The sequence below is a fragment of the Idiomarina piscisalsi genome, assembly GCF_003987095.1.
Classification (GTDB): domain Bacteria; phylum Pseudomonadota; class Gammaproteobacteria; order Enterobacterales; family Alteromonadaceae; genus Idiomarina; species Idiomarina piscisalsi.
Genome location: NZ_PIQA01000001.1, coordinates 630806 through 861491 on the forward strand (window position 1 = coordinate 630806; position 230686 = coordinate 861491).

Annotated in this window: 226 protein-coding genes, 14 tRNA genes, 1 other RNA gene, 2 pseudogenes and 1 other annotated feature (2 of these 244 cut by a window edge); of the genes and pseudogenes, 85 read left to right on the forward strand and 158 right to left on the reverse strand. The window is 46.4% G+C overall.

All coding sequences use genetic code 11. The annotated features are described in order from the left end of the window. Positions 1-607, reverse strand: the 5' portion of a protein-coding gene (gene udk / locus CWI73_RS03145) for a uridine kinase (RefSeq protein ID WP_126751508.1). It extends 26 nt beyond the left edge of the window; 607 of the gene's 633 nt are visible here — the first part of the coding sequence; its start codon is at positions 605-607; its stop codon lies off the left edge, out of view. Positions 608-819: 212 nt separating this feature from the next. On the opposite strand from udk, the gene CWI73_RS03150 reads away from it, so the two are divergent. Continuing rightward, on the forward strand, positions 820-3591 hold the full coding sequence (locus CWI73_RS03150) for a M16 family metallopeptidase (RefSeq protein ID WP_126751509.1): 2772 nt from the start codon (positions 820-822) through the stop codon (positions 3589-3591). 88 nt (positions 3592-3679) lie between these two features. Here CWI73_RS03150 and CWI73_RS03155 read toward each other — a convergent pair whose 3' ends face one another. Continuing rightward, a complete protein-coding gene (locus CWI73_RS03155; RefSeq protein ID WP_126751510.1) occupies positions 3680-4375 on the reverse strand; it encodes a 2OG-Fe(II) oxygenase family protein in 696 nt (231 codons plus the stop codon). A 7-nt stretch (positions 4376-4382) separates the two neighbouring features. Further along, the gene (locus tag CWI73_RS03160; RefSeq protein ID WP_126751511.1) at positions 4383-5972 is read right to left on the reverse strand and encodes a sensor domain-containing phosphodiesterase; all 1590 of its coding nucleotides are present in this window, start codon (positions 5970-5972) and stop codon (positions 4383-4385) included. 171 nt (positions 5973-6143) lie between these two features. Between CWI73_RS03160 and CWI73_RS03165 the strand changes: the two genes are divergently transcribed. Next, entirely contained in the window at positions 6144-6842 is a 699-nt protein-coding gene (locus tag CWI73_RS03165; protein WP_126751512.1) for a nucleoside-binding protein, read from the forward strand. Between the two features lie 11 nt (positions 6843-6853). Here the strand turns inward: CWI73_RS03165 and CWI73_RS03170 are convergent, their stop codons facing one another. Beyond that, complete coding sequence (locus CWI73_RS03170) at positions 6854-8212, reverse strand: MBL fold metallo-hydrolase RNA specificity domain-containing protein (RefSeq protein ID WP_126751513.1); 1359 nt, start codon at positions 8210-8212, stop codon at positions 6854-6856. Then, entirely contained in the window at positions 8209-9621 is a 1413-nt protein-coding gene (locus CWI73_RS03175) for a sensor domain-containing diguanylate cyclase (RefSeq protein ID WP_198675142.1), read from the reverse strand. Before CWI73_RS03175 ends, CWI73_RS03170 begins: the two co-directional genes overlap by 4 nt. A 125-nt stretch (positions 9622-9746) precedes the next feature. Here CWI73_RS03175 and CWI73_RS03180 point away from each other — a divergent pair, with 125 nt between their 5' ends. Then, positions 9747-11423 (forward strand): isovaleryl-CoA dehydrogenase, encoded by a 1677-nt coding sequence (locus CWI73_RS03180; RefSeq protein ID WP_126751515.1) that lies wholly within the window; start codon positions 9747-9749, stop codon positions 11421-11423. On the opposite strand, the gene CWI73_RS03185 is transcribed toward CWI73_RS03180, so the two are convergent. After that, entirely contained in the window at positions 11377-11883 is a 507-nt protein-coding gene (locus CWI73_RS03185) for a DUF2937 family protein (protein ID WP_058578931.1), read from the reverse strand. The genes CWI73_RS03180 and CWI73_RS03185 overlap by 47 nt on opposite strands. A 217-nt stretch (positions 11884-12100) precedes the next feature. Here CWI73_RS03185 and CWI73_RS03190 point away from each other — a divergent pair, with 217 nt between their 5' ends. Next, positions 12101-13351 (forward strand): DEAD/DEAH box helicase, encoded by a 1251-nt coding sequence (locus CWI73_RS03190; protein ID WP_126751516.1) that lies wholly within the window; start codon positions 12101-12103, stop codon positions 13349-13351. A gap of 22 nt (positions 13352-13373) precedes the next feature. Here the strand turns inward: CWI73_RS03190 and CWI73_RS03195 are convergent, their stop codons facing one another. Both CWI73_RS03195 and CWI73_RS03200 read right to left on the reverse strand, forming a co-directional pair. Continuing rightward, positions 13374-14285: a M14 family metallopeptidase gene (locus tag CWI73_RS03195; protein WP_126751517.1), complete on the reverse strand. Its 912-nt coding sequence runs from the start codon at positions 14283-14285 to the stop codon at positions 13374-13376. 71 nt (positions 14286-14356) lie between these two features. Beyond that, positions 14357-14668 (reverse strand): YebG family protein, encoded by a 312-nt coding sequence (locus CWI73_RS03200; RefSeq protein ID WP_126751518.1) that lies wholly within the window; start codon positions 14666-14668, stop codon positions 14357-14359. A 134-nt stretch (positions 14669-14802) separates the two neighbouring features. Between CWI73_RS03200 and CWI73_RS03205 the strand changes: the two genes are divergently transcribed. After that, a complete protein-coding gene (locus CWI73_RS03205) occupies positions 14803-15987 on the forward strand; it encodes an MFS transporter (protein WP_126751519.1) in 1185 nt (394 codons plus the stop codon). Here the strand turns inward: CWI73_RS03205 and CWI73_RS03210 are convergent. Next, positions 15977-16633, reverse strand: a complete 657-nt coding sequence (locus CWI73_RS03210; protein ID WP_126751520.1) for a flavin reductase family protein — start codon at positions 16631-16633, stop codon at positions 15977-15979. The genes CWI73_RS03205 and CWI73_RS03210 overlap by 11 nt on opposite strands. 149 nt (positions 16634-16782) lie before the next feature. On the opposite strand from CWI73_RS03210, the gene CWI73_RS03215 reads away from it, so the two are divergent. Next, positions 16783-17202, forward strand: a complete 420-nt coding sequence (locus CWI73_RS03215; RefSeq protein ID WP_126751521.1) for a hypothetical protein — start codon at positions 16783-16785, stop codon at positions 17200-17202. Positions 17203-17373: 171 nt separating this feature from the next. Here the strand turns inward: CWI73_RS03215 and arfB are convergent, their stop codons facing one another. Beyond that, positions 17374-17784 (reverse strand): alternative ribosome rescue aminoacyl-tRNA hydrolase ArfB, encoded by a 411-nt coding sequence (gene arfB, locus CWI73_RS03225; protein WP_126751522.1) that lies wholly within the window; start codon positions 17782-17784, stop codon positions 17374-17376. Between the two features lie 84 nt (positions 17785-17868). On the opposite strand from arfB, the gene CWI73_RS03230 reads away from it, so the two are divergent. Beyond that, positions 17869-18864, forward strand: a complete 996-nt coding sequence (locus CWI73_RS03230) for a branched-chain amino acid aminotransferase (protein WP_126751523.1) — start codon at positions 17869-17871, stop codon at positions 18862-18864. Positions 18865-18878: 14 nt separating this feature from the next. Here CWI73_RS03230 and CWI73_RS03235 read toward each other — a convergent pair whose 3' ends face one another. Beyond that, on the reverse strand, positions 18879-19196 hold the full coding sequence (locus tag CWI73_RS03235) for an antibiotic biosynthesis monooxygenase family protein (protein ID WP_058578922.1): 318 nt from the start codon (positions 19194-19196) through the stop codon (positions 18879-18881). Between the two features lie 28 nt (positions 19197-19224). Next, complete coding sequence (locus CWI73_RS03240) at positions 19225-19365, reverse strand: DUF3149 domain-containing protein (RefSeq protein ID WP_126751524.1); 141 nt, start codon at positions 19363-19365, stop codon at positions 19225-19227. Positions 19366-19558: 193 nt separating this feature from the next. On the opposite strand from CWI73_RS03240, the gene CWI73_RS03245 reads away from it, so the two are divergent. The 4 genes and pseudogenes from CWI73_RS03245 to CWI73_RS03260 all read left to right on the forward strand — a co-directional run bounded on the left by CWI73_RS03245 (position 19559) and on the right by CWI73_RS03260 (position 22921). Beyond that, entirely contained in the window at positions 19559-20059 is a 501-nt protein-coding gene (locus tag CWI73_RS03245) for a BON domain-containing protein (RefSeq protein WP_126751525.1), read from the forward strand. Positions 20060-20189: 130 nt separating this feature from the next. Further along, positions 20190-20732 (forward strand): PH domain-containing protein, encoded by a 543-nt coding sequence (locus CWI73_RS03250; protein ID WP_126751526.1) that lies wholly within the window; start codon positions 20190-20192, stop codon positions 20730-20732. Further along, complete coding sequence (locus CWI73_RS03255; protein WP_126751527.1) at positions 20725-22275, forward strand: PH domain-containing protein; 1551 nt, start codon at positions 20725-20727, stop codon at positions 22273-22275. The genes CWI73_RS03250 and CWI73_RS03255 overlap by 8 nt, the downstream gene beginning before the upstream one ends. A gap of 58 nt (positions 22276-22333) precedes the next feature. Further along, positions 22334-22921, forward strand: a pseudogene (locus tag CWI73_RS03260) (DUF938 domain-containing protein). Positions 22922-22937: 16 nt separating this feature from the next. Here CWI73_RS03260 and CWI73_RS03265 read toward each other — a convergent pair. The 3 genes from CWI73_RS03265 to CWI73_RS03275 form a co-directional block, all read right to left on the reverse strand. Continuing rightward, a complete protein-coding gene (locus CWI73_RS03265) occupies positions 22938-23564 on the reverse strand; it encodes a YiaD family glycine zipper/OmpA-like lipoprotein (protein WP_126751528.1) in 627 nt (208 codons plus the stop codon). A gap of 95 nt (positions 23565-23659) precedes the next feature. Continuing rightward, a complete protein-coding gene (locus CWI73_RS03270; protein WP_126751529.1) occupies positions 23660-24229 on the reverse strand; it encodes a LemA family protein in 570 nt (189 codons plus the stop codon). Positions 24230-24239: 10 nt separating this feature from the next. Beyond that, complete coding sequence (locus CWI73_RS03275) at positions 24240-25271, reverse strand: hypothetical protein (protein ID WP_241968828.1); 1032 nt, start codon at positions 25269-25271, stop codon at positions 24240-24242. Positions 25272-25403: 132 nt separating this feature from the next. On the opposite strand from CWI73_RS03275, the gene CWI73_RS03280 reads away from it, so the two are divergent. Further along, the gene (locus CWI73_RS03280; protein WP_126751531.1) at positions 25404-26330 is read left to right on the forward strand and encodes a D-2-hydroxyacid dehydrogenase; all 927 of its coding nucleotides are present in this window, start codon (positions 25404-25406) and stop codon (positions 26328-26330) included. 47 nt (positions 26331-26377) lie between these two features. Here the strand turns inward: CWI73_RS03280 and CWI73_RS03285 are convergent, their stop codons facing one another. The 9 genes from CWI73_RS03285 to CWI73_RS03325 form a co-directional block, all read right to left on the reverse strand. Further along, positions 26378-26872, reverse strand: a complete 495-nt coding sequence (locus CWI73_RS03285; protein WP_100691866.1) for a cytochrome b — start codon at positions 26870-26872, stop codon at positions 26378-26380. A gap of 80 nt (positions 26873-26952) precedes the next feature. After that, positions 26953-28305 carry a histidine kinase dimerization/phospho-acceptor domain-containing protein gene (locus CWI73_RS03290; RefSeq protein ID WP_232709794.1) on the reverse strand — a complete coding sequence of 451 codons (1353 nt, stop codon included), beginning with the start codon at positions 28303-28305 and terminating at the stop codon, positions 26953-26955. Then, positions 28296-28958, reverse strand: coding sequence for a response regulator (locus tag CWI73_RS03295; RefSeq protein WP_126751532.1), 663 nt, complete (start codon positions 28956-28958; stop codon positions 28296-28298). The genes CWI73_RS03290 and CWI73_RS03295 overlap by 10 nt, the downstream gene beginning before the upstream one ends. A gap of 18 nt (positions 28959-28976) precedes the next feature. Next, entirely contained in the window at positions 28977-29636 is a 660-nt protein-coding gene (locus tag CWI73_RS03300) for a tetratricopeptide repeat protein (RefSeq protein WP_126751533.1), read from the reverse strand. Beyond that, positions 29623-30441 carry an SDR family oxidoreductase gene (locus CWI73_RS03305; RefSeq protein WP_126751534.1) on the reverse strand — a complete coding sequence of 273 codons (819 nt, stop codon included), beginning with the start codon at positions 30439-30441 and terminating at the stop codon, positions 29623-29625. Before CWI73_RS03305 ends, CWI73_RS03300 begins: the two co-directional genes overlap by 14 nt. Further along, positions 30438-31106 (reverse strand): iron-containing redox enzyme family protein, encoded by a 669-nt coding sequence (locus CWI73_RS03310; protein ID WP_198675143.1) that lies wholly within the window; start codon positions 31104-31106, stop codon positions 30438-30440. The genes CWI73_RS03305 and CWI73_RS03310 overlap by 4 nt, the downstream gene beginning before the upstream one ends. Then, a complete protein-coding gene (locus CWI73_RS03315) occupies positions 31090-32469 on the reverse strand; it encodes an AMP-binding protein (protein WP_126751535.1) in 1380 nt (459 codons plus the stop codon). The genes CWI73_RS03310 and CWI73_RS03315 overlap by 17 nt, the downstream gene beginning before the upstream one ends. Further along, positions 32466-33065 (reverse strand): thermostable hemolysin, encoded by a 600-nt coding sequence (locus CWI73_RS03320; RefSeq protein WP_126751536.1) that lies wholly within the window; start codon positions 33063-33065, stop codon positions 32466-32468. Before CWI73_RS03320 ends, CWI73_RS03315 begins: the two co-directional genes overlap by 4 nt. Positions 33066-33202: 137 nt before the next feature. After that, positions 33203-33562, reverse strand: a complete 360-nt coding sequence (locus CWI73_RS03325; RefSeq protein WP_126751537.1) for a diacylglycerol kinase — start codon at positions 33560-33562, stop codon at positions 33203-33205. A 125-nt stretch (positions 33563-33687) separates the two neighbouring features. On the opposite strand from CWI73_RS03325, the gene CWI73_RS03330 reads away from it, so the two are divergent. After that, positions 33688-35688 (forward strand): LTA synthase family protein, encoded by a 2001-nt coding sequence (locus CWI73_RS03330; protein WP_126751538.1) that lies wholly within the window; start codon positions 33688-33690, stop codon positions 35686-35688. On the opposite strand, the gene CWI73_RS12535 is transcribed toward CWI73_RS03330, so the two are convergent. Together CWI73_RS12535 and CWI73_RS12540 are read right to left on the reverse strand one after the other, a co-directional pair. Beyond that, positions 35685-36743 carry a GGDEF domain-containing protein gene (locus CWI73_RS12535; RefSeq protein ID WP_198675144.1) on the reverse strand — a complete coding sequence of 353 codons (1059 nt, stop codon included), beginning with the start codon at positions 36741-36743 and terminating at the stop codon, positions 35685-35687. The two genes, CWI73_RS03330 and CWI73_RS12535, sit on opposite strands and share 4 nt — an antisense overlap. Beyond that, positions 36685-37575, reverse strand: a complete 891-nt coding sequence (locus tag CWI73_RS12540; protein WP_198675145.1) for a hypothetical protein — start codon at positions 37573-37575, stop codon at positions 36685-36687. The genes CWI73_RS12535 and CWI73_RS12540 overlap by 59 nt, the downstream gene beginning before the upstream one ends. 99 nt (positions 37576-37674) lie before the next feature. On the opposite strand from CWI73_RS12540, the gene CWI73_RS03340 reads away from it, so the two are divergent. Beyond that, the gene (locus tag CWI73_RS03340; protein ID WP_100691858.1) at positions 37675-38142 is read left to right on the forward strand and encodes a DUF4199 domain-containing protein; all 468 of its coding nucleotides are present in this window, start codon (positions 37675-37677) and stop codon (positions 38140-38142) included. A gap of 8 nt (positions 38143-38150) precedes the next feature. Here CWI73_RS03340 and CWI73_RS03345 read toward each other — a convergent pair whose 3' ends face one another. The 4 genes from CWI73_RS03345 to CWI73_RS03360 form a co-directional block, all read right to left on the reverse strand. Next, positions 38151-38525 carry a YchJ family protein gene (locus CWI73_RS03345; RefSeq protein ID WP_126751539.1) on the reverse strand — a complete coding sequence of 125 codons (375 nt, stop codon included), beginning with the start codon at positions 38523-38525 and terminating at the stop codon, positions 38151-38153. A gap of 26 nt (positions 38526-38551) precedes the next feature. Further along, positions 38552-39076: a manganese efflux pump gene (locus CWI73_RS03350; RefSeq protein WP_338033521.1), complete on the reverse strand. Its 525-nt coding sequence runs from the start codon at positions 39074-39076 to the stop codon at positions 38552-38554. Between the two features lie 96 nt (positions 39077-39172). After that, positions 39173-40372: a putative manganese transporter gene (locus CWI73_RS03355; protein ID WP_241968810.1), complete on the reverse strand. Its 1200-nt coding sequence runs from the start codon at positions 40370-40372 to the stop codon at positions 39173-39175. A 9-nt stretch (positions 40373-40381) separates the two neighbouring features. After that, the gene (locus CWI73_RS03360) at positions 40382-40594 is read right to left on the reverse strand and encodes a DUF1653 domain-containing protein (protein WP_126751540.1); all 213 of its coding nucleotides are present in this window, start codon (positions 40592-40594) and stop codon (positions 40382-40384) included. 97 nt (positions 40595-40691) lie between these two features. Here CWI73_RS03360 and CWI73_RS03365 point away from each other — a divergent pair, with 97 nt between their 5' ends. Genes CWI73_RS03365 through CWI73_RS03375 form a run of 3 tightly spaced genes read left to right on the forward strand, consistent with a single transcriptional unit; the run spans position 40692 to position 42111 of the window. Beyond that, on the forward strand, positions 40692-40967 hold the full coding sequence (locus CWI73_RS03365) for a type II toxin-antitoxin system Phd/YefM family antitoxin (protein WP_053952431.1): 276 nt from the start codon (positions 40692-40694) through the stop codon (positions 40965-40967). Beyond that, positions 40967-41293 carry a type II toxin-antitoxin system RelE/ParE family toxin gene (locus tag CWI73_RS03370; protein ID WP_053952432.1) on the forward strand — a complete coding sequence of 109 codons (327 nt, stop codon included), beginning with the start codon at positions 40967-40969 and terminating at the stop codon, positions 41291-41293. Before CWI73_RS03365 ends, CWI73_RS03370 begins: the two co-directional genes overlap by 1 nt. A 17-nt stretch (positions 41294-41310) precedes the next feature. Next, positions 41311-42111 (forward strand): NAD-dependent protein deacetylase, encoded by an 801-nt coding sequence (locus CWI73_RS03375; RefSeq protein WP_126751541.1) that lies wholly within the window; start codon positions 41311-41313, stop codon positions 42109-42111. A gap of 188 nt (positions 42112-42299) precedes the next feature. Here the strand turns inward: CWI73_RS03375 and CWI73_RS03380 are convergent, their stop codons facing one another. Then, positions 42300-42809: a helix-turn-helix transcriptional regulator gene (locus tag CWI73_RS03380; RefSeq protein ID WP_126751542.1), complete on the reverse strand. Its 510-nt coding sequence runs from the start codon at positions 42807-42809 to the stop codon at positions 42300-42302. A gap of 98 nt (positions 42810-42907) precedes the next feature. Between CWI73_RS03380 and CWI73_RS03385 the strand changes: the two genes are divergently transcribed. The 4 genes from CWI73_RS03385 to CWI73_RS03400 are packed head-to-tail and all read left to right on the forward strand — an operon-like array spanning position 42908 to position 48501. After that, positions 42908-44104, forward strand: coding sequence for a TolC family protein (locus tag CWI73_RS03385; RefSeq protein WP_126751543.1), 1197 nt, complete (start codon positions 42908-42910; stop codon positions 44102-44104). Beyond that, positions 44101-45141 carry an efflux RND transporter periplasmic adaptor subunit gene (locus CWI73_RS03390; RefSeq protein ID WP_126751544.1) on the forward strand — a complete coding sequence of 347 codons (1041 nt, stop codon included), beginning with the start codon at positions 44101-44103 and terminating at the stop codon, positions 45139-45141. The genes CWI73_RS03385 and CWI73_RS03390 overlap by 4 nt, the downstream gene beginning before the upstream one ends. Beyond that, complete coding sequence (locus CWI73_RS03395; RefSeq protein ID WP_126751545.1) at positions 45141-48206, forward strand: efflux RND transporter permease subunit; 3066 nt, start codon at positions 45141-45143, stop codon at positions 48204-48206. Before CWI73_RS03390 ends, CWI73_RS03395 begins: the two co-directional genes overlap by 1 nt. Continuing rightward, positions 48199-48501: a DUF3240 family protein gene (locus tag CWI73_RS03400; protein WP_126751546.1), complete on the forward strand. Its 303-nt coding sequence runs from the start codon at positions 48199-48201 to the stop codon at positions 48499-48501. The genes CWI73_RS03395 and CWI73_RS03400 overlap by 8 nt, the downstream gene beginning before the upstream one ends. A 193-nt stretch (positions 48502-48694) precedes the next feature. Here CWI73_RS03400 and CWI73_RS03405 read toward each other — a convergent pair whose 3' ends face one another. Continuing rightward, entirely contained in the window at positions 48695-49216 is a 522-nt protein-coding gene (locus tag CWI73_RS03405) for a cytochrome b (RefSeq protein ID WP_126751547.1), read from the reverse strand. 93 nt (positions 49217-49309) lie between these two features. Further along, positions 49310-50329, reverse strand: a complete 1020-nt coding sequence (locus CWI73_RS03410; RefSeq protein WP_126751548.1) for a zinc-dependent alcohol dehydrogenase family protein — start codon at positions 50327-50329, stop codon at positions 49310-49312. 390 nt (positions 50330-50719) lie between these two features. On the opposite strand from CWI73_RS03410, the gene CWI73_RS03415 reads away from it, so the two are divergent. The 7 genes and pseudogenes from CWI73_RS03415 to CWI73_RS03440 all read left to right on the forward strand — a co-directional run bounded on the left by CWI73_RS03415 (position 50720) and on the right by CWI73_RS03440 (position 56718). Further along, positions 50720-52537 (forward strand): oleate hydratase, encoded by a 1818-nt coding sequence (locus CWI73_RS03415; RefSeq protein ID WP_241968811.1) that lies wholly within the window; start codon positions 50720-50722, stop codon positions 52535-52537. A gap of 52 nt (positions 52538-52589) precedes the next feature. Beyond that, a pseudogene (locus CWI73_RS12650) lies at positions 52590-52775 on the forward strand (TetR family transcriptional regulator); the annotation flags it as partial. Between the two features lie 48 nt (positions 52776-52823). Then, entirely contained in the window at positions 52824-53207 is a 384-nt protein-coding gene (locus CWI73_RS12570; protein ID WP_241968812.1) for a hypothetical protein, read from the forward strand. Between the two features lie 71 nt (positions 53208-53278). After that, positions 53279-54394: an ABC transporter permease gene (locus tag CWI73_RS03425; RefSeq protein ID WP_126751550.1), complete on the forward strand. Its 1116-nt coding sequence runs from the start codon at positions 53279-53281 to the stop codon at positions 54392-54394. Beyond that, positions 54391-55176 (forward strand): ABC transporter ATP-binding protein, encoded by a 786-nt coding sequence (locus tag CWI73_RS03430; RefSeq protein ID WP_126751551.1) that lies wholly within the window; start codon positions 54391-54393, stop codon positions 55174-55176. Before CWI73_RS03425 ends, CWI73_RS03430 begins: the two co-directional genes overlap by 4 nt. Next, entirely contained in the window at positions 55166-56104 is a 939-nt protein-coding gene (locus CWI73_RS03435; RefSeq protein WP_126751552.1) for an MlaD family protein, read from the forward strand. The genes CWI73_RS03430 and CWI73_RS03435 overlap by 11 nt, the downstream gene beginning before the upstream one ends. Beyond that, positions 56101-56718, forward strand: coding sequence for an ABC-type transport auxiliary lipoprotein family protein (locus CWI73_RS03440; protein WP_126751553.1), 618 nt, complete (start codon positions 56101-56103; stop codon positions 56716-56718). The genes CWI73_RS03435 and CWI73_RS03440 overlap by 4 nt, the downstream gene beginning before the upstream one ends. A gap of 67 nt (positions 56719-56785) precedes the next feature. On the opposite strand, the gene CWI73_RS03445 is transcribed toward CWI73_RS03440, so the two are convergent. Beyond that, on the reverse strand, positions 56786-57220 hold the full coding sequence (locus CWI73_RS03445; protein ID WP_241968829.1) for a LysE family translocator: 435 nt from the start codon (positions 57218-57220) through the stop codon (positions 56786-56788). A gap of 206 nt (positions 57221-57426) precedes the next feature. On the opposite strand from CWI73_RS03445, the gene nadS reads away from it, so the two are divergent. Continuing rightward, positions 57427-57711, forward strand: coding sequence for a NadS family protein (gene nadS / locus CWI73_RS03450; RefSeq protein ID WP_126751555.1), 285 nt, complete (start codon positions 57427-57429; stop codon positions 57709-57711). 86 nt (positions 57712-57797) lie between these two features. On the opposite strand, the gene ssrA is transcribed toward nadS, so the two are convergent. The 4 genes from ssrA to CWI73_RS03470 form a co-directional block, all read right to left on the reverse strand. Further along, positions 57798-58157: a transfer-messenger RNA gene (ssrA, locus tag CWI73_RS03455) on the reverse strand. A 108-nt stretch (positions 58158-58265) separates the two neighbouring features. Next, positions 58266-58919: an isoprenoid biosynthesis glyoxalase ElbB gene (elbB, locus tag CWI73_RS03460; RefSeq protein WP_126751556.1), complete on the reverse strand. Its 654-nt coding sequence runs from the start codon at positions 58917-58919 to the stop codon at positions 58266-58268. Between the two features lie 24 nt (positions 58920-58943). Continuing rightward, positions 58944-60062, reverse strand: a complete 1119-nt coding sequence (locus CWI73_RS03465) for an NADH:flavin oxidoreductase (protein ID WP_126751557.1) — start codon at positions 60060-60062, stop codon at positions 58944-58946. Between the two features lie 76 nt (positions 60063-60138). Further along, entirely contained in the window at positions 60139-61287 is a 1149-nt protein-coding gene (locus CWI73_RS03470) for a GNAT family N-acetyltransferase/peptidase C39 family protein (protein ID WP_126751558.1), read from the reverse strand. Between the two features lie 119 nt (positions 61288-61406). On the opposite strand from CWI73_RS03470, the gene purM reads away from it, so the two are divergent. Together purM and purN are read left to right on the forward strand one after the other, a co-directional pair. Next, positions 61407-62462 carry a phosphoribosylformylglycinamidine cyclo-ligase gene (gene purM, locus CWI73_RS03475; protein ID WP_126751559.1) on the forward strand — a complete coding sequence of 352 codons (1056 nt, stop codon included), beginning with the start codon at positions 61407-61409 and terminating at the stop codon, positions 62460-62462. Then, entirely contained in the window at positions 62462-63100 is a 639-nt protein-coding gene (gene purN, locus CWI73_RS03480; protein ID WP_126751560.1) for a phosphoribosylglycinamide formyltransferase, read from the forward strand. Before purM ends, purN begins: the two co-directional genes overlap by 1 nt. Positions 63101-63105: 5 nt before the next feature. On the opposite strand, the gene CWI73_RS03485 is transcribed toward purN, so the two are convergent. After that, positions 63106-63861, reverse strand: a complete 756-nt coding sequence (locus tag CWI73_RS03485; protein WP_126751561.1) for a DUF3108 domain-containing protein — start codon at positions 63859-63861, stop codon at positions 63106-63108. A 143-nt stretch (positions 63862-64004) separates the two neighbouring features. Between CWI73_RS03485 and fadE the strand changes: the two genes are divergently transcribed. Beyond that, positions 64005-66458: an acyl-CoA dehydrogenase FadE gene (gene fadE / locus CWI73_RS03490; RefSeq protein ID WP_126751562.1), complete on the forward strand. Its 2454-nt coding sequence runs from the start codon at positions 64005-64007 to the stop codon at positions 66456-66458. Between the two features lie 117 nt (positions 66459-66575). Beyond that, a complete protein-coding gene (locus tag CWI73_RS03495) occupies positions 66576-68144 on the forward strand; it encodes an AbgT family transporter (RefSeq protein ID WP_126751563.1) in 1569 nt (522 codons plus the stop codon). Between the two features lie 4 nt (positions 68145-68148). On the opposite strand, the gene CWI73_RS03500 is transcribed toward CWI73_RS03495, so the two are convergent. The 4 genes from CWI73_RS03500 to rnhB all read right to left on the reverse strand — a co-directional run bounded on the left by CWI73_RS03500 (position 68149) and on the right by rnhB (position 72755). Next, positions 68149-69351: a multidrug effflux MFS transporter gene (locus tag CWI73_RS03500; protein ID WP_126751564.1), complete on the reverse strand. Its 1203-nt coding sequence runs from the start codon at positions 69349-69351 to the stop codon at positions 68149-68151. Then, entirely contained in the window at positions 69351-71159 is a 1809-nt protein-coding gene (locus CWI73_RS03505; RefSeq protein ID WP_241968813.1) for a bifunctional metallophosphatase/5'-nucleotidase, read from the reverse strand. Before CWI73_RS03505 ends, CWI73_RS03500 begins: the two co-directional genes overlap by 1 nt. A 27-nt stretch (positions 71160-71186) precedes the next feature. Continuing rightward, positions 71187-72122: an isopenicillin N synthase family dioxygenase gene (locus tag CWI73_RS03510; protein ID WP_126751566.1), complete on the reverse strand. Its 936-nt coding sequence runs from the start codon at positions 72120-72122 to the stop codon at positions 71187-71189. A 69-nt stretch (positions 72123-72191) separates the two neighbouring features. Continuing rightward, complete coding sequence (gene rnhB, locus CWI73_RS03515; RefSeq protein WP_126751567.1) at positions 72192-72755, reverse strand: ribonuclease HII; 564 nt, start codon at positions 72753-72755, stop codon at positions 72192-72194. Positions 72756-72855: 100 nt separating this feature from the next. Between rnhB and CWI73_RS03520 the strand changes: the two genes are divergently transcribed. Continuing rightward, positions 72856-74427 carry an AbgT family transporter gene (locus CWI73_RS03520; protein ID WP_126751568.1) on the forward strand — a complete coding sequence of 524 codons (1572 nt, stop codon included), beginning with the start codon at positions 72856-72858 and terminating at the stop codon, positions 74425-74427. 50 nt (positions 74428-74477) lie between these two features. Here CWI73_RS03520 and CWI73_RS03525 read toward each other — a convergent pair whose 3' ends face one another. Both CWI73_RS03525 and CWI73_RS03530 read right to left on the reverse strand, forming a co-directional pair. Next, positions 74478-75770 (reverse strand): methyl-accepting chemotaxis protein, encoded by a 1293-nt coding sequence (locus CWI73_RS03525; protein ID WP_126751569.1) that lies wholly within the window; start codon positions 75768-75770, stop codon positions 74478-74480. A 124-nt stretch (positions 75771-75894) separates the two neighbouring features. Next, positions 75895-76308, reverse strand: a complete 414-nt coding sequence (locus CWI73_RS03530) for a VOC family protein (protein WP_126751570.1) — start codon at positions 76306-76308, stop codon at positions 75895-75897. A gap of 63 nt (positions 76309-76371) precedes the next feature. Between CWI73_RS03530 and CWI73_RS03535 the strand changes: the two genes are divergently transcribed. Then, positions 76372-76785 (forward strand): DUF3293 domain-containing protein, encoded by a 414-nt coding sequence (locus CWI73_RS03535; protein WP_126751571.1) that lies wholly within the window; start codon positions 76372-76374, stop codon positions 76783-76785. Then, positions 76733-77707: a DMT family transporter gene (locus CWI73_RS03540; protein WP_126751572.1), complete on the forward strand. Its 975-nt coding sequence runs from the start codon at positions 76733-76735 to the stop codon at positions 77705-77707. The genes CWI73_RS03535 and CWI73_RS03540 overlap by 53 nt, the downstream gene beginning before the upstream one ends. Here CWI73_RS03540 and CWI73_RS03545 read toward each other — a convergent pair. The 9 genes from CWI73_RS03545 to CWI73_RS03585 all read right to left on the reverse strand — a co-directional run bounded on the left by CWI73_RS03545 (position 77697) and on the right by CWI73_RS03585 (position 91442). Next, positions 77697-78752, reverse strand: coding sequence for an endonuclease/exonuclease/phosphatase family protein (locus CWI73_RS03545; RefSeq protein WP_126751573.1), 1056 nt, complete (start codon positions 78750-78752; stop codon positions 77697-77699). The two genes, CWI73_RS03540 and CWI73_RS03545, sit on opposite strands and share 11 nt — an antisense overlap. Positions 78753-79130: 378 nt before the next feature. Continuing rightward, positions 79131-80717, reverse strand: a complete 1587-nt coding sequence (locus CWI73_RS03550) for a dihydrolipoyllysine-residue acetyltransferase (RefSeq protein WP_126751574.1) — start codon at positions 80715-80717, stop codon at positions 79131-79133. Between the two features lie 12 nt (positions 80718-80729). Then, positions 80730-81707, reverse strand: a complete 978-nt coding sequence (locus CWI73_RS03555; protein ID WP_126751575.1) for an alpha-ketoacid dehydrogenase subunit beta — start codon at positions 81705-81707, stop codon at positions 80730-80732. Next, complete coding sequence (locus CWI73_RS03560; protein WP_126751576.1) at positions 81707-82894, reverse strand: thiamine pyrophosphate-dependent dehydrogenase E1 component subunit alpha; 1188 nt, start codon at positions 82892-82894, stop codon at positions 81707-81709. The genes CWI73_RS03555 and CWI73_RS03560 overlap by 1 nt, the downstream gene beginning before the upstream one ends. A 159-nt stretch (positions 82895-83053) precedes the next feature. Beyond that, positions 83054-84085 carry a succinylglutamate desuccinylase gene (gene astE, locus CWI73_RS03565; RefSeq protein WP_126751577.1) on the reverse strand — a complete coding sequence of 344 codons (1032 nt, stop codon included), beginning with the start codon at positions 84083-84085 and terminating at the stop codon, positions 83054-83056. A gap of 9 nt (positions 84086-84094) precedes the next feature. Next, complete coding sequence (locus CWI73_RS03570; protein WP_126751578.1) at positions 84095-84808, reverse strand: DUF599 domain-containing protein; 714 nt, start codon at positions 84806-84808, stop codon at positions 84095-84097. A gap of 123 nt (positions 84809-84931) precedes the next feature. Continuing rightward, a complete protein-coding gene (locus CWI73_RS03575) occupies positions 84932-88108 on the reverse strand; it encodes an efflux RND transporter permease subunit (protein ID WP_126751579.1) in 3177 nt (1058 codons plus the stop codon). A 5-nt stretch (positions 88109-88113) separates the two neighbouring features. Next, positions 88114-89334, reverse strand: coding sequence for an efflux RND transporter periplasmic adaptor subunit (locus CWI73_RS03580; RefSeq protein ID WP_126751788.1), 1221 nt, complete (start codon positions 89332-89334; stop codon positions 88114-88116). Positions 89335-89474: 140 nt separating this feature from the next. Next, positions 89475-91442, reverse strand: coding sequence for a monovalent cation:proton antiporter family protein (locus tag CWI73_RS03585; protein WP_126751580.1), 1968 nt, complete (start codon positions 91440-91442; stop codon positions 89475-89477). A 158-nt stretch (positions 91443-91600) separates the two neighbouring features. Here CWI73_RS03585 and CWI73_RS03590 point away from each other — a divergent pair, with 158 nt between their 5' ends. Next, positions 91601-92500 carry a GGDEF domain-containing protein gene (locus CWI73_RS03590; RefSeq protein WP_126751581.1) on the forward strand — a complete coding sequence of 300 codons (900 nt, stop codon included), beginning with the start codon at positions 91601-91603 and terminating at the stop codon, positions 92498-92500. Here the strand turns inward: CWI73_RS03590 and tilS are convergent. From tilS to dnaQ, 9 genes are all read right to left on the reverse strand, one after another. Beyond that, entirely contained in the window at positions 92497-93834 is a 1338-nt protein-coding gene (tilS, locus tag CWI73_RS03595) for a tRNA lysidine(34) synthetase TilS (RefSeq protein ID WP_126751582.1), read from the reverse strand. The two genes, CWI73_RS03590 and tilS, sit on opposite strands and share 4 nt — an antisense overlap. A 5-nt stretch (positions 93835-93839) precedes the next feature. Continuing rightward, the gene (accA, locus tag CWI73_RS03600) at positions 93840-94796 is read right to left on the reverse strand and encodes an acetyl-CoA carboxylase carboxyl transferase subunit alpha (RefSeq protein WP_058578840.1); all 957 of its coding nucleotides are present in this window, start codon (positions 94794-94796) and stop codon (positions 93840-93842) included. A 15-nt stretch (positions 94797-94811) separates the two neighbouring features. Further along, on the reverse strand, positions 94812-98288 hold the full coding sequence (gene dnaE, locus CWI73_RS03605) for a DNA polymerase III subunit alpha (RefSeq protein WP_126751583.1): 3477 nt from the start codon (positions 98286-98288) through the stop codon (positions 94812-94814). 76 nt (positions 98289-98364) lie between these two features. Next, positions 98365-99660 (reverse strand): NAD(P)/FAD-dependent oxidoreductase, encoded by a 1296-nt coding sequence (locus tag CWI73_RS03610; protein WP_126751584.1) that lies wholly within the window; start codon positions 99658-99660, stop codon positions 98365-98367. A 92-nt stretch (positions 99661-99752) separates the two neighbouring features. Next, entirely contained in the window at positions 99753-101930 is a 2178-nt protein-coding gene (locus CWI73_RS03615; protein ID WP_126751585.1) for a M3 family metallopeptidase, read from the reverse strand. 228 nt (positions 101931-102158) lie between these two features. Further along, positions 102159-102235, reverse strand: a tRNA-Asp gene (locus tag CWI73_RS03620). 25 nt (positions 102236-102260) lie between these two features. Further along, positions 102261-102337, reverse strand: a tRNA-Asp gene (locus CWI73_RS03625). Positions 102338-102471: 134 nt separating this feature from the next. Continuing rightward, positions 102472-103776: a TIGR03503 family protein gene (locus CWI73_RS03630; protein ID WP_241968814.1), complete on the reverse strand. Its 1305-nt coding sequence runs from the start codon at positions 103774-103776 to the stop codon at positions 102472-102474. Beyond that, positions 103761-104468 (reverse strand): DNA polymerase III subunit epsilon, encoded by a 708-nt coding sequence (dnaQ, locus tag CWI73_RS03635; protein ID WP_053952470.1) that lies wholly within the window; start codon positions 104466-104468, stop codon positions 103761-103763. Before dnaQ ends, CWI73_RS03630 begins: the two co-directional genes overlap by 16 nt. Positions 104469-104519: 51 nt before the next feature. Between dnaQ and rnhA the strand changes: the two genes are divergently transcribed. Beyond that, positions 104520-104993 (forward strand): ribonuclease HI, encoded by a 474-nt coding sequence (gene rnhA, locus CWI73_RS03640; protein WP_126751586.1) that lies wholly within the window; start codon positions 104520-104522, stop codon positions 104991-104993. Between the two features lie 5 nt (positions 104994-104998). Here rnhA and CWI73_RS03645 read toward each other — a convergent pair whose 3' ends face one another. Both CWI73_RS03645 and CWI73_RS03650 read right to left on the reverse strand, forming a co-directional pair. Further along, on the reverse strand, positions 104999-105388 hold the full coding sequence (locus tag CWI73_RS03645; protein WP_058578834.1) for a rhodanese-like domain-containing protein: 390 nt from the start codon (positions 105386-105388) through the stop codon (positions 104999-105001). A gap of 3 nt (positions 105389-105391) precedes the next feature. Continuing rightward, a complete protein-coding gene (locus CWI73_RS03650) occupies positions 105392-106144 on the reverse strand; it encodes a class I SAM-dependent methyltransferase (protein WP_126751587.1) in 753 nt (250 codons plus the stop codon). Between the two features lie 74 nt (positions 106145-106218). Between CWI73_RS03650 and gloB the strand changes: the two genes are divergently transcribed. The 3 genes from gloB to CWI73_RS03665 are packed head-to-tail and all read left to right on the forward strand — an operon-like array spanning position 106219 to position 109177. Continuing rightward, positions 106219-106980: a hydroxyacylglutathione hydrolase gene (gloB, locus tag CWI73_RS03655; protein ID WP_126751588.1), complete on the forward strand. Its 762-nt coding sequence runs from the start codon at positions 106219-106221 to the stop codon at positions 106978-106980. Between the two features lie 47 nt (positions 106981-107027). Further along, entirely contained in the window at positions 107028-108662 is a 1635-nt protein-coding gene (locus tag CWI73_RS03660; protein ID WP_126751589.1) for a lytic transglycosylase, read from the forward strand. An 8-nt stretch (positions 108663-108670) separates the two neighbouring features. Then, positions 108671-109177, forward strand: coding sequence for a hypothetical protein (locus tag CWI73_RS03665; RefSeq protein WP_053952476.1), 507 nt, complete (start codon positions 108671-108673; stop codon positions 109175-109177). On the opposite strand, the gene ligA is transcribed toward CWI73_RS03665, so the two are convergent. Genes ligA through smc form a run of 3 tightly spaced genes read right to left on the reverse strand, consistent with a single transcriptional unit; the run spans position 109174 to position 115606 of the window. Then, positions 109174-111186 (reverse strand): NAD-dependent DNA ligase LigA, encoded by a 2013-nt coding sequence (gene ligA / locus CWI73_RS03670; RefSeq protein WP_126751590.1) that lies wholly within the window; start codon positions 111184-111186, stop codon positions 109174-109176. The genes CWI73_RS03665 and ligA overlap by 4 nt on opposite strands. A gap of 11 nt (positions 111187-111197) precedes the next feature. Then, complete coding sequence (zipA, locus tag CWI73_RS03675; protein WP_126751591.1) at positions 111198-112127, reverse strand: cell division protein ZipA; 930 nt, start codon at positions 112125-112127, stop codon at positions 111198-111200. Between the two features lie 26 nt (positions 112128-112153). Beyond that, positions 112154-115606 carry a chromosome segregation protein SMC gene (gene smc, locus CWI73_RS03680; RefSeq protein WP_126751592.1) on the reverse strand — a complete coding sequence of 1151 codons (3453 nt, stop codon included), beginning with the start codon at positions 115604-115606 and terminating at the stop codon, positions 112154-112156. A 142-nt stretch (positions 115607-115748) separates the two neighbouring features. Between smc and cysZ the strand changes: the two genes are divergently transcribed. Then, entirely contained in the window at positions 115749-116495 is a 747-nt protein-coding gene (cysZ, locus tag CWI73_RS03685) for a sulfate transporter CysZ (RefSeq protein ID WP_126751593.1), read from the forward strand. Positions 116496-116524: 29 nt separating this feature from the next. On the opposite strand, the gene rmuC is transcribed toward cysZ, so the two are convergent. Together rmuC and CWI73_RS03695 are read right to left on the reverse strand one after the other, a co-directional pair. Beyond that, complete coding sequence (rmuC, locus tag CWI73_RS03690; protein ID WP_126751594.1) at positions 116525-117832, reverse strand: DNA recombination protein RmuC; 1308 nt, start codon at positions 117830-117832, stop codon at positions 116525-116527. After that, positions 117832-119355, reverse strand: coding sequence for a fumarate hydratase (locus CWI73_RS03695; protein WP_126751595.1), 1524 nt, complete (start codon positions 119353-119355; stop codon positions 117832-117834). Before CWI73_RS03695 ends, rmuC begins: the two co-directional genes overlap by 1 nt. A gap of 165 nt (positions 119356-119520) precedes the next feature. On the opposite strand from CWI73_RS03695, the gene pabB reads away from it, so the two are divergent. The 3 genes from pabB (at position 119521) to CWI73_RS03710 (ending at position 122981) form a co-directional block, all read left to right on the forward strand. Next, on the forward strand, positions 119521-120903 hold the full coding sequence (gene pabB / locus CWI73_RS03700) for an aminodeoxychorismate synthase component I (RefSeq protein ID WP_126751596.1): 1383 nt from the start codon (positions 119521-119523) through the stop codon (positions 120901-120903). Beyond that, a complete protein-coding gene (locus CWI73_RS03705) occupies positions 120900-121514 on the forward strand; it encodes a CoA pyrophosphatase (protein ID WP_053952484.1) in 615 nt (204 codons plus the stop codon). The genes pabB and CWI73_RS03705 overlap by 4 nt, the downstream gene beginning before the upstream one ends. 93 nt (positions 121515-121607) lie before the next feature. Beyond that, on the forward strand, positions 121608-122981 hold the full coding sequence (locus CWI73_RS03710; RefSeq protein WP_126751597.1) for an L-serine ammonia-lyase: 1374 nt from the start codon (positions 121608-121610) through the stop codon (positions 122979-122981). A gap of 18 nt (positions 122982-122999) precedes the next feature. On the opposite strand, the gene cysB is transcribed toward CWI73_RS03710, so the two are convergent. Beyond that, positions 123000-123974: an HTH-type transcriptional regulator CysB gene (gene cysB / locus CWI73_RS03715; protein ID WP_126751598.1), complete on the reverse strand. Its 975-nt coding sequence runs from the start codon at positions 123972-123974 to the stop codon at positions 123000-123002. Between the two features lie 117 nt (positions 123975-124091). Between cysB and CWI73_RS03720 the strand changes: the two genes are divergently transcribed. Continuing rightward, entirely contained in the window at positions 124092-124775 is a 684-nt protein-coding gene (locus CWI73_RS03720) for a sensor histidine kinase (protein ID WP_126751599.1), read from the forward strand. Between the two features lie 28 nt (positions 124776-124803). Then, positions 124804-125562 (forward strand): hypothetical protein, encoded by a 759-nt coding sequence (locus tag CWI73_RS03725; RefSeq protein ID WP_126751600.1) that lies wholly within the window; start codon positions 124804-124806, stop codon positions 125560-125562. A 242-nt stretch (positions 125563-125804) separates the two neighbouring features. Here CWI73_RS03725 and CWI73_RS03730 read toward each other — a convergent pair whose 3' ends face one another. From CWI73_RS03730 to CWI73_RS03785, 12 genes are all read right to left on the reverse strand, one after another. Next, positions 125805-126911, reverse strand: a complete 1107-nt coding sequence (locus CWI73_RS03730; RefSeq protein ID WP_126751601.1) for a tyrosine-type recombinase/integrase — start codon at positions 126909-126911, stop codon at positions 125805-125807. After that, on the reverse strand, positions 126911-127198 hold the full coding sequence (locus tag CWI73_RS03735; RefSeq protein ID WP_126751602.1) for a DUF4224 domain-containing protein: 288 nt from the start codon (positions 127196-127198) through the stop codon (positions 126911-126913). The genes CWI73_RS03730 and CWI73_RS03735 overlap by 1 nt, the downstream gene beginning before the upstream one ends. Before the next feature lie 415 nt (positions 127199-127613). Beyond that, a complete protein-coding gene (locus CWI73_RS03740) occupies positions 127614-128057 on the reverse strand; it encodes a glycoside hydrolase family protein (RefSeq protein ID WP_126751603.1) in 444 nt (147 codons plus the stop codon). Between the two features lie 357 nt (positions 128058-128414). Continuing rightward, positions 128415-128783 (reverse strand): phage holin family protein, encoded by a 369-nt coding sequence (locus CWI73_RS03745; RefSeq protein WP_126751604.1) that lies wholly within the window; start codon positions 128781-128783, stop codon positions 128415-128417. A 97-nt stretch (positions 128784-128880) separates the two neighbouring features. Beyond that, complete coding sequence (locus CWI73_RS03750) at positions 128881-129093, reverse strand: hypothetical protein (RefSeq protein ID WP_126751605.1); 213 nt, start codon at positions 129091-129093, stop codon at positions 128881-128883. Positions 129094-129095: 2 nt separating this feature from the next. After that, entirely contained in the window at positions 129096-129320 is a 225-nt protein-coding gene (locus tag CWI73_RS03755; protein WP_126751606.1) for a hypothetical protein, read from the reverse strand. Between the two features lie 57 nt (positions 129321-129377). Then, the gene (locus tag CWI73_RS03760) at positions 129378-129581 is read right to left on the reverse strand and encodes a hypothetical protein (protein WP_126751607.1); all 204 of its coding nucleotides are present in this window, start codon (positions 129579-129581) and stop codon (positions 129378-129380) included. A gap of 13 nt (positions 129582-129594) precedes the next feature. Continuing rightward, positions 129595-130650, reverse strand: a complete 1056-nt coding sequence (locus tag CWI73_RS03765) for a Kelch repeat-containing protein (protein WP_126751608.1) — start codon at positions 130648-130650, stop codon at positions 129595-129597. Positions 130651-130682: 32 nt separating this feature from the next. Next, positions 130683-131075, reverse strand: a complete 393-nt coding sequence (locus CWI73_RS03770) for a hypothetical protein (protein WP_126751609.1) — start codon at positions 131073-131075, stop codon at positions 130683-130685. Further along, positions 131072-134236, reverse strand: a complete 3165-nt coding sequence (locus tag CWI73_RS03775) for a phage tail protein (RefSeq protein ID WP_157980624.1) — start codon at positions 134234-134236, stop codon at positions 131072-131074. Before CWI73_RS03775 ends, CWI73_RS03770 begins: the two co-directional genes overlap by 4 nt. Before the next feature lie 68 nt (positions 134237-134304). Beyond that, positions 134305-135156 (reverse strand): DUF2163 domain-containing protein, encoded by an 852-nt coding sequence (locus CWI73_RS03780; protein ID WP_126751611.1) that lies wholly within the window; start codon positions 135154-135156, stop codon positions 134305-134307. After that, positions 135153-135761 (reverse strand): DUF2460 domain-containing protein, encoded by a 609-nt coding sequence (locus CWI73_RS03785; RefSeq protein WP_126751612.1) that lies wholly within the window; start codon positions 135759-135761, stop codon positions 135153-135155. The genes CWI73_RS03780 and CWI73_RS03785 overlap by 4 nt, the downstream gene beginning before the upstream one ends. An 80-nt stretch (positions 135762-135841) precedes the next feature. Here CWI73_RS03785 and CWI73_RS03790 point away from each other — a divergent pair, with 80 nt between their 5' ends. Then, positions 135842-136066 (forward strand): hypothetical protein, encoded by a 225-nt coding sequence (locus CWI73_RS03790; RefSeq protein ID WP_126751613.1) that lies wholly within the window; start codon positions 135842-135844, stop codon positions 136064-136066. Between the two features lie 36 nt (positions 136067-136102). On the opposite strand, the gene CWI73_RS03795 is transcribed toward CWI73_RS03790, so the two are convergent. The 14 genes from CWI73_RS03795 to CWI73_RS03855 form a co-directional block, all read right to left on the reverse strand. Next, on the reverse strand, positions 136103-136669 hold the full coding sequence (locus CWI73_RS03795) for a hypothetical protein (RefSeq protein WP_126751614.1): 567 nt from the start codon (positions 136667-136669) through the stop codon (positions 136103-136105). Between the two features lie 94 nt (positions 136670-136763). After that, positions 136764-139598: a tape measure protein gene (locus CWI73_RS03800; protein WP_126751615.1), complete on the reverse strand. Its 2835-nt coding sequence runs from the start codon at positions 139596-139598 to the stop codon at positions 136764-136766. Between the two features lie 10 nt (positions 139599-139608). Further along, entirely contained in the window at positions 139609-139878 is a 270-nt protein-coding gene (locus CWI73_RS12655; protein ID WP_380299073.1) for a phage tail assembly chaperone, read from the reverse strand. 53 nt (positions 139879-139931) lie between these two features. After that, the gene (locus CWI73_RS03805; RefSeq protein ID WP_126751616.1) at positions 139932-140375 is read right to left on the reverse strand and encodes a hypothetical protein; all 444 of its coding nucleotides are present in this window, start codon (positions 140373-140375) and stop codon (positions 139932-139934) included. A 76-nt stretch (positions 140376-140451) separates the two neighbouring features. Further along, positions 140452-141360 carry a phage tail tube protein gene (locus CWI73_RS03810; protein ID WP_126751617.1) on the reverse strand — a complete coding sequence of 303 codons (909 nt, stop codon included), beginning with the start codon at positions 141358-141360 and terminating at the stop codon, positions 140452-140454. A 31-nt stretch (positions 141361-141391) separates the two neighbouring features. Further along, positions 141392-141781: an HK97 gp10 family phage protein gene (locus tag CWI73_RS03815; protein WP_126751618.1), complete on the reverse strand. Its 390-nt coding sequence runs from the start codon at positions 141779-141781 to the stop codon at positions 141392-141394. After that, the gene (locus CWI73_RS03820) at positions 141774-142145 is read right to left on the reverse strand and encodes a hypothetical protein (protein WP_126751619.1); all 372 of its coding nucleotides are present in this window, start codon (positions 142143-142145) and stop codon (positions 141774-141776) included. Before CWI73_RS03820 ends, CWI73_RS03815 begins: the two co-directional genes overlap by 8 nt. Then, the gene (locus CWI73_RS03825; RefSeq protein WP_126751620.1) at positions 142145-142501 is read right to left on the reverse strand and encodes a hypothetical protein; all 357 of its coding nucleotides are present in this window, start codon (positions 142499-142501) and stop codon (positions 142145-142147) included. The genes CWI73_RS03820 and CWI73_RS03825 overlap by 1 nt, the downstream gene beginning before the upstream one ends. Continuing rightward, positions 142502-142945 carry a DnaT-like ssDNA-binding protein gene (locus CWI73_RS03830; protein WP_126751621.1) on the reverse strand — a complete coding sequence of 148 codons (444 nt, stop codon included), beginning with the start codon at positions 142943-142945 and terminating at the stop codon, positions 142502-142504. It abuts the gene before it with no gap. A gap of 258 nt (positions 142946-143203) precedes the next feature. After that, positions 143204-144199, reverse strand: a complete 996-nt coding sequence (locus CWI73_RS03835) for a hypothetical protein (protein ID WP_126751622.1) — start codon at positions 144197-144199, stop codon at positions 143204-143206. Between the two features lie 129 nt (positions 144200-144328). Beyond that, complete coding sequence (locus tag CWI73_RS03840) at positions 144329-145036, reverse strand: hypothetical protein (protein ID WP_126751623.1); 708 nt, start codon at positions 145034-145036, stop codon at positions 144329-144331. A 119-nt stretch (positions 145037-145155) separates the two neighbouring features. After that, positions 145156-146148 (reverse strand): minor capsid protein, encoded by a 993-nt coding sequence (locus CWI73_RS03845; protein ID WP_126751624.1) that lies wholly within the window; start codon positions 146146-146148, stop codon positions 145156-145158. Between the two features lies 1 nt (position 146149). Next, complete coding sequence (locus CWI73_RS03850) at positions 146150-147544, reverse strand: DUF4055 domain-containing protein (protein ID WP_126751625.1); 1395 nt, start codon at positions 147542-147544, stop codon at positions 146150-146152. A 450-nt stretch (positions 147545-147994) separates the two neighbouring features. After that, positions 147995-149464: a phage terminase large subunit gene (locus CWI73_RS03855; protein WP_126751626.1), complete on the reverse strand. Its 1470-nt coding sequence runs from the start codon at positions 149462-149464 to the stop codon at positions 147995-147997. A 200-nt stretch (positions 149465-149664) separates the two neighbouring features. On the opposite strand from CWI73_RS03855, the gene CWI73_RS03860 reads away from it, so the two are divergent. After that, positions 149665-150120, forward strand: coding sequence for a hypothetical protein (locus CWI73_RS03860; protein WP_126751627.1), 456 nt, complete (start codon positions 149665-149667; stop codon positions 150118-150120). 160 nt (positions 150121-150280) lie between these two features. Here CWI73_RS03860 and CWI73_RS12495 read toward each other — a convergent pair whose 3' ends face one another. The 14 genes from CWI73_RS12495 to CWI73_RS03920 all read right to left on the reverse strand — a co-directional run bounded on the left by CWI73_RS12495 (position 150281) and on the right by CWI73_RS03920 (position 156545). Continuing rightward, a complete protein-coding gene (locus CWI73_RS12495) occupies positions 150281-150445 on the reverse strand; it encodes a hypothetical protein (protein ID WP_157980625.1) in 165 nt (54 codons plus the stop codon). Between the two features lie 131 nt (positions 150446-150576). After that, positions 150577-150762, reverse strand: a complete 186-nt coding sequence (locus tag CWI73_RS03865; protein WP_126751628.1) for a hypothetical protein — start codon at positions 150760-150762, stop codon at positions 150577-150579. Next, positions 150755-151291, reverse strand: a complete 537-nt coding sequence (locus tag CWI73_RS03870) for a hypothetical protein (RefSeq protein WP_126751629.1) — start codon at positions 151289-151291, stop codon at positions 150755-150757. The genes CWI73_RS03865 and CWI73_RS03870 overlap by 8 nt, the downstream gene beginning before the upstream one ends. Before the next feature lie 58 nt (positions 151292-151349). After that, positions 151350-151676, reverse strand: coding sequence for a hypothetical protein (locus CWI73_RS03875; protein WP_126751630.1), 327 nt, complete (start codon positions 151674-151676; stop codon positions 151350-151352). A 56-nt stretch (positions 151677-151732) separates the two neighbouring features. After that, positions 151733-151861, reverse strand: a complete 129-nt coding sequence (locus tag CWI73_RS12625; protein ID WP_275046251.1) for a hypothetical protein — start codon at positions 151859-151861, stop codon at positions 151733-151735. A 156-nt stretch (positions 151862-152017) separates the two neighbouring features. Beyond that, complete coding sequence (locus CWI73_RS03880; RefSeq protein ID WP_126751631.1) at positions 152018-152311, reverse strand: hypothetical protein; 294 nt, start codon at positions 152309-152311, stop codon at positions 152018-152020. 49 nt (positions 152312-152360) lie between these two features. After that, the gene (locus CWI73_RS03885) at positions 152361-152759 is read right to left on the reverse strand and encodes a hypothetical protein (protein ID WP_126751632.1); all 399 of its coding nucleotides are present in this window, start codon (positions 152757-152759) and stop codon (positions 152361-152363) included. A 55-nt stretch (positions 152760-152814) separates the two neighbouring features. After that, positions 152815-153180, reverse strand: coding sequence for a hypothetical protein (locus CWI73_RS03890; protein WP_126751633.1), 366 nt, complete (start codon positions 153178-153180; stop codon positions 152815-152817). Then, positions 153180-153488, reverse strand: a complete 309-nt coding sequence (locus CWI73_RS03895; RefSeq protein ID WP_126751634.1) for a hypothetical protein — start codon at positions 153486-153488, stop codon at positions 153180-153182. The genes CWI73_RS03890 and CWI73_RS03895 overlap by 1 nt, the downstream gene beginning before the upstream one ends. 192 nt (positions 153489-153680) lie before the next feature. Then, positions 153681-154166 carry a helix-turn-helix domain-containing protein gene (locus CWI73_RS03900; protein WP_126751635.1) on the reverse strand — a complete coding sequence of 162 codons (486 nt, stop codon included), beginning with the start codon at positions 154164-154166 and terminating at the stop codon, positions 153681-153683. A gap of 56 nt (positions 154167-154222) precedes the next feature. Further along, positions 154223-154606, reverse strand: a complete 384-nt coding sequence (locus CWI73_RS03905; RefSeq protein WP_126751636.1) for a hypothetical protein — start codon at positions 154604-154606, stop codon at positions 154223-154225. Continuing rightward, entirely contained in the window at positions 154591-154998 is a 408-nt protein-coding gene (locus CWI73_RS03910) for a putative PDDEXK endonuclease (RefSeq protein WP_126751637.1), read from the reverse strand. Before CWI73_RS03910 ends, CWI73_RS03905 begins: the two co-directional genes overlap by 16 nt. Further along, complete coding sequence (locus CWI73_RS03915; protein WP_126751638.1) at positions 154998-155444, reverse strand: hypothetical protein; 447 nt, start codon at positions 155442-155444, stop codon at positions 154998-155000. Before CWI73_RS03915 ends, CWI73_RS03910 begins: the two co-directional genes overlap by 1 nt. Before the next feature lie 444 nt (positions 155445-155888). Further along, a complete protein-coding gene (locus CWI73_RS03920) occupies positions 155889-156545 on the reverse strand; it encodes a helix-turn-helix domain-containing protein (RefSeq protein ID WP_126751639.1) in 657 nt (218 codons plus the stop codon). A gap of 122 nt (positions 156546-156667) precedes the next feature. Here CWI73_RS03920 and CWI73_RS03925 point away from each other — a divergent pair, with 122 nt between their 5' ends. The 4 genes from CWI73_RS03925 (at position 156668) to CWI73_RS03940 (ending at position 160359) form a co-directional block, all read left to right on the forward strand. Further along, a complete protein-coding gene (locus tag CWI73_RS03925) occupies positions 156668-157531 on the forward strand; it encodes a hypothetical protein (RefSeq protein ID WP_126751640.1) in 864 nt (287 codons plus the stop codon). 121 nt (positions 157532-157652) lie between these two features. Continuing rightward, positions 157653-159041 carry a replicative DNA helicase gene (locus CWI73_RS03930; protein WP_126751641.1) on the forward strand — a complete coding sequence of 463 codons (1389 nt, stop codon included), beginning with the start codon at positions 157653-157655 and terminating at the stop codon, positions 159039-159041. Positions 159042-159097: 56 nt separating this feature from the next. Beyond that, the gene (locus CWI73_RS03935) at positions 159098-159943 is read left to right on the forward strand and encodes a hypothetical protein (protein ID WP_126751642.1); all 846 of its coding nucleotides are present in this window, start codon (positions 159098-159100) and stop codon (positions 159941-159943) included. 110 nt (positions 159944-160053) lie between these two features. After that, on the forward strand, positions 160054-160359 hold the full coding sequence (locus CWI73_RS03940; RefSeq protein WP_126751643.1) for a hypothetical protein: 306 nt from the start codon (positions 160054-160056) through the stop codon (positions 160357-160359). Here CWI73_RS03940 and CWI73_RS03945 read toward each other — a convergent pair whose 3' ends face one another. Continuing rightward, positions 160360-160734, reverse strand: coding sequence for a hypothetical protein (locus CWI73_RS03945; protein WP_126751644.1), 375 nt, complete (start codon positions 160732-160734; stop codon positions 160360-160362). Positions 160735-161164: 430 nt separating this feature from the next. On the opposite strand from CWI73_RS03945, the gene yciH reads away from it, so the two are divergent. Then, positions 161165-161515, forward strand: a complete 351-nt coding sequence (gene yciH / locus CWI73_RS03950; RefSeq protein WP_126751645.1) for a stress response translation initiation inhibitor YciH — start codon at positions 161165-161167, stop codon at positions 161513-161515. Here the strand turns inward: yciH and CWI73_RS03955 are convergent. Next, entirely contained in the window at positions 161496-163166 is a 1671-nt protein-coding gene (locus CWI73_RS03955) for a PP2C family protein-serine/threonine phosphatase (RefSeq protein ID WP_126751646.1), read from the reverse strand. The genes yciH and CWI73_RS03955 overlap by 20 nt on opposite strands. Beyond that, on the reverse strand, positions 163166-163471 hold the full coding sequence (locus tag CWI73_RS03960) for an STAS domain-containing protein (RefSeq protein WP_100691794.1): 306 nt from the start codon (positions 163469-163471) through the stop codon (positions 163166-163168). Before CWI73_RS03960 ends, CWI73_RS03955 begins: the two co-directional genes overlap by 1 nt. Positions 163472-163572: 101 nt before the next feature. Between CWI73_RS03960 and CWI73_RS03965 the strand changes: the two genes are divergently transcribed. Continuing rightward, positions 163573-164370 carry a response regulator gene (locus tag CWI73_RS03965; protein ID WP_126751647.1) on the forward strand — a complete coding sequence of 266 codons (798 nt, stop codon included), beginning with the start codon at positions 163573-163575 and terminating at the stop codon, positions 164368-164370. Positions 164371-164439: 69 nt separating this feature from the next. Here CWI73_RS03965 and CWI73_RS03970 read toward each other — a convergent pair whose 3' ends face one another. Beyond that, positions 164440-165741 carry an amidohydrolase family protein gene (locus CWI73_RS03970; RefSeq protein ID WP_126751648.1) on the reverse strand — a complete coding sequence of 434 codons (1302 nt, stop codon included), beginning with the start codon at positions 165739-165741 and terminating at the stop codon, positions 164440-164442. Beyond that, a complete protein-coding gene (locus CWI73_RS03975) occupies positions 165741-168827 on the reverse strand; it encodes an amidohydrolase family protein (protein ID WP_126751649.1) in 3087 nt (1028 codons plus the stop codon). The genes CWI73_RS03970 and CWI73_RS03975 overlap by 1 nt, the downstream gene beginning before the upstream one ends. A 139-nt stretch (positions 168828-168966) precedes the next feature. Here CWI73_RS03975 and CWI73_RS03980 point away from each other — a divergent pair, with 139 nt between their 5' ends. Next, on the forward strand, positions 168967-169431 hold the full coding sequence (locus CWI73_RS03980) for a c-type cytochrome (protein WP_126751650.1): 465 nt from the start codon (positions 168967-168969) through the stop codon (positions 169429-169431). A gap of 1 nt (position 169432) precedes the next feature. On the opposite strand, the gene CWI73_RS03985 is transcribed toward CWI73_RS03980, so the two are convergent. After that, positions 169433-170077, reverse strand: coding sequence for a cytochrome b/b6 domain-containing protein (locus CWI73_RS03985; protein ID WP_126751651.1), 645 nt, complete (start codon positions 170075-170077; stop codon positions 169433-169435). 78 nt (positions 170078-170155) lie between these two features. Between CWI73_RS03985 and CWI73_RS03990 the strand changes: the two genes are divergently transcribed. Further along, positions 170156-170518: a response regulator gene (locus CWI73_RS03990; protein WP_126751652.1), complete on the forward strand. Its 363-nt coding sequence runs from the start codon at positions 170156-170158 to the stop codon at positions 170516-170518. Here CWI73_RS03990 and tyrA read toward each other — a convergent pair. The 7 genes from tyrA to ffh form a co-directional block, all read right to left on the reverse strand. Next, positions 170515-171669, reverse strand: coding sequence for a bifunctional chorismate mutase/prephenate dehydrogenase (gene tyrA / locus CWI73_RS03995; RefSeq protein ID WP_126751653.1), 1155 nt, complete (start codon positions 171667-171669; stop codon positions 170515-170517). The two genes, CWI73_RS03990 and tyrA, sit on opposite strands and share 4 nt — an antisense overlap. A gap of 10 nt (positions 171670-171679) precedes the next feature. After that, positions 171680-172273, reverse strand: a complete 594-nt coding sequence (locus CWI73_RS04000) for a DNA-J related domain-containing protein (RefSeq protein WP_126751654.1) — start codon at positions 172271-172273, stop codon at positions 171680-171682. A 72-nt stretch (positions 172274-172345) separates the two neighbouring features. Next, complete coding sequence (gene rplS, locus CWI73_RS04005) at positions 172346-172705, reverse strand: 50S ribosomal protein L19 (protein WP_088767835.1); 360 nt, start codon at positions 172703-172705, stop codon at positions 172346-172348. Between the two features lie 35 nt (positions 172706-172740). Beyond that, positions 172741-173484, reverse strand: a complete 744-nt coding sequence (gene trmD, locus CWI73_RS04010; protein WP_126751655.1) for a tRNA (guanosine(37)-N1)-methyltransferase TrmD — start codon at positions 173482-173484, stop codon at positions 172741-172743. A gap of 11 nt (positions 173485-173495) precedes the next feature. Continuing rightward, positions 173496-174020 carry a ribosome maturation factor RimM gene (gene rimM / locus CWI73_RS04015; protein WP_126751790.1) on the reverse strand — a complete coding sequence of 175 codons (525 nt, stop codon included), beginning with the start codon at positions 174018-174020 and terminating at the stop codon, positions 173496-173498. Positions 174021-174046: 26 nt separating this feature from the next. Beyond that, the gene (rpsP, locus tag CWI73_RS04020; protein ID WP_126751656.1) at positions 174047-174295 is read right to left on the reverse strand and encodes a 30S ribosomal protein S16; all 249 of its coding nucleotides are present in this window, start codon (positions 174293-174295) and stop codon (positions 174047-174049) included. A gap of 121 nt (positions 174296-174416) precedes the next feature. Further along, positions 174417-175781, reverse strand: a complete 1365-nt coding sequence (ffh, locus tag CWI73_RS04025) for a signal recognition particle protein (protein ID WP_126751657.1) — start codon at positions 175779-175781, stop codon at positions 174417-174419. A 161-nt stretch (positions 175782-175942) separates the two neighbouring features. Between ffh and CWI73_RS04030 the strand changes: the two genes are divergently transcribed. Further along, positions 175943-176737, forward strand: coding sequence for a cytochrome C assembly family protein (locus tag CWI73_RS04030; protein WP_126751791.1), 795 nt, complete (start codon positions 175943-175945; stop codon positions 176735-176737). A gap of 68 nt (positions 176738-176805) precedes the next feature. Then, complete coding sequence (locus tag CWI73_RS04035; RefSeq protein WP_126751658.1) at positions 176806-178104, forward strand: HlyC/CorC family transporter; 1299 nt, start codon at positions 176806-176808, stop codon at positions 178102-178104. On the opposite strand, the gene CWI73_RS04040 is transcribed toward CWI73_RS04035, so the two are convergent. Together CWI73_RS04040 and gshA are read right to left on the reverse strand one after the other, a co-directional pair. Next, entirely contained in the window at positions 178101-178739 is a 639-nt protein-coding gene (locus CWI73_RS04040; RefSeq protein WP_126751659.1) for a transglycosylase SLT domain-containing protein, read from the reverse strand. The two genes, CWI73_RS04035 and CWI73_RS04040, sit on opposite strands and share 4 nt — an antisense overlap. A 133-nt stretch (positions 178740-178872) precedes the next feature. Beyond that, positions 178873-180474: a glutamate--cysteine ligase gene (gshA, locus tag CWI73_RS04045; protein ID WP_126751660.1), complete on the reverse strand. Its 1602-nt coding sequence runs from the start codon at positions 180472-180474 to the stop codon at positions 178873-178875. Between the two features lie 167 nt (positions 180475-180641). Between gshA and CWI73_RS04050 the strand changes: the two genes are divergently transcribed. Next, positions 180642-183245, forward strand: coding sequence for a response regulator (locus CWI73_RS04050; RefSeq protein WP_126751661.1), 2604 nt, complete (start codon positions 180642-180644; stop codon positions 183243-183245). A 188-nt stretch (positions 183246-183433) separates the two neighbouring features. Here CWI73_RS04050 and CWI73_RS04055 read toward each other — a convergent pair whose 3' ends face one another. The 9 genes from CWI73_RS04055 to CWI73_RS04095 all read right to left on the reverse strand — a co-directional run bounded on the left by CWI73_RS04055 (position 183434) and on the right by CWI73_RS04095 (position 190723). Next, complete coding sequence (locus CWI73_RS04055; protein ID WP_126751662.1) at positions 183434-184561, reverse strand: sodium ion-translocating decarboxylase subunit beta; 1128 nt, start codon at positions 184559-184561, stop codon at positions 183434-183436. A gap of 1 nt (position 184562) precedes the next feature. After that, complete coding sequence (gene oadA / locus CWI73_RS04060) at positions 184563-186362, reverse strand: sodium-extruding oxaloacetate decarboxylase subunit alpha (RefSeq protein ID WP_126751663.1); 1800 nt, start codon at positions 186360-186362, stop codon at positions 184563-184565. Continuing rightward, entirely contained in the window at positions 186359-186622 is a 264-nt protein-coding gene (locus tag CWI73_RS04065; RefSeq protein ID WP_126751664.1) for an oxaloacetate decarboxylase subunit gamma, read from the reverse strand. Before CWI73_RS04065 ends, oadA begins: the two co-directional genes overlap by 4 nt. 159 nt (positions 186623-186781) lie before the next feature. Then, positions 186782-186858: transfer RNA gene (locus tag CWI73_RS04070), tRNA-Arg, on the reverse strand. A 27-nt stretch (positions 186859-186885) separates the two neighbouring features. Further along, a tRNA-Arg gene (locus CWI73_RS04075) sits at positions 186886-186962 on the reverse strand. Between the two features lie 19 nt (positions 186963-186981). Beyond that, positions 186982-187074 (reverse strand) — tRNA-Ser (locus CWI73_RS04080). Positions 187075-187231: 157 nt separating this feature from the next. Next, entirely contained in the window at positions 187232-187423 is a 192-nt protein-coding gene (gene csrA, locus CWI73_RS04085; protein ID WP_053952511.1) for a carbon storage regulator CsrA, read from the reverse strand. Positions 187424-187544: 121 nt separating this feature from the next. Continuing rightward, the gene (gene alaS / locus CWI73_RS04090) at positions 187545-190145 is read right to left on the reverse strand and encodes an alanine--tRNA ligase (RefSeq protein ID WP_126751665.1); all 2601 of its coding nucleotides are present in this window, start codon (positions 190143-190145) and stop codon (positions 187545-187547) included. 107 nt (positions 190146-190252) lie between these two features. Next, complete coding sequence (locus CWI73_RS04095) at positions 190253-190723, reverse strand: regulatory protein RecX (protein WP_053952513.1); 471 nt, start codon at positions 190721-190723, stop codon at positions 190253-190255. 53 nt (positions 190724-190776) lie between these two features. Here CWI73_RS04095 and CWI73_RS04100 point away from each other — a divergent pair, with 53 nt between their 5' ends. After that, positions 190777-191496: an SIMPL domain-containing protein gene (locus tag CWI73_RS04100; RefSeq protein WP_126751666.1), complete on the forward strand. Its 720-nt coding sequence runs from the start codon at positions 190777-190779 to the stop codon at positions 191494-191496. 78 nt (positions 191497-191574) lie between these two features. Then, complete coding sequence (locus tag CWI73_RS04105; protein ID WP_241968815.1) at positions 191575-193401, forward strand: tetratricopeptide repeat-containing diguanylate cyclase; 1827 nt, start codon at positions 191575-191577, stop codon at positions 193399-193401. Here the strand turns inward: CWI73_RS04105 and CWI73_RS04110 are convergent. From CWI73_RS04110 to CWI73_RS04145, 8 genes are all read right to left on the reverse strand, one after another. Next, positions 193387-194433, reverse strand: coding sequence for an agmatine deiminase family protein (locus CWI73_RS04110; RefSeq protein ID WP_126751667.1), 1047 nt, complete (start codon positions 194431-194433; stop codon positions 193387-193389). The genes CWI73_RS04105 and CWI73_RS04110 overlap by 15 nt on opposite strands. Further along, the gene (gene rluB / locus CWI73_RS04115) at positions 194433-195290 is read right to left on the reverse strand and encodes a 23S rRNA pseudouridine(2605) synthase RluB (RefSeq protein WP_126751668.1); all 858 of its coding nucleotides are present in this window, start codon (positions 195288-195290) and stop codon (positions 194433-194435) included. The genes CWI73_RS04110 and rluB overlap by 1 nt, the downstream gene beginning before the upstream one ends. Before the next feature lie 2 nt (positions 195291-195292). Further along, positions 195293-195862: an SMC-Scp complex subunit ScpB gene (scpB, locus tag CWI73_RS04120; RefSeq protein WP_100691773.1), complete on the reverse strand. Its 570-nt coding sequence runs from the start codon at positions 195860-195862 to the stop codon at positions 195293-195295. Further along, complete coding sequence (locus CWI73_RS04125) at positions 195843-196658, reverse strand: segregation and condensation protein A (protein WP_126751669.1); 816 nt, start codon at positions 196656-196658, stop codon at positions 195843-195845. Before CWI73_RS04125 ends, scpB begins: the two co-directional genes overlap by 20 nt. A 10-nt stretch (positions 196659-196668) precedes the next feature. Next, positions 196669-197292, reverse strand: a complete 624-nt coding sequence (locus CWI73_RS04130; protein ID WP_058578797.1) for an L-threonylcarbamoyladenylate synthase — start codon at positions 197290-197292, stop codon at positions 196669-196671. Positions 197293-197310: 18 nt separating this feature from the next. Further along, positions 197311-198138 (reverse strand): PHP domain-containing protein, encoded by an 828-nt coding sequence (locus CWI73_RS04135; protein ID WP_126751670.1) that lies wholly within the window; start codon positions 198136-198138, stop codon positions 197311-197313. Then, positions 198138-200159, reverse strand: coding sequence for an NADPH-dependent 2,4-dienoyl-CoA reductase (locus tag CWI73_RS04140; RefSeq protein ID WP_126751671.1), 2022 nt, complete (start codon positions 200157-200159; stop codon positions 198138-198140). The genes CWI73_RS04135 and CWI73_RS04140 overlap by 1 nt, the downstream gene beginning before the upstream one ends. 70 nt (positions 200160-200229) lie before the next feature. Continuing rightward, a complete protein-coding gene (locus tag CWI73_RS04145) occupies positions 200230-200928 on the reverse strand; it encodes an AsmA family protein (protein ID WP_241968816.1) in 699 nt (232 codons plus the stop codon). 151 nt (positions 200929-201079) lie between these two features. Here CWI73_RS04145 and CWI73_RS04150 point away from each other — a divergent pair, with 151 nt between their 5' ends. The 14 genes from CWI73_RS04150 (at position 201080) to CWI73_RS04210 (ending at position 214772) form a co-directional block, all read left to right on the forward strand. After that, positions 201080-202615 carry a S10 family peptidase gene (locus CWI73_RS04150; RefSeq protein WP_126751672.1) on the forward strand — a complete coding sequence of 512 codons (1536 nt, stop codon included), beginning with the start codon at positions 201080-201082 and terminating at the stop codon, positions 202613-202615. 116 nt (positions 202616-202731) lie between these two features. Beyond that, positions 202732-202836: a sequence feature (Trp leader region), on the forward strand. A gap of 52 nt (positions 202837-202888) precedes the next feature. Next, on the forward strand, positions 202889-204517 hold the full coding sequence (locus CWI73_RS04155) for an anthranilate synthase component 1 (RefSeq protein WP_126751673.1): 1629 nt from the start codon (positions 202889-202891) through the stop codon (positions 204515-204517). Continuing rightward, on the forward strand, positions 204514-205146 hold the full coding sequence (locus CWI73_RS04160) for an anthranilate synthase component II (protein ID WP_126751674.1): 633 nt from the start codon (positions 204514-204516) through the stop codon (positions 205144-205146). The genes CWI73_RS04155 and CWI73_RS04160 overlap by 4 nt, the downstream gene beginning before the upstream one ends. After that, entirely contained in the window at positions 205143-206156 is a 1014-nt protein-coding gene (gene trpD, locus CWI73_RS04165) for an anthranilate phosphoribosyltransferase (protein ID WP_126751675.1), read from the forward strand. Before CWI73_RS04160 ends, trpD begins: the two co-directional genes overlap by 4 nt. Beyond that, positions 206149-207600 carry a bifunctional indole-3-glycerol-phosphate synthase TrpC/phosphoribosylanthranilate isomerase TrpF gene (gene trpCF, locus CWI73_RS04170; protein ID WP_126751676.1) on the forward strand — a complete coding sequence of 484 codons (1452 nt, stop codon included), beginning with the start codon at positions 206149-206151 and terminating at the stop codon, positions 207598-207600. Before trpD ends, trpCF begins: the two co-directional genes overlap by 8 nt. After that, complete coding sequence (trpB, locus tag CWI73_RS04175; RefSeq protein ID WP_126751677.1) at positions 207597-208808, forward strand: tryptophan synthase subunit beta; 1212 nt, start codon at positions 207597-207599, stop codon at positions 208806-208808. The genes trpCF and trpB overlap by 4 nt, the downstream gene beginning before the upstream one ends. Further along, positions 208805-209614 carry a tryptophan synthase subunit alpha gene (gene trpA, locus CWI73_RS04180; protein WP_126751678.1) on the forward strand — a complete coding sequence of 270 codons (810 nt, stop codon included), beginning with the start codon at positions 208805-208807 and terminating at the stop codon, positions 209612-209614. Before trpB ends, trpA begins: the two co-directional genes overlap by 4 nt. Positions 209615-209632: 18 nt before the next feature. Beyond that, positions 209633-210175, forward strand: coding sequence for an inner membrane-spanning protein YciB (locus tag CWI73_RS04185; RefSeq protein ID WP_126751679.1), 543 nt, complete (start codon positions 209633-209635; stop codon positions 210173-210175). Then, a complete protein-coding gene (locus CWI73_RS04190; protein WP_126751680.1) occupies positions 210175-210477 on the forward strand; it encodes a YciI family protein in 303 nt (100 codons plus the stop codon). The genes CWI73_RS04185 and CWI73_RS04190 overlap by 1 nt, the downstream gene beginning before the upstream one ends. Positions 210478-210504: 27 nt before the next feature. Further along, positions 210505-211353: an alpha/beta hydrolase family protein gene (locus tag CWI73_RS04195; RefSeq protein ID WP_126751681.1), complete on the forward strand. Its 849-nt coding sequence runs from the start codon at positions 210505-210507 to the stop codon at positions 211351-211353. Between the two features lie 39 nt (positions 211354-211392). After that, a complete protein-coding gene (locus CWI73_RS12575) occupies positions 211393-211905 on the forward strand; it encodes an MgtC/SapB family protein (RefSeq protein ID WP_241968817.1) in 513 nt (170 codons plus the stop codon). Between the two features lie 30 nt (positions 211906-211935). Then, a complete protein-coding gene (locus CWI73_RS12580) occupies positions 211936-212658 on the forward strand; it encodes an MgtC/SapB family protein (RefSeq protein WP_241968818.1) in 723 nt (240 codons plus the stop codon). 11 nt (positions 212659-212669) lie between these two features. Continuing rightward, positions 212670-213632, forward strand: a complete 963-nt coding sequence (locus CWI73_RS04205; RefSeq protein WP_126751682.1) for a threo-3-hydroxy-L-aspartate ammonia-lyase — start codon at positions 212670-212672, stop codon at positions 213630-213632. 15 nt (positions 213633-213647) lie between these two features. Continuing rightward, complete coding sequence (locus CWI73_RS04210; RefSeq protein WP_126751683.1) at positions 213648-214772, forward strand: DSD1 family PLP-dependent enzyme; 1125 nt, start codon at positions 213648-213650, stop codon at positions 214770-214772. 12 nt (positions 214773-214784) lie between these two features. On the opposite strand, the gene CWI73_RS04215 is transcribed toward CWI73_RS04210, so the two are convergent. The 4 genes from CWI73_RS04215 to CWI73_RS04230 form a co-directional block, all read right to left on the reverse strand. Further along, positions 214785-215192: a septal ring lytic transglycosylase RlpA family protein gene (locus CWI73_RS04215; RefSeq protein WP_126751684.1), complete on the reverse strand. Its 408-nt coding sequence runs from the start codon at positions 215190-215192 to the stop codon at positions 214785-214787. 64 nt (positions 215193-215256) lie between these two features. Continuing rightward, positions 215257-216147, reverse strand: a complete 891-nt coding sequence (locus tag CWI73_RS04220) for a TIGR01777 family oxidoreductase (RefSeq protein WP_126751685.1) — start codon at positions 216145-216147, stop codon at positions 215257-215259. Between the two features lie 33 nt (positions 216148-216180). Then, the gene (locus CWI73_RS04225; RefSeq protein ID WP_126751686.1) at positions 216181-218685 is read right to left on the reverse strand and encodes an ABC transporter permease; all 2505 of its coding nucleotides are present in this window, start codon (positions 218683-218685) and stop codon (positions 216181-216183) included. Then, complete coding sequence (locus CWI73_RS04230) at positions 218675-219355, reverse strand: ABC transporter ATP-binding protein (protein WP_058578779.1); 681 nt, start codon at positions 219353-219355, stop codon at positions 218675-218677. The genes CWI73_RS04225 and CWI73_RS04230 overlap by 11 nt, the downstream gene beginning before the upstream one ends. A 3-nt stretch (positions 219356-219358) precedes the next feature. On the opposite strand from CWI73_RS04230, the gene CWI73_RS04235 reads away from it, so the two are divergent. Further along, positions 219359-219976, forward strand: a complete 618-nt coding sequence (locus CWI73_RS04235) for an arylesterase (protein WP_126751687.1) — start codon at positions 219359-219361, stop codon at positions 219974-219976. A 47-nt stretch (positions 219977-220023) separates the two neighbouring features. Here CWI73_RS04235 and CWI73_RS04240 read toward each other — a convergent pair. From CWI73_RS04240 to gltX, 9 genes are all read right to left on the reverse strand, one after another. Further along, positions 220024-220099, reverse strand: a tRNA-Glu gene (locus tag CWI73_RS04240). Between the two features lie 41 nt (positions 220100-220140). Then, positions 220141-220216 (reverse strand) — tRNA-Glu (locus tag CWI73_RS04245). A 31-nt stretch (positions 220217-220247) separates the two neighbouring features. Continuing rightward, positions 220248-220323: transfer RNA gene (locus tag CWI73_RS04250), tRNA-Glu, on the reverse strand. Positions 220324-220354: 31 nt separating this feature from the next. After that, positions 220355-220430 (reverse strand) — tRNA-Glu (locus CWI73_RS04255). A gap of 31 nt (positions 220431-220461) precedes the next feature. Then, a tRNA-Glu gene (locus CWI73_RS04260) sits at positions 220462-220537 on the reverse strand. Positions 220538-220578: 41 nt separating this feature from the next. Then, positions 220579-220654 (reverse strand) — tRNA-Glu (locus CWI73_RS04265). Positions 220655-220701: 47 nt separating this feature from the next. After that, a tRNA-Ala gene (locus CWI73_RS04270) sits at positions 220702-220777 on the reverse strand. A gap of 135 nt (positions 220778-220912) precedes the next feature. Then, on the reverse strand, positions 220913-221569 hold the full coding sequence (can, locus tag CWI73_RS04275) for a carbonate dehydratase (RefSeq protein WP_126751688.1): 657 nt from the start codon (positions 221567-221569) through the stop codon (positions 220913-220915). Between the two features lie 30 nt (positions 221570-221599). After that, complete coding sequence (gltX, locus tag CWI73_RS04280) at positions 221600-223006, reverse strand: glutamate--tRNA ligase (protein ID WP_126751689.1); 1407 nt, start codon at positions 223004-223006, stop codon at positions 221600-221602. 193 nt (positions 223007-223199) lie between these two features. On the opposite strand from gltX, the gene CWI73_RS04285 reads away from it, so the two are divergent. Both CWI73_RS04285 and CWI73_RS04290 read left to right on the forward strand, forming a co-directional pair. Further along, positions 223200-223275, forward strand: a tRNA-Val gene (locus CWI73_RS04285). 36 nt (positions 223276-223311) lie between these two features. Next, positions 223312-223387: transfer RNA gene (locus tag CWI73_RS04290), tRNA-Val, on the forward strand. 5 nt (positions 223388-223392) lie between these two features. Here CWI73_RS04290 and CWI73_RS04295 read toward each other — a convergent pair. Next, positions 223393-224262 (reverse strand): LysR family transcriptional regulator, encoded by an 870-nt coding sequence (locus CWI73_RS04295; RefSeq protein WP_126751690.1) that lies wholly within the window; start codon positions 224260-224262, stop codon positions 223393-223395. Positions 224263-224393: 131 nt separating this feature from the next. On the opposite strand from CWI73_RS04295, the gene CWI73_RS04300 reads away from it, so the two are divergent. From CWI73_RS04300 to CWI73_RS04310, 3 genes are all read left to right on the forward strand, one after another. Then, a complete protein-coding gene (locus tag CWI73_RS04300; RefSeq protein ID WP_126751691.1) occupies positions 224394-225512 on the forward strand; it encodes an S-(hydroxymethyl)glutathione dehydrogenase/class III alcohol dehydrogenase in 1119 nt (372 codons plus the stop codon). 11 nt (positions 225513-225523) lie between these two features. After that, entirely contained in the window at positions 225524-226360 is an 837-nt protein-coding gene (gene fghA / locus CWI73_RS04305; RefSeq protein ID WP_126751692.1) for an S-formylglutathione hydrolase, read from the forward strand. Between the two features lie 109 nt (positions 226361-226469). After that, on the forward strand, positions 226470-227750 hold the full coding sequence (locus CWI73_RS04310) for an acetyl-CoA hydrolase/transferase family protein (protein ID WP_126751693.1): 1281 nt from the start codon (positions 226470-226472) through the stop codon (positions 227748-227750). A 38-nt stretch (positions 227751-227788) separates the two neighbouring features. Here CWI73_RS04310 and CWI73_RS04315 read toward each other — a convergent pair whose 3' ends face one another. Beyond that, positions 227789-228784: a porin gene (locus tag CWI73_RS04315; protein WP_126751694.1), complete on the reverse strand. Its 996-nt coding sequence runs from the start codon at positions 228782-228784 to the stop codon at positions 227789-227791. 101 nt (positions 228785-228885) lie between these two features. Here CWI73_RS04315 and CWI73_RS04320 point away from each other — a divergent pair, with 101 nt between their 5' ends. From CWI73_RS04320 to CWI73_RS04330, 3 genes are all read left to right on the forward strand, one after another. Continuing rightward, positions 228886-229545 (forward strand): c-type cytochrome, encoded by a 660-nt coding sequence (locus CWI73_RS04320; RefSeq protein WP_126751695.1) that lies wholly within the window; start codon positions 228886-228888, stop codon positions 229543-229545. A gap of 10 nt (positions 229546-229555) precedes the next feature. Further along, entirely contained in the window at positions 229556-230545 is a 990-nt protein-coding gene (locus CWI73_RS04325) for a c-type cytochrome (RefSeq protein ID WP_126751696.1), read from the forward strand. Positions 230546-230608: 63 nt separating this feature from the next. After that, a protein-coding gene (locus CWI73_RS04330; RefSeq protein ID WP_126751697.1) for an aspartate/glutamate racemase family protein crosses the window boundary here: on the forward strand, positions 230609-230686 show its 5' end (the start). Its footprint extends 612 nt past the window's final position; the window shows 78 of its 690 coding nt (coding positions 1-78); the start codon lies at positions 230609-230611; its stop codon lies off the right edge, out of view.

Genomic DNA, 230686 nt, shown 5'->3' on the forward strand with positions numbered 1-230686 from the left:
TTGTTTTTATAATGTCAATGGCTATTTCGTTCTGGCCACCGCGAGTGACAACAAGATCAGCATACTGTTTGGATGGGAAAATAAAGTCAAAAAACGCCGGGCGCACGTACTGCTCATACTGTTCAGTAACAGACTGTAGTGTTCTGCCACGTTCCTCAATATCGCGCTTAATACGACGCAGCAAGCAAATATCCAACGGCGTATCCATAAATACGGAAATGTCGAACTGTTCGCGAAGCTTTTCGTCCGTCAGCAGCAAAATACCTTCAACCATAACCACCCTTGCCGGTGCAACTTTAATGGTCTCGGGCAAACGAGTGTGTGTTTTGTGACTGTATTGTGGCATCTCGACTGCTTCGCCAGCTTTCAACTGCTTGAGGTGTTGCATGAGCAAGTCATGCTCAAACGCTGCAGGCTGGTCATAGTTTGTCAGAACGCGCTGCTCCATTGTCATATGACTTTGGTCGCGGTAATAGGCATCCTCGGCGAGAATGGCGATACCGTCAGTGCCGAGTTCGGCCACTAACTCCTGATAAACCGTTGAGGCAAACAAGCTTTTACCTGATGCTGAAGCCCCTGCTATTGCTATAACTGTCGTCTTACTCACAAGATACCGTGTCTATTTGCTGCAAACCGCGCGCAATTATCCTTGATTGTCTGTGTAATTAAAAGACTTGACTAAGACCTTATTTCATACAAACACTCTTTCATCATTTCAATATGTTTAATTTCGTTACAATTTAATAGTCCATTTCACGAGAATAACAAGTCGCTCTTTCGTATAGTAGACGAGCTTATAAAAACAAATTGGGAACAACGATGAAAATGATGAAAACCCTCACTGCAGTGGCAGTGACAACAGCACTATTAGGCGGCTGTCAGTCAACCAGCTCAGCTAATAACACCACGGCCGTTAGCCAGTCACAATTTCCAGAAGTTAAAGTCGATTATGAGACTTTCACTTTAGATAACGGTTTAACCGTTGTTGTGCATGAAGATCGCAAGGCGCCAATTGTTGCCGTTAACGTCTGGTATGCCGTTGGCTCTAAAGACGAAAAGCCCGGTAAAACTGGTTTCGCCCACCTGTTTGAACACTTGATGTTTAATGGTACTGAAAACTACGACGATGAGTACTTCGGTCCCTTCGAGCGTGCCGGCGCAACAGAAATGAACGGCACTACCAACAATGACCGCACCAACTACTTTGAAAATGTCCCGACTCCTGCGCTTGATATGGCGTTATGGATGGAGTCAGACCGCATGGGTCATTTGTTAGGCGCTGTTACTCAAGAAAAACTCGACGAACAGCGCGGCGTTGTGCAAAACGAGAAGCGCCAGGGCGAAGCTCAGCCATACGGTAAAGCCTGGAGCTACATTGCCGAGCAAACGTTCCCGGAAGGTCACCCTTATTCATGGTCTGTTATTGGCTCCATGGAAGACTTAAATGCGGCAACCCTGGACGACGTCCATCAATGGTTTAAAGATTATTACGGTGCTGCAAACGCGGTATTAGTTTTAGCCGGTGATATTGATGTTGAAACCGCTAAAGAGAAAGTGACTAAATATTTTGCAGATATCGGTCCAGGCAAGCCACTGAAAAAGCAAGAAGCCTGGGTAGCTAAGCGCAATGAAACTAAGCGTGCGACTATGGAAGATCGCGTTCCTGCCGCCCGTGTTTATAAGGTTTGGAACACCGCACAGATGGGTACGGCTGATTCTGAATACCTTGAGCTATTTGCCGACATCCTTGCTAATGGTAAAAACTCACGTCTTTATGAGCGCTTAGTATACGAAGAGCAAATTGCCAGCTCAGTCGGTGCGTTCCAATACGGTCGTACTCTTGCCGGACAGTTTATGATTACCGCCGATGCAAAAGCGGGCGTCGAGCTCGAGCAAATTGAAGCTATCATTAATGAAGAACTGGAGCGTCTAATTAATGAGGGCCCGACACAAGCTGAACTGCAACGCACTAAATTCAGTAATACAGCGAACTTTGTCCGCCGCGCTGAAAAAGTGGGTGGTTTCGGTGGTAAGTCAGACATTCTAGCCTCTGGCGCTGTCTACCACGATGACCCTGGCTTCTACGCTCAGGAAATGGAGTGGACCAAGCAAGCAACGGTTAGTGACGTTCAAAATGCGGCTCAACAGTGGCTTTCAAGCGGTGACTTCGTTCTGAACGTTGTGCCACAGCCAAACTACACGGCGCAGGAAACGGATGCTGATCGTTCTGAGCTTCCGAACGTGGGTGATTTACCACAATTAGAACTGCCTGAAGTTGAACAATTTACATTGTCGAATGGCTTAGACGTTTACTTAGCACAACGTACCGATACGCCAACCATCGAAATGAGCTTAGTCTTTGACAGTGGTTACGCCTCTGACGTTGGCGGCAAACTGGGCACGGCAAGTTACACTATGTCGATGCTAAAAGAAGGTACTGAGAGTCTGAGTTCGCTAGAGTTGAGTGAACGTCTGGAGTCTTTAGGAACTAACTTGAATGCATCAGCAAGCCTGGATAGCTCGCGCATTAGTATGGATACACTAAGCGTTAACTTTGCAGAAAGCCTGGCTCTCATGAATGACGTGCTGCAAAACCCAGCTTTCTCAGAAGAAGAAATTGAACGTAAGCGCTCAAACTGGATAGAGGGTATTCGCAAAGAAGAAGCTCGCCCTCAAACTCAGGCCTTACGAGTTCTGCCAGGCTTAATGTTTGGTGATGGCCATGCTTACAGCCAACCATTAACAGGCTCTGGTACAGTCGAGTCTATTAAATCTCTGACGCGCGACGACTTAGTTGAGCATGCACAAACGTGGCTGCGCCCAGATAATGCGAAACTGGTCATTGTTGGTGATACCACAGTAGAGCAGGCTAAATCTCTGCTGGAAGAGCAGTTCGCCAGCTGGCAGGCTCCGGCAACCCCTAAACCTGAAAAAACCTTGGATGCGTCTGCTGCGTCAGACGAAAACCGAGTGTTCTTAATTGATAAGCCAGGAACACCTCAGTCACTGATTATCGCCGGTCAGCTAGCACCATCAGGTCAAGTCGACAACGCCGACACTATTGATGTTATGAACACAATTCTTGGCGGCAGTTTCACCAGTCGTTTAAACATGAACCTTCGTGAAGACAAAGGTTGGTCTTACGGCGCACGTTCTATTTGGCTAGACAACGAAGGTCCGGGACTGTTGATGGCGCTTGCGCCGGTTCAAACCGACAAGACTCAGGAGTCCATTCAGGAGATTGTCAAAGAGTTTACTCAGTATGAAGGCGACAAGCCGGCCACTGACGACGAACTTGCTAAAGTTAAAGCGAACAAAACTGCTAAACTGCCTGGTGCTTATGAAACCAAAGGTGCTTTGTTAAGCAGTCTAGTCAGTACCTTTAACAAAGGCAAAGATGTTGAGTATCTTGAGTCTTATGGTCAGCGTATTAACGCTATAACATTGGATGATATTCAGCAAAGCGCCGATAAGGTATTAACGCCAAACGCAATGACCTGGGTTATTGTTGGTGACTTAGCTGAAATTGAAGATAAGGTTCGCGAATTGAACCTGGGTGAAGTCACGATTCTTCAAAGTGACGAAGAATAAAAAATAAGACTCGCTCAATAAAAAGCCCCAGCTTAACGATTAAGCTGGGGCTTTTTTATGCCTTAAAGCAAATTAATGAATCGAACCGCTAAGCGCCAAACAACTGCTCAGCGCGGCTATGCAGAATCCAGCTGGTGAGAATGTACTTGTCGTTAGAAACCGGCATTCTGCCGCGGTGTGTATGCGTGAAATAAGCAGGCGCTATGACCATTTGCCCAGCCTTAGGTTTTAGCGAACGTTCTTGATAATAAAAGTCGGTTTCGCCACCTTCTTCCACATCATTCAAGTAATACATAAACAACAACGCTCGGTGCAGTGGCTCAGTGGAGCCTTTTTGCGGAAACGTCTCGCAATGCCAGTAGTTGTAGTTCCCCTCACCTTTTCGGTATCGCTGCATTTGAATAGCACCAACGCGAAACAACTTTTGCATGATAGCCATTTCATTACCTTTGGCTATTTCATCGAAATTTTCATGGGTCAAAGGTGTTGGTTGTTGAGTTTTCGGGTGTTGCAGTGTCAATGCGACAGGTGCAATTAGTGCAAAATGATACTTTTTAAAGTACTGCAGTGCATGGTCTGCTGTCGTTTTCTGTATTTTTAACAATAACTCCTGATATTCCGGGTGGGAATTTAGCATTAAGTCCGTACTGGACTTTTTATTGGTATCAACACCACCGCCTGTTCGCCCCTGAAAGGTATGCTTAGAGCTCTCAAAAGCCGTTATCAATTGTTCGCAGAATTCCGGTGATAACGCATTATCGTAGGTTTCAATAAAATCAGGCATAGAAAAATCAGTTTAGTAGTCGGTTTACTTCAGGACTTGGTTTGCCAATGTAATAACCTTGCAGATACTCAATATTCTGGCTACATAAATAGCTATTCACTTCTTCGTTTTCGACAAACTCAGCAACAATAGGAATGTTCAACTCCTTACAGATACTTATCATGCCATTTAAAATGCTGGCGCTGGTCTCATCGTGAAGCACATTCTGAACAATACTGCCGTCAATTTTTAAGTAGTCGGGGCGAAGACTGATAAGCCGGGAAAAGTTAGAATAGCCCACACCAAAGTCATCAATCGCAATTTGACCGCCCAGCTGCCTAACCTCGTCAGCAAACACTTGAACCTTCTCAAAGTCCTCTGTCGATTCAGTTTCAGTAATTTCGAAAATAAGCTGTGCTTTTTTGTGTTCCATTAATACGTAGCGTATGAAATTCACGGTCTTGTCGTTGAGTATGTCTTCAATCGACAAGTTCACCGATATCGCAACACCAAACTCTTCAGAGGCAAGTATCGCCTGTTCTATCACCGCACGGGTAATTTCACAGTAATAGCGGGTTGTTTTCGCTTTATCCAGGAACATACCCGGTGGTAGGTCGCTGTTGTCATCACGCATTCTGACTAACGCTTCGTAGTAGCTTGGCCGCTCTTTAGACGTGCTTTTTATCGGCTGGTAATAATTAATGAAACGATGGTCTGTGATAGCGGACTGAATCTTCGGAATCCAATTGATTTTGTTTTCTTTTAAGAACTCACGCTCTCGTACCACTTCAATTTTATGGCCAGAGTAAATGGCCTTCGCCTTTGACAGTGCACTTTCTGCCAACTGCAGGTGCTTGTTATCTCCTACACCCATGCCTATCACCACGTCCAAATTCGCTTCTACGTCACGAACCTGAAGCTTTAAGTCTGACAATGACTCGTAAAAATGCAGTAAGTGACTTTCAAAAAGCGTGGGGATCATCCGAAAGTCGGGAATCAGAGCGAACTTGTCGCTATACAGGCGATAAATATTAATATGGTTAGGTTTTAACTGCTTCTGAGCCCAAAGACTGAACTTTCGGAGCAGTTCATCGCCGAAATCTAAGCCGTAAAAATCGGCATAACTACGAAATTTGCGAATGTCGAGTACCGCTAGGCACTGCGCTTTAACACGCTTTAAGTCATTTAGCAGGTCGACCCGCATCGGCAAACCTGTTACCCGATCATAACGAGCTTCCTGCAAAAGCTCATCTAAATAAACTTCGCGGGAAATGTCCTGAAACAGCAAGACTAGCTCGCTCAAATGACCTTTCTCGTCGTACAGCGGTATTGTCATACAACGGCACCAGTTAGTGCGGGTATTACTTTCCAGGCAAACAGTACCATTCCAGCTATTACCCGACTCAATAGCGTAGCTAATCACTTCTTTTACGTGATCACGGTTGTCGGGGTGCAGAAAGTTGTGAAACAGTGTTGTTTGTTTCAGGTAGTGAATATCGAGCAGCTTATGCATGGAGTCACTTAACCACCGAATGTGACCAGACGGAGACAGTCGGGCACAAAGCGCAGTAGACTCTAGTGTATTTATGTACTGCTTTAACAAAAATTGATCACGCATTCGCGCTTGATTACCTCAGCAACTCAATATAGATGTTAGCTTTTTGTAATGTAACGAATTCGATAGGATAATAACAGCCCGCAACAGCAGATATTTCTTTAAATTTACTGTCTAGCTTGCGTATAATCCACTCGCTTTTACAAACTTGACTAAAATTCAGGCGTTTTCTCAATGAAACACATTGTTTTCTCTTTATTGATTCTTTTAGCTTTCCCCTTCACGGCAACGGCAGAAAAATACTGGTCAGACACCAGCCTTACCTATTTGAACGGCGGTGACTATGAAGTTGGCGACCCCGATCGCCAGGTCATCACCCTGGAATATGTTGGCGGTTACAGCTGGGGTAAAATATTCGCATTTGGCGACAGACTCGAGTCTGACAACGGCGACACCGAAACCTATATTGAGATATCTCCGGAAGTCTACTTTGTCGAGTTCGAAGACAATTTAGTGAACAACTTAAGCTTTACTACAACAGCAGAAATTGGCGATGGTTTTACCCATTACCTGTATGGTATTGGCGCAGCTTTTGACTTACCGGGCTTTCAGTTCTTCGAAATTGACGCGTACAGAAGAAACAACGATGGTTTTGAAAATAACTATCAGGTAACGCTGTCATGGGGCCTGCCTTTCTCCATTGGCGAAACCGAGTGGATGTACGACGGCTTTTTAGATTACGCGTCTGGCATTAGTGGCGTTGGCCCAGCCAATATGAACTTTACTTCCCAGTTAAAGTGGAACCTGGCACCGTATTTCGACCTGTCTGCGCCACTTTACGTTGGTGTCGAGTACGTTTACTGGCGCAACAAGTTTTACATTGACGGTGTTAATGAGAAAAACCCGAACTTATTGATTAAGTGGCACTTTTAAGTGCCATTTTCTTATAAATGGTAAACACTTTGATAATCTGCGACATCTACGTCGAAAGATGTTGTTCGCATGAGATGGTCGCGGAATGTTTCTAAGGCGTCCAGCTCACCATGTACCAACTGAATTGCTGTATTTGGCTTTAATTCAGACTGTTTCAACCACTGCGTAATTTCTTCATAATCGGCATGACCCGACAAGCCCTCCAGGGCTCTTACACGGGCTTTAACCGGCAACCATTCACCGTGCAATTTAATCGACTCCACGCCTTGTAGCATCTTAGCACCGCGCGTGCCTCCCGCCTGATGCCCACTGAATAACACCGTGGCACGATGATCAGTCAGCCAATGTTTAAAATGGTGCAATATACGGCCGCCGGTCGCCATACCGCTGCCGGCTATAATAATATGTGGTCCCGACTGCGAAGCAATTGCTTTCGACTCATCCACCGAGCAGGTGTATTCCACTTTATTAAAAGTATTCTGGCACTGTGCATCGGACAGTTTGTGCAACTCATGAAAGCGCTGATACAAACCAGACACGTTAATGGCCATTGGCGAGTCCAGAAAAATAGGCTGTCGCGGAATACGCTTTTCGTCCATCAATTTCACGAGCAAATACTGCAACAACTGCGCTCGTCCCACCGAAAAACTCGGAATTAATAACACACCACCAGACTGAGAAGTCTCATTAACCACTTCAGCAAGCTGCTCTTCAGTACTTTCTGTGTCAGCATGCCGTCTGTCACCATACGTTGACTCGAGCATCAACAAATCAAGGTCTGGCAACGGCTCTGGCGGGTACATCATAATGTCGTTGGGCCGTCCAATGTCGCCGGAAAAACCAATACGCTTACCATCGGCTTCAAGAATCACGCTAGCAGCGCCTAAAATATGACCTGCCTTGCGCAGGGTTATGGTGATATCGCCAATAGAAAACTGCTGATGATACTCCACGCCCTTAAACAACGTCATGGACGCTTTTGCGGTCGCTTCATCATAAAGTGGTTCAGGCTTTTCATGCCGACTGAGCTTATGTTTACCGAGATACTTGGCGTCCTCTTCTTGTATACGACCACTGTCCGCCAGCAAGATATCGCACAAACCGACCGTTGCATGATGCGTAAACACAGGACCACGGTAACCATTTTTATATAAAACCGGAATAAAACCCGAATGGTCTAAATGCGCATGTGTCAAAACAACACCGTCAACGTCCTGAATACCCATTGGCAAAGGCTGCCAATTACGACGGCGTAACCACTTATACCCCTGAAACAACCCACAGTCGACTAAGAGTCGGGTGGAGTCAGTTTCGACTAAATACTTAGAACCCGTTACGGTCTCTGCACCGCCTAGAAATACAACTTTCATACAGCGTCCTTTTCAATGCGATCACGGCCGTTGCGTTTTGCCTGCAATAGCGCTCTATCTGCTCGGTCGATAGTGACCATTATGTGTTCATCTTTCGACACCTGCGCAACACCAAAGCTACAGGACAAGCGTTCTGAAAGCGATGATATTGTTATTCTTGATATCGCTTCCCTCAGTTTATGTGCAACACCAACAGCTCCGCTTTGATCGGTATCAGGCAATAAGATCATAAATTCATCACCGCCAAAGCGACCGAGTATGTCGGACTCACGCAGTTGCGTATTGACCGCCTTAGTAATTTCAACCAGTGCCGAATCACCGATAATATGTCCGTAAATATCATTAATTGACTTAAACTTGTCGACATCGAACATAATGACCGAAATAGGCTTGTTACGCCGTCTCGCCATTTTCAGTAATAGGTCAGCCTGTTGCATAAAGTGCTCGCGAGAAGCAGCGCTTGTTAAGCCGTCTTGCGACACCTGATGGGTCAGATATTGGTTGTGCGCGATAAGCGCCGGGACCGTTAGTCCAAACCAAGCACTTGAGGCAATAATGGTTACCGCAAACTGATACACTATAGCGTAGTCCATTAAACCTAATAAACCGATAGAAAACGCCGTAATTGTGCTGAAAACAGCAAGCGCGATAGCCGTTTTTAATGGCGATTCGGTGTAAGAAATCCAAAGCAGGGGTAAAATTAAGAAAAAGACCAGAAAAGCCGCTTCTTCATAACTTGAAAACATAGAGATACTCAGACAAACTAAAAGAATAACCAATGCAATCAATAGCTTAATGGAAAAAGACGACCAACTTCCTCCCCCTTCTGTGAACTTTAAACCGCCCAGCCAACGCTCGATTTGAGGATAACGCCAACTGACCAACGCAATGAAAATAGGCGTGAGTACGATAACGCCACTTAAATCGCCAATCCACCATGGTAGCCATGTGTACCAAAGTGCTTCAGGCTCAAGCAAATTGCCGGAAATCATGACTTCAGTACCCAGCCACGCCGCGCAAAATGACGACAACGCAGCGACTCCCAAAAACGTCATAATAGTGCTGGATAAACCGTGGCTGCCCAACCTTATTAGCTTAGAACGAAGTAGCCATGCACCCAGAAAATAAGGCACGGTATGAGCCACTCCAAAAATCACACCTGTAACCAGCAACTCTTTAACAGGCGTTAGGTCACCGTATAAATCCGAGACCCACAAAGTGGTAATAACGCCTCCCAGCAGTATTGCCGGGAACGCTCTCCAACTCATCACCAAAAAAGCCGCAAATGTCAGACCTGCCGGTGGAAACCAAATACTGGCGTGCGGGCCGTACTCCATGACAGCGGCAACACGCCACAAGAGTATCCAAGCCAGAATCAGTAAAATTGTTCGTAGTAGGTGTTGGCGCAAAATTAACTTCTTTTTATTTTTCGTTATGCTTCTAACTGTTATCAAAAAACGCTCAAAAGGCAACCTTTAGTGTATTGACGAAGGCAATTTAACTTGCTTCACTCAAAGTTAATAAGGAGTGAATAATGACGCAGCAATACCCTAAAGCGGACCAGTTTATGGCCAATACGCATGAGGTTGAAAACCAGCCCCAACCTTTGGAGAACTATAACCTTTATTTAGCCGATACTGCGCTGCAAAGTGCTGTTGAGCGCGAAGGAGCAAGCTGGGCATTTTCTGACCTTATTGCCTTTGGTGAGCTCGCCGGTCAGCGCGAGAGTATTGAACGCGGCTTTCAGTCTAACAAATATCAGCCAGAGCTTCGCACCCACGACCGCTACGGACACCGTATTGACCAAGTCGATTTTCACCCCAGTTACCATCAACTAATGACAACAGCGATTGAACACGGTCTGCACGCAAGCCCGTGGAGCGATCCTAAACCCGGGGCTCATGTGGCACGAGCTGCCAAGTATTACTTGCATACCCAAGTCGAAGCTGCGCACGGTTGCCCTATTACCATGACTTTTGCCGCTATTCCGGCACTGCGTCATCAACCAAATTTGTTGCGGGAATGGGCGCCCAAAATTATGGCTCGCACCTATGACCTCAGTAACCGCCCGCATACCGAGAAAAACGCAGTAACCATTGGTATGGCTATGACCGAGAAGCAAGGCGGCTCTGACGTAAGAAGAAATACGACAAGGGCTTACCCTATTGGTCAAATAGGCTCCGGCGAAGCTTATGAGTTGGTTGGGCATAAGTGGTTTGTGTCGGCGCCCATGTGTGATGCGTTTCTAGTGTTAGCCCAAACCGACAATGGTTTGTCTTGCTTTTTAGTTCCTCGCTGGCGTCCCGACGGCTCTAAAAACCCGCTGCAAATACAACAACTCAAACAAAAAATGGGAAACGCCGCCAACGCTTCCAGCGAAACCGAGTTGCGCGGAGCTTTGGGCTGGATGGTCGGCGAAGAAGGTCGCGGTGTTCGCACTATTATCGAAATGGTCGCTACCACTCGCTACGACTGTATGATTGGTTCCTCTTCCGGTATGCGTCAAGCCGCTGCTCAGGCCATTCACCATGCCTCAAATCGGGAAGTTTTCGGTGCCCGGTTAAGCGAACAACCACTCATGCAAAACCTACTAGCCGACCTAGCACTAGAAAGCGAAGCCGCCATGACCTATACCATGCGTATAGCTTGCGCAATGGACAACCAAGACAATGAGCACGAAAAACTGCTGTCCCGCATTGCTACGCCCATTGGCAAATACTGGATTTGTAAGCGCACGCCTAACCACGCCTATGAGGCGATGGAAGTTATTGGTGGTAGTGGAGTGATGGAAAACCACATTATGCCGCGTCTTTTCCGGGAGTCTCCGGTTAACGCAATATGGGAGGGTAGCGGTAACGTTCAATGTCTGGATATTTTGCGTGCTATCGAGAAACAACCTGACGTTCTCGATGCTTACTTTATGGAATTACAGAAAGCGCAGGGAGTGAATAGACGCTTTGATACATTTTTGAATGGCATAAAGTCAGAGTTTACAGACACCAACACGCTGCAATACCGGGGCCGAATCATAGCCGATAAAATGGCACTTGGCTTACAAGCGGCGTTATTGCTTCAACATTCAACTAGCGACGTTGCCGATGCCTTCTGCCTAAGCCGTCTGGCGTCAAACGGTGGCTCAAATTATGGGACAATGCCGACAGAAATTAACTGTGCTGCGATCGTCGAAAGGGCCGCGCCAACAAGCGGATAAACAGTTCACCAATAATTGCGAGCACTAAGCCACAAACTAAGCCAAATAAAATGGCGCCCGGGCTCAACTTAACGGTGTAGGAAAAGTCACTTCTTACTTCCTGTTGAATATCCGCTACCGGAGAAACAAAGGCTTGGGTGTATGCACTCCAGGCATTTTCGTTAAATTCATTCAAAGCACGAAGTAATAACTGGTGGCGCTGATAAATAGCGCTGATGCTTTGCCCTCCTTCCTGAAAAACAACATCATCGCTGGCCTCATAGTGGGCAATAAGTTGCTCAATATCACCATCGAAAAACTTCTCAGCTTCGTCTCTGAATTCATCAAGGCTTCGTTCCGATTCTATTAAGTGAGCATTGAGGCTTTTACCGTATTGGTCGACGAAACCCGGTAGCTGAATGCCAGCCAGTACGCCAAAAATCAACAAAATAATTCGCAGGTAAGATGTGAAAACGCCCATGCTCTCTCCTTACATAGCCTAAAGCTACTCTAGGCCAGACCACGGTTAATAATCAAACAAAATTACACGACTTAACGCAAGAGAGGCTAACCGGTCAGAACAACTGCAGTTTATTTATCATAAATAATAACTAAAACTGTGTTGGTGCGGCTGTGTTATAATGCAGCGAAAATCACAGCAACTGTGATGTCTATTTAAATAAAATTCCCGGAGCTTCATGTCCACAGAACAAAATCAGAGCTCGTTCCAGTCACTAGGACTGAACGACAATATCTTACGAGCCGTTACTGAGTGCGGTTATACCACCCCTACCCCGATTCAAGAGCAAGCCATTCCGACCGTAATGAAAGGTCATGACTTACTGGCAGCGGCACAAACCGGAACCGGGAAAACAGCAGGTTTTACGCTTCCTTTGTTGCATAACTTGTCTTCGACGAAGACAGAAGGTAAGCCTGTTATTCGAGCGCTAATATTAACACCGACACGCGAGTTAGCAGCTCAGGTTGAAGATAACCTCAACACGTACGCAAAATACACAGGCCTCAAATCGCTGGTCATTTTCGGTGGCGTTGGCATAAACCCGCAAATTAATGCGTTACGTCGCGGAGTCGATATCTTAGTCGCAACACCAGGACGACTGCTTGATCACAGCCGTCAGGGTACCGTCGATTTAAGCAAAATTGATGTGCTGATATTAGATGAAGCTGACCGGATGCTAGACATGGGCTTTATTCATGACATTAAAAAAGTCATGAAGCTGATTCCTGAACAGCGTCAGACCCTGCTTTTCTCAGCCACTTTCTCAAAGGAAATTAAATCGCTGGCTCAGCAGTTCATGCATCAACCTAAACTGGTTGAAGTTGCGCGCCAGAATGCGGCAGCAGATACAATTGAGCAGCGTGTCTACCCTGTCGATAAAAAACGCAAACGCGAGCTATTAAGCTATCTAATTGGCAGCAGAAACTGGCGACAAGTGTTGGTATTTACCCGCACCAAGCACGGCGCAAACCGTTTGGCGACTCAACTCACTGACGATGGCTTACCAGCCATGGCCATTCACGGTAATAAGAGCCAGGGCGCAAGAATCAAAGCCTTAGCGCAATTTAAGGCGGGTAAATTACGAGTCTTAGTCGCGACGGATATTGCCGCGCGCGGCATTGATATCGACGAATTACCTCACGTTATTAACTTTGAGTTACCGCAGGTTGCCGAAGACTATGTGCACCGCATTGGACGTACTGGTCGTGCCGGCAGCGAAGGCGAAGCCGCTTCTTTGGTCTGCGTTGACGAGCACAAGCTGCTGCGCGACATTGAAAAGCTGACCAAGAATGAGATACCGAAAGAAGTGGTTCCGGGTTTTGAGCCCGATCCGAGCATAAAACCTGAGCCTATCCAAAAGCCCAGAGGTAGCCGGCCAAATAACTCGCGCCGTGCACCGAGACAAAACCGCCCGGCGACACGACGCTAGCCACTTCACTGTCGGCTGGGTCTTATTTCAAAAAATCCAGTCCGCCAGTTACTGCAGCGACCTGGGCTTCAATACATTGTTTAGGCGTTGCTTTGGGGCTGTCAGGGTAAACTTCTGTGGTTGTGGCGTACTCTGCTTTACTGAAGCTAATGCAAAGTCCCAGCTTAGACGTTGGCAGTAAAATAACACCTCGCTGCGCAATGTCTTCGCCAATCAGTTTATTTTCATCGTCAGCGTCCGCTATGTGTGTGACTTTCTCAACAGAGTCCAGTACGGCCTTTTGGAATTCCGGGTAAGGCTTTTCGGCATTACCGACCAAATAGAAGCCGTCAGGGATATTCCAATTAGTATTCACGGTACCATCCATTGCGGCTTTTGCCGGACGAAACTCACTGTTGTCAGTATCTGTGGTTTCATGTAAGTCAATGTGCGCCAGAATATCTACGCCTAAATCCGCGACGTACTTCATAATATGAGCACACTCACCTGCCGGTGATTCAGCAACAAACGAACGGTTAGGATCAATAGCTGCCGGATTCCAGCGGTTAATGGTTTCATAGCCCCACGGACTTAGACACGGTGCAACAATAACGTTAAAGTGCTCTGCATAGCTATTGGCTTGAGTTTCTATAAAACGCAACGCACCGTGAACACCACTTGTTTCGTAGCCGTGTACACCACCAGTGACTAATACTGTCGGTTTATTACTGTCCCAACGCTTAGTTTTCACCGCGAATAACGGGTAAGTCGCGCTTTCGTAAGCCAATTCGCCATATTGTTCAACGTCAAAGTCGTCTTTAAATTTCTCTATTTTGCTAACAACATCATCAAAGTATGAACGCTTTTGGGTTTGCTCCGCTAACCATTGCGCTTTTTCTTCCGCACCCCATGGTTTACCCGGAGTACCAATGTGGTAAATCGTTTCTTGCGTCATAGCCTGATCCTATTCATTACGTCTTTTAAAGAGAGATAGCTATACTACCAAAGTCTTCTCATGCACCAAAGTTATGCTGCTTTGGTCGCCTCTTTATTACCCGCTTTATTATCTGTTTTCTCTGCCGGTGTTTTTTCTGCTTTCGGCTTTTTCGGTTTCTTGGCGCCAAGAGCAATTAAAACATTTTCTCGTTCTTTCGCTAAAAACATCGCCATATCTTCAAGCTGCTTGTCGTCAGTAAAAAGCTCGCTGCTTTCAATTAAGGGCGTTAGCGCCTCTGCCATATCCAACATTTTGTCGTGTGCATCGGCTTCGGCTTTCGAGGTAAATGTCATTTTTTCGGCTCCATCGCGAATCACTACGTATTGGGTTACTACAGCCATGGTTGTGTCCTTTGCTGAGGTTTACAGATACTGGTTATTTGTACAGTATAAAGCAAGTAATTGCAATAGCTGCCACATTCGCTAAACTGCGCACTCTTAACAAAGACGATAAGTACAGGAATACAGCCAGCCCCATGACTCAGTTCTCCAAAGCACAAGTTCGACTGGCTATATTTGCCATGGCCATTGGCAGTTTTGCTATTGGTATCGGTGAGTTCGTGATTATGGGTTTGCTGCCTGACGTCGCTACCGATTTTAATACTGACACGCGTACAACCGGGCACTTAATCAGTCTTTACGCTTTAGGTGTTGTTATCGGTGCGCCACTTATTACTATCCTCTTTGCGCGCTTTCCTCGTAAACCGATGCTACTCATACTGTTGTTCGTTTTCGCTATTGGTAATTTTGCCAGCGCATCGGCCGATAATTACTTTTTGCTGCAAGTTTTACGGTTTCTAACTGGCCTGCCGCATGGGGCTTACTTTGGTATAGCCTGTTTAGTCGCTGCCGATATGGTGCGCCGAAACCAGCGTGGTATGGCTGTCACTATGGTTATGATGGGTCTTACCATCGCCATTTTGGTTGGTAACCCTCTAGCCACATGGCTCGGGCAGCTCATCGACTGGCGTACGGTCTACCACACTGTTGGTGCATTAGGTTTAGTTGCACTGGTTATGATTGCACTTGTGGTTCCACAACATCCAAACGAACAAAAAACCTCTGCTCGAGGCGAAATGAGAGCCTTACAGAACCCACAGGTTTGGCTAACGCTGGCTATTGGCGCTATCGGTTTTGGCGGCATGTTTGCGGTTTTAAGCTACATAGCCCCCACCTTGATTAACGCTACCGGCCTGGCCCCTCACTGGATACCTATTGCATTGCTTATCTACGGTATCGGCTCGTTAGCAGGAAGTTTGGTCGGCGGCTGGGCAGCGGACCGAAGCCTTAAGCTAACTATTGGTGGCTCACTTATTTGGTCAGCGGTTGTATTAGGAGTTTTCCCTTTTACCTTAGAGAGTGTTTGGAGCGTTATGCCAATGGTTCTGTTGCTTGGCAGTGCAGCGGCTTTGGTTCCAGCCCTCCAGGTTCGTCTTATGGATGTAGCGGGAGAAGCACAAACCTTAGCCGCATCGCTGAATCATTCAGCATTTAACGCAGCCAACGCCTTAGGCGCCTGGCTCGGTGGTTTAGCTATTGTTTCACCACTGAGCTGGCAAGGTACCGGCTGGGTTGGCTGTGGCTTATCTTTAGCAGGCTTATTGCTATTCTGGGTCACTAAAAAGCACAGCCGTAAAACACCCGATATTATTAGTCTTTAGCCTCACCGTTGACTTGTAATTCGCGCAACTCTCCGTCTGGTTTTGCGTACGACAAACGCGCTGCACGAGAGGTCAAGTGATAACCATCTAGTCCGGAAATGGTCATAGTACCCAGACCTTCAATGTCGATATAACCGTCACTTTGCACCGCTTCTTCTTGTACATCGACCCAACGCACTTCGCCAACAATAAGCGCCGTGTCGTTATGTTGTATCGGAATAATTTCAACCAATTGCATACCAATACGCAAAGAACTCTCAGCCACATAGGGCGCGTGAAACCCATCCATAAACTCAGGTGTTAGGTTACAAGCATCAAACTCGGACTGCTCTCTCGGGTAGCGGGCCGACGTTTTATGAGCCTTTCTAAAAAAACTCTCACCGACGTGATTAATGGTATAAACACCACTCTCTTCAATATTCTCCCAAGTGTGTCTGGTCACCGACTGAGGGCGCATCACAAACCCTAAAAGAGGAGGGTTACTGCCAAGGTGTACTACTGAACTGATAATTGCCAGGTTATCTTGCTGGTGCCGGTCGCGTGTACCTATAACATTTGCACTCTTAAAGCCGGAAAGACAGTTCACAAATCGGGCACGTTCCCTATCTTGCATTTGGGCTAAATCGTTTTGTTTATAGTGTTTCATAGTAACCTCAAGATTTATCTCTAATTTGTATTACGCGGGAAAAGCCACTTTTGATCGTTGGAAAGATTCTTTACAAAAAACATTATTGCGAACGGTTATCATTTGCGTTAACTTATTTTCAGCAACGACAAAAAGGGAAAGCGATAAAAATGAAAAATGCCTACACTGGTTACTTTAGCAGTCAGAAAAACCTGCAAAAAGCCACCCAGTACCTACAACAGAAGAACTATTGCAGCGTCACTTCAGTGCTGTCAGAAGCAATTGAAGATGCACGTTGCGCCGCAGAAGAAGTCGCTTTGACAGCCAATGCAATACAAACCTACACGACGGCGTCTATTTTACTCATCGCTGTTTATATTCGGATTAATAAGCCGCTTCTCGCTCAGGAAAGACAAGAGAGCGCAAACCGGCAACTTCAACAATGGCGCACCAATACGGACTCCATGCAAATTAATGAATTGTGCCGCTACTGCTGCCAGTTATTGATTACCGGGTGTCAGCACTCTCGTTGTGTTGGACACTACACTCATCAACTTGAGGAGCTAAACCATGCGCAGGAACAAACCTGAACGTTTGCAACTGTCCATGAGCAAAGAGCAGTTGAAACATCTACTGTTAGAAAAGCGAGTTGTCGCAAGTGACATTCGTTGCTGCGACTACTGCAGCCAATGCGAATTAAAGGAACTTATACTGGAATGTGCCCGAATATCGTGCTCAGGTGAGACGAGAGATGTTAGTGCTTAGAACTCTTTTTTCCGAAGCACCTTTTTCTGGCCGTGCTGCTTCTTCTTATTCAAGCGCTTCTCTTTTGCTGCCCGGCTTGGTTTGGTCGGAATACGCTTTTTCTGTGTTTTCGAAACGCTTCGAATAAGCTCTGTCAGTTGCTCTAATGCTAGTTCTCTGTTCCTTGCCTGACTACGTGTTTCCTGACTTTTAATAATCACTTTGCCACTTTGAGTAATACGGTGATCATGCTTTTTAAGCAGTCGTTGTTTATAAAAATCCGGTAGTGACGAAGCCTGAATATCAAAAATAAGTTGAGCGGCCGTGGCCACCTTATTGACGTTCTGACCACCCGCCCCACTGGAACGGATAAACTGCCATTCTATTTCGCTTTCCGCAATTTGAACGCGTTGAGAAATTTGAATCATAAGGAACCTGTTCAGTCAGTGTCATCCGATTGTTAAAAATATGGTATATTACTGCGCAACTTTTTACTCGAGCAGGATTAACTTATGGCAGCTTTTGGCTCTGTATTTATGCCACAAATGGCGTTAGCAACGTATGAGAACTCAAATTGGAGCACGCCTGAACTTGTTCCATCCGACGCTATTCAGTTGCACCCAGGTGCCCATGTTTTGCATTATGCTAGCACCTGCTTCGAGGGGCTAAAAGCTTTCCGGCATGAGGACGGCTCAATTAATATTTTTCGGATGGATAGAAATGTGAAGCGTATGCAACAGAGCAGCGAGCTGCTGTCATTGCCAGCGTTCGACGAATCTATGCTCGAGCATATGATTATTGATGTTGTAAAACACTTTAGCGAAGAAGTCCCTGCTCCTCCGGGCTCTATGTATATTCGACCAACCCATATTGGCACCGAAGCCGCTATTGGTAAAGCCGCTTCACCTACGCGCTCATCCATGCTCTATGTACTGTTGTCTCCTGTTGGCGACTATTTCTCAGGCGGCGATAAAGCATTGCGGTTACTGCTTGAGGAAGATGGCTCACGCTGTGCCGCCCACATGGGGATGGTAAAAAGTGGCGGTAATTATGCCAGTGCACTTCAACCCATTCTTCAAGCTCGCGCCTCTGTTAACGCTGACCAGGTTCTATTTTGCCCTAATGGTGACGTTCAGGAAACCGGGGCTGCGAACTTTCTGCTCATCGATGGCAATGAAATTATCACCAAAGCACTGGATAGCACCTTTTTACATGGTGTCACTCGTGATTCTATTCTCACTATCGCGAAAGATTTAGGAATGAAGGTATCGGAGCGAGAGTTGAGTGTTGAAGAGCTACTAGAGCGCGCCGCGAAGCCAAGCTGTGAAGCTGCTTTGTCCGGTACGGCTGCTGTATTAGCGCCAGTTGGCACCCTTATTCATAACAACAAAGAGTTTTCTGTTAGCAGCGGCAATCCCGGCGAAACAACACTGAAACTCCGCAAAGCCTTGAATGATGTTCAGTGGGGCAAAGCAGAAGACAAACACGGCTGGTTAACCAAAGTCTGAAACATGTTTGTCTTTTAGGTGTTGTCAGGCGGTAATACCACCCAGTCAGGGTCTTCGAACTCACCTAAGGGCGTAATGTCGCAAAATGGCGCAGCGCTGCGAATAATTTCAGCGACCTCCGGGTTATGCTGTCCTTCCATCGCATCCCGCTGCGCTTTCGTGTCCCAGGACGCTATAGCAATTAACGTTTTTTCATCGCCTATTTTTCGATGAAGCTCTGTTCCCTTTGCTCCTGGCGCACGCTGAATGATCTTGCTCGCTTTAACCCAGGCTTCCGCATACTCTTCTGCTGTATGCCCGTCTTTTATATGAACCTGAAAAATATATTTCATGGCTCTCCTTTCTCGATTACCGGTACGCTTATTTGCGTTTTTGCTCCGACTTGACCATTTTTATATAGAAAAATACAGCGTAAAAAATGCACATACCAATAACAATAGCTAACCCGCTAAACGAAATAAAGATGACCGGATCACTGAAAAATTCTTGCCATAGACTCATAACTGATACTCCTATCGTGTTTCCTTCAGTTTATGAGAACGTGGCAAATTAATTATTGAGCTACATCAAATTAATGAATATCACTTTATTTTTTGTGGGTATTTTGAAAAACATCTGTAAAGAGCGCCATAAACATCAATTATTGTCCTATATTTAATGACGTTAGTATTTTAGTTAACACTGGAGGTTAGTTATGAAAAACGTAAAAGCAGCTTTATTCGCAAGTTTAATTCCTTTATCGCTTCTCGCCCTATCAGGTTGCAGCGAAAAAGAAGCAAACGAGGCAGAATCTGAAGTTGAAAGCAAAATGGAGCAGGCTGAGCAAAAAGCTAAAGAAACCATGGATGCAGCTCAGGAAAAATCGGAAGACGCCTGGGATGAAACCAAGGACAAGTCAGAAGATGCCTGGAACAAAACCAAAGAGGAAGCTCAAGAAGCCGGCGACTATGCTGAGCAAAAAGCTGACCAAGCTGGTGACTACATTGATGACTCTATCATCACCACTCGTGTTAAAGCGGTTATCTTCGAAGATGACAACTTGAACAGCATGAATATCAGCGTTGAAACCAACAACGGCATTGTTAAATTGTCAGGCTTTGTTGAAAGCGAAGCTGACATTGACACGGCTGAAAACTTGGCTTCAACGGTTGAAGGTGTGAAAGATATTGAAAACAATCTTCAAGTGAAAGAATAAGCACTTTTTCCAACTCAAAAGAGCGGCAAATAAGCCGCTCTTTTAATTTGTATCAAACCATTTCAGACACTAGCGATAGACAGAAAAGCTTGCTAACTTAAGCCGCAACAACAATAACAAGCAGCCTGTTATGTCTACCCATTCATTCTCTAATGAGACAATCGAAAGCAACGACCTTCCCAAGGCTCGTGAGCAGCACTTTTTACCGCTAAGCCCGGCCTACGTAAAAGTGAACTTACTTTGTCGCCTGCTTCTTTGGTTTATTGTTTTGGTCGCGCTTGCTGTCGTTCACTGGCAACCTTGGTTTCAACTGCCCAGCCCTATGCAAACCGCAATTCCCGGCTTACTCATTGCCATTGCTTCATTAGGGTTGTTGCTCTCGGTTTACGGCATTATTGGCGACAAAGTCAAAGGTTATGCTTTGCGAGAGCATGACTTAAGTTACAAAAGCGGCGTTATTTTCAAGTCGATTATCAGCCAACCGATATTACGTATACAGCATGTCGAGCTTAAACACGGCCCTATCGATCGTCATTTTGGCTTGGCTTCATTAGAAGTTTTTAGTGCTGGTGGCGCTATGCACACCTTTGCCATACCGGGCTTGCCTGAAGAAAAAGCCCGCGAGCTTCGTCAGTATATACTTGAACACGGTGATATTGCGGCTAATGAATAACGAACAAATAAGCACTATTGAAAACGTTACTGAAGAGTACCGTGATAAATGGCTCAAGCTGTCTCCGGTCGCAATTATTTATTTTGCGATTCAATTTATAAAAAATACCGCCAGTAACTTCGTTTATTTAATTCCAGCCCTCGTTGTTGGGTATCAGAAACTGGCTGACAATATTGTTTCTATTCTTATTGGCGTCGCTGGAATTTTGGTGTTTATCGCTGTCAGTGCGTTGGTTAAATTTTATTTTTATCAATACCGAATTACCGGGCAGCGGGCGCAGATTCACTCGGGAGTTTTTCAAAAAAAGCACATCGATTTGCCTTTTGAACGCATTCAGAACATTCGATTCGAGCAGCCGATTTATTACCGCTTTACTGATCACGTCTGTATGCTGCTCGATACCGCTGGTTCAAGCAAAGCAGAGGCGAAAATCATTGCTTTACCTAAATCCGTTGCCGAAACACTCAAGCAAGAAATACTGCTGTTCAAGGATAACGCCAGTGACACAAAGAATCAGCGTGAGACAGGACAGCAGCAAGATCAAGAAACTGTGCTTAATACTCGTTCAGTGAGAGATCTCGTTATTCACGGCTTAGCAAGCAACCGTATTTGGATTGTCCTAGGTGCGTTAGCGCCCTTTTTCAACGCTATTTCTGAACAAGTAATAGAAGGCATAGAAAGTTTCGGTGTAGACGTGGAAGCGCTTATGTCCTCCACTCAGTACGCGATGTGGCAATACATTCTGGTTATTGCCTCGGCCACCTTCATTATTGTTGCGTTACTAGCGTTAATTTCTGTCATTGGCTCAGTCATTACCTTTTACGATTTTCGCCTTACTCGTTCAGGCGATCGCTATATTCGAAGGAATGGCCTATTTACCCGCCATGAGGTGGCTATGCGACTGCGCCGACTACAGATGATCGTATACCAACAAAACTGGCTGGACCGTTTGCTTCAGCGTGTGAACCTTAAATTTGAGCAGCTCAATTCCAGTGTTGAGCGGCATAGTGCTTCCACAGCTGGTGGAAAAATCATGGTTCCCTCCGTTACTTTGAGTGAAGCCGAAGAGCTGGCGAGAGATGCCTGGCCTGAGCATCAGATGGGCAGCATTAAGTTTCACCCTATTAGTAAGCGGTTAATGGTGCGAAACGCATTGGTCTCCTTTTGGCTATTTGTGGGATCAGCAATCGTTATAAGTTACTTTGGTCATTACCAACTTTCAGCCGCCTTAATTGCCCTGTTCTTAACTAGCCTGCCTTTCATTGCACTGCGCTGGAAACGTTGGGGGTATGCAAGCGACGACCAGTTTATATACATTCGTAAAGGTCTCATTGGCGTTAGTTACCGTTGCTTTCCCATTCACAAAGTTCAACAAACCTCGTTTTACCAAAGCTGGTTTATGCGTCGCTTTAAACTGTGCTCTGTTGGCTTCGTGCTTGCCTGTGGTGGTCAGTCAGTTCCTTTTATTAAAGAAGCCACAGGTGACGCTTTAATTGATAACACCTTATACCGGGTAGAAGCTTTGAGAAAGTCCTGGATGTAAAATGCTGCGGAGAGTTGTTAGATTATTCGACACTAATAAGACAATTCGGTGATATTTTATGGAACTACCGTTCTCGCAAGCCTGTGAAAACAATAAAGACCCAATCCTTGGGGTTCTGGAAGTCGCTTTTGCTAATGCGTCACGAGTTTTGGAAGTTGGCAGCGGTACAGGGCAACATGCCGTCTACTTCGCCAAAAAACTCTCTCATTTAGAATGGCAGGCAAGTGACTAACCGGAGTATTTACCGGGCGTAAAAGCCCGAATTGAAAAAGAAGGCGTACAAGGCCAGCCTTTGCCTGTTGAGTTCGATGTGTTTCAGTCTGCCCCTGATGGACAGTTCGATGCCTTATTTACCGCAAATACTTGTCACATTATGCCCAAAGAAGGTGTCGAAGCGCTGTTTAATCACTTAGCGGACAACCTTAAATCAGTAAAGCTTTTATGCATTTACGGACCGTTTAATGACAACGGGCATTTCACCAGTGACAGTAACCGAGCGTTTAATCAGTCTCTGCGTACTCGTGACAGCCAAATGGGAATACGTGATAAACAATGGATTGCAAAGCTTGCCAGCCAGCATGGGTTTCATTTGAAAAACACCCATACTATGCCGGCAAACAATCAACTTCTGGAGTTTCAGCGTTAGTCTTTAACGCATAAGTTTATTTGGTATTGGGAACAATTCTTAGCTCAACACGACGGTTTAGCTGACGACCGCTTTCCGTGTCGTTGTCTGCTACTGGCTGACTTTCTCCGTAACCTTCAGTTGTCACACGTCGAGTATCAACGCCATTTCCAACCAAGTGATTACGTACTGCATTCGCTCGGTTTAAAGAAAGTTGCTGGTTGTATTCAGCGGTACCAGTACTGTCCGTATGCCCCTGAATAAGCATGGTGGTTTTTTTATACTTTTGCAGCACTCGGGCAACGTCGTCTAAAACCGGGTTGAAGCTTTGCGAAATGGTTGCACTGCCGGTAGCAAAGGTTATGTTGCTTGGTAGCTGCAGACGAATGTTATCGCCTTCACGTATGACTTTAACGCCGCTGTCGGCCAACTCTTCCCTAAACTCTTCTTCCTGCTTGTCCATATAGGAACCAATAGCACCACCTGCTAACGCACCAACAGCAGCCCCCCAGACATAACGACTTTTATCGTGGTCACCCGTGCCTTTTCCTAATAAAGCACCTGTCACCGCGCCAATCGTCGCACCTTTTTGAGTGTTACTCATATTCTCACAGCCGACTAAGGCGAGAGATGTCATTACCGTTAATAACGCTAACTTCTTCATACCGTTTTCCTTTTTAACGCTTTGAGTACCCATAAAATTAGCATTAATTCAGAAATTCGCTAACGCTATTTGCAGTTCTTTTACGCAACCCAGAGTTAAATATTAGGCTTATATTCAAAACCTTCTTCTGCCTGAGAGTCAGAAAACGTTTTTATCTTCTCTTTACGGTTCAGCATGGCATTCACCAGTGAGTTCGGGAAAACCTCAATGCCGTTATTAAAGTCTTCAACGTTCTGGTTAAAAATACGAATGGCCGCGCCAATATTTTCCTGCTGATCAGTAATTTCGCGCATGAGTTTCTGGTAGGTTTCTGACGCTTTCAATTCAGGGTAATTTTCAACCGTCACATTTAAGCTTTTTAGTAACTCGCCAGTTTTGGCTTCTGCCTGTTCAAGCTTCGCTGTATCGACTTTGCCGATATCTAAACCTTGCAGCGCGCTGCGAAGTTCAGTGACTTTGGTCAATGTCCCTTGCTCAAACTCTTTGTAGTCTTTTACAACATCTTCTAAATGAGGAATAATTTTATTTTTCTGGCGTTCCTGAGTAATAACGTTCGCCCAGGCTCTCTCAACCGCATTCGCCCTGTTAATAATCGCATTGTAAATGGCAATAATAGCGATAACCAAAACTACCGCAATACCAATAGCTATCCATATTCCAGTCATTGACGTGCTCCTAAAAGTTACTGTCCAGCTTAGTCATAACATAATGAACATGACTCAGTGCTGCTTTTAATTTTTGAAATTCCTGCTCGCCTTCTAGCGCCTCAATAAAAGCATCAAACTCACTTATCTTAACTTTATTCGGCGTTGCAATAAGATCCTTGTCAGCAAATGAGAGACATAAGTCAGCCGCATCATTCACTTCAAAATTTACTTTCGATAATACATTGCTAAGCTCTTCAAAAGCGACAACAACCGTTGGCTTCATGGCTTTAGCCGCTTCAATTTCACTGGCAGCGACCACCTTAAATACTTTATTAAACCGGTTAGATGCAGGCTTGTAAGTTGCTTTACCTGCCCCGGGAAGGCTAAAACCAATAACCGCAAAATTACGCAGCAAGCCAAAAGGTAAAATCAAACCATAGCGATCATAATGATCATATTCACGACGAGTGCGCGTTCTTACCCGACCGTTACTGTCAGTGTAGGTGTCAGTAACAATACGCTCATCGACGTAGTGAAAATGGTAGTAATGGTACTCAAACGAGTATTCATCGCCCTGGTAACTGCCTTTAAACAGCTCGTGAATTTCGCGGCTATAATTACCTCGGTGAAACTCACTAAAACGTTGTTGAAACTGGCGTGCTGTCGTCTTCCCATTAAAAGTGACCGGCGTCAGGTTATTATCGAGCAAGCCGTCGCGCTGTAACAAAGCATGAGACACTTTCGACATAAGATGATGCGGGTAATAAGCGGTAATACCTGAAAGCAACGTTAGTACCCCACCAGCCGCAATAATAATCCAGGTACTTTGTTGGAAAGACTGTCGCTGAGACCAGTCCCAGTAACCCAGTAGACCAGTCACCAATAATAAGACGGTAAAAATAATCCAATAGACTTTCGTATTAAGCTGATAACTACCGGAGAAGAATTTGAGCTCAGAAATAACCGCGTCTAACTCTTGGCGGGAGCGACTTAGTGATACTTTCTTTTTAATGTTTTTTAGCAGCGAAATAAGTGCTTTGTTGTTTTTATAATAGAGCACGTTTTGCAATATCAGTTTGTTTGAATTGAGGAAGAAAGCTTAATATTTCTTCCTCACCAGTACCAGCAAAACTTGGAGTTAATGATAAGCTATCGCTAAAACCAGTAATTATTGTTTGCAGTAGGAGTCATTATGAAAGCGGTGATATTAGATAACGACAGTTTGGGTGAAGGCGTTGATTTATCTCCTATTGAAAATCAGGTCAACGAGCTTATTTGCCATTCACTGACTTCGCCCGAACAAGTCGATGAACGTATTCAAAATGCCGATATCGTTATTACCAACAAAGTGGTGCTGAACGAAGCTTCTTTAAAGAAGGCAGAAAAGTTAAAGCTAGTTTGTGTGCTTGCTACAGGCATGAATAATGTTGACTTAAAGGCGGCCGAGAAGCTTGGTATTCCCGTTAAAAATGTTGAGGCTTACGGAACACCCAGTGTGGTTCAGCACACATTAATGATGATGCTGTCGTTGGCAACAAAAATGCCGGTTATGCAAAAGCGTATGGCCGCTGGCGACTGGCAAAAGTCCCCTTTATTTACCTTGCTTAATCCGCCAACGTTTCAACTTGAGGGCAAGCGTCTGGTTATTGTCGGCTCGGGTGAACTTGGGCAAGCGGTAAAAAAACAGGCTGAAGCATTGGGTATGCGCGTAACCTTTACCGCTCGACCGGGTAAAACAGACGACTCGCGCCCAAGTTTTGATGAGCTATTGCCTGAAGCCGACGTTATTTCGTTTCATTGCCCGCTCACCGACGAAACAAAAGGCTTGCTTAACCGCCAGAATATCAAGCATTGCCAGCCTCACACTTTAGTCATTAATAATGCCCGAGGTGGCGTTGCAAACGAGCACGACGTGCTGGACGCATTACGGAAAGGCCAAATTGGCGGCTATGCAACGGACGTTCTTCCGCAAGAGCCGCCAAAAGACGGGCATCCGTTGCTAGATGCGTTAAATGAGCCCTTGAACCTCATTGTAACGCCGCATAACGCCTGGACCTCTCCAGAAGCACGACAACGCATTATTGAGTTAACTGCCGAAAATATACAAACGTTAAAGTAACCAAGCTCTTATTCTAGACTGAGGGCTAATTTGCACCAGCTCGCAATTTAGTCCTTTTCTTTGTAAAAGTGCCAAACACCACCGGCAATATGTAAAGTAACCAGCACTGGTAATACATACGTACCTAATACTTTATGTATTTCTTCTGAGGGCTCATGCAGCCATGGCAATCCACTTAAGTCCACGGATACGCTGAACCATCCAAATACCGATAAAGGATCATTTTCGGTAAACAGATAAAGAGGCCCTGTTACAATTAAGACCAACATAGTTAGTAATAAAGCATAATGAAGATATCTGACGAGTTTGTCTTTTACCGTTGTGGTTGATTCAGGAAAACCTTGATAAAAGCGCAAAACAATACGCCAGGCAACAATAAAGAAAACAAAAAAACCAACACCAATATGAGCGGCTTCGGAATAGTGTTTAACCTCTCTGGAGTCAGCAAACACCATCATAAAACCAAGTGTCAGTATGGTAAAAATTGATAACGCCCCGAGCCAATGAAGTGTGCGCGATAATGGTGTGTATTTACTGTTCATACGTTACTCCTTACGTTTCTTCACGCCAGAGTAAACACGAATTCTTAAGCGAGCATTAAAAGATGAGTGAAGACGGTTTATTACTCTCCTTCTTTATGATGTCGATCAACTTTTACGATAAAATCGCCATCTTGATGCTCAAATGTCAGTATTAAGCCGAGCTGCCGAGCCAGATTATTTACGATACTTAAGCCGATTCCAGCGCCTTGTTCACGTAACTGTCCCCCGCGATAAAAACGTTCAGTGAGGCGTTGAACATCAATATGATGTGTCGCTTCTACCGAATTTCGAATAACAAACGCAGAGCCATCAAAGGCAATATCTATCGTTGATTTTGGTCGGGCATATTTAATCGCGTTATCAACCAGGTTGCTGAATAGTACCGCCAGATAACTTTCTTCAGAGCGCCAGTCAACGGTGTCAGGCAAATTCACCTCTAGCGACAACTGCTGGGCTTCTGCTTTTGGATAATAGTCAGAAATTACTTGCCGAATAACCGCAGCAGCATTCACTTGTCGCCACTGCTCAGGAGGAAGCTCTGTTTTTGATAACAATAGTAAACTTTCAACCAGACTCACCAGTCGCTCAGTACTGTCCAGTAGCGACTGGAGCTCAGACTTTTGCTTATCGGTCGTCGCTTTGACTATCTGATTTTGTAACTGAGCTTTCAGACTTGCCAGCGGTGTTCGTAGTTCGTGTGCTGCATCGGCAGAAAACTGTTTTTCCCGTAAGAATGTTTGCTCAATGCGATGTAAATAGTGGTTCAGTGCAGTTTTAACTAACGCGACCTCTTCAGTATCGTTGGACTCTGAAAACGGTCGGTAGTCGTCTGAGCGTTTGCGTCTAAGTGCTCCGGCTAACCGTCTGAAGCTCGCGAAGTTGCGATTTATTGTCCACCAGCCCAGCCACAGCATCAATGGTAATAGTGTGATAATAGGTATCACGGTATCAACCGTCAGATCATTGCGAATTTCAGAGCGGAATTCATCCTGCTGCAACAGCAAAATGCGGTAATCACCTGCAGCCGAATATAAACCGAAGCTATGCCACAGCTCGTTATTGATCATTTTAACCGCAAAGCCTTCGTTAAAGGTAATCACTGACGGATCCAGCGAGCCTTCTGTTTGCAATAGACTCTCACCAGAGGTGGTTTCGATACGATAAGAGAGTTTGTCCTCATATGAATGTGCATTAATACGACTAATGGTAATGTCGCGATCCACGTACTCATTATTTTGGGGTAAAAGTGCAAGCAAGGTTTTCGCCTGCTGCACCATTTCAGCGTCAAACAACTCATCGACTTCATGACTGATTTCGGCATAAATCCACGTGGCAGAGACGGCCGAACTCAATAAATAGACAGCCGATACCGCAACCAGAATGCGCCGACGTATGGAGTTTAGTTTTGTTCTTATACGGCTAATTATTTGCATGCCAGGCGATACCCTACCCCTCTAATGGTCTGAATCCACTCCTTATTGCCGAGTTTCTTTCGCAGATTATGTACATGCACTTCCAACGCATTGCTTTCCACTTGCTGTTCGTTACGAAACACCACTTGCTCTAACTTATCACGGCTATGCACACGTCCCGGTGACGTCATTAACGCGCGTAACAGCTCAAATTCACGTCGGGATAAGTTAATCCGCTGTTCATCAACCAAAACCTGAAAGTTAACTTCGTCAAGACGAATAGGTCCAACCACCAGTTCAGCCGACGCCTGTCCGCGCTGACGCCTAACCAACGCGCGCAAGCGCGCAGCCAGCTCATTCATATCGAAGGGCTTAACCATATAGTCATCCGCCCCCAGATCTAACAATTTAACGGTCTCGGAACTATCGTCGCGCGCGGTTAACACCAACACTGGCATCAGCTGACCTTTTTTACGTAACGCAGACAACACTCGGCTACCATCCAAATCGGGTAGCCCGAGGTCCAGTACAACGGCGTCATAAGGCGCCCGCTGACTTTCACTGATAGCAGCCGCTCCGGTCCTTACCCACTGCACCGAAAACTGACGTTCAGACAGGCCAATTTCAACAGCCTGTCCCAACATCCCGTCATCCTCGATTAACAATAGATCCATGCACCCTATACCCCTGTATTACTGTTCACGTTTTATTCTGGCCAAGAGCTGTTCCACTTCTTTCCGCCGAAATTCGTCAGCAAGAGGTCGGTCAGGTCGTGGTGCTGCGGTAAGCGCCTTATTCGCATAGCGTTCCGCTTTTACGTACTCACCCTGTTCAAACCAATAATCAGCGTAAAAGTAATTTGGGTCAATGCCATTAGGGTTAATTGCTAGTGCTTTTTCCAATAGCTCTTGCGCTTTATCATCATCACCAAACCCAAACGGCCAGCCAGGCACTTTATAATATAAGGTACCCAATGACGCATAGGCTGAGCCGCTTAGTGCATTTGGATCGATTTCCAACGCTTTCTCCAGAGACTTTCGCGACTCCTTCGCCAAGCTCAATGCCCCAAGCCCTCCTTTTGCACCCGCGTAGGTGCTTTTTACAATACCCAGCCAAATATGTGCGGGCGCGGACTCAGGCTCTTGTTCAACCCACTGTTGGGCATCTGCAACCAATTGCTCAAACGCTTTTTCCTGGGCGTCGTCCTTAAGTGTATAGTTAACAGTGGCCCAGCGTTGTTGCAGATCATGCAGCCGCTGTTGACTGTTAACGCTGGAATCGAGCTCAGCAGAGAAAACGGATAGGCTTAAAAAGCCAGCGATAAAGAATGCGATTACTTTAGTTTTTTTCATGATGATTTTCCTCAATTAATTGATACAACGTATCTCGTGTTTTACGCAAGCTGCGACTGACCAGCTCCGACCACAATCCATTAAGACGAACGAATAGTCGTTCGGGCCAGCCCAACGTTTGTATCTGCTTCTGCCGTTGAATTTGTTTAATTAATTGCAGTGCCACTTGTTGCGGCGGATCTTGCGGTGTCTTCAAGCGTTGGTTTAATTGGCTTAACAAACCTTGATTAAGCGATGTTTTGATAGCACGCGGAGCCGCGTACATAATGCAGGCATCGTGTGCCTTCAATTCACGCTGTAGTGCTTGTGTAAAGCCCCGCAAACCAAATTTGCTGGCGCAGTACAACACTTGGCCCGGAAAGCCGATAGCACCAAACACCGACCCCACATTTAATACCCACCCCTGCTGAACTTTCAGTAACGGAAGTAGTTGGCGGCTCAGTGCGACAGGCGCTGTCAGGTTAGTGGAAATAACTCGCTCTATATCGGTTTCTGTTGCCTCATTAAAGAGGCCCTCATGCGTGACCGCAGCATTATTAATAAGCCCGGTCAGTGATGACTCCTGTCGCTGTAGAAACTGAAGTAGCCGTTGTCGGTCATCCGCTTGAGTCACATCAGCGACAAACGATGTTTGTTGCAAACGAGTTGCCAGCGCGTCCAGCTTTTCCGCCGAGCGTCCAACCAAGACTACGCGAGCGCCACGTTGACTAAGTGCTTCTGCCAACGCTTCACCAAGCCCACCGGCGGCTCCTGTTAGCACAATCGTTTGTCGAGACCAATCGATGACGTTAACGTTATTTTTCATACAGGTTCCCCAGCCAGTTCAGGCAAGGCGCGGAACATATCACCATAAAGCCGATAGACATGTTTTGCGGTCCGTATAATCACTCGCTGTGCATTTTCATCGGTCACCTTATTCATCAACTGTTCAAAAAAGTGAACGTGCTCCTGATCAAGGTCTCCGTGCGACAACAAATAGCTGAACGCTGAATCTGGTAGTCCCAGAGCTGCTTTAATTTTTCCCGCAGCTTGTGTCGCCAATTTAACGCTCGTTCCCTCTAGCACATGCGCCATACCAAAAAACGCCGCCGGATGTTCATTATCGATAGCGTGGTAAACTAATGACACCATTGCCTGAGTGGCTGTATGTGGCTGACTATTTTGTACTGCCTGCGCATCACCACCAGCCGCTTGAATATCATTTAAAATCCAACGCTCGTGACCGTACTCTTCATTGATATACTCGATAACCGCCTTACGTAACCATTCATCGGTGAACGAGAGCTTGCTGCCACAGCGCATGAGTAAAGGCGTGGTATGCTTTACGTGATGGTAAGCCTGCGTTAAAAACGCACCATAGCGCTCGGCAGTGATGTCGTCTTGTAACGCTTGTTGGATGGCCGGTGCGCTCAATAGATAATGCTGTTCGCTTTGAGTTTGTTCACATAACGTATTAAAAAATTTCATCATTTACCTCGTTAGTCGATGCGGGATCTTTCAATTCAAAAAACGCTTGGATAGCCTGACGCCGCAATCGTCCGGTTCCAGTTAATAAGCCATTGCTTACCGTAAAAGGTTCGGTCATTACGATATATCGCTGAATACGCGCATAGTCCGGCAACTGTGTATTCACCTGACTAACCGCAGTATCAGCCTGTGCGGTGGTTGTGGAGGGCATTAGTACTAATAAAGCGGTCAAAGGTGTTTGTTCATCACCTAGGACGGCTGCCTGTGCAATACAGGGCTGACTGCAAAGTTCTGATTCAACCCATTCAGGATCAATATTGCGGCCGTACTCCGTCACGATAATGTTCTTACGGCGTCCTAAAATAATCAGGTGTCCCTTATCATCCAGAGCCCCGAGATCACCGGTATGAATTTGTGCAGGAAACCAACTGCTTCTATCATCCCAGTACCCCAGCATGGCATTGCCTTGCACGACAACCTCGCCATTCTCAAACGAAACCCGTGCATGCTTTAGCGGCGGTCCAACTGTGCCAGGTTCGCTATTTAAAGGCGCATTGAGCGCTACCACAGAGCCGAATTCCGACAAGCCATACCCCTGAACAATAGGTAGTTTCAGCGCCAGAGCCCGTTCTTCCAATGTGTCGCTTAAGCGGGCTCCGCCAACGGCAAGTAATTTGAATTGTCGGGCATTGATAAGTCCGCGCTCCACACCAGTAACTAATACGTCCAACAACGCTGGTGTCAGAATCAAACTGTCGGGTTGATACTGAGTCAGTGCGGTAAAAAACGGATTGAACTGCAACGACGACGAACCTTGTAACCCAAGTGTTTCACTTCTCAGCAGCACGACCTCTGCGCCGAGCCATAACGCCAGGTAAACACCCGCCACATTTTCCAGCAACACCGACAACGGCATAATAGCCATGTGTCGCTTTACGCAAGAACCGGCAACCCGCTCAGCTAATGCAGCTACCGTAGTCAGTTGGTTATCAACGGATAAACAAACGCCTTTGGGTTCACCAGTACTGCCAGAGGTAAAGGTCACTTTTGCGGTTCCTGACGGTAACGGCTTATTTGCTCTCACTTTCGTCTGCAAATAAGTTTGCTGTTGCTGACTAAAAAATGGCGGCACCGGAATGCATACTTTGTCGGCCAGCATCAACGCTAAATCTTCTATTACCCAAGTTACCGGGTCGGTTTCCTTCAATAAAAAGAGTCGCTGAGGTTGTTGGCGCAATTGCTCCACCCGTTGCTCAACGGATTGCAGCAGCTCTGAGTAGCTGAGTTGTGTTCGTTCTGAGCGAATAGCAATCGCTTCAGGGTTCGTATTGGCGTGCGCTTGTAGACGTTCAAAGAACACGTTCATATCGCAACCTCTCGCTGCTGAGACAACACGTACTGGCGGGGTGTAGTCATTTGCTCAAAGACGTTCCCGTCCGTTAACCAGCCAGCAAGCACCGTCGGTTGGTGCTGATAATAGTTGCCCCAAAGATCACGCACCGATTCAGGCAATGCACTTTTCTGTGCCGTTTCTAATTCAGTTAACGCAACGCCTATGCGACGAAAATATTTTTGCAGAGCTCGGGTCGCTGTAAAAATAACCACATCACGACCTTTATCGTCCAATAGCCGCACAACAGCTCGAAATAAATGTGGCAAGTACGTCGGAGTTAACGCCGCCATAGAACCAACTTCAGCCAGGTTTTCTGATTGAGGCAGCGGTTTGTTGCTAACACGATAGTTCTCTAAAGGCTGGGTTAGGTAAGCTTGGGAGAATAGAGCTTGTTCGTCGGCTAATTGCACCCCGCACGCAGCCACTAATCGACTCTCTTCAAATACAGCAATCAATAAACGGGGCAATGTGCGCAAGCAGGCATGGAAGTTTAACCAATAGCGTTCACAAATAAACGTTTCAACCTGTTCGCGTAGCGGATGTTCAGGCAGGATCCAACAGTGATGCATATCTACTCCTTAAGTCAGCCAGCTGGCTGCAACAGCGTCAATGCAGTCACTTTATTAATAAAGACTTAAGGAAAACTTAAATTGATCTCCGGAATGATGGTTTGCGCAGACCGTTAAAAGTTCCAATTTTTATTCCATTAAAAAAATAAAATCGTTACCCAGGTAACCATTAACAGTATCAATGCAAAGAAAACAGCAGCTGAAGCAATATCCTTGGCACGCCCGCTGAGCTCATGGAATTCTGCTCCGATTCGATCAACAACAGCTTCTACTGCGGAATTTAGTAATTCAGTAATCACCAAAATAAATAAACTCGTAATAAGCAGTAAGCGCTCTACAATCGAAGCCTCAACCAACAATGCCACCGGAACCAATACCGCACAAAGCAGTGCCTCCTGGCGAAAGGCTGCTTCATAACGCCAGGCTACTTTTATTCCGCGCAACGAGTTAAACGTTGCTTTCCAAATGCGCATCATACCGGTATAGCCTGGTTTCATTGTTTTTCCTTTCCTGCAATTGATAAATTAAACAGACAGAGTTTATTAAATCAATCTTAAGCTTAACTTAAGAAATGATTGTTAGCGTCTTCACAAAGAATGAACTACCGGAAGAACTAACACTCATGCCTGCAGAAAGATCACAGAATACGTTATGGCAAACACTGGCGCTTTTTAAGCCGCTATTGTACTTTTTTCTGCTAGCGCTGGCGTTGCTGAGCAGTTCCCGATTAATGCTGGCGTGGCTCTACTCCGATAGAGTTGACAACGCTATTAGCTGGTTTGACTTTATATTGCTGGGCATTCGAGCAGATGTCGTCCAAATCGGCTATTTTGTTCTCATTCCACTGTTGCTGTTATCGCCTATGGCGTTCGCACTGCATAAGCCACTAATGCAGCTGTGGTGGCGACGTTTATGGATCGTATGGAGTCTCATTTGTGTCGTCGTATTCTGGTTTATGGAAATTTCTACACCGGCATTTTTAGCACAATACGATACTCGTCCAAACCGATTGTTCTTTGAGTATCTTGCCTACCCTAAAGAGGTATTTTCAACTTTAATTAACGGGTTTGCAGGTTGGTTATTTATTGGCATCGCCTCTACGACAATCGTTATTTTTGTTGCGTACCGTTGGTATAAAAGAACCGATAACCGTTTTAACACTCGAACGATAAAACGTCGCTATCTTATCGGTGTCATACCGATCTTAATAATTTGCACGCTGTTTGGTATACGTTCAACACTCGCGCACCGACCCGCTAATCCGGCATTTTTTTCTGTCACCTCCGATGCCATGGTGAATTCATTGATTTTAAACTCCACCTATACGTTGGAGTACGCACTCTACAACCTTAAGCACGAAGCACAAGCCAATCGTGTCTATGGCTCGCTCAGTAATGACAAAGTCATTAGCGAGATTCGGCAAACTGAATATTTAAGAAACACTGAATTCCCGTATGACAACTACCCGACTGTTCATTACCAACAGGCGTCAGTTAGCCGCTCCCAACCGCTGAACATTGTTATCATTCTGGAAGAAAGTTTGGGAGCAACTTTTGTTGAGTCACTGGGGGGCAAGCCGTTAACGCCTAATCTTGAACACCTAAAAAGCCAGGGTTGGTGGTTCGAGAGCCTGTACTCTACTGGAATACGCTCAGTTCGCGGTATCGAAGCAGTTGTTTCCGGTTTTCTACCAACGCGGGCACGTTCTACGGTTAAGCTGTCCGGCTCTCAACGGCAGTTTTTCACGCTTGCAGACGTTCTAGGTCGTCAGGGTTACCACACCGAGTTTATTTATGGTGGCCAGGCGCACTTCGACAATATGGCGAGTTTCTTTGTTGGCAATGGCTTTCAGTCCGTCATCGATCAGGACGATTACGAAAACCCTCGCTTCGTTGGCAGCTGGGGAGTCAGCGATCAAGATTTATTCGACAAGTTACACCAACGCTTAGTGAATACAGAAGCTTCCACACCACAGTTTACGTTGGCATTTACCTCATCGAATCACGAGCCATTCGAATTCCCTGACGGGGAAATAAACTTGTCCGAGCAACCGAAACAAACTGTTCACAATGCGGCTAAGTATGCGGATCATGCACTCGGTGAGTTTTTCGCCAAGGCAAAAAAAAGTGACTACTGGCATAATACACTATTTCTAGTGGTCGCTGACCACGACACCCGCGTTTATGGCGAAGAACTTGTTCCGGTGCAAAAGTTTCATATTCCGGGATTAATTTTGGGCGCTGATATTCAACCAAAAACAGTATCTACAATTACCAGCCAAATTGATTTGGCTCCGACCTTGCTTTCTTTAGCCGGCATTTCCGCCTATGTTCCAACTATCGGGCAGGACTTGAGTCAATCAGATGTTAAACCGGCTAATCGAGCCATGATGCAATTTGGGGACAATTATGGCTGGTTGCAAGGCAGTAAAGACGGGCAAATATTGACGGTACTTCAAGTCAAGAAACCCGCAGAGCAGTTTCTATACTCCCCGGCACAGAACGAGCTCACGCCACTCCGTAAAAATTTGAGCGAAAAGCACCTACGCAAAGTGGTTGCACATGCCATGCTACCGTCTATTCTCTATCAGGGGCGCTCGTATTATGTCCCCTTACAGAACTAAGACTCCACACATACACAATTCCGACCGGCCTTTTTCGCTTCGTATAACTGCCGGTCAGCCCGTCTAATCGCATCAGCCGCTGACTCATCTGAATGAATAGCAGCCGCCCCCATACTTATTGTCAGTATCGGCAACTCAGCTGTCTTAAAGTCATGAGGAATGGCCAAAGTCATCACCGCCTCACGCAGCTCATTCAACTTTTTATCAATAGATTCAGCTGCGGGGATAATAATAGCAAGCTCTTCTCCCCCATACCGATAGACTTTCAGTGGCGTTCTTTCAAGTAAACAGACGGCTATTTTTTTCAATGCTCTGTCGCCAGCCTCATGTCCGTAGTTATCGTTATAGGGCTTAAACTCGTCTATGTCTGCCATCATTAAATAATAAGGCTTTCTTGATTCAATCGCAGCTTCCAGATCACAATCAAACGCTCTGCGATTGAACAGCCCTGTTAGCCCATCCATGTGCGCCAGCGCGTCAAGTTGCCTGTTTGCTTCGGCCAACTCCTCCGTACGAGCCTCAACCTGCTGCTCCAAGTCATTTTGAGCGGCAATGAATCGTGACGCCATTGTTTTAAACGCATCCAAAGCCTGTTTAACCTCACCACGCGCTTTTATTGATGCGGCACGGTGAGACAAAGCTTCTTGGTAGTTTCGCTGACCCATAAGTGATGCCACAGTAGCAACTTCATGCAGTGGCTTGGAGACTTCTCGCTGGATCAGCCAATAGGTCATCAACAATGTTAGTATCACTAAACCAACACCCGCGGCAACTAGTTGAAGTGGTAAAATAATAGCCTGCTTGCGTATTTCCTCAAGCGGATAAGCGGTTATGTGCCACCAATCAGGGCCAGCTATTTTATCAATAATAAGCAATTGATCATCTACTGCATTTTCCAACGTTATAGAGGTGTCATTAAGCTCTGCCTCCATCACCAGATGACTCAACTGTTGATATAAAGGCTCATCATAAGTTTGTGAAGTCAGCGTTGAACGCTCAATGATTGCATCCTGAGACAAGTTGGATGCAGCAATTAAGTCTCCCTTTGTATTCAAAAACAATGTGTTCTGATTTAGGCCTCTTTTTCTGTGTTAAATCACTCAGTAAACTGCCTAACGCAACATCAAAGCTCGCATTCGCTAAATGCAGCCCATTTAAGTCTATCGGTTTTTGGTAGGTAATCGTCCAGACATCGGCAGAGAGGTCGTAATACAATCCTGTCCAATTTGGCTTCCGCTCAGGATTCTTACTTCGCAACGTCGATTTGACCACCGAGAAGTCGGTTATAACCAGGTCTTTGTCAGCCAGCAATCCCCACGGAGACTCTTTTGAGTACATCAAAAGAATGTTTTCAGGCATTGAAAAGTGCGTGTTCGCAACATCCTTTTGCCATGCCGGGGCAAGCTCGTTTAACGTAAACTGCGCAGCAATCACACGTGATTTTAATTCATCATTTATGGGTTTCTCTCGAGGTCCAAGAAAGGCGCTTAACGATTCAAAGTAATCCCCATTAAACGATATCCCCCGGTTAAAAGCCGGCTTCAACCGAAAAACACCCGGCGATGTCTCCTGATACCATTGATTAAACCACTCATTGGTGGATTCGTTACTTTTCATCAGTTGATATTGAGAAAGAAACTCTTCCGCTAAAATATTCGCGTTACTTTCAATACGCTTGAATAAGGCCTGGTTGCGTTCAAGCGTTGGAGATAAGTCTTGTTGAAGCAGGTGTATTACCCGTTCCCGAGCATTACTATAAGTTGTCAGGAACGTAATTGCAGAAGCAATAACGACAAGGGAAATTGCCCAGATACTGATTTTGACCAATAGAGCTGTCGTCAGCTTTTCATGCCGCTGCAGCCGGCGATCGTCTTTTCGTCTTTCCAAAATAATCAACCGTTGTCTTTTTCGTAAATCTAACAACTATTTTGAACAAATGCTATTATCAAAGCACACGAAACAACAATCAAAACCAAGGTCGAAATGATGAAAGAAATAAAATGGGGCTTAATTTTCGTTGCAGCGATTATTTTGTGGCTTATCATTGAAAGGCTAACAGGCTTACACACTCATAATATCGAGTATCACGCGATATTTACCAACGTGTTTGCCGTGGTGGCCATTGTCATTTATATCATTGCGTTACGCGATAAAAGAGCGTCATTACCCAATCAGGAAATGACATGGTTACAAGGTTTTATTAGCGGTTTGAAAATTGCGGTTGTGGTGGCGGTGCTATCGCCCGCTGTGCAATTATTGGTTCACTACGTTATTTCGCCGCAGTTCTTTCCAAATATGAAAAGCCACGCCATTGCATCTGGCATGATGAACGAAGATCAGGCTGAAAAATATTTCAATCTGACATCGTACATGATGCAATCAGCAATAGGCGCCTTGGTGATGGGTGCTATCACCGCCGCTGTTGTCGCTTTCTTTCTAAAACGACGCTCTTAAGGGCGTCGTTATTTCACCTTACCACTTAGGTAAAACCAACGACCCTGCTCGCGCACAAAGTCGGAATGCTCTTCCATAAAACCCACGTCAGCGCCCTCTTTATAAAACGCCCGGAAGTGCACTTTGCCTTTATCGCCTGTTTGCTCAGAGGACATGACCTGTAATTTTAACCAGTCAGGCGAGTCCGATAAGTCAAGCGACATAGGACATGTACTGGGATGCCAGGTTTTCAGTAGGTAATTGGTAAGCTGTTTTACAAAGGCACTGTAACGCGATCGCATCAGTTGCTCTGGGGTGTCGGCCCGCATCGTCTCAATATGTAACGGTTCGCAACACCCTGAATACTCATCTCCACTGCCGCACGGACACAGCTCGCTACTCATAACCTACACCTAGTATTTGCTGATCACTATAAATGACTATACAAAACCCATATACCAATAGTAATTAGAACCACACCGCCACAAATTTCTGTTCGTTGCCCTAGCCAGCCTCCAACGATACGGCCCAAGAGCACACCAATAGTTACCATTATTGCGGTCGCTAGCCCAATTAACCCAGCCGCAAGCCAGATGTTCACTTCAATAAATGCCAGGGTTATTCCTACGGTTAGCGCATCAATACTCGTTCCTATTGCGGTCACGACTAGCTTAAGAAAAGAGCCAGTATTCGGAGTAAAGTCAGCGTCATTCTCTTCTGTTTTTACTCCCTCATAAATCATGTGAAGGCCTAATATCGTTAATAGCCCAAAAGCTAACCAATGATCCCACGCCTGCACGTAAGACTTTGCAGAATAGCCAATAAGCCAGCCGATAAGCGGAGTAGAACCTTCAATCACACCAAACAGAATACCTATTTTAGCGGCTTGTTTGAACGTTGGTTTGCGTAATGCTGCTCCCTTACCAATTGCTGCAGCAAACGCATCCGTTGACATAGCAAAAGCAAGGAGGATTAATGCAATAACAGTCATAATATAAAAGGTTAAGCGTTTTCAGATTGGCGCGCATAGTAACACAGAAACACCCAGCCCTTACTCAAATAAAAAGTAATAGCCATAAGCCACAATAAAGGCTGGGATAGCCGAATAAACCGTTGCTAATATTGCCGCTTTTGGAGCTAACGCGATGGCGGGAAAGAGCGCATCGCCGTCGTTACTAATAGCGTTACCGAGTTGAGCTGAAAATGGAATAGAGCCGTTAATGTATAAACTTGTCACCAGTATCTGCGGACCACAGCCTGGTAAAAAGCCGATAACAACCGCTATCAAAACAACCATTGGCCCCCACGACGCAAACATGCCCGCAATATCAATACCAAGCAGCTGAACCGGAATTTCGAAAGCCAAAAAAGCCAGCACGACCCACCCGGTGACGAACTGAGTGTCCAGAACCGATTTATTTAGCCACCCCTCATGATGTGTCGTGGGCTCTTCACTGGTTATTGCCGAATAGCCGGTGAGATCGGACGTAAACGCCCATAACACCAAGATAAGAAAAGTCACTGTCGCAGCAATGGTTTCAACCGTATTAGCCGGTAAATGGAGTGGTTCATTGAGCTCTAGTTGGAGTGCAACCGCTACTGCCCCAATGAGTGCGGGTATAAAAATAACTTTCCAAAAACGCACAGACCATCTCAGCACCGTTTTGCGGGTTCTGCTTGGCTCGGGTCCACACAGGCTTTCTTTGCTGTCAGAAGCGCCTTTACTCAGCAGCCAGTCGGTTTTTCCTTTATGAAACAGATTAACGATATAGCCACTGATAGCTCCAACCACCAAACTTATTGCGACAATAAGTAACGCATCGGCAGGCTTTTGTGCCAGCAGTAAGAACGCAGCATCGCCCATAGTACTGGTTAACACAGCAACTACCGCACCAAAACTTGTCAAACCGCGAGTGAACTGTGTAACGACAATAATCGCGCCGCCACAGCCGGGCAACGCGCCCAGTAACGCAGCAATAGCAACTTCCTGTAGGGGATGCTGTTGCATATAGCTGGCTAAACGCTCTTTATCAAGATTGCGAGTTAAACTGTAATACAGCGCCAGCGACGCAAAGACAAATACAGATACCTGCAAAAACGCGTCCGACAACACTTGAAGTGTCACCGCACGAGTAACAGGAACAAGCAACAATATGGCAAGCAGAATAGGAAGAATAATGCGGAGGTTCGGCTTCAGCTGACCTTCTTTGCATTCCATCATGAGCTCGTTAAATTTCAATTTTGAGTCCATACTGTCGGACTACTCCTCTATGAGTCGAAATCTAGGCAGGCTCTGCCCTCCAACGTCGACCGACTCGATAAACATATCATACGGTCTTACCCATAGTTTTTGTGCACCATACAGCGGCTGATACAGTACCAGCGTTTCTTCCGTTTCACTGTGCGTTACTGTGTCTATCACTCGGTAACGGTTGCCTTTGTAGTGTTCGTAAATACCGGGGGTTATTGTCATAAGCTTCTTTGTTGCGTGTTTTTTTCATAGTAAAGCTTTTTGACCGCATCGCAAATAAAGACTATATTTAGACCAAATTTAGTCACCAGGATCTGTTATGGCACTTTCTGACAAAATTAAACCGATAAGCTATTTAAAAGCCAATGCTGCGAAAATTTCATTAGAGCTCACTGAGAGTGAAGGCCCAATGTACATTACTCAGAATGGTGAAGCGAAGATGGTGGTTCAGGACGTAAAGAGCTTTGAAAAGACTCAGGAAACACTGGCCATGCTTAAAATTCTAGCCTTGGGTAACCAGCAAATAGAGAGCGGCAACATTCAAGCGGCCGACAGCGCTTTTGATAATCTAAAACAAGAGCTTAATGATCGTTAATGACCTACTCTGTAAAACTGACCGCTGACGCAATTAAAGATATTCAGGACATTGTTGATTACATAGCTCTAAACGACTCTAAAGCTAAAGCGCTTAATACTCTTGAAAAGTTAAGGTCTTCAGTTGCCAGCTTAAGCGAATCGCCGGAGCGTGGGGCATACCCAAACGAACTTACGTCACTTGGTATAAAAGAGTTTCGTCAAATTCAAACGCCTCCGTATCGCTGTATATACAGAATAATAAACACCGATGTTTTTGTTCTTATCGTTGCTGATGGTCGCCGGGATATGCAAGCATTACTGCAGCGGCGTTTGCTGCAGGGTTAGGCTCAACTAGAAGCTTTATGTCTGAGAATAGAAAAACACTCCAACATTTTTTAGAGCAGAATAAACCAGTAACCGTGTTAACAGGTGCAGGCTTAAGTACGGCTTCAGGTATTCCCGACTACCGCGACAGTAACGGTAACTGGAAAAGCGCTCCGCCGATGCAGCATCGCGACTTTATGACTAACGAGCTACTGCGCAAGCGTTACTGGGCACGCGCTTTACACGGTTGGCCGGTACTTTATAACGCACAGCCTAATGCTTCACATTTGGCACTAGCAAAAATGCAGAAAGAAGGCTTAATAGGTACTATTATTACTCAAAATGTAGACGGCTTACACCAAAGAGCCGGAGCCACAGACGTAATAAATTTACATGGCTACGCTAATGAAATGGTTTGCATGAGCTGTGGCGCACAATCACCTCGTTTGGAAATGCACGAACGCTGCCTGGCACTGAACCCAGAGTTCGCTGAAATAGACGCCGCCGCCCTACCCGACGGCGATGCTGACATAGAAACCGACTTCTCAACCTTCCAAATAGCCGACTGCTTAAATTGCGGCGGTATTTTAAAACCAGACGTAGTGTACTTTGGCGACACGGTGCCGAAGACCCGTGTCGCAGAAGCAAAGCAGGCGTTAGCTGAAAGCGGAGGGTTATTAGTTATAGGCTCATCATTAATGGTGTTTTCAGGTTATCGCTTTGCCCGCCAGGCCGCTAAAAATAACCAGCCCATTGCAATTTTAACTCGCGGTAAAACCCGCGCTGATGACTTAGCTACATTTAAAATAGATGAAGATATTGAGAGTGTGTTGGTGTGAAACAAGCACTTCCTTATCGTTGCATCGAAAAATTTGACTAGTAGTTTTAATAACTTACCTTATGAAGATTAAAAAACAACCTAAGCGATAGACCTTATGCTTTCAGACAATAGTCCCGTATTATCGACAATATACTTAACACTGGTATTAGCATGGCAGTACTCATCGCTCTCCACTCGTGAAAACATTTACTCAAGTAGCGTATCGATTAGCCAAGCCGATAGATTATTGCGGCCACTCAAACCGGATTTAGCATAGACTGATGACGCCTGCTGGCGCACCGTCTTTTCTTTGGTGCTTCTAACTTCAGCTATCTCGTTAAAACTTAACCCCTTGATTAATAAAACAGCCACCTCTTGTTCACTGGGCGATAGTTTCCATTGTTTGAACCAAGACTGCACTGCAGTATATGAATCTGGAGCGCTGTCTAGCTTTAATTTAGCTTCCTGGTTTTCTGCGCCGTCTTTTTCGCGCTGCTGATGCCTTGTTAAAGCCTCTTTTACCTGTTGCAGTTCGCGGTTACGCGCTAACACTCGTTTCCATAGCACAACAAATGCAGCAATCGAAATAACCACCGTTATTCCCTCTATGGCTAAGTGCCAGGTTGCCACTTGCATATGGTAATCCGCCACGACATCCGAAATATTAGCAAATGCGATAAGTAAAAAAATTACCATTAATAGTCGGTCAATTGTCATAAATTCCCCATAACATACTACGCTTAGGACATCTGCCCGATGCATTAATGCCTTAAAAACCCTAGTCTTTAGGATAATATTAACCGATGGAGGCTTTGATGTCTTTGTTCCGCGTCATTCCCGGTAAGTTGTTTTTTAGTCTATTGGCTGTTGCAGTGTTGTTGCCTAGTCTGCCAACCCAAGCCAATAATCCATCACAACAAACGCTACTGCAGTCAACTGTTGAGCGACTCAAAACAGATGGCATGGCTATAGCCGCTGATTTTAGCCAGCGCCGATGGCTATCTTCAACGCCTCGATTAAATCTCATGCATTGGCAGACTGACGATGACCGCTTTGGCGCTAACGAGACCGAACTCGTTTTAGCAATGGAATTTTTAAATCCTGCCCAACGCCAGCTTAATCATCATGCCGAACAACTGGTTCAACAATACCAACAACTTCAAAACCTGCAGCTTAAGCTAACCGCAAGCGGTGTGCTACGTGAACTGTTCTGGCAAGCCAAACAACGACGCGCCGAACTCGCGTATGCCGAACAAGTCGTTGACCAATTAAGTCAGCTACAACGGCAGACCCAGTCACTGGTTGAGGCCGGTGAACGTCCTGCTTATGCAGGCATTATTGTCACGCAACAACAGCAAACGGCGCAGAGTCAGGTTGCAGAAAAGCAAATAGCTTTACAGCAACTCGAACGTCTTTGGCAACAACTCACCGGTGTTACCGCAGTACCGACGTCACTTGATGAACCTGAACAAGCGCAACACGCCACACCAACGCATCCCGAATTGCAACGTCTACAGTTACAATGGCAATTGGCCTTAAATGCAACCGAGCAGAGTATCGCCGCAGAAAAAAGTTGGGGCGTAAATGCGGGGTATAAATACATTGATGCGCCCAACCAAAGCGAAAACCAGTGGGGATTGGGTTTTAGCCTGCCGCTTAGTTTTTCTCAGTCGCTTAATGCCAGTGAACTGGTTGGCTTGCAACAGCAACAAAACGAGTTAAACCAATCACTAAGACAGACGCAAATACGCCTTGAGCTCGACATCGTCGACGCACAAAGTCAGTTAGCGCAACTCAAACAACAACATCAAAGTAATCGTCAAAATGCCAAGCTAAGTCAGCAGGCCATCGAACAGCTAAACAACCTGTACCAACAAGGCCAAATCGATACGCGCTTGTACATTGATCGTTTACTTGAGCAATTGTCCTATCAACACGCCGCACAGCTTAGTCAAATCCAAGTCAAGCAAGCCCAGGCATTCGTTAATCAAGCAAAGGGAATTACTTTATGAAGCGTCGTACCCCTTCTCGTCTAACCGCTACTCTTAACCTGATCGCTAATATATTAGGTCTTGCTTTGTTGGGAACAGTAACAGCACCGAATGCTTTGGCAGCAAAATCAATTGCTGTCGAGCAAGTCAGTAACTACGAGCTGCGTCCGCAAACTGCCGAAACAGCCGAAGTAGTTACTTTTTCGCCCGTTACGGGACGTTATCAAGCCACGCCGGGTAGCGTATTAACCTTAGCCAACCCCTTCGAAAATGCTGCGGTCGACTATGCGGTTGTTGATGGCCAGGCACTGGAGCCGGGCACCCTGATTGCACAATTAAATGGCCCGTCGGTAGAGCACTTTTTCCATCGTGTTGACATGCTACAAGAGCAATACGCTGTTGCCACCAAACAATATCAAAACAAAAAGCGCTTATTCGAGAATAACGCGATTGCTGCTGATGAGTGGCAGCAGTTTTTAACGCAATACATTAACCTGAGTGATGCCTTGCACGATATTAACGTGATGTTACGGCGAGTCACGCAAACAGGTGAGCAATCGGCACAACTTATTGCAACAGAATCCGGCATTTGGCGCACCAGCACTAATAGCCAGCAATTAGGCTCGCTACTAACAAAAGAGCGACTCGCTGTGGTCGCCGAGATTCCTTTAGCACAGGCAAAAAACATCACGCATGTACAAATCAACAGCCTGCAACTACCAGTAAGGCAACGCGAACAAACCGTCCGTAATGGCTTTGTTCGCGTTTGGAGTGAGCCACCTGGACAAGTGGCATGGACAATTGACCAACGTTTTACCGTTGAGCCTCAAGCGAAACTTGAAAATACCTACCGAGTGCCGGCCAGTGCCATTGCCACCCTGCAAGATCAAGCCGTGGTATTTAGTATCGACAATTCGACAATTAAAGCAGTACCGGTTGAATTACTTAGCTTACAAAATGCGCATTACTTCGTGCTATCAGCCACCGCGTTGAATCGCATCGCAACCAACTCTGTTGCCGCTCTTAAGGTTATAGCTAACGAGCAGGAGGCGCAGTAATGATTAGCCGTTTACTGAGCTTTTCGCTAAAAAATCGTTTGTTTGTTTTTATTACGTTTTTACTAATAATAGCCGCTGGCATTCAATCCGTTCGGCAGTTACCCGTAGACGCCTTCCCGGAGATCTCACCGACTCAGGTTAACGTCATTTTACGCGCCCCCGGCATGGCCGCAGAGCGGGTAGAAAATCAAGTCACTCACCCATTAGAAACAGAACTACTGGGTATACCGAATCAAACGATTTTACGCTCGACAACTAAATATGGGATTACCTCCATAACGCTGGACTTTGAAGAGGGCACAGATATTTACTGGGCGCGCCAGCAAGTAGCAGAAAAACTCGCTGCGGTAAGCAAGGACTTACCCACCGGTATTCAAGGCGGTATGGCGCCAATGAGCACGCCGTTGAGCGAAATGTTTATGTTCACGGTAGAAAACCCAGACATGAGCCTCACACAAAAACGTCACTTACTGGATTGGGTTATTCGACCCACGTTACGCACTGTCGAAGGTGTTGCTGACGTTACCAATCTTGGCGGTAAAGTCAGAACCTTTCAGTTTACGCCGTCTGCGGCTAACTTGAGTGATGCCGGAATCTCCCTGGAAAGAGTAAAGGACGCCCTTGCTGATGCTAATCAAGTCGGTAATCTCGGCCGTATCACACAAGGTACCGAAACCTTCAGCGCAAGAGTGACCGGACGTGTCGTATCGCTTGACGATCTGGCCGCTATTAACGTGACCAATCAGCAACAACAAGTGTATAGGCTGGATCAGCTTGGCGAGGTGACACTCAGTTACCTACCCCGGTTTGGGGCCATTACCAAAGATGGCGAAGAGGCTGTTGAAGGCCTGATTGTGGGCTTAAAAGGTGCCAATGCAGCAGCCGTGGTCGACGCTGTGGAGCAGAAACTAGCCCAAATTCAACCAAGCCTGCCGGAAAACACGGACATCAATGTGTTCTATAACCGAAAAGGCCTTATTGACACTGCCATAGCAGGTATCTCTGATGCACTGATGCAGTCGATTGTTTTAGTTGTCGCGGTATTAGTGTTCTTCTTACGCAATGTGCGCGCCTCAATTTTGGTCTCGTTATCGATTCCTGTAGCCGCGCTTATTACCTTTATTTGCTTGCAGTTACTGGGATTATCAGCAAACTTAATGAGTTTAGGCGGCCTCGTTATTGCCATCGGGATGATTGTTGACTCATCAGTCGTGATTACTGAGAAAATCGAAACGGAATTAAACTCCCAAAAACAACTTCCCCTGCTACACAAGATTTACCGTGCCAGTTTGTCTGTTGCTCCGTCAGTGGTTAGCGGTACCGTCATCATTATTTTAGTATTTTTACCCCTGCTCACGTTGACCGGGCTTGAGGGCAAACTGTTTTCACCGGTGGCTTTGACCATTGTTATCGCTATTACCGCAGCGTTAGTCACTTCACTCACACTGATTCCGGCGCTGGGCTCGTTATTGATGCGTCCCAAGGACCGTCGCAACCAGTCTCTTGAACGCATGCAAGACCGCTACCAGCGTATTTTATCGCATGTTGTCAAGCGCCGAAATGCCACCCTGGCTGGGTTTGCCGCGATACTCAGTTTAAGCGTCTTTAGTTTTATCATGGTGGGTAAAATTTTTATGCCTACGATGGACGAAGGCGACATTATCGTACAGCTGGAAAAATCACCAACCATCTCGCTACCAGAATCCGTCGCCCTGGATACCCAAGTAGAGCGCGAACTACTCGCTAAGATCCCCGAGATCAAACAAATTGTGGCACGCACAGGGTCAGATGAACTGGGTTTAGATCCCATGGGGCTTAACGAAACCGACGTGTTCATGGAGCTTAACCCCAAAGACAGCTGGCGTTTTGACAGCAAACAAGAACTCATTGACGCCATTCGCGAGGTGGTATCCGCCTATCCGGGCATGAATGTTAACTTCACCCAGCCTATTCAAATGCGTATTTCGGAAATGTTAACCGGCAGTAGCGGTGATGTCTCGATTAAAGTGTTTGGTGATGACATGAACACGCTGGCCAATATTACCGATAAAGTCATTGAGCAAGCCGAACAAGTGCAAGGTGCGGTCGATGTGCAGGCCAGTGTAATAACCGGCGCTCGTTTTTTAAGTATCGTACCTAACATGCAGCAACTTCGTTATTACGGTATTTCCAAACAAAATTTTAGTGAGTTTATCTTGTCACAACTCAGTGGTTTTCCTGTCAGTGAGGCCGTTGACGGACGTATTCGCACCCCTATCGTGATGGGCTCACAAAAATCAGCGGGTAACTATCACTCAGTCAGCAACATCGAGTCGATGTCTATCGTCACTGAAAACGGCGAGACCGTTGCCCTTCAACAACTGGCTGATATCACGTTCGAGCATGGACCTGCCATTATCGAGCGCGAAAATTCTAATCGCTATGCATTAATTACCAGCAATGTTGAAAATCGCGATGTGGTCGGCTTTGTCGACGAGCTACAGCAACGCATCAAAGCTAACGTAGACCTTGAGCCTGGCTATTTTATTGAATACGGCGGTGAGTTCGAAAACCAGGCCCGTGCCAGTGCCAATTTACTCATGGTTATTCCGGTTGCCCTGCTATTGATCGTCATCTTATTGTTTAGCTCGATGGGATCAATGGGCCTAACGACGATTGTGCTGACCAACATACCCTTTGCCTTAAGTGGCGGCGCCATTTCGCTGTGGCTGAGTGGCGAATACATGTCCGTACCCGCCTCCGTCGGTTTTATTGCATTGATGGGGGTTGCCATCCTCAACGGCATCGTCATGATTAGTCACTTTGAGCAGACCCGGGTACATTTCAGTGACTTCCGTAGCTTGGTGATTGAAGGCGCAAAAGACCGCCTGCGACCGGTATTAATAACTGCTATTACAGCAATTTTTGGTCTGATCCCGCTATTAATGTCGAGTGGTCCAGGTTCGGAAGTGCAAAAACCACTGGCAGTGGTGGTCATTGGTGGGTTAATTACAGCAACTCTGGCCACGTTATTATTACTGCCTATTTTATACTTACTAGTGAACAGGAAGTCAGGCGATGCCTAATAAGTTATTAAAACTCTATTTAAGCCGCGAACAAAAAGCAGACTTAGTCGACTGCCTAATCCAGCTCGATGTTATAAGCGGCTTTAGCTTCTACGATATTGACGGCTTTAGCCGCAACCACGAGCGCTTTGATATCGACGAGCAAGTTCGCGGTGCGCAGCGTATGGTGATGGCAGAAGTTATTTGCTCCAACGAGGATGTTCATTGTATTCAAGAAGCTATATCGCAGCTTCATTTTAAAGAGCCCATGCGTTATACACTACAACCGTTAGACGACGTTGGTCATTGGCTTTAAAAAAGTTAGCCCCCAGGCACCTTAAACAGAAAGATGCTTGGGGGATTAAAACTCAACGTGGTAAAAAGAAGAGTGGTAATGATGACCTTTTTCATGAAAACACTCTGATGAACCGAACGAGCTAAATAATAACAGATTATTGTTTTAACTGTTATAGAAAACCCGTTACGGCAAAATCAAAGCAGAAAGGCTTTTACATCATTCGTTTTAGTGTTCCATCTTTTATAATAAACTGATGAATGAAAGCCATACCGATATGACCTGCAACTAGAAACAATAAGCCCCAGGCTATGTAAGAATGCAGATTACCAATGTTTATCAGCCAGCTAACTTCCTCACCTTTAGCAATAACTTCAAGGTTAAATGCGCTCAGCCCATAACCGTTACCCACCATGTAACAAATTCCGGTCACAGGCATCAATACCAACGCCGCATACAACAAACCGTGACCGATTTTTGCCAGAACACCAATAATAGATTCATGCTCGGGCCGGTTGCCCTTTTCTTTGACAGCCCAACCTAAGCGTAAAACAATAAGTACCAATAGTAGTGAACCAATGGATATGTGCCAGGGAACCAGCGTTTCACCCACCCAGTGCTCGCCATCGTTAATACGGTCAAAAAATTTTAGGAATTGCCAGCCAACCAGAATTGCCATCGACCAGTGAAAGAAGCGCGTTATAGAACCATAACGCGCTTTAGAATCATTCATCATTTTGAGTTACCCATATCAATCAAATATCGTCTTAGGCTACCTATCTGATATTAGTATGAGAATGCACATTTTCTTAAAATGTTTTTCAGAAAGTTAAAACTCCACACATATCTTACCAAAGTGCTTGCCAGACTCCTCGTAACGGAATGCATCCGCTAATTCTTCCAGAGCAAAAGTTTTATCAATTACCGGCTTCACACCGTTAGCTTCTAAAGCACGCACAAAGTCTTTCTGATTGTCGCAGCTGCCAACAATTAGACCCTGTAGCCGTGCCTGCTTAGCCATTAGTTTAGCGGTTGGAACCTCACCTTCACTTCCGGTTAGCACACCAATTAACGCAATGTGCCCCGCTATCGCCACCGCATTGATAGATTGTGGCAAGGTGCCAGGACCGCCAACTTCAATCACATGGTCGACACCACGGCCATTGGTTAATTTACGAACCGTTTTGCCCCATTCTGGGTCTTCTTTGTAGTTAATCAGATGATCCGCTCCAAGCTCTTTATATTGTTGAAGTTTGTCATTAGAAGACGATGTAGCAAATACTGTTGCGCCCAGGCTCTTCGCTAACTGGCAGGCAAATACGGATACGCCACCACTGCCGAGCACCAATACCGTATTGCCCGGCTTAATGCCACCATCAACAACCAGAGCGCGCCAAGCCGTTAACCCCGCAGTCGTCAAAGTGGCTGATTCAGTATGACTATAACCCTTCGGCTGATGGGTAAAGAACTGAGTCGGACGCACCACAACTTCGCGAGCGTAGCCATCAATGCCATCACCCGGCGTGTTGTGAAAGTCGCCCACTGGTGCCGGGCCACTTTGCCAGTAAGGGAAAAAGGTAGAAACAACATTGTCCCCTACCGCGAATTCATCCACTCCTTCGCCAATGGCTTCAACAACACCTGCGCCATCAGACATCGGAATGCGCCCATCTTCCGTTGGAATAAAACCAGACGCTACGCCGTAGTCATGAAAGTTAAGCGAGCTTGCTTTAACTTTAACGCGAATTTCTCCCGGACCAGGCTGGCCAGGGTCTTCCATTTCGGTTACCTGAATATTATCCAGACCAAACGGTTTTTTGAGTCGTAGCGCTTTGATCTTCTTAGTCATGTTGGTAATCCTTTAACTAGAGTGTGTGTTCAATTGTAGTTCTTAAGAGGGGGATCGGATCAATTACACTGAACTTGCACAATATTGATCTACGACAAGCCAACCTTAAATATCAGGTCGAAATTCAAATATCAATTGATATCCAAAAATCATAAGCTACTCTTAAATTCAAGGTGTTTAGACATTCAGTCTAAAATCGTTATAAAAAAGGAGATAGCTCATGGCCAACCCAAATATTCCAGGCTTCGAGATTAGAAAAACTGCACCCGAGGGATTCGAGCACGAACCCGACGCAACTTCCGGTTACTGGCATCATCGACCACAAAACACGTTGCCCCGCATGATTTCATCGGCCCCTATGCAAGACATCGCCCCTTACCTACCCCGGGCGTGGAAAAACGAAAAGCCTATATCGTTGGTGGTGGTATTGGTGGTCTGGCCGCTGCCTTTTACTTAATCCGGGATGCACATATGCCGCCAGAAAACATCACTATTCTGGAAGAAATGGCGGTCGAAGGTGGCTCCATGGACGGTTCTGGCAATCCGGAAGACGGTTATATCGTTCGCGGGGGCCGTGAAATGAACTGGAACTACGACACTCTGTGGGATATGTTTCAGGACGTACCCGCGGTCGAATTGCCTGAAGGATATTCAGTCCTCGATGAATACCGAATGGTTAACGACAACGACCCTAATTACTCGAAAGCCCGGTTAATGCATAACTGCGGAGAGATCATGGATTTCACCGACTTTGGTCTCTCGAAATCCCAGCAGCGTGAAATGATACGGCTGCTCCTTAAACGCAAAGAAGAACTCGATGATATCACCATTGAGGAATACTTCAGCACAGGCTTTCTTGAAAGCAATTTTTGGTCGCTTTTCCGCAGTATGTTTGCCTTTAAGAACTGTCATAGCTTATTAGAAACTAAGCTCTATATGCATCGTTTCCTCGATTCCATTGACGGATTTGGTGACATGTCGGTTCTTGTCTTCCCGAAATACAACCAGTTCGATACTTTCATTAAACCGTTAGCTAATATGCTACGCGATAAAGGCGTAAAATTTCAGTTGAATACCCGCGTGTATGACCTCGAGATGACGGAGTCTAGCGGCAAAAAAACAGTTACGGGGATACTCTGTGCCGTAGCAGGCGAAGAGCAACGCATTGACGTAGCAGATGGCGACCTGGTCTTTGCACTCACTGGGTCAATGACAGAAAACACCGCCTATGGTGACATGAATACTGTGCCAGATTTGAAGGTAGACCGTCATGATCCAGGCGAGAACAGCGGTTGGAGCCTCTGGAAAAATCTTGCCGAAAAATCCCCCGTATTTGGTAAACCAGAGAAATTTTACGGTGACGTTGATCAATCGATATGGGAATCCGCAACGCTAACCTGTAAATCCTCTCCTCTGGTGGATAAATTGACGGAGCTTTCGGTCAACGATCCTTATTCAGGGCGAACAGTGACGGGTGGAATCATCACCTTCACCGATTCTAATTGGTTTCTGAGTGTCACCATCAACCGTCAGCCACATTTCCCGGGCCAACCTGAAGATACGTTGGTAGTTTGGGTATATGGCCTGCTGATGGACAAGGACGGAAATTTTGTGAAAAAACCTATGCCGCAATGCACAGGTAAAGAGATTCTCGCGGAACTCTGTCATCATCTCGGCATAGAAGACGAACTGGAAGCAGTTGCGGCCAGAACAAAAGTCCGCACCGCCCTCATGCCCTACATTACCGCTCAATTTATGAAACGTGCGGCCGGAGACCGACCTCAGCCAGTACCTGAAGGGTGTACCAATCTGGGTCTAGTCGGGCAATTCGTTGAGACTCGAAACGACATTATTTTTACTATGGAAACTTCCATTCGCACGGCACGTGTTGGAGTCTATAAGCTACTCAACATTCCTAAACAGGTACCGGATATTAGCCCGACACAATATGACATCCGAAACATGATTAAAGGTGCAAGGGCGATGAATAATGGTAAACCCTTTATGGGCGAACGTCTGTTACACTGGTTCCTCGATAAGACTTATTTTGCTCATATCCTACCCCCCTTACCAGATTCTGAGAGCTCTAAACATGAAATGCTGGCACAGGAAGTCGGAGAGATTTTGAGTAAAGAAAGCGAGGCAGTCAAAGGGGTTGGAGCTTGGATTACCAAGCTTCGCGGCAGCTTTTCTAATAAAGATAAGTAAACAAAACGATAACGACGCGTCAAAAAGGCGCGTCGCTTGAGAGGATTTAAAAATGACGTATACGGCTCGGCGCCTAACGAGGCGTGAACAACAAGAGCAAACCCGTGTTCGCCTAATTGACGCCGCCAATCGCATGTTCGCAGAAGGAGGAATAATTGCCGCCTCTCTGCGAAACCTCTGTGCACGTGCGGGTTTTTCTCAGGGAGCGTTTTACTCGAACTTTACGAGCAAAGACGAACTCTTGCTCTCAGTCATCGAGAGACATATCCAACAGGAAGTCTCACTCATGCAAGAGCTAGTATCTAAATCAGATAGCGAGGGTATTGATGGAGCATTGGACCGATTAGCCTACCGCTTGTCGGAGCTGGCGCGTGATCTACAATGGTCGCTTCTCTCCGTTGAACTACAACTTCATTCCCGACGCGACCCGAGTTTCGCTGAGCGTAGTGAAAAAGTTAAAATGGCGAGTCTCCGAGAATTTTCTATTCTGTTGGAAAACCTGATTAATCGTCACAATCTGACCCCAGTTATGCCAGTTTTTGATCTCGCGAGAGGTCTATACGCACTCTGGTCAGGACTAGCATTACAAGGATCGATTAAGGAAGCGTTGCCCCGAGATCAGGTGTTCCTCTCTTTTTTACGTAACATGATCGTCACGCCGAGTACTTAAAGCGGTTTGCGATATTAAAACGAGCCTGAGTTGGCTCAGCTTAATTTTAATACAAGGGTTAAACTTTAAGCATGCAGGAAAACGGCTATATTCATTTTAATCAGGCTGAAGGTCGCGATTGTTTAACCTTGGGTGGAGACTGGACAGTCGCCCATTACATTGACCTAAAAAAACAGCTGGCTAACCTGGGTGACGTACCGCAGTCAGTAACTTGCAATATTGAGTCGATGAAAAAACTCGATACTGCGGGAGTACAGTTATTATACCGCGCCTTAGGTGAGCACAAGTTACGCCAATTGCCTTTAACTGAGCAACAACACAATCTGATTGATACAGTTATTAATGCCTGCAGTAATCAGGAGCCGCCGTTGCCCCCCAAAAGTAACGGCTTTGTCAAAATGCTCGAACGGATCGGCATCTTCAGCTCAAATCTCTATCGCAACCAGCGCGACTTACTTGGATTTATGGGCGCTACCCTGCAAAGCGCCGCTCAAGTGATTGGACGTCCGTCACGTTGGCGAGTAACCGCTTTTGTAGCGCAGCTAGAGGAAACCGGTTTAAACGCGTTGCCTATCGTGGCGCTATTAACCTTTTTGGTCGGCGCGGTAGTTGCTTTTTTAGGTGCAACCGTGCTCAGCGATTTCGGTGCCAGTATATACACCATAAACTTGGTCGGCTTTTCCTTTTTACGCGAATTTGCTGTTTTACTTACCGCAATTATGCTTGCCGGGAGAACAGCCAGTGCTTTTACCGCTCAGCTTGGTTCAATGAAAGCTAATGAAGAAATTGATGCGTTACGTGCCCAGGGACTGAATCCACTTGAACTCCTCGTGTTACCGCGAGTGCTTGCTATGCTTGTCAGTTTGCCGGCTTTGACTCTTGTTGCGATGGCGTCGGGTATTGGCGGAGGTATGGTAATTTCCGCTCTGACATTGGATATTTCGCCAGCGCTTTTCCTCCATATATTTGAGCGCGATACCGGAATAAATCACTTCTGGGTAGGAATGATCAAAGCCCCGGTGTTTGCCTTTGTAATTGCGATTATTGGCTGTAACGAAGGCTTTAAAGTCAGCGGCAGCGCGCAGTCAGTTGGGGAACACACGACCTCCAGTGTGGTTCAATCAATCTTTATGGTAATTTTGCTCGACGCTCTGTTTGCTCTTTTCTTTATGGAGATTAACTGGTGAGTGACATAGCTATAGCCGTGCGCAACCTGCGTAATCAGTTTGGCCAACATGTGGTACACGAGGGGCTTGATCTCGATGTCTATCGAGGCGAGGTACTAACAGTGGTCGGCGGCTCTGGCTCGGGCAAATCAGTGTTAATGCGCAGCATTTTGGGGCTAACCCAACCGACTGCTGGCAGCATTCAAATCTATGGCGAGGATGTACTACAACTCTCTGCCGCTGAGCGCCAACGAGTCGATAGAAATACCGGGGTACTCTTCCAAAAAGGCGCGCTTTTCTCGTCATTAAATGTGCGTGAAAATATCGCACTGCCCTTGCGTGAACACCTAGGAATGAACGCCAATGACGCCGGTGATATCGCCTCGCTTAAACTGGCTCTGGTCGGGCTGGATGCACAAACGGCGGAGACGATGCCGCAATCATTATCCGGTGGTATGATAAAACGAGTTGCCTTAGCCCGCGCACTCGCTCTGGATCCGGATATTTTGTTTTTAGACGAGCCTACAGCAGGGCTTGACCCTATTGGAGCCGGTGAATTTGATTCGCTGTTACAGACACTGCAACAAGCACTTGGATTGACTGTGTTTTTGGTCACTCACGATTTGGATAGTATTTATCAGGTTAGTGATCGGGTGGCGGTATTGTCGCAGAAAAAAGTACTGGTAGTGGATACTCTTGATAAAGTCGCCGCGTATCAGGATCGCTGGGTACAAGCTTATTTTCACGGCCCGAGAGGCAGAGCTGTAAGTAATCAACAAATGAGGCCAGAACATGGAAACTAAAGCACATCATGTGTTAATCGGCAGTTTTGTGCTGATTATAAGCGCAGCTTTTATCAGTGTCGTCCTATGGCTGGGTAAAGCCAGTATCGACAGTGATTATGCCTATTACGAAGTTGTTTTCAACGATGAGGTTAGCGGCTTGAATCCCGGTAGTGCGGTGGAATACAGCGGCATTAAAGTCGGCGATGTGGTTAATCTGCGCTTGGATCCTAACGACCCAAGGGTGGTACGTGTACGCATTCGGGTGACTACAGATACACCGGTTAAAGATGACACCGGCGCACGGCTGGGGCTGGCCAATATTACCGGTAATGCACTTATTCGCTTATATGGCGGTTCGCCAGACAGTTCTCCCTTAAAAGGTAACGAAAAAAATCCCGCGTTGATTGTGGCTGACCGCTCAGCACTTAACCAATTATTCGCGAACAGCGAAAGCTTGCTTCAGGATGTAAACCTGTTTGTCCAGAACATCAATAGTATGTTCTCTGAAGAAAATACCCAGCGCGTGGCGGCAACATTAAGTAACGTAGAATCTATCACCTCGGCACTGGCCGCTCGAGAAGATGATTTACAGGGCATCGCGGAAGGCTTGCACCAGACCATTGATGAGTCGCGCAGGAGTATGGCCGCATTCACACGCTTTGCAGACCAAGGCCAACAGTTGCTCGATAGGCACGGTGACGAAACCTTTATTGAGATGCAAAAAACGCTTCAGGCAATGCAAAAAGGGAGCAAAGAGCTGACTCGTATTATGAATGAGAATGAAGAATCGTTGGAAGAAAGCGTCCGTGGATTGAAGGAAGTTGGACCGGCGGCGCAGGAATTGCAACGAACCTTACGTGTTATTAATCGCATTGCGGAGCGACTAGAAGAAGAGCCTGGGTCATTTCTACTGAGGCGTGGACAAGTCGAGGAGGTTGAGAAATGAAATTGTACCTGAGGCACGTCATGCTGAGCCTTATAATTACTTCATTAGGAGCATGTTCGGTGCTACCCGAAGCCGAGCAAATTCAAATCTATCATTTACCAATTGATGGTTCTCTAAAAACGATATCAGAACCAAGACTAAACACGGCGCTAAGTGTAGCGGAACCAGACACGCTGCGTTCGCTCAATACCTCGCGTATTAGTGAATTCAGTAATGTTCAGATCCAACGATACTACGCAGGAGCCCGCTGGGCCGATCGAGCACCAACCCTGGTACAGCAAAGTATGATGCAAACCCTGCAAAGTACTGACTTGTTTTCGCAGGTAGTAAATGCAGAAAGTGACTTGTCTGCTGATTACCTTATTCACAGCAACCTGCGAGCTTTTCAAATAGAAAATTCCGAAGCAGGCGAGAAAGCTCACGTAATCTTGCATGTCACTCTGGTTAGCCAACTTGATCGACAATTATTAGGAAGTACATTATTAGCAGAACAAGTTCCAGTGGCCGGCTCTTCAATGCAGGACACCACCGCCGCCCTGGGTGAAGCTATGGATAACATAAACACCGAACTGTCTGAGTGGATCTATATGCTTCTTAAACCGAAATCGGACTAAGTTCGCGAATATATGGGATAGGACGTCTTCGTCCTATCTTCATAACAAACATGACGTGACTCACGGGTTACGTGATTCTGCGCTTCTGAACGGTACCATAGGCTAAAAATGCGTTGTAGGCTGGCAAAACAAGAATAGCCTTGGGGTTTCCAGCCGCCAGAAAGAACTCTTGCCTTGTAAGTTGAAATAAACTTTTTCCACCTGAGGCTTCATTTCCACCATCAGTTGGATCCGCAGTCCATAACTGGAAGGCCAACCAAAGCAGATAGAGTCCACCGACGATCTTTATTACCAAAAATAATTTTTCAGACGTATACAAGACTGTTGCCAACCCTGTAGCAGCAAGAGTAATCATTCCAACGAATGCGATCAGCCGACCAATACCAGCACAGCAAGCAACTTTGACACCGTAACGCTTTGCATTCGCCATTGAAAGAATGTTGTTTGGGCCAGGTGCCATATTCAAAGCAAAGCTTGCTGGAATGAATAAGAGGATTGTCATTAAAGTCACAATTAACTCTCCTTGGGAACTAGCAACTGCTTTAACTAAACTACCTCATTTACTGAGTTTATATCAACACACAAAACGGGTTGGTTCGACGTTCCGTGATTATTCTGAATACACTTTACAAGACCATTAGAAAGTGTACATTGTACACTTAGAGTGAAAAGCTAAGGAGTGGCGAAGCAGTTGAAAGGGGAATTAAAATGAGCATATTTAAAAACTTAAAAGCGTCATTAACCGAGACCGTGGAAATTGAAAAAGGCCGCAAAGAACCTAGCAAAACATGCCGATTTGAAGTTGCGGATGTTAAAGCGATCCGCGCAAAACTTAATGTTTCACAAGCTGAGTTTGCGGAGGCTTTAGGGACAAGCCTGGATACAGTAAAAAGCTGGGAAAGCAAACGAAGAAACCCAACAGGTATTTCAGCAAAAGTACTGGATACCATCGAAGACAACCCGCAGGTATACTACGAGATTGCGTCGCACTAATTGCGGCTCAGCCCTGACGTGAACGTCAGGCTGCGCGAAAGGAAAACACAAAAAACAGCTCGAGAGAGCGGCTTTTTATATGGAATTGGTGGAGCTGGCGGGAGTTGAACCCGCGTCCGCAATACCTACATCCTCGGTCCTACATGCTTAGTCAGTCTTTTGTTTAACCTATGCGACGCCGACTAACAGGCTTCGTTCATAGGTGAGTCCGATTAAGTTTAACGCTTCAGCTCCGGACAAAGCATCCACGCGAGTCTACCTTAGGTCGAGCCATCCTGATTCAGTCTCGTAGACAAAGCGCTGGGGGACGGGCTTAGCGGGTTATTAAGCCGCTAGAGCGTAGTTGTCGTCGTTTGCAACTATAACGTTGAGGCTTTTTACGAGGCCAGCCTCACCTCGGCATGCACCTTGGGTTTCGTGTATCCCGTCGAATCCTGATCAGCCCCAAAGTTTTCTGTCAGTTCTTAATGACGTAATGTCGATACTATAACTCAGACACCGTTTAAGCGCTATAAGTTCCGCACTTAAACGGTGAATTATTAGGCTTTCACGCCTTATGCGGCCATATAAAGCACTTTTTCGACCAATTTACGAATGCCCTCTTCTGCATCCGCCAGGTTATCCGCCAACATATACGCCGGTGTGGTCACTAATTTATGCTTGTCATCAACGACAATGTCACGCACATCGCATTTAACGTGTTCGCCCCCCATAGTGTTAATAGCATTCGCCACTTCGTCATCATGGCCTATGGTCGCTTTTACACCTTTACCATAAATGTGTGGCAGTAAAACAGGCGCAATGCACATATAACCGGCAGGCTTCTCAGCATCTACGAACGCCTTGCCAACTTTCATGACTTGCTCATTAACCGTCATTTCGGAACCGTTAACCGCAAAATCACAGAAGTTCTTAGCAACACCGAAACCGCCCGGCAAAATCAATGCATCAAATTCTGACGCGTCGAGCTCACTCAGCGGCTTCACTTCACCACGGGCAATGCGCGCTGACTCTTCCAGCACATTGCGTTTGTCGCTGCTTTCTTCACCTTTTAAGTGATTAATGGTGTGCATTTGTTCAACGTCCGGGGCGAAGCACTGATAAGCAGCACCTTGTTTGGTAAGGTGCAACAGGGTTAATACCGCTTCATTCACTTCAGCGCCGTCAAACACACCGCAACCTGACAATAGTACCGCTACTTTTTTCATAAAATCCTCTGCTTAAACGTGAGTTTATTCGTCGTTTAGATGTTTATCGTGCTCGTCTCGCCATTTCCACTCGTTTTCAAGCGTTGCTGTTGGTTGCAACATGGCAAAGTCTAAGTCTTCAATTTTGTCACCGGACTTCAAACGCTTCGGTAAGTCAGGGTTCGCCAGAGCGGCTTTCCCCATTGCCAGCATGGCATTGGGATAATGCGCAGCCACGTGCTCATAGTTGCTCTTGTCAACTCCACCGTTCACTATCAATGGAATATCGCTGAACTCCTGCACTATTTCCGCCAGCGTTTTCGCACTACCGCCTTTAAACGGCTTACGGTTTACGTCGGTGTCTGTTGTATGAATATAGTCGACTCCCGCTTCTTTCAAGGCTTTCACCAGTTTTATCATAGCGTCTTCGCCTTCTGGCCATTGATAATCCGGGTCAGTCACCGTAATTTGGCCAAGACGAATACCCACAATAAAGCCGTCTTTTGCGGCCGCTTTCGCGGCTTTTGCAACCATTGCAACAAACTTAATGCGCTTACCAATGTTGCCACCCCACTGGTCTTCGCGCTGGTTGAAATAATCACTTAAAAACTCATTCAATAAGTAACCATTAGCAGCATGTAACTCCACACCGTCAAACCCAGCTTCTTCAGCTCGGTTAACGGCTCCAACAAAGCCCTGCATCACCGCATCGAAATCACCTTCATCCATCGCCTTAACTTCCGGCCAGCCGTCCGTTTCACCATACAAACTCAAAGGTTCGCCCTTAGGTTGAACGGCACTTGGTGCAATCGGCGTATCAGTATATTCGTTATGCTGGAACTGAGCCCCCGCATGCATCAGCTGCAAGATAAATTTACAGTCATGCTCATGCACTCTTTCAACAATTTCTTTCCAGGCATCGGTTTGCGGCGCGTCGGTAATACCGGGTTGGTTAATGTACCCCTGACTGGCCTGGCGGTCAGTGTAGACCCCCTCACTAATAATCATGCTCCAGCCGCCTTTGGCGAACCGCTCATAGTATTCACCCATAAGCTCGGTCGGCTTACCTTTTTTATCGGCACTGGTGCGGGTCATTGGCGCTACCACAAAGCGGTTATCAAATTTGTGGTCTTTTAACTCGAAATCATCAAATGCAGAGCTCATACGGAATCCTTTTTTGTTAGGAACTAATCTATGACTTTGTGCATATTTACGGAGATTTCAAGGTGATTTGATCACATTACTCCGTTTTAACCGACAGAATTACCGCCGCTTTTTGCTTCTTACCGCCATAACCAAAGGCTTTGCTAAACGTTTTGACGGGCACAGGTAAATACTGCCGCTCTGTTGGCGACTCCCACGGCAGCGTGTCGTAGTCAGGGTCATTAATATAAATAAAGTCTTCATCAGCAGCACATATAAGCACCCAATGCGGGGCCCTAATTCCGTCAAATAAATAGGTGGAAATTAATGCCATCACTAAACACCCGCCGGCTAAATCTTTAAGCAGTGACTCTATTGAGTAATCTCCCACGCAAACCGGTACATTCTTTTCTCGTAAATACCCTATATCGACCTGTTGTATTCGTTCTACCACCGCCTTTTTCTGCTCTTGGCGAACCGAGTCGACAAACAAGGGCTGATCGGTATTTACTTCAACACGCACGTTAAGCTCGCGTTTGAGCGCCGCCCGCGCAAGTCCATAAGGGCCGCAACCGCCGTGACCGGAGGTCATGTATATGGTGGTAGCTTCACGCCAAATTTCCAGCTCTTCAGACTGAGGATCCCGGCTTGGGTACCCAAAGTAATCGAGTGCCATCAATAAGCTCGCCGGCCCACAGGTAAACTCTGTCGACTGAGTTAACATAGGAACGTAGGTTTCGGTAGCGCCCACGCCAGCGTCTTCGCCGAGTTCATAACGTGGTAAAAGCTTTTGCAGAACGAGCGCGTCACTCGACTGTCCAGCGCTCACCGGGAAGTACGCTTCACGAAGCTCGATAGAATGAAACCCGTCACTGATGAGCAGCTCTTGAGCGACCTTGTTGGAGACGGCTACTTCGGTACGCAAAAACAAAGAATGCCGTTCATCGGCTAACGCTTCGGCTTTTTGCAGTAATAGTCGTCCGTAACCTTTTTGCCGATAAGAGTCGCTGACGACCAATGCATACAGGCGCGCCAGGTTAGTGTTAGTTCGATACAACACCACAATGTAACCTTCAACGTTATTATCCACTTCCAACACATAGAAGTCGGCCGTTTCAGACTCAATAAAACGGCGGAAGCTACGCTTGCTGATGGCATCGTCGGGGTAAGTCCGGGCTTCCAGTATTGCCACGGCGTCCAGGTGAAGCAATTGAGCACAGGTTATTTTATAGCTTTGAGAAGCCATACTTAGAGCACACCTCATAACAAAGTTCCTGAGGCAATTACCTCAGGCTGCAGACTACCTTTTGTACCACGAATCGTGTTAAACTTGCGCGCAAATTTTTTGCCTGTCGGGATAATTCTGTGAGCGATAACAAACCTTCTTTAAGTTACAAAGACGCGGGCGTCGATATTGACGCTGGTAATGCATTGGTTGACCGTATCAAGGGCGTGACTAAACGCACGCATCGACCAGAAGTAATGGGTAACATTGGTGGGTTTGGCGCACTTTGTGAAATTCCGGCAGGATACAAACAACCCGTTTTAGTCTCAGGTACGGACGGTGTTGGTACAAAATTACGTTTAGCTATTGACCTTAAACGCCATCGCGGTGTCGGCATCGACTTAGTCGCGATGTGTGTTAACGACCTTATTGTGCAAGGCGCAGAGCCGCTGTTTTTCCTGGACTATTACGCAACAGGAAAACTGGATGTTGACGTTGCTGCTGACGTCGTCGCAGGCATTGGTGACGGCTGTGAACAGTCAGGCTGCGCACTTATCGGCGGTGAAACAGCAGAAATGCCGGGCATGTACGAACACGGCGACTACGACTTAGCGGGCTTTTGTACCGGTGTTGTCGAAAAGTCAGAAATTATCGATGGTACCAAAGTTGCTGACGGCGATGCCTTAATCGCTCTGGCGTCAAGCGGCCCTCACTCGAACGGCTACTCACTGATTCGTAAAATTATTGAAGTCAGCGGTGCCGACTTAGAGTCTCACCTACAAGGCAAAACTCTGGCTGATCATTTACTAGAGCCTACTCGCATTTATGTGAAGTCAGTGCTTGAACTGGTTAAGCACGTTCCTGTGCATGCCTTGTCACACATTACCGGTGGCGGCTTCTGGGAAAACATTCCACGAGTCCTTCCAAAGGGCAGTAAAGCCGTTATTGACGGTAACAGCTGGGACTGGCCAGTTATTTTTGACTGGTTGAAAGACAACGGCAACGTCAGTATGAAAGAAATGTACCGCACTTTTAACTGCGGTGTGGGTATGGTTATTGCCGTGCCTAATGACCAAGCCGATAAAGCCATTCAGATACTGACCGACGCTGGCGAAGATGCGTGGAAAATCGGCCGCATAGCCAATGCGTCGGAAGGTGAAGAGCAAGTCGATATTCTGGCCGACGAGACGCACTAATGAAACGCATTGTTGTACTGATATCAGGCACCGGCAGTAATATGCAGGCAATTCAACAAGCCTGTGAAGAGGGTAAAGTTGCCGGTGAAGTGGTTGCGGTCATTTCTAATAAAGCTTCCGCGAAAGGTCTGGAAAAAGCCGCAGCCAAGGGTATTAGCACGGAAGTGCTGAGCCACAGAGAATTTGATTCACGCGAGGCTTACGATGCTGAACTTAAAGCGTTAATTGATAGTTACCAGCCCGATTTAGTCGTCTTAGCTGGCTTTATGCGCATACTGACCGGTGGCTTCACTCGTCATTACGAAGGTCGCATGTTCAACATCCACCCTTCTCTTTTGCCAAAATACAAAGGTGTAAATACCCATCAACGGGCATTAGATGCTGGCGACACCGAGCATGGCGTAAGCGTCCATTTCGTCACCGAAGAACTCGATGGCGGTCCGGTCGTATTGCAAGCCAAAGTACCTATTTTTGAAGGCGACACAGTCGACGAAGTTCAAGCCCGAGTGCACGAACAAGAGCACCGTATTTATCCACTCGTGGTCAACTGGTTCTGCCAGGAGCGCGTAAAACTCGAAGGCGGCCGCGTTACTTTAGACGGTGAAGTCTTGGGCGCTCAGGGCTACGCCTCGGAGTAAATTGATCACATATCTAAACTTCTCAAAGACATGGTGGCTTGTTCGTCACCTTCTTTGAATTGCTGCATTTTAACCATCACGTAGTTTAATTCGGGGGCAAACCAAAAGAACGTCTGGCGGCGGTTATTGTCGCGAACGCGACCTACTTTTATCGCTTCAACTTCTCCATATGGCAAGGACAGAACCTGACTCTCGGCCATCACTCTGAAACGATACTCGTCTTCTTCACCTTTCTCATTAACCACCCGGTATTTAAACTGCTCCGCTCCACCCGCTACATCAATGCGTAACTGCTCAATGACATTCGCTTCATCAAACAACGCATTTTCCCAATTTATATCCAGCATACGACCGGTATCGACATTGCGGACCTTCTTATCATCTGCTCGGAATTCACCATGAAAAGACTTGTCTGATCCGGTTCCCGTACGCATGTAGATAAACTCGCGGGGCTCCAATCGGTTATTTTCATCATCAACAATAAATACTGAGCGCGCTTCCCGAGTATCGGATAGAATAAACCAGGAAATGTCAGATTTTGTGCGCAGCTGCCATTCGTCATCAGGCGATACTTCTAAGTAACGGTAACCTTCACCATATTCGCTGTCGCCACGCGTAATAACGTAGTTTGCTTCATAAGGTTTCATGGTATCGTTAATGCCCTGAGTTGCTTTTGCAGTATCGTCTGCGTGAACTGGCGCAAGCTGAGAGAAACTCAGTACAGTAGAAGCCATTAAAAAATACATTGTCCGTTTTAACATCACCACTCCATTCGCCGTGACAACTGGATACTTACATTGACACAAAATTCAAACGGGCGTTCAAATTTTCCTTGAAAATAATGTCTGGTTGATCTAACTTGCACAGTATAACTGGTCAGACCTCCAAATCGGAGTATTACACTATGAGTATTGCACTTTGGATTATCGCTACCGTTATTGTTGCGGCAGCTCTCATTTACAAGCGCGCCAGCCTACTGTTATTCAGCGTGGGCATGGTCGCTATGTTTGCTATTGGTAACGTACTGGAAATTGTCGGCCCTGTGCTTTGGACAATTCTTGCCGTTATCTTAGTACCTCTTAATTTAGCACCCGTTCGCCTGAACTTGCTAACTAAACCAATTCTTAAAGCGTACCGCAAAGTCATGCCAGAAATGTCTGACACCGAACGCGATGCGTTAGAAGCCGGTACGGTTTGGTGGGACGGCGACTTATTCAGTGGTGACCCGGACTGGAAAAAGCTGCTGGACGTGCCAAAAGCTGAGCTAACAGCAGAAGAGCAAGAGTTCTTAGACGGCCCGTGTGAAGAAGTCTGCAAAATGCTGGATGACTGGGAAGTCACGCATGAGCTAACCGATATGCCTGAGCACGTATGGCAGTATCTAAAGGACAATAAGTTCTTCGCGATGATCATCAAAAAAGAATACGGTGGTCTTGAATTTTCCGCTTACGCTCAGTCTCGCGTTCTGCAAAAGCTTGCGGGCGTTAGTACGGTATTAGCATCAACAGTCGGTGTACCTAACTCATTAGGTCCTGGCGAATTGTTGCAGCACTATGGAACAAAAGAACAGCAGGACCATTACCTGCCTCGCCTGGCAAGTGGTGACGAAATTCCATGTTTCGCACTAACCAGCCCGGAAGCAGGTTCTGACGCCGGAGCGATTCCTGACTCAGGTGTTGTCTGTAAAGGTGAGTGGAACGGCGAAGAAATCGTTGGTATTAAGCTGAACTTCAACAAACGTTACATCACGCTGGCACCGGTTGCGACGGTATTAGGTCTGGCATTCAAAATGTACGACCCAGACGGTCTTATCGGCGAAGAGAAAGAGCTGGGTATTACCTGTGCGCTTATTCCGCGTGACACGAAAGGGGTTGAAATTGGCCGTCGCCACTTCCCGCTGAACGTTCCGTTCCAGAACGGTCCTATTCGCGGTAAAGACGTATTTGTACCACTTGATTACATTATCGGTGGTCAGAAAAATGCCGGTAAAGGCTGGCGTATGCTGGTTGAGTGTTTATCCGTAGGCCGCTCTATTACTCTGCCATCAAACAGTGCCGGTGGTATTAAATCTATTGCTCTGGCGACCGGTGCGTACTCACGCATTCGTCGTCAATTCAAGCTACCGATTGGTAAAATGGAAGGTGTTGAAGAGCCAATGGCTCGTCTGGCTGGTAATGCGTACTTAATGGACGCAGTCACAACGCTTTCAACCAAAGGCATCGACCTGGGTGAAAAACCGTCTGTTATCGGTGCTATTGCGAAATACCACATGACCGAAAAATTGCGTGCCTGCATGGACGACGCAATGGATGTTCATGGTGGTAAAGGTATTTGCTTAGGTCCAAATAACTATTTAGGTCGTGGTTATCAGGGTGTACCAGTGGCTATTACCGTTGAGGGTGCGAACATTCTGACTCGTAACATGATGATCTACGGTCAAGGCGCCATTCGCTGCCATCCTTACGTTCTTAAGGAAATGGAAGCGTCAGCAGAACAAGGTCCTGAAGCACTGAAGAAGTTCGATAACGCCCTATTCGGTCATATCGGTTTTGCGGCAAGCAACTTCATGCGCTCGGTATTCTATGGTTTTGGTGGTCACCACTTAAGTTCAGTACCAGTCAGTGGTCCTGCACGTAAGTACTACCAACAAATGAACCGTTTCAGCGCCAACATGGCATTATTATCTGACGTTGCTATGGGTGTGCTTGGCGGCAGCCTGAAACGCAAAGAGCGCGTTTCCGCGCGCCTTGGCGACATGCTTAGCTACTTATACATTGGCTCTGCGACTCTGAAACGCTTCCACGACGAAGGTCAGCGTAAAGAAGACTTACCGCTATTGCACTGGGCTATGCAGGACACTCTGAATAAGCTTCAGGAAGCACAGTTGTCTATGCTGGAAAACTTTGGTGGTATTGGCTCTGTCATGCGCGCCATTATGTTCCCGTTAGGCCGTATTGCAAAGCGCCCAAGCGACAAGAACGACCACAAGATTGCGCGTATGCTGATGTCTCCGAATGATGTTCGTACTCGCTTAGGTCAGGGTCAGTTCTTAAGCCCGGAAGGTCACTTTGGTTTCTTAGAAGAAACTCTGAAGAACGTTATTGCGGCTGAGCCTCTGTACGACAAAGTTTGCAAGGCAGCTGGTAAACGCTTCAGCTTTACTCAGTTGGACCAAATTGGTGCCAAAGGTAAAGAGCTGGGCGTACTAAGTGATGACGAAGTCGCCCTTCTGGAAAAAACGGAAGAAGGTCGTTTACGCACTATCAATGTTGACGACTTCGCACCGGAAGACTTACTGGCAGGTAAAGCGGCGTTTGATTACGCGCTGAAAAACCTAAAAGAAAGTGATGCAGCTTAAACGCTAAGCGTCTTCACGCAAATAAGGCGACTCTGTTTTGCAGGGTCGCCTTTTTTTTATGCTAGAATTCTGCGCTGTTTTAAACATTCTGACTTTAAAATAATAAAGGCGAAAGGTATGCAGTCTTCCAATAATGGCTACTCAGAGACCAGCAAGCGCGGCTGGTTTACTCGCTTCCTCGACATGGTCGAGTGGTTGGGTAATTTACTTCCTCACCCTATAACGTTATTCGCAATTTTTTGTCTGCTGGTTATTGTCGCTAGTGGCATTGCTGCTTATTTTGGTATCAGCGCTATCGACCCTCGCGACGGCAAGACTGTTATCCAGGCAGTCAGCTTATTAAACGCCGAAGGTATACAAAAAATTGTGACCAACCTGGTGACGAACTTTACTGGCTTTACGCCATTGGGAACGGTGCTTGTCGCTTTATTAGGTGTTGGTGTGGCTGAGCGCTCAGGTCTCATTTCTGCGGCTATGCGTGGCTTGGTTATGAAAGCGCCACCTAAGTTAATTACCGTAACGGTCGTTTTTGCCGGTGTTATCTCTAACACGGCGTCGGAACTCGGCTACGTGGTGTTGGTTCCGCTCGCCGCGATGATCTTCTACGGCTTAGGCCGCCACCCACTGGCTGGTTTGGCAGCTGCATTCGCCGGGGTTTCCGCAGGTTACAGTGCCAATTTGTTAATTGGTACCGTTGACCCATTGCTGTCAGGGATAACCCAGGAAGCTGCAAAGATTGTCGACGAAAATTATACCGTTGGCGCTGAAGCCAATTGGTACTTCATGATGATAAGCACCTTCCTCATCGCTATTTTGGGTGCAGTCATTACGGACAAAATCGTGGAGCCCAAACTTGGCAAGTACAATAAAGACGAAGCTTCCATTGATTTGTCCGATCAGTCTTCTATGGAGCCGCTAAGTGTTCTGGAAAAGCGTGGCTTAAAGTTAGCCGGGCTAAGTGTATTAGTACTGTCAGGTATTCTCGCTCTCACTGTGGTACCCGAATGGGGCATTCTCCGACACCCGGAAACCGGCTTAGTGAAAGGCTCTCCGTTCTTAAAAGGGGTTGTTGTTTATATCTTCTTCTTCTTTGCCATTCCGGGTTTTGTTTACGGCCGTGTCGTAAATACCATGAAAAACGACCGTGACGTTATTGACGCAATGTCGCACAGCATGGGCACCATGGGTATGTACATTGTGTTGGTCTTCTTTGCCGCTCAGTTCGTTAACTTCTTTAAATGGACCAACTTTGGCACCATCTTCGCTATTAACGGCGCAGAGTTTCTTACCAATATTGGCATGACCGGCCCGCTCATCTTTGTGTTTTTCATTATGGTCTGCGGGTTTGTAAACCTAATGCTGGGCTCAGCGTCGGCACAGTGGGCTATCACTGCGCCAATTTTTGTACCTATGCTGATGCTTATTGGTTACTCACCGGAAGTTATTCAAGCGGCTTACCGTATCGGCGATTCGGTAACTAACGTCATAACACCGATGATGAGTTACTTTGGTTTGATACTGGCTGTTGCAGCTCGTTACAAGAAAGATTTAGGTATTGGCACATTGGTCGCAATGATGTTGCCTTACTCAATGATTTTCTTCGTAGGCTGGTCGGTACTGTTCTTTATTTGGGTATTCGGCTTTGGGCTACCGGTTGGTCCGGCAGCCCCAACTTATTACGGATAAACTCTTATTCCGGCCGGCGCATTACGCGGTATGCAATAACCGCTAATAAGCCGGCCACGCCTATCACCCACGCCATTGCGTAATCAGTAAAACTCCCTGCCTGACTGACGCCGGCCGATACCAACCCCGCAATTAAAAACTGTAAGCTACCAGTAACCGCTGATGCGGAGCCCGCCCGCTCCTGTTGCTCTGCCAACGCTCCCGCCATAGCATTAGGAAAGACTAAGCCAAGCGTTGATATATAAGCAAATAAAGGCAGCAAAATGCCCCAGAAGCTTGCATGAATATACGCCATAACGCACATAATAGTCGAAACAATGGCCAGTATCGGCAAAGAGACATTCAGTATTTTTCGTGAGGAATGATATTTCAGTAACCAGCCATTGAGCTGAGAAAAACCGATAATGCCAATAGCATTCACACCAAATAACCAACTGTAGTGCGTTGGATCCAACCCGAAAATTTCAATAAACATTTTCGGCGAGCCGGTGATATAGGCGAACAGCCCGGACTGAGCAATAGCACCTGTCAGTGAGTAGCGCAAAAAGGAAGGATCCCGAAAGACTGCCCAATAGGTTGTTCCGGTATGGCGCATACGTACATCGTAACGTCGCCCTCGTGTTTCCGGCAGCACAAAGTGAATAGTCACTGCGGAAGCAACCCCCAGGGCAGCAACAATGAGAAAGAGTGCTCGCCAGCCCATCCATTCGGTAATATAAGCGCCGAATAATGGTGCCAAAATAGGCGCAACACCCATAATCAGAATTAGAAACGAAAAGACTCGAGCTGAAGCTTGCGGCGTATAGAGATCACGCACGACAGCCCGGGCAATAACAATCCCCGCGCAGGCTCCAATAGCCTGAAAGAATCGCAGCACAATCAACCACTGAATGTCCGGTGCATAAGCACAGGCAACGGAAGTAACAACATAAATTGCCAAACCGATATACAGCGGGTTCTTACGGCCAAACTTATCCGTTGCCGTGCCGTACAGTAGTTGCCCTATAAACAAGCCAAAGAAAAATGCGGTCAGTGATAGCTCAACGTGGTGCGTGTCGGTCGCGTAGTCACTGGCAATCGCGCTAAACGCCGGCAAATACATATCAATAGACAACGGCGCAAACGCGGTAAGTAACGCCAGAATGACAACAATAAAATCGAATCTGGCGTTATCGGAGACCGGTCTTGGCTCAAACGAGTGAGCCATTATTGAGCCTCTACAGGCGTATATGACTGAGTTGCAAACTCCTCAGGTCGTTGCAGAACCTCTTGAGCTCTGGCGTAATTCACCAGTGACTCAGCATAATCAATACCGGTATTACGGGCGCGGCCTCGTTCACTAACACGGTAAAATGTATCCCAACCGTCCTGGCCGCCGGCAATAAAACTGTTTGTTACCAAGATATAAGTTGCTCTGGCCGACATGGGCTGCCAGCTCTGGCTGCCTTTATCCCACACTTCCAGGTTAGATACGCGGGAGCCGGTTTCTTCGGTTAAATCGACTGAATAACGAATGCCGGCACCGTAAGGATATGCGCCTTGAGAGCCACCATCAGAAACAGCATAGGCTAAAGCTTCTTCCATTGCTTGTTTAAACTCAGACCCGGTCAGCTCTAGTTTCACTAAGGTATTTGCGAACGGTAATACGGTAAAAGCATCCCCAACAGTAAAGTCGCCTTCTGAAATATCTGAGCGCACCCCACCACCGTTTTGAATTGCAAAGTCGGCTTCGGGTACCGAGTGTAGAAAGGCTTCCGCAACCACTCGGTGAGCGCCTGAGCTGATTACCTGCGCACAGCCAGCACGACGGTTTCTATCAACTTGTTGAGAGCAAATTTGCTGAGGTACGTCCGCAATAACCTCTGCTGAAAAATCGTCAACTTTGCTTCGATAGTCTTCTAATATGGACTGAAGCTCGGCATCGGGCTCAACGAAGCTATAAACACCACTCTCTTTTAATGCAGTTTTAATCGGCTCATAGGTCGTCACAATACCATCTGTCACCTGAATATCTTCGCCCAATAAGTAATGAGGCCGCCCACCACACGCTGCGATTTTATCGCCATCAAACTCAGCTTTTAGTTCACCAACCACCAGCGAGTACTGGTAGGCGTGAGCAATACACACTTTGTCACCATCCGCATTGGTTAGTTCTGTCGGATACGGTCCGGCGGCAGTCATACCAAACTCACTAAAATCACCGAGTAAGGTATGCGAGTCACCACCAATAATTACATCGACGCCGGGCAACTGTTTAACCAGTTCCTTGTCGCGCTCATATTGAATGTGGGTGAGCAAAACAATTTTCTCAACGCCCTGGCGCTGAACTTCGGCAATGTATTTTTGCGCCGTCTCAAGTTCGTCTAAAAACTCGGTGCTTCGGTCTGGCTGAGAAGACTTTTTTGTTTTACTGGCAATGGTTAAACCAATAATTGCCACCTCTTCACCACCACTCTCAACAATGGTGTAAGGCTTAAACATTTGCCACTCGTTGTCTGGTGTCAGTGGCGACTCACCCACCTCAGGCTTAATGTTGGCACTTAACTTGGCGGTTTGGCACTGCCCGGTACCTAACTGCTGCAGGAACTTGGCAAGGCCAGCATCGCCGGTGTCAAATTCATGGTTACCAATAGTGAAGGCATCAAAACAAACGTTATTCATCATGCGGGCATCGGCTTCACTGCCAAACAGCGTGAAATACAAACTACCTGTCACCGCATCACCGGCATGCAGGGTAAGAACATTATCATTAGCCGTTCGCAGCGCTTTTATCTGCGCGCCAACACGTGGAAAGCCTCCGGCTTCTACCTGCCACTCCTGGTCCGCCCATGCCAGCGTTTGCTGTTTGGCGTCTAAGGTTGAGTGGTGATCATTAACGTGCAGCACTGTCAGCTCAAAACTCTCATTTTGGGGCCCTTGCTCTGGTGTTGATGCACAGCTCAGTAATGCAACAGAGCCGAACGCAATAGCAGCACCACGCACCAACTGACTCAAAAGACGCTTGTTCTTATTCACCTGCATACTCCTTAGTGTCGATTGCTATTAGTCTTTAATAAGACCAATTTCACGCAAACGCTGCATTAAATAATCATCCGCCGTAATGGGTTCGTCACGCTGCGGGTTCTCAACCGTAATACAGCTTTCCAGCGGCGTTATCATTACGTCCGGATTAAAGTGTAAAAAGAACGGAATAGAGTAACGCGACTTCTCATTGTAAGGCGCAGGCGGATTAACCACACGGTGCGTAGTCGAGGGCAACACATGGTTTGTTAAACGCTGTAGCATATCACCCACGTTACAAATAATGGCACCTTCAATAATGGTTACCGGCACCCAGCTACCGTCTTTCGCCAGAACTTCCAGACCCGGCTCTCTTGAGCCAACTAATAAGGTCAGAACGTTGATATCTTCATGTGCGCCTGCCCGCACCGACGGTGTATCTTCATCAATAATAGGCGGATAATGCAGAGGGCGCAAAATTGAGTTGCCGTTATTCACCTTGTCGCGGAAAAAGTCTTTTGGCTGACCCAAGTAAACGGCCAGTGCATCTAACACCTGGTTACCCAGCTTATCCAGTGCTTCATAGATAGCCAGCATGTCGTCTTTAAACTTTGGTAACTCTTCTGGCCAAACATTCGGTAACAGCTGCGGATAAGCCGGCGTACCTTCCACTTCGCGGCCAACATGCCAAAATTCTTTTAAGTCCACATGCTCTGCGTCTTTCGCTATTTCAGTACCAAAGGGTGTATAGCCGCGAGCGCCACCTTCTCCCGGACGGTGGTATTGCTTTTTAACCTCATCCGGCAATGCGAATAACTCACGACAAGTGTCTAGCGCACGTTCTATAAGCGCTGTATCAACACCGTGTTGCGTTAACGCAATAAAGCCATACTTTTCATAGCCTTGGCCAACATCCTGAGTAAATGCATCAAACTTATCGTGATAACGTCGCATATCGACGTGCGGAATAGACTGCATGGTGGCGTTCCAACTTATTAATTTAGGAAAACGGAAAGAGCCCCGTATTTTAGGGCTTAGACAACAAAATCACAAGTTAGCCAGCGCCTCTCGAACCGGCTTGTAGTCACGTCGGTGAATGGGGCAAGGTCCATATTTCTTCAGCAGTTCAATGTGGCGCGCTGTTCCGTAAGCCTTGTGCTTATTAAATTCATACTGCGGGTAGCGTTCGTGCCATTCCAGCATCTGTCTGTCACGCTCCACTTTCGCCAAAATTGACGCAGCGGCAATGCTTTCTTCACGAGCGTCACCACCGACAATAGCTTCGGCGGGTACCGTCAATTCGGGCACTCGGTTACCGTCAATCAGCACTTTACTCGGCGCTACCGGCAACGCTTCTACTGAACGCTGCATAGCTTTCATGGTCGCCCAGAGTATATTTATTTGTTCAATCTCGTCAGGGTCTGACTGCGCTATTGCCCAATACAGCGCCTTTTCCTTTATCTCGATGCTGAGCTTCTCGCGCTTCTTCTCACTCAGCTTCTTTGAGTCATTAAGCCCCTCAATGGGACGTTCAGGATCAAGAATAACCGCAGCGGCAACAACGGGTCCTGCAATAGGACCTCTGCCCGCTTCATCGACACCACAAATCATGAGGAAATTTTCACCTTGTTGCTTTGTTCATACGCCAAATAATGGTTATGATACCTGCGCATAATAATTACACCAATAAAATAACAATCGGGAATACATCATGGCTCAATCTCCACAACCGGACCGTTCGCAAAAGGAAAAGCCGAACAGTCTGCTCAACCGAATGCTCGACGGCGTAGAAAAAATCGGCAATAAGCTTCCTGATCCGGCCGTTATGTTCTTCGGCTTACTCATTATTGTTTGGGTAATGTCCTGGGCTATGTCAGGCGTTAGTTTTGACGAAACTCATCCACTAACCGGTGAGGCTATTAGCGTCACCAACTTGCTCAGCGGCCCTGAAATAACGGCGTTTTTAGCCAACATGGTCGATACCTTTATGGGCTTTGCGCCGTTAGGCGTTGTATTGCTGGCAATGCTGGGTGTCGGTGTAGCTGAACGCTCAGGTTATATCGACGTAGCCATTAAGCTTATGCTGAACGTAACGCCAAAAACCTTACTCACACCAATGCTTATTTTGGTGGCAATTGTCAGTCACACTGCAGTCGACGCTGGTTACGTGTTGGTTATTCCACTTGGCGGCGTTATTTTCTATGCCGCAGGGCGTCATCCACTGGCGGGTATTGCAGCGGCATTCGCCGGGGTTTCCGGTGGTTTCAGTGCTAACTTTGTACCTTCCGCCATTGACCCCTTACTGCAAGGCTTTACTCAAAGCGCGGCGCAAATTATTGATTCTGATATTCAGCTGAACCCGTTGAATAACTACTTCTTTACGGCGGCGTCTTCCATTGTGGTAGTGGCTATTGGTTGGTTCCTGACCGACAAAGTGGTTGAGCCGCGTCTGCGCGGTGCTGAAATCGACGGCCACCCTGACGATATGCCGGCAGTTGATGATGTGTCCCCGCGTGATCGTAAAGCGTTTTACGCGGCTTCTCTCACCATGCTTGCTGGTATTGTATTACTGTACTTCGCAGCAACAGCTGAAAACTCGCCGCTGGCCGATCCACAAACGGGTGAACTTGCCTCTCTGGGCGCACCACTCATGGGTATGATTGTCCCATTAATTTTCCTGCTGTTTATTATTCCCGGCATTGTTCACGGATACGTGTCAGGTAACTTTACGAACTCACAAGACGTTATCGGGGCAATGAGTAAGTCGATGGAAGGCATGGCTTACTATATGGTCATGGCATTCTTCTGTGCGCTGTTTATAAAGGCTTTTGGTGACTCTCAGCTGGGAACACTTATTTCAGTAAAAGGCGCGAACTTCCTTGCCAGCCTTGAATTGTCAGGCGGCGTTACCATGGTGGGAATTGTCTTCTTGGTCGCGTTTATCAATTTATTCGTTGGTTCAGCGTCGGCTAAGTGGGCACTTATTTCACCTATTTTTGTGCCTATGCTTATGCAACTGGGTTACTCACCCGATTTAACGCAAGCGGCTTACCGTGTGGGCGACTCGTCCAGTAACATCATTACTCCGTTACTGCCGTATTTCCCTCTGGTTGTGGTTTACTGCCAGCGCTACGTTAAGAAGACCGGTATAGGCACGCTAGTTTCCATGATGCTGCCCTACACAGTCTCACTGCTGGTGCTGTGGTCGGCCTTCCTGGTTATCTACTGGACTCTTGGCATTCCTTTGGGTTTCCAGGCTAGTTATACCTACCCGGCAGGTTAAAAGTCTTGTTGCAAATGAACATAAAGCCAGTGCCTTGCGTACTGGCTTTTTTATAGATGGCTAACGGCGTTAACGACATTGGTTGCGCCTTCGTCTATTTCATCCATTATGGCTTTCACTTTTTCAATTTGCTCCTGCCCACGCTTTGCCATTTCCTGAATATCATCAATAGACAACGAAATAGCTTCCGATACTTCTGAGCTGCGCTGCATAACGCCCGATATCTCGCTTGTTGCCTGCGTCGTTCTGGTTGCCAAATTTCTTACTTCGTCAGCAACGACAGCAAACCCGCGCCCATGCTCACCCGCCCTGGCCGCTTCAATCGCCGCATTTAATGCCAGAAGATTTGTTTGTTCAGCTAGTGCATTAATGGTTTTAACAATGTCTTCAATACTAATGGCCTGCTCTTGTAACTGCTCAATAATAGCGTCGGTTTTCTGGCTTTTGGTCAGAATTTCATTAGAGGTTTCCACAGAAACATCAATAGACGCTTTACCGTCTTTCACTATCATGGCTGTTTGCTGAGACGTCGAATACGCAATTTCTGCAGCTTCTGTGGTCTGTTGGGCTTTTAACACCCGTTCGGTAATATCGCTGGCAAACTTAATGACTTTTACAACTCGACCATTACTGTCAAAAATTGGGTTATAACTGGCTTCCAGCCAAACCGGTTGCCCGTGCTTACTAACACGCTTAAAACGCCCGGTTTTGAACTCACCTTTGCCAAGTTCACGCCAAAAGCTCGGGTTTTCATCGTAAAAGCTTTGCTCACAAAACAGCTTATGGTGCTTGCCAGTAATATCGCTAAGCGAATAACCCACGGTGTTTAGAAAGTTATCATTTGCCCAGGTAATGACTCCGTCAGGTGAAAACTCAATAGTCGCCATTGACTTATTAATTGCCGTATTAATGGCGGCCTGCTGCTCTAAGGCGGTGACTTCGTCAGTGACATCACTGGCAATTTTCGTAATGAAAACAACCTCGCCTTTCTCGTTTTTAACAGGAAAGTACGTCGCTTCTAACCAAATAATGTCGCCATTACTGCGAATACGCTTAAATCGCTCATGCTGTGACTTACCCTCTGCCAGCTGCTGCCAAAACGTTCGATACGCCTGAGAAGACGAATAACTCGGTTCACAAAACATTTCGTGATGTTTAGAGATAACATCATCGAGACCATATCCCATGGTTTCCAGAAACTGATTATTGGCATTTAAAACATAGCCCTGAGGGGTAAAGTCAATACGCGCAACATTACTGTCAATGGCATCCATTAACTGTTTATATTGCGACAGCTCTTCAGTGGTTTTAGCGAGCTGGTGTTTTGTTTTAGCGCAAAGCATTAAGGAATTCCTACAACAAACAAAGAACTTTTGAATGCTGTAGTTTACGCTTTGCTGGTCTAATCAGATCAAAAAACTATCAGTTTTAGAATGAATACTCGCAGTTTATTGATCTTCATCAAATTTAGGCAGTCCAAGCCGGATTCCAGGTAACTTCCCAAATATGGCCGTCCGGATCTTTGAAGAAACCGCCGTAGCCACCCCAAAATAAGTCTCTAGCCTCATGAAGAATGGTTGCTCCTGCCAATTTTGCTTCCTTCATAACTGCATCAACTTCAGAGCGGTAACTGACATTATGGCTCAGCAGCACCTCATTGGCATTTTTAGCGACATCAACACCCATTTCAGCAGCAATGCTTTTACGCGGCCACAAAGCCAGTCTCAAACCACTAGGCAGTTTAAAGAAAGCAACAGCACCGTTTTCAAAGTCCTCACCGACAATGCCATTTGTTTCCCAGCCTAAACCTTCCTGATAAAAAGCGAGTGCGCGCTTTAAGTCATCGACTCCCAGCGTAATAACACTGATACTCGGGTTCATAGAATCTCACTGCCTCAAAAGTTAAACTCTTACTTTAATTAACGCTTAAGTGATGGTCAAAGTATGGACGCAACACTGCTGGAACATTATAAAAATACCGACTACTGGTTTGTTGTGAATGACCGAAAAGTCACGTTATCGGTAGGCAGCACCAATAGCGATTTTAATACACTGTGTCATGGCTTCAATTACAAAACAGGGGCGTTTATCACCGCTTTTAACCCTCAGAGTCAACAATTCTCCCTTCAGGAGAACCGAGAAAGAAACCAACAGTTAGAAGCTGAATTGGTGGGTTTTAAAGGCACTCGATACTTTTACGGAGCCGGTCAGGATCGTAGCCTTCAATGGCCAGCCGAAGAAAGTTTTATGGTTTTTGGTGCGCAACAGCAAACAGTTATTGACCTCGCCCGCCGATATCAGCAGAATGCCTTTCTTTGGATTGAATACCGACACGCTGCAGTACTCATCGACGTATGAGTTAAGGGGGGCACCATGCCATCACACCATAGCCGCTGATAAAATCGCGTTTATCTACGCCCTTATTGCCGTTTTATTATGGTCGACGGTCGCTACGGCGTTTAAAATCACACTAGAGTACATGACGCCATTACAAATGGTGACAGCCGCCAGTGTCGTTTCCTTTACTGTTCTAAGCTTGGTCTGTGTGATTCAGAAAAAGTCTCACTTGTTACTGCTTGAGCTGCGGAAAATGCCCTTGTACTACGTACTAATGGGGCTTATTAACCCTCTTATTTACTATTTAGTGCTTTTTCAAGCTTATAAACTGCTACCTGCCTCCGAAGCTCAGCCCCTGAATTACACATGGGCAATAGCACTCAGTATTATGGCAGCCCTGTTTTTAAAGCAGCATATCCGTCGTCGCGACTGGGTCGCCTGCGCACTGGGTTATTTTGGAGTGCTAGTTATAGCGACCCGCGGTGACTTATTAGGGCTAAGCTTTAGCAACCCCTGGGGTGTTTTACTAGCTTTAATATCAACCTTCCTGTGGGCCGGATACTGGATACTCAACACCCGACGTAATGCGGACTCAGTCGTTAGCCTGGTCTTGTCCTTTGGCTTAGCATTGCCAATTTTAATTGTTGCCAGCTTTGTCTGGAGCGACTGGTCGAACATACCCTGGCAAGGCTGGGCAGCTGTCAGTTATGTCGGATTATTTGAAATGGGTATTACCTTTCTGTTTTGGCTAAAAGCCATGAAAACAGCCACCAACACCGCACTTATTAGCAACCTGATATTTATATCGCCGTTTATTTCACTGCTGCTACTATCAGCGATTATTGGCGAAACCATTTATGTCAGTACTATTGTAGGCTTAGCACTCATCATTGCTGGTTTATTAGTGCAGCGGCTTCACTTTAAGAAAAAGCTTAAGCCATAGCCTTTTTGACAATTTCATCCGCCGCTTCTTTGTCCTCTTCGTCAGGCGAAGGGCCGTCATTAATACCATTTTCACCAGGCGAGAGAGCCAGTTCCGTTAGCAGAGGAAAATGATCAGACCCAAAGCCAGGCAGTCGCGTCATTGAAACCAGTGCAAAATGGTGGCTATGAAAAATATGATCGAGCGGCCAGCGAGCAAACCAATAGTCCGCGTGAAACGTGTTAAACATGCCCCGTCCCACCCGCGGGTCCAATAAGCCACTTAGCTTTCGAAAAAGCAATGTCGTTCTCGACCAGGCCACATCGTTCAAGTCGCCAGTGACTATAGTCGGATGCTTCTCAGGCTCTACATGTTTCGCAACTAACAGGAGCTCACCATCACGCTCCTCCGACTCCTCATTTTCCGTTGGACTCGGCGGCGCCGGATGCACAAAGTGCGCTTTCACTTTTTGCCCGGTCGGTAACTCAATAAAGCAATGTATCGACGGCTTATCGTCCTCAATTAAGTATTCAACGCTAACGTCGGACAACGGCAATCTCGAATAAAGATGCATACCATAGAGATTATCCAGAGGCACTTTAACCGTATGAGGGTAATTCTCTTCAATAGCCTCTAACTGTTTACCCCACCATGCATCCGACTCAAGCGTTACCAGGACGTCCGGCGTATAGTCCCGAACTAGCTTAATAAGGCCACCGCTGTTACGGTTAGGCGTCAGCACATTCGCCGTCATCACCCGAAGCCGAGCCCCTGCCTCGCCTGCATCAACCGCTACCACTTCTTTCGGAAATAAAGCCGTATAAGGCACCACCCACCACAGCTGACAAACAAGACAGCCAATAATAAGCCCCATAGCCACCGCAGTGACCGACGTCCAGTCACGTATAACCACAAAGCCAACTATCAACAGCACACCTAGCACCACCGAAAGCTGTAACCTGGGAAAGTCCAACCCGCGAATCCACCAAACCTGCGACCACGACAACGGCGCTAACGTCAGCACAGCCAGTAATATCGCTAAAGAAAGGTAAATAATTTCAAACATCTTGGCTCTCTATGCTTTTCAGATAAGAAAACCATAGCACAGCTATAGAAAATAAGGGGAAAGGAAGTGTTAAGCTTGGTGGAGCTCCTACGGATAGCGTGCTCCGCTTGGAGTCAAAACCCTCTGATACAGGAGACGCAACAAGCCCTCATGGATGAGAGGGTTTTAACTCTATGCGCTACGCCCACAACCCGTAGGATCTGCTAGCTTTATTTAACTTACTGAACGCAGATGTAGATAGCCAGAAACAAAAAAAGAGTTAGGCGTAAGTTAAGAAACTGTGTGACGCCAAGGATGGCGTCACTCAAGCCCCCAAGGAAGGGTTCACGGCGTGTTTCTTAACTTTCCTAACTCTTAGTTTCTGGCTCTTCCGTTATCTCAGACCATGTTAACCAGCATGCTGGTTGGGTCTTCGAGGTATTCCTGCCAGAGCTTGTTGAAGCGAGCAATGGTGCCGCCGTCGATAATACGATGGTCGCCTGACCAGCTTACCGTCATTATCTTACGAGCTACCACGTTGCCGTTTTCGTCAAAGCGCGGTAATTCCTGCACTTTACCTAAGGCAACAATGGCTGCTTCCGGCTTATTAATGATAGGTGTTGCCACCGTACCGCCGATAACACCAATGTTCGAAATGCTAATAGTACCGCCTTTCATATCAGCCTGAGGCACTTTGCCTTCTCGAGCAGCTTGAGTCAGACGAGTCACTTCATTGGCCACATCGATAATACTCTTGTTCTGTACCTGCTTTACGTTAGGCACTAACAAGCCAATTTTGGTGTCGACTGCCATGCCGATATTGTGGTCATCAAAGTAAGTAATTTCAGTGCAGTCTTCGTTCACCTGCGCATTCATTACCGGGAACTCTTTTAGTGCCAGCGACAGAGCTTTAATAAAGAACGGCATGACAGTTAAGCGTACGCCTTTCTCTTTGTATTGCTCTTTCAGCTTTTCACGCAGCGCAATCAGGTTCGTAACGTCAAACTCATCAGCATAAGTGAAGTGCGGAATAGTGCTAACAGAATTCATCATCTGCTTAGCCATAGCCGCTTTTACGCCACGAATAGCTTCGGTACGCGTGCCGCCGCTAGTCGCTGCTGGCTGCTGAGTCGGCTTGCTGTCCGTGCTGGTTGCAGCACTTTGACCACCCGACTTGAAGGCTTCAATGTCTTTTTTCAAGACACGACCTTTCTTACCAGAGCCAGGAACGTCAGCGATATTAATGTCATTCTCGCGAGCTAAGCGACGTACTGCCGGACTGGCAATAGCTTTGCCCTGACGTGCATTAACTGGCGGTTCCGCTTCTGCTTTTGCAGCTGCCTGCGGCTTAGACTCAGCACTGTTCTGCGACGAGCTGCCCGAAGCAGTCTCGCCAGAGCCTGAAGCCTGAGCGCCACCGGCTGGCTGCAAGGCAAATAAAGGCTTATGTACTTCGGCGATATCACCTTTTTTGTGATACAGCTTAACGACTTTACCATCATCTTTCGCTGGAATCTCAACCGTGGCTTTATCAGTCATAACCTCAACCACGGGCTGGTCTTCTTTCACTTCATCGCCTTCAGAAACTAACCACTCAACGATTTCACACTCAACAATACCTTCACCGATATCCGGTAAAATAAAGTCAGTGGTTTCGCCGCCAGTTGCCTGGTTACTATCTGGCTTGCTGTCAGATTTTGGCGCTTCTTTCTCAGCCGTTTTTTCTTCAGCAGCATCACTTGAATCGCCCGCAGCATTAATGCGGAATAACGGCTCGTGGACTTTAGCAATATCGCCTTTTTGGTAATACAGCTTTTCAACCACGCCGTCGTCTTTCGCCGGTATCTCAACCATGGCTTTGTCAGTCATGACCTCAACAACGGGCTGATCTTCTTTAACTTCGTCGCCTTCGGCTACCAGCCACTCAACGATTTCGCACTCTACGATCCCTTCGCCGATATCGGGCAGAATAAAATCTTTACTCATGTCGATGGGTCCTTAGTAGTTCATTGAGCGTTTGATGGCTTCGTAGATCTTCAAGTGATCAGCCATATACTCTTTCTCGTGACACAACGGATACGGCACATCAATACCTGATACACGCGCGATGGGTGACTCAAGGTATAAGAAGCACTTATCCTGCACCGTTGCAGCAATTTCGCTGGCAAAACCACCGGTAATCGGGGCTTCCTGAGAAATAACCAAACGTCCGGTTTTCAGTACGGACTGAGTGACAGTTTCAACGTCCCACGGCAAAATAGTCCGTAAGTCGATCACTTCACAAGACACACCGTCTTCTTCGGCTTTCTCGACCGCTTTTTCGGTCATTTCCATCTGTGCGCCCCAGCCCAGTACGGTAATATCCGTACCTTCTTTAACGATGTCGGCTTTACCTAATGGAATAGTGTATTCTTCTTCAGGAACCTCACCCGTCGATGCACGATACAGGCGCTTCGGCTCCATAAATAACACCGGGTTTTTATCAAAAATGGCGCTCAGCAATAGACCCTTAGCTTCGTAAGGATTACGCGGCGTCACAATTTTCATACCCGGGGTATGAGCAAAATACGCTTCCGGTGACTGCGAGTGGTAGTGACCACCAGCAATACCACCACCGTATGGTGTACGAATGGTTAAACCGCCTACATCAAACTCGTTGCCTGAGCGGTAACGGAATTTAGCCGACTCGTTAACGATTTGGTCAAATGCCGGGAATATATAGTCACCAAACTGAATTTCAGCAACCGCATAGCTACCTTGTGAAGCCAGACCGTTAGCAAAGCCAATGATTCCCTGCTCAACCAGTGGTGTATTAAAGTTGCGGTGCTTGCCGTATTTTTCGGTCAAACCTGAGGTTGCGCGGAATACGCCACCAAAGCCACCGGTGTCTTCACCAAAACTGTAAACATTGTCGTGTTTGGCCATCGCCAGGTCGAGTGCGCTGTTGATGGCTTGTAATAAATTCATTTTAGCCATTAGTCGATTCTCCCTGACGTTTTCGGATACGCATCCGGATACTTACGGATATGCTCTTTCAACTCTTCCAATTGCTCTTTCAGCAATGGCGTCGGTTCGTCATATACGTCATTAATCAGTTCATCGATATGTGGCGCAGGTACTTTTTCGGCTTCTTTTAATGCCGCCAGAACCTTCGCTTTTACTTCTGCATGATGCTCTTCAACATGGTCTTTATCCAACCAGCCTTCGTTCATCATCCATTTTTGCAGACGATCAAGCGGATCTTTTACTTTCCAGTCGTCTTCTTCTTCGCGCGTACGATAGCCCGTTGGGTCGTCCGACGTTGAGTGACCCGACATACGATAAGACATGGCTTCAATCAGTACAGGCTCGTTCTCTTCTACCGCTAAGCGACGTGCTTCCTGTGTCGCTCTTAGTACCGCAAATACGTCGTTACCGTCGATACGGATGGTTTTCATGCCATAACCAATACCGCGTGGTGCAATGCCATCACCGCCATACTGCTCGCCTTGCGCCGGCGTTGAAATGGCGTAACCATTGTTACGACAGAAGAAAATAACCGGCACTTTGTAAACCGATGCCATGTTCAAGGCAGCGTGGAAGTCACCTTCAGAAGCAGCACCTTCGCCGAAATAGCAAATGGTACACTTGCCGGTTTTATCCATCTTCTGCCCGAACGCATAACCGGTCGCTTGTGGAATTTGCGTACCCAGCGGCGAAGAAATGGTCATAAAGTTTAAGTCAGCACAGCCATAGTGAACTGGCATTTGGCGACCTTTACCTAAGTCTTTTTCGTTCGAGAACAACTGGTTCATGAACTGCTCAACGGTAAAGCCACGGTACGCCAACGCACCCTGCTCGCGATACTGCCCCATGATCATATCGCCGTCATCTAATGCGGCCGCAGAAGCGACACTTTCAGCCTCTTCACCGCGCGAAGCCAGATAGAAGCTAATACGCCCCTGACGCTGCGCGGCAATCATGCGCTCGTCCAACGTACGAATGAACTGCATGGTGTCGTGAATTTTAACGATAAGGTCTTTATCGTACTCAGGCATGTCAGCGCCTTTATGGAAGCTACCGTCCTCTTTGAGGATCTGTAGCATCGGAATTGTGACCGACTCACCGTCAAACCATTGCGGCTTAGTCACAATCTCTGTGTTGTGTTTTTTATCCTTTGCCATAACCTTCTCTTTCGGTTGCAAGCTGGGTGAAATTTGCCGCTACTTTACCTTTACGTAAAGTGACATGCAAACCACAAACTAACGAAAAGTTAACGCAGTAAGTGTAAATAGAAACGAACAGGATTAACAATAAAGCCTGACTACTTAGACCAGTTTGGGCTACTCCAATTCGAGTGATTCCGTTGGCACTCTCACGACAGTCAGTAAGGCTCTTTGTCCCAAAGCAACCTTGGCGTTCGGGAAAATAATATGCTCGCCGTCATGCTGTGCGTAAAGGTTTTCATCACCGTCTCGCGCCAGTAAGTCGCCCTTGTCAAAAGACGTAAAGTTAGCCACATCGTCTGCAAAGTTAAGCTCAAAATCTTCATTCATGCGATTAATTGTCTGAGCTTCTTTAAAGATAAAGTGTTTACCAGGCTCGAACGGGCCAAAGTCGAGCGAGTCTTCGCTAATTAACCGACGTAGCGTTTTCTCTGCAGCAGCGAACTTCGAACGGTCGTTCTCGCCAAACGGGCGTACTTTACCTAACTCAACAGTAAACGCGTGCGCGTTAAATTCATTCACGCTGAAGTAGGAGAACGTAGTTGTCGGTGCTTGATTCAGCAACACCGTATCCACGCCGCAGGCTAATAAAAACTGAAGCTGGTGTTTGTTATAAGGCTTCCCATGAGTAAATGGGTACACAGCAAACTTCTCACGCTTTGAATCACGTATGGCAGTGTGTAAATCGTAGTGCAGTCGCTCTCGCTCGCCTTCTGGCGACGTTTCATAAAAGCGCTTCACATACTGTTCTATTTTCGCCGCACGCTCACGCTCTTTGTTGTGCGCTTTACCATTACTGTGCGCACCGCTGAACAACCGGTTCATGTTTTCTTCAACGAAGCGTTCGCCTTTATTAATAGACGCCGGGTTCGCAATCAAAAATAAGGTTCTATGAATGACTGTCTGCTTTTCAGTGATAATGTCATTAATAATATCGCGGCATATTTCAATAGGAGCGGTTTCATTACCGTGTACCGCACAAGACAAGACGATATCTTTTTTACCAGGCTTTGGTGGCGTAACTTCTAAAACACCGCTGTCCCATATTGACAGAGTTACACCGTTATTCAGTTTCTTTTTCTGAGTCTCTTCACTGCCCCACTCGTTGGCGCATGTCCAACCTAAAAAGTCCTCAAATGCCTTATTCAAACCAAACTCCTATGATTTTTTACCAGGTACGAAACCTTTTGTTGCCAACAACTCACGCAATACTCGAGAGCGATACTCACGACGATAGAGAACAGCAACAACAATGAGACTTGAAACAACTAACATTGCCGGATGCAAGAACCACGATAAGTACGCTAATGCAAAATAGTAAGTTCGCAGTCCTTTGTTGTATTCATGTCCAGACTGATCCAACACTTTTGCAGCGTGGCGGGCAAAGCGGTCGCGCTCTTCCTGCGTTTTACTCTCTTTATGATACTCAACCGATGCGCCGAGTAGCACTGAGACAAAACCAAATTGCCGAATAGACCAGGTGAATTTGAAAAACGCATATACAAATATGAGCGCCAGCACTGCCAGTTTAAATTGAACTAACAGCGCATTAGTGTCCGGACTCAATGGAATTTCATTTAAAACTGTCACAACTTCCTCAGCATGAGCTAACACGGTAATCACACCGGCCATTACAAGCACAGTAGAGGAAGCAAAAAAAGTCACCGTTCGCTCAACGTTACCAATAAGCGAAGCGTCAGCAACTTGGTTTTCCTTATTTACAACCGTCGTAAACCAGTCAATTCGCAAAGAGCACAAGATGCTCGACAAGCAATGGGTTGTCTTAGCGCGCTTTCGGGCAAAAAGAGAGTAGCCTATCCAGCAAAAGAAGAACAAGGCCAACGCAAAAATATCAAGGAATGACAGCAGCATGTAAATGACTCGAAGCCTCAAATAGTGTCTTAAAATTTATAACATCAAGTTTACCAGTTTATGACAGCACATACGACAAAGCCGGAGCATTTTGCTCCGGCTTTGTCTTCTTCTGACTTAAAGCTAATAGTCTTTTAATGCTTCTTCTGTCGTCATATCTTTTGGCTCCGGTGGCTTCGCCAGTCCATACCAGGATAAAAACGACTGCGTATTGCGTTTTGCGTCCGCTAATATCAAATATAGGCATGGTATTAATAACAGCGTAATAATCGTCGCAAAAATAATACCGAACGCCAATGATATTGCCATTGGAATAACCAGCTTCGCCTGCATGCTCTTTTCAAGCACAATGGGTAGCAGGCCGAAGAAGGTTGTCAACGAGGTTAAGGTAATGGCACGGAAGCGACGGCAACCTGCATCTAATACCGCGTGTCGCAAGTCGGTACCCGCCTCTTTCGCCTTATTGACGTAGTCAACCATAACCAGACTGTCATTAACCACAACGCCAGACAGCGCGATGATACCAAACAGACTTAATATGCTGACCGGCATACCCAATATCCAGTGTCCAATAACCGCGCCGATAATACCGAAAGGAATAACCGACATGATAATAAGCGGCTGACTGTATGATTTCAGTGGAATCGCCATCAGTGCATACACGGCCAGCATTGCCAACAAGCCACCTAAAGCTAAAGAGTCTGTCGCTTCCGCTTCGTCCTGAGTCGCTCCTTGCAGCTTAAAGCCGACACTGGGATATTGGTCAAGAATGTCAGGTAACTTTTGCTCGCGTACTTCATTAACCACACGGAAAGGCTCAACACGATCTTTATTAACACGGGCACGCACATTCACCGAACGCTCACGGTCAATGCGCGTAATGGTCGAGTAACCTTCCGCAAACTCAATATCGGCCAACTCAGTGAATGGAATTTCAGCGCCGTCAGCCATACGCAACTTCATGTCTTGCAGGTTACCAACAGACTGTCGTTGCTCCTCCGGATAACGAACCATGACTTTCACTTCTTCGTCACCACGTTGTATCCGCTGCGCCTCAGCGCCGTAAAACGCATAACGCACCTGAGTCGCCAATTCCGCCAGATTAATGCCCATTGCTTCAGCTAACGGCTTGGTGGTCACCAGAATTTCGTCTTTGCCATCACCAAAAGTGTCTTCAATGTCAAAAACACCGTCGTACTCGCCTAGCACGGCTTTCAGCTCGTCGGCAGCCGCTTTCAGTTCATCAAGGTCATCACCCACTAACTGAAACTCAATGTCGAAGCCGCCACCGCCGCCTATACCACCCTGAAAGTTAATAGTGCGAACACCAGCTAACTCAGGCACCGACTCTCGCCACTGATTAACAATTTCATAGCCGTCGATATTGCGGTCTTCACCTTTCTTAAGCTCTGCGAAAACAGTACCAGCTTCGGTACCATTCATCCAGATATTGGTATGGCGCACCACACCATCGCCTTCAACGGCTTCGGTTTTCTCATCAACCTGAGCCAGACCTTTAGAAACGCTTTCCAGAACTTCAATCGTCCGCTCTTCCGAGGTACCCGGCTGCATTTCAACATTGGCCTGAATAAAGTCGCTTGGAATATCCGGGAAAAAGACCCAGCGAACAATACCGCCGCTCATAAGGCCTATCATTAGAATCATCATTCCGACAAAGGTCGCCAGAGTTGAGTAGCGATAATGCAAACACTTTTTCAAAAACGGACGGTAATACTTATAGACAAAGCGCTGAATTGCATCGGCAAACTTATTACGAAAACGCTGGAAACCATTCGGCTTCTCATTGCTGTCTTTAGAATACTTCATTTGGGCAATGTGCGCCGGGAGAATCCACTTTGACTCAATTAAAGAGAAAGCCAGCGCAATAATAACGACGTAAGCTATCGATTCCCAAATAGCCCCCATTCCGCCTTCGACCATCAGCATCGGAATAAAGGCCACCATTGTCGTTAGCACCCCGAAGGTCGCAGGAATCGCGACACGCTTGGCGCCGGCAACAACGTTATCGACACTCTTACCCTTCTCTTCTATTTCGGTATAGGCACTTTCCCCTATAACGATAGCGTCATCGACCACTATCCCGAGAACCAGTATGAACCCGAATAAGGAAATCATGTTGATAGACACATCAACCATTGGCAGCGGCAGTAACGCGATGGTTCCTAGGAAACACACCGGAATACCTATCATGACCCAGAATGCCAATCGCAACTGAAGGAAGAGAGACAGCATTAGGAATACCAACAAGCCACCAATCCACATGTTGTTTAGCATGAGATCCAATCGGCCCTGGAGGTAATAAGATGAATCACCCCACGACGCTAATTGAATTTCGTTCGGCAACTCCTTTTGCTTGCGATCGACATAATTTTTTACATACTCGGCAATTTTTAGGTCGTTTTGATCACCGACCGAATTGACCCGAATAAATGTGGCTGGCTTACCGTCAAAGCGCGTGAATGCCTCGGTTTCGACAAAACCATCTTCCACCGTTGCAATGTCATCCAAGGTTAAACGGGTACCGTCGGGGCGACTAATGAGAACAATTTTCTCAAATTCACTGCCATAGTACGCTTGGTTATTGGCACGCAAAAGAATGTCACCGTTGGGTGTTTTTATAGAGCCACCGGCTACATCTATGGAGGTGCCTCTAACGGCATTCACTATTTGCTGGAAGGTTAAACCGTAACGCTCGAGATCTTCCTGCGAAATTTCAACGGCAATTTCGTAGTCGCGTGCGCCAACCACCTCAACCTTAGTGATGCCGCCAACGCTTTTGAGCTCATCCCGAATGCTTTTCGCCAGCTCTTTGCGGGTTCGCTCGTTGGCGTCACCAAATACCGTCATCCAAATAACGTCTCGATTCGGTCTTACTCGATAAATATTCGGTTTTTCGATTTGTTGCGGAAAGTTGGGTATGGCATCGACAAGCATTTTAACCTCGTCCATGACCACCTGAACGTCATAGTCAGGCTCAACTTCCAGCGTGACACTACCGATTCCCTCACGAGATTGTGAGGTCATTTCCTCAATACCATCAACATCTTCAATGGCGTCCTCAATGAGCATGATGACACCCTGCTCAACTTCCTGCGGCGCAGCACCAGGGAAAGGCACTTGAATACTGATAATATTAAGTTCAATTTCAGGGAACATCTGCTTGCGAACAGTAAAGACCGACAGCGTGCCCGCAACCAGAATGACTATCATTAACAGGTTCGCAGCGACCGGATTATTCGCGAACCAAGCGATAATACCTTTTTGCTTTTCGTTTTCCATGACGCTTACTCACCTTGCTCGTTGTCGTTTGCGGCAACTGTGTCTTCATTTTTAGCGGAGGTTTCCATTTGCTCTGGCAGCGGGTCGCCTTCCAAGCGAACTTTCATGCCATTCAGCGCGTTTTTCAGCTGCGTCAGAACAACTAAGTCCCCCTCTTCAAGGCCTTCACTGACAATACTGGTGTTGGCTTGCGTGCGAATGACTTCAATCTCTTTCTTCTGGAGTTTGCGCTCATCGGCAACGGTCCAAACCGTTCCATCAGGGTTAATCGCATAGGTTGGAACTTCCATAACCCCGGTCACTTGTTGCCCTTCTACTTGCGCCTGCACAAAGCGACCAAAACGCAAAGGCTCTTCATGTGTTTGACCATTAAGGTTATAAGGGTCTTCAACCTGGACTACGCCGTAAATAACCCGGCTTGCTTCATCCAGCACGCCTTCCGTTCTAACCAGCTTTCCTAGCCACTGAGTATCAACACCAGATACCTGTGACTCTAGTAATACTTTAGGCTCTGTTTGCGACTCTTCCGGAAGGTTAAGGTAAGTAACATCCAGGTCACTAAGTGGCAAACGAATTTCAGCCACTTCTGTGCCAAACAAAGTAGCAATCTGCGTCCCGGCTCCGACAAACTGACCTAAATCAGCCTGTTTGCTACGCAGCACACTGTCGTAAGGGGCTTTAATGGTCGTGCGCTCTAGGTCGCGTTCTGCCATAGCCAGATTAGCCTCCGCTGACTCTAGCGCGGCTAATGCGCTGGCTAACTGAGGTTTACGTAAGCCCAGAGCAGGCGCTTCACCTTCGGTAAACTGAGACCATTCTTCTTCAGCCACCCGAGCCCGGGCTTTTTCTTCTTCCAACGCAGCTTGTGCTTGCAGCAACTGAGCGCGTGCTTGTTGAACGGCAACCTTATAGTCGGATGGGTCAATTTGCAGTAATGTCTCACCTTTTTTGAAAAAGCCACCGGCATTATATTTATCTGCAACATCAACAATTTGCCCACTGACTTCCGCCAGCAATGTCGTTGAGTATTTAGGGGTGGCGGAGCCTTGCGAGTCGACCAGGAAGGTCATGTCGCGGGCTTTTACTTCTTTAACTTCCACCATTACGGCAGGCTTTTGCTGCTGTTTCTTTTCAGGGGGCTTAGCAGCCATACTCGCTAACACAGCTAGCAGAATAGCCACAAGAATAATGAGAGGTGGTATAAAAGCGCGTTTTTTCAGTTTCATCACAGTTCGCTCAGCTTTAGTTAATTTTAAAATTTCTTATAGCGTTATTATCCGCCTAACAAATGTAAATTGTTAGACCTTAACTGTTGCGAACTGTGATTTTTCCCTAATAAGTTGTAACGGACTATTACAAAACCCGGTTATCCCTCCAATAACCAGCGTTCCGCCGCCTCTACATAGCGCGGCTTACCAACTAACAGGACCACATCTTGCGGTTCAAATTCGGTGGCATCATCAGGGTTTGGATATTCTTCGTCTTCTCGGCGTATTGCTTTAAGCTGAACGTTATGTTGCTCCCAGTCGAGAGAGGCTACTGTTTTGCCGTTAGCCCACGCGCCTTCCGGTAAAGTCACAGCACGCAAAAACTCCAGTTTATCGACCATTTCAGGACCCATATCGGTTTCTGAGCCCTGAAAAAAGCCGTGCATTTCACCATAGTGGTTACGACGCTCTTTATCCAGACGTGCCAAAATACGGCGAATAGGAATGCCGCTGTGGCTTAATACATGAGATATCAACATCAAACTCGCTTCAAGTGTGTCGGGTACCACCTGAGAAGCGCCGGCGTTTTGCAAAGCATTTAAGTTTTGGTCGTCTCTACTGCGCACAATGACATAGGCATTCGGGTTTAATAGCCGCAGCTCTTTTAAAACTTCCACCGCACGCGCATCGTCCGCAAAGCTGATAATAACCAAATCAACTTTTTCAGCACCAACCGCACGTAATATATCTTTTCGGGCGCTGTCACCAAAATAAACACGCGCACCGCCGGCCACCGCTTCCTGAACACGTAAAGGGTCGTTATCAACCGCAATGTGCGTAATCCCCTCAGCGTCCAGGAAGCGACTAATCGTCTGCCCGGTGCGCCCAAAGCCACAAATTAACACTTGGTTTTCAAGGCCATCGCCTTGCGGGGTGCGCTGGCTTTCAATTTGCTCAATGGGGTCGGGCGTGCGAATAATAGCGTCGACCAAAGGTTTCAGTCGGTGAATAATGATAGGTGTTATCGCCATACTGAAAACACCAATACCTATCATGCTGGTGACAATTTCCGGAGACAGCAAATTATGGTTATTTGCCAAAGCTACAATAACAAAGCCGAACTCCCCCATTTGGAAGAGCGATATTGCACTGCCCCAAGCGTCAGTGTCGCGCTCGCCCATAAGCCTTGCTACAGAGCTGATAATGGCTATTTTAACAATCGACATGACCAACACTGCGAGTAAAATCCAGTGCAGATTGTTTACAAACCCCGTTAATTGCAGCTGCATACCTATGGTGGTGAAAAACAGCCCCATTAAAATGTCACGAAACGGACGAATATCAGCTTCCAGCTGGTGCTTATATTGGCTTTCACCCAGCATCATTCCGGCTAAAAACGCTCCAAGCGCCATAGACAGACCGAATAAATGCGTCATACCACCGGCAACCAGCGCAACCAGCAGCGTTGCCAACACAAAAAGCTCGTCGGTTCTTTGCTTGGCGATTTCTTTAAACAGATAAGGTAATACCCACTTACCAACAGCCATCAGTACAGCAATAACCGCTGTACCTTTAGCCAACGCAATTAGTAAGGTGTATCCAATACTACCGGAATCTGAAGCTAACAACGGAATAATAATCAGTAAGGGGACAACAGCAATATCCTGGAATAGTAGAATGGCTACTGTCATTTGGCCTCGACGGGTGGCCGTTTGCGCGCTTTCTTTCAGCTGCTTAATAACCACGGCAGTTGACGACAACGCCAAAGCTCCGGCAATAGCCAGCGAAGCCGCCCACTCACCCAGCCACAAAAAACCGATGAGCATGAAGACAAGCAACGAACCAATAACTTGCGCAGCGCCCAGACCAAAAACCCAACGCCGCATTGCCATCATCTTAGGTAACGAAAACTCCAGGCCAAGTGAGAACAGCAGGAAAACAATACCCAGCTCGGCGACCAAATGATAATCATCAGGGTCTTTAATCCACCCCATAATTTCAGGGCCCGCGATAATGCCAGCAACAAGGTAAGCTAAAATTGCGGGTAGCTTAATTCTGCGGAATAACCACACAAGTACTACCGCCATTGCAAGTAACATTAATAAGCTGGAAAACGTCCCGTTCATTCAGTCCCTCATTTCTTAAGCGCCGCTGTCAAAATATTAACACTGTTTTGTTTCAGAAAAATTGATTTTATAACCATTTGATTTAATTGCACTTTAATTTATTGGCTCGAATTTTGCTTAAGTAGAAACAGATAGATTTCACTGGAGTTAAAAGGCAAATGTTAAGTAAAGCTGTAATTAGAGACCGGTTAAGCTCAGCTATTAACAAAACTCAGGCGTTAGTCAGCCAGCTCACCTCAAGTGAGGATATAAAGGCAAACTCGTCATCATTGACAGAGAAATTACAAACAACGCTGGATATTACTTCTATGCTGTCAATATACAGTCATGCTGTGCTCGAGCGCTTACCGGTAAAAGCCATGCAGTTTGTCTCCGATGACCAAGTCATTAACCTACACGGCCAATATGACGAAAGTAACTTTGAGTATGCTGTCATGCTTTACGCTGATGACCAATACCTGGGTCAAATGCTTTATCAGTTCAAACAACCTGCATCTTACGCGGTTAAGCTGCGCCTGGAGCAAATGCATAAGCAGCTAACCTTTCCTCTGAGTAATGCGATGGCTTACTCAAAAGTGCGCCAAGCCGCAGTAAAAGATCATCTAACTGGTGTTGGTAACCGTTCTCTGCTCGATGAAACTTTGGCACACATTACTGCTAAACTTAAACGTGCCCCTCAAAAAGATGTCAGTATCGTACTTATCGATATGGACAACTTTAAGCAGGTTAATGATAACTTCGGTCACCAACTTGGCGACGAAGTCTTAAAACAATTTGCGCAGCTCATAAAACATCAGCTTCGAGACACTGACCGTGTGTTCCGTTACGGCGGTGATGAGTTTGTGTTGGTATTGGAAGATACACCCAAAAGCCAGGTAAATGATATTATTGAACGTTTGGAAAAAGCGATTAGTCACGACTCAAAGTTAATGTCTTTGAATGTTGCTTTTAGTTCAGGCTCTTTGCAGATGGAAAGCTTTCACACAGCCGATGATGTCCTTGATGAAGTCGATAAACGCTTATACGAGGCTAAATCGCTGCGCTCTATAGCTAACTAAGAGTTGCTAAGCCATTCTAAAGTGGTTTGCCAGCTTGGACTTACTGTGGGTACACTATGACTTTCCGGCGCTGGAGTTAACCAGCCGGTAACGGGTGTCCAAACGTCATGCTCGTTGACCTGCAAAACAGGTACGCGTTGTCTTAACCAAGGCGCTAAGCCGCATTCTTTAAACCAGTCTGTCAGTTTTTTTCGTCCTTCTCTGCCGGGTTTACCTAACTTACCTTTTGGGTGAGTTAAGCTCACTGTAAGAGTCTCTGATTCTGTTATTACATCTTCCGCAATCTGCAGTATACCCCACTGGCCGAAGTGCGTTATTGGCTCCGAGATCGCCACGTCAGAGAACAGCTCAGGAACACCGTCATCAACCCAGAGCGCACTTTTAAAATAACGAACCGAATAGCCCTGGCAATTAATTGCCAGCTGCGTATCTAACCGAACATTCAAGCTTTGCCGGCGAATTTGTTCAAGTTGCTCGTAACTTGGCAAACTTTTGCCTAATTGCTGAAGCCAGGTACGCAATAGTGCTCGTTGCATTGCCGCCGATGTATTTTTAAGTAACGACAACGGGAAACAATCTGAACTTTGTGTCTGCTGTGCGGCATGCAATTTTTCCAAAAGGAGTTCATCCATGACGTCCTGTTGTTCCGCACAAAGTCTGGCAGAGCGTATAACACTCATACCAAAGTGTGGCCAGCGGTTTTCAAGCGTTGGAATAACCTCATGTCGTAAGAAGTTACGCTCTATTGTCGTATCGTAGTTGGTGTCGTCTTCTATCCAGGTAAGCTGGTGGTGCGCTGCGTACTCTAAAATTTCGTCCTTACTGGTTGTCAGTAACGGTCGACAGAGTGTGCGCTCGCCCTCCCAGGGCTGAATCTCGGCCATAGACGCCAAGCCTTTAGGACCACTGCCTCGCTTTAACTGCAACAAGAATGTTTCTATTTGATCATTCTTATGCTGACCTACCAGCAGCACGGCGTTTGGCTCTGTCAGCTCAGCCAGTCTTTTATAGCGAAGTTCGCGACCAATAGCTTCCTTGCTCACGCGAGTTTTCATCGGCACTTCAAGGGGCTCGAAAATGGTATCAATACCATAAGCTTTTGCCGCTTCATGAATAGTGTCAGACCACCGGCCTGAGTCGGGATGAAAGCTATGGTCCAGATGAATAGCTAAATATCGGTACTGTGGGTTGTCGCGCCGAAAGCGCATCAATAAGTCGAGGATAGTCTGTGAGTCAGCCCCGCCACCTAAAGCAGCAACAAGTTGCTGCCCTGGCTGCAGAGAGAGTTTATTAATAGCTGCTAAGAAACGCTCATAAAGCGCATCAGTCATCATTATACTTAGCAGTACCCAAACGACATCAGCTTTTTGTAACGCTGATCTAAGCGTTCAGACTTACTTAGCCCTTCCAGAGACTTAACGTCTGACAGAAGCTGTTTCTTCAAGCGAATCGCCATTTCTTCGGCATGACGGTGTGCTCCACCTAACGGTTCAGGTATAACGGCATCGATAAGTCCGAGCTCTTTACTGCGCTGTGCCGTAACACCCATAGCTTCTGCCGCCAATGGCGCTTTACTGGCACTTTTCCACAAAATGGATGCGCAACCTTCCGGTGAAATAACCGAGTAGGTGCTGTATTGCAACATATTCACTTTGTCGCCAACACCAATAGCTAAAGCACCGCCCGAGCCGCCTTCACCAATAACAGTGCAAATAATAGGTACATTTAGTCGCGACATAACTTTTAAGTTACGGGCAATAGCCTCGCTCTGGCCACGCTCTTCAGCACCAATACCTGGGTAGGCTCCTGGCGTATCAATAAAGGTAATAATCGGTAAATTGAAACGTTCAGCGGTTTCCATTAAACGCAGCGCTTTACGATAGCCTTCAGGTTTTGGCATACCAAAATTACGGCGAATTTTCTCTTTAGTCTCGCGACCTTTTTGCTGGCCAATCACCATAACAGGTTTGCCATCAAGACGAGCCATACCACCGACAATAGCTTCGTCATTTGCAAAGGTTCGGTCGCCCGCAAGCTCATCAAACTCGGTAAAAATCATCCGAATGTAGTCCAGTGTGTACGGACGCAGGGGATGGCGAGCAAGTTGCGCAACCTGCCAGGCACCTAAATCAGAAAAGATTTTCTCGGTGAGCTCCTGACTCTTCTTGGTTAAACGCTGAACTTCTTCTTCAATATTAATATCGAGCTCGCCGCGCTTGCCGACTGACTTTAACTCTTCAATCTGCGCTTCGAGCTCTGCTATTGGCTGTTCAAAATCCAGAAAATTAAGGCTCATTCGCTGTCATTTCCTTTAAAATTCGAGTGAAACCTGCTGATTTCCCAGCAAGTTCTGTAATTCGTCTATTAATTCATCCGATGGCGTGACATACCAATTCGCTTCCACTGACAATTCCGCTCTCGCGTAAGACGAGTTATAACGAAGCTTTATTGGACAGGTTCCTTTTGCGTAAGGCTCTAGCACTGTTTCCAGCTTGCCTGCCACACCATTTTCAAGTGCATCTTCCGTCAGCGTTATCGACAAACTACGCAAATAACTCTCACGCGCTTGCTCGATACCCATCACTTCTCTAGCGGTCATTGTATTGCTATTACTAAAGTTATCAAATCTGACCTCACCTTTTACCCACAAAATTCGGTCTTTTTCGAGCAATTCTTGATAACTTTCGTATTCATTGCTGAATAATCGTACATCCATGCGCGCCGTTTTGTCATCTAAGGTCACTATAGCAAAACGCTGACCTCGTTTATTTGTCAGCACGCGAATATCTATAACGAGTCCGGCAATAGCAACGCTTTGATCTTTCGGTGTCGGGCCGACATTAGACAGAGTATTTGACACATAGTGTTTCAACTCACTTCTAAAGCGGTTAATTGGGTGGCCTGTCAGGTAAAGCCCAAGGGTTTCCCGTTCGCCTTCCAGCCACACTGCTTCTGGCCATTGGCGTACCTGCACAAACTCCTGCTCGACCGCTTCAGGCTCGGTAGTCAGCACACCAAACATATCTGACTGACCAATTTGCTCTGCCTGCAAATGCTGCTCTGCCTGGCGAATGGCTTTTTCCAGCGTCGCCATAAGCGCCGCTCGGTGGGGACCTAAATTGTCCATGGCCCCTGCCCGAATTAAGCGCTCCAGCACCCGTTTATTCATTTTCTTCAAGTTCACCCGACAGCAGAAGTCGAATAAGTCTTTGAACGGACCACCGTCATTTCTGGCCTGAATGATTGACTCAATGGGAGCTTCCCCAACACCTTTAATGGCGCCAATGCCGTAAACCACTCGCTGCTGTTCGTCGACCGTGAACTTGTATTCGCCCTTGTTGACGTCTGGCGGCAATAACTTGAGCCCCATTCGCTCACATTCGTCAGCCAGAGTGACAATTTTGTCGGTATTGTCCATATCCGCCGACATAACCGCCGCCATGAACTCAGCGGGATAATGCGTTTTCATCCACAAGGTTTGATAGGAAACTAAGGCATAGGCAGCGGAGTGTGATTTGTTAAACCCGTAGCCTGCGAACTTCTCTACCAAGTCGAAGATCTTCATCGCCAACTCTGGATCAATATTGTTCTTGGCCGCGCCCTCTCGGAATATCTCTCGCTGTTTCGCCATTTCTTCGGGCTTTTTCTTACCCATAGCTCGACGTAAAAGGTCAGCGCCGCCAAGTGTATAACCAGCTAAAACCTGAGCAATTTGCATGACCTGCTCTTGGTACAAAATGACACCGTACGTTGGCTCAAGAATTGGCTGAAGGCTGTCGTGCTGATACTTAACATCAGGATAAGAGATTTCTTCCCGACCATGCTTACGGTCAATGAAGTTATCGACCATGCCCGACTGCAAAGGACCCGGTCGGAACAAAGCAACCAATGCGATAATATCTTCAAAAGAATCCGGCAGCAGCTTCTTAATCAGCTCTTTCATACCGCGGGATTCCAGCTGGAAGACGGCTGTTGTTTCGGCTTTTTTCAGTAGTTTGAAACACGCCGGGTCGGTCAAATCAATGGCCGTTATATCGATAAGCTCTTCACCCGCTTTCTCTTTGCGAACGTTCACCATATCGACAGCCCACTGAATAATGGTCAGTGTTCTTAAGCCTAAGAAGTCAAACTTAACCAAACCGGCCGATTCGACATCGTTTTTATCAAACTGAGTAACCGGGTTCTTGCCTTCATCATCGCAATACAGCGGCGAAAAGTCGGTGATAGTCGTTGGCGAAATAACCACACCACCGGCGTGTTTACCGGCGTTACGGGTAACCCCCTCTAGAATCCGCGCCATATCAATAATAGCTTTAACCTCACCGTCCTGGTCGTACGCTTCACCAAGCTGAGGCTCTATCTCAAACGCTTTTTCCAGTGTCATTCCCGGATCGCCGGGCACTAACTTTGATATGCGATCAACAAAACCGTAAGGATGTCCCAGAACACGCCCTACGTCTCGAATTGCTGCCTTTGCGGCCATAGTACCGAAGGTAATAATTTGTGATACCGCCTCGCGGCCGTACAAATCGGCAACGTGATCAATAACCTCATCGCGGCGATCCATACAAAAATCGACGTCAAAGTCAGGCATTGAAACCCGTTCGGGATTCAGGAATCGTTCGAAAAGCAGGTCAAATTCCAGCGGATCCAGGTCGGTAATTTTTAATGCATAAGCAACTAATGAGCCAGCACCAGAGCCCCGTCCGGGACCAACGGGGATGCCGTTGTCTTTACTCCACTGAATAAATTCCATAACGATAAGGAAGTAGCCAGGAAAGCCCATACCATTAATGACGTTAAGCTCTTCTTTCAGACGCTCGTCATATTCAGGTCGTTTAGCGGCCCGCTCTTCCGGGTCGGGAAATAAAAACTCAAGTCGGTCTTCAAGCCCTTCTTCAGACACCTTAACCAGATAGTCTTCAGTAGTCATATCGCCTGTCGGGAATTTCGGCAGGAAGTATTCACCCAGGCGAACCGTCACATTACAACGCTTTGCAATTTCAACGGTGTTCTCAAGTGCCTCGGGAATGTCAGAGAATAGCTCTGCCATTTCTTCCGGCGTTCTTAAATATTGTTGCGGCGAATACTTTTTCGGACGACGGCGGTCTTCTAACTGATACCCGTCATGAATAGCGACTCGAATTTCGTGCGCGTCAAAGTTTTCTTCTTTTAAAAAGACCACTTCGTTTGTCGCCACCACCGGTAACTGAGTCTCGCCCGCCAGCTTCACCGCTTTATGGAGGTAGTCTTCCTCTTTTGGTCGGCCTGTTCTAATCAGCTCAAGGTAAAAACGGTCGGGAAAATATTCTTGATAGAAGTCCAGTGCGGCGTCGAGCTCTTTATCGTTATTTTTAAGTAAGGCATGACCAATGTCGCCTTCCCGAGCGCCGGAGAGCAGAATAACGCCCTGGTTATGCTCTTTTAGCCAGTCTTTATCGATAACCGGTTTGTCTGCAATGTGCCCTCTCAGGTACGCTTTAGACATCAACTGCGTAATTTGTTGATACCCGTCGTTATCCATTGCCAATGCCGTCAGGCGAAAAATTTCACCCTCCGGATAACTGTGTTGCACCCACAGGTCACAACCTATAATAGGTTTTAACCCCAGCTTATGAGCCGTACCGTAGTAGCGAACCAAGCCACAAAAGTTCATTTGGTCAGTCATGGCCAATGCCGGCATACCTGCGTCAGCTACCGCTTCACAGATAGGGCCAACTTTTGCTAAGCCGTCAACCATGGAGAAGTCGCTATGAATGCGTAAATGGATAAAATTTGGTGCTGTCATTTCGCCGTTTCAGTTTACGTTTTTATTCTAATATCAGACGCCATATTGTGCCTGATGCGACTACTGAAGTATATCGTCAATGCAACTTCAAGCGTGGTTTCACCGCATGATTTAACTTGTCCACCAGCAATATCAAAAACATTTTCCACCAGCCGTGCAATGCCCGCTGATGCATGCGGTACAAGCTCGCGTAAGCCCAACGTGCCAGCGTGCCTTCAATCGACATCGACACACTTTTACTTTGCATTAAATTACCAACGGCAGAAAAACGACTCAGTGAAACTAACGAGCCCCGGTCTTTATAGCGAAACGGCTTAGGCTCACGTCCGCCGTACTCTCGCAAGATATTTTTGTATAAGCACTCTGCCATTTGGTGGGCTGATTGAGCGCGTGGCGGTACCCAGCGTTCGTTATCAATTCGGCAAGCCGCACAGTCGCCAATTGCGTATATTGCGCTATCAGATATCGACTGAAGGTACTCGTTTACCTCAATTTGATTATTCTTTCTGGTGTTTAGGTTCCACGATTGAGTAATATCAGGTGCTCTGACACCCGCTGCCCAAACCATCATATCGGCTCTTACGGGTTCGCCTTCGGATAAGCAAAGCTCGTTTTTCGTTACTTCTTTTACCGGGTTACTCAAAATGACTTCCACACCCAGCTTACGAAGCTTTTTCAGAACCGAGTTCGATAACCGCTCTGGTAATGCGGGTAATAGCCGTTCACCGGCTTCAATCAAACGAACTTTAAAATGGGTTTTATCCAGATGTTTAAGACCATAAATAGACAGGAGTGAGACCGAATGAATAAGCTCGGCGGCCAATTCAACGCCCGTTGCGCCACCGCCGACAATAGCCAACGACAACTCAGCATCTTTTCCGTCTTCTAATGCTTGGTTCACTTTTAAAAATTCATTCAGTAATTCACTATGGAACGCATCGGCTTGCTTTAGTGAGTCCAGAAAATAACAGTTGTCTTGCACACCGGGAGTTCCAAAGTCTGCGGTGACACTGCCAAGGGCTAAAATCAAACGGTCGTAAGGCACGTCCCGTGAGCTTAAAACTTCTTCGCCCTCGTTATTATTAATTGCGGCAAGCGTGACAGTCTTCGCTTCTTTATCCACATACTCCAGAGTACCAATTAAAAACTGAAACCCTTCGCGGGCACTTTGCCCCCGGTAATCAACTTCGGCAAGTCGGGAGTCCAAAGCCCCTGAAGCCACTTCATGAAGTAGTGGCTTCCAAAGATGTGTTGTATTGCGGTCTATCAGGGTAATTTGAGCCTTGCCGTTACGACCCAATTTGCGACCTAACTGTGTTGCTAACTCAAGCCCGCCTGCACCGCCACCAACAATCACAATACGCTCTTTCATTACTTGCCTCGCCTTGTAGATACAAAAAAGCCACTGACGATGATAACGCCAGTGGCTTTTTATAGCGACTATTCAGTCGTAATTATGGCAGATTAATCAATGCTTGGATCTGTCAAACCGCGACGTTCCAACAGTGCTTCAACCGTTGGCTCTTGACCACGCCAGTCGATGTACTGCTGCATTGGGTCTTTGCTGTTCCCCTGAGACAAAATCTCTTTTCGGAATGCTTGACCATTTTCCAGCGTTAAACCACCGTTATTGTTCATGTGTTTGAACGCATCGGCTGCTAGTACTTCACTCCACATGTAAGCATAGTAGCCGGCAGAGTAACCGCCTGCGAAAACGTGTGCAAAGTAAGTTGAACGGTAACGTGGTGGAACCGCTTCAACCAATACACCATTACGCTCCAGTGCTTCTTTCTCAAACGCTTGCACGTCCTTAATTTCAGTACCCGGCTCAACCGTATGGTATTCAAGGTCGAGTAAAGCAGCCGCTACGTACTCTAAAGTATCAAAGCCTTGGTTAAAGTTACGTGCAGCTAATACTTTGTCCAGCAACTCTTGTGGAATTTGTTCGCCCGTTTCGTAGTGCTTTGCAAAGTTATTAATCACTTTTTCATTCAACATCCAATCTTCCTGGAAAGTTGAAGGAAACTCTACATAGTCACGAGATACAGATGTACCCGCTAATGAAGGATAAGTAACATCTGAGAACATACCATGAAGTGCGTGTCCCATTTCGTGGAACATAGTCGATACTTCATCAAAGCTCAGGAACGTAGGTTCGCCCTCAGGAGCTTTGGTAATGTTCATGTTGTTTAGAATAACAGGCTTTTGGTTCATCAGCTCAGACTGAGTACGGAATGAACTCATCCAGGCGCCACCGCGCTTGCTGTCACGAGCGAAGTAGTCGGCATAGAAAAGACCTAAGCTGCTACCGTCAACATCAAACACTTCATAAACTTTGACATCTTCCTGATACACAGGGATGTCGTTACGTTCTTCAAACGTAATACCAAATAGTTCACCCATCGCATAGAAAACACCGTCTTCTAATACACGATTAAACTCGAAGTATTTTTTCACTTCATCAGAATCGAGTGAATACTTCTCAGCACGCACTTTCTCAGCGTAGTAGAACCAGTCCCAAGGCTTCAGTTCGAAATCTTTACCGTCGGCTTCAATCGCGGCCTGAATTTCCGCCGCTTCACGCTCTACATTTGAAACTACCGCAGGCACTAAGTCGCGCAGCATTTTCTTCGCCGCATCAGGGTTACCTGCCATGTTCGTTTCCAGAACATAGTCACCCCAAGAGTTGTAGCCCAAAAGTTGCGCTTTATCAGCACGCAGCTTAACTAACTGTTTAACCAATGGGTTTTGATCGGTTTCCGTGTTGCCAGTACCACGGTTCGCTGACGCTTCCCAAACTTGTTGGCGCAATTCACGGTTTTCCAGCTCCGCTAAGATAGACTGGCGTGTAGTGTTCGTCAGAACAATGGCATATTGGCCTTCTTTATCGCGGCTTTTCGCTGCATTCGCCAGACTCTCAATACGGCTATCACTTAAGCCTGCCAACTTTTCTTTGTCGTCAACAAACACAACGGTTTCTTGGGTCAGCGACATTAAACCATCGCGGAATTCGTTAGTCAGGCTTGAAAGCTGCTCATTGATTTCACGAATTTGCGCTTTCTCATCTTCGTTTAGGAGTGCACCTGAACGAACGAAGTCTTTATAGGTTTCTTCCAGAAGGCGCTTTTCTTCACCATTTAATTCCAGCTCATCGCGCTGTTCGTATAAGGTTTTGATTCGAGCAAACAAGTCTGGGTTTAAGCTAATGTTGTCACCATGAGCCGCCATTTTGGGTGCAAGTTCAGCTTGTAGTTCGCGAATTTGGTCATTCGAGTGTGACGAAGACAAGTTATAGAATACAGAGCTTACACGACCAAGAATTGCGCCAGACTTTTCCATCGCAACAATAGTGTTTTCAAACATTGGTTCTTCAGAGTTGGTCGCAATGGCTTCAATTTCTTCCATATGCTCTTTCATGCCACGCTCAAAAGCAGGCTTGAAGTGTTTAAGCTCAATTGCATCGAAGTCAGGTGCTTGATAAAGCAACGGGCTGGCTTCGAAGAATGGGTTCATTGCTGTCGCTTCCTGGCTGCTTTCAGCTTTCGCAGAGCTGTTTTCAGTATTTGACGGCTTACTCGCATCGCTACAGGCGCCGAGTGATACCGCAGCACCAATTGCAACGGCTAATAATGTTTTACGCATGGATAACTCCCACTGTTTCTTGTCATTGTGATTTTTGTGCCATTACTCTAGCCCTGTATGAGCGCTTGCTCAAGGGGTAAACGTCAAAAAGCCCATTATTAGAGGTAAAAAGCAGAAGGTAGAAACGGCGCCAGAAAACAGGCGATAACAAAGCCGCAAAGGCGGTATTGGGAATATTTCGATAGAAGAAGTGATATTTATCTTGTGCTGATTCGCACTTAAGAAAAATGGCGGAGTGGACGGGACTCGAACCCGCGACCTCCGGCGTGACAGGCCGGCATTCTAACCAACTGAACTACCACTCCGCAAATTTCTTGGGGATGTACTAAATGGCGGAGTGGACGGGACTCGAACCCGCGACCTCCGGCGTGACAGGCCGGCATTCTAACCAACTGAACTACCACTCCGCATCAGTACTGCGTTGAAGTATGTCCCTCAACGCGGCGTGCATATTACGAGTGAGGGACAAATGAGTCAACACTTTTTTTAAAGATTTTTTCTGTTTGTCTGATTTATATTCAGTTTTGCGGTTTTTTGACCACTAAGCGTCATTTTTATCAGTTTTCTTCTTTCTGAACTTAAACCACCATAGCGCAAAAAGGGCGATAGCAATTATCAATACATTCACCATGACAATGATAATTAAGTTCATCATCGCCTGCTTTTCTTTTGCTTGACGCTCTTGTCGTTCTATTTCTCTCTGACGCTCTGCTTCAATGCGCTGCTGCTCTGCTATTTCTGCCGCTGTCGGCTCTGGTGGCGGCGGCTCTGTTGCAATAAAACTAAAGTCATCAAGCCTTGCTTCAAATTGACGCCCGTCCAACGTCGTCGCAAAAATGTCAATGTCAATTAAGTGTTTCCCGAAAGCCAGATTCGCAATGGGCACCTGATAAGGAAATTCATCAACTTGACTAAAGGTAAACTTACGCACTTCGCCATTGGGGAATTGCGTTTCACCATTAACCACCAAACTTTTTGGATCTATTTCTTCATCATTAACGGTGACTTTCAACTGGTGATCATCTTCGACCGCTTCAGACTCAATCACCTCAAAATTCACCGGCAGTGGCTTTACCACCAAAGGACCAAACTCAAAGACTCGCTCATAAAGCGGTGTGGTCATTTCATAGGTTGCCACCCACTGACCGGGCTCAACATCTAGGTTGAAAAAGCCGGTAAACACACCGTCACCAACACGCTCGTCATGACCTCGCCCATTATCCAGGAACTGCGCAACTCGTACCGGTGTTGCCCCAAAGTTATCAAAATCAGCATTATTGGTGCTGATAAAAAGCACGTCGAGCGTCACTGTTTGCCGAAAGCGTGCGGTTTCTACAATTTCTTTACCGTTATATAGTCGCCCCTCGACCTTCAGCTCTTCATTTTGGTAAAGCGGTTCCGGCAACGGGTCGGCCTCGAAACGAATATCGGAAACAACCAATGCTTTGTTTTCTTCGTCGATGCGCCCTGCCGCTTGCCAGGGACCAGGCTGCGGATTTTTAATGCGAATAATGTCGAAGTTTGGATCGGTATACCAAGTTACTTGGTCGGTAGGATAACGACTGTCATACCACTTGCTGCCGTCAGGCTTAATTAATATTAAGGGCTTACTGCCGGGCTCCCGGAAAAATAGCAGGGTAATTTCATCAACATTTTCATCAATTCGAAAGCGCTGACCGTCGATAGGAAGTTTATTGCTCATATCGCCTTCAATCAGCGACATCGCTTTTTTAAGAGCCTCCTCTTTGTCTGACGCGCCAGATGTTTGCTGAACCGCTGTCACCGAGCAGCTAAACAAAAACAGAACCAGTGCAGCCCAACCAAACTGAGTTACGAATCTAGCCACAAACAGCGTCCACCCTCTTCTTTAACTTTATCAAGCCGTTGTTGATGCAATACTTCTTCATCGGCTGATGCACGCAAAACCTTTAGTGGAGGACGGTTTTCAATGGCCTGATGCTGAATTTCACCAGCTACACCTGAAGCTGACTTTTTGTTTTCTGACAAATTAAGGGCTCTTTGCCCGCCAGTCATCATTAAGTAAACGTCAGCCAGTATTTCCGCATCGAGTAGAGCCCCGTGCAGCTCACGCGAGGAGTTGTCGACATCATAAGCACGACATAAAGCGTCCAGGTTGTTTTTCTGGCCCGGGCGCATTTCCCGGGCCAGCTGCAAAGTATCCAATACCGTACTGAAGTCGCTGGTCAAGCCCGGGAAAGGCTTAATTCTCGAAAACTCAGCGTCCATATGCCCGACGTCAAACGGTGCATTGTGAATAACCAGCTGAGCGCCTTTAATAAACTCAATAAAGTCGTCACAAACCTGAGCAAACACTGGTTTATCGATTAAGAAATCGTTGGTAATACCATGAATTTTTATGGCTTCTTCTTCCACCACTCGCTCAGGGTTAATGTATACATGGAAATGATTCCCCGTGAGCTTTCGGTCAATAAGCTCAACACAGCCTATTTCGATAATTCTGTGCCCTTTCTGAGGGTCTATACCCGTGGTTTCCGTATCTAAAACGACCTGACGCATTTAAAATTCCTGATATACTGGCTGAAATCATTCAATATAGTACCAATTAACATGCCCAACTCAAAAACTGTTCACATTTATACTGACGGCTCATGTCTTGGCAACCCGGGGCCCGGCGGTTACGGCATTGTTATGGAATATGGCTCCCATCATAAGGAAATGAGCCAGGGTTATAAGTTAACTACCAATAACCGCATGGAAATGATGGCAACAATTGTAGCTTTAAAAGCACTGAAACGCTCTTGCGATATTGTTTTGTCGACCGACAGCCAGTACGTCAAACAAGGCATTGAACAGTGGATGGCCAAGTGGCGCAAAAACGGTTGGAAAACAGCGGCAAAGAAACCGGTTAAAAACCAGGATCTCTGGGTTCAGTTAGACGAGCAAGTTCAAAACCACAAAATAAAATGGCAATGGGTAAAGGGCCATTCAGGGCACCCTCAAAACGAACGTTGTGATGAGCTGGCCCGCGACGCTGCCAGTCGCGAGCCCTTACTCGAAGATACAGGGTTTAAACCTGAATAGGTGAGTTACTCCCCCGCCACGACTGGACGTTTCTCTTCTTGCCATGCGGTCATGCCGCCGTCAACGCTATAAACGTTATTAAAGCCCATGCGCTCAAGGCTCTCAGCAGCTAACGCTGAGCGCCCACCCGTTTTACAGATAAGATACAGGGGCTTTTCCGATATACGCTCTAATGCGTCATCATACCCAGCAACATCAGGGTGTTGGTTCAGTTGCATTTCCAAAACCCCACGTGGCATATTCACAGCTTCACGAATATGTCCCTGGCTGTATTCGGCAGGTTCGCGCACATCAATCACTCTGGCGCCTTGCTCTATCGCTTTTTGAAGTTCTTCCGTATTCGCTTCCTTTACGTTTGCTTTCGCCTTTCCACACAGCTCTTTTGCCGTAATCATAATTTACCTCTTTGACTTATCTAATTTGAAACTGTCCGATGTCATGGCAGTAGCGGGCTGCTGCCCTGATAAACGCACTTTTCTGCGTGTCGATACCGTATTAATTCGACCAATCAATGTTTGTTTGGTTGCGACCAGTACATAAGCCGCATTAAACACCCTGACTTTTTCACACAGCGAGCTGGACCAATCCAACCCCTGGAACTCCGCTTTATGCAATAAATGAGGAACGAAGTATTCACTGTATTTTACGTCGAACCCCAAAAGCGCCAGCCAATCTTTCATTCTTGCTATTGAAAAATAACGTCCACACCAGGGAAATGGTTTTGCATGACGCACAAAAAAGCCACTGGCTACCGCCGGACTGACCGGGTTAAAACCCATTAGAACCAATACCCCGTCATCGTCCAATACTCTCGTGTACTCTCTTAAAAGTTGGTGGGGATGTTGGTGAAATTCAAGGGTAAAGGGGCTAATTAACGTGTCGACACTGTCGGTTTTTATTGGCAGCTCGGTCAATATGCCTAACATGTCAGCCTGCCCTGATGGCGCCACTGAAACCCTGTCTATATGCTCTTGTTGCTGAAGTTCTGCCCCCAAATTGCCGACAATGACCTGACAGCCTGGCTTCATCTTGCGCTCATAACGGTGCATAACCTCACGGGTTTGCGACTTAATGAACTCTCCGCAGGCCAGACTGCTCCACTGTGTAGGTGTCTTTAACGGAACCTTAGAATATGCCGGTTTAATAAACACTGCGTCATCCTGTATTATGGGAGCATTCTGTCACTATCGCTAACTCATCATAGCTTAGCGTTATCGAGGTTTCTATGCGAGTTCACCCTATTTGTGCGTTTGACGACAATTACATTTGGGCTATTGAGACAAACACAAACGATGGCGTCATTATTGTTGACCCCGGCGAAGCCACTCCGGTTTTTGAATGGCTGAAAGAAAACAATAAAACCATTACCGCTATTTTCGTCACGCACCATCATTATGATCATACTGGCGGTATCGCTGACTTGACTAAAAAATACTCATGTCCGGTTATTGGTCCGCACAACCCAGAGATAAAAACAATTACCCAGGCAGTTCAAGAAGGTGAGCGTTTTTCAATGGCTGGCGTTGACTGGGAAGTGATGGAAACTCCGGGGCACACACTTGATCACATTAGTTTTTACACGCCCGGCTTTCTGTTTTGTGGAGACACGTTATTTTCCGGCGGCTGTGGGCGTATGTTTGAGGGAACGCCTGAGCAATTTAGTCAGTCGTTACTTAAGCTTCGTCAGCTTCCGGGGGATACTCGGGTCTTTTGCGCACATGAATACACACAAGCTAACTTAACTTTCGCCCAAAAAGTGGAACCTGACAACCCGATACTGAAAAGTTATGCCGAAAAGGTCAAAATGCTACGCGAACAAAATGAAATTACTCTACCAAGTACGTTAAACCTTGAGTTAGCGATAAACCCATTCTTACGGTTTGATCAGAAAAGTGTGATGAAAGCGGCTTCGGAACATGCCGGAAGTGTAAAAAATGCCCCTGAGGACGTTTTTTACACTATTAGACAGTGGAAAGATAACGGCTGATTCTTTAAACTTTACCAAGTTTTAACATATTCAGGGTTTTAAAATTCATGGTTATAACAAGAAGCCGCACAACTTGGCTAAAATTAAGTGTACTGACAAGCGCTATCGCTCTTTCAGGATGCCAAAGCACTGGCCTTTTCTTTGCTGAGAAAAAGCAAGAAACTAACCATGAAAAAACCTCTTTAGAGCTGATACCGGTTCCTGAAGAAACGATTGTTACTGCAGAAGCGACAACAAAAAAAGAGCCCGAGCCGGTTCAGTTGACACCGCAGGAACAAGACGACCTGTGGCAGCGTATTCGTCAACAATTGGTGTTTGACGTGCCGAATGTGCAACGAGTCCAAAGTCAACGAAACTGGTACGCCAGTCATCCTGAATATTTAGACCGGGTTGCTAAACGTGCAGAGCCTTATTTACATCTTATCGTTGAAGAATTAGAGCGCCGTGAAATGCCTATTGATCTGGCGCTGTTGCCTATTGTCGAAAGTGCGTTTGACCCGTTCGCCTATTCTCATGGCAGTGCATCCGGTGTTTGGCAATTTATTCCGTGCACAGCCCGTCAATATGGTTTAGATATTAACTGGTGGTACGACGGTCGCCGGGACGTGTTTGCCGCGACCCATGCTGCGCTGGATTATTTAGAAGCCCTCTACCGTTATTTCGACGGCAACTGGATGCATGCTTTGGCCGCTTATAACTCAGGTGAGGGGCGCGTTGGCAATGCAATTCGAAGAAACAAGCGTGCCGGCAAACCAACCGACTTCTGGAACCTGGACTTACCGCGTGAAACTCGCGCTTATGTTCCTAAATTATTAGCCTTGGCAGATATTTTAGCCAATAGCGAGAAGTACGGTATTACCTGGTACCCTATTGAAAATCAGCCAATGCTTGAAGTAGTAGAAGCTCCAGCGCAAATTGACTTAGCCCTCGCGGCCGATATGGCTGATTTGTCATTGGAAGAACTGCACCAATTTAACTCGGGCTATAACCGCTGGGCCACAGCACCTGACGGCCCTCACCGCTTTTTGTTACCGGCTGAAAATGCAGAGCAGTTCAGCCTGGCATTACAAGAGACCGAGCCTAAAGACTGGCTTTCCTGGACGCACCACAAGGTGAAGTCAGGAGAAAGCCTGCTAACGATATCAAAAAAATACAATACTTCTGTCGATGTCATTCAACAGCTTAACGACATTAGCAGCCATATTATTCGCGCCGGTGAGCACTTACTGGTTCCTGTTGCCACCTTAGGCCTTGAAAATTACACCTTGTCGCAAGATCAGCGCCGTGAAAACCGTCAAGATCAAAAACGCGACGGCAAACGTATTGATTATATTGTTCAGTCGGGTGACACTCTCTGGGATATCAGTCGTGCTTATGACGTCAACCTACGAGATCTAGCTCGATGGAATTCAATGGCGCCCGGAGACTACTTAAGACCTGGGCAAGAGCTTGTTGTTTGGACTGAAGCTGAGGCCTCTTCCGTCGTACGTAGTAGTGTTAACAGTATTATTCGAACGGTTAATTACCGCGTACGTTCAGGAGACTCTCTTGCAAGGATAGCTAATAAGTTTAACGTGACCATTCGCCAAATTGAGCAATGGAATAATATTCAACGCAACCGTTACCTGCAGCCTGGACAGATGCTGAGACTGAAAGTAGATGTAACCGAGGTGAGTAGTTGAGGCCCGTTATGAAGATTTTGAAATACGCTATTACTTGTATTGCTTTGTTATTCAGTACCCAGAGTTTGGCTGACTGGGAAGCCAAAGGCGAAGGTAAAGTTATTTACCCTTCAGGTAGGACTGAACCTCTTAACTTCGGGTTTGAGTATAAAAAAGTCTATGACACGGTGATATTCACCGCGGGCAAGTCGCAAATGCGCACTTCTGAAATGCCGCCTAATTACATTCTCAACATGTTTGTGAATGACAAAGGTCAGGTCTATGTTGCCGAGTTTGCAGAAGGCTTTTTTAAAGGCTTCGAACTGGCCATTGGTGAGCACAACATCGTTATTGAGCATCGCCGGGAATTTGATGACGAAGAGCCGTTGAAGCACTTGCGCGTCAGAATTAACGACAGAAGCTATTTGTTAGATAGCACACACCCAACCATTAAGTTCGAGTTCGATGAAGAAAAAGGCATAGCTGATATTAGCGGCTCAGGCCTTTTAAAAGACCTGAGCACACGCGGCCGCTAAGCGCCCAAAAGCTCTTTTAATTCGTCTTCAGACAGTATCGAAAGCCCGAGGGATTGGGCTTTCGTCAGTTTTGAGCCAGCACTTTCTCCGGCAATTAACGCCGTCGTTTTCTTAGACACACTGCCACTGACTTTTGCTCCTAACGCTTCTAACGCCTGTTTGGCTTCGTCACGAGTCATTGTCGACAAAGTACCGGTAATCACGTAAGTATTTCCAGCTAAACGATCGCTTTGTATGTCGCCTGCCTCTTCGCCTTCCGGCCAATGGACAAACTCACGTAGCTCTTTCACAACGTTTTCGTTATGCGATTCACGGAAAAAGCGCACAATGTGTTCAGCCACGACCGTGCCAACATCAGGGACTTCCTGCAATTGTTCACTGCTGGCGGACTGAACGGCGTCAAAGGTTTTAAAATGTTTGGCCAGGGCTTTTGCTGTGGCTTCTCCGACCTCTCTAATGCCTAACGCATAAAGAAAACGTGCAAGCGTGGTTTCCTGAGTTGCAGCTATTGCGCTTTTTAAGTTTTCAGCAGACTTAGCGGCCATTCTTGGCAGTGTGGCCAGCTCGGCTTTACTTAAACGATATAGGTCAGCAGGTGATTTTACCCAATCTTTTTCAACCAGAACATCAACCAACTTGTCGCCTAAACCATCAATATCCATGGCTTTACGCGAGGCAAAGTGTTTTATCGCCTCTTTACGCTGAGCTGCGCAGTAGAGTCCTCCGCTACAACGAGCCACGGCCTCCCCCTCAATGCGCTCAACGTCAGAGTCACAAACTGGGCAGCGTGTTGGAAAAGCTATTTCCTGTGTATTGTCAGGCCGTTTTTCTTTCAAAACGCTGACAACCTGAGGAATAACGTCCCCAGCGCGGCGAATGCTTACCGTATCACCAATGCGCACGCCCAAACGCTCAATTTCATCGGCGTTATGCAAAGTCGCGTTCGATACGGTTACTCCTCCAACGCTGACAGGCTTTAGCCGGGCAACCGGAGTAATAGCCCCGGTACGTCCTACCTGAAAGTCGACGCCGGTGATAGTCGTCAGTTGCTCTTGTGCCGGGAACTTGCGGGCAATAGCCCAACGCGGCGCTCTGGCAACAAAGCCAAGTTCTTCCTGAAGAGCTATGGTATCAACCTTAAAGACAACACCATCAATGTCGTAATTCAGAGAATCTCTGCGTTCAAGAATTTTTTCATAATAGCTGTCACAACCTTCAACAGAGTCTACCCGTTCAATTTCACTGTTAACGGGAAGTCCCCACTCGGCTAGCTGTTGTAGACGTTCATAATGGCTGTCGGGCAATACCGTATGTTCAGACACTAACCCCAGGCTATAAGCGTAAAAATGCAGTGGGCGCTTTGCCGTTATTCGGGAGTCCAGTTGGCGCAAACTCCCGGCAGCGGCATTTCTTGGGTTAGCGAAAACCTTCTCGCCTTGTTGACGAGCCTTTTCATTAAAGCGGTCAAAAGCGCCGATTGGCATCACCACTTCGCCTCTAACTTCCAGTCGATCAGGGACATCCCCTTTTAGCTTGAGAGGAATGTTGCGAATGGTTTTGACGTTTTCAGTAATATCCTCGCCACTTTCGCCGTCACCTCGAGTGGCACCGCGTACCAGCACTCCCGACTCATACAATAAACTGACGGCCGCACCATCAAGCTTGGGCTCACAGCAGAACGTGACCTGAGCCCCCTCATCCAGCTTTTGCCCAATACGCTTAGAAAACGCTGCGAATTCTTCCGCAGAAAACGCATTATCCAACGACAACATAGGTACTTCGTGTTTTACCGTGTTGAATTTGGCTAGCGGCTTACCACCCACTTTAGCCGTTGGTGAGGTTTTGCTTTTTAGGTCTGGATTTTGCTTTTCCAGCGTCTGCAATTCACGAAATAGTTTGTCGTACTCAGCATCAGGAACCGACGGCTCATCATTTTCGTAATATTCTTTGTTGTAGCGATTCAGTAATTGTTCCAGCTCTTGCATTCGCTGGGCAGTAGATTGACTCATAACACCTAATTCTATGCTGAATGTTGACGTTCAAACTCACGGATAGTTTGTCGTGCTTCGTGAATAGACTGACGGGTTAGCAATTGTCGCTGGCCATCTAAAACCTGCCCTTGAGGTATTTCAGTTGCCAGCTTTTTGGCTGCGTTAAGCATCATATTAAAGGCCTGTTGGCCGTCAAACTTCATCGGCAAGGTCATAAAAAACGCAACGCCTTCTGTTTCAAAGTTTTCCAGGTTATCGAGATCAAAAGTTCCCGGATTAAACATATTGGCAACACTAAAAATTAACTCGCCCGTACCCGCCGTATTTTCATAGCGGTGAAAAATGCCCAAGTCGCCAAACTTACAACCTAACTCAGTCATCATCTGCAACAACAATGCGCCCTGCACTGACCCCTTCACATGCAATGCAATAACTTCTTCTGGCTCGCCAATGTCTGCCTCCCCCTGTTCTTCGGGTTCGTCAGGTTGCTCAGTTGACGCTTCAGGCTGTTTCAGTGGTTTCTCGTCTGAAGGCTCTAACGCCAACTCAGATTGCTCTACTTCCTCATTTTTATCCACACGCATAGAAGGTAGCGGCGTATCGACTTCGTCGTCGACGTCCAGGTCCATAGCCATTTGCTCGGCCGCAGAAAGAGGCTCTTCTTCACGCATTGACGGCTTCGGCTCAGCAATAGTGTCTCTGGCACTCGTGTCTTCATCGTCAGTTGGCACCGAGTCCGTGGTATCCGGTGTTTCAGACGAAGCCTGACGGACCACCCTGACTTCCCCTATACCATCATCATCAAAGCCACTATTTTGTTTCTGGCGCTTTTCAGCAACACGCTGTTCTTGCTGCCGTTGCTGCTGGTTCCCTTTACGAATTTTCCATAATCCGTGCGCGATAATACCGGCAATGGCCAGTACCCCTAAAATTCCGAGCGTCAATTGTAAATTGCCCATGTGCTCTATCAACCTTTTTATTATTGTCAGGCTTCCGTCATAGCGACGGCTTGCCCTACATCAACGGCAACCAGGCGCGACACACCTGCTTCCTGCATTGTCACCCCGGCAAGGTGTGACGCCATTTCCATAGCCACTTTATTGTGACTGATATAAATAAACTGTACCGATTCTGACATTTCACTCACTAAGCGGCAAAAGCGACCAACGTTCGCGTCATCGAGTGGCGCATCAACCTCATCTAACAAGCAAAATGGTGCTGGGTTCAACCGGAAAATGGCAAACACCAATGATAATGCGGTCAATGCTTTTTCTCCACCACTTAGCAGGTGAATCGTACTATTCTTTTTACCCGGTGGCCTTGCCATAATAGTGACGCCTGTTTCCAGCAAGTCGTCGTCAGTGAGTTCTAAACTGGCACTACCGCCGCCAAACACTTTTGGAAACAATACCTGTAAGTCACTGTTCACCGCGTCAAAAGTCGTTTTAAAGCGATGCCGGGTTTCTTTATCAATTTTCCGTATGGCTGTTTCCAGCGTTTCTAAAGACGATGATAGGTCATCCACTTGCTGATCCAGATACTGTTTACGCTCTCTTTGCGCTTCAGCTTCTTCAATCGCCGCCAGGTTAATGGCTCCCAGGCGCTTAATTTTGTTCTGCACGCTCTCCAGGTTAGTCTGCCACGGCTGCTCTTCGGCTTCCTGTGGCAACTCCTGCAGTAAGGTTTTCAAGGTCATGCCGGTTTCTGCCAGTCCCTCAAGCACCCCCTGGCTGCGCTCTTGCAACTTGGCCTTTTCAATCTCAGTGCTTTGCAGTGCTTCTTTGGCTTGCGCAATACGCATTTGAACAGCCGACTGACCTTGATTAAGCTCTGACAATTCATGTTCTAACTCAGACAGTTGCGCACGCTGCTCCTGCAAAATGGCTTCCTGCTCCTGACGCTGGTCAAGAAGCTCTGTCAGTCGCTCTTCCAATTCCTGCTTATTTTCTTCGCCGTCAGAGCTTTGTTGCGTGGTCTTTTCATCCACCAACTGCTGGTAACGCTGTTCACTGCGTTGTAAGACCGTGTCGAGCTGCTGTACCTGAACAGTAATGTTTTGTTGCTGCATAGACAGCTGCTGTTGTTTAGACTTTAGTGCCTGCAACTGCTCTTTCTTGTCGCTGGCCAGCCGTTCTAACTCATCACCTGAGTCGTCATTCGCCGCGTCGCTCTCCAATAGCCGTTCGTTCAGCTCTTCGCGCTGTAATGCCACTTCCTCAATACGCTCATTAAGCTCTTCTGCTTTTTGCTCAAGCTCTGATTGTTGCTCGCTAAGCCTCTCCAGTTGTTGCGTATACTGTTGTTGCTGTTGCTTAGCCCAGTTTAACTGCTGCTCCGCTTTATTTGTGTCATTCTGCGCGGCCTGTTGCTGCTCTTGCTCGCGCTCAAGTTCCTGCTCAATCTCTTTATGAGAAGCGCGTGCCTGTTCCAATTTTTGTGTCGCTGTTTGTAGCGAGTTTTCTAACTGTTCTTGCTCACGTTTCAGGCTGTCACACTGACTCTGCAACTGCAGTTGGCTGGTGTTGCTATCAATTCGTGATGACATAAACCCGTTAGGCCAGTGCCAGTTACCCTGTTTTGACACAGCAAACTCAGCCTCACCGCCTAATACCTGCTTTTGTGCTTGCTCATCACTGTCAGCCACAGCACACAGTTGCAGCGGCGGCCAATATCTTAATGCACCAGAGACTTTGCTCGCCAAAGTACCGGGGTTAGGCTCTCCGGCGCTTGACCATATCAGTTTCAGACCTGCTACTGACTCAGTTCGTTCAGGTGCGCTTTCAAGAACCGCGGCATCCAGCCACTCATACAAAAACTGCTCAACAGCCAATTCCCAGCCAGGCTCTGCTTTCAGAACGTCACGGACTCTCGGGGTATTTGGATAATGCGTTTCAAGCCACTCATCCGCGCTGTCATCGCCTGACTGATGCTTGATGAGTAACTGCTCAATGGCTTGCAGGTTCGCCTGTACTTTATTTTGTTCTAATTCAACACTGCGCTTCGCTTCCTGTGCCTGCTCAACCTGCTCGCGACTGTCCGCTAACCGTTGCTTTGTTGTTTGAAGCCGCTCAATAGCGCTGTTTAATCGCTCACTAGCCTCATCAAATTCGCGTTGCAGGCTGTCTAACGATACGTCACTAAGCTGCTTTTTAACGTCCTGTTGCTGGTCGTTAACTTGCTCTAGCTGTTGCTTAGTGTAATCACGGCTTTGCTGAAGCTGTTGTTCTTTCAGCTGCGCCTGCTGATGCTGTTGTTCAATATCGCGCACTTTTTGCTGCTGTGAGCGTTGCTGCTGTTGCCAGCTTCGGTAGTTTTCATCAGCCTGTTGCGCTTGCTCAGACACCTCTTCAACCTGTTCGGCTAGCTCTTCAAGCTGCGGTTCAAGCATCATTTCCTGCTCAGCCAACTGCTCTTTTTGCAGTTTATCTTCGTCAAGTTGCGACTCAAGTTGCGTCAGTTCGCTTTGAATTCGCTGCAAACGCTCTTCACGCTGCGCTTTAATTTCATGCTGATGCTTTAGAGTTTGCTCAATACGAGTCACTTCATTACCCAGGATGAACATTTTCTCTTGCGATTGTTCAACTTGAGAGCGTAACTCTTCAGCCCTTTCTTTCAGCTCTATAGCTCCACGTTCGTCGCCGCTTTGCTGCGCTTGCCACTTTTCAAGTTCAGCCTGCTGCTCAGAGTATTGGACATCAAGTTGCTGCCGCTGGTTATCTAATTTTAACCAACGCAATGCCTGCAGCTCGCCTTTCAACTGGCGCTCTTGTTTTTTCAGTTCTTTATAGCGAATTGCCGCGGCCGCCTGACGCTCTAGCTTATCCAGCTGTTGACCCAATTCTTCACGCACATCACTCAGACGCTCCAAATTTTCGCGCGTGTGATTCATCCGGTTTTCTGTTTCACGGCGACGCTCTTTGTATTTGGAAATACCCGCCGCTTCTTCAATAAACACCCGCAACTCTTGAGGTTTTGACTCAATTAAGCGGGAGATCATGCCTTGTTCAATAATGGCGTAGCTTCGGGGGCCGAGGCCGGTCCCGAGGAATAAATCAGTAATATCGCGGCGTCGGCAACGACTGCCGTTCAGAAAATAATTCGACTGGCCGTCTCGGGTAACTAAGCGTTTGACGGAGATTTCGTTAAACGCGGCATACTCACCCTGAATACGCCCTGCGCTATTATCAAATACCAGTTCAACACTGGCTTGAGACACAGGTTTACGGGCGTTAGAGCCATTAAAAATCACGTCAGTCATGGCATCGCCGCGAAGGTTTTTCGCTGAGCTTTCACCCAGAACCCAGCGCACAGCGTCGATGACATTCGACTTGCCACAGCCGTTCGGACCCACTACGCAGGTCATTTGATCGGGAAAAGGAACTTTAGTCGGGTCAACAAATGACTTGAAGCCCACAAGTTTGATGTGTTTCAGTTGCATTCGGCTGTTTTTATAGTTATTACTGACGTTATTTATAATCCAAAGACTCTAGCAGATCCCGTAGTCATTTGTAACAATTTCAACCACACACAAGGGTGGTTTTGCCCTATTATGAGCAACAAAAGTGACAGCAGGAGTTCGCATGCACAAACCGATCTACAGTGAGTCGGGAATATCCTATATAGGAAGGGGTTTAGAGCTCATCCGCACCAAAGGGCTACGCCGCTACGTTATTGTCCCTATTTTGGCCAACTTGATTCTCTTCACCATTGCCTTCAGTTGGTTGTACGGCGAAGCCGACTACTGGCTTAATAAATTCATGGCTTGGCTACCCGACTTTTTCCAATGGTTGGAATTTATCTTATGGCCACTGGTGGTCATTGTGATGGTCGCCTTTTTCTCCTTTATTTTTACCAGCATCATGAACTTTTTCGCCGCACCTTTTAATGGCTTACTGGCGGAAAAAGTCGAGCGTTATGAAAGTGGCGAAGCTTTAGGGGATGAGGGGTTTATGGGACTCCTTAAGGACATACCCCGAACTGTTGGCCGCGAATTTCAAAAACTCATGTATTACCTGCCACGGGCCATCGGCTTTTTCTTGCTGTCCTTAATTATTCCGGTATTTGGGCAAATTCTCTGGTACGTTTTTGTTTGCTGGATGATGTCTATTCAGTATTTGGATTATCCGTTCGATAATCACAAAATTTCATTTAAGCGTATGCGCTCTGAGTTGGGGTTACAGCGGAGTCGGACTTTCTCGTTTGGCTTGGGAATCACGCTATTAACCATGATTCCTTTTGTGAACCTAATTATTATGCCGCTGGCTGTATCGGGTGCGACAGCATTGTGGGTCGACCATTACCATCGCAGTGCATTAGAGCAGCGCTAAAGGACTTAGAAGACGACTGAGCGCATTGCTCAGTCGTCGCTTTCTGAGTCATTTTCTAAGTAGTCTGAACTTAACCGTTTATTCGTTTGCACACCCATTTGGCGGAACTTGTCGACTCGACCAATAAGGTTTCCGCGACCGGTACTCAGCTTTTTCATCGCCTCCTGATAACGGTTATCCAACGTTTGTAAGCCGTTACCAATTTTCTCCAGATCTTCTACAAACCCGACAAACTTGTCGTACAAGCGCGCAGCGTCGGTGGCAATTTTCTCAGCGTTTTGATTCTGATATTCATACTGCCAGATATTGTGAACCGTACGTAGTGCAACCAGCAAGTTAGTTGGGCTCACCAGCATAATCTGATTGTCCAGCGCCAGCCGGATAAGCTCTGGGTCACGGTCAACCGCCAATAAGAATGCCGGTTCAATTGGAATAAACATCAACACATAGTCGAGCGTTCTCAAGCCTTCCAATTGGTGGTAGCTCTTTTTCCCAAGCTGCTTTATGTGTTGTTTAAGTGACTGAACGTGTTCATTTAATGCTCGTTCGCGCTCAAGGTCATCGTCGGAGTTAAAGTAACGCTCATAAGCGGACAAACTGACTTTCGAGTCGATAACCACGTCTTTTTTATTGGGCAAATGCACAATAACATCTGGTTTGAATGACTTACCGTCTTCATCGCGGTGGTGTGCCTGGGTTTGATACTCATGCCCTTCACGCAGCCCCGACTGTTCGAGAATACGTTCTAGTACAACCTCGCCCCAGTTACCCTGCTGCTTGGTATCGCCTTTCAATGCTTTAGTTAGCGCCTCAGCTTCAGAAGCCATACGACGGTTTAAATCTTTCAGCGACAACAGCTCGTTTTTAAGCGCTGAACGCTCTTTTGTTTCGTCCGTATACTGCTGAGTAATTTGCTTTTTAAATGCATCGATTTGTTGCTTAAAGGGCTCTAATGTTGCCTGCAAAGACTGCTGATGATGCTGCTGCAACCCTTTCGACTTTTCTTCAAAAATGCGGTTAGCCAGGTTCTCGAATTGCTGCGTCAGGCGCTCCTCGCTGGCTTTTAACAAGTTCAGCTTTTCTTCTGCGGTTTTTTGCTCGTGATCAGCGCGGGCCAACGTCTCGCGCAGACGACTGTCTTTTTCATAGACTTCGTGCTGCAATTCATCGATACGCTCGCGAAGAATTTCTGCATCTTGCTCCAGTGCCGTATTTTGTTGCTCTGCCTGTAAACGCAAACGGCGCTGCTGTTGCCAAAGCAACAACAACGCCGTAATAACGGTCACAACCGGCACACCTATTATTGCCATCCATTGCCACAGTGCCAGCGACATCATTAAGCTCCCAGTTTTTCATTCAAGTCAGCAATTTTCGCTTTCCAAATAGCAGGACCTTGCGTATGTGCATTTTGACCGTCGCTATCGACAGCGACAGTGACTGGCATGTCTTCCACTTCAAACTCATAAATGGCTTCCATACCCAAATCTTCAAACGCAACGACTCTGGCTTTCTTAATAGCTTTAGCAACCAGATACGCAGCACCGCCCACAGCCATCAGATAGACAGCTTTGTGTTTGCGAATACTCTCAACGGCTTCTGGGCCGCGTTCGGCTTTACCCACCATGCCGATAATGCCGGCTTCTTCCAGCATCTGGTCGGTAAATTTGTCCATACGTGTAGAGGTTGTCGGGCCAGCAGGGCCTACCACTTCATCACCCACCGGGTCGACAGGTCCGACGTAATAAATAAAGCGGTTATTAAAGTCGACCGGAAGCTCTTCGCCGTTATCCAGCATGCCTTTAATGCGCTTGTGAGCCGCGTCTCGACCGGTTAACAACTTACCGGACAAGAGCACTGTTTCACCCATTTTCCAGTCTTGAATATCTTCTTTCGTCACTTCATCCAGGTTCACACGACGAGCGTCGTCACCCAGCTCAAAAGTGACATCGGGCCAATCTTCCAGCTTCGGTGGCGCTAAGTCTGCGGCACCACTGCCGTCTAACGTAAAGTGAACGTGACGAGTCGCCGCACAGTTTGGAATTAAGGTGACTGGCTTAGAAGCGGCGTGTGTCGGTAGTGATTTAATCTTCACATCCAGCACCGTTGTTAAACCACCTAAACCCTGCGCGCCAATACCTAATGCGTTAACACGGTTGAAAATTTCTAAGCGTAATTCTTCTTCCGCGTTTTGCGGACCACGCTCAATCAGTTCATGGATGTCCACAGACTCCATCAACGACTCTTTCGCCAATACGGCTGACTTCTCAGCAGTACCACCAACACCAATACCCAGCATACCCGGTGGACACCAACCGGCACCCATCTTCGGCAGAGTTTCTACAACCCAGTCAGCAATCGAGTCACTAGGGTTTAGCATAGCCATTTTCGACTTATTCTCAGAGCCACCGCCTTTTGCGGCAATCATGACTTCAATTTCGTCGCCCGGCACCACATCGATGTGAACAACAGCAGGAGTGTTATCACCCGTGTTTTTACGCGCACCTGCCGGGTCTGCGACAATTGACGCTCGTAATGGATTATCCGGATTGTTGTAAGCTCGGCGAGTTCCTTCGTCTACCATTTGTTGAACTGTCAGGTCGGTCTTATCCCATTGCACACCCATACCAACCTTCACAAAGCAGGTGACAATACCGGTGTCCTGACAAATTGGACGGTGGCCTTGCGCCGACATACGCGAGTTCGTCAACACCTGAGCAATGGCATTCTTTGCTGCTTCGCTCTCTTCACGTTGATACGCCTCGTCCAGCGCTTTAATGAAGTCTAATGGGTGATAATACGAAATGTACTGCAGTGAATCAGCAATACTGTCAATAAAATCCGCCTGACGAATGGTGGTCATGGCTCTACCTCTTCATTTTTATATCGAACGATTCCGATATGGGTTCTGATAAACGTGGCGCTATAATAGCGTTTTCACTAACAACTGACCAGTGTAACTAACCGAGTCAGTGCCACTGTGATAGAATCATTTTTATCGTTAATAAGTGACCGCAAAAGGCTGAGTGTGAGCATTTTTCCTGACTTATGTGCCGTAAAACTGGAAACCACCCTAACAGCGCTTGAGCTATTTGAGCGCTGCCAAAGCGAAGCTTATGCACTTTTCCTTGACTCAGCCTCGACAACACACGAAGACGCTCATTATGACTTTATCTTCAGAGCGCCTGAATGCGTCATCCGAAGTAAAAACGAGCAACTCACTGTCTCCGCCAATAGCATAGCCCAACTCCCGAAAGCCCCAACTCACGCTGCCCAGATGTTCGATTACGCTGAGCAATTAATGGCGCTGACAGGCCACTATAACGGCCCCGAACACTTGCCTTTCCAGGGCGGTTTTGCCGGCGCAGTGGGGTACGATTTCGGCCGTTGCCTGGAAGTCATTCCTGAGTTTAACCGTGACGAATACAACTCCAGTGATGCAGTACTTGCGTACTATTGCGAAGCGGTTATTTTTGATAAAAAGCGCGACGAGGTTTGGCTGGTCGCTCCTGAACAGGCGCTTAAAACGCAGAAAGCTTATTGGGAGCAGTCACTGCCGCCAGACTCAAACACTCCTTTCAAGCTGGTCAGCGCCTGGCGAAGCAATATGTCAGAGGCAGAGTACCATACTAAATTTAATGCGGTACAAGCTTACTTACTCAGCGGTGACGCCTACCAAATTAACTTAGCGCAACGTTACCAAGCGAGTTACCAGGGTTGTGAGTGGGCAGCTTATAAAAAGTTAAGGGCTTCTAATAACGCGCCGTTTTCAGCCTTCATGCGCACCCCGGAAAGCGCTATTCTCAGCGTTTCTCCTGAGCGCTTCCTAAGCACTACTAGTGCGGGAGAGGTACAAACTAAGCCGATAAAAGGCACTCGCCCGCGTTATGAAGACAACGCCAGAGATGCCGCCAGTAAACAAGCCCTGCTTAATTCAGAAAAAGATCGCGCCGAAAACCTGATGATTGTCGATTTACTCCGTAATGACCTCAGTAAAAACTGCGAGCCCGGTTCGGTAAAAACGCCGAAGCTATTTGCCATAGAGAGCTTTCCGGCTGTGCATCATTTAGTATCAACCATTACCGGGCAATTAAAAGCGGGCGGCTCTGCTTTAGGTCTGTTTAAAGGGGCTTTTCCCGGCGGCTCAATTACCGGCGCTCCCAAAATTCGGGCTATGCAAATTATTGAAGAGCTCGAGCCGAACCGCCGCGGCATTTATTGCGGCAGCATAGGCTACTTTTCACAGCACGGCCAGAGCGACTCCAGTATTACCATTCGCACGTTATTAGCAGAAAACGGTCAGCTTTATTGCTGGGCCGGCGGAGGTTTGGTTGCCGACTCTAAAGCCGATGAGGAATATCAGGAAACCAAGGACAAAGTGTCTCGTATTTTGCCGGTGTTAACTTCATGACCATCAAAAACCGCGCCGAGTTTGTTCGACGTTTTAGCCTTACGCCATCGCCGTCAGTTGACCGAAAACTTGACGAGCCCTTGCGTAAACGCTTGCGACCAGCAGCAGTGCTTATTCCTATCATTGAGCGCCCGCATGGGCTGTCATTGATACTGACACGTCGTTCCGCTTCATTAAGAAAACACGCCGGACAAATTAGCTTTCCCGGTGGTCGCTACGACAGAACCGACAATGACTTGCTGGATACAGCATTAAGAGAAACCGAGGAAGAAATTGGTTTGCCTCGGTCTCAGGTTGAAGTGATTGGCCGTCTACATGACTATCCGGTATTGTCTTACTTTATGATACGCCCTTATGTAGCCTTTGTGTCGCCGCAGCAGGAGCTGGTTGCCGAAGAGAGTGAAGTCGCCGAGATATTCGAAGTACCTCTGGCGGACATTCTTGATCCGAGCAATCATTATGTTTACCGCATTCGCAAGTTCATTTATGACCGGGTTTATTTTATCCCCTGGCAGCACCGCAATATTTGGGGAGCTACCGCAGGAATTTTGCGAGAGTTGGCAGAGCAGCTTCAGCCTGAGCGGAAAAGTCACTTTAAGCCACTCAACTGACCAGTTATTTCGCTATAAAGCTTGCCAGCCCCCACACAATTCATGCGACAATACTATAATTAATAGTAACGAACGCGACAGGTAAGGATAAGTATGATCAGCGTTTTTGATATTTACAAAATTGGTATCGGTCCTTCGAGCTCCCACACGGTGGGTCCTATGAAAGCGGCTTTCGATTTCCTGAAAGCCGCTAAAGAAGCTGGCCACTTAACTCAGGCAGATGGTGTCAAAGTAGAACTGTTCGGCTCTTTAGGACAAACCGGTAAGGGTCACGGAACCGGTAAAGCGGTTATTTTGGGGTTAGCGGGCGAATTACCGGAAACGGTTGATACCGACAACGTTGAAAACTTTCTTGAACAAACCCGTAAAACCGAAAAGCTGGCGTTATTAGGAGATCATGAAGTCACCTTCCCATCTGAGGGCGCTATCACGTTCCATCGTCGCAAAACCATGCCAAAGCACGCTAACGCGATGGAGCTTAAACTGCTTAAAGGCGATGACATTATTTACAGCGACCTGTATTACTCAATTGGTGGTGGCTTCATTGTTCGTGACGAAGACTTTGATGAGACTCTAGAAGAAGCCATTGAGCAATCGTCTAAGCCCATTCCCTATCCGTTCGACAGTGCCGCTGAACTATTAGGGCATTGCAAAGAGCACGGACTGCGCATTAGCTCATTAATGATGGCGAACGAAAAAGTGTTCCGCAGTGAAGACGAAATTCGCGACGGCTTAATGAAAATTTGGCGTACCATGCAACAAAGTATTACCAACGGTATTACCACCGAGGGTATTTTGCCAGGCGGTTTGAAAGTGCGTCGTCGTGCATCGTCGCTTTATCAGCGTCTTAAAAAAGAAAAATCGAGCGACGCTATGCAAGTCATGGATTGGGTTGACCTGTTTGCCTTGGCCGTCAACGAGGAAAACGCCGCGGGCGGCCGCATTGTCACCGCACCAACTAATGGTGCAGCAGGCATTGTTCCAGCCGTCATGAGCTATGCGGACAAATTCATTGAAACACTGGACGAAGACTCCGCCGTTCGCTTTCTACTAACGTCTGCCGCTATTGGCATCTTGTATAAGAAAAATGCCTCTATATCCGGCGCTGAAGTCGGTTGTCAGGGTGAAGTGGGTGTTGCCTGCTCCATGGCTGCCGGAGCACTGGCTGAGTTCATGGGAGGCGGCCCTGAAACCGTTGAGAATGCTGCTGAAATTGGTATGGAGCACAACCTTGGCTTAACCTGTGACCCTGTCGGCGGTCTGGTTCAGGTTCCGTGTATTGAGCGTAACGCAATGGGCTCCGTCAAGGCCATTAACGCAGCTCGCCTGGCAATGCGTGGCAACGGCGACCATAAGGTGTCTCTGGATAAGGTTATTAAGACTATGTGGGATACCGGTAACGATATGAAGACTAAATACAAAGAGACCGCCCGGGGCGGCCTAGCCGTTAATATTATCGAATGCTAAAAGTAATTAGCCGGTGTGTTACAACACCGGCAATTCACATCTTTCAAATAACGCATCAATTTCTTCTTGTGTCTTCAGCTGAGCCGCTTGTTGCACTCGCTCTCGAGTAAGGTGTGGCGCAAAACTTTCAATAAAGTCATACATGTAAGTTCGTAAAAACGTCCCTCTGCGGAAACCTATTTTGGTGGTGCTCGCTTCGAACAAGTGGCTGGCCGGAATGGCCACTAAATCGCGATCTTCATCTTCTTTGTATGCCATTGAAGCCAAGACCCCGATTCCCAGCTCCATGCGCACATAGGTCTTTATTACATCTGCGTCTGTCGCCGTAAAAACAATTTGTGGCTCTTTACCCGCCTGAGCGAAGGCTCTGTCGAGCTCAGAACGACCGGTAAACCCATGCACATAAGTGACAATTGGATACTTGGCAACATCTTCAATAGAGATATCTTTTAATTGTGCCAGCGGGTGTGACTTAGGCACCACAATTGAGCGGTTCCAATGGTAACAAGGCAGCATAATCAAATCCTGATATAGATGCAGTGCCTCTGTCGCTATCGCAAAATCGGTGCGTCCTTTTGCCGCCGCTTCGCTAATTTGCTGAGGTGAGCCTTGGTGCATGTGCAAAGAAACACGTGGATACTGACCGATAAACTGTTTAATAACCTGAGGTAACGCATAACGTGCCTGAGTATGGGTTGTAGCAATCGTTAACTTTCCCTGATCAGGCTGAGTGTGTTCGGATGCAACCGTCTTTATCGACTGCACATTATCGAGCACTTGTTTCGCAACTCTAATAATATCTTGCCCGGCGGGCGTGATATGCGTCAGGTGCTTTCCCGTACGCCCAAAAATTTGAACCCCTAACTCATCCTCCAGCATTCGTATTTGCTTACTAATACCAGGTTGTGACGTAAACAAACTTTCCGCGGTGGCAGAAACGTTTAAGTTATGGTTCATCACTTCAACAATGTACTTTAATTGCTGTAATTTCATAGCAGGACATGCCACTCAGTTTGCGAATTGTGATATAAAAAAATAGTATAATAATCTTAATAACTATGACAAATAGAAAAGCTGGTAGGTATAAGCAGCTGGAACCGGAATTCAACTATGACACAGCCCACATTCGACTTTTCTGCGATACTCGCCTCCTCTGCTCACGACATGAAAAATTCGCTGTGCTTGCTTATTCAGCTAATTGAAGAGGTTTCCGAGCAAGTACCACAAGGCAGTGCAACAGAAAACATGGCAAAAGTCCATTACGAAGCGCAACGAATTAACTCAGGGCTTATACAACTGCTGACCTTATACCGAGACCAGCAGGGAGCGTTGCCGCTGAATGTTGACGAACATTATTGGGACGAGGTGCTTGAGGAACTGCTACTTAACAACGAAGTGTATCTTGAGCAGCGAGGTATCAGCGTTACAACCGATATCGGTGAGTCAGCCGTGGGCTACTTTGATAAAGACCTTATTAGTCACTTACTGAACGACGTTATTATTAATGCTATGCGCTATACCGCCGATAAACTCTTTATTACGGTGACAGTCGACGAAGATAAGGGATGTCAGATTTCAGTGCATGATAATGGCGAGGGTTTTCCAAATCACATGCTAAAACAAGCGCAAGTACCCATGCAGAAGCTGGATATGAATAAAGGCCGTACAGGTTTAGGGCTCTATTTTGCTCACCTAATCGCACAAGCCCACCAAAGAAACGATAAAAAAGGTTTTATCGAACTGAAAAATAATGGACACTTAGGTGGTGGTGTTTTTTCTCTGACATTACCTTAAAAAATAATAACAACCTAATGAGCGTTATATGATTTACACCATTGTTATAGCACTGATTATTCTTCTGATAATACTGGCGATTATCGTCGGTTCAGTGCAACAACATAAGCAGCGTCAGGAACTTGAGCGACGCAAAAAACTTGCCCGTTACAGAAACGCTCTGGAACAAATTGAAGATCTTATTCATATGTCCAGTTTCTTTCCTATTGGTAAGTCGATGCTGGCTGTGCTGAATATGCGCGCATACGAAGTATTGCAAAACATGTACGCTGTATCGCCAACCAAAGACTTTAAGTCACGCCTTGAAGATTACAAAGAAAGAATGGAAGGCATTGATCCTAAAGACACATCGCTGATCAGCGAAGAGTTTGAAATTCCGCAAAACAATAAACAAATTATTGCGATGATTAACGCGCTGAAACGTTTAAAAGCAACGCTAAGAAGTGAGCACGCTCGTGGTCGGGTTGACAGTAACGTCTTTAATGTCGAGGATCAGCGTTTAAGCAAGTTACAGTTAAAAATCAGTATTGAAACACTCATTCGTCGTGGTCGTCACGCTTATGAAAGCCATATGCTAGGTTCGGCACGTCAGTATTATGAGAAAGCGTTGCGCACCATTGAAGAGCAAAGCTTTTCTGACGACTATACCACATCTCGTCAGGAGTCGATCAAAAACGCGTTAGAGCAAATTGCGCAGGAACTGAAAGACGCACACGCAAAAGACAAAGCCAAACACAAAAAAGAAGACGATTTGGAAGAACTCTTTCAACCGAAAAGGAAGTGGTAGTCTATGTCTGACTGGAAAGAACAACTCAGCCAAATTGTTTAAATTACCCCGCAGCCCTTGCTATTAAAGGGTTTAACTATCTGAGTGTCTACTAAATAAGGGCATCCATCTACTAAATGCGTCTACTTTGGTAGCAAGTAAATTAAGTGTTGAGAATGGTGCTTTTAAACACTTGAAAACATTATCTTTTGCACCGCGCATAAAAAAGCCGGCATATAGCCGGCGTTTTCGAAGGTTTTTCTTTATTTATCTTTGAATTTTTCAGGCAGTATATGCTCTACAGCGTTAGCGAACTTTCCTCTCAAATACTTTGTAGTCTGAGTTTGAGTTGAGTGACCCAGATGTCTCTGAGATATAGCAATGTCTTGGCTTAGTCTATAAACATCACTCGCGGACTTTGCACGTATGTCGTGAAACCTGCACTCCAGCACACCAGCTTTCGCTCTAGCTCTTATAAATCGAGTACTCAATTCATTCGGTCTAATTTTATCTCGAGTCCTCTCACCGGCGATCAAGTATTTAGAATCAGAGTTGTACTTATGCAAGAACTCTACTACTTCGAGAAGATGTCCGTCTAATTTTATAACACGGTCTCTCTTAGTCTTTGAAGTCAAGATATGCATTTCTTTGTTTTCAAGATCGACATAGCTATCAGAGTCTTCACATTTGTATCGAGTAATTCTGACAAGGTCTCCGGCCCGCAGGGCGGTGTAATATGCGAGATGAAGTATGTACTTTAGCTGCCCCCAAGAAGCTTCTATTATTTTCGTAAACTCCTCATCGGTCATATACTTCTGACGGGGTCTCGGAGACTTAACAAACACGTTTTCAGCAGGGTTCGTTAAGTTGAATAACGGATCGTTCTGACGCTTCCACCGGTAAGCCGCTCGTATCATATTTACGAAAGAGCGAGCCCTTGAACGAGAGCCGCTTTTACTCGTCAACTCACTCTTAACATAGTACCGAAGATCTGATTCTGTTAATTCAGATACTAGGGCCTCTCCGAGCTTCATTTTAGCTAAGTGTTTGCAAGTATCTCGATAGTATCGAGCAGTATTTGAAGAAAACGGGTGCTCGTCGGGTATTCTATCCGCCTCTCGATCATTTATGTACTCAATGAATTCGTACATCAGGTCCGAGATTTTCAGGACTTTGATGTCAATGAAGTCAGGGTTAAACTGACGGTCATAAGCGTTCTTAGCTTCTTGATAAGTAGTGCCAAGCCGTACCCAGGGCGTTACCCACTTTCCGTTCCGCTTTTCTTTCTTTGTGTAGTAGAACGCTCCATTTTTAAAGCTGACGTTTTTTATTTTTGGGTTGCCGCAAGGATAAGTTTTAGACTGACTCATTACGCCACCTCAAACATCTGATCAATCAAGCCAGTATTTCGAGAGTATTTCTTTTTCTGCTTATTGCGCTCAAGTTCAGCTAGACGAGCAAACTCTTCGGTTTGCGCAATCTTGTCAGCAATAGCGCGTTCGCGCTGGCGTATCGCTTCTCGAGTCAGCACGACCTGGTGGCGACGATTAAAGAAACAGTTATAACCATTTCGCGACAAGTATTGATACTGACGAAGCGGCTGCTTATACCCGGTCAGTTGTATTAATTCTTCTTTTGATACGATTTCAGAAGTCATATCAAGCCTCCATTTTGTTGCCTGTACTGCTCTGGTTTCAGTCAACTTTCTTGTTCGAACCAACAACTCTTCCTAAGCTGTCCGCAGCAAAAAAAATGGGCAACTAGAGTTTTGCTACTATAAAAACCTCCTGGAGCTCTTTATTTCCAATGTCTACTAAAATGATAGACTGGTTTACACATCATTGTCAATAATAAAATATAGTTTTATGTTTTATAAGTCTATCTGCATAAGAATTTTAGGCACAAAAAAACCAGCATCTGCTGGTCTTTCACAAAACGAAAATGGCGCTACAAGCGCCGCACATTATAAAGGGTTATAAATTCACATATGTTATAGATACTATATATATTATAGCATTTTCACGCTCTAAACCCTTGATATGTCAAGCAACTTTTTTATTCTTTTTTGTTTCTCAACTTTCACTACGCATTATTGCTGACAATCTGTCAGCTCTTCGCCCAACTTGCTTTGCCCACCTAGAATCAAGCATTTCATCAGCTGCGCGGTCAAAATCGCCCCCTTCTAATGCTTGAATCATATTTTCAAATAGTAAGATTTTAGGTAGGCCAATATTGAAACACATATCTATAAGCACTGCTTTCCTGCTTGCGTTCAAGCGGTCATAGAAGCTGAAGTTGGACTTCAATTCTTGCTCTACGCGCTTAATATCGTTCTTGAGTAAGTAGCTGACTTCGTCATCAGATAAGCCTAGGTCTTCGAGATTTCGACCGACTCCGACAGTGATTTTTCCTGCGGGGCACTTGTAAGCAATGTGCCGGCCCCGGGCGTTTTTAACTTCACCTTCGTGGTCGCGGAGCAACTTTTCGGCGACGAGGTATTGAGGTTGATAATCCATTATCAATTGGCTCCTCCGGTATCCATACCGGTACTACTTGAATTTGATTTTGACTTTAGTGCGATCGTCTAAGATTGCTGCAGCGAAGCCTGAGGACTGCCTAAGAAGTTTAACCATCTCTTCTTTTGAGCCACTTCGCACAGCTTGCCTGTGCGCGTCTTGCTGGGCTTCTTTTAACTTGTTGAGGTGTTGGAGTGATGAAGCCATTAAAAGCCACCTGGGCTTACAGAAGCCCGGCTAAATGAGCGAGGTATAGAACTGGCCAGGAAACGATGCAAAAGCCAATCGACCAAGCGATAATTAGCATTCGGCAGAATGACTTCTGCCAGTCTAGTACTATCTCTAAAGTCGCCCGGCTCATTTTTTATTACCTGAACTGAAGATATCTGAGATCTTTTTCAGGGCTGCTTGGTGCGCTTTTTTAAGCACTGAAATCGTCTCTTCACTGAAAGACGCGCTAAATAGCGCGATAGGTATTGAGTAATCAACACTTAAGCCCACAGCCTTGCACATCAAAAACACCAAGCCGCCAGATAATACGCCTGAAAGCCCTTTCGCAATCATATGCCAAAAACTAAAGCGTTCTTGGTTTTTATTGATGTCAATGATGTAAGCTGCAATGCCCGCAAGCATTGAAAGTATGAGTATCTTGAGCTCTTCTGAAAGTGCGCTCCAGTGAAGCCGCAAAAATTCGAAGATAGAGCTCGGATCTACTGACCCTGGCATCCTTGCCCTCTCTATTCGTTAAATCTGTTTGTATCCACGTTCGAGATTGATGATGTATTCACCCAACGCTCGAGCATCGTCGAGCGGCATACACATCTTATTGTCGATCGTCTCTGCTTGAATTTTCGGCTTTACCGGCATTGTCGGCATCGTGCTCGTGCACGCTGTTATCGAAATGCTCATTAAACCAGACAGTAGGATCTTCTCGAACTTCGCTGACTTCTTTCTCATATTCTTTTTGCTCTTTTCGATTTAATAAAAAGCGCACCAAGTCGGCCAGTGCGCTCAGTAGCTTGATTAAAGAAGACATCGTTAAGCCTTTGACTTCTCGTTAGAAGCATTAGCTTTACGAGGGTTGAGACCCAGCTTGTTCGCAAGTTCTAAGACGAACTGCAAAGCACTGTTGATCTTGCCCAGGATCTTGTCGTCTTTCTTCGTCTCAGTCGCTTTAGCGATCGGTAAAAGAGTGACTGTTAGTGTGCTGAAAGCACCGACTATTGTGAGCATTACTGTTGCGTATTCGATTAGCTGTTCCATAGCTTTTATCTCCGTTTTTTGAGGTAGGTTTGGGTTTAAAGGTGGGTAAAATAAGGATTAGAATGGAAGGCGTTTCTCTTCAGTGTGTTCTACTGCATCACTTGCTTGCAATTGAGCAATCATAGCCTCAGCTTTCGTTGCACGTTCTGATTCTGCAATAGCTTCTGAAGACGGCTTTGCGGGGTCGTGATACTGATTGATGACAAGAGTGCCATCTTTAAAGATCTTAAAACCGGTATCAGTAGTTTCGTATGTATACATATAAGTACTCCTTTTACTCTTTGTAAGCAATGTTAAAGCCGGGTAGAAGCGGTTTATAGCCAGTTTTTAGCTCACCAACATCTGAGTACCCGCCTGTAAAAGTCTGGTTGAAGCGCACAAAATCAGGGTGAGCATATATAGCTTCAATATTGCTTGATTGATTAAAATCAGGAGATTTCGACCACTTTTTTTCAGCAACGTTATATGCATATAGAGCTGTTCCGCTTGCTGTAAGGATAATATCGTCGTGTGTGGATACTGGAGTTATTTGAGTTACTCGTGAGTTGTCGCCGGCTGCATCAATATATTCAGCTGGCAGCGTGTCAATGAGCGTAGCGCTGTCATTAACTGCGTCATACTCATATATTTCGCCTGTTCTTAACTCTGTTTGAGCGTCTTTCGGAAACATTAACAAGACTCGACCAGAGCTAAATAATTTAACGACGTGAAAGCTGTGTCGATCAGCAATTGATACAGCTGATGGAGACCAGGAATTTAATGCTCTATCGTATATATGAAGAGAGCCCAGCACTTCTTGAAGTTGATGGGTTGATACAAGGAACTTGTCAGTTGAGACTCTGGCAACTGAAGTATTTATATTCATATCAACAGGTGCGTCTGCTTTGCGAGTCGATACATATGAATATTGGTCGTAATCAAAATTCAACTCATATACTTCTTTCATAGCGCCGGCGGTCGATGGATCATTTGATCCGAAAGTTAAAAAGTCTGCACGATCAGGATCGTCGTTGATGACTTCTATAGCAAAACCAAAGATGTGAGATGGTAAACCAGTGGGTACTGACATCGAATCCGCGAACTCTACAAAAGATACGCTTCCTGAATCGTAGCTACTTCGCGGAGCGCAGATAAGACTTTTCGCTGAGTTAACAAGTTTCGGCTTAACAAACGATGTATTCATCTTCTTGTCTTCAACCATAACAGCATTATTGTCTGCAATCTTAACCCAGCCCTCCGGCGGCTGCTCTCCTAAAAATTCAGAGACCTGGTCTTTTATAAACCCGTCCTCTGCAACCTGGTCTGGTCCGCTATATCTAAGTAATGCCATAAGACTCTCCTTGTCTTTATGTGATTAATTTCTTATTGAATTACGATAACTGAATTGTCATCAATGACTGCTGACACAGCTTCCTGAACTCCGAGCACTGTTGAAGATAAGTTCAACTGATGTCCGGTCGCGTTCCAAATCACAACTTGCTTCAAACCGTGATTTGTCATATCGAAATTGATGTTTCTCGTTCTTGAAAGCAATGCTCCGGAGTCAGTAATCTTTATAACTCGAGCATCTGGAACGAGCGTAATATCGCTATCTGCACCAACGTCGTGGACTTTCGATTCAGACGCTTGAGCAGCTTGCTGGCCCTGGAAAGCTTCGTCAATTTTGTTAAAGGCTTCATTGACGACAGCTTCTTTGTTGTATTGCTGCCAGGCAAGATATCGAAGGCCTAAAAATGGGGTTGTGTTTGCACTCATAGAGAAACTCCTTTTTCTCTTGAAAGCCGGCGCCCGTTAAATACACTTATTTTAGCGGTAGCAGGCGTGGCTCCGGAATAATTAAAGGTGGGTTGTTCAAGGTTTAGCTCATCGATTAACTGACCCTGCTCATCTTCAATTTCGACGATATATCGTAAATGAGAGATGTCGACTTCAGCGCCTTGCTTCCATTCACCGCCTACCAATACTCTCGGGGTAAAATTAACGGTTTTAGAGCCGTCATCTTCATCGACAACCTCGATATTGACGACATCTAAAGGTTTGGATGAGAGACCTTTGAAGGTAATTGTCTCTGAAGTCGATTCCTCAATCGGCTTACCCGGTAATTTCGCGTTAAACAGTAAATCTTGCTCTAATAGCGAAGCATCAAGCGGTACTTCAATAACATTGTCATCAAGTAAAACGAAGATGTCTTTGTTAGCGTGAGTATCAATCAGATGCTCGGTACCAAGTCGACCGCGCAATAATTTAGTTAAAGTCCAGGTTCCGTCGAGATTATCCTGTACGTCTTTAAACTGAATTATTTCGTATCGCCCGGGCTTGCCGATAGCCGCCATATTCTTGCCGGCAATCATCTCTTCATCAGTTATTGATGACAATGATTGCCAAGGTTGAACTCTCACTGTTAGTGAGCTCTCATCGTCAAAAATATAAGGATTGGCGTTTTGAAGGATGTTGGTCGTGATACCAACAGTCGCTTGAGACCCCGGGTTAGCAATTGTCTGATAACTATCACCTAAGTCTGTACTCATAACGACTGCAGAGCCGCTAAAATTCTCTTTTGTTGAGTAAGCTGCAAGGGTTATCGATGGAGCATCTAGATTCGGGGTTTTTGACGGTATATCGAGAGGAATAACTAGCGGTAAACCGTTTTCTTCTGGCTTTCTCGCCTCAGTTTCTTCGCTTCCAACACCTTGTTTATTAGATTCATAAATAGATGCTGAGTCAGCTACTGCTTTAATCTCTATTATACCATTTTTGCTAAATTCTGATTGTGTTATACGCATCGTCTTTTCAGCGACTCTGACAACGTCGCCGACTTCAAGATAGATGTATTTCATTGGCACCGCGAACTCATAGTTGTTTCGCTCACGCCACATTGCCGTCAAGACGATTTCAGAGATTTGAGCGGCTTGGTTGTCAGTAAGCACCAACGGTAGTCCAACTTGCTGCTTTTTCGTATGAGAAGCGAAAGTCACGCGAGAATATTGGCTCGAAACTTCGTAATCGATGTCTTTTGACTTGTAAGCAATTTCAAGTTCAGTGGGTATTTCTTCAGCTGAAGAGATTGCATCAGAGAACCGCTTCTTGTCTTTAAAAATGACATCTTCAAGCGGAATTTCGGCAACGACTTCACCTTTTCTTTTCTTAAATTCAAGGCTCCAGCCCTTGCTGACAACATCAAACTGGTAGGCAATCATCAGGTCTTTCAGCACTTCCTTTATTGAAGTGTTTCTATCTCTGACATAGCCTGGTACCGCAATTTTATCGATCGAAGTTATATCAATATCATCCGAGCTGTAGTTTGCTTGCTTACAAAGATCTTGGATGATGTACCCGAGGCTCATTTTTTCGTGATCGCCGGACCCTTCTTCTAATCTCGTATACTTATTGAGAACAATGTATTCTTCGGCGCCCTGGTCAACTGACTCGTAGCTAAATACATATAAGAAGCCGTCCTGCGCGAATGCAGTGAATGAAGAGCCTCGATTGGACTTCTCTCTATCGATGTACTCTTTTGAAGCATTTCCAGAATCGAAAAGTACATGATCTGAAATCTTGTAAATGTTTACTGAGCCGCCAGCGTCGCTATCTAAATAATAAAAGAACGGCACCCCTTTTTCTCGACAGACTACACCCTCTGCGCTGCCCATCAGACTGTATAGTCTATTTGATGTGCTAGGTGGCCTTGTTCCATTGTTGTTGTCATACTCACTAAAAATCTCGTAATGCTCGTCGAATACGTATTCTCCTCCGGCTTTAAGGGTCACTGATTGAAAGTAGATAGCGTCAGTATCAACTTCGTTATCTACATAAAAGAAACCGAAGCTCTCAGAATCCTGAAAGCAAAAACCGATCAACTCATAACTGAGGCCTGATTTGCTTACTATTGTTTTCCTTCTCTCTTTATCACGAATAACGATCGCGCCATCTTCTGCTTTGTAAAAAGCAATCGTATCTTTCGTAGATGCCAGAACTACAAGACGCTCGCCATAAAATTCATTATTAAATGACTCACCGAGAAGCATTCCTTCTAAGAAACCGTAAGGTGTTGTGAAATTGGGGTACTTTACTAATTCACCATTGAGATTTAGATCACCGTGAAATCTGTCATTTGACGTTAAATAAATCGATGGCTCTGCGTTTGACATATCAACACGACCAGCTAAAAGGCGCTGCGGCATAATCTCGCCGTTGTATTTTGCGTTGCATCTAGGGTCGTCTAAAACTTCTGATAAGTCTTTTTGAGACTTGCCGTCAAGACGCCAGGATTTGGTCTCGACTTTCTTAATGTAAAGTGCTGGATCATAGTCTTCTTTATAGTTAAAACACTCGACTTTTACTGCCGGATACCGGTTGCCATAATCGTAGAGATCGTCAAAATCGAATACGATGTATGCGAGATCTTTGTAGGCCGGAGTATCAGCCTCGAGCTCTTTCAACCAAGGATCTACCGGCTGATTTTCACCCCCGGTGTATACTGTAAATTTAAAATTCTTTTCTTCTTTCTCTCTTCTTAATCCAAAAAGCGTGTTATCAGTATTAGAAGTAATTACAAAGCCTGAGCTGTCATCTATGTTAGATGTCGTGCCTCCGAATCTCTCGTAAACAACTTTATTATCAAACCAGATTCTTTTAATGCCTTGAATCTTTCTACCCAGCGATACTGCGACCTTTCCATAGTAAAAATATTCTTTTATTGTTGTACCACCGAGCCCCGCGATGTCGCCCTCTTTCCTGGTTTCCACCCTCTCTTGAATAGGCTGTGCATATATGACTGTTCCGGCAACTTGTACATCGCCGTAAATATCATAGATTGGCTCACCCGGGTCTACTTTTAATTGCGCGACTTCTTTCACACGGCCAACTTCGACAGTCGTTGCAGCAAGCACGAAGTCGATCATCATACCGATGGCCATACCCCACGGGCCTAAAAATGATAGTAAGAATGAAAACATATAACGAAGTCCTTTTCGTTAAGTTAGAATTATTGTCGAGGAACGACTCGAGATTGGTAGAACTTGTTGCCCGGAATGAACGGCTCTCCACGAAAATTTTCGTGGTTGTCGATACCAAATTTTGTCTTACAAGCGTTTAAAGTTTTTGGGCAGCCCGGCAAGATATTGAATGAGTCGTCGACAGAGATTTGGTTAGGTAGATTGCTGACAAGCTCTATAACGCCATCATTCCAGCGCTTCACGTTCGCTTTTAAACCAGAATTTAAGCCGGAGGTGAAAGTGATTTCTCCGGCATCAAAATACCCAGGCTCGTGGTTTAAGGTGGCCGGCTTGAATTCAATATCAGACACAATCTCACCGACAAAGTCTGAAGCTCTATGATCATCAGCATTCAAGCCGCACTTGCTGTCAAAAACAGTTGCTCGGCAGCTGTACGAATAGCTGTCTCCGAATTTAGAGTTTAATCGTTGCTCAAAGCCTCTGAATTCAGATTCAAAATGTTTATTGTCAATGACTTTAAAATTACCAACAGTACCCCGGGTTAGCTTAATTCGCTCATTCAAATCGCTTCTCATAGCGATGAATACTCGAACTTCAGCATTGTCGAACTGTCCGTTCAAAATCCTTGCTGGGTCTATGAGATCTTTTTCTACCAGGCCAGAAAAGTCCATATTTGAGACACTTCCATCTCCTTCGGCTTTGTAAGTCGTTGGAGCGATACCGATAGCACTTCGGTAAAGTACTTCATCGTGCTCGATGTCATAATCAGCATCAGTAAAGCCGTAAACTTCTCCTGTTTTAAGAGTGAAGGTCCAGAAAAGAGATAGCTCAGTCACTCCTGACTCTAAATGCTGCTGAAGTTTTGAAGATAGCTGTCTCATTCATACACCTCGATCAGTGGAATATCTGCGATAGAGCCGTTTTCAAAGCCATCAATTGATACATCCAGGGTGTCGGTATCGAAGCGCATCGGAACGTAGAATTCATAGCCTGCCCGGACTGTATGATCGAGTCCTGGAGGTGTATCTAACTCAATTTCGCCGGTGTTGTAGTTGATAAGAAAGTTGTTAACTTCCTCTCCATTAACCATCACTTTTACAGTGCCAGGTTTCGGGCAGCGAATATCGCGAGCGTAATCTTCATAGAGCTTAATCAGCTGAAACTTGGTTTTCTCTCCATCGCCATAACCGATTAGCTGATCGCCTGCAGTAATAGGTCCTGACATAGTTTCGGTAGATTTATAATCAAGCCAATCTTTGTATTTGAATGAGTGCGCCCGGCCGCGACATCGTCTGAATAGCTCAACAACGTATCTCAGCTCTTCGATAGTCCTAATGCCGTAGGCCACATTTACTCTTAGGCGCTCTTTATTCCATTCAATATTTCGGCTCTCACGCTTGCCGAATTGGACGATAGAGGTCTTAAATTCAGGGCCAGAACTCGTTCCTCGAGATACGCCCTCTGGAAAGATTATGTCTAATAGCATATTTGAAATTCCGTTTTACTTTATATAATTTCACTGTTATATTGAAACGCCATCAGCTTAGAATTAAGGATGGTGGGCTTATGTTGATTATGTGGTTTTTTCAGTTAAACGCGCTTGTGTTTTTTCTTGCTATCTATTTGTTAGCAACGCCTATTGCTTACTTTTTCTATGGTCTAACCCGGTTTTTTGATGCAATAAAGCTAACGTGGATCGGCGCGTTCTTCTTCTTTTTCTGTCAGTTCTTCGAGTGGTTTTCAAATGTAGCTAAAGCGGCTATGAGTGCCGCTAGCGACTTTAGTAGCTGATAATTCTATTATATCAAAGTCGGTTTGATTTGGTTGCTACTTGCGCTCGTGCAGTATGTATGGCAGTAAGTAATCTTGTAGTTTGTCTGTATATTGTATAAGCATCTTCACTAAGTGATTATAATTGTCGTCTCCAGGAAAACTTGGACACATACTAACTCTCTGGTAGTAGTAAAGAACTTCAGATATCCGATCGTAATATTCTTGATCAAAAATCTTGATGAATCTGAATAACTCTTTGGATATAAATTCATCATATCCTTTATCTAGTGAGCTAATCCTTGAGTCTATCTCGTTGATAGTACGATCTCCTAAGTCATCCTGCTCTAGAAACGACTGGTATTCTAAGCACTTCACCTTTAAATTATGGAGAGTTGTATGTAGTCGATCAGCGATTTCTGATTTCTTTTTAGAGACTTCAACCTTCTTCCATTGATTAAAAGCAAGACAGGCTAGTCCAGCTAAAATTATGGTTCCGAATGGAGAGAGATATTCTGGCTTTACTCTGACAACACCGTGCAAAAGATAACCCAGTGCAATAAGGCTCATTGCTAGCAAAAAATAAATAAAGTTCTCTAGATGCTTATCATTGATCTTCTTCACTCGACACCTCCTTGTTTTCAATCACTATACCCGATTGCCGGCAATAAAAAACCCGCCATAATTATGGCGGGTTTTAAGTGTTTGAAGTCAAGGATTAACCACGCTGATTAGCCCGGTTGACGGTCTTAGCTAACTGGTTCGCAAGTTGGCTTGCAGAGCGTTCGATACCCTGAGCGTCTTGAATACCGGAGATGTGAAGTTGAATGCTTGTACCACCCGAGCCGCCGCCAGACTTTTGAGCGTTCGCTATCTGGTTTTGATTCATTATCCGACCGTTAGACTTGGGCACGAATAACTCAGGCTCACGCTCTCCGACAATATAACTCTGACCGGCATAGACATTACCGCCGGTTGCACGTCCGGGCATTCCGAAGAATGACGTTAGCATTCCTCCAAAGCCTCCGCCGCCCATATTAGCGCCCATTTGCTGTAGATATTGGGTTAGCTGGCTGGCCATCATATCTGCTGCCATTCTTTGAAGTATATTTTTGAAACGCTCTCCGATTCCGTCGATCTTGCCGTTCATCACGTCAAAGAACGTATCAGAGAAAGCCCCTTGCATCTGTTGTCCTGCATCTCGCCAGATCTGCTTCATTTCATCAGCTGCAACCTGCGCTTCATCAATCATCTTCGCGTATTTCTGTTGCAGATATTCAAACTTCTCGGGCGCGATTTCGCCCTCAAAGCTATTCAGCTGCTCCATACGCTCCTGAAGTTTTTCGACTTCAGTTTTCGCTTCATCTAAAAACTCTTGTTTCAACGAAGCGCGATTTAGCTCTTGTTGCTTTGCAATCAAGCCGTCTAATGCTTGCTGGCCAGCTTCACCCATTGCTCTTAATTCATCAGCAAGGTCCGAGTTCTTGAGCTTGTAAACGTCAGCTTCTCGCGAAGTCATACCCAGCATATTGATTTGATCTTGAAGATTTTGCTTGTAGTTATTCGCTTCTTCTAAGATAGACCCGCCGATCGCGTCAGCTTGAGCCTGTTTTAATCCGGCGAGGGCTTTCTTGCCTGCTTCGCCCAGGGCTAATAGCTCCTTACCAAGCTTAGAGGCTTCGAGCTTGTAATTAGCAGCTTCGATCTTAGTCATACCTAAGACTGCTTGCTGATCAATCAACCCAGCCTTCATCTTCTCAACATCCTTGATGACAACATCAAGTAAAGGCTCATCGAATGTAGCTTTTACGAACTCTTCAACGGTCTTAAACTCGTATCCGCTCTGACGTAGAGTTTCTTGAAGGTCTCCGTGCTCAAACCGGTATTTAAGCATTTCGCGGCGGGTTAGCTCGTAGCTGTTAGCTTCTTGCTTGAGCGCAATGACCATTTGCTCGATACGCTCTTTCGAAGCCTGGGCTTTTTGAGCTCCTGCTGCACTGCCCTCGGAAACATCCGGATCATTCTGAAGAGATGACTTAGAAAATGAAGATGACGCGCCGTTCTGCAAGTCTCCGATGAAGCTATAAGTATCATTGCCGACAAGGCTTTTTAAAACACGGTCAGCTTCAGTAGCCTTATCAGCTGTATTTTTTGCTTCAGTTGCTAGTTTTCTTAACCACTCAGTAAATGGACTCGATTTAGGCGGCTCAACATCAACGCCCATAACCCGCTTCCATTTCTTATGTGTCTCTTCGGCGCCTTTCTCCATTTCTTTATCAATAGCTGCAAGCTCGTTAATAAGCTCAGCACGCTTCATATAGAAGTTCCAAGACATCTCGGTGCCGGCGGCATTATTGATTGCGCTCATAGCGTCCATTGCCATCAGCATAATGCCTTTTAAAGAGCGTTCTACTACTGTAAAGCCTTGCTTAGCACTGGATACTGAAGCAACGATAACGTCTATGAACTTAGATATACCGGTGAAGAGCATATCGGCGGCTTCAAATACGTTAGAAAACTCAGCGTTAATGCCTGAGACTGCGTCGATTAAATCAGCAATTGATAGCATCGAAGACTTCATTACTGACGTGATTTTCTCACCGAACTCAACCGCATTCTCTGCGTCTAATACTTCATTCATCGTGTTATAGACGTCTTTCAGTATTGCTTTCAAGAAGTCGAAAGCGCCGGCGTTCATAACTTCGATCTGGAACTCTTGCCAGACCGATTGCATACGAGCTACTAACCCCATCCAGGTCTCTGACAGGGCTTCCATCGAGCCGCCTAGCCCACGGTATTTAACTATCTTCTGAAGAGCTTCAGAGATTCCGGACGCCGTTTTTTCGGCTTCAAGAACGTAGTCTTTGCCGTTGACAGAGAAGCTGAAAAACACTTTATCAAGTGTCTGGTTAGCTTTAATACCAAGTTCTTTAAGACGTTCGAACTCACCGGTCACCGCATCAGCAAGCGCTTCAACAGGCTGCTGAAGAGGACGGCCCATTGCCGCCGCAAGGTCGCCCAGGTCTCGAAGTAAGTCATCTTGACGACCATCAATGCCGTATGACTGCAAACGCACAAAAGAGTCTGCGACTTCTTGAAGATTAAAAGGAACTTCACGCGCAAAATCACGAATCCAGTCCATCGACTGCTCGGCTGCTTTTGAAGAGCCCTGGACGCTTTTAAGAACAACATTCAAGCGCTCAAACTGTACCGCTGTATCTAAGAAACCCTTAGCAGCAACACCGCCGCCGAATAGCGCAAAAGCACCGCCAATAGCAGTTTTAAGACTAAGCACTGACCGAGTTAAAGACATAGACATATTGCCAGCGGTCTTTGCCAGCAATGCCATCTCGTGACGTAAGCCCTTAACTTTCTTTTCAGTTTTGCCGGCCGCACCGCCGGCGCCCTTAGCTGAATCTTCGAACTCGTCTTTGAACTTCCGGGCCTTTCTTTCAAGGTCAGAGAAGATATTAACGAGCGCACGACGGCCGCGCTCAGCTTCTGAAGCGTTTATTCCTACGCCAACTTCTGTATCTACTCCGCCTTGTGCCATTCCTTAGCCTCTAAGAGTTCCTGTGGGTTTCGTTGTATTCGTCGAGATATGCTTGATCGATTGACTGAATTAGAAAGATGAAGGTCTCGGGTTCGAGTGGTGAGAGTCCGAAATCGTAATAAGCTTTGATGTCGGCCATTGAGAGTGGGTTGAGACCAAAGCCATTTGAAGTGCGGCTCATTGAGAGTGATTCGAATGCTCGAACAATGTGCTCCAGGTCGTTTGTGAGTTTTGGCCGGTCCTGAAGAGCCGGAACATCTTGCCCGGCTTCTTCAAGCATCGTCAGATAGTCAATTGACCCGGACCATCTAACATTCCATCTAACCCATTCCTCTACTTTTTTTTTGCTTTCTGGGTGATTTCGTACTTGTAGTTATCGCGATTCTTAGCGTGAGTGAAGATCATTGTCGCCAACTCAACGAACTCATCGTTCGTCATAATGTCGAGCGCTAATTCACGGTTGAATGGAATCTCACCGTCTTCATCGACCAGGCCGCGCCAGTCCAAAATGACAGCTTCAGCGATAACTTCGCAGGTAATCTGATTAAACTCGTCCGTAGTGATTTTTACGTCATCTACAGTTGCGTCTTCGTTATCCTTTTTAAGCTCTTCAAGCTTGCTTTCAATTAGAGCTTCACGCTTCTTATTGATTAAATTGACGCACTTGTTGCTGCCAATGTGGGCAAGTTTGAATTCAAGGCCTTCGCCAAACTCAATCCAGCGTCCGCCCTCAATGTCGTCCATTTTTAAACGATATTTGTTAATGTGAACTGCCATATAAGCCTCCTTGCTTATTACTTCATTCCGAAAGACTAGGCGCCCGGATGGGCGCCAGGGGTTTGATGGGTGGTGATTACAGCTTGGTGATGCGAAGTGTTTTACCGCTCGCAGGGTCGCGAAGTGCGGTGAACTGAATGTTCTCAACCAAATCCTGGTTTTTACCGCCGGCAACACGCTCTGAACTGTCGATCTTCACAGACAGCAACTCAATCTTGTATCCAGCACCGGTGCTGTCAGTGACGTCAAATGAAATCAGGAAGCGATCGCGGTTTTTCAGTGCATTGAAGATAGTGTGGTCTTTGAAGTAGACGACAGCCTGGCCAGTCACTGTAAAGGTACCATTACCAACGCCGACTGAACCCAGCTCACCAACAGCTGCTGCTTCACGCAAGTTGTTATTGATGTCAATCGACAGCGACTGAGTGAACGTTCCGGAGAAACCTGAAATGTTCGCCACGTTAGTAGACGCAGTCATTACTGCAGTCGAGGTAGGGGCGGCAGGCGAAGTCGCAACCGGAGTGGTCGAAGTTTCAGTATTCTTGCCGATAAATCCAAAAGCACCAGAAATCTTCTGTTTAGCTTCAACAGAGAGACTCATCGTGTTCGGCGCCATACCTTTATACTGCTCGTAAGCGTTGTCGGTTAGCTTCTTCTCAATGCTGTAGAACTGCTGAGTGTCGCCGTTTTCTATAATGCCGGTCGCTTCATCAAAAGACGACTGCATAACGCCCTCTAACAGAGTATCGAACGTATCATTTGAGAATTCGAAGTTGATGTCGCCGGCCGAGCTAAAGCCGACCAAAATCTTATCAATCATCTGTCGGTCAGAGATGATTTCATCTGACTCGACGGTCTCAGCTGAGAAGTTCAAAGACTCAGAAGTAAAGCGCAGAGTTTGCCAGCTTGGATCGACTGGCAACACACCAAACGAATCTTCTTTAGCTAAAAACAGGCCCGTTGTTGATGTAGAGTTAATAGACATTCCTTGTCTCCTACTTTATGAATTGAGTGGGTTATTTAAATCGTTTTCGAGCATTCTTCTTTGCTTGCAATATGGCGAGATTCAGAACACCTTTTGGCGCCTGCTTAGACCATCCATTTTCTAAGCGAAGCGCATACGGCAAGCTGTTTGAAACGTAGACTGTACTCTTGTAAGTGATATCGATGTCGGACTCGTTGTAAGCCCTGGGTTCGTATGACTTCTGGTCTTTATCTTCAACACTCTGGTCAAAGCTATCGACTCCAATTCGCCAAGATGCTCTGAAGCGTCCTGAGTCGACCGGAGAGCCGATAATAGCGTTTCGGTAGACATCGAGAGCTACTATCTTGATTCGACGCTCTACTTCTTCATCTACGAGTTTTAATGCACTGTCTAGCGGTACTGTGAATACTGATCTAGCCATAAAAATAAAACTCGAATCTAACTACTAGCGAATAATACTTGTCTTCAATACCGCCTCGCTGAACCGTCGTATCTTCGATAACGACATCGCTAATCCGGTCGCCGATGAAGCTGATAAGATTGTCAGCAAGGTCGTAAGCACGCTTTGAGCCTTTGTGTTTTTCAGTGAAAACCTGGCAAGTAATAAAACCGGTGTAGAGCTTTAAAGTTGAACCGATGTCCGCATCTTCGATGACAGGGCCAATTACAGTTGGTCGAATAAACTCAGGGGCGTCGTCGCCGCGAAGATTGTCGAGAACTACCGGGCACTGATTGAATTCAAGAAAACGCTTTTCGATAGATGTGTTAATTGCTGATACGCTCATTACACACCTCTCAAATGGATCTCTACATAACTGCCGCTGGAATGCTTTCTAAGCTTTGCTATTTCGTATTCTTTGCCGTCAATTTCGCAAATAAAGCTCTTATCGACTGACGCCGGAAAATCACCGGATTCGCAATATGCAATTGCTGACAAGTTATCGTAGAGTCCGTTGCTGTCATCCAGGTCTTCTACGTCGATTAAGATACCAGCTCCTACTTCCGGGTTTTCTCCATCGGTATAACCGGTGTCAGGGTCGTATGAACCGGTTTGATCTTTGAAGACAATGTCGACTGAGAGAGATGAAAACATCTCGAAGAGTAGCTCGACTGAAGCGTCCATTAACTGTTTAACGTCCATTTAGCACCTCACTACATCAAGAGTCTGAGAGGTCTGGGTTGCCGGCAAGACGTAAGGCTTTATTAGCTCGAAGATGTCCTTTTCTAAAAATGGGTATTCTTCAGATACCTTAGAAGAGCTAGAATCAACCTCAATCTCCATCGGCCCTAACTTCACCCGCTTGGCTTTTTGCGGGGTATCAGTCTTATTGACGCCCTGCAGTATCTTGAAAGCAAGCTCGTAGCACGCCCACAAGACACGATTATGAATAGTGGCATCGCCGTTTCGTGGAAACTCGTGCTGCTGTTCAGGAGATGTTTTAGCGCCTTTATATCTCACTAAATCAAGCAATCGAGAAGCTTGGGTAAGTGCCTTCTCTTTGTCTTCAATAGTCGCGTTCGACCAGACATCAGTATTGAACTGAGTCGCAAAATAGTCGTCTGCATTGCTAACTGATGAATACATTACTTACCCTGCCTCTCGATTGCTGACTTAATACGTGACTCCTTTTCTTTCTTTGTCATTAGCTTTGCTGACAAGAAAGCAGTTAGAACCATTAAGATACCGAGCACCGCGCCGAATAGGCCGAGTGTGAATCGAAGTAATTTGCGCGGTAAATCGAAAATAAAAGTGAACATCCTTGTTCCTCATTCATCCTTGGTTTTAATGGTGGGTGAAGAGCCCGGAGGAGGCGGGCCGGGCTCTTCTATTGCTAAACCGCCGTTAGGCAGTTTTTGCAATCAAGCGAACGATCGGAACGTTCTTAGCGTCGAACTTACGAGTGAAGGCACCGAATCCAGCCAGTTCATCGTTGTTAGGCTGAGAGCCTGCGAAGTCGCCGGTCCAAGCGCAGCCATTAGGGTGGATAATGTGCTGAGAGCGTGTGACGATGGTGTCTTTACCGCCATCTTCACGCGCATTACGCTCAGTTTCGATTGAGTGCTTAGGAGAGAACTGACCGAAACGCAGTGCTCCAGGGGCCATCAAATACGATACGTAAGTATCGGCTGCGATCTTAGGCAGGCTGTCGTCGGTTACAACGAATCTGCCTTCAAACAAGGTAAATCGGATGTTGTTCTTCTCATCGACGTACTCATCCAGCTTCTCGTTTTTACGCAAGAAACGCTCAACTGCAGAGTGGCACACGAAGATACTAAGCTTATCTTCATTGTCGCCAAGCTTTCCGGCGGCATCGATTACTGCGTGGCGCGTATAACGCTTACCGGCAGAAGTCGAAGCGCTAGTCAAATCAAGACTATGCTCTTGTTGCATTACAGTCTGAGTGCCTTGGTCATCCGCGTCATTGAAAAGACCGGAAAGGGTCGCTAGAGCTGATGCTTGGTAAAACTTACCCCATTTTTCGCCGAGGTAGTTTGCTGCAAGAGATAGAGGGTCGCGACCGGTAGCTGCGCGAACCAAGTCAGTCTGACCGAAAGAATACGCACGGCTCAGAGTGACAGAGCGAGTGGTTGCAGAGCCCAACGAATTCACAGGAATCGTCTGCCCTTCTTGGATGCCAACGTCTTCACCGGGCAGTTCGTTAATAAACGGCACCTGCTGTTCGCCAGTCATCTTTGCTTTTTCGTCATATTCAGCATCACGCATAATGGCGCCAGATGCAAAAAGCTTGTTGCCCGAATTAACTCGGTCCATTGCAAGATTCCAGACCTCGAAACGTGCGTTTACCAGATCTTGCATATTCACGGTTTTAGTAGTCATAGATAGACACTCCTTGTCTTATGAACATTTTTTGTGGGTTAAATTTAAGAGATAACCGGCACGTTGCGTGCCGGATTGAGCTCTTGGAGGTGTGAAATTTTGGCGCCGAGCGTGAGTTTTTTTTTGGGGTTATGCTTCAGTCTTTAGACGTTCTGCTAACTGCGGGTTTTCGCGCTCTAAACGCTTTTGTTCTGTTAAGTTGTAAGTATCTTTTGCGTAAGGATTTTCGCTGACACCGTTTTGTCTTTGCTGAGTCTTAGCTCCACCGCCTTCATTTGCGGGTGCATCGATAAAGTTTTGGCCGGCGTCTGTATCAGCCCAAGATTTTACGAACGAATTGAAGTCAAGCGTTTGACCGCTTTCATCTTTGACGGCAAGCTTCATTACGCCATCGTCGCCTTGGATTACTTCAACTGAATCGCGGAACATCGCTTTAGCTGCTTGAAGAAAATGCGGGTTCTTGACGCCAATCTCAGTTAACGCTTCAGTAAGCCCGGACTCTTTAACGTGCTTCTGAACGTATTGCGTCTGCTCTTCCAGCTTCTTCTGAAGCTTCTCAGTTTTAGACTTTCGCTCGCTTTGCTCAAGCTCTAGCAACTTCTTATAGTTGCCCTGCTCTACCGCGCTCTCTTTCGAAATCTCGTTCATTTCTTGCTCTAAAGTCTCAGTGCGGTCCTGGTAGTCTTTGACTTTACCCAATAACTCACTATTCTTTGACTTCAAGCCTGAAACTTCTGACTCAACACGTTGCTTTACAACGTCTTCGGTTAATTCTGATACTAATGCTTTGCCGGCTTCATCGCTCGACAAAAACTCTTTAATTTGTTCAATATCCATCTTAGACCTCGTCCTTGCGCCTAGCGCTTTTGATGGTGAAATGTGGGTGTCGAGTTATCCTTAACTCTTGCCTTTAATTATAACATAAATCCGATTATTTTGTGTCAAGCTAATCTGTTTTATAGATTGTAGATTTGTCGAAGCTGATTGATTGTGTATTCTTTTCCAGAGTTATCGATAAACTGATCGAGTCGTAGTTTTCGATTAATGAATAAGTCGCCTTTCGTTCGACCTAAGACATCATAAATAAAGTCTTTATCTTGGCGCCTTAGCCAACTCTCGTAAGTCGTATTAGCGTCAACCGGACCATCTATCGATGCCCTCTTGCCGTCAAGCTGACGGTCTTGTGCAAACATAGGTATTAGAGTTGAACGGCAGCGGTAGTGAGCAGGCAACTTAGGTGCATTAACCAAGTCGTACTCTTTACCATCACGGCTCCGGCAAACGGCAGTCGTCCGGCCATCCAGAACGGCGACATATCGAACCCGGTCAACTACATCAGTATTCGCACGATATAAGCTCATCCGAGCTTCATTAGAGATGGCGTTAGCGGCAGTCAGAACCGTAGTCTTAATGTCTTTACGATACTTGCCAGCAAGCCCACTAACACCCCGCTTCGATTGTCGACCAACTACTTTGCGAACAATCTCGTCTGTCGTCAGGTCGTCTTCAATGCCCTGGATAATAGTCGAACGAACAGAACGCCAGTGGGCCGTCCGCATTGTCTCGAATAGCTCTTTAGCAGTCTTGCTGCCAAGTTGTGGAGCCGCTGCTATAGCTGCAGCTGACGGCATTGATAGGTTCGCTGCAACTTTTGCTGACAAGACCTTTGAATTGAATTCAACCTCGGTCTCTGCGAGCACCTGAAGCTCATCGAGATAGATATTCAAAGCAGTATTGAATTCAACGTCGAACAGGTCTTTAAGCGCACTCAAAAGAGGCTGAGCATTACGAGTTCTTACGGCGTCGTAATACATTGCTTTCAATGTTTTACTGGTCTTGCCATCAAGCTCAGATAATGCTTTTAAAACCCTGCTAGATAACCCCCCACCGAACCTTTGAACGTAGATCGAATGCTTGACGACAATGTCGAAGACGTCTTGCTGATTCATCTTAGATAACCTCGGATTCGATCATCTCTTTAGCGTCATCAGAGCTCGTTTCGTTGTCGGCAATTTCACCTTTCTGAAGATTTTTCCAGAGCGTATCGAACGGCATTGCGCCTGCCTGGTGTGCCGCCACTAGCTCTTTTAATAGCTGCGGAGACATAGTCTTAGGCAGGAAGTCAGTGTTTAGCTTGAAAGCAACGTCAGATGCGTTAGCTCCAGACCATTCAGCTAACTCTTTTAACGCCCGGGTTAATACGGCTGAAGCACGGTTGCCAATGTCGCCCAGAGTTGCGTGCTCGCCCTGTCGGCGAATCATCTCTGTTTCAGCTGTCTCAGCCGCTTTCTTCTCAGATGCTAAGAAACGGGCGCCGAGGTTGGCCATTGACTCTTTCTTGTTCGCAAGGATATTACGCAACTCCGGAATCGATTTACCCTCGATCTCCATGTATTGCAATTTTGCGTCTTTGTCAGCAAGAAGATGGGCTTTTGCCGGGCCTATTGTGAAGCCATTAGGAAAGTCGGTATCTGCATTAACGCCGGAGGCGTAAGGCGTTGGCATAGTTGAATAAAAAGCCGCACGCTCAAGGTCTGCGTTCGTCAGATAGTGCGATAAATTCATATCGACTAAATCTAAAAGAGGTGGCTTGCTGACAATGCCCGGAGCAGAGCCATCAGCGTTGCAAATATAAAAAGGAATGTATTTTAGTGGCTGACCATTTCGCTTCGGAGTACGAGCGTCATAAACGATCCACTGACCCTCTTTATCTTCGCGCCAGATGCGAACTAAATAGTTGCCATTCTCGTCGATTGATAACGAGCGGTATTGGGTTTTCGTCTTGACGTCAAATTCGTTGTCTTCAATGACGTTGTAAGACTCTTCAAGAACGATAAACTTAGCTTTACCGCCTTCAAAATGCCAATTAGTTATCCTCTCTGTGGGGTAGCAAGCCAGGTATGGTTTTAAGCCGCTCTGCCTTGCTTGAGCAAGCGTAAATCCAGCAGTAGAACCCTCGAAGTCGACCAACACTCCAGCTCGGCCTGTATCAATTATTTCTTTCGCAAAATCAGCTGCGAATGAAGTCAGATCGGTACCTTGGCCATCAACGTCGTCTTTGACGTACTCGATCGCTGTTGGCAATTCGAAGCGGGGTTGCTTTCTGAATAATAGACCTAAGTATGTGTCCTCTGAGCGGCCGGTACCATTAAAGAACGCGGAGCGTGCCAACATCTTTCGGTATGACTCAAGGCCTTTTTCAGTATTGAGATCCATACCGTCGAGCGCGGGTAGGTATGTAGTTCCGGCTTCGTGAACTGAGCGTTGGCCATCGATCACGTCTCGACACTTCTTCCAAGTCGCCCAATTATATTTATATTGTGAGTGCTGCTTATTTACTGACATAGAGAATCCATCCGTGGATCTGGTGCGGCAACTCCGTTGCCTTGAAGGTGTTTGAGTGGTGAAATGTTCTGGTGTGTTGATGCTGTTTATTATATCAAAACAGTGAAAATCTCGTGTATTCAAAACCTCGCGCACGAAGTGCGCAAAAGCGAACGTAGAGAGCAAAGAAACAACAAAATAACCGTGTTATTAATTTGTTAATAGAATGGCACTATCTTCTCTTATTTCCTTCTCTTTCTTAGTGGTATGCGCGAAATATACCGGTCCATATATAAAACGCTTGAAAGCCCCGAAAACACTGTTTAAATGTAAGATTATTTAGTGAAAATCCAAATCAAATAAGGATCATTTAAGGATTAAATTTCTCTTAAATCCGCTTGTTTTCGCACTAAATAATCATATAATTTGTTTTTCAGATTGAATTCAATTAAACCTAATCGTAAAAACCGATTACATAAGACCGCTTGTTTTGACTGTTTTGGACTGCGGCCCTCGCATTTTGAGAATCTTATATCTCAACGCATCGGCATTGTGGTCTTCTGACTTTTTAATATCGTCCGGCTGATTTGTATCACGCTCAAGCGTCGGCAGGACTCGAATCAAGTCAGTGCATCGATCGCAAATAATCAACCAGGGTTTCGAGTCATCTAATTCTGTTGTCGCTTTCATCATCTCGCGCATTAACTGCCAGCCTAACTCACGGCCGCCAGCCTTCTTAACTTCAGTCCAATTACAACCGGCCTTCTGCATCTCTTTTGCGTAGCTATTGCCTGCGCCCAAGTTATTATAAATCTGCGTATCCGCCGGCCCCGGCTTGACTTCAATGCCGCCAACCCGCTCCATTTTTTTCTCGCGATCCATAATGCCTTTACCGACATCGAAAGCTGCAAGATTCAGGCCTTCGTTTGGCTTGCCATTAGAGCCATACCACTCATCAAAGACCATCAGAGACCCTCTGGGTGGCGTCACATCTTTGCCGTCAATCTCAACGGTCTTATCTCCGTCGAGCTCAGCGTGCCATAGAACCGCAAATGGGCTAGTAGACCCCCAATCGAATGACCGGTCGAGCTTAAGTCCGTTAAACCAGGAGTACTCAGGCGACTTGATGACAATCTTCTTGCGGTCAAAGACGTCTTCGAACATACCGCCGGCGACGATATCCCAAGAACCGCTCAACCAGGCCTTCTTTTGCCACTCTGGCATATCGGACGCTAAAAGCTTTTGAGCGTAGTCGTCGCCAAGGTATTTATTGTCAGCAAGCAACGAAGGTATAAACATCCTGCGAATCGTCGCGGTCTTGCCGTCAAACTTAATCTCTTTAGTTATGACCGTATTTTCTGGGCCTGGGTCAATAAAGCGAGTTTTAAGAACGTGATGGCCAGGTCCGCCAGGGTTTGCTGTCAAAAGAAAGACGGACGGAAAACCCCATTTATTACGAAGACGAGAATAGAGCTTATCGATTTGAGCAAACTCAGCAGTATTGAACTGCCCTGCCTCGTCAATTGCTATGAACGTGTATTGCTTACCCTGATGCTTTTTAAAAGAGCGCTCATCCTTAATGTGTGCGAATTTAATCTTATGCCCTTGCGGAAAGACTAGAACTCGCTTCTGAGCGTGCCAGACAGCCCCTATCTTCTCGAATACCATCCTGGCGTCATCAATCAGCTCATCGAGACCTTCAAGATCGAAACGACACACTAAACCGTTAGCTGCAGCGTCCTCGTGTCCACGCTTAGCACTAATCGCATCGCAGATATCGATATGCTGCATCCATTTAATTAGGATACTGAAAGACTTACCGCCCCCGAGAGCGCCGCCATATAAAATCTGGTCGACGTTCGTAGGAGCAGTACATAAAGTCGTCTGGGGCCCTTCTTGAGGCGCTATCAGTACTTCTCTTTCAAAGTTATTTTTCGACATATCCTTGTCTTCAATGCAAAACAACCGCTTCCTGCGATTTTACTATGAGTTTTATTTTTTGAATTCAATGTTTACTTTTTACAATTCGTTACGCTACAATATACTTAGAAGGTCAGAAAACACAGGCCTTCCGTTGTACCTCCATGTATTAGCCGCTCCGTAGAACGAGCGGCTTTTTCTTGTCAGCAAGGAGATGAAAGGTGAGCGAACGAAACCCGCGCAAATACTTCAAGAAGATGTCTCTCGAAGACTATCGAAAGTTAATTAAAGATGAGCGAACTGCGCACAGTCGAATGTCTGAAATCCGTCGCAAGCATCTCGAGCGCAGGCTGATGTTTCAAGAGCGAGCCGAGTGGCGAAGAGAGCGTGATAATTACCGTTTTCTTGAAGACAATTACAAACCAATAATTCAGGATTCGGTCGTCATAATCACTGAACTCAACTCACTTGAATTCAAGGACTTTCCTGAGTTCTACCACGCTGCGATTAAGCATTTAAACGCAGTCGTTGCTGACAAGAGAAGAGAGCCGAAAGTTAGAGCAAGCGCGATGATTGCACTTGGGCGTAGTAGTTATTTCAACTTGCAAGCAAGGGCGATGTTTAAAGTGATGTATGCTATAGATTACGCACGAGAGACCTCTAAGGGCCTTGAATAGTACAATTATAGCGTAACGAGGGTTATTTGGTTGCTGGCAAAGAAAAACCCGGCATTGCGCCGGGCTGGAAATTCAAAATGATAAAATATGAGGGTCATCAAGCCTCATATTTCTATTATAACAAAATGGTGTTTATTTTTGTTGCAAGCACTCGAGTGCATTAAAGCCTTTCCGACTCTTCGCAAGCTTCTTTCGCTTCGAGATAGTATTGATAGAATCGAGCCCGTTCTTGGTTTCGCTTGACCGGGTCGAAGTAATCGAGCGTTGTCATTGTGATGTTGTATGAGTAGTTGCCGTAGTCTTGGCCTTTGAATTCAATGATCATTGCGGTGTCTCCTTATCGATAACACCTCGATCATTATATCGACAACTCAACTAATATGTTAATAATTATTGCGCTATTGCAATAAAAAGCCCCGGGCATTGCCCGGGGCCAGTGTTTGGATGGGTAGATGCTTAATAGCGCTCCATCAGCGGCGGTAGCTGTCTTCGACCTGGATTGCGTATCTGAGCAGTCCTCATCATCTTGTTAGCAAGCTCACGAGTCATTCCAAAGCGAATTATTAAGTCGTGAATAGTTGCGCTCTTGTAGTGCTTTTGAAGCCAATAGCGAGCTTTGCAGCGGGTCTTGTTGTCAATCATCGTCTTCATCCTCATTTCGAGTGTCTAAAGCGATTACCGCCTTGATTGCTGTCAAAGCATTTTCTGATACACTCAAACGCTCTCTAAGCTTGTAGAGTTCCTCGCTTTGACAGTTAACTTTTCCGCTTAAAATCAAAGACTCTTGCTTAAAATGAGCCAACTCCTTCTCTTGCTCTTCGAACATTCTGCTAACACGACGATTCTCTAGCTCAAGATTTCGCATCTTATTGTCGTCAAAGTTCACTGAGACACCAGACTCTGTTTGATTGAAGCTAAACTGACGCTTATCGAGCTCTTTTTGAAGACGAGAGTTCTCTTTCCTTGCTAGCAATAAAGCCATCCGCATCTCTGCGTCGCTAAGCTCATCAATGCTTTTAGACTGAAGTTCTAACTCTATCTGCTTAATAGCCTGCTCTTCAGTCAAGCCTTCCTTATCCATCAACTCTTTGTTTAGCACCAACTTGTTAGCAAAGAGCTTGTAAGAGCTGTCGAGCATATTCGAGTATTCGATTTGTAATTCAGTGTTCATAATTGCCTCCGTGCAAATTATTGAATTCAAGGCCGCTAAGATATGCGGCCCTTATTGACTAGTCGATAAAATCCATAAAAGATATTACTTCATCCATTTCCGTGTGTGTTCCAGAGTCCGATATTGACTTCAAGGCATCGAGAGAGATGAAAAAGTATTCTCTTTTGTTGAAGAGTCCATCACTAGCAATATCGACAACAAAATAGTAATCATCGAAGTAATCGAATCCGCCAATAATACGCAGGTCTTCATGGTTTAACTTAAGAAGTTTAATTAAACACTGAATGTAGTACCGACTTCTTTCTGAATACTTAACTCCTTTACTCATATCAAATAAAGTTTTTTTTAAATTCTCTATTAACGTGAATCGTTCCTTTAAATTCATAAAACACCTCCTTGTGTTCAAGTTAAAGCCGCCACCCTGGCGGCAAGTCATTGCTATCAACCAAACCGGGCGAAGCCGGCAATCATTGCGAACAAGAAGAACAGTAGCATTACGCCAATTGCTCCGAAGAAAAGCCCGAATATCGAGCTTGTGATGTTCCAGATTTTGTCTTTTGCTTTAGCCATATCAGCACCTCCTTGTGCTTGCTAACAACACACATATCAACCACTGTTGATATATACAGTATAACACGCAACTGGTTAAATAGTCTCCATTGAATTCAAAAATAAATAACCCTATAAAACGACGAAAGCCCCGATAATTCGGGGCTTTCTATTCAACTAGGCTTTTGTTGATTCGTTTTCAATTCTTGAAAACAAGGACCTGATTGCGTCGCTGTTGTTAGTGAGTACATCGACGAAGTTAATCTTTTCGTACACTGTGAAGAAGCGATTCGATATGAGTGCGCAAACTTCGATCTCACCGCCCTCGTCATCAACCTCTCTGAGATTCACTGCGACGATATGATAGCTACTGCCATCTTCTTTCGTCATTGAATTCAAAGCCAGCTCAATACCTTTTCGAGACATCTCAGCGAGAGAAGTATTCTTAATGTCGTTGTTTAAGTTATCCATAACTACCTCCGTGTTTAAAATAAGCCGGCCACCAGGCCGGCGATTGTTATTACTGATGAATATGACGAACTGATGTTGCGTTGATAGTGTTTGCTACTCGTGCATCAAGATCTCTTTCAGCCCGCGCTGCTTCAATCGCTTTGATGTACTCTTCAACTTTATGATTAACAGTATTGCTAGCAATATCTTTAACCACACTATCAATTCTGCGAGGACCGACGAAGTATTGATTTAAGTGCGATAATTTTTCAACGTTAAATCCAGTTGCCTGAACTCCATACTCTGTGTGCTTGATGCAGAAACCCACCTTATGATCTTTAAAAAGATTATCTTCATTGCTAACAACGACTTGAATAGCAGTTAAGTACTTATCAGCAAGCTCAAAGTCTTTTAGATGAGCTTTTAGATTGTCGAGATGTTGTAAGAAGTACTGTAATTCATTGTTCATAATTGCCTCCGTTTCGTTTTTAAAACCGGCCATCCTTGGCCGGCGGTTCTTGTTTTCAAACTCTAAGCTCTCGCAAGACACGAGTGCTAAAGCTTTCAACAATCTCTTTCCATCCGAACCTCTTGCTCTTGACGACAAGAAAGCCGTCGCTTAAAAGATTCAGGATGTCGTCATCAGTAATTGATGACAGTCCATATTTTGATTTCTTGCTTGCAAGTTCGGCAGCTGCAGCAAACGATGCATCATTAAATCGAACCTCCAACCCATTCTCGAAACTTGCCTTCCACTTACAGTATCCAGTTTCTTCGATCTGGGCTTTCTGAAGACCTTTATCTTGAAAGCAATCAAATACCATTTCGCAGTTATCACGATCGATATCTGAGCGACATAAGAAATTGAAGTCAAAAGTTGCAGTATTCATTACAGCACCTCCAAATCTTCAGTTTCTACACCAGCTTTCTGAGCAACTTTTCTAGCATTTTCTTTTCGATTGAATTCAATCACTCGAAGAGCTGCATCAAGTATCCGCGATGCAAGTACATCATCGCTCGTATCCTGTGCGTCTGTGAAGCAGATATTGATTACTCTCTTGTCAGCAAAGTCGTCTATTACCGACGCTTCTACGTACAAAGCGGTAGATTGCTGAGTTGTGTTTTTGCTTGCTCGCAAGACTGAGATATTGAAGTCTTGAGTAAGCTGATGAGCTTTTTGTTGAAGTTCTGTTTTCATAGTGCACCTCCTGTGCTTGCTTTCAAAGATGCGCCACCCTGGCGCCCAATACATTACTGTATATATAAACAGTATAGCGTGACTAAACCCTGTTTGTCTTGATTGAATTTTAAATTTTATAACCGTATAGAAAATAGAAAACCCGGCGTGTGCCGGGCTTTAAAAGGTTAGATTACCAACTGATCCGACCAGTTAATCAGTATCTAAGTCATCAGGCAGCGGTATGTTCGATGTGTAGAGCTTTTGATTTGTGTTGACGTCAAGTTTTTCCGGACTGTCGATACCCAGCAGCTTGCGCCTGCTTTCGTTAATCTTGATACCGCGATCTAAAGCTTGATAGCGAATCTTTCGGTCTTCTTGAGAGAAGTCTGGTGCTACTTTTGAGTACATATATTCGAGTTCAAGTAAGCTTTGGTCGAGAAGCTTGTCAGCAAGTTCGTGACGACGTTCAAATGAGCCTTCGTACTCTTCGTCTATCCATTTGCGCACAGTCTCGTGAGAGACGCCCAGGGCCTTGCCAATTGCCCGCAAGTTCATACCCTGCAAGCGCAATTCTAATGCCTGTTCCTTTTGGTCTTCACGCTTTAAATCATTAGCTGCGCGTTTGCCTTTTAGCCTCGCAGGCTTTTTGTTTGCTCTAGATTTAAGCTCTTTTTGTTCTGTTGCTTTTTTAGTCATTAGTCAACCTTCCTTGTTGTCAATGAGTAAGAGTGTTTTGGAGTTATGCGGGGTAATTAGTTGTAGCGCTTGAATTCAACGATTTCGCAGCGAACCTGTAGTTGTTTTTGCGAGCAAGTGAGTCGAGGTGTATCGATGCCCGGGGCAATAAAATGCGGGTCCGGCTTAAGGCCTTTTGAGTGAAGTTTTTCGGTAAGATAATCGACGCAAACATCGTGTTCTTCGAGTTGCTCGAGATAATGTCGAACTGCGAATTTAAGCGCTGGTTTTAATCTGTAAAAACTAGGGTCGTAATCCAGATCCTCAGATTTAGGTTTTGATGTAGTTGGTGTGAGCGACTGATAGTCGCTTTCGAAATACTTCTTACGTATCTCAGCAGCTGTTGCAGCTTTAAACGCCCTGTCTTTGATTTCTAGAGCTAGTTTTACGCACTTAAGCATTCCTTAGCTCCTAAACCCTGATAAAGCCGGCAGAAGGCTTCTAGGCTTATTTCAGCAGTTGAATCGAATGCGCAAATGCCCGAGTCTTGAGTTGCTATGAAGTTGATCGGAACAATGAATTTCCAGGGCCGGCGGCTTTGACGATAAGCCAATACCGGTGCTTTCTCATCGATCTCTGCTTGTTCGCAAGTTTGCCCCCACCAAGTCTTTAACGCTAATGTTTCGTGTCTTTTGACTTCAAGAGAGACGTGTTCGAGATCGACAGTGTCAGCGCCGCCATTTCGAGTTTGTTCTAAGTTGCGTGTGATTTCCTGGCCCAGGATCTCTGAAAGCTTTTTAAACAACTCACGCTCAGCTGCCGCGCCCTTATTTCTACTCCTACGTCCGCTCATTACGCTACCCTCGCGTTAGCAGTTTTAAAAAGAAGTTCGGGTGTGCTTTCGCTATACTTCTCGATGAAGTTCAGAAGCTTCTGTTCGAGCTGGACTGAATTAAGCCCAGTTTTGTAGCAGTAGTCTTGAATTGCAGGGTGAACTCGAAGCATTCGATAGAAAGACAAAACATCTACTTCGCACAACATCAAGTGTTCTAAAGTGAAAGTTGAAAGCAGGTATCGAGCTGAAGAGAAGGTAGTCTTCTCTGCTTTAACGATACGCTTAAATGCGTCTTTTTTACTACCATTCTCAATACGCTGCTTAACTCGACGCTCAGCATCGAGATCTCGAATTGCTGTTTTTACTGAATTGGTGAAAAGTTTGAATAAGCGCTGTGCCGACTTCTCGTTAATAGTCTCACGCTCATCAACTTTATTAATTAAGAATTCCTCGATCGTCTTCATTTTAATTACTCCGCAAATCCATTTGCATATGAAGTAATTATAACATAACCGGACTTATCCGGTCTTCATTGAAATAAAAATTAAATAACCATATAAAATAAAAACCATACGATTATTTAGTGGAAAATCAAGCGGATTTAAGGAAAATTTAAGCCTTATTTTTTTCTTAAATGATTAGGAATCTCACTAAATAATTATATAGTTTGGCGGTATTTAGCGAGCTTCAGAAGAATTATATATGGTTCGGTATATTTCGCGCATACCCCTAAGAAAGAGAAAGAAAAATAGAAACTAAATTAACAGTATTTTAACAAACTGAGTTTTTGAAAAAATGGCGTCTTTTTGTTTTTCTTACTGAGCATTTCGCTACGCTCAATGCGAGTGTTTTGAAGTGAAGAATCCAGCCACATCTCTAATCAAAAACCTCGTGAGCGAAGCGAACCATCAGATCACGTTCGGCTCAATGAAGTTAGACTTCACTATCATAGCGTCTACGTAAGCTTTTTTATCTATTAACTCTTTCCGCGAATAGCTCTCACCGCCCTCTAAGATGACCACTTCTCTATCAAGCCGCCCAGCCATAGCTACCCGCTCTACCATCTTCATTCCGTCATCAAGGAAAATCACAGATCCAGCTTCAATATCAAAGCTCGTATGAACGCCAGACTCTGGACTTCTCTGGGTCGACTGAATGCGCTTGAAGACTATTGCGTCATAAGCTCTTGCTCGCCCAAAACTTTCTTCGACTTGAATAATTAAATCATCTTCATCAACTTCAATTTCTGCTTTGCCAACCCCGGCCCCGCTAATATTTTTTATCTCAGTATCAATGAATGATTCAGAAACGCCTGGCAATAATTCACGCAGCCCCGGATCAATATCGATCGGATTAACTAATAAAGACTTCGCACATCTTAAAGCTATCTCAATAGTTATTTTTCGATCGCCAGTTAATATGCGCGAAAGATTGCCAGGGCTCTGATAACACTTCTCAGCGACTTGCGCCTGCGTCATATTCCATTGATCGATGCGCATCTTAATTATCCGCTTTAAATTCTTCAGCGCTTTTTCTTGATTAATTTCGAACTTATTGTTTGACATAGAAATTAAATTCTTTTTTGCGTGCAAATAACTTCAGATCAGTGATAAGATCTGAAATGTGGTTTTCAATTGTAAAACCCCGAAGATAAGGATAGTAGAATACGCTTGGAGGCGCAACAACTATGAGTAAAACAACAGAAAGATTCGCGAAAGTATCTCTCACTTTCTTCAACAGCGAACTCAACCAGAAAATCTTAAAGACAGCAGGACTGCAGGGGTACGCTCTTGCGATGTACCTGCTAACAAACAACTATAGCCAGAACATCGGGCTCTACACTATCTCACTCGCACACATCGCAGACGATATGAAGATAGAAGTCGATGAAGCTCGGAAGCTCTTGAACAAGCTTATTGAAGTCAACTTCTGCGAATTCGATAAAAAGGCTAACGTGATCTGGGTTAAGCCGGCCCTGGAAATGTCCTACGGCCCTTCATTGCACGCAAAATCCAACGCTGCAGCGTCAGCACTACGTCAATTCCAGAACGTCGCTGACAGTGTTTTGAAAGCTCGGTTCTACAAAGCGAATAAGCATTCTTACCACTTAGTAAATCAAGACGCTAAGAAGTCAGCTGAAGCACTTGAGCGCAAGCTTGCTGACAAGCCGGTGGAAGACGAAATCACTGCAACCGAGGTTGCCACCCTCTTTAAGCGTTTGAAGGGCTCAGGAGCGCGTCTAGGCAAGCGTATTAAAGCAGAGATTACTGATGCGCTGGATATGTACGCTTTCACTTGTCAGCAAGTCGAGAGAGTCGTTCAAAACTCGGAGTCTCTGAGTGATGTTGCTGATGGTTTAAGCGCGATTGCTGACAAGTATTCTGATGTTGAAAGCAAGAGTGTTGGTGTTGAAGTCAAGAAAGAAGATCGCCCTGATATCACTAAAACGGCTAGTAAAATGGACGAAAAGCCAGTAGTTAAAAAGTCGGAAAAATCAGGTCGTGCTGAAAATTATCGCAGTAAAGTAGCAAGTTTACGTGATTTAATATGATTATTTATTTTTAATTTCAACGGAGACAACTCGTTGTTTTTGTTGATATAATTAAAAGTGTGAGAGCAAGGATTGCTTCACGAAATGGAGAGCAACTAAAAACGAAAAAGGAGCGTTCGTTATGATTAATCAAGAATCAATTCTAAAAGCAGAAAAGCAACTGATTGGTTGCGCACTTCTAAACTCTACAATCGTTGAAAAAGACTTCGGCTTGGGTATCTCTGATAATGCTACTGAGATCGACGACATTAAGCTTTCGTTTGCTTGGAAAGCGATTGTCGATTTAGTAAGCCAGGGCAAGTTCGTTGATAAAGACTCAGTTAAAAGACACGCGCTATATCTAGGTAGCGATCTACTGCCGGACTTCGAGTTTGATAGCTTATTTGATGAGTGTATTGCACTTGTTGAAGACACTAAAGCAGTTAGAAACATCGCTGAGCGTGTAAAAGAAGGTTATATCATAAGTCGAGTCAGAAGAAACTCCGATCTAGTATCTCAAGCTGCTTACGACAGCGGTATGAACATTGAAGAGAAGATCGCCAAGATCGAATCTATCAGTCAGATTGAATTCAATGATGAATCAACTCAAGAAACGACTATTACGTTAAGAGACTCAACGTCGAAGCTTATCGACCGCATTATGAAAGCCGCTGATGGTGAGACTATGGGCGTTTCTACCGGCTTTAGCGACTTAGACGATATGTTGGGTTCGGGTTTAGAACCGGGCGAACTTTATATTATCGCGGCTCGCCCAGGAATGGGTAAAACAACGCTTTCTTTAGACGTTGCACGAGCTGTATCTGAAGCGGGTAAAAAGACATTCTATGCATCTGTTGAAATGCCTGAAACTCAATTAGCGCTGAAAATGTTGGCAGCAAATTCTGGTGTAGAGTTCGGCAAAATCAAGAAAGGTCAGCTCAATGATGATGAGTTCACAAGCTTAGAAGCGGCAATCGCTAAACAGAAGAAATACGACCAACATTTCAATGTGTGTATCGATAATCATCTTGAAGCAATTGTCAGCAAAGCGCGTCGTCAAAAACGTAAAGATGGATTAGATATTATCTTTGTCGACTACCTGCAGCTGCTTCAGACATATAAAAACTTCGGTGGAAACAGAACGCTTGAAGTGTCTCATATCTCAAACTCTCTGAAAGCGTTAGCTAAAGAGCTGGATGTTCCGGTAGTAGCACTTTCACAGTTAAACCGTGGGCTTGAGACTCGTAATGACCCGCGCCCGAAAAACTCTGATTTGAGAGATTCAGGTTCGATTGAGCAAGACGCTACGGCAATTATCTTTATTCATCGTGATGAAGTGTATAAACACGATTCACCGCTTAAGGGGTTCGCAGAGTTCATTATCGGCAAAAACCGACACGGCGAGACTGGAACTATCATTGCAAAAAGCAGACTTGAATACTCTGAGTTTGTCGAGATTGATGTTCGAGACTTAGATCACTTAACAGACGCTTGTAAGCAAGCAAAAATCAGTGCTCATAACGTAGCCTAAGACGTTATACCCGGCCCCAAGGATTGGGGCCTCTCATAAGCATATGGAGGTGCAAAATGAGTGTAGTAGCAGTAAGAACTATTAGCTTAGATCTGGCTTTAAACAACCTGGGCTTTGCTGTCATCGATTATGTGTCGGATGGTGAAGATATCGCAGCATACGTTCAGAAAGCCGGGCAAGTCAGCTTTGGACATATCAACTATTCGAAGTTCGGGTATATGAACTTGAATCATCTTCATCGTGCTCGAATGTTGATCACATTCTTGCGCAAGCTTATTGAAGAGTACGAGCCAGAGTTCCTGATCACTGAATTGCCGGTCGGCTTCCGTCCTTATTACAAGTATCGAAACATAGCTGAAAACGCAGGCAAGAAGGCTTTGAAGTTGCACATTGATGCGAAGGCTAAGGGTCAGTCAAAAGAAGAGTTCGCTGACGCCTTTAAAAAGCTTTACCGCGAAGAATTCGGTCGTCAATCAGACGCTGAGAGCTTCATTAAAAACGCGGACGCAACAAGCCATAGTTTTGGTGTAGTGACGGGCATCATCTCAACAATGCTTGATATCAAAGTGCTGACGCTTAACCCACGAGACTGCAAAGATTCTTCGCTTGTCGGCAAGCACGAGAAAGCGAAAGAAGACATCGTTATCCAGGCGCTACTGAACGCCCATCACGCTGGCTTTGGGTATCAGCACACGCACGATGACGACATCGATCTTCTTGTCGACAAGCAAGAGCACGCAGCTGATGCTGTAATGCTTGGACTATCGATTGAAAGACTAGCAGACCGAAAAAAGCAGGCTCTTAACAGCTTCATCAAGCCACTTTTAAGCGGTAGAGCGTTCAACCCTCACGATGTTAGTAAGTCGGTACCAGACGTCTCTGACTGCTTACTATCTCATTAATCTACCCCCCCCCTAACCTATCGATGCCGGGCTATATGTCCGGCATTTTACTTTTGATATTTATATTGTACTATATATAACTTAAATTATCAAATGTAAAAGGTGCTGGAATGTACGTCATTGCTGAAGTTTTGATAGATTTTTGCGACGAGAGCCAGGAGTATTTCATTGAAAAAGGAACGAATATTCCTGCCAAGATCTTATGCTGCGTTCACGACTACAATATGCTGAAACTCGGTATCGACAGTTGCAAGCAAGATGAAGATATCGATCTGGACGCTTGCGTTATCTTCACGACAAAACAAGCGTACTTAATGATGAACAGTAAAAACATCAATATAGCGATTGATGAAGTGTGCTTTCTGAAGTGCTGGCGATTTGATAATGAGTTGCCAGCAAGTGAGACTAAGCATTAATTAGAAAGCATCTGGAAAATATATTTTAATTAGTAGCGATAACGAAGAAAGTGCAAAAAGGCCCAGCGATATCATTACTGTTATTCTGAAGTTTCTCGCTTGAGAGCGTCGAGATAGTTCATCGTAGAGTAAGTTTAAGCGAGAAGGTTGATAATCACGCTTCGTCAAAATGGGCCACTTGTCGGCAGTCTTTATGGTAGAAATAGCTTGCTGATTGTAAAGCTTTGTAGCAATGTATACTTCTTGCTCTATTGACTTTTTAGAACGCTTGTTTAGCATTTTAGACCAAGCAGCACGATAAAAAATAATTGCATCAGCGACATCTATTTCTCCTTTTTCATTTTCGCTGATCTTTATATCCATTTCATCCTTCATATTTTCTCCTTTTGACGTATACCAAACAGGGCATTTGGTATACAGCTCACTTATAATAACCTTACTTACTGATTTTTATAGATTTTTTATTTTATAAAATCAAGCTGTCTACTAAATATGTCTACCATCGTTAGATCTGTTCATTTTTTAATCTATTCGCATATTTATTCACATACTTATTCAATCGAAAAAGAAGATTAAAAAACACCCATCTAATTCAATTGTTGAATTTTATGTTTTTGGGCGATTCCAGTATAAATATGCTTATTATATAGCTTGAATTAGTTTTATGACTTTAGTCGACAAAACTATAAGTTTTCTTTTCAATGTCTACCATTTCTACCATATTTTAGTAGACAACAGTTATAAGATAACAAATATAAAATATGGTAAACTCGCCTACAGCACTTGTTTTTAAAGGTTTCTTACGATGGCATCTAGATCCAACGACTCGCTTAAAGATCAACTCAGCCAAATGGTATATTCGACAGACTCAGGCCGTATTGAGCCTGACGAGGAGCCTGAGCAGATACCAGAAGGCGACGGTGTAGTAAGGCTAAAAAGGGAAACCAAAGGCCGCAAAGGTAAAGGAGTTACTATTGTGACCGGCCTTGCGTTACCAAAAGATGAATTGAAAAAGTTTGCGAAGAAGCTAAAACAGCAATGTGGTGTTGGTGGTTCAGTAAAAGACTATGACATTGAACTGCAGGGTGACCAGCGCGACAGTATTGAAGCTTATCTAAAAGCGGAAGGTTACAAAGTTAAGCGATCGGGAGGTTAAGGTCGTACTCAATGTATAAGCATTGACCTTTGTCTTTCCATTCATAATAGCGGGAAAAGTTTTTAATCAGCTGCATACCTCGACCGTGCATTTTTTCTTCATCCAATACCGGAGAAAACTCATCAGCCGGATACCCGTTTTCTCCGTTTGACCGAATGCCAAAACAAATCAGGCTATCAACGGGTTGGTAGTTAACATCAATCGATACCTCAATGTTTTCAAGGCTACCAAGACGTCGTTCTCGTTCTGCATAATAGCGTTCAAACCCTTCATTTTCTTCCTTCACATCGGAGTTCAACCGTAAAAGATTGTGCTCCAAAATATTATTAAACGCTTCCGCTAATAATAAGTACAGCGTTGTTTTATGGGCTTTTATCCCTTCCAGGTGCGATAATGAATCGACAAGCCGGGTCACAGGATCTTCCCCTACAATATTTTTTTCGCTGAGTCGTACTTTCAACTCAAAAGGAAGGTGAGTGATAGAATGGTCGTCTTTTTTAACGGGCAGTTGAGTCGGTTCACAACTGACAACAATTAATGAAATATCGTCACTTTGCTCAGTGCCCTTCTGAAAGCTCTCGAGCGAGTTCACCAACTGGTCAAACTGTTTTTTACTGCCAAACTGTTTTAGCTTTTTTTCAAAACCACTCTCGTTAAGGCGCTGCCCCTGGGTGTTCGTCATCTCAATAACGCCGTCAGTATACGCAACCAACCGTTGCCCGGGTTCGATAAAACAGTGACTCAACGAGCTATTAAATTCTTCTGGTGGCAAAATACCTAACGCCAGGTGCTCTGACGGCAAGCGGTAAGTGACTCGTCCATTGTTATCAATAAAAAGTGCGTCCGGAATGCCTCCGTTCCAATAGCTAAGGCGGTCGCCCCCTGCTGATAGCTCTGCGACAAATGCTGCACAAAACATGTCGTCAGGTAACAATTTTACCAGCCGCCGATTAAACTCTTTGACCATGGTCGCGACCGACAACCCTCTCTCAGCCAAATCGAAAAACGTCTGCGCAACCGGCAGTGCCCCAGTTGCTGGCGCCAAGCCATGACCGGTAAAGTCACCGACAAAAATATAGTAATTTCCTAAGGGGCCCCCTTTTGACAGAACCAAGTCACCATTAAATTCGGTTGCCGGCGATAAATAGGTTTGCAGAAAATCGAACCTCAGTTCATTTTCTAACAGTGCGTTGCTTAGCATGTGGCTCACCACATTTTGCTCACGCTCCATACGGTTGGAGTGATAAGCCAGTACTTCATTCTTTTCTTTCAGCTTAAAGCTCAATTCTCGCACGCGTGCGTGAGCATTTAGCTTAGCCTGTAAAACAATAGGCTCTGGCGGCGTACTGATAAAGTCATCGCCGCCCGCATCCAGGCATTCTAAAAGCGTTTTCTGATCATCAAGTGCAGTAATAAACAGCACAGGAAGATGAATTTCACCACTTAACTGTTTTAAGTGTTTTGCGGTTGTAAGGCCGTCCATGACCGGCATCATGACATCAAGTAATACAATGTCAGCGCCCTTATGACTGAAAAGCTCCAGCGCTTGCATACCGTTTGCCGCGCAGCTTACATTGTGTCCAAAACGCTCAATAAGCCCCTTTAGCATGACCCTATTGGCGGCCTGATCATCAACGACGAGTACGTGCATTAGGCGATAGTAAACATCTTTTCAAAACGGGATATATCCAGAATACGACGAACATCGGGCTTGGCATTTATCAACTGAATGCCTTTGACACTATTACCCAGAGACTTTCGCATATTGAGTAGCATACCTAACGCCGAGCTGTCCAAGTATTCGGTTTCTCTCAAGTCAATAATTACAGTCGGCTGAGAATCGCCAATGTGGCTATAAGCCTGACGAAACTCTTGCACCAAACTAAAATCAAACTTCCCCTGAATGGCAATAATCAGTTGTTTGCCATCATTTGAAAACTCGCGACTGACGCTCATAGGTACCCCTCTTTTTTCATGAGCCTAACACAATTTTATGATTGAGTTTATTGCCTGAATACCCTAATCTTTGCTACATCATAAACTCATTTTGACCGATTATGGCGATAGCCTTCGACGAACTCCGAATTTTGCTCATCGAGCCTTCCGATGTGCAGCGTAAAGTCATTACCCAACACCTTAATCAGGCAGGTATCCAACATACCCGAGGCGCTTCTACTATAGCGGAAGCCAAAGAAGAAATCCTGCGTTGGCAGCCTGATATCGTAACGAGCGCCATGTACTTCGAAGATGGTACGGCGCATGAGCTTATTCAGTTCATTAACCGAAACGATCTTCATGACACCTTGCATTTTATGCTGGTATCGTCTGAACACCGAGCCGACCAGCTCGAACAGTTTAAGCAGGCCGGTATTATAGCCATATTGCCTAAACCTTTTACACCCGAGCAATTACAACGGGCTATCACCGCTACTATGGACTTAATGGAGCCAGAATTACTCCACCTAGAGCTGTATGACATAGAAGACTTACGGGTGCTTATTGTTGATGACAGCCTGACTTCGCGTCATGTATTACGTCGCGTGTTTGAAAACCTGGGCGTTGAAATATTTGTTGAAGCCGAAAACGGTCAACAAGCCATTGATATATTGGAAGAACATCAATTCGACTTAATTGTCACCGATTTCAATATGCCGGAAATGAATGGTCGTGAATTAACACAATATATTCGCAACAGTTCAGCGCATGCACACACTCCTGTACTGATGGTGACAGCGCGCGCCAATGAACCACAGCTGGCAAACGTCAAACAAAGCGGCGTCGATGCTCTGACTGACAAACCCTTTGAGCCGGCAGCCATACGCGGCTTAATCTCGCGTTTACTTGACCAACAGTAACCCATAAAAAGAAAGCCCCTGACGCTTTATCACGCCAGGGGCCTTTTTCTATTTAGCCGTTAACTCATTTTAATTAGCCGGCTTTTCCTGATACTTGTTGTAAAGCTCAGTATGACGGCTTTCTAAGCTCACATTGCGACCATCAATAAACATGTGCGTTAGGCTCTGTCCAATAGGGTCCAGCAAGTCCCCCTCTGAGACTATCAAGGAAGCGCTCTTGCCAACATCCAACGAGCCCAGCTTGTCTGCAACGCCCATAAACTTCGCAGGCTGAAGCGTAATAGCTTCCAGAGCTTTTTGCTGATCCAAGCCAAAGGCAACTGAATGTCCGGCCGCGAAAGGCAGGTTGCGAACATCCCAGTAGCCCGGATAAGAAATAGCAAAGTTAACACCAGCGTCGGCTAATTTAGCAGGGGTAGAGAAGTCTTGATCATAGCCTTCGTCGTTACGCCCCGGTAACCCGAAAGGTGAACCGAAAACGACTGGCACTTCAAGCTCGGCCAGTTTGTCAGCAATACGCCAAGCATCTCTTGCCCCCATAAGTACCAACTTAAAGCCATACTCACGACTCACATCAATGGCTTGCTCCATTTGGCGTTTGTCGTTGGCGTGCACATACAGAGTCTTGCTACCGTCAAACAGCCCGAGCATTGCTTCCCAGCGCTGATCCATATCGATGTCTCTGTCTGCTTTTTTCGCATCAAAGTAGGCTTTCGCATCAGCAAACACCTTCATCAACTCTTTACGAGCTTCTTCGTTAGCCTTGCGTTGCTCTTCCGGAGAGCGGCGCTCCCACCATGTGTTGATAACATAGGTTCGCGGCCAGCTCACATGCACACCCATTTCGCCAGAAACCAGTGCGTCTTGATAATTCCATCCATCAAGATGCATGAGCGACGACTGCCCCATGACCAATGAACCTTCCGGAACCACTTGCGCATGGGTAATGCCGTTATAGCGTACTGTCGGAATAATTTCTGAGTCCGCATTAAAAGCGATATGCCCAGCCACTTCCGGGTGTACCGGACCCACCTCGCGTGCGTCTCGCGTCGCTCTTACCGCTTCAATTTCGTTCAAACCCAAAGTGGTGTCCATCGCGATAACGCCCGGGTAAACATGCTTACCGGACACATCTATGACTTGCGCATTACCAGGAACCTCAAGGTCTTTTCCAATGGCTGTAATCTTGCCATCCTCGAATACCAAATCAGAGTCGGTCAAAACGCCATTGGTGACCGTGTGCAAGGTACCACCCTGCAACACAATGGGTTGTTGCTGTGCATCGCCAGGCACTTCGTCATGAGCAACGGCGGTCGATACGGTCACTGCACCAATCAGCGCAGCACTCAATGTGGATAGTAAAGTCTTCATTAGTGTTGTCCTCCATGCTGATGCGCTTGCGTAGTGAAGTGATCCAGCCAGAAGTCATGCTCGGTATCACAGTGCCAGGTCGGCTGTGCGTCTTTATAACCGTCGGTGTCGCCTTTCAGCGCTTCATCACCGGCTGCTAGGACTTTCTGAATGAGAGCATTCTTCTCTTGTTTTACCGCTTGCTGACGCTGTTTATCTTGTTCGCGGTCAAAGAACTTACGACCATTAATCCAGGTCTGCTCTGCTCGCGCGTAAGCGCTTAACGGGTAGTGACTCCAAAGCACAAAGTCAGCATGTTTGCCCTCTTCAATTGACCCAACGTACTTATCAACTTTTAATTGTTTAGCTGGGTTAATAGTGACCATTTTGAACGCTTCATGCGGGTCCATACCACAATAGCGAACCGACTTAGCCGCTTCGGTATTCAGACGGCGCTGCAGGTCATTACTGTCCGAGTTAATACTGGTCAACACACCTCTGTCATGCATTAAGCATGCGTTCTGAGGTATTGCGTCATACACTTCGAATTTGTACGCCCACCAGTCAGCGAACGTTGACCCGCTGGCACCGTGTTCCGCCATTTCGTCAGCGACTTTATAGCCTTCCAGAATATGTGTGAAAGTATCCAGCGTGAAACCATAGTCTTCAGCCACTTCCATCAGCATAAGAATTTCAGACGCGACGTACGAGTGCGCATGAACAAAACGGTCACTGTTTAGAATTTCGATTAACGTTTCTAAACGATAGTCCGGTCTTGGTGGTGCAACCCGGTTCTTCTCAGAACGGCTCATACGGTCATACGCTTGTTTACGCTGCTGGTATTCCAGCGCCGCCTGAAAGCCGTCACGAATAATAGTTTCAACGCCTAAGCGAGTCTGAGGGTAACGAACAGTCATGTTGTCGCCCCAGTTACTTTGCTTCACGTTTTCACCTAATGCGAACTTGATAGACTCAGGTGCCGCATCAAACTTCATAATATTGGCATCAGTCCCCCAGCGCAGTTTAATAACCTGCGCCTGACCGCCAACCGGGTTAGCGGAGCCGTGCAGTAACTGAGCCATTGTCGTACCACCCGCTAATGAGCGATAAATATGAATATCGTCCGGGTTTACAACATCACCGATACGAACTTCTGAGGTGATGGCTTCAGAGCCTTCGTTCACACCACCATCAATTGCGATGTGTGAGTGCTCATCAATGATACCTGGCGTTAAATGCATACCCGCCGCATCGATCACCGTCACACCTGACGGGGCACTCAAGTTTTTCCCAACTTCCGCAAATTCGCCATCTCTAACTAATACGTCGGTTTCTTCAAGAATACCGTCATCGCTGGCAGTCCAAACCGTCGCATTACGAATTAGTACATCTTGTCGCTCCGGCAGGCCATCTAGACCATAGGCAACGTTCGGGAAAGTGAGCTGGCTGACATATTCAACCTGATTGTTGCTATCGCTCTGAGCTTCTTCACCCGTTTTATTAGCGTCGCTAACTTCAGCTGTTAGTGCTTGTGACTCACCATCAGGAGAAACTGTTTCCAGTGTGAAGTTTTGTTGAGACGCAGGAGTCAGTTTAAAGCGCCATGTGCCAGCTGGCTGAACATCCATATCGGCCACAAAAGACACGGTATCTTCTGTGCGCTCCACATTACGAAGAGACTGAGTGTTATCACCAAGCGTCAGTGCGCCGCTTAACTTAGCGCCCGGCTTCAAAGTGAGTGCTACACTCTGGCCATTCCAGTCAATGGTGTAATTACCGGCAAAGTCAACCAACTCGCGAGAAACCAGCTCGTTCTCTTCACCTTGTAACCAAACTGACTGTATTTCACCGTCTTCAAAGATATCGCCTTTCACCATGACAAAGTCGGCCATATAGCCACTGGCTAAGCGTCCCACTTTGTCATCAACACCGGCAATTTTAGCGGCGGTTGTCGTTAATGCAGCAAGCGCCTTCTCTTTACTTAAACCGTGCTTTACGGCTTTACGCAGGTTTGGCCAGAAGTCGCCTGACTTCTCAAGCTCATTCAGGGTCAAGGCAAAATCAACGCCGGCATTCGCTAACATAGCCGGATTTGACGGAGCGCGCTCCCAATGGCGTAACTTAGCTAAATCAACATCAAGATGGGCATCAACACCACTGACATTAGGCGCTGCCGGGAAATTAAGAGGTAAAATTAAATCACTTCCCGTATTTTTTATTGAGTTCAGACGAGCGTACTCATAACCCGAGCCAACATACACACTGGGTACGTTAAACTGATCCAACACATCATCGGCGCGCAGCAAGGTTTTCTCATCAGAAACCTTGAACACAATGCCTTCAGATTCAATATTCTTAAGTGAATCCAACGCAGCATTAAACTCCGCCGGCTGATTATGTGACTGCTTACCGTAAGCATTTTCGTACCAGTTCGCGTCAGACAGGGTTTGTCTGACCAAAGCGATGCTACCCATCAAGGAAGACGGGTACTGCTGCTGCGAGGTTCCTTTGTCAAAAGAGCCAAAGTGTTTGGACTCGCTGCGATAAATAACATCGTTGGCAATTTTATCGGCCAGCGAAACTGTCGCTGCCTGCCCCTGAAAAATACCGTCTAGCTTGGCCGTCTGAACGCTGGTAAAACCTTCAGAAACCCACTTTTTGGCATCGTCAGAGTTGGTTTTAAAGACACTGTACCAGTCTTTTTCAGCGTGAATGGCGTCATTTGCCGCGTTTCCACCTTCACGTTCATTGTTATAAATAGGCTTGTCGGTATCGGCTTTCTCGTAAGTCACGTCAATACCATAGCTGGCATAAGGGTCGATAAAGCCCGGGTAAATAGTGTACCCAGTACCGTCAATAACACGCGCTCCGGCTGGTGCGCGGTTGCCACTTTCAACGCTTTTTACTTTACCATTTTCAATAACCAGCGTTGCGTTGGTAACGACTTCGCCAGGCTCGGTCACAACCGTGGCATTTTGAATGGCGGTTAAGCTGGGCGTGTTATCCCGCATACCATTCGTTCGAGAGGTTTGATCAGCGCTCGTCGGTAACGCCAGCACGGAGGTAACCGCTAACGCTGCCGCACTGAGCTTATGCATTGTCTTCATGAATGTGTTCCCCACTATAATGAGCTTTTCTTTTATTATTTCGTATACAAGTTAAAGCGTTTATCATGCTAGAAACAAGCACTAACCGATAAATCGTGTATTATTAACGGTAAGTGCACGATAAAAAGGAGAATATCCAATGAAAAAATCACTATCCGTACTTTTTACAGCGGTTGCTTTAGGTTTATCGACAAGTGCCGTAGCAGACGAGAATGCTTTTAACGACGGCGACAAAGCCGTTGAGTACCGTCAAAAAGCTCTGTCGGTGATGCAACAAAACTTTGCTGCTATGGCCGAAATGGTTAAAGGTGAAGTGGACTACGACGCGCAGGTTTTTGCAAACCGTGCAAATGATTTTGAGAAACTGGCTGGCATTCCCTGGAGTGGCTTCGCTGTCGAAGGTGCTATGCCCGGCGATAACAGCGATGCATTAACCGCAATTTGGGACAACTGGGAAGACTTTCAGCAGCGTTCTAATGACTTACAACAATACGCTTCAAAGCTTGCCAGCGCCGCAGAGTCGGGTTCAATGGATAACATTAAACCCGTATTTATGGACACAGCGCAAACCTGCAAAGGTTGCCACGACGAATACAAAGACTGATTTAAAGCAGTAACATAAACAGCAGCCACACAGCTATCGCCAGTAGCAAACCTTGCCACCCGGGCTTTAATTGCGGCGCCGGTTGTGTGGTCTTTTTGTATCCGTGAACCATGGCACCTATTAGCTTCACCCCTTTCAGGCGATACATAAGCACAGCAACTACATGCAGCCCAATAACAATTAAAATCGCATCAAATTGAGTTTTGTGCCAGTCAGTCAGGAGCTCTTGCGCGTCAGAAGAAACCCAGCTTGCTAATGGCCCCGAAAATAAAATTCCGTCACTAGAAAACAAGCCGGTCACCGCCTGAGCAATTAACAGACCCAACATAACAATAACCGCCCATCCGCCGGCTGCGCTGTGCGTTGTTTCCGACTGGTACTGGCCTCTAAAAAGCTTTTTCAAATGATAAGGGATTTGCAAAGGGGAGCGAACGAATGTTTTAAAACGTGCGTTACTACTACCAAAGACACCCCAGGCAATACGCATGACTAACAGTGATAAAATGGCGATACCAAAGTCTTTGTGCAAATCCATACGGCCGTTATCGGCTGTCCACCACAAGCCGACAACCAACAGAATAATCAGTAAATGGAAAAGGCGTACAAAACTGTCCCAGACTTTTACAGAATTTTCTTTCTGAATCATCGTGTTAACTCCAAAACACTAGGAAAAATCGGTACCAGGTGCTAGGGTATAGTTAATTCAATGAAAAAGGTAGTAGGCATGACGAAAGTTTTAATTGCTGACGATGACTTTATCAGTCTGGAAGTCTTAAAGGCGATGCTCGGTCAATACGATGTCGAAGTTCTTACCGCAACAACCGGTGAGGAAGCGCTGACTCAAGCCAAAGCAATGCCTAACCTGATTTTCCTCGATTATGAAATGCCCGATATGTCTGGCGCTGAGGTTTGTAAAACGCTGCGCGGCGAGCCTGAATTTGAAAATACACCGATTATTGCGATTACCAGCCACCAAAGCGCCAGCGAAATGACAGCCTGTCGGGAGGCCGGCATGGACGCAACCTTACACAAGCCTGTATCTCCAGAGGCTTTGGACGAACTGTTTAAAGAGTATCTGAAGTCTTAACGATCTTTAAAGCGTTGGTCATCAGCCAGCTGGACTAAGGCTTCACTCTCTTTCATAAACTGCTGGGAGAAGTCCCCAAAATAGCTCTGAGCTTCTGCATATAACGCAATAAGCTCTTGTTTATTGCCTTTCTTAAGAGTTTCCAGCAACTCCGAAAATAAGTCAAGATAACGGCTGATAGACTCTGTGCGTTCACCATGAGACAACATAATGTCAGCGTATAGCTCCGGGTTTTGTGCGAATAGACGACCAACCATCATGAGCTCCATACGATAAATAGGTGAGCTAACATTTAATAGGTTATCAATATCGACATTTTCTCTGGCCATATGCAGACCGTACACAAAAGTACTTAAATGCCTAAAGGCTTGAACCCAGCCCATTGCTTCATCGTGTGAGTCAGCGTCGGTTTGATAAAGGTGTGCTCCCCAGTTTGACAGCTGCTCTATCAGCCACTCGTATTTATCCGGATCCCGTCCTGGCGTCACCACAATAAGCTGCTTGGCAAATGTTTTAATGGTAGGGCCAAACATTGGATGCAGCCCCACCACCGGTCCTTTGTGGACGCTCATCATTGCGTTAAGAGGACCCGATTTAGTACTGGTAACGTCAGCTAAAACACAATCGCTTGAAAGTTCCGGAAGTGCGTTTATCACTGCCTCAGTATTGTTAATAGGAACGCTAATAAGAACTAACTGTAAGCTTTTAAGAGTATCGGCACTTGGCCAGGCATCGCCTTTATCGATAATAATGATGTCATAACCGGTTTGTTGAAAAAACTCCGCAAATTTAGCCCCTAATGCGCCTCTGCCACCAACAATCATGACCGGCCTTTGCGGTGCATTCGATGTCTGGCTGGCCTGCCCTGTTTGAGTTTGGTAAGAGTTGCGAATAACCCGGCGTAAGATATCTTCCACAAAGTTTTCTGAAACCCCAAGGTCTCTCGCCTTTTGCTTTCGAGCCTGTATCATTTTATTTTCGCGCTCAGGCACATAGAGCGGCTGCCGCAATGCCTTTTTAACATCACCGACTTCGGCGGTTAGTGCCTCGCGCTTTGCCAGTAAGCGGATGAGTTCTTCGTCGGTGCTGTCTATCGACTGTCTCAGCTCGTCTAATTTTTGTTGCGGTTTTTGTTGCGGTGTTTTATTCATGAATATCGCTTTAATTAAGGCTGACTAAAATAGCGCGGTACGCTTTTTGAACATTTTGCATCTTGGCAACACTACCGCCTTTATCGGGATGGTATTTGTGTACCAGGCGACGATACTGCTTTTTCACTTGTTTTTCAGTCAACGGCGGTATTAATTCCATCACTTCACAAGCTTCGTCGGTCGGCATAAGTTGCTTAGTAGAAAAATCTTGCCCCATTCTTTCCCAGAAGTCATTAAGCATTGACTCAACATCGGTTTCTGAGGTACTGCTTAATTGACTCAAATCTAAATAATACTCTGCCAGAGAGTCATTTTCGGCTAGTGTTTCTTCACCCTGGCGCCAGGGCTGACATTCTATATTCAGCGTATGAATGAATAACTCATACTTCTTTTGCAAGCGCCAACGCTCACGTAGTTTGTATAAACTGTGGAATAAAATGAAGTGGGTTTGAAATAAGTTCAGCGGGTCGCGCAGCGCCGCCTTATCAAAAAATTGATACGGTTCGGCTTGCAAAGCTTCAATGAGTTGATGCTCTGTCCAGTGATGCTGGGAGTCCAAACATTCAGCCAAAATTTGGATAAGTATTTCAATGTCTTCTTCCATAACAATTAGACTAACAAAAAACCCAGCACAAGGCTGGGTTTTTCTTTGCTATTTCGCTTTTTAATCGCGTTCTTAAGAAAGCTTCTCGCGAATACGTGCAGACTTACCTGAACGCTCACGCAAGTAGTAAAGTTTCGCGCGACGAACTGCACCGCGACGCTTAACTTTAATGCTATCTACCAATGGGCTGTGCGTTTGGAAAGTACGCTCAACACCTTCACCATTCGATACTTTACGTACCGTAAATGCAGAGTGAAGACCACGGTTACGAACACGGATAACAACACCTTCGAACGCCTGCAGACGTTCACGGTTGCCTTCCTTAACTTTTACATTTACAACAACAGTGTCACCTGGTGCAAACTCAGGTAAATCTTTCTTCATTTGCTCTTCTTCAAGAGCCTTAATGATATTTTGGCTAACTTTTGCCATTTTTATATCTCCTATCCTAGATAAACTGTCCGCTGTTAGCTGGATGACCGTTGTTCGATAAATTCGCTCAACAAGGCTTCCTGCTCGTCAGTCAGAGCTAGGTCTTCAATTAACTCCGGACGTTGCAGCCATGTTCGCCCTAAGGACTGCTGCAACCGCCAGCGACGTATTTTTTCATGGTTACCGCTCAATAATACTGAGGGAACCTGCTGCTCGTTATAAACTTCCGGTCTCGTATAATGCGGGCAATCCAGTAATCCGTTCGCAAAAGAATCTTCTTCTGCTGAGTCCTGGTGGCCCAATACGCCAGGCACTAACCGTGAAACTGCATCAATAAGCACCATAGCTGGTAACTCACCACCGCTTAACACGTAGTCCCCAATTGACCATTGCGCATCGACATATTTTTCAATAACGCGCTCGTCAATGCCTTCATAACGGCCAGCAATTAGTATCATTCGATCATTGCCAGAGAGCGACTGCACTCCTTTATGATCCAACTTTCGCCCCTGAGGTGACAGATAAATTACTGGGGTGTCCTGACCAAGGTCGCTTTTAGCTGCTTCAATAGCATCAACCAGCGGTTGTACCATCATCAGCATGCCAGGTCCTCCACCGTAAGGTCTATCGTCGACCGTGCGATGGCGATCGTGAGTGAAATCGCGAGGATTCCAGACACTCACCTCAAGCAAACCTTCCTTTATGGCCCTGCCGGTAACACCGAAACCGGTAACCGCAGAAAACATTTCAGGAAATAAGCTAATAACACCAATTTTCAATGGGACTTCCATTAGAAGTCAGATGGCCAGTCAACCTGAATACGTTTCTCTTCCCGGTTTATATCGGTGATATATTCACTTTGAATAAACGGAATGAGACGCTCAGATTTTCCAAACGCATCGTTGCTATTCGCTTTCACCACCAACACATCATTCGATGCAGTTGGCATTATCTGTTCAACCACCCCCATGTCATAGCCTTGAAGGTTCACTACTTGCAGACCAATTAAGTCATGCCAGTAGAACTCGTCGTCGGCTAATTCAGGCAGCTCATCCGCAGTAATGCAGATATCCGCTCCGGTCAGGCGAGCAGCTTGATCACGGTCGGACACACCTTCCAGTCGAGCAATCAGTCCCTTATTGTGGCGACGCCACTCAGCGACTTCGATAGTTTGCTCACCTTTTTGTTTGAGCAGCCAAGGGCTGTATTCAAATATTGACTCAGGATCTTCCGTGAATGATTGCACTTTCAGCCAACCCTTGACGCCATATACCGCACCTAAACGACCTATAACGATATGTTCTGACTGAGACATCATTAACTATCCTGAACAATTAATGCTTACGCCGCAGCGCTTGCATCTTTAACTAATTTAGCAACGCGCTCAGATAATTGTGCGCCTTTGCCTACCCAGTGCTCAATGCGGTCAACATCAACACGAAGTTTCTCTTCCTGACCACGAGCTAGTGGGTTAAAAAATCCTACTTTCTCGATGAAACGACCGTCGCGTGAGCGGCGACTGTCAGCAACTACCATTTGGTAGAAAGGGCGCTTTTTCGCACCGCCACGTTGTAAACGAATGGTTACCATTGCGTTCCTCAATATAACTGTTGTTTAAATGTAAAAAAAATAGCAAAGCCCTCCGACTGAGTCGGAAGGCTCGGCAATTCTACTGATTTTTCGTTGAAATGCAAGCTTGACGCGCTTTTTCCTAACGGCCTGGAAACATTCCAGGAGGGAGTTTGCCGCCCATGCCACGCATCATTTTTTGAAGGCCGCCGCCTTTCATTTTTTTCATCATTTTTTGCATCTGCATAAACTGCTTCAGCAACTTATTCACGTCCTGCACTTGTGTACCTGAACCCGTTGCTATACGGCGTTTACGAGAACCTTTAATGACATCCGGGTGGCGTCGTTCCTGAGGGGTCATTGAATTAATGATCGCTTCCATACGGACGGTCATCTTATCATCCATCTGACCTTTAATTTGATCGGTCATTTTTCCCATGCCTGGCATTTTATCCATCAGCCCCATCATGCCGCCCATTTCACGCATTTGCACAAGTTGGTCACGGAAGTCCTCCAATGAGAACTGGCCTTTTTTCATGACTTTCTTGGCAACTTTCGCGGCTTTTTCTTTGTCGACTTTTTGTTCGACTTCTTCTATCAGTGACAGTACGTCACCCATACCAAGAATACGTGACGCGACACGGTCTGGATGGAAGGCTTCCAGGGCATCGGTTTTCTCGCCAACACCGAGGAATTTAATAGGCTTACCGGTAATATGACGAATTGACAAGGCCGCACCACCGCGTGCATCACCGTCGGTTTTCGTCAAAATAACACCGGTTAACGGCAAGGCGTCGCTGAATGCTTTAGCTGTGTTTGCCGCATCCTGACCGGTCATAGCATCAACAACAAACAGCGTTTCAATAGGATTAATGCTTGAATGCAGCTGTTGAATTTCGGTCATCATATCTTCGTCAACGGCAAGGCGACCGGCAGTATCCACGAGGACGACATCAACAAATTGCTTACGCGCTGCAGCTATGGCTGCATTTGCAATATCCACCGGTTTTTGTTCAGTGGACGATGGGAAAAACTCGACACCAACCTGCTCAGCAATAGTTTCCAACTGCTTAATGGCCGCAGGACGATAAACGTCGGCACTGACCACCATTACTTTCTTTTTCTGGCGCTCTGTCAGGAACTTAGCAAGTTTACCAACACTGGTGGTTTTACCCGCACCTTGCAACCCCGCCATTAAGATAACAGCTGGTGGCTGTGTATTCAGTTGCAACGGGGCATTAGCCTCGCCCATGGCCGCTTCTAATTCTGACTGGACGATTTTGACAAACACCTGACCTGGTGTCAGGCTTTTATTGACCTCTGTACCAACTGCTCGCTCTTTGACTTTAGCAATAAAGTCTTTAACCACGGGCAACGCAACATCGGCCTCAAGTAACGCCATACGCACTTCGCGTAACGTTTCCTTTATATTATCTTCTGTTAGCCGACCCCGGCCACCGATAGAACGCATGGTCTGCGATAAGCGTTCTGATAGATTCTCAAACATATCGGTCGTCTCTTTTAATTCTGGAATTCTGGCGTAGAAAGTTAATGGGGGCAGTATATCTGAATTGCAAGAAAGTTTCGCCCCCGAAGTATTGGGTTTACCCGTTTGACAACGTATACTCAACATCAAGAACAACAAACATCAGGGAACGTGAGCGCGTGATGCTCTTTATATTGCTGCTAATTAGTGTCGTAGGTTATACGGCAAGTGCTTTCATTATTTTACAGACGGTATTTAATGGCAAAGCGCATAAACCAGCGTTACAGATTATTCCCGCAGGCATTGCCATTATTGCGCATGGCTGGCTTATCGTTCAACAGCTCGCCCTCGATGACTTCGACCACATTAATTTATCGTCAAGCCTGAGTATTGTTGCCCTGTTTGTAACTATTACTTCATTTGTTCGATTCCAGCGTTTTAATAATCTTTTTCTGAAGCCGGTCATTTATCTGTTTTCAGCATTAACCTGCGTTTTGCTAGTCTTCACTCCGGTTCACCTGGGAGCCGACATTAGCTCGAAACACGCGCTGTTTATTCATATTGCTCTGTCATTAATTGCGTACGGCATTCTGGCTTTAGCAACTTTATACGCAATACAAACCAGTTATCTAAGCCGCATTTTAAAGCAGCGCAAAAATCATTCGCTACTCAGCAAACTGCCACCACTAATGACTATTGAAACAAACTTCTTTAACTTGTTGGCGTTAGGAACCATTGCTCTATTTGTCGCTTTAGGCAGTGGCTTTTTGTTTCTGGAAGACATGTTTGCTCAGAACCAGGCTCATAAAACTATTTTAACCAGTCTGGCGGCAGTTATTTATCTAATAGCACTTATTCTTCATCGAGTCTCTGGCTTGCGCGGACGCATTATCGTATTACTGACGCTTATAGCCAGCACACTTCTGACACTTGGGTATTTTGGTAGCCGTTTTGTTAAAGACTTCCTTTTGGGCTAATCAACCCTTGACTTCATGGCTCAGCATTCTAAATTGTCACATTCTAAGTTAACGTAAGGAAATAACCGTTGGACGAGATATCGACGAGCTTGTTGCTCGTTATTTTAGCCGTACTGATATTTTTATCCGCTTACTTTTCAGGCTCTGAAACCGGGATGATGTCGATTAACCGATATCGCCTAAGACATCTGGTGCAAAGCAATCACCGTGGAGCTAAGCGTGTCCAGCATTTATTAGACCGCCCTGACAGACTTATCGGCCTTATTCTCATTGGCAACAACCTGGTCAACATTGGCGCGTCAGCAATAGCCACCATCATTTGTTTACGTTGGTTCGGTGACGCCGGTATTGTCATAGCAACCTTCGGGTTAACCTTAATCATTTTGATTTTTTCGGAAGTCACCCCAAAAACCATCGCGGCTTTGCATCCAGAGCGGTTTTCCTTTCCAAGCTCATTGATTCTCTTACCTTTGCTCAAAGTCATGTACCCTGTTGTTATTGGCATCAATGCAATTACTAACACTTTTATGCGCATTCTGGGCGTCAACCCCAAACAGTCGCAAATGGCCGATGCGTTGAGTTCGGAAGAATTACGAACAGTGGTTAACGAAGCCGGCAATTTAATTCCGTCGTCTCACCAGGAAATGCTGGTCAGCATACTCGACTTAGAAAAAGTGACTGTCGAAGATGTCATGATTCCGCGAAATGAAATTATCGGTATTGATATTAACGACGAGTGGAAGTCCATCGTTAAGCAGCTGTCTAACGGTCAGCACACTCGAGTTTTGTTGTACCGCAACGAAATTGATGACGTTGTCGGTTTCCTGCATGCTCGAGATGTCATGCGGTTAATGACAAAGAATCAGTTTAATGCCGATAAGTCCATTTTGGTCAGGGCAGCGCGAGATATTTATTTTATTCCCGAAGGTACTCCACTCAATGTCCAGCTATTAAAGTTTCAGCGCAGTAAAGAGCGTATAGGGCTGGTAGTCGATGAGTACGGTGACATTCAGGGGCTAGTAACACTGGAAGACATACTGGAAGAAATTGTTGGAGACTTCACGACAACAATGGCGCCAGCGCCGAGTGAATCGGTTACTCAGGAAAGTGATGGCGTGTATGTCGTTGACGGCTCTGCCAACCTACGCGAACTGAATAAAGAAATGGACTGGGACTTCCCGATTGACGGCCCTAAGACGCTTAGCGGACTTATAATAGAACAATTCGGAGATATTCCTGACTCACGTTTATGCTTACGCCTTGGTGGTTACCCGGTAGAACTGGTAGAAGTCGGAGATACGATGATAAAACAAGCTCGGGTTCTGCCGGCACTTTATAAAGCACCGACAGAAACCAACAACGACTAACCAAAGAAGAGGCGCCACAACCACCCTTTTTGTAAGTCCTCTTCACAGGTTTTCAATTGCGTCGCGTAAGTTAACGAGCGGCGCTTAACAATTTTTGACACACGCACTAGCCACGGCTTTTTCAGGTAGGTTTTACGTTGGTAGCCTCCCCACCCTTCGTGGTAATTCAGATACTGTCCGTAAGCATCCCATTTAGATACTCCGTTAACTTGATAGGTTTTATAAATAAACCAACCCATAAAATCGATAGCATCTTCGAATGAAGAGCGACTCGCCCAGCTGTTTCCGGTCTCACGCTGGTAGTCTTCCCAAGTCATGGTTTTGGCCTGCGAATAGCCATACGCAGAGCTGACTCTTCCCCAGGGGATAAAACCTAATAAATAGTCTCTTGGCGGCAGCGCATCGTGTTTAAAGGAGCTTTCCTGATACATCATCGCCATGGGGACATGAATGGGCACACCCCAGCGTTCACGTGCGTCTTCCGCCGCATCGTACCAGTCACGGTGCTCTTCAAAAATTGCGCAAATATTTTCAGGGTTCTCAGGTGGAGGTGTGGCACAACCACTTAACAAAACAGCGAAAGCTGCCGCTGATAAAGTCGTTCGGTTTATTGGTTTAAAAAAAATAGTTTTCATTGAACTTTCTTCAAATAGGCCACTCTGAGTATATGAACACATTGAGAGTTAACGTATTTGTTCATCCCCTGAACGTTTTATTTGACGCAGCCAACATTGGCTGCGTTTTTTTATGCATTCGAGCCTAGCGCAGTTACCCAGGCTGTTTTGCGTTTTCAAAATAATTAACTAAAAACGTATCGAAATCGACAATATTGTCTTGGTCATAACGATCATTAAACGCTTTTTCGGACGTCTGTGCCCACTCGCTAAAGTCACTTTCACTGTAAACCTCTAACGGAGAGTCCGTCATTTCCTGCTTGTACTTTTTAGCCAACAGCATACCGATACGGCTGTTGTCCCAGTTCTCCGACTGCAACTGATGCATAATTTGCCCGGACAATGTGCGCTCTGGATTCAATACCCATTCATACAAGTCCGCCAAGTCATTTTGATAATCCTTTGTATCGGCTGAATTGTCCAGCGTCTTCGCTAGTACAGAAAGGTCGGCAAACAACTCTTCCAGCCAGTCGGCCATAAGCCGATCAATACCGTTTTGCGCCAAGCTTAAACGCGGGTTACGCCCTTCCATAACAACTTTGGTAAAGTTTTTATCCGCTTGCTGCTGCTGTTCCCAGGTCATTTCTTCACTCGGCTGCAACAAACAGTACAACAATAACAAATCGAGAAAGCGCATTTGCTGAGCGGTAATACCAACATCACTGTATGGGTTAACATCGAGTGCGCGTATTTCAATATACTCAACCCCACCACGCTCGAGTGCCTGGCTAGGAGTTTCACCATCCTGAGCAATCTGCTTAGGGCGAATCGGTGAGTAAAATTCGTTCTCAATTTGCAGAATATTATCGTTGAGTTGACGGTAGTCGTCGTCGACTTTTACACCAATTTTCGAAAACTGCTGCGATTGTGTGGTTATAGCCTTGCGCAAACCCGCGACATACTCTTCCAGGGAGTTATAAGTGATTTTTAATGTGGCCTGCTCTTTATTGGTATAGCCCAAATCGCTCATACGCAACGACGTTCCATATGGCAAAAACACCGTCCCTTTTCCAACAGTGTCAAAATCCCACTTTTTCAGTAGTTCTTCATTATTTGTTTGTGTAAAAAACGACTTGCAAAGTGCCGGCGAGGCGCCAAAAAGGTAAGGAATGACCCAGGCAATACGTTTAAAGTTGCGAATTAACCCAAAGTACCTCTTACTGCGATAAGCACTATCGTTCACTTCACCGTCCACCTGCGCTAACTGTTCCCACATGTCATCAGACACAGAGAAGTTGTAGTGCACACCAGCAATCACCTGCATCGTCGCCCCATAGCGATAGGTCAGGCCACGACGGTAAAGGCTTTTCATCCGTCCAGAATGAGAGTCACCGTATTTCGCTATACGAATATCTTTGTCTGATCCCAAATAGCACGGCATACTCATTGGCCACAGCAACTCTTCACCGATAGCGTTATAAGTGACTCGGTGAATATCTCTTAGCTGCTTTAAGGTTGTATTGATATCAGTCGCAACAGGCGTAATAAACTCTAAAAGGTTCTCAGAGTAATCTGTCGTGATAGTCGGGTGAGTCAACGTCCGGCCCAGCTCTTTCGGGTGGTCGGTTGTTGCCAAAGTACCATTTTCATTTATTCGCAAGGCCTCGCGCTCAATACCGCGTTTTATTCCCTGCCAAACACCTGGCTTATCACTTTGCTTAAGCGTTTCTACAACTGATTGAAATGTGGCTTGCAAAAGACTACTCCATTGACCAAAACGGATTATTTTCTGCTGCTAAGCTTACTGGTAATTACTTTAAACGTCCATGATAGAGGCACTAATTTTCCTGATATTGCTTGGCGATTCGCTGCCAACATGGCAGACTAACGCACGTATACAACCTCTTTCGGTTATGGACTACCATGAGCTCATTCTGGACGTTTTTACAGCTAATTTTCGTTGTTCTGCAGGTATCGAGCCTCGTGCTTTACGCCCTGCTCCCCTCTCCATGGAGCGACACAGTTCTGGTCGCAATGATAACGTTCAGCTTAATTATTGGTATTGTCATTTGGTGGTGGTCGCGCCGCAACGCTTTAACGGCCCCATTCCGTCAACCCTTTTTATCGTCTGACTCAATGCAACTTTTTGAGCAGGTGTTTAATGACCTACCAACGCGAGTTTACTGGCGCGATTCAGAATTAAATTTACTTGGTGGTAATGAAGCCTTCGCCAAAGATTTAGGTATTGCACCGGAAGAAGTAACCGGAAAATCTGATAATGATATCCCGGTGCTCGCTAACAACCTTATTTTAAGAGAGAAAGATCAAAAAACCTTTACGGAGCAAAAGCCGTCGACAAACGACGAAATAGAACTGTCTCTTGCACAAGGCAATCGTTGGGTTGAACACTCCAGTGTCCCCCTGCACGATGACGACGGCAATATTATTGGTATTTTAGGCAGCTATTACGACATTTCCGGCATTAAGTCAGTTGCCGAGGAGATGGAGAAAGCAAAAGAAACCGCAGAAAATGCTAACCGCTCGAAGGGCGAGTTTCTCGCTAATATGAGTCACGAAATTCGGACGCCAATTAATGCCATTGTTGGTATGGCTAACCTGTGCCTCAAAACAGAGTTAAACCAGAAGCAAAAACGCTACATAAAAGTTATCGACTCATCTTCACAGGCGTTATTAGGTGTTATTAATGATATTCTCGACTTTTCAAAAATTGATGCAGGAAAGCTTACCGTTGAAAAAATTCCGTTTGATTTACAGGATGTTCTGACGTCATTAGCGGACATGTTTGCGTATCGCGCTTACGACAAAGATCTCGAGTTTATTATTAATTTGCCGGCTAATATCCCCACCAAATTAATTGGTGACCCGCTTCGGTTAAATCAGGTTCTTGTTAACTTAATTAGTAACGCCATCAAATTCACTGAAGACGGCGAAATTAATGTTGCGGTGAACTTATTAGACAGCTCTGATGAAGACGTTCTACTGCGTATCTCCGTTACTGATACCGGCATTGGTATGGACGAAGAACAGCGTGCAAACCTCTTTAAGGAATTTACCCAAGCTGATACCTCAACCACACGCAAGTACGGAGGCACCGGCTTAGGGCTCGCAATATCTCGTCGGTTAATTCTATTAATGGGCGGAGACATTGGGGTGACCAGCGCAGTAGGTCAAGGTTCGACTTTTTACATCGAGATAAAGCTACCCGTTCAACGTGATCAAGACAATAGTCATCACGAGTACCTACTGAAGCATTTAACCGGCAAACGTATTTTAGCGGTCGATGACAATTTAAGTACCCGTGAAATGCTTTATGAAATGCTGCGAAGCTATCAAGTTGATGTCAAAGTATGTCGCACAGCTGAGCAAGCGCTTAAAGTGTTTGATGAGTCGGTTAAGGAAGGGAATCCATACAAATTAATACTGGTCGACTGGCGATTACCGGGAATGGACGGGTTAGCCTTATGTGAGAAAATAACGCAGACCTACGAGGCTGATGTTCGACCTAAGCTTACCCTCGCGACAGGTTACTACGCAGAAGAGCTGTCAGAAAAAGCCAAACGGGCTGGCGTAAACGATATTCTGTCCAAGCCATTTACCGCTTCAACACTCGGGCGAAGTTTAACTTCGACACTTCTGCATCGCGACATTGACGAGGAAATGCGCTCTGAAACAGTTGAAGGTGTCCCAGATAGCATCAGTGGCGCACCTATTCTGGTAGTCGAAGATAATGAAATAAACCAACAAGTTGCCCGGGAAATATTAAGCAGCCATAAGTTTCAAGTCGATATTGCCGAAAACGGACAACTAGCCGTTGATGCTGTGCGCGAGAAAAAATATGCAATAGTGTTGATGGACATTCAAATGCCAGTAATGGATGGGCTTAAAGCTGCACAGCAAATTCGTACTGAGTTTACTTATCAACAGCTACCTATTCTTGCTATGACGGCCAATGCAATGAGTGGCGACGAAGAGCGCTCGCTGGCGGCCGGCATGCAAGGTCATATACCTAAGCCCATTGACGAAAGAGTATTACTCAAGGCTATTTCTAAATGGGCCGTACCTGGCGATTACTCAGGCGATGATACCAATAATAACGAATCGGCGGGAGCGCAACTCGAGTCTTCAGAGAAAGCGCCAATAAAAATCCCCCAGGTGAAAGGTATCGACTTCGAGTCTGCACTTGGGCGTCTGCAATACAATGTTGAATTATACCTGAAACTGGTAGAACAGCTTTACGAAAGCTATCAAGGTAGCGCGACCAAAGTTTCTGACTTTATTACTCGCGGTCAGCATGATAGCGCAAAGCGTTACTTTCATTCATTAAAAGGTGCTGCGGCTAACTTAGGCTTTACGCAACTTAAAAATAAAGCCGCTGATTTAGAGTCTTTTATGGCAGAAGGCGAAATTGATAAGGTTGCCGACCAAATTACTGAACTTGAAAAGCGGTTGCGTTTTGCTCACCAAGCAGCGCAGGATTTAGAAACCATTCAGCAGCATCAACCATAAAGGCCAATTATGATCCGTTATTTCTTCTTAATACCTCTGCTGCTAAGCTTACTTTGGCTGCTTTACCTTAAAACCAATGGCTGGACAATTAAGCAAGGTTATAAAGGATTCGTTTATATTGCGGTTATAAGTGCTGTCATCGCCGCTTTTTACACGGCGATGATGTTTATTACGGGCCGGTAGCCGGATTAAACCAGAGCTAGCAGGACACCAGCAGCAACTGCTGAGCCCAACACCCCGGCAACATTTGGCCCCATTGCGTGCATCAACAGGAAATTCTGCTGGTTAGACTCTAACCCTACTTTATTAACTACTCGCGCCGCCATAGGAACGGCCGAAACGCCTGCGGCGCCAATAAGCGGATTGATGGGATCTTTACTAAATTTAGCCATTAATTTAGCCATGAGAACACCGCTTGCCGTACCAATCGCAAACGCAATTGCTCCCAGAAGCAAAATCCCTAGAGTTTGGAAGCTTAAAAACTGATCAGCCTGAAGTTTGGAACCTACCGCAAGACCAAGGAAAATGGTAACAATGTTAATAAGCTCGTTTTGAGTCGTTTTGGTTAAACGCTCAACGACCCCAGACTCACGCATTAGGTTACCTAAGCAAAACATGCCAACCAACGGCGTTGCCGACGGTAAAAACAGTAGCGTTAAGGTAATAGCAATAAGCGGAAAAAACAGCTTTTCACGACGCGCTACAGGTCGCAGCTGCTCCATTTTAACCTGACGTTCTTTTTCTGTTGTAAGCAGCTTCATAATTGGCGGCTGAATAATCGGTACCAAAGCCATGTAGGAATAAGCTGCAACAGCAATTGCCCCAAGTAAGTCCGGTGCTAACTTTGATGCCAAAAATATTGCTGTTGGTCCATCTGCGCCGCCAATAATGGAAATGGCAGCCGCATCTGACATTGAAAACTCAATACCCGGCACAATGTTCAAGGCAATAGCACCAAACAAAGTCGCGAAAATACCAAATTGCGCAGCACCACCTAAGAACAACATTTTCGGGTTAGCTAATAGCGGACCAAAGTCAGTTAATGCACCGACCCCCATAAAAATAAGTAACGGAAATACACCTGTGTCTATACCCACAGAGTACACGTAATACAGCACACCGCCCGGCTCGGTAAAGCCGGCCAGGGGAATATTAGCCAGTATCGCGCCAAAACCTATAGGTAAAAGCAATAGTGGTTCAAACTTTTTCGCAATAGCTAAGTACAACAATAACCCGCCGACCAGTATCATACTAAACTGACCTAACGTCATTGCGGAAATACCGGTGGTTTCCCACAAAGTCATTAACTTATCCATGTTAGCCCACCGTTACTAAGCTATCGCCAACTGTTACCGCATCGCCTTCTTTTACATGAATAGCATTGACGGTACCGTCACTTTCCGCCTTGATATCGGTTTCCATTTTCATGGCTTCCATAACCAAAACAACATCTCCGGCTTTAACCTGGCTGCCTTCTTTTGCAACGACTTTGAAAATATTCCCTGCTAATGGCGCTTTAATTGTTGTTCCTTCACCATTACTGGCTGGTTTAGATGCCTGCTGATCGTTACTTGAGCTTTGTGCTTGGACTGAATCAATTTGACCAGAAGGCCCCACTTTCACACTGAACTTCTGACCGTCAACTTCCACGTCATAAAGCTCAACACCACCGCTGGACGGTGCCGCAGCAGACTCTTTTCCTGACGTCTGACCCGAGCTTTCGCTTGGCTCTTCAGGCGCTGGTTCAAAGGCGTCCGGATTGTCTCTATTTTTCAGGAATTTCAAACCAATTTGCGGAAATAGAGCATAAGTCAGAACATCATCTTCCACGTTGTCAGCCAGACGAATATCCTGCTCCTTAGCTGTCTTCTTCAACTCATCGGTAAGAGCATCCATTTCATCATCGATTAAGTCAGCCGGACGACAGGTAATTGGCTCTGCGCCATCGAGCACGCGCTTTTGCAACTCTTTATTCACTTCTGCAGCAGTCGCCCCGTACTCACCTTTAAGAACTGCCGCTGTTTCTTTAGAAATATTGGCATAACGTTCACCGCTTAATACATTAAGCACCGCTTGTGTCCCGACAATTTGAGAGGTAGGCGTTACCAGTGGAATAAAGCCTAGGTCTTCCCGAACCTTTGGAATTTCTTCCAGCACTTCATCAAACTTATCGATAGCGCCCTGCTCTTTTAGCTGGTTTTCCATGTTCGTCAGCATACCGCCAGGCACCTGAGCTAACAGAATTCTGGCATCCACGCCTTTCAGCGAGCCCTCGAACTGAGCATACTTCTTACGAACGTCGCGGAAGTATGAAGCAATTTCCGCTAAATCAGGTAAAGACAACCCGGTATCTCTGTCGGTACCTTCCGTCATCGCAACCAAAGTTTCTGTTGGCGAGTGACCATAGGTCATACTCATCGAAGAAATCGCTGTATCGAGCATATCAATGCCCGCATCAATTGCTTTTTGGTAGGTTGCGACACTTAGGCCTGTGGTTGCGTGGCACTGCATAGAAATAGGTAAGTCGGTCTTTTCTTTAAGTGCACTGACTAATTCATAAGCGTCATTCGGACGCAACAGGCCAGCCATGTCTTTAATAAATAATGAGTCACAACCCAAGTCTTCAAGTTCTTGCGCCATCTCGACCCATTTATCCAGTGTATGTACCGGACTTACGGTGTATGACAAGGTTCCCTGAGCGTGCCCTTCAACATCTTTAGCCGCCTTTATTGCAGTTTTTAAGTTGCGAACGTCGTTCATAGCATCAAAAATACGGAATACATCCACACCATTTTCTTTTGCTCGTTCGACAAAACGGCGAACAACGTCATCGGCGTAATGACGGTAGCCCAACAAATTCTGTCCTCGCAACAGCATTTGCTGACGGGTATTTGGCATTGCCTTGCTTAACTCTCTAATGCGCTCCCATGGATCTTCGCCCAGATAACGAATACAAGAGTCAAAAGTGGCGCCACCCCAGGACTCCATGGACCAATAGCCGACTTTGTCCAGCTTTTCGGCAATAGGTAACATATCGTCTAAGCGCATTCTGGTCGCTAGTAAAGACTGATGAGCATCTCTTAAAACAAGCTCAGTTAACAACAAAGGCTTACTCATTTAGACATCTCCTTATTTTCTGCGGCCGAATGGCTCTGGCGGTACTGGTGCACAGCAGCAGTTATTGCTGCAATCTCTTTTGGGGACGTCCCGGCGAGAACGTCAGAACGGGTTTGACTGAGTGCCTCTGGTGCTGGAGTCGGTGTCGGTATTAACCGTTTCATAACGGCCATACACACAACCAATATGCACAAAAAGACAATGACAGCGCCCATACCAACGAGCATAAGCTGTGCTGCCTGGGTAAGTAATTCTTGCAAAAAACACCTCGGAACGACTGCAAATTGTTATAAATTTATTAAATACTATGGTAGCAAGTGGCGCAAGAATTTGCAGCGTCAAATAGTCGGTATTCAACAGCTAAATAAGAGAGCTATCAGAATAAATAGAAAAAGCGGGATATAAGTGAAAACAAAAAATGGCGCGCCCGAGAGGAGTCGAACCTCTAACCGCCTGGTTCGTAGCCAGGTACTCTATCCAGTTGAGCTACGGGCGCATTGCCTGAAGTGTTTTGAAGTGAAAATGGCGCGCCCGAGAGGAGTCGAACCTCTAACCGCCTGGTTCGTAGCCAGGTACTCTATCCAGTTGAGCTACGGGCGCAAATTTTTCACTTAACGAATGGCGGAGAGGGAGGGATTCGAACCCTCGATAGGGCTACAAACCCTATACTCCCTTAGCAGGGGAGCGCCTTCAGCCACTCGGCCACCTCTCCAAATCGTTGTGGCGTGAATTCTAGCGATGTTGGCAATAATGTCAATTGGTTTTTTCAAAACAATGGTTCAAGTGTGGGATAATTAACCATCTCGTTGGATTTTTCCACAAATTACGCATTACGCATAAAAAAACCGGCGAATGCCGGTTTTTTCTAACTATTCTTTCTCATCATGCTCATCGTCTTTTTCAGATTGGATACGCATGTAAATTTCTTCTCGATGGACGGAAACATCCTTCGGGGCATTTACACCAATACGTACTTGGTTCCCTTTTACGCCAAGGACAGTGACCGAAACATCATCACCTATCATCAGTGTTTCACCTACACGGCGAGTCAAAATTAGCATAAATTGCTCCTTCAATACTGTCCCGATGTTACCGCAACAATCGAACATTTCCCTAAACGTGATGTAAGCAGTCTACCAATAATGGTTGTGATTACACTATAACGAAACTCATAAATTCAAGTTACGATAGCTGCTGCTCTAACCAAGTTGTTGCCGTAGCCAAGGCTTCATTTAAATGTTCTGGCAGTGAGCCCCCGGCTTGCGCCATATCGGGACGACCACCACCCTTGCCGCCAACGACATTAGCGGCTTGGTTGACTAAATCTCCTGCTTTGACTTTAGCGGTTAAATCGCCGGTAACCCCAGCGATTAAACTCACTTTAGAGCCATTGGCAGTTCCAAGTAATACGACACCTGAGCCAATTTGGTTCTTCAAATCATCAACTAATTCTCGCAGTGATTTAGGATCAGCTTGGTCTAACTCAGCAATAATAGCTTTAACGCCTGCAATTTCAGCCGCTTGCGAAACTAAACCGCCCCCCGCTTGAGACGCCAGTTTTTTCTGAAGCTGCTCATTTTGACGCTCTAGCTCACGCTGCTTCTGCAGCACCTGCTGAATCTTCTCAATTAAATTATCAGGTTTCGCTTTAATCTCGGCCGCAACCTGATTAAGCATAGCTTGCTGGCCTTGTGTATAGCGAATAGCCGCTTCACCGGTAACCACTTCAATACGGCGCACGCCCGAGGCAATGCCACTTTCAGAAGTAATACGGAATAAACCAATGTCACCGGTTGAACGAACGTGAGTACCGCCGCATAACTCCATCGAAAAGTCACCCATGCGTACCACACGGACCTGCTCGTCATACTTTTCACCAAATAACGCCATTGCGCCAGCAGCTTTTGCTTCTTCAATGTCCATTAGTTGTGTTTCAAGCGACAAGTTCGCTCGAATCTGCGCATTCACTTCGCGCTCAATTTGAGCTATTTGTTCAGCGGAAACAGGCTCAAAGTGTGAAAAGTCAAAACGCATTTTGTCCGCTTCCACCAGCGAGCCTTTCTGAGTAACGTGATCACCTAACAAATTACGTAATGCAGCGTGCACCAGGTGTGTCGCAGAGTGATTCCGTTTAATATTTTCCCGGCGTTCAGCATCAATCTCAGCTTTCACTGAATCATTTAGCTGAATAGTCGCCGACGCCTTACCATGATGCCCAATAGCTTTACCAATATATTGAGTATCGGTGACCTCAAAGACGCCGCTATTCGCTACTAATTTACCGGTATCACCCGTTTGGCCGCCGCTTTCTGCGTAAAAAGGAGTTTCGGACAAGACAATAATGCCGCTTTCACCCGCTTCTAAACGTTCAACCGCTTTACCTTCCTTGAAAAGCTCTACGACTTTAGCGTCACCATTGACCTGCTCGTAACCAGTAAATGCCGTTTTCTGCTCTGACTTAATTTGTTCGTTATAGTCCATACCGAACTGAGAGGCTTGTTGAGCTCGCTTGCGCTGTTCAGCCATCGCTTTTTCAAAACCTGGTTCATCAACCGTTAGCTCTTGTTCACGAGCAATATCTGCCGTTAAATCAACCGGAAAGCCATAGGTATCATAAAGCTTAAAGACAACATCACCAGGAATAACAGTGCCATCAAGCCGCTTGATTTCATCGGAGAGAATTGCCAGGCCTCGTTCAAGCGTACGCGCAAATTGCTGTTCTTCACGCTCTAACGCATCTTTTATAATCGACCGTTTTTCTACCAGTTCCGGATACGCTTCACCCATCTGGTTAACAAGTTCATCAACCAGCTGGAAGAAAAATGTTTCTTTAGCACCCAGTAAGTGACCATGTCGTACCGCACGGCGGATAATACGGCGCAACACATAGCCGCGCCCTTCATTCGATGGCATTACGCCATCAGCAATTAAGAAAGAGCATGAACGGATATGATCAGCAATAACACGTAATGACTTATTGTTAAGGTCGTCAGTGCCAATGATTTTAGCCGCTGACTGAATCAGTGCCTGGAATAAGTCTATCTCGTAGTTACTGTGGACATTCTGCATGATGGCCGAAATACGCTCTAACCCCATGCCTGTATCTATTGAAGGGTTTGGCAATGGCTCAAGCGTACCGTCAGCCTGACGGTTGTACTGCATGAAAACCAAATTCCAAATTTCAATATAACGGTCACCATCTTCTTCCGGTGTGCCCGGAGGACCGCCCCACACTTCAGGGCCATGGTCGTAGAACACTTCTGAGCATGGCCCACAAGGCCCTGTATCACCCATCGACCAGAAATTATCTTTCTCGCCAATACGTGAAATACGATCTTCCGGGAAACCAATGTCTTTTGCCCAGATATCGTAAGCTTCATCGTCTTCCGTAAAGACAGTCACCCACAGCTTTTCGGCCGGTAATCTCAATTCATTGGTGAGAAAGTCCCACGCATATTCAATAGCTTGCTTTTTAAAGTAGTCACCAAAGCTGAAGTTACCCATCATTTCAAAAAATGTATGGTGTCTAGCCGTATACCCCACGTTTTCCAGGTCATTATGCTTACCACCAGCTCGCAGACAACGCTGAGCAGAAGTTGCCTTGTCGTAGCGACGTTTATCGCTTCCCAAAAAAACATCTTTAAATGGCACCATACCGGCATTAGTAAATAATAACGTTGGATCATTACCCGGTATCATCGATGCTGAAGGCACTCTTTCGTGTCCTCGTTTCGCAAAATAACTGAGAAATGTTTCACGAATTTGGGCACTGTTCATGCTCATAGTTTGTCCTACTTTTAGTTTGTCTAGTTTGTCCTGCTTGCTTTGCCAAAAGCCTATGGGTGTAATTGCTTATATACTGATAGATTATCACGAAGTCGTTGCTCAGCCTAGCTTTCTGGTCGATTGACGCAAGCGAATATTTGCTCCGAATTAAAACCTCGTTGCTGCAGAAAGCGAACTTGTTTCAGCCATTGTTTCTGGTCAGCGGGTGGTTCTTCCCCAAAACGCCGCTCCTTTAATTCCGCACATAAACTAAACCAGTCTACTTCCATTTCTTCCAGTAGCCGCTCGACAAGCTCTACCGATAATCCTTTTTGCTGGGTTGCCTGAGCTAAAATTTTCAGCCGACCTTGTTTTTGCGATACCTTTTCACGTATGAAAATTTCGGCAAACCGCTCGTCGCTTTGCCAGCCTTTTTCTTTAAAGTCTTTCAACACTGCGTCAACCATGTCGTTGGGCCAACGCTTTTGAATCAATTTTCGGCGCAACTCCTGATAGCTTTGCTCACGACGCCCTAACAGGCGAAACACCGAGTCTCTCAATGCACTTTCATCATATTCTTCTGAACTTTCACCCATGACCTATACTCCATAGCTAAGAGTTATGGGAATTCTATACAGGGACACTAATCATGACCAAGAGTTACTTAAAATCAAGCATTCTTTCGGTTTGTCTGTTAGTTCTTACAGCAGGCTTCCACCAAGTCTCACAAGCAACAGAGCAGCGCATTACGGCGACAGGCAACGGCAGCGTCAGTGCCGTGCCGGATTTAATGCGAATTACCTTCTGGATAGAAGAGCGCGGCAATAAACTCAGTTCGCAAAAGACCGTGGTCGACAATACGACTGAACGCTTACTAAACGACTTACTTAAAGAAGACGTTGCAGAAAAAGACATTCAGTCTTACCAGTTGCAAATTTACCCGCAGTACGAACAAGACTCCGACGGTAAAACCAAGCAGAGCGGCTTTATTGTCAGACGAGAGATAAAAGTGACTCTACGCAACCCTGAAAATTATGACAATGTGATTGATTTGGCTTTATCTAGAGGTGTTACCCGAGTTGGACAAGTTCAGTTCGAAATTGATGACCAACAGGCGCTTTATCAACAAGCATTAATTAATGCCTACAAACAAGCCCGGCAAAAAGCCGAGCAGTTGGCGAATACAGCCGACCTTAATCTCACCGGTACTTTAAGTATTACTGAGCGCTCAATCTCCCGCCCATTTATGATGCAAATGGCAGAAGCCAGTGTGCGTTCTGACAAGGTGTCGCTGCCGGGTCAACAAACAATTGAAGCCTCCGTCGAGGCTGTCTTTAGTGTCGAAAACGTACAAAACAAAGGTAATTAATTGATTGCGTCAGGCCGCGAGTCAGGTAGAATAACGAGCAACATTTCATTAACAGAAAAGTAGCAATTGGTTTTTAAATTGCGATTCATTTACATCGTATCGCTGTTACTGTCGTTGCCGCTCTTTGGACAAGAGTGGCAACAGCAGCGTATTGACGCAAGTAGCAATCCGGATGAATGGATAATCAAAACCAATCAATGGATAAGCCAATACGATGAAGGTCGCGAGTTCGAAAAACTCGCACTCGCTTATGCCCTGCAATCTGAGGCCTACCGCTATTCCGGCAATGAAACCAAGCTTATTGAAACCGTTAAAGAAGGTCTTCGATTCGCTAAATTAGCGGACTCTGACATTGCTTCTGCGCTGCTTCGTATCAATCAAACCTGGTATCAACTTCAGCGTGGGCAACTACAGCAAGCTAACGCCAGTGTCATTTATGCCATTGAAAACGCAAAAGCGTCGGGCAATGAAGACTTATTTATTGAAGCGGAGATACTTCACGCTCAAGTCATGCAACATGCCGGAGACATTGCCGAAGCTCTGGAAATTTTAGAAGGCTTAAACAGGGATGCATACAGCGCTATACCCAAACTTCAAGTTGAGTTTCATGGTCTTATCGGCATTATCTACACCGATGTCGGTGCCTTTGATATCGCTATTGAACACACACTTGAAGCCCTTGAGATTAGCAAGGAACATCTTGGTCAGTGGGACACCTCCGTCTTAGAGTATAACCTTGCCAGAATTTATCATCAGGCGGGTCAGCCCAATAAAGCGCGACAGCACTTTGAAACAGCTCTGGAAATAAGCCGCGAAATAGAAGATGAACTCGGTGTCGCTTATGCGATGTTCCGTTTGGGAACATTAGAGTTGGAAAATGAGAATTACCAAGCTGCTTTGTCTAACTTTGAGCAAGCCTTGCCCCAGTTCCGGGCAGCAGGCGCGCACCCCATGGAGGCCGAAACACGACTCAGCCAGGTTGAAGTTTATTTGGCAACTCAGCAAGTAGAGATCGCTCAACAAGAGCTTGAAGCCGCTACCTCATTGATTAATACACTTGACGATGACGGCCTGAAACAACGGCTTGAAAGCAAGTGGTCTCGCTATTACGAAAAAACTCAACAGTTTGAAAAAGCGCTAACACATTACAAAAGCTCGGTTGAGAAAATGAAAGCCGTGCAAGAGAACCTTCAGGACAAGCAAGTTCAGGAGGTTATGGTTCGCCTGGAGATTAAAGAGCAGGAAACAACGAACGAGCTTCTCAAAAAAGAAAACCAGATACAGCAACTAGCGTTACAAGAACAGAAAAACTCTTACTACCTTCTTATTTTAGTTATCATTTCTGTTGCTTTGCTGGTTGTTATTATTTCTGGTTTTCTGCTTCAACAATGGCGAGCGCGTAAAAACTTTGCCGAGCTCGCTCTTAAAGACGATTTAACCCAGGCCCCTAACCGCCGAGCCATTGTGCAACGTTGCAAAAAAGAGTTAGAGCAAGCTAAGGAACAAAACCGCAGCCTTGCCTTAGCAGTGGTCGACTTCGATTACTTCAAAAGTATCAACGACGAATTCGGACATGACGCCGGCGATCACGTATTACAAAGATTTGCGAAGGTCGCCGATGAGTCCCTGCGGGAACAAGACAGTTACGGCCGTTTAGGCGGTGAAGAGTGGTTGCTGCTGTTCTTAGGTGCCTCAAAAGAAGATGCCGAGCAGCTTTTCAAGCGACTTCAGGAAGGTTTGAACAGTCAGCCGATAGAAGGCATTCCTGCAGACTATCAAATTTCCTTTAGTATGGGCTTTACCGAAGCTCTGCCGGATGACTCCTTTGATGAACTCTACAAACGTGCCGATGACGTGCTTTACGACGCAAAAAACTCAGGGCGCCAGCGTTTAGTTATCGCTTAATTCTGGTAGGTTATGACTAATACAATGCAGTCCACCGCCACCTAATACCAATTCCCGCGCAGGTACACTTAATACGGTTTTATCCGGGAGCACTTCTCGTATTATCGACAAGGCAATAGCGTCTTCCGGCAAACCAAATTCCGGCACAACCACAAGAACGTCAGTCTGTAGCACATTAATATAACTGCATAGCAACGGGAGCTCTTCCGTTCTGTTTAAGCTCGTCTGCAGCTGCTCTAGACTTTCTCGTTCAATGCGTGTCGATCGCAATGGCTTAGGTAATGGAACGGCTACCTTCTGAATTGAATCAGGCAGCAGTTCGATAAACTCCGCTAATCGTTTACAAGTTGTGTAGTCAGGGTGGTTTTCGTCTTTAGTTACCGCATAGATAAGGGTATTTTCATTAAGAAATAGCGCCATATTGTCCATATGCCCCTGAGTCTCATCTGCAGTCAGAGCGCCTTCAAAGAACAACAACGACTCACCCGAAAAGCAGTCGTTTAGCTTTTTCTTAATAACTTCTTTCGATAACGACGGGTTACGCTGAATAATGCTGGATAAGCCAACAAGCCATATACCTTGACCATTATGAGTAAAGGTGCCCCCTTCTGTGACCAAATCACAGACTGATAACGAGCGTTCCAACTTTAACGACAGCTCTGAGGCTAAGGCTCTATCACACTCCACCGCTGCCTGAACGCCGCCCCAACCATCAAATTGGAACACAATACCGGATGTCTGCCTCTGCGTTGAGAACCATAGCGGCAGCGTATCTCGTAGCCAGATATCATCGTATCGTTCGACGCTAACAGAGCAACAGTCATACAGCTTCTTTGGCACAGAACCTTGGTAGTCTGGATGAACCAGTAAAGTAACGGGGGTATAGTGACTGACCAGACGCGCCAGCTCAGCAACGACTTCGCGAGCAGGCAATGCATTGTCTCGCCAAACGTCCCGGCGATAAGGCCAGGCTAAGAGTAAACGCTGGTTATCAGAAAAATCTGCTAACCAGCGCTTGGTAGAGCCTTTCATTATCTGCGACGCTTATCTGTCTTTTTATATTCGCGGTGCTTTGCCGTCGCTCGACGTATTTTAGCGAACTTACGCTGCCTGGACTCTTGATTCCGAGGGTCAATAAAGGAACGCTCTTCAGGTGGCAGTTTCACCTGCTTTCTCAACGCATTCACTTGCTCCAGCGGCATTTCCGACCAGCCACCTTGCGGTAAGCCTTGCTCAAGAGGAATGTCACCGTAACGCACACGAATCAGTCGGCTCACCTGCACTTCCTGTGACTCCCACAAGCGGCGCACTTCACGGTTACGACCTTCACTGATGGTTACGTGATACCAACGGTTCATGCCGTCACCACCAGCCGGCTTTATCGAATTAAAATGCGCTGGGCCGTCTTCTAACTGTACGCCCTTTTTAAGACGACTTATCATTTTATCGTCGACTTCACCGAAAATACGTACAGCGTATTCACGCTCAACCTGCTGGCTAGGATGCATTAACCGATTAGCTAATTCACCATCGGTAGTAAATAACAGTAAGCCCGAAGTATTAACATCCAACCTGCCAACGGCAACCCAACGTGCGCCGCTCATGCGCGGTAAACGATCATATACCGTAGGGCGGCCTTCTGGATCTTTGCGCGTACACAATTCGCCTTCGGGCTTGTGGTACATCAAAACCCGGCAGATAACCTCTTCTTCAGGCTTTATTTCAACTTCATGACCATCGATACGAACTTTTGCGTCTGCATCAACTCGCTCGCCCAGCTGTGCGACCATTCCGTTGACACGAATGCGTCCAGCCGCAATTTTGGCTTCAATTTCTCGTCTGGAACCATGTCCTGAGCGGGCTAATACCTTTTGTAACTTTTCGGTCATTCTTACTGTTCTCTCTCGTTAATCGCTGTCTCAGCGGTACGTTCATCGTCTTCATCAAGCGTATCGATATCCGGTAATTCGGATAAATCGCTTAAATTAAAATCATCTAAAAACTCTTTTGTACTGGCATACAGTTGTGGACGTCCCGGCACTTCTTTGTGGCCCACCACTTTTATCCAGTTTCGTTCCTGTAGTGTCTTAATAATATTACTACTGACACTAACCCCACGAATTTGTTCGATTTCCCCACGCGTAATGGGCTGCCTGTAGACAATCAGTGCCAGCGTTTCCAACAAGGCCTGAGAATACTTTTGTGGTTTTTCCTGCCATAACGACGCTAAGCGTTGCCCCAATTCTGCACGCGTCTGGAATCGATAACCAGAGGCGACTTTGACTAACTCAATACCGCGCTCCTGATAATCCGCTTGCAAGTCTTTCAACAACGCTTTAACCGTAGCCAATGAGGCTTCACCTTCACTCAACAACAGTTGATAAAGCTGCTCCGCCGATAATGGCTGTGGATGGGCAAACAACGCCGCTTCTATTAGTTGCTTAAGCTGTAATGGATTCATCCTGCTGACGATTTCTCAAGCTGATACGAATATCACTCATGGGTTCAACTTGTGACAATTCTACCATTGATTCCTTCACAAGTTCTAAAATTGCTAAAAAACTGACCACTGCGCCCGCACGTCCCTCTGAACGTTTGAACAACTGACTGAAGGCAACGTACTTTTTTTCTGACAACAGCTCAATAACCTGACTCATTCGTTGACGGGTCGACAGCTGCTCACGTTGAATATGATGATGGGCATTGAGTTCAACCTGCTGCAACACCCGGCTAAACGCAAGCGTTAAGTCTTCGATGGTTACTTCGGGTGGTGGTGTTGTCACATGCTCGCGCGCATCAGTTGCCACTTCGCTTAATAAAATATCCCGACCAACCTGCGGTTGTCCGTCAATATACTCCGCCCCTTCGCGTATCGCCTCATACTCCTTTAAACGCCGCACCAGCTCTGCTCGCGGGTCTTCCTCTTCATCATCTTCCTGCGGTGGCTTCGGCAACAGCAATCGGCTTTTAATTTCCGCCAATATCGCCGCCATCACCAAATAGTCCGCCGCCAACTCCAGCTTCAGCTCTTTCATCATTTCCACGTACTCGACGTACTGTCGGGTAATAGTGAGAATAGGCATATCGACAATATCGAGCTTTTGCTTGCGAATAAGGTATAAAAGCAAGTCCATAGGGCCACTGAAAGAGTCCAAAATCACTTCCAGTGCGTCGGGAGGAATGTAGAGATCTTCCGGTTTTTCAATAACCGGCTCACCACGAACAAACCCCAGTGGTAACGACTGTTGTTCAGCCATTTAATTCGCCTTAAAAGTCAAATGGTTCTGTCTCACCAGAGCCTTCACGACGTATCACCGGCGCTCCTTCTGACAGATCAACCACAGTGGTTGGCTGCTCACCTAAATGACCACCATCGACAATCAAGTCAACTAGCTTTTCGAGCTTATCCCGAATCTCTTCAGGATCCGACTCGGCCAGTTCGCCATCTCCGAGAATAAGGCTGGTCGACATTAACGGCTCATTAAGCTCTTCTAAAAGCGCCATTGCAATACGGTTGGTTGGTACACGAATACCGATAGTTTTCCGTTTTGGGTTCAACAGACGTTTGGGCACCTCTTTCGTGCCTTTTAATATAAAGGTATAAGGTCCCGGCGTGTTGTTTTTCAGTAAGCGGAACGCATCGTTGTCAACGCGGGCATAAGTTGATAATTCCGAGAGATCACGGCACATCAACGTAAAATTGTGTTCTTTATCAATATCGCGAATTCGACAAATACGGTCGGCAGCGGCCTTATCACCAATTTGGCAACCAATGGCGTAGCCTGAGTCGGTTGGGTAAACCACGACCCCGCTCTGGCGAATAATTTGTACGGCTTGCTGAATTAGACGCGCCTGAGGATTTTCCGGATGAATTTCAAAAAATTGACTCATAACCTACCCCAACCTTTTCTAGTGTGACCAATGCTCCCATATTGGCACACAGTCGGCTGGCAGACAAAGGTTTTTACCGAGCTCACGCCAATTGCCGGGGTAATGAAAATCAGACCCCTGAGACGCTTTTAAGCCATATTCCTGACTCATTTTAGCGAGCGCATCACGGTGTCCCGGTGACTGCTGGCTTAAACTGACTTCCATGCCATCAAGGCCCCACTCTTTACTTTCGACCAATAATCGACGCAACCATTTATTCGACATTTTGTAGGCGTGGGGATGCGCCAGAACAGCCTGACCGCCGGCCTTATGAATGGCTTCAATGGCCTCAGGAATGTCGCACCACTGCGGCGTGACATAAGCGCTGTTGCCCTTTCCAATGTAATGATCGAACGCTTTTTGCGGATGGCTGACAATGCCTTTTTCGACCAGGGTATCAGCAATGTGTTTACGGGTCGGCATGCCGTCAACCTGGCATTCCTCAGCAGACAACATGACACCACGCTTTTCCAGCTTTTCTAAAATGGCTGCAAAGCGGTCATAGCGCCGTTGCTGTTGTTGTGCCAGCAAATCTTTTAAATGTTCGTTGTCAGGGTCAAAGTTCAAACCAACAATATGAATTTCAAAACTTTCCCAGCGACAGCTAATTTCCACGCCGTTAATAAACTGAAGCGGCAGCTGTTCTTTTTCGACCAACGCTCTTGCTTCAGCTATACCCTCAACGCTGTCATGGTCGGTTAACGCCAGTACATCGACGTTGTGCTCGCAGGCACGACGCAACAGCTCCTCAACGGACAAGGAGCCATCTGAATGCGTGCTGTGACAATGCAGGTCGTATAAAGTCATTAAATCCTTGCTGCCAACTCAGTTCCCTGACGAATAGCACGCTTCGCATCCAACTCGGCCGCAACATCAGCGCCACCAATTAAATGTACTGATTGACCGGCCGCTTCCAGAGCGTCGTGAAGTTCACGCTGCGGCACCTGACCGGCACAAATAACGATATTATCAACTTCCAACAACTGTTTTTCACCATTGCGCTCAATTTCTATGCCCTCCGGCACAATACGATGGTAGGTGACACCGTTCCACATATTAACCGACTTACTTTTCAGCTCGTTGCGGTGCACCCAGCCGGACGTTTTACCCAAGCCTTTGCCGACTTTGCTTTCTTTACGTTGCAACAGCCATACCTGACGCGGGCTTGGCTCAGGTTGCTGGGGTTTCAAGCCGCCACGATCGCTGTAGTCTTTGTCTATACCCCAGCGCTCAGACCACTCTTTTTCATCCAGCGTCAGTGACTTTTCCGTGGTTAGGTATTCTGAGACATCAAAACCAATGCCACCGGCACCAATCACAGCCACTTTTTTACCCACAGCTTTGTGGTCACGTAAAACATCTAAGTAGCCCAGTACATGCGGTAAATCGACACCAGGAATATCCACCTGGCGAGGACTAACACCGGTCGCCAGAACCACATCATCGTATTTTTCTGCCAGCAGGCCTTCACAACTTTGCTCCTGACCTAACTTAAGCTGCACACCGGTGTCTTCAATACGGTGTTTGAAGTAACGTAAGGTTTCATAAAATTCTTCTTTGCCCGGAATTTGTTTCGCGTAATTAAATTGACCGCCAATTTCCGTAGCTTTGTCGTACAGGTCAACTTGATGTCCCCGCTCTGCGGCATTGCAAGCAAAAGCTAAGCCCGCGGGCCCAGCACCAATAACGGCCAGACGCTTTTTCTTCTCAGCGGGCTTCATCACCAGCTCCTGTTCATAGCAGGCTCTTGGGTTCACCAGACAAGAAGCTCGTTTATTCTCAAAGACATGATCTAAACACGCTTGGTTACAGGCAATGCAGGTATTAATGCGTTCAGACTGACCTTGCTCTGCTTTATTCACAAATTCTGGGTCGGCCAGTAATGGCCTTGCCATAGACACCATGTCAGCCTGGTTGCTTTCTAAAATATGCTCGGCAATTTCCGGGGTATTAATACGGTTAACGGCGACCACCGGTACCGACAACTCACGGCGTACGCGTTCAGTTATCCAGCTGAAGGCGCCACGTGGCACCGAAGTCACAATGGTTGGAACCCGTGCTTCGTGCCAGCCAATGCCGGTATTAATAATGGTTACGCCCGCCTGCTCCAGTAGCTTACCCAGCTGCAGCACTTCGTCCAGCTGATGTCCGTCTTCCACCAAATCCAGCATCGACAAACGGAAAATAATAATCGATTTTTCACCCAATGCGGCCCGCACGGCTTTAACAATTTCCAACGGAAAACGCATGCGGTTTTCAAAACTGCCACCCCAGTCGTCGGTGCGCTTATTGGTTCTTGGGCACAAAAACTGGTTAATCAGATAACCTTCTGACCCCATAATTTCAACACCATCATACCCCGCTTTTTGAGCTAGCTTAGCGCCACGCGCATAGTGTTTTATGGTTTTTAAAATCTGCCGCTCGGACATTGCTTTAGGTTTAAAAGGATTAATAGGCGCTTTTATTGCGCTCGGCGCTAACGAAAACGGATGGTAGCTGTAACGACCCGCGTGTAGAAGTTGCAGACAGATTTTACTGCCGTACTTATGAACGGCATCGGTCACCTGACGGTGTTTTCCCACGTGCCAGGGCTTGGACATTTCACTGCCAAAAGGCGCCAGCCGACCACGGAAGTTTGGACTAATACCGCCGGTAACAATAAGCCCGACACCACCTTTAGCACGCTCTTCATAAAAGCTGGCTAATTTACTAAAACCATTTTTTTCCTCTTCCAGGCCAGTATGCATTGACCCCATCAGCACTCGGTTCTTTAACGTTGTAAAGCCAAGATCCAGGGGTTTTAGTAAATTTGGGTATGAATTTGCCACGCCAACCTCTTATTTTAAACGGGTGTTTAATTTTTCCTAACTGTACTGCGTAAACCCGTTTAACTCAAGTTCAGAACGCCATAGCTTCACGCAATAAAAACCGTGAAAGCGCCATACTGTCGACTTGCAGACTCGAATTGCCGCTTCGTACCTGTTCAACAACCTGATCTAAAATCGGCCAGAGTAACTCTTTCACCTGAGCATCAGGATCTTGCATTGACTGTAAGTCAGTTAAAGCCAGCTCATCCACGTGAACACTGAGAATCGGTTCGCCTTTATCAAACAAGTTAATAGTGACATTGTCCATCACCCATTCATCGACCTGCCAGCGAAGCGGTACCGAGTTGACTTTTTGCACTTTCATGTCACTCATTTGCTGTAAAAACTCATGCAAATTCGAGCGCCCGGTGCCGTAATAAGAAACCGTTAGCTGCGCATCTGACACTGCTATTTTAGAAATATCGACACGACTACTGCCTAACGCCTGCCAATCTCCGGTCAAAACAAGCTGTTTCGCCAGCAATAGTTGGTTCTCTGGCTCTGACAATTCATCAACACGGGTCGCCAGGCGAACTTTATTTGCTGTTAAGCCGTTGGTCAGTGAGTTTACCTGTAGCTCGCTAACCTCTAAATCTGCGTTTAGCTGCTCTGACGCCATAGTTTGTAAGCCATCTTTCATGGCGTCGGACAAGCTTTGCGCAAACGCCGCAATGCTGCTCAGTGACAATAAAAGGCCACACCCCGCAGCCACTAGTTTGTTTTTCATCATTGTTAACCTCTAAAAACCCACTCTTTTAGAAAACGAGACTCAATACGAGAGTCCAATCGCAGGAATAAAACCAATAATCGCATAACCTTTGACTCTTTAAAGTAATTATTTGTTAATCTGAAGCGACATTATAAAAACGGAGAACAATCTCATGCGAAAGAGTCTCGCTCTAATTGCTTCTTTGTCACTAATGGGTTGCTCTGTAGTATCTGCACCTGTTGTTGCCGAAGAGAGTTCAACGAATCATAAACGCATGTTGCCGGTCGACACCGAAGTGGTTACCGAGCACAGCGTAGAAATTAATGGCGAAACTGTCGACTACACAGCGACAGCCGGTACTCAACCAGTATGGGACGACGAAGGTAATCCAATCGCGTCACTATTCTATACCTACTATGAGCGTCAGGATGTCGATAATCGTGAATCTCGCCCTATTGTGTACTCATTCAATGGTGGTCCGGGCTCTGCATCGGTTTGGATGCACATTGCTTACACAGGTCCAAAAGTATTAAACCTGAGCGACGAAGGTTATCCAGTTCAGCCTTATGGCGTGCAGGACAACCCGCACTCTATTCTCGATGTCGCTGACATTGTTTTCATTAACCCGGTAAATACCGGTTACTCGCGCGTTCTGCCAAATGAAGACGGCAAAATGCCTTCGCGTGCAGAGCAAAAAGAAAAGTTCTTCGGCGTTAATGCTGACGTTAAATATCTTGCCGAGTGGATGAACACCTTTACTTCGCGCATGAACCGCTGGCAGTCACCTAAGTACTTAATTGGCGAGAGCTATGGTACAACTCGAGTATCTGGCCTTGCTTTAGAGCTGCAAAACAGTCAGTGGATGTACCTGAACGGCGTTATTCTAGTGTCACCAACTGATATTGGTATTGACCGCGACGGCCCGGTAAAACAAGCTAACCAGCTGCCTTATTTTGCTGCAGCCGCCTGGTATCACGATGCACTGCCAGACGCTTTGCAAAACAAAGATCTGGAAGAAATGCTACCGGAAGTTGAGCGCTTCGCACTTGAGCAATACCTGCCAGCATTAGCGAAAGGCGCTATGTTGACCGGTGAAGCCCGCGAGCAAATGGCTGAGCGTGTGGCCTATTACTCCGGGTTATCTAAGCAAGCGGTATTAGATAACAACCTGGCGCCGAGCACCTGGTATTTCTGGAAAGAACTCCTGCGTGACCGTGACCGCACTATTGGCCGCCTTGACTCGCGCTATTTAGGTTTGGATGAAAAACGCTCAGGCGACCGTCCTGACTACAACGCAGAATTAACATCGTGGTTGCACTCGTTCACGCCAGCCATTAACTATTACCTGCGTGAAGAACTCAACTTCGAAACTGACATTAAATACAACATGTTCGGCCCGGTTCATCCGTGGGATCGCTCAAACAACAACACCGGCAAGCAGTTACGTCAGGCGATGGCTCAGAACCCTTACCTGAATGTACTGATTCAGTCAGGCTACTTTGACGGTGCTACTAACTATTTCGATGCGAAGTACAACATGTGGCACTTGGATCCGAGTACGCAAATGAGCGATCGTATCGACTTTAAAGGCTACCGCAGTGGTCACATGATGTACTTACGTCGTGCCGACCTGGAGAAAGCCAATGACGATTTACGTGAGTTTATTCGTCAGTCTGACTCTAAAGGTCAGCCGGCTGAATATAAGTAATTATTTGCATACACAAGTCAAAACAACTGTTGACAGACTTTCGCACAAGCGTTAGTTTGTCAGCATTAAAGCAAATTAAGAGAGCTATACAACTTATGTTTTTACGTACAACAACCCAACATTGGTGGTGGCACTTCCCGAACGAGCGGGTGGTGTAGTTGTGCGTGTAACGTAAATAGCTTCACTTTGAGAAACCCGCTCCTTTGAGCGGGTTTTTTATTGCCGTTTCACTGGAGCAGGTTTAAAAATCAACAAGAGAAAACGAGGTCTGAGGTGGACAACCTGACAACTGAACAAGACGGCAATTTAGAGACATTAAGAGTGTCACTGCCTTATCAAGCGGAGCCGCTGCAGGTTTACCAAAATACCTGCCAAACCAATGGTGCTCATTTATTGCTTGATTCGGCTGACATTGGTACCAAACAACAAGTCAAAAGCTTATTGCTGATTGATGCCGCGTTGCAGCTTACCTGTAACGAGCAACAAGTGACTATTCAGGCGCTGACAGACAATGGCAACGCCCTGCTTCCGTGGATTCAGAAAAAGCTCGATGGGTTTGCAACGGTTACCACGCTTGATAACGGCTTAGTCGCGGACTTCACCGTTAATGCCTCCTCACAAGGGGACGTACCGGTAGATGAAGATTCCCGGTTGCGTCAAATCAGCAATATGGAGCCATTACGCATTCTTCAGCAACAATTAATCAAAGCAAACGACACAGCACAGCAGCACCCATTTTCAGTGTTTCTTGGCGGTGCCTTTGCTTATGACTTTGTCGCCAGCTACGAACCGTTACCACAAGTTGAAGAAGGTGAGAACGACTGCCCTGATTACGTTTTTTACTTAGCTGAAACACTGCTCATTATTGATCATCAAGCGCAAACCACCGAACTGCTTGGCAGTGTTTTTGGGGGCACAGGCCGTGATAAGCGTTACCAGGCCATGAGTCAGCGTGTTGGTGAACTCGCGGCGCGCTGCCAGTTACCGGCAATAACACCCAAACCACTGCCGGTTGACGTTGAAGTAACCGCAACCCCCTCGGCTGACGAGTTTGCTTCCATTGTTACTCAACTGAAAAAGAACATCGTCGCTGGAGATATTTTCCAGGTAGTGCCATCGCGTCGATTTAAAATGCCCTGCCCGGAGCCTCTAGCCGCCTATAATCAGCTAAAGAAAAACAACCCGTCACCTTATATGTTTTTCATGAGCCACCCGGACTTCTCTCTGTTCGGCGCTTCACCAGAGTCAGCCCTTAAGTACCAAAAAGATTCGAACCAAGTCGAGCTCTACCCTATCGCCGGTACGCGCCCACGGGGAAAAAATGCCGACGGCAGTATTAACCCAGACTTAGACAGCCGTATGGAGTTAGAATTAAGACTTGACCAAAAAGAGCTGGCTGAACATTTGATGCTGGTGGACTTAGCTCGTAACGACCTGGCACGTATTAGTGAAACCGGCAGCCGTTATGTTGCCGACTTACTGCAAGTGGACCGTTACTCACAGGTCATGCATTTAGTATCACGCGTTGTGGCGAAGTTAAGAGACAACTGCGACGCTTTGCACGCTTACCGGGCTTGCATGAATATGGGCACTTTGGTCGGCGCCCCCAAAGTCAGCGCCGCGACGTTAATTCGTCAGGTAGAAAAGCAGCGTCGCGGTAGTTACGGCGGTGCGGTTGGCTATTTGGCCGGAAATGGCGACATGGATACCTGCATTGTCATCCGCTCAGCCTTCGTTAAAAACGGTGAAGCGATAGTTCAGGCTGGCGCTGGTGTCGTCCACGATTCAAACCCTGACAGCGAAGTTGCCGAAACGGAAGGCAAAGCCAAAGCCGTTATTTTAGCGATTCAACAGGCGCATTCAGGTCAGCAAAATAACGTTCAACAAGGAGTGCAATCATGACGCAACCGGCTCGTATTGTACTCATTGATAACGTTGACTCGTTTTCTTACAACCTAGTTGATGAACTAAGGCAACTGGGTTATCCGCTGGTGGTCTATCGTAATCAACTGGCTGCTGAAGATGTCATAAGACAACTAGACAATTATCAGGGACAGCAACTGGTCTGTCTGTCGCCGGGACCGGGACATCCCACTAATGCCGGTAACTTAATGGACATTATTCGTTTTTGCAGCGGTCGTATCCCAATGCTGGGTATTTGTCTGGGCTTTCAGGCACTGGTTGAAAACGCGGGTGGTCGAGTCGATACCTGTGGCGAAATTGTTCATGGCAAAACTGCAGTCATCGATACCATCGAACATGCCGCATTCACCAACGCAACCGACAACAACCAATGTGTTGTCGCTCGTTATCATTCGTTAAGTGGTTACGATCTGCCAGAAAGCGTAAAAATCATTGCTCAAATTAACGGTCCCGAAGGCAGTATTCCCATGGCTGCAGAGTTTCTTGATAGTCACGGCCACAGCGACGCTATTGGTTTTCAATTCCACCCCGAGTCGCTGCTAACGCCAAAGGGAAAACAATTACTCAGTAACAGCATTCACTATTTATTGAAAGGAGCACAGCCATGAAGGCCCTACAAACTCTGATGTCCGGTGAATCTCTGACACAAGATCAAACCCGTGAGTTTTTTCAGCGCCTGATTAAAGGCGAGCTCAACGACACTCAAGTCACTGCTGCTTTGATAGCCATGAAAATGCGTGGGGAAACACCTGCAGAACTAGCCGGGGCTGCGGAGGCCATACTATCCGCCGCTAAGCCTTTTATACGACCGGACACAACGGTTATTGACAGTTGCGGTACCGGTGGCGATGGCAGTAACACCATTAATATCTCGACTACCGCCGCTTTGGTGGCAGCCAGTATGGGACTGGCGGTTGCCAAACACGGTAATCGTAGCGTTTCCTCGCGTTCAGGGTCTGCTGACGTTTTAGAGTCGTTAAAACTGCGCGTCAATTTAGATCCGTCTGACGCTTCTTCGCAACTGGCAGATAACGGTTTTTGCTTTCTGTTTGCGCCGCACTACCACCCGGGTATTAAACACGCGATGCCGGTAAGGCAAACCTTAAAAACACGCACGCTGTTTAATTTAATCGGGCCGCTGGTGAATCCGGCACGCCCTGACGCACAACTTCTGGGCGTGTACAGCGATGAATGGGTACAACCAATGGCTGAAACCCTACAAAGATTAGGCGTAAAGCGTGCTATGGTTGTCCACGGCAGTGGTCTGGATGAGCTGGCTTTACACGGGCCGACCCGAGTTATTGAGCTACGCGACGGTGAACTTAACGAATATCAGGTCGAGCCAGCTGACTTTGGTGTTCCGTCTGCGCCGTTGAGTGAATTAAGAGGCGGTGATGCAGACTTTAATGCACGCATACTCGAAGATATTTTGGCCGGCGGCGGCAGTCCGGCTCAGCGCCACTCAGTTGCCATGAATGTTGCCGCCTTGCTGTATTTAAGCGGACAATATAACGATATGAAAGCAGCTACTGCGGCGACGCTGGAACATTTGGACACAGGACAGGCGCTGCTGCACTTACGCCGTGTTCAGGACGCTCAGGAGACGTATCATGTCTAATGCGATATCACTACAAAAAAACGTACTGAAAACCATTGTGGAACGCAAAGTTGAGCAAAACAAAGTTCAGTCTGAGCTTATGCCACTGAGTGAGATAAAGCCTCAACTAAGCCCCAGCGACAGAAGCTTATATGACGCTTTGAGCGTTGAGCAGGCGGGCTTTATTCTGGAGTGCAAAAAGGCGTCACCGTCGAAAGGTCTCATTCGTGCCGATTTTGATGCCCCTGAGCTGGCAAAAGCTTATGCACCCTACGCAGCGGCCATTTCCGTTCTGACTGAGCCCGAGTTTTTTCAGGGGCGTTTGGGTTACCTGACCGCCGTACGTCAGCAGGTAAAACGGCCAGTGCTGTGCAAAGACTTTTTTATTGATGAAGAACAGGTTTACCGTGCTCGCTACTTTGGCGCGGACGCTATTTTGTTAATGCTATCAGTGCTTAATAACGAGCAATACAACGCGCTTCGCAACGTTGCAGAGTCGCTGAACATGGACGTACTGACTGAAGTCGCTAACGAACAGGAAATGCAGCGAGCGGTCAATTTGAAAGCCAACATCATTGGTATTAATCATCGTGATTTAACCGATTTAAGTATTGATCCGAACCGGAGCGCCGAACTGGCGCCACAAGCCCCCGAGGGAGCGTTACTTATTGCGGAGTCCGGTTTCTCTACACACGCCGACATTCGTCGGGTTGCCCCTTACGTCAATGGCTTTTTAGTGGGTAGCGCACTAAGCGCCCAACCCGATGTTGATGCCGCGTGCCGAAAACTGCTCTTTGGGCAAAACAAAGTGTGTGGCTTAACACGTGCGGAAGATGCGATTAATGCCCGCTCACAAGGAGCTGCCTATGGCGGTTTGATATTCGTAGAACACTCTCCCCGGTGTATTAACATCGAGCAAGCTCAGCAACTCACAGCCGAGGTCAAAGGGCTGGACTACGTTGGTGTGTTTGCAGACACTGCCTTACAAAAAGTGATTGATGCCGTTTCTGCGGTCGGTTTGGCGGTGGTACAACTGCATGGCCACGAAGATATCGACTATGTGGTTCAGCTGCGCCAACAACTGCGTGAGCAAGGACTGGATTCAGTCAAAATATGGAAAGCACTGGCTATTGAAACGTCCGCCCAACTACCCGATTTACCCGTCGATGGCTTTGTACTGGATAATCGTAGCGGCGGCAGTGGCCAGCTGTTTGACTGGTCACTGCTGGAGGAGCTGGCACCCCAGCAGCGCCAACGTTGTCTGCTAGCAGGCGGTATTGGTCCTGAAAGTATTGATGAAGCAATAACACTTGGCTTTGCCGGCGTTGACATAAATTCCCGCGTGGAGTGGTCGCCGGGCATTAAAAATAGCCAGAAGGTATCGCAAACGTTCACGAAAATACGTCAATACGGACGATTTTCAGAGAAACAAGTGTTTAAAAATATCCAACAGGAGGCTGTATGAGTCAGTCATTACCCGCTTATTTTGGCGATTTCGGCGGCCAGTTCGTTCCTGAAATCTTATTACCGGCGCTTGAGCAACTCGAGCAAGCTTTCATTGACGCGCAGCACGACGATGAATTTCAGGCAGAATTTCGCGGCTTGTTAAAAAACTACCTTGGCAGACCGACACCGTTAAGCTTGTGCCGGAATTTGCCACTGGAAAGCCCTGGCAACACCAAGATTTACCTAAAACGTGAAGACTTACTTCACGGTGGTGCACACAAAACCAATCAGGTGCTGGGCCAGGCACTATTGGCTAAACGCATGGGCAAAACGCGTATTATTGCAGAGACCGGAGCAGGCCAGCACGGCACCGCTACGGCACTTGCCTGTGCCCTCCTCGATTTAGAATGCATTGTCTATATGGGTAAAAAAGACGCTGAGCGTCAGCAACCCAACGTATTCCGCATGGAGCTTATGGGTGCAAAAGTCGTTTCTGTCGATACCGGCAGCGGCACTTTAAAAGACGCAGTAAACGAAGCTTTAAGAGACTGGACGGCCAGTTACCCTACCACCCATTACCTGCTAGGAACAGCAGCCGGCGCGCATCCTTTTCCAACCATTGTCCGTGAGTTTCACCGCATGATTGGCGAGGAAGCCAAAGCTCAAATGAAAGAGCAAGCGGGTCGTTTACCAGACGAGGTTATTGCCTGCGTCGGCGGTGGCTCCAATGCAATTGGTATGTTTGCGGACTTCATTGATGAAGAAGGCGTTGATTTAGTGGGTGTTGAGCCTGCCGGGAAAGGTGTCGAGACCCAACATCACGGGGCTACACTCACAGCCGGCAAGCCAGGCATTTTGCATGGCTGCCTGTCGTTTTTAATGCAGGACAACGAAGGGCAAATTGAAGAGTCGTATTCCGTTTCTGCAGGCCTGGACTACCCTGGAGTCGGTCCACAACATGCGCACTTGAAAGCCATTGGCCGCGCCCGCTATGAGTCGGTAACTGATGAAGAGGCGTTAGAGGCGTTTAAGCTATTATCGCGCCATGAAGGTATTATTCCTGCGTTAGAGTCAGCGCATGCGCTCGCTTATGCGCTCAAGCGCGCAGCCGAGCCTGACGCTCCGGAAGTCTTACTGGTTAATTTGTCTGGTCGCGGCGACAAAGATATCGATCACGTTCGCCGTATTTTTAAAGCCCAAGAAAACGCTGCGGAGGATCAACAATGAGCCGCTACGAACACTGTTTTGCTGATTTAAAAACCAATCATCAAGGCGCATTTGTTCCTTTTGTCACACTTGGCGATCCAACACCAGAGCAAAGTTTGGAGGTGATAAAAGCACTCATTGATGGCGGTGCCGATGCTCTCGAGCTGGGCCTTCCATTTTCTGATCCCGTGGCAGACGGTCCTGTGATTCAGCGTGCCAATTTACGCGCGCTGGATGCCGGCACTAACTTCAACGATATACTGCGGATTTTAGAAGCTGTTCGTGACTATTCACATCACATACCGATAGGTTTATTAGTCTATGCTAACTTAGTTTACGCAAAAGGCGTTCGAGAGTTTTACCAACAAATGAAAGACGTTGGCGTCGATTCGGTACTTATTGCGGACGTTCCTGTGAAAGAAGCCAGGCGCTTTGCTGAAATAGCCAGGGAGATTGGTATCGATGCGGTATTTATTGCGCCGCCTGACGCCAGCGATGAGCTACTGCAAACCATAGCAAAGCAATGTTCAGGCTATGTGTATTTATTAAGCCGTTCAGGTGTTACCGGCGCGGAGACACAAATGCAGGCACCGGCTTCAGAGCTTATCGACAAGCTGAAGTCTGCCGGCGCACCGCCTATATTACTGGGCTTTGGTATTTCTCAACCCGAACACGTTGAAAAAGCGTTGGCAGCTGGCGCGGACGGTGCTATTAGCGGCTCAGCTGTGGTTGCGCTTATTGAGAAAAACCTCGACAATAATGCGCAACAGATAGCGGACTTAAAAGCGTTTACCCAAAGCATGAAAGCCGCCACATCGCTGAAGTAAAGAAAACCGGAGTAGTCAATGGCCCTGTTATTAGAATATATACCGATAATCGCCTTTTTTGTGTTCTACAAAATGGCGGACATTTATGTCGCAACCGGTGTTTTAATGGCAGGGACAGTGGTTCAGCTAATCGGGCTAAAGTTAATTAGGCACCCCATGACGACCCGGCATTGGGTTTTGCCCCTAGTCGTCATTGGCTTCGGTTCACTGACTCTACTTCTGCATGATGACTGGTTCATAAAAATGAAAGTGTCAGTTATATATGGTGCTATAGCGCTTTTCCTGGCTGGCAGTTTACTTTTGAAAAAGAAGAACCCTATTCAGTCGATTCGTGGAAAAAACATTGATTTACCTGACTTCGTTTGGATTCGACTGACCTATTCATGGATTGTTTATTGCCTGTTTCTTGCAGCTATTAACCTCTACATTGCTGAGTTTTTGAGCCAAGAAGTTTGGGTCAACTTCAAAGTCTTTGGGATTTTAATTGCAACATTTTTGTTTATTTTGGGCACTGAAATTTATATAAACAAATATGCGGAAGATGAGGAGAACACGCAATAATGTGGTTCGTTATTTTTGCAGAAGATCACCCGGACTCGCTGGAAGCGCGCAAGCGAGCGCGCCCTGCTCACCTTGAGCGGCTAAAGGCATTACAAAACGACGGGCGTTTGCTGGTCGCGGGGCCATGCCCTGCCATAGCCGAACTTGATCCGGGCGTACTCGGTTATACCGGCTCTGTCGTCATTGCGGAGTTCGACACATTACAGGACGCTGAACAATGGACAAATGACGACCCATACTGGGAAGCAGGTGTCTATAAACAAGCTTCGGTAAAGCCCTTTATCGCTGCGCTTCCAAACTAACCCGCTATTGTCGTTGTGTCGAAAAACATGAAGAGTATCGAGCTCACGAACAATAATCGCTACTTACACTGTGTAAGGTTCGAGCCACAAACCAAAATTAAAGCCACTGTCGTCATAGCTGCGGCCCTTGGCGTAAAACAGCGCTTCTACCAGCCAATTGCGCGCTGGTTAAGCGAACAGGGGTATCGCGTTATTACTTTCGACTACTACGGCATTGGTCAGTCCGTCGATAAACCATTAAAACAGATCAAGTCTGACATTATTGAATGGGCTGAGTTGGATATTAAGTCAGTGCTCGAATACGCCAAGTCCTGCCAGCAAGGCGAGCCGCTAATTTGGCTTGCTCATAGTTTAGGTGGTCAAATTGTTGCTTTGGCATCGAATAGCCACTACATCGACAAAATGGTGACTATTGCCAGCGGCACCGGTTATTGGCTACAAGCCAGCAAACAAGTTCGTTGGACATCTTGGTTGTTGTGGTATTTTGCCGCTCCTATCAGTACGCCCATAGCCGGCTACTTCCCCGGTAAACGCTTGAACATGGTGGGTGATATGCCTGCACCAGCCATGAAGCAATGGAGTCGTTGGTGCCGCAGCAAAAACTACTTATTCGATAACATTACTGACGAACAAAAAGCGCGTTACGATACCTTCAGCGCACCTATTCGCGCATTCCATATTACCGACGACGAGCTACTCCAGCGCTCAAATATTGAGAGTTTACTGAGTCACTACCCAAATGCCGAAAAGTCGTTAACGGACTTAACCCCCGACATGACTAACAGCAAAGGCATTGGTCACTTCAACTTCTTCCACAGTCAATTTAAAGAGTCACTTTGGCGTAAAAGCTTGCTAGACGCCCTAGAGGTCAATTAAAGTCTTTGTATTGACGAAATAATCAGGGACTCTTAGACCGTGCATTATCAAATGGAAATGGCACTTTCATTACTGGCAGCGCTTGCTTTAGGTTTGATGATAGGCATTGAGCGAGGTTGGTCGGGTCGTGACAGCGAAGAAGGAGCTCGCGTTGCCGGGGTGCGCACGTTTAGCATTATTGGTTTAAGTGGGGGTGTTTTCGCCATACTCGCCCAACAATGGGGTGTATGGCTCATTATTACCGGCTTTGTTGTAGTCGCCATTCTCATTGCGGCGTCATACATTAGCCACAGCAAACTCTCTGACGACGCGGGCATTACTACTGAGTTTTCCATGTTACTGACCTTCGCGTTAGCAATTTGGGGGGCCTCGGGGAATCCGCTCCCAGCGCTAAGCTGTGGTGCTGTGGTCGTTGCCCTGCTCGGTCATAAGAAAAATTTACATAAATTACTCAAACGTATTTCCCCTAAAGCCTTTTATTCAGGCATTACCTTACTGCTTATTTCCGTGGTGGTGCTACCGCTTCTGCCTGACGAAGGGTACGGCCCATAGCAAGCGCTAAACCCATACTGGCTATGGTGGATGGTGGTGTTAATTTCCGGGCTGTCATTTATTGGCTACTTATTTACGCAATTGCTCGGCGAAAAGAGAGGCACGCTCATTACCGCGATTGCAGGTGGCTTTGCGTCGTCCACCGCCGTTACTCTCACCATGGCTCGTTTTGCTAAGAAGAACTCACACACCGCTATTTATGTGAGCGGTACGCTGCTGGCCTGCAGCATTATGTTTCCGCGAGTGCTGATAGAAGTCTTTGTTGTAAACCGTGCGCTTCTTGGAATGCTATGGCCGTCGGTTGCCCTAATGTTCGCCGGATTACTAGTGGTTATGGTAATTATGTATCGCCAGCAAAAGCAACAAACGCAATCAAGCGCTTCCGATATCACCATTAATAACCCACTACAGCTAGGCACCGCCATACAATTCGGCCTGCTGCTTGCCGTTGTTTTGTTACTCTCTGAAGCCATGAAGCAATGGTTTGGAGATGCCGGTATCTACAGCCTGGCTATTGTCTCGGGCTTAATGGACGTCGACGCTATTACCTTATCGTTGTCCCGGTCAGCTCAGAATGAGCTGTCACCGAAGGTTGCGGTTATGGGGATTATTCTGGCCTGCGCCAGTAACACCTTACTGAAAGGCATAATGTTTGCGTCTGTTGCCGGCATAAAGCTGCATTACAAATACGCCGCCTACATGATTTTAGCGGTTGTTCCCGGTTTGCTTTATGGCTTTTGGCACGTGCTTTAAAAGGAGGAGTTTTGCTATCACTACCCAATTATGAAGAAGTGGCTGCCGCCGCTGAACGCATCCGCCCATACGCTCATAAGACGCCGGTGCTAACGTCGCGTACAGCGAACCAAAAGTTGGGCGCCGAACTCTTTTTTAAATGTGAGAACTTCCAACGCATGGGCGCGTTTAAGTTCCGCGGCGCTATGAATGCTCTTCTGCAGTTTAATGACGCTCAGAAAAAAGCCGGTGTTATTGCGTTTTCATCAGGTAATCATGCCCAGGCTATTGCTTTAGCGGCTCAATTGCTCGGTATTAAAGCGACCATTATCATGCCCGAAGACGCCCCCGTCGCGAAAGTAAACGCGACCCGCGGGTATGGTGCCGACGTTATTCACTATGACCGCTATACCGAAAATCGCGAAGAAATAGGCAAAGAGCTTGCTGAGAAACACGGTTATACGCTCATACCGCCTTACGACCATCCGCACATTTTGTCAGGGCAAGGCACTGCCGCAAAAGAGCTGTTTGAGGAAGTCGGAGAGCTTGACGCACTATTTGTGTGTCTAGGTGGCGGCGGATTGCTGTCCGGCTGCGCGTTAGCGGCGCGCCATTTCGCACCTGACTGCAAAGTTTATGGTGTTGAGCCCGAAGCCGGAAACGACGGCCAACAGTCGTTCCGTAAAGGGGAAATTGTCCGTATTGAAACGCCCAAAACCATTGCTGATGGCGCTCAAACACAGTATTTGGGCGAATATACCTTCCCTATTATTCAAAATAATGTCGATGATATTCTAACCGTCAGCGACTCAAGCTTAGTTGAATCCATGCGCTTTTTCGCCGAGCGAATGAAGATGGTTGTTGAACCAACGGGATGCCTCGGTTTCGCTGCTGTAGAGCAGCTTAAAGATGAGCTTCGAGGCAAACGGGTTGGCGTTATCATTAGCGGTGGCAATGTCGATATAAGCCGCTATGCAGAACTATTAAGCTCTTAAAAAGTAGGAGGATAAATGACAGTACCTCAGTGGATAAATACCCTTGATACGCCATATTTGCTGATTGATGAAGCCATTCTAAAGCGCAATATCGCGCATTTGAAAAACCGGGTTGAATCACTGGGAGGTCACTTACGTCCTCATCTGAAGACATTGCGCACGTTAGAGGCCGCCGATTACTTACTCGCGGATAAAACCAGGCCAGCCACAGTGTCAACACTGGCAGAAGCTAAAGCCTACGCAAACGCTGGCTACACCGACTTACTTTACGCCGTAGGCATTGCACCGGCAAAATTGGAACGCGTCGCTCAACTACGTAAGCGCGGTATTAACCTACATATACTGCTCGATAATATGGCGCAGGCAAAGGCAGTAAGTGACTTTGCACAAAAACACCAACAGGACTTTTCCGTTTTTATTGAAATAGACAGTGATGATCATCGCGGTGGTATTAAGCCCGAAGCACCCGAGCTTATTGATATTGCGCAGCAACTTGGTCGACACTTTACCGGACTTATGACCCATGCCGGTGGCTCATACGGTTGTAATACCGCAGACGCTTTAAAAGCATTCGCTAAGCGAGAGTGTGATGCGGTTCGCAGCGCTAAAAGCCGATTGGAAGCGTCTAACATTCATTGTTCAATAACCAGCGTCGGTTCAACACCAACTGCGCATTATGGCGAAGACTTTAGTGATATTACCGAAGTGCGTGCCGGCGTTTACACGACATTCGATTTGGTCATGAAAAACATCGGTGTGTGCGACTTTTCAGACATAGCCATGTCGGTAGTGACAACTGTCATAGGGCACAACAAAGAGAAAGGCTGGGTACTTACAGACAGCGGTTGGATGGCACTGTCGCGTGATCGCGGTACCGCGAGTCAAGGGAAAGATTTTGGCTACGGACAAATCTGCAGAACTGACGGCTCTGTTTTAGCTGGCTTGTGCATTAACAGCACATCGCAAGAGCACGGTGTTATTGAATTAACCGAAACTTACCAACCAGAAGACTTTCCTGTTGGCTCGCAATTGCGCATATTGCCCAACCACGCCTGTGCAACAGCCGCCATGCATCCGCTTTACCATATACTGCTGAGTGATGGTTCACATAAAACCTGGCAACGGATTATGGGTTGGTAAATATCGTAAACCTTATCGAACAACTTCAGTAGTCACTTCAATAACCCCGACGTCCAAGTCAGCAATGTCGCCAAACGCGGAGCGGGATAAGTCGATGATTCTGCCGTCAATAAAGGGGCCTCGATCATTAATTTTAACCACGACGCTTTTATTGTTAGCGATATTGGTGACTCGAACTTTGGTGCCAAATGGCAAGGTTCTGTGAGCGGCGGTGTCTGCGAAGTGGTTATACCGCTCACCACTGGCTGTGGTTCTGAATTGGTATTTCATGGCGTAATAAGACGCCTTTCCGGAATCTTGTTTGCCAATTAAGTTATTGGGACTCTTCGCCGGAATGGAGCTACAGCCACTCAGCACCAGCATAAATAAACCGGCGCCAAGCATGAACTTTTTTACGGAGTGTGTGGTTTTAGTTTTCATTCCTTAATCTTACTGAGTTCCGAAAACCCTGTCTGTTAAGGGAATAAAAAGACGCCGTAAAGATTTATACACTCACCTGAAAAGCTTCGCGCACGGTCGGGTACTTAAACTCAAAACCATGATTGCGCAGCTTGTCCGGTACCACAGCTTGTCCCTCAAGTAGCATCGAAGACATTTCCCCCAAGCCAAGTTTAAGCACAAATGCAGGCACTCTCATAAAGTGCGGTTTATTCAGTACCGACGCCAAAGTCCGGCTAAAAGCTTCATTGGCAACAGGGCCCGGGGCGGTCATGTTCACGGGGCCTGATAAATTATCGTGTTCTAACAAGTACTGCAGTGCCCGAATCATGTCCTCAAGCTGTATCCAGGACATCATTTGCTTACCTTCACCTAAAGGTCCGCCTAAACCGAATTTATAAGGTGGCAGCATTTTCGCTAACGCGCCTTCATCTTTTGCCAGCACTACGCCCGTACGAAGTAACACAACGCGAGTGGCCTTTTCTGCGGCTAAAGCCCTGCGCTCCCACTCCTGACACAGCGTCACTGCAAAGTCCGTATGCTCGGGCTTGCCCTCTTCGTTTACCGGCGAGGAGTCTCGCGGACCGTAATAACCAATTGCAGAGCCACTCAGAAATACCTTAGGAGGCGTTTCGGCCCCCTTAATCATAGCCGCCAGCTTTTCGGTAACCTGCCAGCGGCTGTCTTTTAACGCCTGTTTGCGGGAATCGCTCCAGCGCTTGTCGGCAATACCCTCGCCCTGCAAATTGATAACAGCATCAAATTGGCCGATATCCGCCACCTCGTCCACTGAGGACAATAAGGTAACATCGTCGCCCAGTAGTTTCCTGGCACGCTCCTTATTGCGCGTGGTGACCGTAAACTTGTGCTCACTTCGGTACGTGCGAATAAACGCGGAGCCAATTAGGCCTGTACCTCCCGTCATCAAAATATTCATCGGTCACCTCCTGAGTCAGTTACTAGCGCAAACTTACGCGAGCTTGCGAATAAGTTGCGCTGTATTGCGTTTAATTAGGCGATAACATGACAAACGACCTAAAATAGCCACAGCCAAGGCTCCGCAAAGCGGTCCTACAAGCCATAGCTTCCAGTGGATTACCGGCGTCATGTTAAATACCTGGTTTTGCAATATGAACAAGGATATTTCCATCGCCAACGTGGCTATTAACCCACTAATAGCCCCCAGCACCAGGAACTCATAAGTAATACTGCGACTTAATAACTTACCGGGCGCGCCCAGCGTGCGCAGAATCACTAGTTCTTTCTGGCGTTCTTCCATGCTGGCCTGTACCTGCGCCACTAGCACTAACGCACCAGCAATAATGACAAGCACCAGTACGAACACAATGGCTAAGCTCACCTGCCCAATGACTTCTCGTATCTGATCAATCATAGCGTCCAGATCAATCAGCGACGTTTGTGGGAACGGTTTAAAAAGCTCATACAGTTCACTTTTACGCTCTTCGTCCAACCTAAAGCTGGTGATGTAAGTCGCTGGAAAATCCTCCAGTGTCGACGTATTGAATATCATGTAAAAGTTCGGCTGTAAGGTATTCCAGTCGGCTTTTCGCAAACTGGTGACCGGCACCGTGAATACGTCGCCACCTAAATTAAAGCGTAGTTCATCACCTACTTTAATATCCAGTCGTTCTGATACATTTAATTCGACAGAGACCTGAGGTTTAGCGTCTTCTCCCCACCACTCACCGGCGGTTAACTCGTTGTTTGGTGGTAAGCTATCGCGCCAAGTCAGTGACAGCTCTCGACCAATACCTTCACGTCCTTCTGCTTCGTCTTCATCACGCTCTTCCTTGGTGACTTCATCTCGCAGCTTTTCACCATTAATGTGAGTTAAGCGACCAGGAACTATCGGGTACAAATCAGTCGACGGAATATTTTCGCGCTCGAACATTGCCTGCATATCATCCACATTGTCCTGGGCAATATTAATGGCAAAGTAGTTCGGAGCGTCTGCTGGCAACTGCCGTTTCCAGTCTTCCAGTAAGTCGTTGCGCAAAACAATGACTAATAACAGCAACATAATCGCCGTTGAAAAGCTCAACATTTGTACACTATTTTGCGCTGCCCGACGTTGCAGGCCAGCCATTGCGAGGCGCCAGCTGCTCCCCGCCTGCATACCCGCTTTGCGGCTCGCAGATATGAATAAGCGTCCTAATCCCAGCAAGATAACAGCGGCAACGGCACCGCCGGCAAACAAAGCGGTCGATAACCACCACTGCTGACTGTAAATCACCAACAAGGCATAAATGGTGCCTCCGCTTAATACCCACTGCAGCCAGCGAATAGCGTTACCCGCCGTTAGCTGGCGGTGCAACACACGTAGCGGAGGAATCGAGACCAGCCTAAACAATGGGTACAGGGTAAACATAACCGCACTGATAACACCGGTCGCTCCGGCTAATGCGTAAGGCTGCCATCCGGCTTGAGGTAAGGTCGCATCCAGTTTCTGTGCAACCCATTCAATAACCACATATTGAATAGCCCATCCAAGCGCCATACCTACCGCCACACTCGCAGCTGTAAGTAGTAGCAAATGAAGTAAAAAGATACGACGAATCTGCTTTTTGTCCGCGCCCAGCGTTTTAAAAATAGCAACGACATCGTAGTTTCGCTGGCAATAACGCTGCGCTGCTACTGCCACCGCTGTTGCGGCCAGTACCACACCGAGCAGGCTTGCCAGCATCATAAAGCGCTCAGCTCGATTTAAAGAACGCGATAACGGGCTATCTCCATCTTCAATACTGCGCCAGCTATGTGTGTCGTCATTGAGTCGAGGTAACAGCCAGTCTTCGTACGCATCAATAGCGCCAGGTTCCCCAGCCATTAAGACGTTAAAACGCACACGGCTACCCGGTTGAATGAGGCCCGTTTCTTCCAGTTGAGAATGGCGAATAATCACGTTTGGACTATCAGTAAATACTGAAAAACCAACATCGGGCTCATAAGTGACGACTTTAGTGACCTTAAAACTGCTATTCCCCACCTCAATTGAGTCACCAATATCCAGCTGTAAGGCCTGAAACAGCTGTGATGCCACCCAGGCCTCGCCTTCAGCAGGCAGACCTTCAGCCACGTACCCTTTTCCAAACGGCTGGTCTGCGATTTCCAGCTCACCTCGTAGCGGGTAACCGTCGCTGACAGCTTTGATATCCACCAGAGTCATGTTCTCGCCAGAAAACGCCATGGAATTAAACACGACTTTCCAGGCTGTTTGCAGCTGCATTTGTCCGGCTTGGTCGAGCCATTCCTGGGGTATGTCACGACGTGAGCTCAAAACACGATCCGCGGCTAAGAATTCGCTGCTGCGTTCAGTCAGTCCAGCTTGTAAGCGATCACTGAATATAGAAAGAGACAATACGGCGGTCACCGACAAAATAATTGCCAGCGCCATAATTGTCAGCTCACCTCGTTTCAGCTCCTGCTTTAGCAAACGAAACGAAATTTTATGCCACATCCTGTGCTGCCTCCGACAACTGCCCTGCTTCCATTTGCAACACGCGCTGACAGCGCTTGGCCAGCTGCTGATCGTGAGTCACCATAATCAGCGTTGTACCGTAGTCTTTATTGAGGTCGAATAATAATTCTTCGACCTTACCACCAGTTTTTGCATCAAGATTACCGGTAGGTTCATCTGCAAACAGAATTTTCGGCTGGCCGACAAATGCCCGTGCAATGGCAACACGTTGCTGCTCACCACCTGACAGCTGGTTGGGGTAATGGTGCCAGCGATCTTCCAGCCCAACTTTGGCTAAGAGTTCGCGGGCTTCTTTCTCTGCGCCTTTATGACCCGCCAATTCAGCCGGTAGCATAACGTTTTCCAGAGCGCTTAAACTTGGCACCAAAAGGAACGACTGAAAAATAAAGCCAACTTTGTCAGCACGAACTTTCGCGCGCTGCTCTTCATCCAATTCGCTCAGTTTTTCGTTCTCTATAAGAACCTCTCCGGAGGATGCGAGGTCTAACCCCGCAAGCAGCGACAATAACGTCGATTTACCGGAGCCTGACGCGCCGACAATGGCAACAGTCTCGCCAGCATTGATACTGACGTTAATTGGCTGCAAAATCTGTAATGGACCCTCAGAGGTGTCTACGGTTTTTTCCAGTTGTTGAGCTTGAATGAGCATAAAATGAAAAACTTCCTTTTGAAAACGTGTCTATTTTTATCACTGTTGTTAGTTATACGCAGTGTTTCCGCAAATGTCTCACTTGTCGTTTTAGGTGACAGCCTAAGCGCTGGTTACGGCCTTTCACAGGAGCAAACCTGGGTGGCCGAACTGGACCGACGCTGGGACAGCTCTCATCCCGATATTAACATCATAAACGCCAGTATTAGTGGCGAAACCACTCGTGGTGGCTTGAGCCGTTTAGAAGGCGTTTTAGAGCGTCACCAACCCGATGCTTTATTTATTGAATTAGGTGGTAACGATGGACTTAGAGGCTTTGACCTCAACACAGTTCGTTCAAACTTGAAACAAATGATCGATAAAGCGAAGAAACAAGGCGTTAAAGTGGCATTAAGTCAGGTTATGGTGCCACCGAATTATGGCCAGAGGTTTGCTGAACAGTTTCGCCAGGTATTTAAAGAGGTTGCAGAAGAGGAAGGGGTTAAATTAGTGCCCTTTTTTATGGAGCAGATAGCGACCAATCCAGATAATGTGCAGAACGATGGCATTCACCCAACCGCTGAAGCACAGCCCAAAATTGCTGACTTTTTAGAGCCCTACTTATTGGAATTAGCAAAATAAAGGCACAAAAAAACCGCCTGCGGGCGGTTGTGTGTTGTCCTGAAAAATGGCGTCCCCTAGGGGATTCGAACCCCTGTTACCGCCGTGAAAGGGCGGTGTCCTAGGCCTCTAGACGAAGGGGACCCTGGACTGTTTGATGTGAGCTGTGACTCTCTTAAAAGAGATGGCGTCCCCTAGGGGATTCGAACCCCTGTTACCGCCGTGAAAGGGCGGTGTCCTAGGCCTCTAGACGAAGGGGACGCAATAATCACTCTGCATCACGGTATTTGAATGGCGTCCCCTAGGGGATTCGAACCCCTGTTACCGCCGTGAAAGGGCGGTGTCCTAGGCCTCTAGACGAAGGGGACGCAACAATCACTCTGCATCACGGTATTTGAATGGCGTCCCCTAGGGGATTCGAACCCCTGTTACCGCCGTGAAAGGGCGGTGTCCTAGGCCTCTAGACGAAGGGGACGCAACAATCACTCTGCATCACGGTATTTGAATGGCGTCCCCTAGGGGATTCGAACCCCTGTTACCGCCGTGAAAGGGCGGTGTCCTAGGCCTCTAGACGAAGGGGACGCTGGACTGTTTGATGTGAGCTGTGACTCTCTTAAAAGAGATGGCGTCCCCTAGGGGATTCGAACCCCTGTTACCGCCGTGAAAGGGCGGTGTCCTAGGCCTCTAGACGAAGGGGACGCAATCAAATACTTTTAACTACTGTCGGCGCTCTACCGAAAACAACTTGGTGGAGCTAAGCGGGATCGAACCGCTGACCTCTTGCATGCCATGCAAGCGCTCTCCCAGCTGAGCTATAGCCCCGCACCTGGCAATCACAGACTGCCTTGACAGCGGGGCGCATTCTATTTCGACCTGAGCTAATGTGTCAACTATTTTTTGAAAAAATGCGACCGTTTGACGATTTTTATGGCAATTCGCTCAGTTATTCATCAAAAACTATTTTTTCAGGCCGTCCGGCAGTTTTTGGTGGTAAACATGATACACCTGCTCCAACCCTTCCCGGCTGGAAACAGAAACATTCATGTCATTCACTAAACCGTTATCCAAACGATACACCCAACCATGCAAAGTCAGCGGTTGACCACGGTCCCAGGCTTCTTGAACCACGTTTGTCTTAGCAAGATTTTTCACTTGCTCAATAACGTTTAGCTCGCAGAGACGATCGACTTTTTGAGAGTCTTCCAGAGCTGCTATTTCTTCGGCATGCTCGCGATAGACATCACGAATGGGATAAAGCCAATGGTCTACCAAACCATGAGGTTTTGATTCCATGGCTGCTTTAACACCACCACAACCATAGTGACCCACCACCAATACATGACGTACTTTGAGGGTTTCTATCGCAAACTGAATCACAGACAAACAGTTAAAGTCTGTCTGAATAACTTGGTTTGCCACATTTCTATGTACGAATAACTCGCCAGGGTCCATACCAACAATCTGGTTGGCAGGCACTCGACTGTCGGAGCAGCCTATCCACAAATACTCCGGCGCCTGCTGCCCTACCAAGCGCTTAAAAAAGTCAGGATCTTTCTGAACCTGCTCTTCCGCCCACGCTTTGTTGTTCTCAATCAAGTGCTTAATGTCTGGCATGATGTATCCTAAGGTCGTTTTAACGCTCTATTACGCGCTCTCACGCTTAGCTATAAATTCTAAAGCAAGGTCAATTCGCGCCAAAACGGTTTTTTGGGGTATTAATTCAAGGGTTTCACCTAACGAAGGAGAGTTACCTCCACCGGTAGCAGCTACCCTTAAAGGCATACCTACTTTGCCCATACCCACATCCAGGTCAGCAGCGGTTTGATTAATAGCGGCTTGGATATTATCAGCATTCCAGTCGTTCACTGCTCCAAGCAGTTCTTTTGCCTTTAATAAAGGCTCTTTCGCTACCGGACGTAAATGCTTCTTCGCCGCCTTCTCTTCAAATTCGTCTACTGATTCGTAGAAATAACGACTAATGGCAGCCATTTCTTTCAGAGTTTTCACTCGGTCGGCCTGCAACGCAACCACTTTCTCAAGAGCAGGCCCGTGACTGGTATCCACACCGATTTGGTCAAACTGCCATTGCAACTGTGGAGCCACTTTTTCAGCCGGTAACGTTTTCATATAATGCTGATTTAGCCAGTTAAGTTTTTCGGTATTAAACGCTGACGCGGCTTTATTAACATCATCCAGCTTAAAATACTCGATAAGCTCATCAACACTGAAAATTTCCTGATCGCCATGTGACCAGCCTAAACGCGCTAAATAGTTAATAACCGCTTCAGGTACGTAACCATCATCTCTATATTGCATTACGCTAACTGCGCCATGGCGTTTCGACAGTTTCTTACCATCATCGCCTAGAATCATCGACACGTGAGCATATTCAGGTACGGGCGCGCCTAAGGCCTTTAAGATATTAATCTGGCGCGGGGTGTTATTAATGTGGTCTTCGCCGCGCACCACATGAGTAATTTCCATGTCCCAATCATCAACAACCACACAGAAGTTATAGGTTGGCGTACCGTCGGTACGGGCAATGATCAAATCATCCAGCTCGGTATTAGCGAATTCAATACGGCCACGAATGTGATCATCGAAAACCACACTGCCCTCTTGCGGGTTACGAAAGCGAATAACGTATTTATCACCGCCAACATTCGGGTTGTCACGGCAATGTCCGTCATAACGAGGCTTTTCTCCCGCTGCCATTTGCTCTTCACGCATTTTCTCTAAGCGCTCAGCCGAGCAATAACATTTATAAGCTTTGTCTTCTTCCAACAGCTTATCAATAAGCTCTTTATAGCGGTCAAAACGTTGAGTCTGGTAATACGGACCACGATCCCAGTTTAATCCAAGCCACTCCATACCTTCTAAAATTGCGTCAATGGCAGGCTGTGTTGAGCGTTCGCGGTCTGTGTCTTCAATACGTAATACGAACTCGCCGCCTTGCGCTTTTGCAACTAACCAAGAATATAAAGCGGTACGAGCACCGCCGACATGCAAATAACCTGTAGGACTGGGAGCAAAACGCGTTACCACACTCATGTTTCTTCCTTTCTGTTAAACCGGTCAAAAATAATGGCGGCAAGTTTATCAAGACTGAGCGCTCAGCGCATCTGCTAATCGAAATGATTAAAATGTCAGCAAACGATACAAAGTTCGCAATTTTTATTTGACAGTTTTCATCTGATCCCTATAATGCCTCCTCGCAACGACGCAGAAGTGTCACAGTGAGAATGGTTGCTTAGCTCAGTTGGGAGAGCATCGCCCTTACAAGGCGAGGGTCACTGGTTCAAGCCCAGTAGCAACCACCACTTCTCTTCTTCCCCTTAGTTGCAGACCTTCAGGATGGTTGCTTAGCTCAGTTGGGAGAGCATCGCCCTTACAAGGCGAGGGTCACTGGTTCGAGCCCAGTAGCAACCACCATTTTTTTACTTCAGATTTTCCAGTAAATAATCTAAAAGCACCCTGACTTTAGGAATGACCTGTCTGTTTTCCGGGTACAATGCCCAAATACCGTCATCCGCTTGCCTATAATCTGCTAATACTTCTTTAAGCTGACCACTTGCCAAGGCATCTGTGACGTAATAATCCGGTAACATCGCCAGGCCTAAGCCTTTTATCGCGGCATCTCTAAGCGCCAAGCCGTTGTTACAATGCAAATAAAGCTCTGGCCGGTAAGTTTCTGAGCGCCCGTCCACCTCAAACCGCCATTGTTTGACGGTACCGGTAAAGCACTTATGCGCATCAAGATCATTAACGCTGTTAGGCTCACCAACACGTTCAAAATAGCTCGGAGAACCCACGACATAATGACGTCGGCTACCAAGCTTACGCGCTCTGAGTCTTGGGTTGCCCAACTGTCCAAGTCGAATAGCGACGTCATAACTGCCTTCAATCAGGTCGACCTGATCATTCGTGAGTTGCAAATCCAGACGGCAGTCTTCATAAACTTGCAGAAAATCATTTAAAAGCGGGGCTATAAAACGTTCACCATAATAAACGGGAGCGGTAATTCTAATAAGTCCCTGAGGTTGTTGTGTGCGCTGTTGAATGGCCTGATCAGCGTCTCTCAGGCTGGCGACTAAATGCTGGCAATGCGGCAGGTATAGCTTCCCTTCTTCTGTTAAGCTGACACTGCGGGTCGACCGATATAGCAGTTGCATACGCAGTCGACTCTCCAACGCTGCGATATTCCGACTGACCTGCGCGACAGAGAGCCCAAGCTCTTGCGCTGCTGCGGTAAAGCTCTGCCGTTCAGCGACAGCGGCAAACTCACTAATTCCCTGCCAAGCTTTCATATTAACCTATTATTTCATTTACGAAAAAGTAATTTGTATAAACATAAGATTACCTGCTTATGAGAAAAAGTTAAACTTAAGCTACGCTATTACGTAATCTAGTTAACTCTTTAAAAGAAAAAGGAAGTATCATGGAAACAATAAAGTCACGCGCTATGGTTGCCTGGGGGCCGGGCGAACCATTGAAAGAAGAAATTATTGATGTTGCGCCACCCAAAAAAGGTGAAGTACGCGTTCGTATTATTGCCACCGGTGTCTGCCACACTGACGCTTACACATTGTCAGGTAAAGATCCTGAAGGCATTTTCCCGTCAGTATTAGGCCACGAAGGTGGTGGCATTGTTGAATCTGTCGGCGAAGGCGTCACTTCAGTTGAAGTCGGTGACCATGTCATTCCTTTATACACCGCAGAATGTGGTGAATGTAAGTTCTGTACCTCGGGTAAAACCAACCTGTGTCAGGCGGTTCGAGCCACCCAGGGTAAGGGCTTAATGCCGGACGGCACCAGCCGTTTCTCTAAAGACGGCGAGACTATTTATCACTACATGGGTACGTCGACTTTCTCTGAATACACCGTTCTACCAGAGATTTCACTGGCGAAAATTCCAAAAGAAGCACCGCTTGAAAAAGTGTGTCTGCTTGGCTGTGGTGTCACCACCGGCATGGGTGCGGTTAAAAACACCGCCAAAGTGCAGGAAGGCGACACAGTTGCGGTATTCGGTCTGGGCGGCATTGGCCTGGCGGTTATTATCGGCGCGGTACAAGCTAAAGCTTCACGCATTATTGCCATTGACGTGAACGACGACAAAAAAGCGATTGCTCAAGAGTTGGGCGCGACTGACTTTGTGAACCCAACCGAATATGACAAACCCATTCAGGAAGTCATTGTTGATATGACCGACGGTGGCGTCGACTTCTCATTTGAGTGTATTGGTAACGTTGATGTTATGCGCGCGGCACTTGAATGCTGCCATAAAGGCTGGGGTGAATCTGTCATTATTGGTGTTGCCGGTGCCGGTGAAGAAATTTCCACCCGTCCGTTCCAGCTGGTTACTGGTCGCGTATGGCGTGGCAGTGCCTTTGGTGGCGTTAAAGGCCGTACTGAACTGCCTGACTATGTTCAACAATACATGGACGGTAAGTTTGACCTGGATACCTTTATTACCCATACCATGCCGTTAGAAGACATTAATAAAGCGTTCGACCTAATGCACGAAGGCAAGTCGATTCGCTCGGTCATTCATTATTAATGGAGCCAGTGATGAAACAAATTAGCGAAACTCGCTGTTTTGGCGGTCGTCAGCTGCGTTTTGAACATGACTCTGAAGTACTGAACTGCACTATGCAGTTCAGTGTCTTTTTGCCATTACGCGCAGAGAAAACAGAGGTTCCGGCGGTTTATTTTCTATCGGGCTTAACCTGCACTGATGAAAATTTTTCCACCAAAGCCGGCGCACAGCGGGTAGCCACAGAGTTGGGTATTGCCTTAATTATTCCCGATACCAGCCCGCGTGGAGACAATGTAGCCGACGATGCAGACGGCGCTTACGACTTAGGTTTAGGTGCAGGCTTTTACGTCAACGCGACTGAAGAGCCGTGGAAGTCGAATTATCAAATGTACGACTACATTGTGAAAGAGTTGCCGGAATTAGTCGAAGCCGAGCTGCCGGTTAATGACAAGCGGGCTATTGCAGGTCATTCCATGGGCGGACACGGAGCTTTAGTTATTGGCTTACGTAACAGTGACCGCTACACCAGTATTTCGGCATTCTCGCCGATTACCAACCCAACACAATGCCCCTGGGGCGAAAAAGCCTTTAGTGCTTACTTGGGCGATGATCGCGAACAATGGAAGCAATACGATGCTGTTGAGCTCATTAAATCTAAAGGGCAGACACTTCCGATTCGAGTTGATCAGGGCTTAGCTGACGGATTTTTAGAAGAGCAGTTAAAACCGGAGAACTTAAAAGACGCCATTAGCGAAGTTAACGGCGGCGGTACTGTTCATTTACATGACGGTTATGACCACAGCTATTACTTCATCTCGTCATTTATCGAAGCTCAGCTTCGCTTCCATGCGAAGTACCTAACCGCCTAACAAATCCCCAAAAGCCCAGTAGGTATCACTTACTGGGTAAATACCCTCACACGTAAAGCGGTTATACTTCTGATCTCGCTCAATACTTCTCGCTAAAAAGGAAGCCGTAATGAAAGTTAATTCAGCTGCAGAGGCGCTCTCTATTATTAACGATGGTGATGTTATTTGGTGTCAGTCAATGGCGGCAACGCCATACAAACTGCTGGAAGGCCTGAAAGAGGTCGCAAAGCAACGAAAAGATCTGACATTACTGCAGCTCCACACAGAATACAGCGAAATACTCTGCGACCCAGAGCTTAAAGGACACCTTCGCCAACGTGCTTTCTTTGTCGGCGCCTCAACCCGGCAGGCCGTTAATCAGGGACTCGCCGACTATGTCCCGATTTTCCTGTCTGAAATTCCCAAGTTATTTCGCTCAGGCGAACAGCCACTGGATGCCGCTATCATTCAGGTGTCACCGCCGGATAAACACGGTAATTGCAGTTTAGGTATTTCAGTAGAAGCAACCCGGGCGGCGCTGCAAGTGGCAAAAAAAGTGGTTGCCTGGATAAACCCTAATATGCCTCGGACGCATGGCGACGCGCTAGTTTCCTTAAAACGATTTGATCGCTACTTTGAAGAATCGGCTCCTATTCCAATTCACAACCAGCCACCGCAAAACCCCATTACACAAAAAATTGGTGAGCGCGTTGCGGGCCTTATTGATGACGGCGACTGTTTGCAAATGGGTATTGGCGCCATACCCGATGCGACGCTAGCGTGTCTGCATCATCATAGAGACTTGGGCATTCACACCGAAATGTTCTCTGACGGGGTATTGCCCTTAGTTGAGCGTGGCGTCATAAACAATAGCCGTAAGCGTAAGCACCGTGGCCGCATTGTCACCACTTTTGCGATGGGTTCTCAGGCACTTTATGACTTTGTTGATGACAACCAGGAAGTGTTTTTCCTCGATGTTGAGTACACCAATGACACCTCGGTTATTCGCCAAAATAAGCAAGTTATGTCCATAAACAGCGCCCTTCAGGTCGACCTGAGTGGACAAGTCTGTGCCGACTCTATTGGCACTAGAATATACTCCGGCGTCGGTGGTCAAATGGACTTTGTGCGCGGTGCCAGCTTGTCGGAAGGTGGTCGCTCAGTGATTGCTCTGCCCTCAACGGCTTGTGGCGGAACGGTGTCTCGTATTAGCTCTTTGCTTGCTCCGGGTGCTGGCGTGGTCACTACGCGCGCCCATGTGCACTACATTGTCACCGAACATGGCGTCGCTAACTTACGCGCTAAAAGCATGAGCGAACGAGCGCGCGAGCTGATTCATATTGCCGACCCAAAATTCCGAGAGGAGCTTGCAAAAGCGGCTTATGACGACTGGGGATTGAACATCAGTTAGCCTACAAGCGGCCTTAGCTAAACTAAGGCCGCTTTTCATTAAAAGTTCCACATACTCCACAGACCCAGCTCATTTGACTCTCTATCGAAGCTGACACTGCTTTCCTCTATCCGCTTACCCACAACAGCTAAAGTCAGATAAGGCGAGACTTTCCAGTCCCAGCCAATCTGTACATAGTCTTTTTCATAACTCGGATTTAAACGGCGACTTGGCTTCGTTGTATCATAGCGCACGAACACAGAGTGCTTGGGTGCATAACGATAACTCGCCCAGCTTCCCCAACCGCTTTTCGCATCTTCCACCGGACTGGCTACCTGCGCCCAGTTATTGTTATGAACGTACTCAACGCCGAGACGCATCTTTTTAATTTGATAATTAATGGATGCATTAAAACGCTCTGCGGTATTCATCTTTGGAGCGTCGTCTTTGTCCTGCGTGCGAGCTCCACGATAACCGCCAACAGCAATATCCAGTCCCGGAGCGACATGCAACGCAGCGTAGGCTTCTACATCGACCGAGTCTCCCACTCTTGGTTTTTTAAAGCCACCACCGGTTACAACAGAGACAGCATAACTAACGCCATCGCTTTTATTCGTGTAATGAACACCTAAGTCAGTGGGACCCGCAAACTGATTCATTGGCGTCAGGCTTGGGTCGACATAGCGGTAACCTACTTTACGAGCAATGTAATCAATCCAGGGCAAAGGCGCGACGCCTAGCTGCAAAAGCTGGCCATTCGGCAGTTTACGTTGTACATAAGCGTGACGGAACCAGACGTCAGTCGGATCTTGTTGACGACGCCACTGAACATCCGTTGTTACTACAGCACTCCATTTGTCATTAAATTGGTGACTGAAGTCGAGGTAAAACCGCTTTAAGTCGAACTCCCAGCCTTCCCTGTTTGACGTTTGATCTTTTTGCTGAATATTGCTCGCATTGATAAATAACTGGCTCGATAAATTTGTTTCCGCTTGGACGGATACACTCCCCAGGCCACAAAAACACAGCGCGACTGCAATCTTCGAAGCTCTCATCATTCATTCCTTTGTTAATAACCACACTGTTAATGTGACTATAATATATTATCTGCTACTATACTAACTATCATACTCGTCATTAAATATAGGGTATTACTATGAATAATAAACAAGGATTCGTCGTAAATTGCGCGCTGGGTGCTCTATTTCTGGGAGTTTCTCTGAGCGTTTCAGCGGATGGTGACCCGGAATCGGGCCAGCAGTTATCAATGAAAGGTGACGGAAGCGGTGCCCCCTGTATGGCATGTCACGGACCTAATGGTGAAGGCAATGCGGCAGGCGCATTTCCTTATATTGCCGGCATGAATGAACAATACCTGTATCGGCAGTTAAAAGCCTATCAGACGAGCGATCGAAACAACGCGGTAATGTCTATGAACATCGATAATTTCAGCGACCAACAGCTACAAGACATCGCCGCTTATTATGCCAGTTTAGATAAACCAACAAGCACCGCAGAGAGTGCGAATTCAGGGTTAATTAAACAGGGTGAACGGTTAGTTAATGTGGGTGACTGGGATAACTACATTCCACCTTGCAGCACCTGTCACGGCCCTAATAATCGAGGCGTTGATGAAAACTTCCCAGGCATTGCGGGTCAGCACTCAAGTTATATCAAGCAGCAAATTAATGCTTGGAAAAGTGGTAACCGTAAAACCGACAAAGTTCAGCTTATGGAAGCCGTAGCAAAACGCCTAAGCGATGAGCAGATAGAAGCTGTTTCTGCTTACCTTGCTTCAATCCCAGCTGCAGAATAGGAGCTCAACTATGGATACTTCACTCAAAGTTACTTTATCTTTAATTGGAATTTCTATTGGTGGGCTGGCTATCGCGCAATCTCAGTCACCGAGCGAGGTTAAGCTACCTGAGTTTGAACAAGGTAAATATGTTCACGATGCGCCCACATTAAGCGATATTGAGAACGACCCAAACTTGCATAAAGAGCTGCGCAAAGTGATTCTTAAAGGTCGTGACATGTTCATGAACACCCAGCAGTACCGTGGTGAGTACGTATTCAACGACATGGACTGTAAGTCATGCCATATGGGCGAGGGTCGACTTCCTTGGGCAGGTCCGGTTTGGCCAGCAGCCACAACGCTTCCTGACTTTCGTGGTAAAAACCAGCACGTCAACTCGTTAGAAGAACGCATTGCCGGGTGTTTCTCATTTTCCATGAATGGTAAGCCACCTGAATATGGCAGTGACGATATGTTGGCAATGGTGGCCTACCACCAATATATGGCAAAAGGCGCAAAGGTTTACGACAGCAATATAGCCGGACGAGGCTTTAGTCATTTAGGAAAGCAAATGCCTGAAGACATTAGCTACGACGCCGGTAAACAGGTCTACGAAGAAAATTGTGCAGTGTGCCACGGCTCAAATGGTGAAGGTAAAACCGTCAACGGTGACATTGTATTTCCTCCTCTTTGGGGCGACGGCTCTTACAACTGGGGGGCCGGCATGACGCGTATTTTTACCGCCGCCTCTTTTATTCAAAATAATATGCCGTTAGGGCAGCCTGGCCGTCTAAGCGACAAAGAAGCCTGGAACGTTGCGTACTTTATTAACGCACACGAACGTCCTCAAGATCCTCGCTACACTGGCGATATAAAAGAAACCAGAGAGAAATATAAAAACTTTTATCAGTGGTCTTTATACGGACAAGAGATAAACGGCAAGATTTTGGGTGACCATGACAACACGGGTGAAAAGCCTTTCCTAAAGCCTGAGGTTCTTAAGTCCCGAACATTTGATTAAGAAATACCGAACCACAAGCTGGAGAGATGCTATAAATAAAGCATTTACCTTCAAGAGGCTTACATGAAAACAGTCGGCATTATTGGCGGTATGAGCTGGGAGTCCACCAGTACTTATTATCGGCGTTTAAATCAATTGATT

Excerpts from the sequence above, each read along its gene's own strand:
- CWI73_RS03485 (WP_126751561.1), bottom strand. The coding sequence starts at position 63,861 with ATGTTAAAACGGACAATGTATTTTTTAATGGCTTCTACTGTACTGAGT.
- CWI73_RS03980 (WP_126751650.1), top strand. The coding sequence starts at position 168,967 with ATGAAAAAATCACTATCCGTACTTTTTACAGCGGTTGCTTTAGGTTTA.
- CWI73_RS04145 (WP_241968816.1), bottom strand. The coding sequence starts at position 200,928 with ATGATGAAAAACAAACTAGTGGCTGCGGGGTGTGGCCTTTTATTGTCA.
- CWI73_RS03390 (WP_126751544.1), top strand. The coding sequence starts at position 44,101 with ATGAAGCGTCGTACCCCTTCTCGTCTAACCGCTACTCTTAACCTGATC.
- CWI73_RS03370 (WP_053952432.1), top strand. The coding sequence starts at position 40,967 with ATGACCTACTCTGTAAAACTGACCGCTGACGCAATTAAAGATATTCAG.
- CWI73_RS03555 (WP_126751575.1), bottom strand. The coding sequence starts at position 81,707 with ATGGCTAAAATGAATTTATTACAAGCCATCAACAGCGCACTCGACCTG.
- CWI73_RS03540 (WP_126751572.1), top strand. The coding sequence starts at position 76,733 with ATGCCTTTCTTTGGATTGAATACCGACACGCTGCAGTACTCATCGACG.
- CWI73_RS03890 (WP_126751633.1), bottom strand. The coding sequence starts at position 153,180 with ATGAATACTGCAACTTTTGACTTCAATTTCTTATGTCGCTCAGATATC.
- CWI73_RS03445 (WP_241968829.1), bottom strand. The coding sequence starts at position 57,220 with ATGACAATCCTCTTATTCATTCCAGCAAGCTTTGCTTTGAATATGGCA.
- fghA (WP_126751692.1), top strand. The coding sequence starts at position 225,524 with ATGAAACAAATTAGCGAAACTCGCTGTTTTGGCGGTCGTCAGCTGCGT.
- CWI73_RS12625 (WP_275046251.1), bottom strand. The coding sequence starts at position 151,861 with ATGGCTAAAGCAAAAGACAAAATCTGGAACATCACAAGCTCGATATTC.
- CWI73_RS03465 (WP_126751557.1), bottom strand. The coding sequence starts at position 60,062 with ATGAGCTCTGCATTTGATGATTTCGAGTTAAAAGACCACAAATTTGAT.
- CWI73_RS04055 (WP_126751662.1), bottom strand. The coding sequence starts at position 184,561 with ATGGATAAGTTAATGACTTTGTGGGAAACCACCGGTATTTCCGCAATG.
- CWI73_RS12655 (WP_380299073.1), bottom strand. The coding sequence starts at position 139,878 with ATGCTTGAAGAAGCCGGGCAAGATGTTCCGGCTCTTCAGGACCGGCCA.
- CWI73_RS03380 (WP_126751542.1), bottom strand. The coding sequence starts at position 42,809 with ATGACAATTGACCGACTATTAATGGTAATTTTTTTACTTATCGCATTT.
- CWI73_RS03705 (WP_053952484.1), top strand. The coding sequence starts at position 120,900 with ATGACCATCAAAAACCGCGCCGAGTTTGTTCGACGTTTTAGCCTTACG.
- rnhA (WP_126751586.1), top strand. The coding sequence starts at position 104,520 with ATGCCCAACTCAAAAACTGTTCACATTTATACTGACGGCTCATGTCTT.
- ligA (WP_126751590.1), bottom strand. The coding sequence starts at position 111,186 with ATGAGTCAATCTACTGCCCAGCGAATGCAAGAGCTGGAACAATTACTG.
- CWI73_RS03400 (WP_126751546.1), top strand. The coding sequence starts at position 48,199 with ATGCCTAATAAGTTATTAAAACTCTATTTAAGCCGCGAACAAAAAGCA.
- CWI73_RS03805 (WP_126751616.1), bottom strand. The coding sequence starts at position 140,375 with ATGGCAGTTCACATTAACAAATATCGTTTAAAAATGGACGACATTGAG.
- CWI73_RS03865 (WP_126751628.1), bottom strand. The coding sequence starts at position 150,762 with ATGATTGACAACAAGACCCGCTGCAAAGCTCGCTATTGGCTTCAAAAG.
- CWI73_RS03525 (WP_126751569.1), bottom strand. The coding sequence starts at position 75,770 with ATGCTTTGCGCTAAAACAAAACACCAGCTCGCTAAAACCACTGAAGAG.
- CWI73_RS04135 (WP_126751670.1), bottom strand. The coding sequence starts at position 198,138 with ATGACTTTATACGACCTGCATTGTCACAGCACGCATTCAGATGGCTCC.
- CWI73_RS03770 (WP_126751609.1), bottom strand. The coding sequence starts at position 131,075 with ATGAGTGCAAACACAACCCCATTTTTAGGCCTTCGATATCTTGCCTGG.
- CWI73_RS04160 (WP_126751674.1), top strand. The coding sequence starts at position 204,514 with ATGACGCAACCGGCTCGTATTGTACTCATTGATAACGTTGACTCGTTT.
- CWI73_RS03500 (WP_126751564.1), bottom strand. The coding sequence starts at position 69,351 with ATGGCTCACTCGTTTGAGCCAAGACCGGTCTCCGATAACGCCAGATTC.
- CWI73_RS04310 (WP_126751693.1), top strand. The coding sequence starts at position 226,470 with ATGAAAGTTAATTCAGCTGCAGAGGCGCTCTCTATTATTAACGATGGT.
- CWI73_RS03495 (WP_126751563.1), top strand. The coding sequence starts at position 66,576 with ATGCAGTCTTCCAATAATGGCTACTCAGAGACCAGCAAGCGCGGCTGG.
- CWI73_RS03470 (WP_126751558.1), bottom strand. The coding sequence starts at position 61,287 with ATGGCTTCTCAAAGCTATAAAATAACCTGTGCTCAATTGCTTCACCTG.
- alaS (WP_126751665.1), bottom strand. The coding sequence starts at position 190,145 with ATGAGCATGAACAGTGCCCAAATTCGTGAAACATTTCTCAGTTATTTT.
- CWI73_RS03785 (WP_126751612.1), bottom strand. The coding sequence starts at position 135,761 with ATGCTATTAGACATAATCTTTCCAGAGGGCGTATCTCGAGGAACGAGT.
- tilS (WP_126751582.1), bottom strand. The coding sequence starts at position 93,834 with ATGATGACTGATGCGCTTTATGAGCGTTTCTTAGCAGCTATTAATAAA.
- CWI73_RS03660 (WP_126751589.1), top strand. The coding sequence starts at position 107,028 with ATGGTTATAACAAGAAGCCGCACAACTTGGCTAAAATTAAGTGTACTG.
- CWI73_RS04320 (WP_126751695.1), top strand. The coding sequence starts at position 228,886 with ATGAATAATAAACAAGGATTCGTCGTAAATTGCGCGCTGGGTGCTCTA.
- trpD (WP_126751675.1), top strand. The coding sequence starts at position 205,143 with ATGAAGGCCCTACAAACTCTGATGTCCGGTGAATCTCTGACACAAGAT.
- CWI73_RS03295 (WP_126751532.1), bottom strand. The coding sequence starts at position 28,958 with ATGGATCTATTGTTAATCGAGGATGACGGGATGTTGGGACAGGCTGTT.
- CWI73_RS03990 (WP_126751652.1), top strand. The coding sequence starts at position 170,156 with ATGACGAAAGTTTTAATTGCTGACGATGACTTTATCAGTCTGGAAGTC.
- CWI73_RS03740 (WP_126751603.1), bottom strand. The coding sequence starts at position 128,057 with ATGGATTATCAACCTCAATACCTCGTCGCCGAAAAGTTGCTCCGCGAC.
- CWI73_RS03830 (WP_126751621.1), bottom strand. The coding sequence starts at position 142,945 with ATGTATTCATCAGTTAGCAATGCAGACGACTATTTTGCGACTCAGTTC.
- CWI73_RS03665 (WP_053952476.1), top strand. The coding sequence starts at position 108,671 with ATGAAGATTTTGAAATACGCTATTACTTGTATTGCTTTGTTATTCAGT.
- CWI73_RS03355 (WP_241968810.1), bottom strand. The coding sequence starts at position 40,372 with ATGGACTCAAAATTGAAATTTAACGAGCTCATGATGGAATGCAAAGAA.
- CWI73_RS04190 (WP_126751680.1), top strand. The coding sequence starts at position 210,175 with ATGTGGTTCGTTATTTTTGCAGAAGATCACCCGGACTCGCTGGAAGCG.
- nadS (WP_126751555.1), top strand. The coding sequence starts at position 57,427 with ATGAGCATATTTAAAAACTTAAAAGCGTCATTAACCGAGACCGTGGAA.
- CWI73_RS03250 (WP_126751526.1), top strand. The coding sequence starts at position 20,190 with ATGTCTACCCATTCATTCTCTAATGAGACAATCGAAAGCAACGACCTT.
- CWI73_RS03970 (WP_126751648.1), bottom strand. The coding sequence starts at position 165,741 with ATGAAGACTTTACTATCCACATTGAGTGCTGCGCTGATTGGTGCAGTG.
- CWI73_RS03730 (WP_126751601.1), bottom strand. The coding sequence starts at position 126,911 with ATGAGTCAGTCTAAAACTTATCCTTGCGGCAACCCAAAAATAAAAAAC.
- oadA (WP_126751663.1), bottom strand. The coding sequence starts at position 186,362 with ATGAGTAAGCCTTTGTTGTTAACTGAGCTTGTTTTAAGAGATGCTCAT.
- CWI73_RS03645 (WP_058578834.1), bottom strand. The coding sequence starts at position 105,388 with ATGATTACGGCAAAAGAGCTGTGTGGAAAGGCGAAAGCAAACGTAAAG.
- CWI73_RS04210 (WP_126751683.1), top strand. The coding sequence starts at position 213,648 with ATGACAGTACCTCAGTGGATAAATACCCTTGATACGCCATATTTGCTG.
- smc (WP_126751592.1), bottom strand. The coding sequence starts at position 115,606 with ATGCAACTGAAACACATCAAACTTGTGGGCTTCAAGTCATTTGTTGAC.
- CWI73_RS03575 (WP_126751579.1), bottom strand. The coding sequence starts at position 88,108 with ATGGAAAACGAAAAGCAAAAAGGTATTATCGCTTGGTTCGCGAATAAT.
- CWI73_RS03885 (WP_126751632.1), bottom strand. The coding sequence starts at position 152,759 with ATGAACAATGAATTACAGTACTTCTTACAACATCTCGACAATCTAAAA.
- yciH (WP_126751645.1), top strand. The coding sequence starts at position 161,165 with ATGGCATCTAGATCCAACGACTCGCTTAAAGATCAACTCAGCCAAATG.
- CWI73_RS03550 (WP_126751574.1), bottom strand. The coding sequence starts at position 80,717 with ATGAGTAAAGATTTTATTCTGCCCGATATCGGCGAAGGGATCGTAGAG.
- CWI73_RS03280 (WP_126751531.1), top strand. The coding sequence starts at position 25,404 with ATGAAAGCGGTGATATTAGATAACGACAGTTTGGGTGAAGGCGTTGAT.
- CWI73_RS03955 (WP_126751646.1), bottom strand. The coding sequence starts at position 163,166 with ATGCACGTACTCGTCGTTGATGATCAGGCCGCCAATAGGGTCATGCTA.
- rplS (WP_088767835.1), bottom strand. The coding sequence starts at position 172,705 with ATGGCAAAAGTTAGCCAAAATATCATTAAGGCTCTTGAAGAAGAGCAA.
- CWI73_RS04215 (WP_126751684.1), bottom strand. The coding sequence starts at position 215,192 with ATGAAAACTAAAACCACACACTCCGTAAAAAAGTTCATGCTTGGCGCC.
- CWI73_RS03360 (WP_126751540.1), bottom strand. The coding sequence starts at position 40,594 with ATGACAATAACCCCCGGTATTTACGAACACTACAAAGGCAACCGTTAC.
- CWI73_RS04000 (WP_126751654.1), bottom strand. The coding sequence starts at position 172,273 with ATGGAAGAAGACATTGAAATACTTATCCAAATTTTGGCTGAATGTTTG.
- CWI73_RS03440 (WP_126751553.1), top strand. The coding sequence starts at position 56,101 with ATGAAATTGTACCTGAGGCACGTCATGCTGAGCCTTATAATTACTTCA.
- CWI73_RS03750 (WP_126751605.1), bottom strand. The coding sequence starts at position 129,093 with ATGTCTTCTTTAATCAAGCTACTGAGCGCACTGGCCGACTTGGTGCGC.
- cysZ (WP_126751593.1), top strand. The coding sequence starts at position 115,749 with ATGCACAAACCGATCTACAGTGAGTCGGGAATATCCTATATAGGAAGG.
- purN (WP_126751560.1), top strand. The coding sequence starts at position 62,462 with ATGAAACGCATTGTTGTACTGATATCAGGCACCGGCAGTAATATGCAG.
- CWI73_RS03545 (WP_126751573.1), bottom strand. The coding sequence starts at position 78,752 with ATGTTTGAAATTATTTACCTTTCTTTAGCGATATTACTGGCTGTGCTG.
- CWI73_RS03165 (WP_126751512.1), top strand. The coding sequence starts at position 6,144 with ATGAAACACATTGTTTTCTCTTTATTGATTCTTTTAGCTTTCCCCTTC.
- CWI73_RS04110 (WP_126751667.1), bottom strand. The coding sequence starts at position 194,433 with ATGAAAGGCTCTACCAAGCGCTGGTTAGCAGATTTTTCTGATAACCAG.
- gltX (WP_126751689.1), bottom strand. The coding sequence starts at position 223,006 with ATGAGTGTGGTAACGCGTTTTGCTCCCAGTCCTACAGGTTATTTGCAT.
- CWI73_RS03960 (WP_100691794.1), bottom strand. The coding sequence starts at position 163,471 with ATGAGCGTCAGTCGCGAGTTTTCAAATGATGGCAAACAACTGATTATT.
- dnaQ (WP_053952470.1), bottom strand. The coding sequence starts at position 104,468 with ATGCGTCAGGTCGTTTTAGATACGGAAACCACGGGTATAGACCCTCAG.
- CWI73_RS03905 (WP_126751636.1), bottom strand. The coding sequence starts at position 154,606 with ATGCTTAAGTGCGTAAAACTAGCTCTAGAAATCAAAGACAGGGCGTTT.
- arfB (WP_126751522.1), bottom strand. The coding sequence starts at position 17,784 with ATGATTCAAATTTCTCAACGCGTTCAAATTGCGGAAAGCGAAATAGAA.
- CWI73_RS03190 (WP_126751516.1), top strand. The coding sequence starts at position 12,101 with ATGTCCACAGAACAAAATCAGAGCTCGTTCCAGTCACTAGGACTGAAC.
- rpsP (WP_126751656.1), bottom strand. The coding sequence starts at position 174,295 with ATGGTAACCATTCGTTTACAACGTGGCGGTGCGAAAAAGCGCCCTTTC.
- CWI73_RS04225 (WP_126751686.1), bottom strand. The coding sequence starts at position 218,685 with ATGTGGCATAAAATTTCGTTTCGTTTGCTAAAGCAGGAGCTGAAACGA.
- CWI73_RS03230 (WP_126751523.1), top strand. The coding sequence starts at position 17,869 with ATGGCAGCTTTTGGCTCTGTATTTATGCCACAAATGGCGTTAGCAACG.
- accA (WP_058578840.1), bottom strand. The coding sequence starts at position 94,796 with ATGAGCCTTAATTTTCTGGATTTTGAACAGCCAATAGCAGAGCTCGAA.
- CWI73_RS03180 (WP_126751515.1), top strand. The coding sequence starts at position 9,747 with ATGACGCAGCAATACCCTAAAGCGGACCAGTTTATGGCCAATACGCAT.
- CWI73_RS03345 (WP_126751539.1), bottom strand. The coding sequence starts at position 38,525 with ATGAGTAGCGAGCTGTGTCCGTGCGGCAGTGGAGATGAGTATTCAGGG.
- fadE (WP_126751562.1), top strand. The coding sequence starts at position 64,005 with ATGAGTATTGCACTTTGGATTATCGCTACCGTTATTGTTGCGGCAGCT.
- CWI73_RS03820 (WP_126751619.1), bottom strand. The coding sequence starts at position 142,145 with ATGAGCGTATCAGCAATTAACACATCTATCGAAAAGCGTTTTCTTGAA.
- zipA (WP_126751591.1), bottom strand. The coding sequence starts at position 112,127 with ATGGGCAATTTACAATTGACGCTCGGAATTTTAGGGGTACTGGCCATT.
- rimM (WP_126751790.1), bottom strand. The coding sequence starts at position 174,020 with ATGTCTCAGTCAGAACATATCGTTATAGGTCGTTTAGGTGCGGTATAT.
- CWI73_RS03215 (WP_126751521.1), top strand. The coding sequence starts at position 16,783 with ATGAAAAATGCCTACACTGGTTACTTTAGCAGTCAGAAAAACCTGCAA.
- CWI73_RS03900 (WP_126751635.1), bottom strand. The coding sequence starts at position 154,166 with ATGACTAAAAAAGCAACAGAACAAAAAGAGCTTAAATCTAGAGCAAAC.
- CWI73_RS03910 (WP_126751637.1), bottom strand. The coding sequence starts at position 154,998 with ATGAGCGGACGTAGGAGTAGAAATAAGGGCGCGGCAGCTGAGCGTGAG.
- CWI73_RS04315 (WP_126751694.1), bottom strand. The coding sequence starts at position 228,784 with ATGAGAGCTTCGAAGATTGCAGTCGCGCTGTGTTTTTGTGGCCTGGGG.
- CWI73_RS03235 (WP_058578922.1), bottom strand. The coding sequence starts at position 19,196 with ATGAAATATATTTTTCAGGTTCATATAAAAGACGGGCATACAGCAGAA.
- CWI73_RS03535 (WP_126751571.1), top strand. The coding sequence starts at position 76,372 with ATGGACGCAACACTGCTGGAACATTATAAAAATACCGACTACTGGTTT.
- CWI73_RS04100 (WP_126751666.1), top strand. The coding sequence starts at position 190,777 with ATGACCAAGAGTTACTTAAAATCAAGCATTCTTTCGGTTTGTCTGTTA.
- CWI73_RS03850 (WP_126751625.1), bottom strand. The coding sequence starts at position 147,544 with ATGTCAGTAAATAAGCAGCACTCACAATATAAATATAATTGGGCGACT.
- CWI73_RS03935 (WP_126751642.1), top strand. The coding sequence starts at position 159,098 with ATGAGTGTAGTAGCAGTAAGAACTATTAGCTTAGATCTGGCTTTAAAC.
- CWI73_RS03270 (WP_126751529.1), bottom strand. The coding sequence starts at position 24,229 with ATGACTGGAATATGGATAGCTATTGGTATTGCGGTAGTTTTGGTTATC.
- CWI73_RS03315 (WP_126751535.1), bottom strand. The coding sequence starts at position 32,469 with ATGAACGTGTTCTTTGAACGTCTACAAGCGCACGCCAATACGAACCCT.
- CWI73_RS03290 (WP_232709794.1), bottom strand. The coding sequence starts at position 28,305 with ATGCAAATAATTAGCCGTATAAGAACAAAACTAAACTCCATACGTCGG.
- CWI73_RS03410 (WP_126751548.1), bottom strand. The coding sequence starts at position 50,329 with ATGACTAAGAAGATCAAAGCGCTACGACTCAAAAAACCGTTTGGTCTG.
- CWI73_RS03775 (WP_157980624.1), bottom strand. The coding sequence starts at position 134,236 with ATGGCCATCGGTATGATGATCGACTTCGTGCTTGCTGCAACGACTGTC.
- CWI73_RS03880 (WP_126751631.1), bottom strand. The coding sequence starts at position 152,311 with ATGGATAACTTAAACAACGACATTAAGAATACTTCTCTCGCTGAGATG.
- CWI73_RS03205 (WP_126751519.1), top strand. The coding sequence starts at position 14,803 with ATGACTCAGTTCTCCAAAGCACAAGTTCGACTGGCTATATTTGCCATG.
- CWI73_RS03240 (WP_126751524.1), bottom strand. The coding sequence starts at position 19,365 with ATGAGTCTATGGCAAGAATTTTTCAGTGATCCGGTCATCTTTATTTCG.
- CWI73_RS04125 (WP_126751669.1), bottom strand. The coding sequence starts at position 196,658 with ATGGCTGAACAACAGTCGTTACCACTGGGGTTTGTTCGTGGTGAGCCG.
- dnaE (WP_126751583.1), bottom strand. The coding sequence starts at position 98,288 with ATGACAGCACCAAATTTTATCCATTTACGCATTCATAGCGACTTCTCC.
- CWI73_RS03585 (WP_126751580.1), bottom strand. The coding sequence starts at position 91,442 with ATGAACGGGACGTTTTCCAGCTTATTAATGTTACTTGCAATGGCGGTA.
- trpB (WP_126751677.1), top strand. The coding sequence starts at position 207,597 with ATGAGTCAGTCATTACCCGCTTATTTTGGCGATTTCGGCGGCCAGTTC.
- CWI73_RS04235 (WP_126751687.1), top strand. The coding sequence starts at position 219,359 with ATGAAAAACTTCCTTTTGAAAACGTGTCTATTTTTATCACTGTTGTTA.
- CWI73_RS04300 (WP_126751691.1), top strand. The coding sequence starts at position 224,394 with ATGGAAACAATAAAGTCACGCGCTATGGTTGCCTGGGGGCCGGGCGAA.
- CWI73_RS04230 (WP_058578779.1), bottom strand. The coding sequence starts at position 219,355 with ATGCTCATTCAAGCTCAACAACTGGAAAAAACCGTAGACACCTCTGAG.
- rnhB (WP_126751567.1), bottom strand. The coding sequence starts at position 72,755 with ATGATTTGTGGTGTCGATGAAGCGGGCAGAGGTCCTATTGCAGGACCC.
- CWI73_RS03835 (WP_126751622.1), bottom strand. The coding sequence starts at position 144,199 with ATGACTACTAAAACCGTGAATATGCAAGATCTGGTAAACGCACGTTTC.
- CWI73_RS04295 (WP_126751690.1), bottom strand. The coding sequence starts at position 224,262 with ATGAAAGCTTGGCAGGGAATTAGTGAGTTTGCCGCTGTCGCTGAACGG.
- rluB (WP_126751668.1), bottom strand. The coding sequence starts at position 195,290 with ATGACCGAAAAGTTACAAAAGGTATTAGCCCGCTCAGGACATGGTTCC.
- CWI73_RS03435 (WP_126751552.1), top strand. The coding sequence starts at position 55,166 with ATGGAAACTAAAGCACATCATGTGTTAATCGGCAGTTTTGTGCTGATT.
- CWI73_RS03580 (WP_126751788.1), bottom strand. The coding sequence starts at position 89,334 with ATGAAACTGAAAAAACGCGCTTTTATACCACCTCTCATTATTCTTGTG.
- trpA (WP_126751678.1), top strand. The coding sequence starts at position 208,805 with ATGAGCCGCTACGAACACTGTTTTGCTGATTTAAAAACCAATCATCAA.
- CWI73_RS03285 (WP_100691866.1), bottom strand. The coding sequence starts at position 26,872 with ATGAACAGTAAATACACACCATTATCGCGCACACTTCATTGGCTCGGG.
- CWI73_RS03570 (WP_126751578.1), bottom strand. The coding sequence starts at position 84,808 with ATGCTGCTGTCATTCCTTGATATTTTTGCGTTGGCCTTGTTCTTCTTT.
- CWI73_RS04325 (WP_126751696.1), top strand. The coding sequence starts at position 229,556 with ATGGATACTTCACTCAAAGTTACTTTATCTTTAATTGGAATTTCTATT.
- CWI73_RS03520 (WP_126751568.1), top strand. The coding sequence starts at position 72,856 with ATGGCTCAATCTCCACAACCGGACCGTTCGCAAAAGGAAAAGCCGAAC.
- CWI73_RS03915 (WP_126751638.1), bottom strand. The coding sequence starts at position 155,444 with ATGAAGACGATCGAGGAATTCTTAATTAATAAAGTTGATGAGCGTGAG.
- CWI73_RS03385 (WP_126751543.1), top strand. The coding sequence starts at position 42,908 with ATGTCTTTGTTCCGCGTCATTCCCGGTAAGTTGTTTTTTAGTCTATTG.
- elbB (WP_126751556.1), bottom strand. The coding sequence starts at position 58,919 with ATGAAAAAAGTAGCGGTACTATTGTCAGGTTGCGGTGTGTTTGACGGC.
- CWI73_RS03925 (WP_126751640.1), top strand. The coding sequence starts at position 156,668 with ATGAGTAAAACAACAGAAAGATTCGCGAAAGTATCTCTCACTTTCTTC.
- CWI73_RS04095 (WP_053952513.1), bottom strand. The coding sequence starts at position 190,723 with ATGGGTGAAAGTTCAGAAGAATATGATGAAAGTGCATTGAGAGACTCG.
- CWI73_RS04195 (WP_126751681.1), top strand. The coding sequence starts at position 210,505 with ATGAAGAGTATCGAGCTCACGAACAATAATCGCTACTTACACTGTGTA.
- CWI73_RS03760 (WP_126751607.1), bottom strand. The coding sequence starts at position 129,581 with ATGTATACATACGAAACTACTGATACCGGTTTTAAGATCTTTAAAGAT.
- CWI73_RS03425 (WP_126751550.1), top strand. The coding sequence starts at position 53,279 with ATGCAGGAAAACGGCTATATTCATTTTAATCAGGCTGAAGGTCGCGAT.
- cysB (WP_126751598.1), bottom strand. The coding sequence starts at position 123,974 with ATGAAATTACAGCAATTAAAGTACATTGTTGAAGTGATGAACCATAAC.
- CWI73_RS03350 (WP_338033521.1), bottom strand. The coding sequence starts at position 39,076 with ATGTCAACGGATGCGTTTGCTGCAGCAATTGGTAAGGGAGCAGCATTA.
- trpCF (WP_126751676.1), top strand. The coding sequence starts at position 206,149 with ATGTCTAATGCGATATCACTACAAAAAAACGTACTGAAAACCATTGTG.
- CWI73_RS03815 (WP_126751618.1), bottom strand. The coding sequence starts at position 141,781 with ATGGCTAGATCAGTATTCACAGTACCGCTAGACAGTGCATTAAAACTC.
- tyrA (WP_126751653.1), bottom strand. The coding sequence starts at position 171,669 with ATGAATAAAACACCGCAACAAAAACCGCAACAAAAATTAGACGAGCTG.
- CWI73_RS04050 (WP_126751661.1), top strand. The coding sequence starts at position 180,642 with ATGAGCTCATTCTGGACGTTTTTACAGCTAATTTTCGTTGTTCTGCAG.
- scpB (WP_100691773.1), bottom strand. The coding sequence starts at position 195,862 with ATGAATCCATTACAGCTTAAGCAACTAATAGAAGCGGCGTTGTTTGCC.
- CWI73_RS03780 (WP_126751611.1), bottom strand. The coding sequence starts at position 135,156 with ATGAGACAGCTATCTTCAAAACTTCAGCAGCATTTAGAGTCAGGAGTG.
- CWI73_RS03510 (WP_126751566.1), bottom strand. The coding sequence starts at position 72,122 with ATGCAGTCTATTCCGCACGTCGATATGCGACGTTATCACGATAAGTTT.
- CWI73_RS03255 (WP_126751527.1), top strand. The coding sequence starts at position 20,725 with ATGAATAACGAACAAATAAGCACTATTGAAAACGTTACTGAAGAGTAC.
- CWI73_RS03870 (WP_126751629.1), bottom strand. The coding sequence starts at position 151,291 with ATGAACACTGAATTACAAATCGAATACTCGAATATGCTCGACAGCTCT.
- CWI73_RS03160 (WP_126751511.1), bottom strand. The coding sequence starts at position 5,972 with ATGCGTGATCAATTTTTGTTAAAGCAGTACATAAATACACTAGAGTCT.
- CWI73_RS03965 (WP_126751647.1), top strand. The coding sequence starts at position 163,573 with ATGGCGATAGCCTTCGACGAACTCCGAATTTTGCTCATCGAGCCTTCC.
- CWI73_RS03200 (WP_126751518.1), bottom strand. The coding sequence starts at position 14,668 with ATGGCTGTAGTAACCCAATACGTAGTGATTCGCGATGGAGCCGAAAAA.
- CWI73_RS04220 (WP_126751685.1), bottom strand. The coding sequence starts at position 216,147 with ATGAATATTTTGATGACGGGAGGTACAGGCCTAATTGGCTCCGCGTTT.
- CWI73_RS03985 (WP_126751651.1), bottom strand. The coding sequence starts at position 170,077 with ATGATTCAGAAAGAAAATTCTGTAAAAGTCTGGGACAGTTTTGTACGC.
- CWI73_RS03895 (WP_126751634.1), bottom strand. The coding sequence starts at position 153,488 with ATGAAAACAGAACTTCAACAAAAAGCTCATCAGCTTACTCAAGACTTC.
- gloB (WP_126751588.1), top strand. The coding sequence starts at position 106,219 with ATGCGAGTTCACCCTATTTGTGCGTTTGACGACAATTACATTTGGGCT.
- CWI73_RS03710 (WP_126751597.1), top strand. The coding sequence starts at position 121,608 with ATGATCAGCGTTTTTGATATTTACAAAATTGGTATCGGTCCTTCGAGC.
- CWI73_RS03365 (WP_053952431.1), top strand. The coding sequence starts at position 40,692 with ATGGCACTTTCTGACAAAATTAAACCGATAAGCTATTTAAAAGCCAAT.
- CWI73_RS03800 (WP_126751615.1), bottom strand. The coding sequence starts at position 139,598 with ATGGCACAAGGCGGAGTAGATACAGAAGTTGGCGTAGGAATAAACGCT.
- CWI73_RS03300 (WP_126751533.1), bottom strand. The coding sequence starts at position 29,636 with ATGAAAAAAACTAAAGTAATCGCATTCTTTATCGCTGGCTTTTTAAGC.
- CWI73_RS03840 (WP_126751623.1), bottom strand. The coding sequence starts at position 145,036 with ATGGATATTGAACAAATTAAAGAGTTTTTGTCGAGCGATGAAGCCGGC.
- CWI73_RS04040 (WP_126751659.1), bottom strand. The coding sequence starts at position 178,739 with ATGAAAACTATTTTTTTTAAACCAATAAACCGAACGACTTTATCAGCG.
- CWI73_RS03170 (WP_126751513.1), bottom strand. The coding sequence starts at position 8,212 with ATGAAAGTTGTATTTCTAGGCGGTGCAGAGACCGTAACGGGTTCTAAG.
- CWI73_RS03310 (WP_198675143.1), bottom strand. The coding sequence starts at position 31,106 with ATGATGAAATTTTTTAATACGTTATGTGAACAAACTCAAAGCGAACAG.
- ffh (WP_126751657.1), bottom strand. The coding sequence starts at position 175,781 with ATGTTTGAGAATCTATCAGAACGCTTATCGCAGACCATGCGTTCTATC.
- CWI73_RS03325 (WP_126751537.1), bottom strand. The coding sequence starts at position 33,562 with ATGAAACCAGGCTATACCGGTATGATGCGCATTTGGAAAGCAACGTTT.
- CWI73_RS03245 (WP_126751525.1), top strand. The coding sequence starts at position 19,559 with ATGAAAAACGTAAAAGCAGCTTTATTCGCAAGTTTAATTCCTTTATCG.
- CWI73_RS03790 (WP_126751613.1), top strand. The coding sequence starts at position 135,842 with ATGTTGATTATGTGGTTTTTTCAGTTAAACGCGCTTGTGTTTTTTCTT.
- CWI73_RS03720 (WP_126751599.1), top strand. The coding sequence starts at position 124,092 with ATGACACAGCCCACATTCGACTTTTCTGCGATACTCGCCTCCTCTGCT.
- CWI73_RS04150 (WP_126751672.1), top strand. The coding sequence starts at position 201,080 with ATGCGAAAGAGTCTCGCTCTAATTGCTTCTTTGTCACTAATGGGTTGC.
- CWI73_RS03210 (WP_126751520.1), bottom strand. The coding sequence starts at position 16,633 with ATGAAACACTATAAACAAAACGATTTAGCCCAAATGCAAGATAGGGAA.
- CWI73_RS03330 (WP_126751538.1), top strand. The coding sequence starts at position 33,688 with ATGCCTGCAGAAAGATCACAGAATACGTTATGGCAAACACTGGCGCTT.
- CWI73_RS03940 (WP_126751643.1), top strand. The coding sequence starts at position 160,054 with ATGTACGTCATTGCTGAAGTTTTGATAGATTTTTGCGACGAGAGCCAG.
- CWI73_RS03920 (WP_126751639.1), bottom strand. The coding sequence starts at position 156,545 with ATGTCAAACAATAAGTTCGAAATTAATCAAGAAAAAGCGCTGAAGAAT.
- CWI73_RS03930 (WP_126751641.1), top strand. The coding sequence starts at position 157,653 with ATGATTAATCAAGAATCAATTCTAAAAGCAGAAAAGCAACTGATTGGT.
- can (WP_126751688.1), bottom strand. The coding sequence starts at position 221,569 with ATGCCAGACATTAAGCACTTGATTGAGAACAACAAAGCGTGGGCGGAA.
- CWI73_RS03735 (WP_126751602.1), bottom strand. The coding sequence starts at position 127,198 with ATGACTTCTGAAATCGTATCAAAAGAAGAATTAATACAACTGACCGGG.
- rmuC (WP_126751594.1), bottom strand. The coding sequence starts at position 117,832 with ATGATGTCGCTGGCACTGTGGCAATGGATGGCAATAATAGGTGTGCCG.
- CWI73_RS03725 (WP_126751600.1), top strand. The coding sequence starts at position 124,804 with ATGATTTACACCATTGTTATAGCACTGATTATTCTTCTGATAATACTG.
- CWI73_RS03755 (WP_126751606.1), bottom strand. The coding sequence starts at position 129,320 with ATGGAACAGCTAATCGAATACGCAACAGTAATGCTCACAATAGTCGGT.
- CWI73_RS03340 (WP_100691858.1), top strand. The coding sequence starts at position 37,675 with ATGAAAGAAATAAAATGGGGCTTAATTTTCGTTGCAGCGATTATTTTG.
- CWI73_RS03305 (WP_126751534.1), bottom strand. The coding sequence starts at position 30,441 with ATGAAAAATAACGTTAACGTCATCGATTGGTCTCGACAAACGATTGTG.
- CWI73_RS04030 (WP_126751791.1), top strand. The coding sequence starts at position 175,943 with ATGCTCTTTATATTGCTGCTAATTAGTGTCGTAGGTTATACGGCAAGT.
- CWI73_RS03405 (WP_126751547.1), bottom strand. The coding sequence starts at position 49,216 with ATGATGAATGATTCTAAAGCGCGTTATGGTTCTATAACGCGCTTCTTT.
- CWI73_RS12495 (WP_157980625.1), bottom strand. The coding sequence starts at position 150,445 with ATGATCATTGAATTCAAAGGCCAAGACTACGGCAACTACTCATACAAC.
- CWI73_RS03610 (WP_126751584.1), bottom strand. The coding sequence starts at position 99,660 with ATGAAAGAGCGTATTGTGATTGTTGGTGGCGGTGCAGGCGGGCTTGAG.
- CWI73_RS03155 (WP_126751510.1), bottom strand. The coding sequence starts at position 4,375 with ATGCCTGATTTTATTGAAACCTACGATAATGCGTTATCACCGGAATTC.
- CWI73_RS03375 (WP_126751541.1), top strand. The coding sequence starts at position 41,311 with ATGTCTGAGAATAGAAAAACACTCCAACATTTTTTAGAGCAGAATAAA.
- CWI73_RS03615 (WP_126751585.1), bottom strand. The coding sequence starts at position 101,930 with ATGCGTAAAACATTATTAGCCGTTGCAATTGGTGCTGCGGTATCACTC.
- CWI73_RS03825 (WP_126751620.1), bottom strand. The coding sequence starts at position 142,501 with ATGGACGTTAAACAGTTAATGGACGCTTCAGTCGAGCTACTCTTCGAG.
- CWI73_RS12580 (WP_241968818.1), top strand. The coding sequence starts at position 211,936 with ATGGTGGTGTTAATTTCCGGGCTGTCATTTATTGGCTACTTATTTACG.
- CWI73_RS03845 (WP_126751624.1), bottom strand. The coding sequence starts at position 146,148 with ATGAATCAGCAAGACGTCTTCGACATTGTCGTCAAGCATTCGATCTAC.
- CWI73_RS03695 (WP_126751595.1), bottom strand. The coding sequence starts at position 119,355 with ATGACCACCATTCGTCAGGCGGATTTTATTGACAGTATTGCTGATTCA.
- CWI73_RS03590 (WP_126751581.1), top strand. The coding sequence starts at position 91,601 with ATGTTAAGTAAAGCTGTAATTAGAGACCGGTTAAGCTCAGCTATTAAC.
- CWI73_RS03560 (WP_126751576.1), bottom strand. The coding sequence starts at position 82,894 with ATGGCAAAGGATAAAAAACACAACACAGAGATTGTGACTAAGCCGCAA.
- csrA (WP_053952511.1), bottom strand. The coding sequence starts at position 187,423 with ATGCTAATTTTGACTCGCCGTGTAGGTGAAACACTGATGATAGGTGAT.
- CWI73_RS03265 (WP_126751528.1), bottom strand. The coding sequence starts at position 23,564 with ATGAAGAAGTTAGCGTTATTAACGGTAATGACATCTCTCGCCTTAGTC.
- CWI73_RS03810 (WP_126751617.1), bottom strand. The coding sequence starts at position 141,360 with ATGTCTATTAACTCTACATCAACAACGGGCCTGTTTTTAGCTAAAGAA.
- CWI73_RS03765 (WP_126751608.1), bottom strand. The coding sequence starts at position 130,650 with ATGGCATTACTTAGATATAGCGGACCAGACCAGGTTGCAGAGGACGGG.
- CWI73_RS03945 (WP_126751644.1), bottom strand. The coding sequence starts at position 160,734 with ATGAAGGATGAAATGGATATAAAGATCAGCGAAAATGAAAAAGGAGAA.
- CWI73_RS03320 (WP_126751536.1), bottom strand. The coding sequence starts at position 33,065 with ATGCATCACTGTTGGATCCTGCCTGAACATCCGCTACGCGAACAGGTT.
- CWI73_RS03875 (WP_126751630.1), bottom strand. The coding sequence starts at position 151,676 with ATGAATTTAAAGGAACGATTCACGTTAATAGAGAATTTAAAAAAAACT.
- CWI73_RS03185 (WP_058578931.1), bottom strand. The coding sequence starts at position 11,883 with ATGGGCGTTTTCACATCTTACCTGCGAATTATTTTGTTGATTTTTGGC.
- CWI73_RS03150 (WP_126751509.1), top strand. The coding sequence starts at position 820 with ATGAAAATGATGAAAACCCTCACTGCAGTGGCAGTGACAACAGCACTA.
- CWI73_RS04130 (WP_058578797.1), bottom strand. The coding sequence starts at position 197,292 with ATGAGTCAATTTTTTGAAATTCATCCGGAAAATCCTCAGGCGCGTCTA.
- CWI73_RS03855 (WP_126751626.1), bottom strand. The coding sequence starts at position 149,464 with ATGTCGAAAAATAACTTTGAAAGAGAAGTACTGATAGCGCCTCAAGAA.
- CWI73_RS04185 (WP_126751679.1), top strand. The coding sequence starts at position 209,633 with ATGGCCCTGTTATTAGAATATATACCGATAATCGCCTTTTTTGTGTTC.
- CWI73_RS03745 (WP_126751604.1), bottom strand. The coding sequence starts at position 128,783 with ATGCCAGGGTCAGTAGATCCGAGCTCTATCTTCGAATTTTTGCGGCTT.
- CWI73_RS03975 (WP_126751649.1), bottom strand. The coding sequence starts at position 168,827 with ATGAAGACAATGCATAAGCTCAGTGCGGCAGCGTTAGCGGTTACCTCC.
- CWI73_RS12570 (WP_241968812.1), top strand. The coding sequence starts at position 52,824 with ATGCAAGAGCTAGTATCTAAATCAGATAGCGAGGGTATTGATGGAGCA.
- CWI73_RS03530 (WP_126751570.1), bottom strand. The coding sequence starts at position 76,308 with ATGAACCCGAGTATCAGTGTTATTACGCTGGGAGTCGATGACTTAAAG.
- CWI73_RS03395 (WP_126751545.1), top strand. The coding sequence starts at position 45,141 with ATGATTAGCCGTTTACTGAGCTTTTCGCTAAAAAATCGTTTGTTTGTT.
- CWI73_RS03195 (WP_126751517.1), bottom strand. The coding sequence starts at position 14,285 with ATGACGCAAGAAACGATTTACCACATTGGTACTCCGGGTAAACCATGG.